Source organism: Secundilactobacillus paracollinoides, assembly GCF_001702155.1.
In the GTDB taxonomy this organism is placed as follows: domain Bacteria; phylum Bacillota; class Bacilli; order Lactobacillales; family Lactobacillaceae; genus Secundilactobacillus; species Secundilactobacillus paracollinoides.
On the sequence record NZ_CP014912.1, the window covers coordinates 519,043 to 749,728 of the forward strand.

183 protein-coding genes, 1 tRNA gene, 17 pseudogenes and 3 riboswitches (2 of these 204 running past the window's edge) are annotated in these 230,686 nt (G+C 48.3%); of the genes and pseudogenes, 94 read left to right on the plus strand and 107 right to left on the minus strand.

The genetic code is table 11. The features are described 5' to 3' along the window. The 3 genes from feoB to ltrA (AYR61_RS02085) all read left to right on the plus strand — a co-directional run. Positions 1 to 1,414, plus strand: the 3' portion of a protein-coding gene (feoB, locus tag AYR61_RS02080; protein WP_054710361.1) for a ferrous iron transport protein B. It extends 707 nt beyond the left edge of the window; only the last 1,414 of its 2,121 coding nucleotides appear in the window; its start codon lies off the left edge, out of view; it ends in the stop codon at positions 1,412 to 1,414. Between the two features lie 39 nt (positions 1,415 to 1,453). Beyond that, positions 1,454 to 1,627 carry a FeoB-associated Cys-rich membrane protein gene (locus AYR61_RS15110; protein ID WP_156319305.1) on the plus strand — a complete coding sequence of 58 codons (174 nt, stop codon included), beginning with the start codon at positions 1,454 to 1,456 and terminating at the stop codon, positions 1,625 to 1,627. A gap of 473 nt (positions 1,628 to 2,100) precedes the next feature. Beyond that, positions 2,101 to 3,483: a group II intron reverse transcriptase/maturase gene (ltrA, locus tag AYR61_RS02085; protein ID WP_065900954.1), complete on the plus strand. Its 1,383-nt coding sequence runs from the start codon at positions 2,101 to 2,103 to the stop codon at positions 3,481 to 3,483. A gap of 322 nt (positions 3,484 to 3,805) precedes the next feature. Here the strand turns inward: ltrA (AYR61_RS02085) and menC are convergent, their stop codons facing one another. The 6 genes from menC to AYR61_RS02115 form a co-directional block, all read right to left on the minus strand. Then, entirely contained in the window at positions 3,806 to 4,915 is a 1,110-nt protein-coding gene (gene menC, locus AYR61_RS02090) for an o-succinylbenzoate synthase (RefSeq protein ID WP_065901402.1), read from the minus strand. A 1-nt stretch (position 4,916) separates the two neighbouring features. After that, the gene (gene menH / locus AYR61_RS02095; protein ID WP_056987300.1) at positions 4,917 to 5,717 is read right to left on the minus strand and encodes a 2-succinyl-6-hydroxy-2,4-cyclohexadiene-1-carboxylate synthase; all 801 of its coding nucleotides are present in this window, start codon (positions 5,715 to 5,717) and stop codon (positions 4,917 to 4,919) included. Continuing rightward, complete coding sequence (menD, locus tag AYR61_RS02100) at positions 5,686 to 7,413, minus strand: 2-succinyl-5-enolpyruvyl-6-hydroxy-3-cyclohexene-1-carboxylic-acid synthase (protein ID WP_056987301.1); 1,728 nt, start codon at positions 7,411 to 7,413, stop codon at positions 5,686 to 5,688. Before menD ends, menH begins: the two co-directional genes overlap by 32 nt. Further along, entirely contained in the window at positions 7,410 to 8,690 is a 1,281-nt protein-coding gene (locus AYR61_RS02105; RefSeq protein ID WP_191982270.1) for an isochorismate synthase, read from the minus strand. The genes menD and AYR61_RS02105 overlap by 4 nt, the downstream gene beginning before the upstream one ends. Positions 8,691 to 9,075: 385 nt before the next feature. Then, positions 9,076 to 10,158, minus strand: coding sequence for an ABC transporter substrate-binding protein (locus tag AYR61_RS02110; RefSeq protein WP_156652840.1), 1,083 nt, complete (start codon positions 10,156 to 10,158; stop codon positions 9,076 to 9,078). Positions 10,159 to 10,248: 90 nt separating this feature from the next. Beyond that, complete coding sequence (locus tag AYR61_RS02115) at positions 10,249 to 11,346, minus strand: SufD family Fe-S cluster assembly protein (RefSeq protein ID WP_065901410.1); 1,098 nt, start codon at positions 11,344 to 11,346, stop codon at positions 10,249 to 10,251. Positions 11,347 to 12,476: 1,130 nt separating this feature from the next. Here AYR61_RS02115 and AYR61_RS02120 point away from each other — a divergent pair. After that, a complete protein-coding gene (locus AYR61_RS02120; RefSeq protein ID WP_054709779.1) occupies positions 12,477 to 12,908 on the plus strand; it encodes a GNAT family N-acetyltransferase in 432 nt (143 codons plus the stop codon). Between the two features lie 137 nt (positions 12,909 to 13,045). Beyond that, the gene (locus tag AYR61_RS02125) at positions 13,046 to 13,318 is read left to right on the plus strand and encodes a type II toxin-antitoxin system RelB/DinJ family antitoxin (RefSeq protein WP_054709776.1); all 273 of its coding nucleotides are present in this window, start codon (positions 13,046 to 13,048) and stop codon (positions 13,316 to 13,318) included. 385 nt (positions 13,319 to 13,703) lie between these two features. On the opposite strand, the pseudogene AYR61_RS02130 reads toward AYR61_RS02125, so the two are convergent. From AYR61_RS02130 to AYR61_RS02150, 5 genes and pseudogenes are all read right to left on the minus strand, one after another. Further along, a pseudogene (locus tag AYR61_RS02130) lies at positions 13,704 to 15,066 on the minus strand (amino acid permease). A 122-nt stretch (positions 15,067 to 15,188) separates the two neighbouring features. Next, positions 15,189 to 16,571, minus strand: a complete 1,383-nt coding sequence (ltrA, locus tag AYR61_RS02135) for a group II intron reverse transcriptase/maturase (RefSeq protein ID WP_065901412.1) — start codon at positions 16,569 to 16,571, stop codon at positions 15,189 to 15,191. 864 nt (positions 16,572 to 17,435) lie between these two features. Further along, positions 17,436 to 18,179 (minus strand): SDR family oxidoreductase, encoded by a 744-nt coding sequence (locus tag AYR61_RS02140; RefSeq protein ID WP_054709774.1) that lies wholly within the window; start codon positions 18,177 to 18,179, stop codon positions 17,436 to 17,438. After that, positions 18,166 to 18,540, minus strand: a complete 375-nt coding sequence (locus tag AYR61_RS02145; protein ID WP_162231458.1) for a MerR family transcriptional regulator — start codon at positions 18,538 to 18,540, stop codon at positions 18,166 to 18,168. The genes AYR61_RS02140 and AYR61_RS02145 overlap by 14 nt, the downstream gene beginning before the upstream one ends. 123 nt (positions 18,541 to 18,663) lie before the next feature. Then, positions 18,664 to 19,626, minus strand: a complete 963-nt coding sequence (locus AYR61_RS02150) for a 2-hydroxyacid dehydrogenase family protein (protein ID WP_065901422.1) — start codon at positions 19,624 to 19,626, stop codon at positions 18,664 to 18,666. 104 nt (positions 19,627 to 19,730) lie between these two features. Between AYR61_RS02150 and AYR61_RS02155 the strand changes: the two genes are divergently transcribed. Then, positions 19,731 to 20,126, plus strand: a complete 396-nt coding sequence (locus AYR61_RS02155) for a winged helix-turn-helix transcriptional regulator (RefSeq protein WP_065901425.1) — start codon at positions 19,731 to 19,733, stop codon at positions 20,124 to 20,126. A 486-nt stretch (positions 20,127 to 20,612) separates the two neighbouring features. Here the strand turns inward: AYR61_RS02155 and AYR61_RS02160 are convergent, their stop codons facing one another. The 13 genes and pseudogenes from AYR61_RS02160 to AYR61_RS02215 form a co-directional block, all read right to left on the minus strand. Further along, complete coding sequence (locus tag AYR61_RS02160; protein WP_056987304.1) at positions 20,613 to 21,389, minus strand: gamma-glutamyl-gamma-aminobutyrate hydrolase family protein; 777 nt, start codon at positions 21,387 to 21,389, stop codon at positions 20,613 to 20,615. Between the two features lie 24 nt (positions 21,390 to 21,413). Beyond that, positions 21,414 to 22,712: pseudogene (locus AYR61_RS02165) on the minus strand (peptide ABC transporter substrate-binding protein); the annotation flags it as partial. Positions 22,713 to 22,724: 12 nt separating this feature from the next. After that, on the minus strand, positions 22,725 to 23,057 hold the full coding sequence (locus AYR61_RS15450) for a hypothetical protein (protein ID WP_225353170.1): 333 nt from the start codon (positions 23,055 to 23,057) through the stop codon (positions 22,725 to 22,727). 338 nt (positions 23,058 to 23,395) lie between these two features. Further along, a complete protein-coding gene (locus tag AYR61_RS02170) occupies positions 23,396 to 24,244 on the minus strand; it encodes a zinc metalloprotease (RefSeq protein WP_065901429.1) in 849 nt (282 codons plus the stop codon). 199 nt (positions 24,245 to 24,443) lie between these two features. Beyond that, entirely contained in the window at positions 24,444 to 25,826 is a 1,383-nt protein-coding gene (ltrA, locus tag AYR61_RS02175; RefSeq protein WP_065900954.1) for a group II intron reverse transcriptase/maturase, read from the minus strand. A gap of 490 nt (positions 25,827 to 26,316) precedes the next feature. Beyond that, complete coding sequence (locus AYR61_RS02180; RefSeq protein ID WP_056987306.1) at positions 26,317 to 26,571, minus strand: LPXTG cell wall anchor domain-containing protein; 255 nt, start codon at positions 26,569 to 26,571, stop codon at positions 26,317 to 26,319. Positions 26,572 to 26,621: 50 nt separating this feature from the next. Continuing rightward, positions 26,622 to 31,367: a lectin-like domain-containing protein gene (locus tag AYR61_RS02185; protein WP_065901437.1), complete on the minus strand. Its 4,746-nt coding sequence runs from the start codon at positions 31,365 to 31,367 to the stop codon at positions 26,622 to 26,624. A gap of 676 nt (positions 31,368 to 32,043) precedes the next feature. Next, positions 32,044 to 32,688 (minus strand): thiamine phosphate synthase, encoded by a 645-nt coding sequence (gene thiE, locus AYR61_RS02190; protein ID WP_082615623.1) that lies wholly within the window; start codon positions 32,686 to 32,688, stop codon positions 32,044 to 32,046. Then, positions 32,681 to 33,486, minus strand: a pseudogene (thiD, locus tag AYR61_RS02195) (bifunctional hydroxymethylpyrimidine kinase/phosphomethylpyrimidine kinase). Before thiD ends, thiE (AYR61_RS02190) begins: the two are co-directional and overlap by 8 nt. Before the next feature lie 15 nt (positions 33,487 to 33,501). Continuing rightward, entirely contained in the window at positions 33,502 to 34,293 is a 792-nt protein-coding gene (thiM, locus tag AYR61_RS02200; protein WP_065901439.1) for a hydroxyethylthiazole kinase, read from the minus strand. Positions 34,294 to 34,406: 113 nt separating this feature from the next. Then, positions 34,407 to 34,510: riboswitch (TPP riboswitch) on the minus strand. 24 nt (positions 34,511 to 34,534) lie between these two features. Further along, complete coding sequence (locus tag AYR61_RS02205; RefSeq protein WP_065901442.1) at positions 34,535 to 35,431, minus strand: oxidoreductase; 897 nt, start codon at positions 35,429 to 35,431, stop codon at positions 34,535 to 34,537. An 839-nt stretch (positions 35,432 to 36,270) separates the two neighbouring features. Further along, positions 36,271 to 37,122: an aldo/keto reductase gene (locus AYR61_RS02210; protein ID WP_065901445.1), complete on the minus strand. Its 852-nt coding sequence runs from the start codon at positions 37,120 to 37,122 to the stop codon at positions 36,271 to 36,273. Positions 37,123 to 37,203: 81 nt separating this feature from the next. Beyond that, entirely contained in the window at positions 37,204 to 37,464 is a 261-nt protein-coding gene (locus tag AYR61_RS02215; RefSeq protein WP_083215449.1) for a hypothetical protein, read from the minus strand. A 257-nt stretch (positions 37,465 to 37,721) separates the two neighbouring features. Here AYR61_RS02215 and AYR61_RS02220 point away from each other — a divergent pair, with 257 nt between their 5' ends. From AYR61_RS02220 to AYR61_RS02230, 3 genes are all read left to right on the plus strand, one after another. Continuing rightward, on the plus strand, positions 37,722 to 38,729 hold the full coding sequence (locus AYR61_RS02220; RefSeq protein WP_065901450.1) for an aldose epimerase family protein: 1,008 nt from the start codon (positions 37,722 to 37,724) through the stop codon (positions 38,727 to 38,729). 872 nt (positions 38,730 to 39,601) lie between these two features. Next, complete coding sequence (gene rlmD / locus AYR61_RS02225; RefSeq protein ID WP_082615624.1) at positions 39,602 to 41,032, plus strand: 23S rRNA (uracil(1939)-C(5))-methyltransferase RlmD; 1,431 nt, start codon at positions 39,602 to 39,604, stop codon at positions 41,030 to 41,032. 69 nt (positions 41,033 to 41,101) lie between these two features. Then, entirely contained in the window at positions 41,102 to 41,518 is a 417-nt protein-coding gene (locus tag AYR61_RS02230; protein ID WP_054709730.1) for a hypothetical protein, read from the plus strand. A gap of 225 nt (positions 41,519 to 41,743) precedes the next feature. Here the strand turns inward: AYR61_RS02230 and AYR61_RS02235 are convergent, their stop codons facing one another. From AYR61_RS02235 to AYR61_RS02260, 6 genes are all read right to left on the minus strand, one after another. Next, positions 41,744 to 42,001, minus strand: coding sequence for a hypothetical protein (locus AYR61_RS02235; RefSeq protein ID WP_054709727.1), 258 nt, complete (start codon positions 41,999 to 42,001; stop codon positions 41,744 to 41,746). Positions 42,002 to 42,101: 100 nt separating this feature from the next. Beyond that, on the minus strand, positions 42,102 to 42,401 hold the full coding sequence (locus AYR61_RS02240; protein ID WP_054709724.1) for an OB-fold protein: 300 nt from the start codon (positions 42,399 to 42,401) through the stop codon (positions 42,102 to 42,104). 139 nt (positions 42,402 to 42,540) lie between these two features. Next, on the minus strand, positions 42,541 to 43,851 hold the full coding sequence (locus AYR61_RS02245; protein ID WP_065901453.1) for an MFS transporter: 1,311 nt from the start codon (positions 43,849 to 43,851) through the stop codon (positions 42,541 to 42,543). A 24-nt stretch (positions 43,852 to 43,875) separates the two neighbouring features. Beyond that, a complete protein-coding gene (locus AYR61_RS02250; protein WP_054709717.1) occupies positions 43,876 to 44,379 on the minus strand; it encodes a DUF1440 domain-containing protein in 504 nt (167 codons plus the stop codon). A gap of 165 nt (positions 44,380 to 44,544) precedes the next feature. Beyond that, positions 44,545 to 46,059: a glycerol kinase GlpK gene (gene glpK, locus AYR61_RS02255; RefSeq protein ID WP_082409223.1), complete on the minus strand. Its 1,515-nt coding sequence runs from the start codon at positions 46,057 to 46,059 to the stop codon at positions 44,545 to 44,547. Positions 46,060 to 46,321: 262 nt separating this feature from the next. Next, a complete protein-coding gene (locus AYR61_RS02260; protein WP_065901456.1) occupies positions 46,322 to 47,071 on the minus strand; it encodes a gamma-glutamyl-gamma-aminobutyrate hydrolase family protein in 750 nt (249 codons plus the stop codon). Between the two features lie 685 nt (positions 47,072 to 47,756). Between AYR61_RS02260 and AYR61_RS02265 the strand changes: the two genes are divergently transcribed. Continuing rightward, positions 47,757 to 48,008, plus strand: coding sequence for a hypothetical protein (locus AYR61_RS02265; protein ID WP_065903711.1), 252 nt, complete (start codon positions 47,757 to 47,759; stop codon positions 48,006 to 48,008). 362 nt (positions 48,009 to 48,370) lie between these two features. Here the strand turns inward: AYR61_RS02265 and AYR61_RS02270 are convergent, their stop codons facing one another. Together AYR61_RS02270 and AYR61_RS02275 are read right to left on the minus strand one after the other, a co-directional pair. Then, positions 48,371 to 49,243, minus strand: coding sequence for an alpha/beta hydrolase fold domain-containing protein (locus AYR61_RS02270; RefSeq protein ID WP_065901459.1), 873 nt, complete (start codon positions 49,241 to 49,243; stop codon positions 48,371 to 48,373). Between the two features lie 24 nt (positions 49,244 to 49,267). Continuing rightward, positions 49,268 to 49,921: an NAD(P)H-binding protein gene (locus tag AYR61_RS02275; protein WP_065901462.1), complete on the minus strand. Its 654-nt coding sequence runs from the start codon at positions 49,919 to 49,921 to the stop codon at positions 49,268 to 49,270. A 141-nt stretch (positions 49,922 to 50,062) separates the two neighbouring features. On the opposite strand from AYR61_RS02275, the gene AYR61_RS02280 reads away from it, so the two are divergent. Together AYR61_RS02280 and AYR61_RS02285 are read left to right on the plus strand one after the other, a co-directional pair. Continuing rightward, positions 50,063 to 50,860: a tyrosine-protein phosphatase gene (locus AYR61_RS02280; RefSeq protein ID WP_054709710.1), complete on the plus strand. Its 798-nt coding sequence runs from the start codon at positions 50,063 to 50,065 to the stop codon at positions 50,858 to 50,860. Between the two features lie 139 nt (positions 50,861 to 50,999). Then, positions 51,000 to 51,928 (plus strand): annotated as a pseudogene (locus AYR61_RS02285) (alpha/beta hydrolase). A gap of 1,071 nt (positions 51,929 to 52,999) precedes the next feature. On the opposite strand, the gene purB reads toward AYR61_RS02285, so the two are convergent. Then, entirely contained in the window at positions 53,000 to 54,295 is a 1,296-nt protein-coding gene (gene purB, locus AYR61_RS02290; protein WP_056987313.1) for an adenylosuccinate lyase, read from the minus strand. 315 nt (positions 54,296 to 54,610) lie between these two features. Between purB and AYR61_RS02295 the strand changes: the two genes are divergently transcribed. After that, positions 54,611 to 55,921, plus strand: coding sequence for an adenylosuccinate synthase (locus AYR61_RS02295; RefSeq protein WP_065901466.1), 1,311 nt, complete (start codon positions 54,611 to 54,613; stop codon positions 55,919 to 55,921). A 149-nt stretch (positions 55,922 to 56,070) separates the two neighbouring features. Then, positions 56,071 to 57,057, plus strand: a complete 987-nt coding sequence (locus AYR61_RS02300) for a GMP reductase (protein WP_065903712.1) — start codon at positions 56,071 to 56,073, stop codon at positions 57,055 to 57,057. 205 nt (positions 57,058 to 57,262) lie between these two features. On the opposite strand, the gene AYR61_RS02305 is transcribed toward AYR61_RS02300, so the two are convergent. The 3 genes from AYR61_RS02305 to AYR61_RS02315 all read right to left on the minus strand — a co-directional run bounded on the left by AYR61_RS02305 (position 57,263) and on the right by AYR61_RS02315 (position 62,657). After that, a complete protein-coding gene (locus tag AYR61_RS02305) occupies positions 57,263 to 59,476 on the minus strand; it encodes an alpha-galactosidase (protein ID WP_056987315.1) in 2,214 nt (737 codons plus the stop codon). A gap of 22 nt (positions 59,477 to 59,498) precedes the next feature. Beyond that, a complete protein-coding gene (locus tag AYR61_RS02310) occupies positions 59,499 to 61,439 on the minus strand; it encodes a glycoside-pentoside-hexuronide (GPH):cation symporter (protein ID WP_065901471.1) in 1,941 nt (646 codons plus the stop codon). 198 nt (positions 61,440 to 61,637) lie between these two features. After that, on the minus strand, positions 61,638 to 62,657 hold the full coding sequence (locus AYR61_RS02315; protein ID WP_065901473.1) for a LacI family DNA-binding transcriptional regulator: 1,020 nt from the start codon (positions 62,655 to 62,657) through the stop codon (positions 61,638 to 61,640). A gap of 567 nt (positions 62,658 to 63,224) precedes the next feature. Between AYR61_RS02315 and AYR61_RS02320 the strand changes: the two genes are divergently transcribed. From AYR61_RS02320 to AYR61_RS02350, 7 genes are all read left to right on the plus strand, one after another. Then, on the plus strand, positions 63,225 to 63,965 hold the full coding sequence (locus AYR61_RS02320; protein WP_056988009.1) for an ABC transporter ATP-binding protein: 741 nt from the start codon (positions 63,225 to 63,227) through the stop codon (positions 63,963 to 63,965). Next, positions 63,943 to 65,112 (plus strand): ABC transporter permease, encoded by a 1,170-nt coding sequence (locus tag AYR61_RS02325; RefSeq protein WP_056988008.1) that lies wholly within the window; start codon positions 63,943 to 63,945, stop codon positions 65,110 to 65,112. The genes AYR61_RS02320 and AYR61_RS02325 overlap by 23 nt, the downstream gene beginning before the upstream one ends. 1 nt (position 65,113) lies before the next feature. Beyond that, positions 65,114 to 65,761, plus strand: coding sequence for a TetR/AcrR family transcriptional regulator (locus AYR61_RS02330; protein ID WP_054708628.1), 648 nt, complete (start codon positions 65,114 to 65,116; stop codon positions 65,759 to 65,761). Between the two features lie 620 nt (positions 65,762 to 66,381). Continuing rightward, the gene (locus AYR61_RS02335; protein WP_065901476.1) at positions 66,382 to 68,025 is read left to right on the plus strand and encodes an FAD-dependent oxidoreductase; all 1,644 of its coding nucleotides are present in this window, start codon (positions 66,382 to 66,384) and stop codon (positions 68,023 to 68,025) included. A 444-nt stretch (positions 68,026 to 68,469) separates the two neighbouring features. After that, positions 68,470 to 68,973 carry a hypothetical protein gene (locus AYR61_RS02340; protein WP_054708626.1) on the plus strand — a complete coding sequence of 168 codons (504 nt, stop codon included), beginning with the start codon at positions 68,470 to 68,472 and terminating at the stop codon, positions 68,971 to 68,973. Between the two features lie 405 nt (positions 68,974 to 69,378). Next, positions 69,379 to 70,404: a sensor histidine kinase gene (locus tag AYR61_RS02345; RefSeq protein ID WP_065901478.1), complete on the plus strand. Its 1,026-nt coding sequence runs from the start codon at positions 69,379 to 69,381 to the stop codon at positions 70,402 to 70,404. 452 nt (positions 70,405 to 70,856) lie between these two features. Further along, on the plus strand, positions 70,857 to 71,468 hold the full coding sequence (locus AYR61_RS02350; RefSeq protein ID WP_065901480.1) for a LuxR C-terminal-related transcriptional regulator: 612 nt from the start codon (positions 70,857 to 70,859) through the stop codon (positions 71,466 to 71,468). A 71-nt stretch (positions 71,469 to 71,539) separates the two neighbouring features. Here AYR61_RS02350 and AYR61_RS02355 read toward each other — a convergent pair whose 3' ends face one another. The 3 genes from AYR61_RS02355 to AYR61_RS02365 form a co-directional block, all read right to left on the minus strand. After that, the gene (locus AYR61_RS02355) at positions 71,540 to 71,926 is read right to left on the minus strand and encodes an SDR family NAD(P)-dependent oxidoreductase (RefSeq protein WP_054708614.1); all 387 of its coding nucleotides are present in this window, start codon (positions 71,924 to 71,926) and stop codon (positions 71,540 to 71,542) included. A gap of 164 nt (positions 71,927 to 72,090) precedes the next feature. Next, positions 72,091 to 72,996, minus strand: a complete 906-nt coding sequence (locus tag AYR61_RS02360; protein WP_065901488.1) for a helix-turn-helix domain-containing protein — start codon at positions 72,994 to 72,996, stop codon at positions 72,091 to 72,093. Positions 72,997 to 73,017: 21 nt separating this feature from the next. Beyond that, the gene (locus AYR61_RS02365; RefSeq protein WP_065901491.1) at positions 73,018 to 73,353 is read right to left on the minus strand and encodes a metal-sulfur cluster assembly factor; all 336 of its coding nucleotides are present in this window, start codon (positions 73,351 to 73,353) and stop codon (positions 73,018 to 73,020) included. A gap of 199 nt (positions 73,354 to 73,552) precedes the next feature. Here AYR61_RS02365 and AYR61_RS02370 point away from each other — a divergent pair, with 199 nt between their 5' ends. Further along, on the plus strand, positions 73,553 to 74,008 hold the full coding sequence (locus tag AYR61_RS02370) for a flavodoxin (RefSeq protein ID WP_318529572.1): 456 nt from the start codon (positions 73,553 to 73,555) through the stop codon (positions 74,006 to 74,008). Positions 74,009 to 74,186: 178 nt separating this feature from the next. Further along, positions 74,187 to 74,852 (plus strand): Fic family protein, encoded by a 666-nt coding sequence (locus AYR61_RS02375; protein ID WP_083215450.1) that lies wholly within the window; start codon positions 74,187 to 74,189, stop codon positions 74,850 to 74,852. Positions 74,853 to 75,248: 396 nt separating this feature from the next. Here AYR61_RS02375 and sufB read toward each other — a convergent pair whose 3' ends face one another. Genes sufB through sufC form a run of 5 tightly spaced genes read right to left on the minus strand, consistent with a single transcriptional unit; the run spans position 75,249 to position 80,448 of the window. After that, entirely contained in the window at positions 75,249 to 76,655 is a 1,407-nt protein-coding gene (sufB, locus tag AYR61_RS02380) for a Fe-S cluster assembly protein SufB (RefSeq protein WP_054708609.1), read from the minus strand. A 4-nt stretch (positions 76,656 to 76,659) separates the two neighbouring features. Then, the gene (sufU, locus tag AYR61_RS02385) at positions 76,660 to 77,130 is read right to left on the minus strand and encodes a Fe-S cluster assembly sulfur transfer protein SufU (protein WP_065901493.1); all 471 of its coding nucleotides are present in this window, start codon (positions 77,128 to 77,130) and stop codon (positions 76,660 to 76,662) included. Then, complete coding sequence (locus AYR61_RS02390; RefSeq protein ID WP_054708603.1) at positions 77,111 to 78,355, minus strand: cysteine desulfurase; 1,245 nt, start codon at positions 78,353 to 78,355, stop codon at positions 77,111 to 77,113. The genes sufU and AYR61_RS02390 overlap by 20 nt, the downstream gene beginning before the upstream one ends. Beyond that, positions 78,336 to 79,640, minus strand: a complete 1,305-nt coding sequence (gene sufD / locus AYR61_RS02395) for a Fe-S cluster assembly protein SufD (protein ID WP_065901495.1) — start codon at positions 79,638 to 79,640, stop codon at positions 78,336 to 78,338. Before sufD ends, AYR61_RS02390 begins: the two co-directional genes overlap by 20 nt. 13 nt (positions 79,641 to 79,653) lie before the next feature. Beyond that, positions 79,654 to 80,448 (minus strand): Fe-S cluster assembly ATPase SufC, encoded by a 795-nt coding sequence (gene sufC / locus AYR61_RS02400; RefSeq protein ID WP_054708597.1) that lies wholly within the window; start codon positions 80,446 to 80,448, stop codon positions 79,654 to 79,656. Between the two features lie 1,080 nt (positions 80,449 to 81,528). On the opposite strand from sufC, the gene AYR61_RS02405 reads away from it, so the two are divergent. Beyond that, positions 81,529 to 81,996 (plus strand): hypothetical protein, encoded by a 468-nt coding sequence (locus AYR61_RS02405; protein WP_054708594.1) that lies wholly within the window; start codon positions 81,529 to 81,531, stop codon positions 81,994 to 81,996. A gap of 73 nt (positions 81,997 to 82,069) precedes the next feature. On the opposite strand, the gene AYR61_RS02410 is transcribed toward AYR61_RS02405, so the two are convergent. From AYR61_RS02410 to nhaC, 4 genes are all read right to left on the minus strand, one after another. Then, positions 82,070 to 83,059 (minus strand): lipoate--protein ligase, encoded by a 990-nt coding sequence (locus tag AYR61_RS02410; protein ID WP_225356504.1) that lies wholly within the window; start codon positions 83,057 to 83,059, stop codon positions 82,070 to 82,072. 11 nt (positions 83,060 to 83,070) lie between these two features. Beyond that, positions 83,071 to 83,964, minus strand: a complete 894-nt coding sequence (gene lipA / locus AYR61_RS02415; RefSeq protein WP_065901501.1) for a lipoyl synthase — start codon at positions 83,962 to 83,964, stop codon at positions 83,071 to 83,073. Positions 83,965 to 84,025: 61 nt separating this feature from the next. Further along, a complete protein-coding gene (locus AYR61_RS02420; RefSeq protein WP_054708585.1) occupies positions 84,026 to 84,268 on the minus strand; it encodes a lipoyl domain-containing protein in 243 nt (80 codons plus the stop codon). Between the two features lie 542 nt (positions 84,269 to 84,810). Further along, the gene (nhaC, locus tag AYR61_RS02425; protein ID WP_054708582.1) at positions 84,811 to 86,202 is read right to left on the minus strand and encodes a Na+/H+ antiporter NhaC; all 1,392 of its coding nucleotides are present in this window, start codon (positions 86,200 to 86,202) and stop codon (positions 84,811 to 84,813) included. Positions 86,203 to 87,552: 1,350 nt separating this feature from the next. On the opposite strand from nhaC, the gene AYR61_RS02435 reads away from it, so the two are divergent. From AYR61_RS02435 to AYR61_RS02445, 3 genes are all read left to right on the plus strand, one after another. Further along, the gene (locus AYR61_RS02435; protein WP_056988003.1) at positions 87,553 to 87,942 is read left to right on the plus strand and encodes a hypothetical protein; all 390 of its coding nucleotides are present in this window, start codon (positions 87,553 to 87,555) and stop codon (positions 87,940 to 87,942) included. A 157-nt stretch (positions 87,943 to 88,099) separates the two neighbouring features. Further along, positions 88,100 to 89,047: a nucleoside hydrolase gene (locus AYR61_RS02440; protein ID WP_056988012.1), complete on the plus strand. Its 948-nt coding sequence runs from the start codon at positions 88,100 to 88,102 to the stop codon at positions 89,045 to 89,047. A gap of 163 nt (positions 89,048 to 89,210) precedes the next feature. Further along, complete coding sequence (locus AYR61_RS02445; RefSeq protein WP_065901505.1) at positions 89,211 to 90,059, plus strand: NAD(P)H-binding protein; 849 nt, start codon at positions 89,211 to 89,213, stop codon at positions 90,057 to 90,059. 121 nt (positions 90,060 to 90,180) lie between these two features. Here the strand turns inward: AYR61_RS02445 and AYR61_RS02450 are convergent, their stop codons facing one another. Continuing rightward, complete coding sequence (locus AYR61_RS02450) at positions 90,181 to 91,032, minus strand: aldo/keto reductase (RefSeq protein ID WP_054708573.1); 852 nt, start codon at positions 91,030 to 91,032, stop codon at positions 90,181 to 90,183. Between the two features lie 649 nt (positions 91,033 to 91,681). Continuing rightward, positions 91,682 to 92,668, minus strand: coding sequence for a LacI family DNA-binding transcriptional regulator (locus AYR61_RS02455; RefSeq protein ID WP_065901508.1), 987 nt, complete (start codon positions 92,666 to 92,668; stop codon positions 91,682 to 91,684). 169 nt (positions 92,669 to 92,837) lie between these two features. Between AYR61_RS02455 and AYR61_RS02460 the strand changes: the two genes are divergently transcribed. From AYR61_RS02460 to AYR61_RS02485, 6 genes and pseudogenes are all read left to right on the plus strand, one after another. Beyond that, positions 92,838 to 94,229: an SLC45 family MFS transporter gene (locus AYR61_RS02460; RefSeq protein ID WP_065901511.1), complete on the plus strand. Its 1,392-nt coding sequence runs from the start codon at positions 92,838 to 92,840 to the stop codon at positions 94,227 to 94,229. A 24-nt stretch (positions 94,230 to 94,253) separates the two neighbouring features. Continuing rightward, positions 94,254 to 95,937, plus strand: a pseudogene (locus tag AYR61_RS02465) (alpha-glucosidase). Positions 95,938 to 96,468: 531 nt separating this feature from the next. Beyond that, the gene (gene acnA, locus AYR61_RS02470) at positions 96,469 to 99,108 is read left to right on the plus strand and encodes an aconitate hydratase AcnA (RefSeq protein WP_065901514.1); all 2,640 of its coding nucleotides are present in this window, start codon (positions 96,469 to 96,471) and stop codon (positions 99,106 to 99,108) included. Positions 99,109 to 99,117: 9 nt separating this feature from the next. Beyond that, a complete protein-coding gene (locus AYR61_RS02475) occupies positions 99,118 to 100,245 on the plus strand; it encodes a citrate/2-methylcitrate synthase (RefSeq protein ID WP_065901517.1) in 1,128 nt (375 codons plus the stop codon). Beyond that, positions 100,211 to 101,476 (plus strand): NADP-dependent isocitrate dehydrogenase, encoded by a 1,266-nt coding sequence (gene icd, locus AYR61_RS02480; RefSeq protein ID WP_056987999.1) that lies wholly within the window; start codon positions 100,211 to 100,213, stop codon positions 101,474 to 101,476. Before AYR61_RS02475 ends, icd begins: the two co-directional genes overlap by 35 nt. Positions 101,477 to 101,776: 300 nt before the next feature. Further along, complete coding sequence (locus AYR61_RS02485) at positions 101,777 to 102,487, plus strand: hypothetical protein (RefSeq protein WP_065901520.1); 711 nt, start codon at positions 101,777 to 101,779, stop codon at positions 102,485 to 102,487. 704 nt (positions 102,488 to 103,191) lie between these two features. Here the strand turns inward: AYR61_RS02485 and AYR61_RS15830 are convergent. Further along, the gene (locus AYR61_RS15830; RefSeq protein WP_404814637.1) at positions 103,192 to 103,311 is read right to left on the minus strand and encodes a hypothetical protein; all 120 of its coding nucleotides are present in this window, start codon (positions 103,309 to 103,311) and stop codon (positions 103,192 to 103,194) included. 34 nt (positions 103,312 to 103,345) lie between these two features. Continuing rightward, positions 103,346 to 104,350, minus strand: a complete 1,005-nt coding sequence (locus AYR61_RS02490) for an ArgE/DapE family deacylase (RefSeq protein WP_318529573.1) — start codon at positions 104,348 to 104,350, stop codon at positions 103,346 to 103,348. Positions 104,351 to 104,508: 158 nt separating this feature from the next. Here AYR61_RS02490 and AYR61_RS02495 point away from each other — a divergent pair, with 158 nt between their 5' ends. The 3 genes and pseudogenes from AYR61_RS02495 to AYR61_RS02505 all read left to right on the plus strand — a co-directional run bounded on the left by AYR61_RS02495 (position 104,509) and on the right by AYR61_RS02505 (position 107,842). Further along, positions 104,509 to 105,018, plus strand: coding sequence for a YbhB/YbcL family Raf kinase inhibitor-like protein (locus AYR61_RS02495; RefSeq protein ID WP_054708560.1), 510 nt, complete (start codon positions 104,509 to 104,511; stop codon positions 105,016 to 105,018). A 25-nt stretch (positions 105,019 to 105,043) separates the two neighbouring features. Then, positions 105,044 to 105,564: pseudogene (locus tag AYR61_RS02500) on the plus strand (universal stress protein). Positions 105,565 to 106,237: 673 nt separating this feature from the next. Next, a complete protein-coding gene (locus tag AYR61_RS02505) occupies positions 106,238 to 107,842 on the plus strand; it encodes an APC family permease (protein WP_065901523.1) in 1,605 nt (534 codons plus the stop codon). Positions 107,843 to 107,889: 47 nt separating this feature from the next. Here AYR61_RS02505 and AYR61_RS02510 read toward each other — a convergent pair whose 3' ends face one another. Together AYR61_RS02510 and AYR61_RS14785 are read right to left on the minus strand one after the other, a co-directional pair. Further along, entirely contained in the window at positions 107,890 to 108,660 is a 771-nt protein-coding gene (locus AYR61_RS02510; protein ID WP_065903716.1) for a glycerophosphodiester phosphodiesterase family protein, read from the minus strand. Beyond that, positions 108,660 to 109,104, minus strand: a pseudogene (locus tag AYR61_RS14785) (universal stress protein). The gene AYR61_RS02510 and the pseudogene AYR61_RS14785 overlap by 1 nt, the downstream one beginning before the upstream one ends. A gap of 537 nt (positions 109,105 to 109,641) precedes the next feature. Between AYR61_RS14785 and AYR61_RS02515 the strand changes: the two are divergent. Continuing rightward, positions 109,642 to 110,286: a hypothetical protein gene (locus AYR61_RS02515; protein ID WP_054708541.1), complete on the plus strand. Its 645-nt coding sequence runs from the start codon at positions 109,642 to 109,644 to the stop codon at positions 110,284 to 110,286. Between the two features lie 198 nt (positions 110,287 to 110,484). On the opposite strand, the gene AYR61_RS02520 is transcribed toward AYR61_RS02515, so the two are convergent. From AYR61_RS02520 to AYR61_RS02530, 3 genes are all read right to left on the minus strand, one after another. Continuing rightward, positions 110,485 to 111,738 carry an MFS transporter gene (locus AYR61_RS02520; protein ID WP_082409174.1) on the minus strand — a complete coding sequence of 418 codons (1,254 nt, stop codon included), beginning with the start codon at positions 111,736 to 111,738 and terminating at the stop codon, positions 110,485 to 110,487. Positions 111,739 to 111,832: 94 nt separating this feature from the next. Next, positions 111,833 to 112,456 carry a phosphatase PAP2 family protein gene (locus tag AYR61_RS02525; protein ID WP_056987995.1) on the minus strand — a complete coding sequence of 208 codons (624 nt, stop codon included), beginning with the start codon at positions 112,454 to 112,456 and terminating at the stop codon, positions 111,833 to 111,835. 18 nt (positions 112,457 to 112,474) lie between these two features. Beyond that, entirely contained in the window at positions 112,475 to 113,446 is a 972-nt protein-coding gene (locus AYR61_RS02530; protein WP_225356505.1) for a diacylglycerol/lipid kinase family protein, read from the minus strand. Positions 113,447 to 113,620: 174 nt separating this feature from the next. On the opposite strand from AYR61_RS02530, the gene AYR61_RS02535 reads away from it, so the two are divergent. Next, on the plus strand, positions 113,621 to 114,037 hold the full coding sequence (locus tag AYR61_RS02535) for a hypothetical protein (protein WP_054708532.1): 417 nt from the start codon (positions 113,621 to 113,623) through the stop codon (positions 114,035 to 114,037). Between the two features lie 94 nt (positions 114,038 to 114,131). After that, on the plus strand, positions 114,132 to 114,830 hold the full coding sequence (locus AYR61_RS02540) for a GTP pyrophosphokinase (protein WP_054708529.1): 699 nt from the start codon (positions 114,132 to 114,134) through the stop codon (positions 114,828 to 114,830). Positions 114,831 to 115,051: 221 nt separating this feature from the next. Here the strand turns inward: AYR61_RS02540 and AYR61_RS02545 are convergent, their stop codons facing one another. The 4 genes from AYR61_RS02545 to AYR61_RS15285 form a co-directional block, all read right to left on the minus strand. After that, positions 115,052 to 115,537 carry a hypothetical protein gene (locus AYR61_RS02545; protein ID WP_054708526.1) on the minus strand — a complete coding sequence of 162 codons (486 nt, stop codon included), beginning with the start codon at positions 115,535 to 115,537 and terminating at the stop codon, positions 115,052 to 115,054. A 123-nt stretch (positions 115,538 to 115,660) separates the two neighbouring features. Further along, entirely contained in the window at positions 115,661 to 116,530 is an 870-nt protein-coding gene (locus AYR61_RS02550) for a hypothetical protein (RefSeq protein WP_191982271.1), read from the minus strand. Continuing rightward, positions 116,451 to 117,173, minus strand: coding sequence for a helix-turn-helix domain-containing protein (locus AYR61_RS02555; RefSeq protein ID WP_191982272.1), 723 nt, complete (start codon positions 117,171 to 117,173; stop codon positions 116,451 to 116,453). Before AYR61_RS02555 ends, AYR61_RS02550 begins: the two co-directional genes overlap by 80 nt. Before the next feature lie 87 nt (positions 117,174 to 117,260). Then, a complete protein-coding gene (locus AYR61_RS15285) occupies positions 117,261 to 117,431 on the minus strand; it encodes a hypothetical protein (RefSeq protein WP_191982273.1) in 171 nt (56 codons plus the stop codon). 1,485 nt (positions 117,432 to 118,916) lie between these two features. On the opposite strand from AYR61_RS15285, the gene AYR61_RS02560 reads away from it, so the two are divergent. Continuing rightward, on the plus strand, positions 118,917 to 119,801 hold the full coding sequence (locus AYR61_RS02560) for a DegV family protein (protein ID WP_065901537.1): 885 nt from the start codon (positions 118,917 to 118,919) through the stop codon (positions 119,799 to 119,801). An 81-nt stretch (positions 119,802 to 119,882) separates the two neighbouring features. Here the strand turns inward: AYR61_RS02560 and AYR61_RS02565 are convergent, their stop codons facing one another. The 5 genes from AYR61_RS02565 to AYR61_RS02585 form a co-directional block, all read right to left on the minus strand. After that, entirely contained in the window at positions 119,883 to 120,200 is a 318-nt protein-coding gene (locus AYR61_RS02565) for a carboxymuconolactone decarboxylase family protein (RefSeq protein WP_054708509.1), read from the minus strand. Then, the gene (locus AYR61_RS02570) at positions 120,200 to 120,619 is read right to left on the minus strand and encodes a cupin domain-containing protein (protein WP_056987991.1); all 420 of its coding nucleotides are present in this window, start codon (positions 120,617 to 120,619) and stop codon (positions 120,200 to 120,202) included. Before AYR61_RS02570 ends, AYR61_RS02565 begins: the two co-directional genes overlap by 1 nt. 35 nt (positions 120,620 to 120,654) lie before the next feature. Further along, positions 120,655 to 121,398, minus strand: a complete 744-nt coding sequence (locus AYR61_RS02575; protein WP_054708506.1) for an SDR family oxidoreductase — start codon at positions 121,396 to 121,398, stop codon at positions 120,655 to 120,657. Between the two features lie 430 nt (positions 121,399 to 121,828). Continuing rightward, on the minus strand, positions 121,829 to 122,251 hold the full coding sequence (locus AYR61_RS02580) for a MarR family winged helix-turn-helix transcriptional regulator (protein ID WP_054708504.1): 423 nt from the start codon (positions 122,249 to 122,251) through the stop codon (positions 121,829 to 121,831). An 18-nt stretch (positions 122,252 to 122,269) separates the two neighbouring features. Then, positions 122,270 to 123,679, minus strand: a complete 1,410-nt coding sequence (locus AYR61_RS02585) for a DHA2 family efflux MFS transporter permease subunit (RefSeq protein ID WP_054708501.1) — start codon at positions 123,677 to 123,679, stop codon at positions 122,270 to 122,272. Between the two features lie 183 nt (positions 123,680 to 123,862). Here AYR61_RS02585 and rpmG point away from each other — a divergent pair, with 183 nt between their 5' ends. From rpmG to AYR61_RS02600, 4 genes are all read left to right on the plus strand, one after another. Continuing rightward, positions 123,863 to 124,015 (plus strand): 50S ribosomal protein L33, encoded by a 153-nt coding sequence (gene rpmG, locus AYR61_RS02590; RefSeq protein ID WP_054708498.1) that lies wholly within the window; start codon positions 123,863 to 123,865, stop codon positions 124,013 to 124,015. Positions 124,016 to 124,029: 14 nt separating this feature from the next. After that, complete coding sequence (locus tag AYR61_RS15290; protein WP_162231448.1) at positions 124,030 to 124,149, plus strand: putative metal homeostasis protein; 120 nt, start codon at positions 124,030 to 124,032, stop codon at positions 124,147 to 124,149. Between the two features lie 11 nt (positions 124,150 to 124,160). Continuing rightward, the gene (rpmF, locus tag AYR61_RS02595; RefSeq protein WP_065901540.1) at positions 124,161 to 124,325 is read left to right on the plus strand and encodes a 50S ribosomal protein L32; all 165 of its coding nucleotides are present in this window, start codon (positions 124,161 to 124,163) and stop codon (positions 124,323 to 124,325) included. 211 nt (positions 124,326 to 124,536) lie between these two features. After that, positions 124,537 to 125,460 (plus strand): AEC family transporter, encoded by a 924-nt coding sequence (locus AYR61_RS02600; RefSeq protein ID WP_065901543.1) that lies wholly within the window; start codon positions 124,537 to 124,539, stop codon positions 125,458 to 125,460. 745 nt (positions 125,461 to 126,205) lie between these two features. On the opposite strand, the gene AYR61_RS02605 is transcribed toward AYR61_RS02600, so the two are convergent. Beyond that, the gene (locus AYR61_RS02605; protein ID WP_054708488.1) at positions 126,206 to 126,454 is read right to left on the minus strand and encodes a hypothetical protein; all 249 of its coding nucleotides are present in this window, start codon (positions 126,452 to 126,454) and stop codon (positions 126,206 to 126,208) included. 297 nt (positions 126,455 to 126,751) lie between these two features. On the opposite strand from AYR61_RS02605, the gene AYR61_RS02610 reads away from it, so the two are divergent. Beyond that, positions 126,752 to 128,110, plus strand: a complete 1,359-nt coding sequence (locus AYR61_RS02610) for an IS4 family transposase (RefSeq protein ID WP_065901546.1) — start codon at positions 126,752 to 126,754, stop codon at positions 128,108 to 128,110. 154 nt (positions 128,111 to 128,264) lie between these two features. Here the strand turns inward: AYR61_RS02610 and AYR61_RS02615 are convergent, their stop codons facing one another. The 3 genes and pseudogenes from AYR61_RS02615 to AYR61_RS02625 form a co-directional block, all read right to left on the minus strand. Then, the gene (locus tag AYR61_RS02615; RefSeq protein WP_054708485.1) at positions 128,265 to 128,582 is read right to left on the minus strand and encodes a hypothetical protein; all 318 of its coding nucleotides are present in this window, start codon (positions 128,580 to 128,582) and stop codon (positions 128,265 to 128,267) included. Positions 128,583 to 128,642: 60 nt separating this feature from the next. Next, complete coding sequence (locus AYR61_RS02620; protein WP_054708482.1) at positions 128,643 to 129,305, minus strand: DNA alkylation repair protein; 663 nt, start codon at positions 129,303 to 129,305, stop codon at positions 128,643 to 128,645. A 127-nt stretch (positions 129,306 to 129,432) separates the two neighbouring features. Then, a pseudogene (locus tag AYR61_RS02625) lies at positions 129,433 to 129,877 on the minus strand (methylated-DNA--[protein]-cysteine S-methyltransferase). A 133-nt stretch (positions 129,878 to 130,010) separates the two neighbouring features. Here AYR61_RS02625 and AYR61_RS02630 point away from each other — a divergent pair. Next, a complete protein-coding gene (locus tag AYR61_RS02630) occupies positions 130,011 to 130,532 on the plus strand; it encodes a folate family ECF transporter S component (protein WP_054708473.1) in 522 nt (173 codons plus the stop codon). A gap of 48 nt (positions 130,533 to 130,580) precedes the next feature. On the opposite strand, the pseudogene AYR61_RS02635 reads toward AYR61_RS02630, so the two are convergent. Then, a pseudogene (locus tag AYR61_RS02635) lies at positions 130,581 to 131,555 on the minus strand (pyridoxal-phosphate dependent enzyme); the annotation flags it as partial. Between the two features lie 211 nt (positions 131,556 to 131,766). On the opposite strand from AYR61_RS02635, the gene AYR61_RS02640 reads away from it, so the two are divergent. From AYR61_RS02640 to AYR61_RS02650, 3 genes are all read left to right on the plus strand, one after another. Continuing rightward, positions 131,767 to 132,594: an AraC family transcriptional regulator gene (locus AYR61_RS02640; protein WP_065901548.1), complete on the plus strand. Its 828-nt coding sequence runs from the start codon at positions 131,767 to 131,769 to the stop codon at positions 132,592 to 132,594. 107 nt (positions 132,595 to 132,701) lie between these two features. Then, entirely contained in the window at positions 132,702 to 133,925 is a 1,224-nt protein-coding gene (locus AYR61_RS02645; RefSeq protein WP_065901550.1) for an MFS transporter, read from the plus strand. Position 133,926: 1 nt separating this feature from the next. Further along, the gene (locus AYR61_RS02650) at positions 133,927 to 134,865 is read left to right on the plus strand and encodes an alpha/beta hydrolase (protein WP_065901553.1); all 939 of its coding nucleotides are present in this window, start codon (positions 133,927 to 133,929) and stop codon (positions 134,863 to 134,865) included. A 41-nt stretch (positions 134,866 to 134,906) separates the two neighbouring features. Here AYR61_RS02650 and AYR61_RS02655 read toward each other — a convergent pair whose 3' ends face one another. The 3 genes from AYR61_RS02655 to thiE (AYR61_RS02665) form a co-directional block, all read right to left on the minus strand. Further along, positions 134,907 to 135,458, minus strand: a complete 552-nt coding sequence (locus AYR61_RS02655; RefSeq protein WP_054708460.1) for an ECF transporter S component — start codon at positions 135,456 to 135,458, stop codon at positions 134,907 to 134,909. A 1-nt stretch (position 135,459) separates the two neighbouring features. Further along, entirely contained in the window at positions 135,460 to 136,758 is a 1,299-nt protein-coding gene (locus tag AYR61_RS02660) for an acetylornithine deacetylase (protein WP_065901556.1), read from the minus strand. Between the two features lie 89 nt (positions 136,759 to 136,847). Next, positions 136,848 to 136,948: riboswitch (TPP riboswitch) on the minus strand. Positions 136,949 to 136,989: 41 nt separating this feature from the next. Then, on the minus strand, positions 136,990 to 137,619 hold the full coding sequence (thiE, locus tag AYR61_RS02665) for a thiamine phosphate synthase (protein WP_056987989.1): 630 nt from the start codon (positions 137,617 to 137,619) through the stop codon (positions 136,990 to 136,992). 221 nt (positions 137,620 to 137,840) lie between these two features. Further along, positions 137,841 to 137,933: riboswitch (TPP riboswitch) on the plus strand. Positions 137,934 to 138,069: 136 nt separating this feature from the next. Here thiE (AYR61_RS02665) and thiS point away from each other — a divergent pair. From thiS to AYR61_RS02690, 5 genes and pseudogenes are all read left to right on the plus strand, one after another. Then, on the plus strand, positions 138,070 to 138,270 hold the full coding sequence (thiS, locus tag AYR61_RS02670; protein ID WP_054708454.1) for a sulfur carrier protein ThiS: 201 nt from the start codon (positions 138,070 to 138,072) through the stop codon (positions 138,268 to 138,270). A 10-nt stretch (positions 138,271 to 138,280) separates the two neighbouring features. After that, positions 138,281 to 138,941, plus strand: a pseudogene (thiF, locus tag AYR61_RS02675) (sulfur carrier protein ThiS adenylyltransferase ThiF). Positions 138,942 to 138,957: 16 nt separating this feature from the next. Then, on the plus strand, positions 138,958 to 139,737 hold the full coding sequence (locus AYR61_RS02680) for a thiazole synthase (RefSeq protein WP_054708450.1): 780 nt from the start codon (positions 138,958 to 138,960) through the stop codon (positions 139,735 to 139,737). 2 nt (positions 139,738 to 139,739) lie between these two features. Then, the gene (locus AYR61_RS02685) at positions 139,740 to 140,969 is read left to right on the plus strand and encodes a hydantoinase/carbamoylase family amidase (protein ID WP_225356507.1); all 1,230 of its coding nucleotides are present in this window, start codon (positions 139,740 to 139,742) and stop codon (positions 140,967 to 140,969) included. Between the two features lie 11 nt (positions 140,970 to 140,980). Then, complete coding sequence (locus tag AYR61_RS02690; RefSeq protein ID WP_065901558.1) at positions 140,981 to 142,216, plus strand: dicarboxylate/amino acid:cation symporter; 1,236 nt, start codon at positions 140,981 to 140,983, stop codon at positions 142,214 to 142,216. A 62-nt stretch (positions 142,217 to 142,278) separates the two neighbouring features. Here the strand turns inward: AYR61_RS02690 and AYR61_RS02695 are convergent, their stop codons facing one another. The 5 genes and pseudogenes from AYR61_RS02695 to AYR61_RS02715 form a co-directional block, all read right to left on the minus strand. Further along, the gene (locus AYR61_RS02695) at positions 142,279 to 143,694 is read right to left on the minus strand and encodes a DHA2 family efflux MFS transporter permease subunit (RefSeq protein ID WP_065901561.1); all 1,416 of its coding nucleotides are present in this window, start codon (positions 143,692 to 143,694) and stop codon (positions 142,279 to 142,281) included. A gap of 196 nt (positions 143,695 to 143,890) precedes the next feature. Further along, positions 143,891 to 144,754 (minus strand): SDR family oxidoreductase, encoded by an 864-nt coding sequence (locus AYR61_RS02700; RefSeq protein ID WP_054708443.1) that lies wholly within the window; start codon positions 144,752 to 144,754, stop codon positions 143,891 to 143,893. Between the two features lie 20 nt (positions 144,755 to 144,774). After that, on the minus strand, positions 144,775 to 146,298 hold the full coding sequence (locus tag AYR61_RS02705) for an ABC transporter permease/substrate-binding protein (RefSeq protein WP_065901563.1): 1,524 nt from the start codon (positions 146,296 to 146,298) through the stop codon (positions 144,775 to 144,777). Positions 146,299 to 146,312: 14 nt separating this feature from the next. Beyond that, positions 146,313 to 147,239: pseudogene (locus AYR61_RS02710) on the minus strand (ABC transporter ATP-binding protein). Positions 147,240 to 147,479: 240 nt separating this feature from the next. Then, positions 147,480 to 147,917 carry an Rrf2 family transcriptional regulator gene (locus tag AYR61_RS02715; RefSeq protein ID WP_054708441.1) on the minus strand — a complete coding sequence of 146 codons (438 nt, stop codon included), beginning with the start codon at positions 147,915 to 147,917 and terminating at the stop codon, positions 147,480 to 147,482. Between the two features lie 149 nt (positions 147,918 to 148,066). Between AYR61_RS02715 and AYR61_RS02720 the strand changes: the two genes are divergently transcribed. From AYR61_RS02720 to AYR61_RS02755, 8 genes are all read left to right on the plus strand, one after another. After that, positions 148,067 to 148,519, plus strand: a complete 453-nt coding sequence (locus AYR61_RS02720) for a pyridoxamine 5'-phosphate oxidase family protein (RefSeq protein WP_065901565.1) — start codon at positions 148,067 to 148,069, stop codon at positions 148,517 to 148,519. A gap of 240 nt (positions 148,520 to 148,759) precedes the next feature. Continuing rightward, positions 148,760 to 150,547, plus strand: a complete 1,788-nt coding sequence (lepA, locus tag AYR61_RS02725; RefSeq protein WP_065901570.1) for a translation elongation factor 4 — start codon at positions 148,760 to 148,762, stop codon at positions 150,545 to 150,547. Positions 150,548 to 150,728: 181 nt separating this feature from the next. Then, positions 150,729 to 151,901 carry an MFS transporter gene (locus AYR61_RS02730; RefSeq protein WP_065901572.1) on the plus strand — a complete coding sequence of 391 codons (1,173 nt, stop codon included), beginning with the start codon at positions 150,729 to 150,731 and terminating at the stop codon, positions 151,899 to 151,901. Between the two features lie 80 nt (positions 151,902 to 151,981). Next, positions 151,982 to 152,743 carry an NUDIX domain-containing protein gene (locus AYR61_RS02735; protein ID WP_054708437.1) on the plus strand — a complete coding sequence of 254 codons (762 nt, stop codon included), beginning with the start codon at positions 151,982 to 151,984 and terminating at the stop codon, positions 152,741 to 152,743. A gap of 186 nt (positions 152,744 to 152,929) precedes the next feature. Further along, on the plus strand, positions 152,930 to 153,928 hold the full coding sequence (locus AYR61_RS02740) for an ADP-ribosylglycohydrolase family protein (protein WP_156770450.1): 999 nt from the start codon (positions 152,930 to 152,932) through the stop codon (positions 153,926 to 153,928). Between the two features lie 21 nt (positions 153,929 to 153,949). Further along, a complete protein-coding gene (locus AYR61_RS02745; protein ID WP_056987985.1) occupies positions 153,950 to 155,320 on the plus strand; it encodes a purine-cytosine permease family protein in 1,371 nt (456 codons plus the stop codon). Then, complete coding sequence (locus tag AYR61_RS02750; protein ID WP_056987984.1) at positions 155,320 to 156,201, plus strand: PfkB family carbohydrate kinase; 882 nt, start codon at positions 155,320 to 155,322, stop codon at positions 156,199 to 156,201. Before AYR61_RS02745 ends, AYR61_RS02750 begins: the two co-directional genes overlap by 1 nt. Positions 156,202 to 156,413: 212 nt before the next feature. Then, entirely contained in the window at positions 156,414 to 156,884 is a 471-nt protein-coding gene (locus AYR61_RS02755; protein WP_054708435.1) for a pyridoxamine 5'-phosphate oxidase family protein, read from the plus strand. 113 nt (positions 156,885 to 156,997) lie between these two features. Here AYR61_RS02755 and AYR61_RS02760 read toward each other — a convergent pair whose 3' ends face one another. Then, complete coding sequence (locus AYR61_RS02760) at positions 156,998 to 158,386, minus strand: flavocytochrome c (protein ID WP_054708432.1); 1,389 nt, start codon at positions 158,384 to 158,386, stop codon at positions 156,998 to 157,000. A gap of 279 nt (positions 158,387 to 158,665) precedes the next feature. Continuing rightward, complete coding sequence (locus tag AYR61_RS02765) at positions 158,666 to 160,051, minus strand: class II fumarate hydratase (RefSeq protein WP_065901574.1); 1,386 nt, start codon at positions 160,049 to 160,051, stop codon at positions 158,666 to 158,668. Positions 160,052 to 160,387: 336 nt separating this feature from the next. Here AYR61_RS02765 and AYR61_RS02770 point away from each other — a divergent pair, with 336 nt between their 5' ends. From AYR61_RS02770 to AYR61_RS02780, 3 genes are all read left to right on the plus strand, one after another. After that, entirely contained in the window at positions 160,388 to 161,338 is a 951-nt protein-coding gene (locus tag AYR61_RS02770) for a sugar-binding transcriptional regulator (RefSeq protein WP_065901576.1), read from the plus strand. A gap of 304 nt (positions 161,339 to 161,642) precedes the next feature. Further along, entirely contained in the window at positions 161,643 to 162,188 is a 546-nt protein-coding gene (locus AYR61_RS02775; RefSeq protein ID WP_054711619.1) for an NADPH-dependent FMN reductase, read from the plus strand. A 13-nt stretch (positions 162,189 to 162,201) separates the two neighbouring features. Beyond that, positions 162,202 to 163,371 (plus strand): NAD(P)H-dependent oxidoreductase, encoded by a 1,170-nt coding sequence (locus tag AYR61_RS02780; protein ID WP_065901578.1) that lies wholly within the window; start codon positions 162,202 to 162,204, stop codon positions 163,369 to 163,371. Positions 163,372 to 163,880: 509 nt separating this feature from the next. Here AYR61_RS02780 and AYR61_RS02785 read toward each other — a convergent pair. Together AYR61_RS02785 and AYR61_RS02790 are read right to left on the minus strand one after the other, a co-directional pair. Next, positions 163,881 to 164,714 (minus strand): SDR family NAD(P)-dependent oxidoreductase, encoded by an 834-nt coding sequence (locus tag AYR61_RS02785; RefSeq protein WP_065901581.1) that lies wholly within the window; start codon positions 164,712 to 164,714, stop codon positions 163,881 to 163,883. 46 nt (positions 164,715 to 164,760) lie between these two features. Continuing rightward, positions 164,761 to 166,262, minus strand: a pseudogene (locus AYR61_RS02790) (MDR family MFS transporter). A gap of 117 nt (positions 166,263 to 166,379) precedes the next feature. Between AYR61_RS02790 and AYR61_RS02795 the strand changes: the two are divergent. The 6 genes from AYR61_RS02795 (at position 166,380) to AYR61_RS15460 (ending at position 174,430) form a co-directional block, all read left to right on the plus strand. Then, positions 166,380 to 166,982, plus strand: a complete 603-nt coding sequence (locus AYR61_RS02795; RefSeq protein WP_054711609.1) for a TetR/AcrR family transcriptional regulator — start codon at positions 166,380 to 166,382, stop codon at positions 166,980 to 166,982. 790 nt (positions 166,983 to 167,772) lie between these two features. Next, complete coding sequence (locus tag AYR61_RS02800) at positions 167,773 to 169,722, plus strand: hypothetical protein (RefSeq protein WP_065901583.1); 1,950 nt, start codon at positions 167,773 to 167,775, stop codon at positions 169,720 to 169,722. 339 nt (positions 169,723 to 170,061) lie between these two features. Beyond that, a complete protein-coding gene (locus AYR61_RS02805) occupies positions 170,062 to 171,936 on the plus strand; it encodes a glycosyltransferase family protein (protein WP_083215455.1) in 1,875 nt (624 codons plus the stop codon). A gap of 99 nt (positions 171,937 to 172,035) precedes the next feature. Further along, on the plus strand, positions 172,036 to 172,194 hold the full coding sequence (locus AYR61_RS15115; protein WP_156770451.1) for a hypothetical protein: 159 nt from the start codon (positions 172,036 to 172,038) through the stop codon (positions 172,192 to 172,194). Positions 172,195 to 173,054: 860 nt separating this feature from the next. Then, entirely contained in the window at positions 173,055 to 173,834 is a 780-nt protein-coding gene (locus AYR61_RS15455; RefSeq protein ID WP_225356508.1) for a hypothetical protein, read from the plus strand. Further along, complete coding sequence (locus AYR61_RS15460; protein ID WP_263850104.1) at positions 173,813 to 174,430, plus strand: sensor histidine kinase; 618 nt, start codon at positions 173,813 to 173,815, stop codon at positions 174,428 to 174,430. Before AYR61_RS15455 ends, AYR61_RS15460 begins: the two co-directional genes overlap by 22 nt. A 202-nt stretch (positions 174,431 to 174,632) precedes the next feature. Here the strand turns inward: AYR61_RS15460 and AYR61_RS02815 are convergent, their stop codons facing one another. From AYR61_RS02815 to AYR61_RS02855, 9 genes and pseudogenes are all read right to left on the minus strand, one after another. Then, positions 174,633 to 175,847 carry an acyltransferase gene (locus AYR61_RS02815; RefSeq protein WP_225353288.1) on the minus strand — a complete coding sequence of 405 codons (1,215 nt, stop codon included), beginning with the start codon at positions 175,845 to 175,847 and terminating at the stop codon, positions 174,633 to 174,635. 174 nt (positions 175,848 to 176,021) lie between these two features. Next, positions 176,022 to 176,852 (minus strand): carboxylating nicotinate-nucleotide diphosphorylase, encoded by an 831-nt coding sequence (gene nadC, locus AYR61_RS02820; RefSeq protein WP_056987979.1) that lies wholly within the window; start codon positions 176,850 to 176,852, stop codon positions 176,022 to 176,024. Beyond that, positions 176,836 to 178,045 (minus strand): annotated as a pseudogene (locus AYR61_RS02825) (MFS transporter). Before AYR61_RS02825 ends, nadC begins: the two are co-directional and overlap by 17 nt. A gap of 364 nt (positions 178,046 to 178,409) precedes the next feature. Then, positions 178,410 to 179,522 carry a GH25 family lysozyme gene (locus AYR61_RS02830; RefSeq protein ID WP_065901587.1) on the minus strand — a complete coding sequence of 371 codons (1,113 nt, stop codon included), beginning with the start codon at positions 179,520 to 179,522 and terminating at the stop codon, positions 178,410 to 178,412. A gap of 326 nt (positions 179,523 to 179,848) precedes the next feature. Continuing rightward, positions 179,849 to 180,232, minus strand: coding sequence for a hypothetical protein (locus AYR61_RS02835; protein WP_065901589.1), 384 nt, complete (start codon positions 180,230 to 180,232; stop codon positions 179,849 to 179,851). 208 nt (positions 180,233 to 180,440) lie between these two features. After that, positions 180,441 to 181,580 (minus strand): RNA-guided endonuclease TnpB family protein, encoded by a 1,140-nt coding sequence (locus tag AYR61_RS02840; RefSeq protein WP_065901591.1) that lies wholly within the window; start codon positions 181,578 to 181,580, stop codon positions 180,441 to 180,443. A 301-nt stretch (positions 181,581 to 181,881) separates the two neighbouring features. Further along, positions 181,882 to 182,307 carry a GlcG/HbpS family heme-binding protein gene (locus AYR61_RS02845; RefSeq protein WP_054711599.1) on the minus strand — a complete coding sequence of 142 codons (426 nt, stop codon included), beginning with the start codon at positions 182,305 to 182,307 and terminating at the stop codon, positions 181,882 to 181,884. A 308-nt stretch (positions 182,308 to 182,615) separates the two neighbouring features. Continuing rightward, a complete protein-coding gene (locus tag AYR61_RS02850) occupies positions 182,616 to 183,101 on the minus strand; it encodes a nitroreductase family protein (protein WP_056987976.1) in 486 nt (161 codons plus the stop codon). Between the two features lie 119 nt (positions 183,102 to 183,220). Beyond that, positions 183,221 to 184,045 carry an SDR family NAD(P)-dependent oxidoreductase gene (locus AYR61_RS02855; protein ID WP_054711597.1) on the minus strand — a complete coding sequence of 275 codons (825 nt, stop codon included), beginning with the start codon at positions 184,043 to 184,045 and terminating at the stop codon, positions 183,221 to 183,223. Between the two features lie 192 nt (positions 184,046 to 184,237). On the opposite strand from AYR61_RS02855, the gene AYR61_RS02860 reads away from it, so the two are divergent. From AYR61_RS02860 to AYR61_RS02870, 3 genes are read left to right on the plus strand one after another with little or no spacing between them, the layout of a single operon-like run. Continuing rightward, entirely contained in the window at positions 184,238 to 184,789 is a 552-nt protein-coding gene (locus AYR61_RS02860) for a TetR/AcrR family transcriptional regulator (protein WP_054711595.1), read from the plus strand. Positions 184,790 to 184,843: 54 nt separating this feature from the next. Then, positions 184,844 to 185,515, plus strand: a complete 672-nt coding sequence (locus AYR61_RS02865) for an SDR family NAD(P)-dependent oxidoreductase (RefSeq protein WP_054711593.1) — start codon at positions 184,844 to 184,846, stop codon at positions 185,513 to 185,515. A 12-nt stretch (positions 185,516 to 185,527) separates the two neighbouring features. Continuing rightward, positions 185,528 to 185,734, plus strand: coding sequence for a Rossmann-fold NAD(P)-binding domain-containing protein (locus tag AYR61_RS02870; protein ID WP_054711591.1), 207 nt, complete (start codon positions 185,528 to 185,530; stop codon positions 185,732 to 185,734). A gap of 810 nt (positions 185,735 to 186,544) precedes the next feature. Here the strand turns inward: AYR61_RS02870 and AYR61_RS02875 are convergent. Continuing rightward, positions 186,545 to 186,616, minus strand: a tRNA-Arg gene (locus AYR61_RS02875). A 43-nt stretch (positions 186,617 to 186,659) separates the two neighbouring features. Continuing rightward, positions 186,660 to 186,986 (minus strand): hypothetical protein, encoded by a 327-nt coding sequence (locus AYR61_RS02880; protein WP_054712812.1) that lies wholly within the window; start codon positions 186,984 to 186,986, stop codon positions 186,660 to 186,662. Between the two features lie 158 nt (positions 186,987 to 187,144). Here AYR61_RS02880 and thrC point away from each other — a divergent pair, with 158 nt between their 5' ends. The 3 genes from thrC (at position 187,145) to AYR61_RS02895 (ending at position 190,124) form a co-directional block, all read left to right on the plus strand. After that, positions 187,145 to 188,641 carry a threonine synthase gene (gene thrC, locus AYR61_RS02885; protein ID WP_065901593.1) on the plus strand — a complete coding sequence of 499 codons (1,497 nt, stop codon included), beginning with the start codon at positions 187,145 to 187,147 and terminating at the stop codon, positions 188,639 to 188,641. A gap of 75 nt (positions 188,642 to 188,716) precedes the next feature. Continuing rightward, entirely contained in the window at positions 188,717 to 189,223 is a 507-nt protein-coding gene (locus AYR61_RS02890) for a MarR family winged helix-turn-helix transcriptional regulator (protein ID WP_065901595.1), read from the plus strand. Between the two features lie 274 nt (positions 189,224 to 189,497). Further along, positions 189,498 to 190,124 carry an NAD(P)H-hydrate epimerase gene (locus AYR61_RS02895; RefSeq protein ID WP_054712803.1) on the plus strand — a complete coding sequence of 209 codons (627 nt, stop codon included), beginning with the start codon at positions 189,498 to 189,500 and terminating at the stop codon, positions 190,122 to 190,124. 696 nt (positions 190,125 to 190,820) lie between these two features. On the opposite strand, the gene AYR61_RS02900 is transcribed toward AYR61_RS02895, so the two are convergent. The 3 genes and pseudogenes from AYR61_RS02900 to AYR61_RS02910 form a co-directional block, all read right to left on the minus strand. After that, a complete protein-coding gene (locus tag AYR61_RS02900) occupies positions 190,821 to 191,165 on the minus strand; it encodes a hypothetical protein (RefSeq protein WP_054709500.1) in 345 nt (114 codons plus the stop codon). Positions 191,166 to 191,366: 201 nt separating this feature from the next. Further along, positions 191,367 to 192,704 (minus strand): M20 family metallopeptidase, encoded by a 1,338-nt coding sequence (locus AYR61_RS02905; RefSeq protein WP_065901597.1) that lies wholly within the window; start codon positions 192,702 to 192,704, stop codon positions 191,367 to 191,369. 32 nt (positions 192,705 to 192,736) lie between these two features. Further along, positions 192,737 to 194,257, minus strand: a pseudogene (locus AYR61_RS02910) (YfcC family protein). A gap of 564 nt (positions 194,258 to 194,821) precedes the next feature. On the opposite strand from AYR61_RS02910, the gene AYR61_RS02915 reads away from it, so the two are divergent. The 3 genes and pseudogenes from AYR61_RS02915 to AYR61_RS02925 form a co-directional block, all read left to right on the plus strand. Then, positions 194,822 to 195,382, plus strand: coding sequence for a M15 family metallopeptidase (locus AYR61_RS02915; RefSeq protein ID WP_054709497.1), 561 nt, complete (start codon positions 194,822 to 194,824; stop codon positions 195,380 to 195,382). Positions 195,383 to 196,005: 623 nt separating this feature from the next. Next, positions 196,006 to 197,874 carry an FAD/NAD(P)-binding protein gene (locus AYR61_RS02920; protein ID WP_065901599.1) on the plus strand — a complete coding sequence of 623 codons (1,869 nt, stop codon included), beginning with the start codon at positions 196,006 to 196,008 and terminating at the stop codon, positions 197,872 to 197,874. A 171-nt stretch (positions 197,875 to 198,045) separates the two neighbouring features. Then, positions 198,046 to 198,432: pseudogene (locus tag AYR61_RS02925) on the plus strand (MFS transporter); the annotation flags it as partial. Here AYR61_RS02925 and AYR61_RS02930 read toward each other — a convergent pair. Continuing rightward, positions 198,427 to 199,356 (minus strand): annotated as a pseudogene (locus tag AYR61_RS02930) (YfcC family protein); the annotation flags it as partial. The pseudogenes AYR61_RS02925 and AYR61_RS02930 overlap by 6 nt on opposite strands. A 381-nt stretch (positions 199,357 to 199,737) precedes the next feature. Here AYR61_RS02930 and AYR61_RS02935 point away from each other — a divergent pair. After that, positions 199,738 to 200,784, plus strand: coding sequence for a sensor histidine kinase (locus tag AYR61_RS02935; RefSeq protein ID WP_225356509.1), 1,047 nt, complete (start codon positions 199,738 to 199,740; stop codon positions 200,782 to 200,784). Continuing rightward, positions 200,777 to 201,430 carry a response regulator gene (locus AYR61_RS02940; protein WP_054709489.1) on the plus strand — a complete coding sequence of 218 codons (654 nt, stop codon included), beginning with the start codon at positions 200,777 to 200,779 and terminating at the stop codon, positions 201,428 to 201,430. Before AYR61_RS02935 ends, AYR61_RS02940 begins: the two co-directional genes overlap by 8 nt. A 588-nt stretch (positions 201,431 to 202,018) precedes the next feature. Here AYR61_RS02940 and AYR61_RS02945 read toward each other — a convergent pair. Both AYR61_RS02945 and AYR61_RS02950 read right to left on the minus strand, forming a co-directional pair. Then, a complete protein-coding gene (locus tag AYR61_RS02945; RefSeq protein WP_054709487.1) occupies positions 202,019 to 202,918 on the minus strand; it encodes a helix-turn-helix domain-containing protein in 900 nt (299 codons plus the stop codon). A gap of 13 nt (positions 202,919 to 202,931) precedes the next feature. Beyond that, positions 202,932 to 203,258, minus strand: a complete 327-nt coding sequence (locus AYR61_RS02950) for a metal-sulfur cluster assembly factor (protein WP_054709510.1) — start codon at positions 203,256 to 203,258, stop codon at positions 202,932 to 202,934. A 671-nt stretch (positions 203,259 to 203,929) separates the two neighbouring features. Between AYR61_RS02950 and AYR61_RS02955 the strand changes: the two genes are divergently transcribed. From AYR61_RS02955 to AYR61_RS02965, 3 genes are all read left to right on the plus strand, one after another. Then, the gene (locus tag AYR61_RS02955) at positions 203,930 to 205,162 is read left to right on the plus strand and encodes an FAD-dependent oxidoreductase (protein WP_054709484.1); all 1,233 of its coding nucleotides are present in this window, start codon (positions 203,930 to 203,932) and stop codon (positions 205,160 to 205,162) included. Then, positions 205,162 to 206,433 (plus strand): NAD-dependent dihydropyrimidine dehydrogenase subunit PreA, encoded by a 1,272-nt coding sequence (gene preA / locus AYR61_RS02960; RefSeq protein WP_056987605.1) that lies wholly within the window; start codon positions 205,162 to 205,164, stop codon positions 206,431 to 206,433. The genes AYR61_RS02955 and preA overlap by 1 nt, the downstream gene beginning before the upstream one ends. A 167-nt stretch (positions 206,434 to 206,600) precedes the next feature. Next, positions 206,601 to 207,164: a DUF1097 domain-containing protein gene (locus AYR61_RS02965; protein ID WP_056987604.1), complete on the plus strand. Its 564-nt coding sequence runs from the start codon at positions 206,601 to 206,603 to the stop codon at positions 207,162 to 207,164. Positions 207,165 to 207,827: 663 nt separating this feature from the next. On the opposite strand, the gene AYR61_RS02970 is transcribed toward AYR61_RS02965, so the two are convergent. Beyond that, positions 207,828 to 208,682, minus strand: coding sequence for a Fic family protein (locus AYR61_RS02970; RefSeq protein ID WP_225356510.1), 855 nt, complete (start codon positions 208,680 to 208,682; stop codon positions 207,828 to 207,830). 288 nt (positions 208,683 to 208,970) lie between these two features. Continuing rightward, positions 208,971 to 209,618: an LVIS_2131 family protein gene (locus tag AYR61_RS02975; RefSeq protein WP_054709481.1), complete on the minus strand. Its 648-nt coding sequence runs from the start codon at positions 209,616 to 209,618 to the stop codon at positions 208,971 to 208,973. 372 nt (positions 209,619 to 209,990) lie between these two features. On the opposite strand from AYR61_RS02975, the gene AYR61_RS02980 reads away from it, so the two are divergent. From AYR61_RS02980 to AYR61_RS02990, 3 genes are all read left to right on the plus strand, one after another. After that, complete coding sequence (locus AYR61_RS02980; RefSeq protein ID WP_054709478.1) at positions 209,991 to 210,902, plus strand: linear amide C-N hydrolase; 912 nt, start codon at positions 209,991 to 209,993, stop codon at positions 210,900 to 210,902. 314 nt (positions 210,903 to 211,216) lie between these two features. Further along, positions 211,217 to 211,690, plus strand: coding sequence for a C40 family peptidase (locus AYR61_RS02985; protein ID WP_054709475.1), 474 nt, complete (start codon positions 211,217 to 211,219; stop codon positions 211,688 to 211,690). A 1,246-nt stretch (positions 211,691 to 212,936) separates the two neighbouring features. Next, positions 212,937 to 213,269, plus strand: a complete 333-nt coding sequence (locus tag AYR61_RS02990; RefSeq protein WP_054709472.1) for an ATP cone domain-containing protein — start codon at positions 212,937 to 212,939, stop codon at positions 213,267 to 213,269. A gap of 186 nt (positions 213,270 to 213,455) precedes the next feature. On the opposite strand, the gene ltrA (AYR61_RS02995) is transcribed toward AYR61_RS02990, so the two are convergent. Beyond that, positions 213,456 to 214,838, minus strand: coding sequence for a group II intron reverse transcriptase/maturase (gene ltrA, locus AYR61_RS02995; protein WP_065900954.1), 1,383 nt, complete (start codon positions 214,836 to 214,838; stop codon positions 213,456 to 213,458). Positions 214,839 to 215,351: 513 nt separating this feature from the next. Continuing rightward, the gene (gene spx, locus AYR61_RS03000) at positions 215,352 to 215,747 is read right to left on the minus strand and encodes a transcriptional regulator Spx (RefSeq protein ID WP_065901601.1); all 396 of its coding nucleotides are present in this window, start codon (positions 215,745 to 215,747) and stop codon (positions 215,352 to 215,354) included. Between the two features lie 496 nt (positions 215,748 to 216,243). Between spx and AYR61_RS03005 the strand changes: the two genes are divergently transcribed. From AYR61_RS03005 to AYR61_RS03015, 3 genes are all read left to right on the plus strand, one after another. Beyond that, positions 216,244 to 218,400, plus strand: a complete 2,157-nt coding sequence (locus tag AYR61_RS03005; RefSeq protein WP_065901604.1) for a cation:proton antiporter — start codon at positions 216,244 to 216,246, stop codon at positions 218,398 to 218,400. Between the two features lie 684 nt (positions 218,401 to 219,084). Next, the gene (locus tag AYR61_RS03010; protein ID WP_065903736.1) at positions 219,085 to 220,485 is read left to right on the plus strand and encodes a glutamate decarboxylase; all 1,401 of its coding nucleotides are present in this window, start codon (positions 219,085 to 219,087) and stop codon (positions 220,483 to 220,485) included. A 453-nt stretch (positions 220,486 to 220,938) separates the two neighbouring features. Then, complete coding sequence (locus tag AYR61_RS03015) at positions 220,939 to 222,501, plus strand: bifunctional metallophosphatase/5'-nucleotidase (RefSeq protein WP_054709465.1); 1,563 nt, start codon at positions 220,939 to 220,941, stop codon at positions 222,499 to 222,501. 662 nt (positions 222,502 to 223,163) lie between these two features. Here the strand turns inward: AYR61_RS03015 and rny are convergent. Together rny and AYR61_RS03025 are read right to left on the minus strand one after the other, a co-directional pair. Further along, positions 223,164 to 224,771, minus strand: coding sequence for a ribonuclease Y (rny, locus tag AYR61_RS03020; RefSeq protein ID WP_191982274.1), 1,608 nt, complete (start codon positions 224,769 to 224,771; stop codon positions 223,164 to 223,166). Positions 224,772 to 224,864: 93 nt separating this feature from the next. Beyond that, positions 224,865 to 225,809 (minus strand): alpha/beta hydrolase, encoded by a 945-nt coding sequence (locus AYR61_RS03025; RefSeq protein WP_056987602.1) that lies wholly within the window; start codon positions 225,807 to 225,809, stop codon positions 224,865 to 224,867. Positions 225,810 to 226,003: 194 nt separating this feature from the next. Here AYR61_RS03025 and AYR61_RS03030 point away from each other — a divergent pair. The 3 genes and pseudogenes from AYR61_RS03030 (at position 226,004) to AYR61_RS03040 (ending at position 229,178) form a co-directional block, all read left to right on the plus strand. Further along, positions 226,004 to 227,813: pseudogene (locus tag AYR61_RS03030) on the plus strand (M3 family oligoendopeptidase). A 55-nt stretch (positions 227,814 to 227,868) separates the two neighbouring features. Continuing rightward, a complete protein-coding gene (locus AYR61_RS03035; protein WP_054709507.1) occupies positions 227,869 to 228,288 on the plus strand; it encodes a helix-turn-helix domain-containing protein in 420 nt (139 codons plus the stop codon). A 29-nt stretch (positions 228,289 to 228,317) separates the two neighbouring features. Further along, a complete protein-coding gene (locus tag AYR61_RS03040) occupies positions 228,318 to 229,178 on the plus strand; it encodes a hypothetical protein (protein WP_056987600.1) in 861 nt (286 codons plus the stop codon). Between the two features lie 152 nt (positions 229,179 to 229,330). Here AYR61_RS03040 and AYR61_RS03045 read toward each other — a convergent pair whose 3' ends face one another. Further along, a protein-coding gene (locus tag AYR61_RS03045; RefSeq protein WP_065901607.1) for an FAD-dependent oxidoreductase crosses the window boundary here: on the minus strand, positions 229,331 to 230,686 show its 3' portion. It continues 78 nt past the right edge of the window; 1,356 of the gene's 1,434 nt are visible here — the last part of the coding sequence; the start codon falls outside the window, past its right edge — the gene reads right to left on this strand; the stop codon is at positions 229,331 to 229,333.

Consider the following 230,686-nt stretch of genomic DNA (forward strand, 5'->3'; position numbering starts at 1 on the left):
CTTCGACGACCACAGCGATAGCATCGTTGTCAACGCTCGCTACGACTTCATCGCGCGAGTCATCAACATGTGCGTGGTCGATACCGATGACTTCACCGAATCGATGAGCGATAAACTAGATAAAATTGTCACCAACCGCTTCCTGGCCCTGCCCATTTTCGTCATGGTCATGTGGGTGGTCTACTACCTGTCCATTCAAACGGTAGGCACCATCGGCAGTGACTGGATGAACGACGTGTTATTCGGTAAATGGATTCCAAACGGCGCCACCGCTGCCTTAACAGCCTTACATATTGCCCCCTGGCTCAAAAGTCTCGTGGTTAACGGGATCATCAACGGGATCGGCTCCGTCCTTGGCTTCTTGCCGCAGATTATGATGCTGTTCCTCTGTCTGGGCATTCTTGAGGACTGCGGCTACATGGCGCGGATCTCGTTTGTCATGGACCGGATCTTCCACCGCTTCAACTTATCCGGAAAATCCTTTATCCCCATGCTGATTGCAACTGGCTGCGGCGTTCCCGGCATCATGGCGACCCGAACCATCGAAAGCGAAAAGGACCGCCGGATGACCATTATGCTGACAACGTTCATGCCCTGTTCGGCAAAACTCACCGTCATCGCGCTGGTCAGCGAGACCTTCTTTCCAAACAACACCTGGGTCGCCCCTTCCGCCTACTTCATCGGCATCCTCACCGTTATCGGCTCCGGGGTCTTCCTCAAGAAAACAAAGATGTTCAAAGGCGCCCCAGCCCCATTTGTCATGGAACTGCCCGCCTACCATTTTCCAAAGGTCAGCAACCTGGTGCAAAGCGTCTGGCTGCGGGCCAAGTCTTTCATCATCAAGGCCGGCACCATCATTTTTCTTTCCTGTGTTGTGATCTGGTTCCTGTCCAACTTCAACTGGCAGCTGCAAATGGTCGACCAAAACCACAGTATTCTCAGAACACTTGGTTCCCTGATTGCACCAGTCTTTGCCCCACTTGGATTCGGTGACTGGCACGCCACCGTGGCTGTCCTCGCCGGTCTGATTGCTAAGGAAAACTGCGTCGGCACCCTGCACATCACGTTTGGCGCCGGCAGCTCCAGTGCCGCATTTGCCAGCGTTCTGCGCGGGTATTACACCCCAATGGCTGGTTACGCGTTTCTCGCCTTCAACCTTCTGTGTGCCCCTTGTTTTGCCTCTATCGGGACCATGTACAAGGAGTTCGGCGACACCGGCTGGACCTGGCGGGCGGTTGGCTATCAAACCCTAGTGGCCTACATGGTCGCCGTTGTGATCTACCAATCCTCGCTGGTTTTCACCCACGCTATCGCACCCGTTGGTTTGATTATGGGCATCATTGCTCTTGCGCTGATGATTTACGGCGTGTTTATCAAACGTGAAAGTCATCAGTATCAGCTCACTCTGGATTAATTCGATCGTCACCTCAGTACCAGAAAGGTCGTCTCGCCCATGTCAACACTCATTCTTGCCGCCATCATCTTTGGCGCTGTCATCTACATCACCTACCTGCGTTTCTTCAAAAAGAACCATTCAGGCGGCTGTCACGACTGTGAAGAAGTCGGCTGTCCCCTCGTCGATCAAGCGAAAATGATGCAACGCAATAACGCTAAAAAAACGGATTAACATGTTTGCCCCTTGTCTTGTGCAAGGGGCTTTTTTTGGTGCGCCCGGCATGGGCGCCAACTAGACGGTGAAAGTCCGTTGCGGGCCGTAGTAGTCGGAACCGCAAGTCAATGACAAGGGTGTCCATCGTGAGGTGGAATCTGAAGGAAGTCGGCGACAAAGTACCGCATTGATGTACAAGAATCAGCTATAAGGCTGTGTTGGTCGGACGAGGTTGCCAAACAAACCAAAGTCCAATACTACTCGAGGCCATCGCAGTAAAGCTGGCAATGACATGGTACGAAAGTGGGCGTTCTTACCCGGGGAGGCCTGTATCGTACGTTCCCGACAAGAGGCGCGCTAAGCGCCACAGGAACAAACATCGCAGTGATGTGGTGCAGAACGATACAGGAGTCAGCCGAGGCCATAGTAGTGGTATCTGCCACGAAGGGCTGAACAATAATAGGTCATCATTGATATTGGAGGTGGAGACAGTGCAACAACCGCAGAATACAGAAAAAGCTGACCGCCGGCGGACAGTAGGACTGGAAGCCCAAGAACAAGTCGGGGTGCGTAGCACTGACTCTGGTGAAAATACGATGATGAACGGCACTAAGTTTCAAGAGTTAGTCTTAGACCGAAATAACCTGAACGAGGCTTATCTTCGCGTCTGCAGAAACAAAGGTGCAGCAGGACTAGACGGAATGACCGTTGACGAACTGTTGCCCTACTTGAGGAAACATAAACAGGAATTACTGCAAGCTTTACAAAACGAGACCTATCGGCCTCGTCCCGTTAAGCGGGTTGAAATTCCAAAACCTAATGGTGGTAAACGCAAGCTCGGAATACCAACTGTGATTGACCGACTTGTTCAACAAGCCATGGCGCAAGTCATGGTGCCAACATTTGAGCGTGTCTTCTCAGATAATAGTTTTGGGTTCCGACCGAATCGAAGTGCTAAAGATGCCATTGATAGAGTGGTTCAGTTCTACAATCAGGGCTATCACTATGTCGTGGATCTCGATTTAAAAGCATACTTCGATACGGTCAACCACGATCTGCTTATTAAATTTATTGAGCAGTATATTACGGATCCATGGATACTGCATCTCATTCGTCGCTTCCTAACCAGCGGTGTCATGAATGGTGGTCTATTTGAACGAAGTGATAAAGGCACCCCTCAAGGTGGCCCCTTATCGCCACTTTTGGCTAACATTTATCTCAACGAACTGGATAAGCTGTTAACTTCCAGAGGTCATAAGTTTGTCCGCTATGCGGACGATTGTAATATTTATGTCCGAAGCAAACGTGCTGGAGAACGGGTTCTGACTAATGTTACTCGCTTTCTTGAAGGCGACCTAAAGGTCACCGTCAATGAGGACAAGACATCAGTAAGTTCGCCTCTGCGGGCCAAGTTCCTGGGATTTTCCTTGGGGGTTGGTCGAGGAGGTGCGTATGCGCGACCTGCTTGGCAGGCCAAGCAACGCATCAAGTCTGCACTCAGGAAAATGACCAAGCGCAATCGGGGCGTTTCGTTAAACCTGGTGTTTAACGAGATTCATCAAAAGATGCGTGGGTGGTTACAGTACTATTCGGTCGGGAAAATGACCAATTTTATCCGTCACTTAGACGAATGGTTGCGAGCAAGGATTCGCCAGTATATTTGGAAACAGTGGAAGAAGCTCAAAACAAAGGTCAATCATCTTGTAAAACTGGGGCTTTCTGGCACCAGTGCTTATACAATGGCCAATACCCGTAAAGGTTATTGGCGAACTGCGCATAGCAAGACATTGACCTATACTCTGACAAACAAAAGACTGGAACGCCTTGGACTCATCAATATGAGCAAGACACTCCAGTCAATACAAAGTGCTTAAATTATTGAACCGCCGTATACGGAACCGTACGTACGGTGGTGTGAGAGGTCGGTAATTGAATTAATCAATTACCTCCTACTCGATTAGTCTGCAGAATCAGGGGCGGTTAAGGAGTTGCACCCTGTCGCTCTTTTAGGCTACGAAAGAATCGTGCTGAATGTAAAGCAGTTAATAGTCCGTTGCATTCCGTAATTTGGGACTCCACTTACATTGAGCCTACTTTGCCTTCTAGTTAAGCATCAAAATCACATTAAACCAAGTTTGAAGAGAATCCGCCCTCGACTGCTACCAAGCCCATCAATAGCAATGCTTCACACAATGTTCAACCCAATAAATTCTCTTGCAGCATCATTTGCTTCTGGTAAGCCGGCAATAAACGTGGCGCTTCTTCCGGTAACTTCAACTTACCATCCGTCAACTTTACCACCCGATCACTGACCTGAGTCTCAAAAAACTGACTTGCTGGGCCCACATCTCCTGGATAACTGAGTGTTATCAGCCGTGCCAGTGACTGGCTGTAATAGCGCCCCAGGTCGCTTTCCACCATGCCGCCGACCCAGCACTGAATATGATGCTGCTGACAATAGTCCAGTATCGCTAACGCTTTCGTGAAGCCGCCGACCCTTGCTGGTTTTAAATTGATTGCCCGACAGCTGCCCATCAAAACGGCTAGTTGGGCGTCTTTGAGGTCTAATATATCTTCGTCCAAGCAGATGGGTGTCTTCAACTGACGCTGCAATTGCGCGTGGCCCGCAAAGTCACCCGATGCTAAGGGCTGCTCCAGCATGTCCACGTGAAGTGCGTCCAGTTGCTGCAATTCGGCCGCGTCGTTTTCAGTAAAGGCGCCGTTCCCATCGATGATCATTTGAATCGTTGGAAACTGACGCCGAATTTGGTTGATGACAGCAATGTCTGCCACGCCGCCAACCTTCAACTTAATGCGCGAATAGCCGGCTGCCTGAGCAGCTGCAATACGTTGCAACTGCTGTGTAAGATCCGCAATGCCCAGACTGATACCCACTTCAATTTCCGAACGCTGCTCAGTCTTCGCTTCGGCGGCCAACAACGCAGCGAGTGACTGATGTTCGGCTTGAGCTGCCAATGACCAGAGTGTCATTTCCACGGCCGCTTTCGCCATCCGGTGGCCGCTCACGTCAGGCCAGAGGTCATCCGGATTTAAGCTGCTGATGTCTCGATTCCGCTTAAGCGGTGGCACCAAGAAGCCGCGAATGACCTGCGCCTCCGAAGCCTGCATTTCCGTGTTATAGCCAGGGTTATCAAAGGCCTCGAGTTCACCAGTTGCCATCAGGCCATCAGTTGTCGTGATCTGAACCAGCGTCACGTGACGGTCGGCCAATTGCTCGTGCGCTGACGTAAACGGTTGTTTTAGCGGCAAACTGACTGGCAACATGCGTATCGAAGCAAGCTGCATGCTAGTCACCTCCAGTCAGAATATCCAAGAACGCTTCAGGCTGTTCCAAATGAACATTGTGGCCTGCGTTGGTCACAACGCGATGTTGCGCATTCGGCAGTGTCGTCATCATGGCATCAGCAAGCTTGGTGAATTTTTCATCCTGTTGGCCGGTAATGAGTGTCACTGGAAAGGTAAAGGTGGCCAGGCTTGACCAGTAATCAGGCTGACTGCCCGTGCCCATCTCGCGCAAACTTTTCGCCAGTAATTGAGGTGCTTGCGCTAACCGCCCTGCCCGCACCCGTTGCTGAGTTTCGGCAGGTAAGTTTCGTTGGGTTGCAAACAACGGTAGGGCTTCCCAGCGGTCAACAAAGTTGGTTAAGCCAGTCGTTTCCAATTGGGTTGCTAATTGCGCATCGTGGGCCTGTCGGTCAGCACGCTCTTGTGCCGACGCTAGTCCTGGCCGGCCGCTCTCAACAAATAAGTGGGCGATCAGGTCCGGATACTGGGCAGCAAACGCAATGGCGACCCGCCCACCCATGGAGTAGCCGACCACATTGTAGGTTACATTTTGCGGGTACAACTGGCCCAGCATGTCGTGTAGCGCCTCAACCTGGTTGGCCATGCTGAAGGCCGTCTCGGGCTGTGTCACCGTTGCCCCATGGCCTAATAAGTCAGGACAGATCACGGACCCCGACAGCCGGGGCTTTAGCCACTCGAAATCAATTTCAGTGCCCATGAATCCGTGCAGTAGCACCCAAATCGGTGCCCCGTTACCGCTATGAGAAACGTTAATTTGACTTGTTTGTGTTGTAATTTTCAAGAACGTCCTCCATGACTTTGTGTAACGCATCGCTTAATTGACGGTGCTGTTGCGTATTTTCTTCCCGGTCTGACGGGACTTCAATGATCCGCAGACCCGTTGGTGTTTCGTTTAAATAAGATTGCAGGTCCTCGGCAGTCGTGGCGCGCTCGTATTGCGCACCGTAAAGCTTACTAACGGTTGCGACGTCAAGATCCTGCGGCGTGCCAAAGAGTGGTTCAAAGTAGTCCTTGGCTGCGGCTTGCGGTAAAAACGAGAAGATCCCGCCGCCATTATTGTTGACGACAATGATCGTCACCTTAAGCGCGTGCCGTTTGGCCATCATCAACCCGTTCATGTCGTGGAAAAACGCGAGGTCACCAATCAGCAGATAGTTATTCGGCGTACCGCTAACTGCCGCCATGCCTAGCGCGCTGGAAACGACACCGTCAATACCGTTTGCCCCGCGGTTGCAATAGATCCGGTTATGGCCGTTATTTGGTAAATAAAAGTGGTCCACGTCGCGAATCGGCATCGAATTGCTGACAAAAATAGCGCTGTCCTGCAGTTTATTGCTCATTATCACTGGAATACGGGCCTCTGTCGCTTGAATCGCCCTAACCGACTGCCGATAAGCAGCTTCAAGTGCCTGCCAGATTTGACAGTACCGCGCCGGGGCCGGCAGTACTTGCGGGAGCAACGCCTGACACAGGATTGCCGGTGTCACCGTCAGTTGAATCTGCGTCGATAAACTGTGGTCTGCCAGTGCCTGATTGGGATCAACCAGGATCACCTGACCCGTAAACGTCTGCAGCCACTGGATCACCGTTGCCGAAACGGGGGTCGCGCCAAACCGCAGCACAACATCTGGTTGGGCGTCGCCGAGGGTGATTGCCCCATCAAACAGGATGTCACTCCCCGTTATCAGCAGGTCGTCATCCGTTTGCCGTAACTGACTGAGTGGGTCGGCTAAGATGGGCCACCGCCCTTTGTGCGCTAACGCCAACACCCCAGCCAACTCATCTTTGCTTTCCGCTGGGCCAGCCAGAATCAGCACGCGTTTGCCAGATAACCGCGCCGTCAATTGGGACAACGCCGCCGCGGTTAAAACGGCCTGTGTTACAGGTGCTGTCAATGTCTTAGGGTGGGGTTCGTTAACTGGGGCTAAATCTGGCATGAGTGGTTTTCGCAACGGCAAATTCAAATGAACCGGTCCCCGAGCGGTCGCCTGTGCTGCCATGATTGTCCGCTGCACATTGAAAGACACGTACCGCAACGTTGTATCATCCGCCGCGGGTAACGGTAATTGCACAAAAGTTTTAACATGGTTGCCGTATAACTGGTCTTGGTCAATGGCCTGTGGTGCGCCGATATTTGTCAGCTCCGCCGGCCGGTCCGTTGTCAAAACGATGAGCGGCTGATGTGTCAGCTGGGCTTCGATCACAGCGGGATAGTAGTTTGCCGCCGCGGTGCCAGACGTGCAGATCAGCAACGTTGGCTCGTGCGTCGTTTTTGTCATGCCCAACGCAAAGAAACCGGCTGACCGTTCGTCCACGTCAACGTAGAGTGAAAACTGATCATGCCCTGCGTTGTGCATCAACAGCAAGGCGACCGGCGTTGACCGCGACCCCGGTGAGATCACGATCTGTTTCACTCCCTGCGCCGCAATGGCGTCGATGATCGTCTGCACGTAGGTGGTTAACCCCTCGTTTGTCATTTCTCATCCTCCCCGAAAAGTGTCTGCAACATGGGTTTAAATTTCAATTGCGTTTCCGCAAGTTCGGTCTCGGCAACCGACTCACTCACAATGCCTGCCCCCGCAAATAGTGTGGCAGAAGCCTGACGCAGCACGGCGCTGCGAATGCCGACCACAAACTCGCCGGTCTGGTGAAACGTCAGGTAGCCGATTGGCGCGCCAAATAATCCGCGTGGCTCGTGTTCAACCTGGCCGATCACGCGCAGTGCCTGATTGCGAGGCACTCCACCCAATGCGGGCGTCGGATGCAGCGCTGCCAGTAAGGTAAATGGTGACCAGTTGCTGGCCAGTGTTCCGGTAATGGGCGTGTATAAGTGTTGCACATTTTTATTCTTTAAAATTTGCGGTGTCGTGTCATACTCGACAACTGCCTGTTGCGTCCGCAGTGTTGCGGCAATGGTGTCCACAACATAGCGGTGCTCGCGTTGATTCTTGTCATCGCGCTGCAATTGTGTGGCCAGTTGGTCATCTTGTTCTTTCGTTGTGCCTCGTGGCGCCGTGCCAGCAACCGCTGCCGTTTGAAACTGGTCATGGTCAAACTTGATCAGGCGTTCCGGTGTGTTGCTGATAAATGCCGTACCGTTGACCTTTAACAACACGTGGTAGGCTTCCGGATTCTGTTGTCGCGCATTAAGCCAGACCCGCTCAGGTGCAAAACGACGATCTGCGGTGACGCGTAACTGGCGGGCCAAAACGACCTTTTTCAATGTGCGATCACGCTTGATTTCAGCTACCGTTTCTTGCACACCAGCCGCCCATGCATCCGCGGCCACCGCCGTCTCCGTGCTCATGTGATACTGTGCTGGCAAAAGAACGTCAGCAGTATCAAGCTGGTGAAGGGTCTCTTTAAGCATTTGCTCAGCTGTCGCAGCAGTCTCCTGAATAACGCTGATGCAAAACCGACCGTCAGCTTGGCGCTGAACCATGACTGCGGGCAGGAAGAAAAAGCCGTTGGAGAGCGCACCAGTCTCATCGCTTGGCTCCTGTTCAAACGGAAAACCGCCAAGAATCGCTGCCATTTCGGTATCCCCTTCAATCGTCAGCTGCGTAAACCACGCCTGAACCCGGTCAAAACTGCCAGTCGTTGAAGTGAGTGGCTGCCAGCCAAAATATTGCGTTGTTTGCTGACTATTCTCAAAGAAAAAACGCGTCTCATGCGTGCTGGCAACGGCTGCGATTTGAGCCACATTCAGCTTTAAGTCACGCTGTGTTTTAAGGACGTACATGTGTTGATCCACCTTTTTAAATATCTTGTTTAAGATTACTACGTTTTACCGAATCAAGTATTAAAGATAGGTTCGGAAAATGGGTGATTGTTTTGATAAATTGCCATTGGATCGTGACTTCGCAAGGCATCACAAATAGATTTTCTGGGCAATTATCAGACAAACAAAAACAACCCTTGCACAGATACGAAGGCAAGAGTTGTTTTATTGAACTATCAAAGTAATTACAATTACGATTGCTTGCAACTAACACATTAAGCATTGCTATCAATGGCATCATAGCAGTCGAGGGCGGATTCTCTACAAACTGGTTCTGACTGTATTTTGATGTGAAGCCAAAGATAATTGTATGCTCAATCTGAGTGCCAAATTGCGGAATGCAACGCCCTCAACAATATTACTTAGTCGTTGGGTTTTCCCCGGCAAGAATCTGGTTAGCTTGAGTAGTCGACAAGTTGTACTTGTAGTACTTGCTGTAGAACTGCTTCGTCTTGGTGGTCATGTTCAAGTTCTTAAAGTCTGCTGGGTGCAATTTCTTGGCTGCCCAGAGCACTTGAAGGGCTTCTTCAGCACTGTAACGGTCCCATGGGAAGGTGCCTTGTGGGTTCCCGTAAACATGACCTTCTTTAACAGCCGTCAATTTGCTCAAAACAGGGTTCTTTTCCAATGCCTTGCGAGCAGCCGCATCCGTCGCTTGACCCACGATGATGACATCAGGATTTGACTTTGCTAATTGTTCCGTGGTCAACGTGATCATGTTGCCTTTTTGACTCAAAGCATTTTGCCCACCGGCATCCTTGATCCAGTCGTTCACGATCGTGTTTTGACCATCAACAATGTCCAGGTTAGCGGTGCTGACAATGTGCAACACCTTAGGCTTGGTTGAAACGCCCTTCAGGTTTGACTTGACGTAGTTGATGTTGTTGGTCAGTGTCTTTTGATATTCTTTGGCAACCTTAGGTGCTTTGCCGCCCAAAACGTCCGCCGTTAAATTAACCGACTTACGCAGACCTGCAAAGTTTTGGTACATCGCGTTGACCGTTGGCAGTTTTGCATTCCGGGCCTGTTTGATTTGGCCTGGATCAGATGAAATAACAACTTGCGGCTTCGTCTTTAACAGCGCTTCGACTTGTAAATCTTGACCCGCAAATGGCGCTTTGACCTTTGAAATACCTGGATAAACGGTCTTAAACCATGGCTGTTGTTGAATCATCTGCGTGGTGGCAACCAGTTTCTTTTGGCCACCTAACAGTAAGACCACTTGGTTATTCGCGTGCCAAAGATCGGCAACGCGCGTGACCTTCTTTGGAATCTTGACCTTCTTGCCGCTCATGTCAGTAACAACTTTGGTCGTGCTCGTACTGCTTGATGACGACTTCTTGGAACTGCTGGAGTTCCCACACCCCGTCGCAACAACTAACAGCGTTGCAACACTCACTAACCCTAAAACCAAACGATGCATCGTTCTGTTCTTCTTCATATCTGACAACCCTTTCATCCTAAACCAAATTGTGACCCAACACAGATCAACCAGACAGTTGACCCTAAGACAGAAGTCTCCCCCCGCCTGCTAGTTCGAGCTTAGCCGCCCTGCGATAGCGTCGCAAATTTGTTGCTGCACGTTTGCCGATGCCTCAGCGAACGGTGCAGTTAACCCCTTCTTTAGTGTTGCTGTATCAGCCGTTGCGGGCAGTAGGTCACCGTGACTGGCTAACGTTGAATCACCCAGTTGAACACCACATAGTGTCCCTTCACCAACGAGCTTCCCGTGGTCGGTCACCGCCGTGGTAATGGCGACCTGTTGCTGCTGGTCGGTGACTGCGGTGCTGATAATGGCACTTTGGGCACCGCTGCCGGCGTAATCCGACGTCGTTTCCGCAATGGTGTTTCCTTTGCTAATCTCGCAGACATGCCAGTTGACCGTCGCATCGCGGCTGACTACCGCGTGGCGCTTAATATAACTGGTCGTGTTCGCGCCCAAGGCATCGATTGCGGTAATGTCTAAATGACTATCCGCCCGCGCCATCACCTCAACGAGGAGGTTGGCCGTATTGGCCGTGTCCCCTTTCGTCGCCAATCGAATCGTCAACTGGCACTGGCTGCCGCTCTCAGCCACCACAAACACGTGGCTGACCAACGGCTGCGGCCGCGTGCTGTCCTGAATCAGCTCAATGTCGATTGGCTGGTCGATTTTGACGTCCTTAGGCATGTATAGAAAGATGCCGGAACTCAGATAAGCCAAATGGTAGCTGGTTAATCGGTTGGTCGTGCTCGGAATCATTTTCGACATAAATCGGCGCTCGATCAACTGCGGGTGCTCTCGCAAAGCGGTGAAAACATCCGTTAAAACGACATCCTGGTCGTCGAGGTCATCTGGTAATGAATTGATGATCGATTTTTGCCCCAACTGAACCAGTTGAATTTGCTGGTCATCCGGCTTAATGGTTGCCGCTAAGTCACGGTCGGAGCGCCGCCACTCGATTTTATCCAGCGGCATCAACGGCCACTCATCAATGGTCAGCCCCTGTGCTGTTGGCAACGGCAGTGTCGCCAGCTGATCTAAGGCCGCTAACCGGCGATCCACAAACCAGTGAGGTTCTCCGTGCTCGTTTGCAGCGTCTTCAAGGTTTGCTTTAAGCGTTGCTTCATCCTGAACTGCATCTGTCATGCGTAAAGATCCTCCCATTTACAGTGTTGTAACGCCACCGCAGCGACTGCCCCAAATATGACGCTAGTATGTACGATTGGTAGCTAGGTTAAGGACATTTCATTTAAAAGCCCATCGCCGCGGTGTCTGATTAACATAATTTCATTATAAGTGACCGCATTTTTGAAATGAATTAGGCATTTCCCCAATAAAAACCGCTTTCAATTTGCGTCTGGATTTTGCTGCCATCGCTTTCCAGTTATATATAAACCGCCAAGGCTAAAAGACAACGCGCAGTACGGCCGACTTAAAAATTTTGATAAGGGAATCCCCATGTTTTTTGCAACAAACGGCATGTAAACGACGGATGATGCTATCATAATTTATAAAATCAGAATAATTGCTAGCATATTTCAGGAGGTTCCTTCATGTCACCAGAAAAACCATATTACGATAACGCCTACGTCACGCTCTACACAAAAACACCAGCGACTATGCGGATCGCTGGTGTTTTTTATATAAGGTTTAAAAGGGGTAGAGGAAAATTGAATTTACTTTTTTGGGGAAAAGTGTGTGTGTTGGTTCTCCTCTGATTGTGTTGCTTGTGTGTTATTGGGTTGTGTGTGTTTAGGGGTTGAATCTATGAGATGTTAAGCGTGTCGTCTCGCCCGTAAAGTCACCAGACTAATGGTGGCTACAGTCAGTAGAGCGGGAATAACTGCTAAGGTTTTTTTCATGGGCATTTCCTTTCAGGGTTGAAGTTATCACTGTGATAGATGTACTCGTGTATCTCTTGTACTTGAGTACACTGATAACTATATAGACAGCAGCTTAAAGACAACTTAAAAGAGTTTGAAGAGCGTGAAGAAGGGCGCTTAGAGGGCGGAGTGTAAGTAACTCTGGCATAAATCCCCGAACTTGGGATTTGTGCCAGAGTTGCTTACACAGGAGCCCTCTGCCCTTCTGAACGCGTTTCCGCTAGATAAACGAGAAAGCCACCCCGCAAATAAATAATTCACCTCCTTTAAGAAATAACATCGGGTATAGAAGCCTCCCTCATTTAACCAAAAACCACATCACCCCTACCCATTCCCAACCAACCTGCGTATAATAAACCCCAAAACCAACTCAACAAGAAATGAGGCACCTCTATGAACTGTCACACAGGATCAGAACCATGGAACCACGCAGCCGCCCTCTTTGTCCGCATGAACGTTTTTGTCCAGGAACGCCACATAGCAATTGAAGATGAATTCGACGACAACGACACGCCGGACATGGTCTATGCTGTCTGCTATGCAGATAACGAAACACCTGTCGCAACTGGTCGTTTCCAGGTCATCGATGCAACGACCATGCGTCCTGGGCGGATTGCGACGTTAAAAGCCTATCGTGGTCAACACCTTGGCGCCCAGATTATTGCAGCCTTGGAAGAAGTCGGTCGCAATGAAGAGTTTGAAACATCGCTTATTCATAGTGAGCTGACTGCTCAAAAGTTTTACGAAAAACAGGGTTACCATTTCGTTTCCGATGTTTATGAAGAAGATGGTGTCCCGTGCGTGAACGTTGAAAAGACGCTCTAAATCCAGAAATAATTTAATAAAATCTAATAGTTGACTAATAAAGCAATTAAACAAATCATCATTTTTATGCACAAATGTCCGTTAACTTGTTGCATACACACCTAATCTCAGATATTATCAAGGTGTGAGGTGATTTCATGGCAGGTAAAAAGCAAACGCTGCTCACTGTTAAGCTGGATGCCGACCTTAAAGAACAGACCGAGACTGAACTCCTAAATCTGGGTCTGTCTTACCAAACGGCGATTAAATTATTCTCCCAAGCAATCGTCAAGGATGGTCGCCTTCCCTTTGAAACCCCTAGTGATTTTTTTGAGTCAGAGCATAATCAGCTCGTTGTTCGTCAGGTTGTTGATAACCTCATTGGTTGTCAGGAAAGATCACTGAACTCATTGTCGAAAGACCAAGATTAAGTTACTCCCAAAACACTAAAAGAAGCAGGAAAATGTTTTTTTCCTGCTTCTTCTTTCCTTTTTTAAAGTACGTTTTTATCTTTATTTGAAAAGAAACGATTCCAGTCCATTGTTAGGCATGTGTGCTGAAACGGTTCTGGAAAATAGAAGCGTCTTTCTATTTCACATAGTGGAAACGCGTTTCGCAAGGAACGAGGCTAACGTGTAACGGACTCTGGCAAAGAAGTCAGGCCCGGACTTTTCTTTGTGGTTCTCTGTCCTCGAGTCGAAACGCGCTCCGCAAGGCACGGGGCTAACGTGTAACGGACTCTGGCAAAAAAGTCAGGCCCGGACTTTTCTGCCAGAGTCCGTTACACACCGCCCCTAACCCGCCTTGCTCCGCGCTCTACCTCGTTTCCTTCAACGCCGGCTTATAAACCACCTGATAAACCCCAAGCAGCACAACAAACACAGCAAGTGAAATCAGCATCGAGACGCGCGTGCTAGCGTTGATCAGCAAGAATACCAAAACCGCGCTGAAGAAAATTAGGCTTGCCCAGTCTGTCAACGGGTAACCCGGCATTTTAAACGTTTCTGCACCCGCTGGATTTGCTTGTCGGTAGCGAATGTGGCACCAGATCAGCACGATCCAGACCAGCACGAAGTTGATCGTCGACACCCCGGAGATGAGGCTGAACACACTGGCCGGCATGATGTAGTTGAGGACCACGATAATCATCAGCACCATTGTCGAAAAGTTCAGCGATGCGTTTGGAACACCATTTTTATTCAGACTCATAAACCGCTTTGGCGCGTTGCCGCCGCTGCTTAACGCATGCAGTGTCCGACTGGTACTGAATAAACAACTGTTGGTGGCGGATAAGGCCGCGGTCAGCACAACGAAGTTTAAAATTCCAGCGGCACCGGTGATCCCAATGCTGGAAAAGACCTGAACGAAGGGGCTCGTTGTCGTGGTGATGTCGTTCCATGGATAGACGGCCATGATAGCAATCATTGACCCGACGTAGAAGAGCCCGATTCGAATCGGCAGACTGTTAATAGCTTTTGGCAAATTTGCTTTCGGATCGTCCGTTTCGCCAGCAGTCAGGCCGACCATTTCAATGCCGACAAAGGCGAAGACGACCATTTGAAATGACATCAAGAAGCCGTAACCACCCCGTGGCGAAGAAGCCGCCGTGACTCACCAAGTTACTAAACGACGCTGCCTGACCGTCAACGTGAAAGCCGATAATGGCCAGTGCGAACCCGACCACCACGAGGATAATGATTGCGGCCACCTTGATGATCGAGAACCACGATTCCAATTCCCCAAAGAGCTTAACGTTGACCTTGTTTGTCGCATACAGCACCACAAGAATAACGAACGGCGCCACCCATTGCGGCAAGTCCTTGAACCAGAATTTCATGTAGATCCCAGTTGCGGTCAGGTCAGCCATGGCCAGACTGATCCAGCAAAACCAGTACATCCAGCCCGTCACAAATTCAAACCGGTCACCGAGATATTGTTTCACAAAATCAAGAAACGAGTGCTTGCTGGTATCAGACAGCAGCAGTTCACCGATTGCCCGCATCATGAAGAAACAAAACAGACCAACGATCAGGTACGCCAAAATAATGGACGGGCCGGATGTCTTGATGGCACTCCCGGAACCAAGAAATAGACCGGTTCCGATGGCTCCGCCAATGGCAATCATTTGAATGTGCCGGCTCTGTAATGAGCGTGATAACTTTTTCTCATCTTTTTGCATATAGTGCTCCTTTTCTTCGCTGCTGATCCAAAACGGGAATCGAGTAGGAGGTAATTGATTAATTCAATTACCGACCTCTCACACCACCGTACGTACGGTTCCGTATACGGCGGTTCAATAATTTAAGCACTTTGTATTGACTGGAGTGTCTTGCTCATATTGATGAGTCCAAGGCGTTCCAGTCTTTTGTTTGTCAGAGTATAGGTCAATGTCTTGCTATGCGCAGTTCGCCAATAACCCTTACGGGTATTGGCCATTGTATAAGCACTGGTGCCAGAAAGCCCCAGTTTTACAAGATGATTGACCTTTGTTTTGAGCTTCTTCCACTGTTTCCAAATATACTGGCGAATCCTTGCTCGCAACCATTCGTCTAAGTGACGGATAAAATTGGTCATTTTCCCGACCGAATAGTACTGTAACCACCCACGCATCTTTTGATGAATCTCGTTAAACACCAGGTTTAACGAAACGCCCCGATTGCGCTTGGTCATTTTCCTGAGTGCAGACTTGATGCGTTGCTTGGCCTGCCAAGCAGGTCGCGCATACGCACCTCCTCGACCAACCCCCAAGGAAAATCCCAGGAACTTGGCCCGCAGAGGCGAACTTACTGATGTCTTGTCCTCATTGACGGTGACCTTTAGGTCGCCTTCAAGAAAGCGAGTAACATTAGTCAGAACCCGTTCTCCAGCACGTTTGCTTCGGACATAAATATTACAATCGTCCGCATAGCGGACAAACTTATGACCTCTGGAAGTTAACAGCTTATCCAGTTCGTTGAGATAAATGTTAGCCAAAAGTGGCGATAAGGGGCCACCTTGAGGGGTGCCTTTATCACTTCGTTCAAATAGACCACCATTCATGACACCGCTGGTTAGGAAGCGACGAATGAGATGCAGTATCCATGGATCCGTAATATACTGCTCAATAAATTTAATAAGCAGATCGTGGTTGACCGTATCGAAGTATGCTTTTAAATCGAGATCCACGACATAGTGATAGCCCTGATTGTAGAACTGAACCACTCTATCAATGGCATCTTTAGCACTTCGATTCGGTCGGAACCCAAAACTATTATCTGAGAAGACACGCTCAAATGTTGGCACCATGACTTGCGCCATGGCTTGTTGAACAAGTCGGTCAATCACAGTTGGTATTCCGAGCTTGCGTTTACCACCATTAGGTTTTGGAATTTCAACCCGCTTAACGGGACGAGGCCGATAGGTCTCGTTTTGTAAAGCTTGCAGTAATTCCTGTTTATGTTTCCTCAAGTAGGGCAACAGTTCGTCAACGGTCATTCCGTCTAGTCCTGCTGCACCTTTGTTTCTGCAGACGCGAAGATAAGCCTCGTTCAGGTTATTTCGGTCTAAGACTAACTCTTGAAACTTAGTGCCGTTCATCATCGTATTTTCACCAGAGTCAGCGCTACGCACCCCGACTTGTTCTTGGGCTTCCAGTCCTACTGTCCGCCGGCGGTCAGCTTTTTCTGTATTCTGCGGTTGTTGCACTGTCTCCACCTCCAATATCAATGATGACCTATTATTGTTCAGCCCTTCGTGGCAGATACCACTACTATGGCCTCGGCTGACTCCTGTATCGTTCTGCACCACATCACTGCGATGTTTGTTCCTGTGGCGCTTAGCGCGCCTCTTGTCGGGAACGTACGATACAGGCCTCCCCGGGTAAGAACGCCCACTTTCGTACCATGTCATTGCCAGCTTTACTGCGATGGCCTCGAGTAGTATTGGACTTTGGTTTGTTTGGCAACCTCGTCCGACCAACACAGCCTTATAGCTGATTCTTGTACATCAATGCGGTACTTTGTCGCCGACTTCCTTCAGATTCCACCTCACGATGGACACCCTTGTCATTGACTTGCGGTTCCGACTACTACGGCCCGCAACGGACTTTCACCGTCTAGTTGGCGCCCATGCCGGGCGCACCAGAAAAAGGACGTCCCTCGTACTACTTCCTAGTACAAGGGGCGTCCTTAACGCTGTTCCACCCAAGTTTCACAGGCCATATGCGGTCTGCCTTTTGTCGCTGATAACGGTTGCGCAACCTTGTTTGAAACTGCCATTTTTCCGGTGTCGGTTCTCAGCAATTCACCGACTCTCTGTTAGTTCGCTAACTTGATTCTCATTGTACTTTAATTTTAAAAAACGTCAAGCACATTTTTCACGAACAATTCATTCAAATATCTAATAAATGTTGCTAATTCAGCGATTATTACACGTCAAACTTTTTTTAATTCGGGTTCAGCATGTTGCGATAAGTTATTATGATACTTGATTTTGGGGTCGGTGTCAAAAGCAAAAAGATTTATAACATGAAGATGCGCCAATGTAACTTTTCACTGATTAATATTTTCCTCACATAAACTGTTTTGTAGGGCGCAGCACTATTTCATTGATTGAGGTATTTTCTGGCGTATTAATCGCAAACTGAACAGAACGCGCGACTTCATCAGCGGGAATAGCTGTCGAACCATAAAACCCTTTCATGGCATCACTCTGTTCCGGATCTGTCACGTGCTGTGGCAACTCAGTATCAATGGCACCTGGCGAAACTACAGTTACACGAATATTAGAGTCTGACTTTACTTCTTCTTGTCGGAGGGCTTCACTTGCCGCCCAAACACCAAACTTGCTGGCTGCGTATGGACCAGAAGCAACTCCTGAAACGTGTGCTGAAATAGATGCGATATTAACAAATTGACCTGATTCTTGAGCTCTCATTTGCGGAAGTGCAGCGTCAAAACCATATAAGGTTCCCTTTAGGTTAACATCAATCGTTCTATCCCATTCGCTTACTTTTCCATGACTAAACTCAGATAAAGGCATGAGTCCAGCATTATTCATCCAAACATCGATCCGACCAAATTCATCCACAGCGACTTGCGCAATATTTTTGACATCTTCTAACTTTGATACATCAGCTAAGACATAAATAGCTGTTCCACCATTAGCGTTAATGTCACTAACCAGTTGTTGTAACTTTTCCTCACGTCGAGCAGCTAACACCATTTTGTTTCCATCACTGGCTAATAATTTAGCCGTGGCTTCACCAATTCCGCTTGAAGCACCCGTAATGACGATAACCTTATCTTTTGCCATTTTTGTCAATCCTTTCTTTGTCTGCAATTTGTTGATGAAGTGCAATTTTGTTAATTAAATAGTCCCGAGTTGATTCTAATGCCGAAATTTGGGCGTCCAACCTTTTTTTCGTGTCTTTAAGTAACTTCACAGATAGTTCGTGATCATCATAGTTTGCAAAAATCTGTCGAATACCTTCTAAGGACATCCCAACATTCCGATAATGCGCAATTGCGATTACCGCGTTAACACTTGCATCATCAAAGTTTCGAATACCGCTTTTTGTTCTTGGCACATCAAGGAGTCCTTCGCGTTCATAAAATCTTATGGCGTATGGACTAACACCTGTTAATTTTGCAACTTCCTTTATTGTCGTCATCATTATCACCTCGAGGATTAGACCCATCGTATAAAGTTAGACCGGGTGTAAGTCAAGTAAAAAACAAAAAAAGTCCCTCAATCTGTGGATTTACCTGATTGAAGGACAATTTTTTAATAACTTCACTTACTTGTTCACAATAAACTTAATTTTATTTCCTTTATCGCCAGCCATCACGTTGTCCGCAACAATGGTTGCCATTGCGTCCCGGGCTTCCACCGTAGCATTCCCAACGTGAGGGGTCAGGATAACGTTCTTCAATGTCTTGAAGCCGTCATCAACTTCTGGTTCGTGTTCGTAAACATCAAGGGCAGCGCCAGCAATCTCACCACTCTTTAAAGCATCCAACAAGGCTGCCTCATCGATGATCGGTCCCCGACCAACGTTGACGATCGAGGCGGTCTTCTTCATCGCCTTGAAGACATCGGCGTTGAACTGATGGTGGTTTTCAGGCGTTTGAGGGGCGTTGATCGTAATGTAGTCACTGGTCTTAACGAGGTCATCAAATGACTTGTAGGTCACCTTCATTGACCGTTCCTCTGGGTCAGACAACTGGTTTGGCTTGTAGTACTGAACGTTCATGCCCAGTCCGTTAGCTTTACGAGCCACGTCACTCCCAATATTCCCTAGACCCACGATACCAAGCGTTTTGCCGGCAATTTTGTGGCCCAAGAAGTACAGTGGTGCCCAGCCAGGGAACCCTTCGTGACGCATCTTCTGGTCACCTTCAACAATTCGGTGACTTAGTGCTAAAATTAAACCAATGGTCACTTCAGCAACCGCATTCGTTGAGACCGCAGGGGTGTTGGTCACAGGAATACCCTTTTCCTTTGCGTAGGCGGTGTCGATATTATTAAATCCAGCACCGAAGTTGGCAATTAATTTGAGTTTTGGTGCGGCGTCGATGATGGCCTTGTCCACCTTGGTTGATAACGGGGTGATCAAGAAATCAATGTCGGCCACTGCCTTGAGCAGTTCATCATGAGAAATAAGACCTTCGCCAGCGAAAGTCGAGACGTCCAAGCCGTTTTCAGACAATTTTTCAGTCGCAACCTCTGGCAATTTTGCTGATAAATATACTTTACTCATTATGATGTCCCTCCTGACTTATTGTTAACGCTTTCATTATCGTTCAATTCACTATAAATTACAATAACGCACTTTTTAGTAACCCATGAAAGGAAGTTCGAAAAATGACTGATCTTGTTCGTGGCGAAGTCCAGGAAAAGCTGATCAACGGCGTTTTCAACTGTCCAAAAGAGTTCACCCTTTCCATGTTTAGCGGCAAATGGAAGATCAATATCATCTACCATTTAGGAAAGGAAGGCGCCTACTACTTTTCTGAAATCCAACGTCTCTTGCCAGCGGCTTCACATAAAGAACTTTCAGAAAAATTGAAAGAATTAGCCGCTGATGGTCTCGTCGACCGTAAGCCAGTGAAAGATCAACGTGTAACCCTCACCCCACTTGGTGAAACGCTGCTGCCCATCGTCAACGCAATGTATGATTGGGGCACCAAACGGCTGCAGGAACTGCAGTTGGCTGGCGATGTGACCTTTGGCTTGGGTGAAGTTAAAAATACTGATTGAATGTTCCTGCCATACTGTCGCATCAACTGTCCTACATTCTCCATTACGTCACTGTATGTCTAAGAGTTCACAACATTGTCTCATCCACTTAAGTATTAACGCATCCATTTTCACACTGTGTACAAAGCATAGCTACTAATGGTGGACTTGCAGTCGAGGGCGGATTCTCTTCAAACTAACCTTGACTGTATTTCGATGCTTAACCAACATAAACAGACTGCTCAATGTCAGTGGAATGGAGCGATTTGGCACGGAGTCGTGGTGTCGACATCAGTTAGCGACCGTTTTCTGGTCGGTTACTGATGTGTGAGACGATGGAGATCCATTCGAGAGCTGCGCAGCAGAAATCGAATTAGCTTCATCGCGAACCACTACGACGGAGTGCCAAATCGCGCAATGCAACGGACTCAAAACACTATCCAAAAGCCTAAAACAACCATCAGATACCCAAAACAGGGATGTCTGATGGTTGTTTGCATAAAAAAATTAATCTTCAGAAAGGTCGATCATATCAGGTGCTGTCCCGTCTTCGCGGGCTTGACGCCATTTAGCAACACGGTTCATGAAGCTGGTGAACAGCGCCATTTGCTGGTCGTTGACTTGGAACATGGTTTCAGGATGCCACTGAACGGCTGCAATCAAGTCGCTGTTTTTGGTCTCGACTGCTTCGATCACGCCGTCATTTGCGGTCGCAGTCACTTTCAAGGCGCCAGAAACCTTCTTCACAGCCTGATGGTGATGACTGTTCACTAAGATCGGTGAGGCACCGTTCAACGCAGCAGCTAACAGGGAGTCCTCTTCAACGCTAACGTGCTGAGTCCCCTGAGCCATGGGCGCCTTTTGAAAATGTTGTTGAACAGGTGTATCAAACTGTGACTCAATGTCCTGATACAGACTGCCGCCTAAGGCAACGTTGATGACTTGTAACCCGCGGCAGATCCCCATGATCGGGATGTTGTGTTCCACTGCTAATTTAACAAGTTGAATGCCGCTCTCGTCCAAGAGTGCATCCGTATCGCCCAAACGTGGATGTGGTTCTTCCACGTAAAATCTCGGTGCGACGTCAGGGCCGCCTGGCACCAGCAGGCCATCCAACAGGTCAATGTAGCTGGCCATCAACTTGGGTTCGCGCGTTGGAATCATGATAGGCACACCGCCTGCTTTGACAATAGCGGCAACTTCCGGTTGGTTCACGTTGTTTCTGATTGCGTAGTTGAATTCCCGTGCTTCAGCCGGGATTCCAATAATGAATGGTTTGCTCATGACGGTAGCCTCACTTTTTAGTTTTTATTTCCAATAAGCGTATCGATACAGTGTATCACGTAATAATGTCGGCTGCACACCAGCAACCTTTGAACTAATCAAGGTTGCCTTGGTACTTTGATACAACGGCGTGAAGCCTTGGTTCTTAGCAAGCATCTTCGCGGCTGCCTGCATGGTCGTGTACCGCGCCGAAGCCGACTGCTTGTCATCCGTGATCGTCTTGATCAGACTTTCATACTCGGCGTTATGGAACCGGCCAAAGTTGATGGCGTTTGTGATCGAAGCTTTGTTTAGGAAGTCTAACGGATCCTTGAAATCGCTCGTCCAGCCCATGGAAGCCAACTCAAAGTTGCCCTTTTCCATCGCTGAAATCTCGTTGTTCAGAGGGACCGTCGTTAGACTCACTGTGATGCCCTTCAAATTTTGCTGAACGGTGCTTTGAATGTACTCCCCAACGGCCTTGCTGACGTCATCATCAGCCGTCATCAACTGAATATGAAGTTTCTTCTTGCCTAACTGCTGTTGCGCCTTGGCCCAGTATGCTTTGGCCTTTTTGACGTTGTAGGGATAAAGATTGCCGGTGTCTGCGTTAAAGTCCTTGCCCGTCGATGGATTACTGAAGTTCCCCTCAGTAACCGCACTTTTGGCTGCAATCGACTTATCCTTCAGCACGTTCTTCACCAGCGACTGTCGATTGATGGCGTAGCTGACAGCCAGCCGCAAATTCGTGTTATTGAGCGTCTTATGCTTGGAATTCCAATCCAAGTAGGCCAGTCGGTTACTCTTGGTGATGTGCAACTCCTTGGCCAGCTTACCTGTCGATGCCGCCTGAACCTGTGTCCCAGTCAGGGTCGTCTGCTGAACGCTGTTTGACGCAAACAAATTTTGGGCGGTCGTCACATCCTTGACCGTTTGCACGTCAACGGTCTTGATCCGAACGCTCTTTTTGTCGTAGTAATCTTTGTTTTTGGCATAGGTCCACGTGTCGCTCGTCCCATTCCAATTCTTCAATACATATGGCCCGTCACTCAGCGTTTTTGCTGCACTGCTGCCATAATTACTGCCGTATTTTTCAGTGAATTTCTCGTTCAATGGATACAGTTCTGCCGCCAACCGCGAGTTAAACCACGGCGTTTTTTGCGTTAACGTGATCCGCAGCTTTGTCTTCGATAGCGCCGTCACACCAAGGTCCTTCAGTGGCAACTTACCATTGTTGATCGCCGTGGCGTTCTTAATTTCAGCAATGTGGCCGACTTCCTGTGACTTGGTCTTAGGATCAGCCTGCCGCCGCAAAGCGTAAACGAAATCCTGCGCCGTGACCGCTGTCCCGTTTGACTATTTCGCATTCTTTCGCAGCGTAAACGTGTAGGTCTTACCGCCGTTAGTTGGCTTAACGACCTTCGTGGCAATCCCTGGGATAATTTTGCCCTTCTGGTTCGTGGTGTAAAGCCCCTCATAGACCTGCGCAATGGCAGCCTGACTCACGACATCAGTCGCCTTCGTTGGGTCAGCCGTTGCCATGGCTTGACTCGCCGTTACCTTTAATGGTTTCGTTTGTGTCCCTGTTTTTTGCATGCCAGTGCCGCTGCTTGACTGCCCACAAGCAGCCAGTAGCAACGCTAACCCAAATACTGAAAGTCCTATTCCGATTTTTCCTCTAGACGTCATCCTCAGCGTCTCCCTTTTTATCACACTGGCTAGTGCCAAAAAAGTCCCTACTCGTTGAAACGAATAGGGACTAAACAACGCGTTACCACGCGGCCGTATCGGTTACATCCTGCTTGATGAGACAACGATGATCTCTGAACGTAATTGACCCGAAACGTATCAACTGCTATCCGCATTAGTCACAACGTGTTGCGATGTTTGTTTGGTCTATCAATGCAATTTGATGCCCAAATACTATTCTATTTTGCTAGTTTTGTCAATTGTTTTCTTTTTAAAAGTAAGTGAAAATAGTCAGCAAGAAACCGCTCATACGTTGGGTTACTGATACCTGAATCCCCTTACCAGTACCCTAGGAGTTGACTCAATTCTGCCCGCCGAACATCCCGGAATGATAAACTGCTAGATTGGCGTTGCGTATCCGCAGGGTCTTTCGGTCCCGTCCACGTGTACTTGCCGGCGACAGGACTGCTGACATTGCCTGAACTTGCAGGCGCGTACATCCTATCCGAGAGGTACGGCGTATGATCCAACCCTAAAGCGTGTCCGAATTCATGGGTCATCGTGCCTGACCAAAACGCTTGATAGGTTGGAGCAGCCGCCCTCTCAGCAGTAAGCAATTTTTGATAATACTGTGTCGCGCTGGCATAGGCGACCTGTCTTGTGTGCCCTGTTGAAGCGTTATAGCGGGCCTTTTGTGCTAAGTAGTCTGCCGTTAACCGCCGAGTTGTTGCTGTATTGGCAACCTCATCCACATACGTTGCGTTCTGTAAGTGCGTGCTGTTGAGATAGATTATGTTGCCCGTAATTAAGCCATCCCAATCCTGACTTGGTTTTGTCGTCACTGTTAACTGATGTGCCGTGGCCGTCCCAAATTCGAAGACTGTCTGCCCCAACGCGTGATTCCAAGTGGTCATTGCTGTCTGAACAAATGGCCGTAGCTTGGACTGCGTGACATAGACTTGAATTTGGTTGTGGTGAAAACGAGCTACGTCACCCACCAAATTATACTGTTTTGTAAGGATTGCCTTATTTTGAGCATAATAGTCAGGTGATTGGTGCAGTAACGTCGTGCTTGGCATGAGATCGGTCCCCGTTTCCCAGAGCGTAGCCGCTTGAGCTTGCGTTCCAGTGAAGCCAACGACGCCAAAAACCAAGCCGACCAGCAATCCTATCAATTGTTTTTTCATCCTCAACGCCCCCCTTTAACCAGTTGTTACCCCCGTTAACTATCTTGTGAAGCCAGTGTATCACTTTTAGTCATAACGGTGGTTAAGATAGGACTTATCATTCACAAGGTTGATAATCGAGTAGGAGGTAATTGATTAATTCAATTACCGACCTCTCACACCACCGTACGTACGGTTCCGTATACGGCGGTTCAATAATTTAAGCACTTTGTATTGACTGGAGTGTCTTGCTCATATTGATGAGTCCAAGGCGTTCCAGTCTTTTGTTTGTCAGAGTATAGGTCAATGTCTTGCTATGCGCAGTTCGCCAATAACCCTTACGGGTATTGGCCATTGTATAAGCACTGGTGCCAGAAAGCCCCAGTTTTACAAGATGATTGACCTTTGTTTTGAGCTTCTTCCACTGTTTCCAAATATACTGGCGAATCCTTGCTCGCAACCATTCGTCTAAGTGACGGATAAAATTGGTCATTTTCCCGACCGAATAGTACTGTAACCACCCACGCATCTTTTGATGAATCTCGTTAAACACCAGGTTTAACGAAACGCCCCGATTGCGCTTGGTCATTTTCCTGAGTGCAGACTTGATGCGTTGCTTGGCCTGCCAAGCAGGTCGCGCATACGCACCTCCTCGACCAACCCCCAAGGAAAATCCCAGGAACTTGGCCCGCAGAGGCGAACTTACTGATGTCTTGTCCTCATTGACGGTGACCTTTAGGTCGCCTTCAAGAAAGCGAGTAACATTAGTCAGAACCCGTTCTCCAGCACGTTTGCTTCGGACATAAATATTACAATCGTCCGCATAGCGGACAAACTTATGACCTCTGGAAGTTAACAGCTTATCCAGTTCGTTGAGATAAATGTTAGCCAAAAGTGGCGATAAGGGGCCACCTTGAGGGGTGCCTTTATCACTTCGTTCAAATAGACCACCATTCATGACACCGCTGGTTAGGAAGCGACGAATGAGATGCAGTATCCATGGATCCGTAATATACTGCTCAATAAATTTAATAAGCAGATCGTGGTTGACCGTATCGAAGTATGCTTTTAAATCGAGATCCACGACATAGTGATAGCCCTGATTGTAGAACTGAACCACTCTATCAATGGCATCTTTAGCACTTCGATTCGGTCGGAACCCAAAACTATTATCTGAGAAGACACGCTCAAATGTTGGCACCATGACTTGCGCCATGGCTTGTTGAACAAGTCGGTCAATCACAGTTGGTATTCCGAGCTTGCGTTTACCACCATTAGGTTTTGGAATTTCAACCCGCTTAACGGGACGAGGCCGATAGGTCTCGTTTTGTAAAGCTTGCAGTAATTCCTGTTTATGTTTCCTCAAGTAGGGCAACAGTTCGTCAACGGTCATTCCGTCTAGTCCTGCTGCACCTTTGTTTCTGCAGACGCGAAGATAAGCCTCGTTCAGGTTATTTCGGTCTAAGACTAACTCTTGAAACTTAGTGCCGTTCATCATCGTATTTTCACCAGAGTCAGTGCTACGCACCCCGACTTGTTCTTGGGCTTCCAGTCCTACTGTCCGCCGGCGGTCAGCTTTTTCTGTATTCTGCGGTTGTTGCACTGTCTCCACCTCCAATATCAATGATGACCTATTATTGTTCAGCCCTTCGTGGCAGATACCACTACTATGGCCTCGGCTGACTCCTGTATCGTTCTGCACCACATCACTGCGATGTTTGTTCCTGTGGCGCTTAGCGCGCCTCTTGTCGGGAACGTACGATACAGGCCTCCCCGGGTAAGAACGCCCACTTTCGTACCATGTCATTGCCAGCTTTACTGCGATGGCCTCGAGTAGTATTGGACTTTGGTTTGTTTGGCAACCTCGTCCGACCAACACAGCCTTATAGCTGATTCTTGTACATCAATGCGGTACTTTGTCGCCGACTTCCTTCAGATTCCACCTCACGATGGACACCCTTGTCATTGACTTGCGGTTCCGACTACTACGGCCCGCAACGGACTTTCACCGTCTAGTTGGCGCCCATGCCGGGCGCACCAAAAAGAAGATTACGTTTAATTTACGTAATCTCCTTAATGATTGAGCTAGTTATCTATTTTGTGTCATGTTTCTTACGCGTGACGCCTAAGCCTAGGAAGCTCATAAGGATGCCAAGCAGACCCATCATTGAGTAGGCTGACGCTTGTTCATCCGTTTGCGGCAACGTCTCGTTTTGTGTGGCTTGCTGATGAGTCGTTGCGCCCGCGATATCATTTTGCATGGTGCTTACAGCGCCTTGATCATCGGCACGTTGCGTATGAGATGTTGCCGTCTGGTTACCAGTGTCGCTCGCTAATGCGGGTACCATATCAACCGCTGCCGAAGCTAACTCGTGTTTCGAAGGTGACTGAGCTGTATTCAGGTCGTCCCCTTGTGGGCGCCGTGACTTGCGATATGAATTGGCGTTACCGTTTCACTGATTGATGCGAGATCGGTCGGTTTCTGCACAGTAGTGCTGTCAGAACCATCCGACTGTTCAGGTGTCACAATACTTGGCTGGTTGTTCTGTCCATCGTTCTTCGGTGTTGAAGTGGTCCCAGTGTTTTGAGTATCACCGGAATTGCTGCCAGTGTTTTGACCAGAGCCTGAATTGTCGGGTTGGTTGGTTACGATTGGTGTATAGATGACCTTGTCATCCGTTGTAATGTTGCCTTTCGTATCCAAATGGGCCGAAATCGTGTCATGGTCAGGCGTGTAGCCTGGTAGCGTTGGCACCTTAACGTCAACTGACTGATCACCCTCAACTGTGACACCGTCGACCGTGACGTCACCTTTGTTGCTGGGGATTGTGACCGTGCCTGTTACTGGGCTTGGGGTGTAGGTTACTGTTTCGTCTGTTTTGATTGTGCCATCTGGCTTTACTGTCGCATTCACCGTATTGTGATCTACCGTATATCCCGGCTTCTCCGGTACTTCAACAGTAACCGTCTGATCCGTCTGTCCGGTAACGTTGTCGACAATGATGTCGCCTTTATTGCTAGGAATCTTGACCTTGCCTGTTACTGTGTTTGGTGTGTAAATCACCGTTTCATCCGTGGTGATAGTGCCATCTGGCTTTACTGTCGCATTCACCGTATTGTGATCTACTGTGTAGCCCGGCTTCTCCGGTACCTCAACAGTAACCGTCTGATCCGTCTGTCCGGTAACGTTGTCGACAATGATGTCGCCTTTATTGCTAGGAATTTTCACAGATCCTGTTACTGAGTTAGGTGTGTAGGTCACCGTTTCGTCTGGGGTGATTGTGCCATCTGGATTTATAATGGCTTGAACCTTGTTGTGATCTACCGTATACCCTTTCTTCTTTGGCACTTCAACAGAAACCATCTCGTCCGTCTGTCCTGTAACGTTGTTGACAATGATGTCGCCTTTATTACTAGGGATTTTCACAGATCCCGTGACCGTGTTGGGTGTATAGGTTACCGTTTCATCTGTTGTAATCTTACCGTCTCGGCCCACGGTCGCTTTAACAGTGTCATGATCTGAGGTGTACCCTTTTTTCAAAGGTACCGTCACATCAACGATTTCATCAGTATCGCCGGTCACACCATCAACTGTTATTTTGGTGCCATCAGTGTTTGAAATCTCGACAGTGCCAGTCACACTATTGGGTGTGTAAGTCACATTCTGTGATCCATCTTGTGTAGGCGTCTGAATCGTTTCAGTTGTCGAGTATCCTGGAATTAATGACATATCGATTGTACTGCCTGTCGTTCCAGTTACTTGCAGTGGCTTGTCCGTTGTAATTGGTTCGCCGGTTTTACTGCTAATCGGCACAATTGTCACCGTTTGTTTAGTTGGCGTATAGGTAACCGTTTGGGTGCCATCTGTTGATTGAATCTTAACTTTTTGATCCGTGGTATATCCCGGGATCACTGGTGCGTCAACATTTGTGTTAGTGTCCCCTGAAACAGTTAAGATCGTCCCATCTGTGATAACCATTTGTGTGCCATCACTTGAAACTGGGTTAACAGTCACCGTTTGTTGTGTTGGCGTATAAACGATGGTCGTGGTCGTACCATTTGCGGCTGGAATTTCAACTTGAGTTGTTGGTTCATACCCTGAGATTTTCGGAGCGTCAACCTTACTGTCTGTGCTCCCTTTTACTGTTAAATCAGTGCCGTCATCAACCTTGATCACCGTTTCACCTTGCACATCCTGCAAAACTGGAACGACCGTCACCTTTTGTTCAGTCGGCGTGTATTCAACGATAGAAACCTCATCAGCCGTTACTTTCTGATCTTTATTGGCAGGCTCATACCCAGGAATATTAGGTATCGTAATGGGTGTTCCAACTCTCCCATGTTCACTTACAGGATCAGTCAATTTTTTACCACCATTATGAGTGGGATAAACAGTATAATCGATTTCTTCCCCTGGAACGCTAATAATAACTGTCGTACCGGTCTTTTGGGCATCTGACAGCCCATTCTCAGCCCCCGTCATCACTACAGTATCATCAGTCGTAACGCCTGTCTTCCCCAACACTTGCGCGCCAGACAATTGGCTGCCCTGAGGAACATTGAGAAAAATCGTTTTTAATTCTCCAGTCGTTGAGTCAATAATGTCATTTAAATCCACGCCGGTGAGTGTCTCAATGACCTGACCATTTTGATCCATGACTTTGACTGTGGCATTCGTGTAATCGTAACTGTCATCCCTCGGCAACAACGTCATATCAACCATGTACGAATTACCATCGTTCTGCCAAGTATTCGTGTTAGTGGTCTTGTTAGCCGTATCCGTAAAACTAATGTTGCCAGTGTCTGAATTACTGATGACGTTTTTAGAAAGCGTGCTATCGTCACCATTGGTTTCAATTTGAATGACTGGTACGACGGATAACGTACCGTTGCTTTGAGTGGTCAGTTCGATGAGGTTAACCGTCACGTTATCGGCGTCGCCATCCACGAAGGTGATTTTACCGTTCATTGCCTGACCGTCTGCCAAGCCATAAACAGTGCCATCATCTGCCGTATAGGTACCATCGTCAGTCGTCACAAATGGTACGTCACTCGAAATTTCCTCTTGCCCAGACACAATTTTCGTCGCCACCGTTTTTCCTGTGGTCGTGTCCACATAAGTGAGGGTTGCATCCTTCGCGGGAATCGCGGTGTAAGTAACCGGCGTCTTAACTGTAATTGATCCGTCAGCATTCACAAGACCCTGCGTAGTCGTTTCAGTTGTAGTATAAACTGTCCCATTTCCGTCTGTGTATGTGCCAGGAATGTGTTTAACCGTGACTGTTTCCCCAACGGATCCAGAAACATCTGAGATTGTGACAGTGCCACTAGTCTCATCGCCGTTTGTTTGAACAAGCGTTGTTGGAACCGTTACAGTCGTTTTAATCGTGTTTGGTTCGTAAGTCACTAACAGTGTATTATCCGCAGCTGCCCGTGATACGGTCATGATAACTTGATCAGCCGCAATTTTCTGACCATTCAAGGTGATTTGTGACACGTGGTAGCCCTGCAGCTTTGGCAGTGTCAGGTTCACATCACTGGCAGTCGTCCCATCTGGGCTCACTGCCAGCGTATCACCAATATTCGCGCTGACGTTGGAGGTTTGCAGTTCGGGTGCATCCGTGCCGTTGACGTGATAGTCGATGGTGACAAGCTGAGACTTCACATTTCCAGTAAAGCTGTCAACCGTGGCAACAGTTGTTGCAGTTTGATTGCCATTGGATGAAATCAAACCAATACTAGAATTCGTTGAAGCCGTGTATTTAGTGGAAATGGTAAACCCATTTTTGTAGGCGTCACTATCATTGCCGTACCAGGTCACCGTCAAAGTCCCACTCACGGTTCCCGTTGTTGGATCAAGCGTGGTCAAATCTGGTTTCCAAGTGGCAACAAAGTGTTCACCAGATGCGTTAGCTGCGGTGGAAGACCCTACTGCACTCGATGGTGAATAAGCCTTCTCTGAGTCCACGTCTGGAGTGACAACGGACCCATCTGCATTGGTGGTCACAAATTTAACAACAGCTTGATTCAAACCATCATTTCGGATTGCCGCTCCGCCAGCACTCGTATCTTGACTGCCATTTGTACCAGTCACATCAAGTGCAACCCCATTTTCCGGGTGACCGTTTTTGTTAATCCAACGATTTCCAATCACTTGTAACGTGCCTGGATCGTTATCAAGACCGCTAGCAGTGGAAACGGGTTCGTCAGCAACCTCAGTGTAGTTCACACCGTTGGCAGCTTTTCCAGTTTGAGATTGTGTGTTGTAATGCGTATCAATAACTGCCGCAATCGAATTGCCAACACCACCGATACCGAATGCATTGCCATCGCCACCTAAACCAAGTTGGTCCTGGGTGGCTCCTGAAATCACAATTCCTGCCCCATCACCAAGTTGCCAACCACTAAATCCAACACCCCAGTCCGAATCATTATCGGCATTCGTATCTGTGGCATCCGCTGTAGCGTCATCGTCCTTACTGAATTTAAAGGACCCACTCATCTCCCAATCATGAGTCATATCAACATCGTTATTGAAGATGATGTTCCCGGCCTTATTTTTAACAGTATCCTGGGTTAACGTAAAACTACCGTCTGTTTCATCCGCGGTAGTCGTTGGCGATTTACTGGTTGACGTTTTCCCATCATTTTTAATGGCCGATTCTCCCGGAGTAAAGTACTCCGAAGACGATTGCGAATCCGTTGCTGTAATTGGCCGTGTTGCATCAACCGGCGTGGTACTCGTTTCACTACCATCACCTTTTAACGTGTCATTCTCGTTAGTAGTGGATACTGAGTTTGGTTCGGCAGGTGTATCCGTTGTTGTGGTGCCATCAATCTGTGGCGCTGGCTGATCAACTGGTGCCTCCTGTGATGTAACGTCACTGGTTGAATCAGTTGATCCAGTCGCCGGCTCAGACGGTGTCGCTTGCTGATCCATTGGAACATCAGTAACCGTTGTGTCGGCGTATGCCGTACCAGCCATCCCTAAACTAAGGCCGATACCAACCGCAACCGTAACGACCATGACCCCTAAGACCCATTTGCTGACCAGCCACTTTGTCTTTGACTTATACAATTTGAACCGTGCGTTATCGTTTAAAACTTTTGTTTGTTGCTGTTGATTATGTCGACTAAATTTCATAAATGCCATCTCCCCGAAAATGGTGCTTACTCGTTAGTTAACGAGTAATACAGTGAACCCCATTAAATATTTACTGAGTTAAAGATAGCACATTTTTGAATTTAGCGAACGCTGTACGTAACATTTGTAATACATATGTAATTTTTATGTAATATTAAATTCACTTATACATTTAATAAATACAATCACTAAAAATAAGTAAGACACCACGCCTGTTAAATGGGGATTCAGGGCGTATTCTGATAAGCAGTATTGTCCAACCGCTTTCATGATAAGTCACGATTAGCAACACATTGTGGTTTTTGTCGTGCATTATTTGAGGCTATTTTTGTTGTCTTAGATCGTCATACAGTTTCATTAAGCTTATTTTATTTTAATTAAATTCTTAAAGATACATCTTGGGAAATGCTGGGTGAAATTGGTGGGTTGAAATATTACAAAAATTTTGGGAGCGGCGTCTTTTAGAGACTAAAAACACGACTGGTTATTTCGAGAAGTCGAAATTACTCGTCGTGTTTTTTTGCGTTTTATTGTTTTGCTTTCTTAGCTTCTGTGCCGAAACGCGTTCCAGGAGGCAAGAGGTTGCACCTAAGCGACTTCAGGCACAAATTCCAGAACCGTGAATTTCTGCCTGAAGTCGCTTAGGCTCCACCTCTTAACCGCCTCCTTCCACGCTCTAGGCCTCTTTCATCGCCTTCACAACCCCGCCAATATCCGAACTGCCCGCAATCATCGAAATAACTGACGACCCTGCCGCACCCGTTTGGATCACGGCTGGCAACTGATCAACCGTAATGCCGCCGATGCCGACCACTGGCCGCGTTGCCAGCTCAACCAGATGCTGCAATCCTGCTAACCCAATGACTGGGTCAGCATCCGCCTTTGATCCCGTTGGGAAGACCGGACCGCTGCCGTAATAGGCGATGCCCTCAATGGCATTTGCTGCCTTAATCTCAGTCTCGTTTGAACATGAAAGGCCAATGAACGCCTGGTCTCCCATCTCAGCGATGACCGACTGCACACCTTCATCCGACTGGCCAACATGGATGCCATCAGCGTGAACGCGTTTCGCCAGGTCAACGTCATCATCCACAATAAATGGGACGTACGCCAAGTGACACAAGTCTTTCAACCGTTTTGCGACCGTTAATCGCGTTTCCGGTGTCAGCGTTGAACCGGCGCCTTTATCCCGAAACTGATAGGCTGTAATGCCTGCTCGCAATGCGGTCTGCACCGTCTCGACCAGATCTTGATCCGGTCTCAGGTCTTGGGTGCCACAGATGAAGTAAGCCTTTAACATTGATGGTTCAAAACTAATCATTAGCGTGCGCCTCCCCATATGCCCAGTGGTTCAGCGGGCCATGACCATGACCAACTTGAATCGTGTTACGAATAGCTGCTTCAACATAATCCTTAGCAATTCGAATCGCCGTTTCAATGCTATTCCCCTTCGCAATTTCAGCGGTCATGGCACTCGATAACGTATCGCCGGTCCCGTGGGTGCGCACTGTATCGACACGCGGTGCTGACAGCCAGAAATCCTTGCCAGATTCCAGCAGCACGTAATCGCGAACCGTGTCGGTGTTGCCGTGGCCACCCTTGATAATGATGTTTTTAGTGCCGGCAGCCTGCAACTGTTGGGCAGCTTCACGCATGGCGGCATCGCTCTTGATGCTCAAGCCAGTCAGGCGCTCGGCTTCAGGCAGGTTGGGGGTGACGATCGTTGCCAGCGGGAGCAGATCGCGTCGTCGGCCAGCAGCGCTGCCCCACCCTTCGCAATCATGACCGGGTCCACCACAACTGGGCCAAAATCATATTTTTTCAGATTATCCACAACGATGTCCACATGCTCGGCATCCGCCAACATGCCCGTCTTGCAGGCTTTGATTGCTAAATCATCCGCCAGTGAAGCGAACTGTTCATCAATAATTTTCTTTGGCAGCGCCATAAAATCCTGGACGCCCAGCGTATTTTGCGCCGTTACGGCAACGATGACCGCCGAGCTAAACACGTGGCGCTCCTGCATGGTCTTCAGATCAGCCATCACACCGGCACCGCCACCGGAATCAGTCCCCGCAATCGTTAGGGTCTGGGGAAACGAATTAACCTCTTCACTCACTATTGTTCACGCCTTTCAGTCAAACTTCGCAATTTTTTCAATATCCGCAACAGAAACCAGATGGAGCGCATCCATCAGCTGGGCCGCAAAGGTGCCGGGACGTTCTTCGCCCAATTGGTTGGCAACGATCTCCCCCGTGGCAGCAAACACAAGGCAAGCCGTCTGCGCTGCTTCAAAGTAATCGCCATCACTTACGGCACAAAAGGCGCCCACGATACTGCTCAACATGTCACCAGATCCAACGTGGAGCTGGAACAGTGGTGTCCCATTTTGCACGCGAACCACGCGCTCACCATCCGTGATGTAGTCCGTTTCGCCACTTAAAATGACGACAGCGTGCTGTTTCTTAGCGCATGTCTTCGCAATTTCTGCCAAATCAGCATTGCCAGATCCAGCATCGATGCCCTTAGCGTCCCATGCAACTTCCGCCAGCGCCGCAATTTCACCGGCGTTACCGCGGATCACGTCCACCTGGAACTGGCGCATCAAATCAGCGGCTACTTGTTTCCGGTAACTAATTGCACCAACAGCAACTGGATCCAGCACAAGCGGCCGGTGTTGCGCATTGGCGGCCTGGCCCATGGCTAAAATATGGTCGACCTGAGGCTTTGAAAACGCGCCAAGATTCAGTGCAACTGCTGAACTAATCCCCACCATCTCGTCGGTTTCAGCAATCTCTTCGGACATGATCGGTGACGCCCCAATAGCATTGATGCCGTTGGCCACATCCTGCACCGTCACAAAGTTCGAAATGTTTAACACCACTGGGTTCTTTTCTCGAATCTCATCCAATAAACTAATTTTCATGTTGCTAACCTCCGCTACGTGTCTAATACACGTGAATTATGGTTTAAAACAACGTTGTGCGCAAAAAAGAGCCGAACAAGAACGTCTCTTGTTCGACCCACTTCCGGTTACCCGGTCATCGATGAACACGTTCCTACGCAAGCATTACCTTACAGGTTCAAAGGGATAGACGTTACCGCCATCTCAGCCCCGTTACGGGACACCCCTCGTGTTGTTTGTCTTAATCATACCTGTAACCGTTTTACTCGTCAACTTCTGAAGCGTCGTCGAAATCTGGGTTATCAGGGTCTGTCTTATTGTTTTGATACTTCAATGCCAACTTGCCGCTTTGTCGCAGCAGAAAGTCCATGGCACTGTCCGGCAACACCCGCCGTGCAAACGCACCAACCGGCGCACCGCCGCCAACCGCATAGCGGGCACGTGGTCGTCTCACAGTCGCCGCAAAAGTAACCTTGCGCGCAATCACTGACGGCTCAGACCCAAACTCGCTGATGGTCTTTAAAAAAGCACCCGCTTCTGCGGACAACTCTTGGTAAGGGCCATCGCCAGCGACGTCAGCCAACTGTTCGGCTGAAATCTTAGCCCAGTCTGACTTAATGTCACCCGGTTCGATCACGATGACCTTGATACCAAAGTCTGCCAGTTCAAGCCGCATTGCGTCACTGATGCCTTCAATCGCAAACTTTGACCCGACATACCAGCCACCCAATGGATTGGCAATCTTGCCGTCCAGGGAACTAATATTGATGATCCGCCCATCCTGCTGCTGACGCATGATTGGCAGAACTGCCTTACTCATTTCAGTCACACCAAACACGTTGACATCAAACTGTTGATGCGCCTTTTCCAGCGGTACCTCTTCGATGGCACCAAACACCCCGTAACCGGCATTATTGACCAACACATCAAGCCGACCCTCGTCCGCCGCAATTTGTTTGACAACGGTCTGAATATTATCGGTATCTGTGACGTCCAAATAAGTGGTGTGAATGCCGAGCGCTTCAAGGCCGCCCATTTGGTACACGCGCCGAGCGCCCGCATAGACCGTGAAACCGTGGCGGTACAGATGCTTCGCGATCGAAAACCCAATCCCTGATGAGGCGCCGGTTACCAGCGCAACTGGTCGTTTACTTGTCATGATTAAACCCTCCAGGCTGCGCGACAACTCAGTGGTGCCACGCAATTATTCTATTTTTGTAAGTGGTTACATGTATTATAACGCATTTAGGTGGTCGGCCAAGATTTCATGATGTATTCTACAGATTTCTGATGAAAATAGCATTCAATTCCCGCTCCGTTCCGCCGGTCGGCCCTGCAGGCTGAGGTGGGGTCGCTCTGGAGAGCTAGTGAATGTCTTTTCAGAAATTCAAGGATCTCCAACGTCTCCCGTATTAGTAACCGACCCAAGTACAGTCGCCAACTAATACCGACACCACAGCCTGCAATGCCGACCGGCACCACTTCGCTAAAATCCTGATCGAATTAACATTAACCGGAAAGCATTCACAGGAACATCATGAAACAAGTTAGTGAAACACAACTCTGAGCTAACACCGTAAAAAGCATTGCTGTCAGAAAATTTATTAGCGGTCGAGGGCGGATTCTCCTCGGACATGGGTTAACGCCCACTGAGATGCTAAACTAGCCGTGAAAGCTTGCTCACAATCAGTGGAATGGAGCAATTTGGCAGGCCGTCGTGGTGTCGACATCAGTTAGCGACCGTTCTTGGGTCGGTTACTGATGTGCGAGACGACTGAGATCCACTCGAGAGCTGCGCAGCAGAAATCGAGTTAGCTCAGTCGCGAGCCACGACGACGGCCTGCCAAATTGCGAAATGCAACGAAATCACCAAGCAATCTCAACCCATAGAAAAAAGCCGCAACAGTCTCACAGGGCTGCCGCGGCTTTTCAGTTGTGTGCATGGTTTAAATGAATCTAAAAATAGAACTCACTGTTTAGTGATGGCAAACGTTTAGATTAAAAACGCGCTGTATCTGGATCTTGAGCATAACCAGCCACACCTTTGAAAGCTTCATCTAGCTGAGTCATATCGGTATGTGCTAGATTGAAGTCGAAAATTTCGGTGTTGGCTTGAATGTACTGCGTGTGTACAGACTTCGGCAATGGTAAGAAACCATGCTGGAGTTGCCATCTCAAGATCAATTGAGGAACGGACTTGCCATATTTTTCAGCAATCGCGGTAATACCTTTGTTCTTGACCAGCTTCCCTGTCCCAAATGGGCTGTAGGCTTCAGTCAAAATATGATGGGCATCGTTGTACGCCACCACTTCTGGTTCGAGATCGGACGGATTGATGAACAGTTGGTTCACCATTGGGGTTACCTTAGCAGTCTTTAATAGGGCATCCAGATGTTTGGGCCGGAAGTTTGAGACACCGATTGCTTTTGTCTTGCCAGCATCGTATGCTTCCTCCATTGCCCGCCAAGAACCGGCGTTCATTTCTTCCCAGTTATCCCGGAAAGCAACTGGGTTTGCCCAGTGAATCAGGTACAAGTTGACGTAATCTAAGCCAAGCTTTGCTAGAGACGTTTCTAGGGCTTTCTTAGTTGCATCATAACCATGATCCGCATTCCACAGCTTGGTCGTTACGAAGAGTTCGTCACGGTCAACGCCAGAATCTTTAATGGCCTTGCCAACACTGTCTTCGTTACCATACGCTGCGGCGGTATCGATATGACGATACCCAGCTTTCAGGGCATCCAGAACTGCGTGATAGGCTTCATCGCCATCCGCTGACTGCCAGGTACCAAATCCAATCACTGGAATCTTGGTCCCGTTTGCTAACTGGTACGTATCCGTTAATGACATTGGGGTTCCTCCTTGTTTCAACGCAATTATCACACCTATACCAGTGTAGCAAGAGTCGCCCTCAAAGCCAATTATTTTGCCTTACGCCATTTCTGGTGCAACGGTCAACCAATCATATTGGAGAAGCTGATGCGTGCCCTTAGTGACTGGCACCCAGATTTTTGCTCGCGCAATATCCTTCAACGATTGCCAGAAGGAGCGATCCTTCTTGTTTGTTTCAGCTGTTGAAATTGTGATCAGTTGGTTCGATTCGGTTTTAGCCGTCAGTTCCTTGTCCGAAACTGAGACAAGCTGAACGGCGATCGTTTCCATATGATTATCAATGATTATCATTGTTGTCAAGTAGCATAGTGATCCTTCCTTCCAAGTTGTACATTGCGTTACTTGATTACAAAATCTATTGTACAGAAGAATTGTCGTTTTTTTGTTGTGTTTCTGTGTTGTTTTTGTGAAGGATGTGTAAAGGTTTTGTTAAGGTATTAGAATTCACTAAAAATCTCGTTATTTTACTAAAGTTTTTTCATTTTTCAGTTTGGTTTTTCATTTAAAAGCGTATACTAGTAGGTGATTAAGCGTTTTCACATAAGGAGGATTTTTTCATGCAGATTTCATCCGAAGTATTTGGCCAAAAAGACGGCCACGACATTGAACGATATACAATTACAAACAAAGACGGTAACTTTATTAAGGTCCTGACCCTTGGTGCCACTTGGCAATCCTTTACGGTCAACGGTACCCCGTTGATTGCCCACTTTGACGACCTCGCGCACTACGACAGTCCTGCATCATACAGTCTGTGCAAGTCGATTGGTCGGGTTGCTGGGCGGATCGGCAAGGCCACAGCCACCATTGATGGTCAGGAAGTTCATTTCGACCAAAACGAAAACGACAATACCTTACACGGCGGCTTCCACGGGTTCTCAGAAATCATCTGGGACGCGGAACAATCCATTCGTGACCATGACGCCAGCGTGACGTTCTCACGTCACATCGATAGCGACGAAGACAACTTTCCTGGCGACTTGGACGCCCGCATCACCTTTACGTTAACGGACGACAACAAGGTGTCCATCACCTTCTCAGCCGCCTCGACAGCTGATACCCTGTTTAACCCAACAAACCACGTTTACTGGAATATCACCGATGGTCAAAAAGATTTGACCACCCAGCAGCTCCAAGTCAACGGCAAGCGCCGGCTGGAACTCAGCGACAAAGACAAGGTGCCAACTGGCAACTTTGTTGATCTCGCTGGTACTGGCTACGATTTCAGCAAGTCTCGTGACATCCCAAGTGCCCTGGCTGACATCAAGCAGGAAACTGGGAAGGTCGAAATTGATGACGCTTATGAAGTCACTCCAAGTGCTGACAAGCCCATCGCAACGTTGAGTGACAGTGCTTCTAACCGTCACGTGGACATCTTCTCAGACCGAAACTCACTGGTCGTCTTCACCGCTAACCCATTTAACCAATCAAAGCCATACAACGCCTTAGCAACTGAAGCGCAGACTTTGCCAGACGCCATTCACCACGACGGGTTCGGTGACATTACGTTGCCATCCGGTAAATTACAAGAATATACCATCAGTTACCAATATTATGAAAGATAACGTGTAAAACCGCTTACAAATAGCGTATAATGAGACTTGTAAACAACTAACTAATCTCAACTACACTACAAAAACACACCTCAGGCCTGTTGTCTGGGGTGTGTTTTTCTGTGTTGCAACAATATTGTTGTATTTAACTCGAACAGGGAGTCTTCCCAATTATGGATGATACTGCCGTTGCATTGCGCGATTTGACACTCCGCTGTGGTGGCTCGCGATGAAGCTAATTCGATTGTCGCTGTGCGCCACTCGAATGGATCTTCATCGTCTCGCATGTCACTAGGTGGCCCAAACCCGCGCCCACCAAGTGACATCGACACCACTGCTCCGTGCCAAATTGCTCCATTCCACTGACTATGCGCTTATTTCTTACTATTGGTTAAGTATCAATAAGGTGTTAAACCGAGTTTGCTGAGAATCCGCCCTCGACTGCTTGTAAGGCTATTAATAGCAATGCTTCAGGCCAAGTTGAAAATGTTATCGACTAATTATCGAGTTTTATGGGGTCATCATGAGGAGTTGTTACTTAATATCGCAAGAATAGCGTAGTGGAGCCGTTCGGCATTGCAGGCTGTGGTGTCGGTATTAGTTAGCGACCGTACTTAAGTTGGTTACTAATACAGGAGATCCTTGAATTTCTAGTTTATATTGCGGAAACGTGCTCCGCGAGGCAAGGGGCTACTGCAGAAGGGCGTCTGGGCACAAAAGTCAGACCCAGACTTTTGTGCCCAGACGCCCTTCTGCTCCGCCCCTTAACCGCCTCGCTCCACACTCTCAAGTTTTGAAATGTTCGCCGAGTCTGATACAATACTCTATGCACTAGATGACAGTATTTAATAAGAAACAACCTCAACCCAAAGAATGGACAAAAAATGACAACCCCACAAAAACATTACACACACAATCGGCGACCACAACAGCGGTCAGCTGACGTTCAAGTTGAAATCGGTCAACGGTTCCCGCTGACTATCAAGCGTCTTGGCATCAATGGTGAAGGGATCGGCTACTACAAACGCAAGCTGGTCTTTATTAAGGGTGCCCTTCCCACAGAGGTCGTCGTCGCAGAAGTGATTGGCATCAAGCCAACATTCCTGACGGCGAAAATTCACCGGATCAAAACCCCCAGCAAGGATCGCGTGACCCCACGAGATGATTACGCTGGCCAAGTCGGTGGCTTTGAACTCGAGCATCTCGCTTATCCGGCACAACTCGCCTTTAAACGTGACGTTGTGCAGCAGTCGCTTGAGAAATTCAAACCACATGGCTACCACCATTACATTTTAAAACCGACAATTGGGATGGACGACCCCTACAGCTATCGGAATAAGGCGCAGTTCCAAGTGCGCAAGACGGCCGAGGGCCAGGTCATTGCCGGCCTATATGAAGAGCACAGCCACAACCTGGTTGACCTGGCAACCTGTTCCGTTCAGATGCCCGCCACGATGGCCGTCATGCGCTTTGTCGTTTCGCAATTGCAGGACCTTAACGTCGCCATCTATGACGAACGACGTGAGACCGGACTTGTTAAAACAATTGTTGTGCGTGAGGCGGCTGCGACCAATGAATTGCAGGTGGTGCTCGTCACGACCAAGCCGACCTTCCCGCAACGCGACGAACTGGTTAGCAACCTGCAGGCTAAATTTCCAAACGTGGTCTCCATCATGCAAAATATCAATCCAGAAAAAACCTCACTTATCTGGGGTGATGACACCATTCGATTAGCCGGGAAGGATCAGATCCGCGAAGAACTTAAGGGCCTGCAGTTCAACTTATCTGCCCGCGCGTTCTTGCAGTTGAACCCCTACCAGACGGTGAAACTGTACGATGAAGCCCTCAAAGCGCTTGACCTTGGTGAAAACGAAAACGTGGTCGACGCCTACGCTGGCGTCGGCACGATTGGCCTCTCCGTTGCCCACGCCGCCCACGAAGTTCGCGGGATGGACATCATTGCGGATTCCGTGAAGGATGCCAACGAAAACGCCGCGTTAAACGGCATTACCAATGCCCACTACGAAACCGGCAAGGCGGAAGACGTTATTCCACGATGGATCGACGAAGGCTTCTCGTTTGACGCCCTCATTGTTGACCCGCCGCGGACTGGCCTTGATGATGGCCTTATCCGGACGATTCTTGACACACTGCCACAGAAGTTCGTCTACATTTCCTGCAACCCATCGACCCTGGCCCGCGACCTGAAACAGCTCACAACTAAGTACCACGTGGACTACATCCAATCCGTCGACATGATGCCGCAAACGCCGCGGTGTGAAGCCGTCGTTAAATTTACACGGGCCGAATACTAGCCATTTTGCAAAATTTGTCTTATCATTGATGAATAACTTTTAACGAGCCAATTTGAAAGAAGGTCTATCATGCAAAATCCGTTTCAAAACGGCGATAATAACGAGGGACCAAATGGCTTACCGGTGCCACCAAACTACGCAACTGTGAAAAATGAAAACGGCGATGTCCGCATTGCTAAAGTCGGCTTCTCCTGGACCGTCCTGTGGTTTAACTTGATCGTCCCGATCTTTCGCGGCGACTGGTACAACTTGCTGTGTATGGTCGGCATTGAAATGGGCGTGCTGTTTGGCATTTATTCCCTGCCAACCAACAACATGGTGAGCTACGCCATGAGCGTGGCAAGCGTTGCCTTCAATCTGGTCTGGGCCGGTCTTTACAACCTGATGTATTTTCGACACTTGTTCAACCGCGGCTTTAAGCCGGCAACGGATCGGTCGAAAGAGCTGTTGACGCGAGTGGGGTATTTGCCGAAAGCAATGAGGTAGAGAGTGGAGGAAAACGGTAGGAAGCAGAGTGTAAGTCAACTCTGGCAGAAATACTGAACTTGGCATTTTTGCCAGAGTTGATTTGCATGCAGCTTTCTGTTTTCCGGAACTCGTTTCGGCACAGTAGTCAAGACCCTCAATCACCAACAAAAAAACAATACAAAGGGGCGCCTTGGAAAAAATCCAAGACGCCCTTTCTCTACATAAATCTAAATCCGACTCACCCTAATCCTCATCAAAAAACTCACGCCGGGCTTCCTCAGACTGATTCAGATCCACCGCCGGAATATCGGCCAAATCCTGACGAATCTTTGACTCGATATCCGAATCATCTGATGTCTTCGATCCAAACGGCAGACCACCAAATTCAACAACTGCCTGATAGAACTGCGTAACGGCGTTATTTGAACTTATTCCTAACTGTTGAAACACATGCTCAGCTTGAGTCACTAACTGGTTATCAAGTACAAATTCACGTTTCACTTGAGTCACGCTCCTAACGATGCCTTATTCAAAACCATCATTAGGGTATCGATTACCCTTATAAAATTCAAGTTACACCACTTAACTAGCCGAAATTTAATCAGGCTACTTCCACAATCGTACTATGCTTCAGCACAACGCCACCCTGCGTAAACCCAGTCGAGTTCCCAGTAATGGTCACCTGATTCCCCTCATGAACGGCATCATAGTCACTGACAACAGCCATGACCCAGAGTTTCCCGTCACTTGGATTGCCCATTTCAATTGACGGCAACCCATATGAATCTGGCCCAACATAGGTGACTTGACTGGAAACGGTGACCATTTGACCATCATAGGGACTGCTATGGGTGCCGGTGTAGCTCTCAAACAAGTCTTCTGCGGTTAATTCTGGTGTCATTCTAAACGCTCCTTTTAAAAAAACAGTTTAAAGTACAACTAAAGTACTCACCGAGTTTATCACAGCCCAAATAGTTGTCAATACAATTGTTTTCATTACAATAAAGTGCAACAAAAAAACGCCCATCACAAGGCGTTTTTTAGTGAATCACATTTCTAATCTTTTTCTCGTCATACCCCAGCAGCACTAAAAACATCACCACATAAATGACGAGCGGAATCCAAATATAGTTTACATTGATCATTGTCAGTGTGGCCGCGTTCTGCGCGTGATCAGCGGTGTAGCCGGACAGCTCAAACAGCCCGGCCGTAATGAGCCCACCGACGCCCAATCCAACGTTGACACCAAAGTTATCACTAGACGCCAGAATGCCTTCCGCTTGGATGCCCATGGCCGACCCGTAGCGAATCGTATCTGAAATCATGATGGATACCAGGCCGACGATCATCCCGTGACCGATCGAATTAATAACGATTCCGGCAAAGAGCACCTGCAACTGCGGCAGATAGACCCCAGCTAACATGATGACTTGGCCGACAAACGCGGTCACAATTCCCATTAGCATGGTACGCTTATTGCCGCGAATATTGGACAAATGCATGATCAGGACAACACCAATCAGAGACGCTAACGTAAAACTGTTCGCTAATGGGACAAGGTTCTCGTTTCCCAGCGTGTATTTGAAATAGTAAATTGCCGTTTGGTTTTTGATAGCGGTCACCAGCCAAAACAGGAGGATCACCACCGATATGACGAACCACGGTGTGTTCTTCAAGATCATCGGCAACACTTTTTTAAACGGCTGGTGCGCAATTTTAGGATTGCTATAGCGTTCCCGCACGTTAAAGAACGTGTTCCAAATCAGGATCAACGAGATCACGCCAAACAACGTAATCGTCAGCAGAAACCCGCGTTGCTGATTTCCCTTACCAAAAAATGCCACTAGGGGCAGCGTGCAGACGGCCACAATAATTTGAACCGAACTGCCAAAGAACTGCCGAATCACACCGAGAAAGGTCAGCTCGCGTTCGTTTCGCGACATGGTCGGTAAAATGGCCGTGATCGGTAAGTTGACCGCCGTGTAGAAGAATCCTAACCCCAGGTAGGTGACGTAAGCCCACACGAGTTTTCCAGTGTGTGAAAACCCTGGCGTGACAAAGGTTAAAATCGCAAAAACCACATAGGGCAGTGCCGGCCATAAAAACCACGGTCGGCTCTTGCCCCACCTCGAATGGATATGGTCGATCAAGACACCGATCAGCGGGCTTTCAATCACATCCGCGATTCGTGCCACAACGAAGAGGATAGCTGCTTCTCCCGGCGTCAGACCATAGACATCGGTGTAAAAGAACAGCAAGTAAGTCGTCATTACCTGAAAAACAAGGTTATCCGCTGCATCGCTGAGCCCGTAGCTGAGCCGTTCAGGCCACTTGGTTTGCCAATCAGACATCCCAACAACCCCCCCGATTAAAAACTAGTTGTGCTGTTTTGCCGTCAAATTGCGGTAGATGCTGTCACTGATAAAGTCGTTGGCGTGCATCCAGACAACGTGACCAACCGCTTCGGAAATATGTTCTTCAATCGGCTGGTCCTTAGCATCCGGCACAGTCTTCATCGCTGGCATAACACCGAGATGAAAGGCACTCCAAATGCTCAGGCCGAACAACGACCCCTTCCCCGCCTTAATGAACGGGAGGTAATGACCCGCCACACTGTAGAGAATGGCGAATGATGTCGAGAAACCAAAGTGGATCAGGAACCCGGCAATCGGCATCTTTTGTTCAGAATAGGTATAGGTCGCATTCCGAATTTTTTCTGGAACACCAACCTGCTCCATCAAATGCTGCGGCGGGTTGACTGCGTTACGCGCTGGTGTTCGCGGCGGCAGGACGTTTTCCCACCCTAACTTAACGAACCCTGAAAAAATACCAGCGACGGTGCCAGCAATGACCGCCGCCTTTAAATCTGTTTTTGCCATGCGAATCCCTCATTTCTATATAAGTGCTAAATCTTTTTATACTTGTTAATTAGTATAAACCGCTTTCTTTTATAGCAACAGGAAAAGAACTTCACTGTTTTGCTAAGAAAAGACTAATCAACATCTACAGTCGATTAGCCTTATTTTTAGCTTCATTTGCTCACGCTATGCTTCGGTTTTAAACGCTCTTGTTGCTTCTACCGCAACCTTCCAGCCGTGGTACAGCCGTTTCCGACGGTCATCCGCCATATCCGGTTTAAACGTCTGCCCATCCGCGTGAATTTTTTGAATGTCATCCAGATCTTGCCAGTACCCAGTCGCTAACCCGGCACAGAAGGCAGCACCCAAAGCAGTGGTTTCTTCGTCACTGGACCGCACGATCGGCACGTTTAAAATATCCGCCTGAAACTGCATCAAATAACGATTCCGCGAAGCGCCACCATCGGCCAGCACTTCCACCACCGGCATCCCCGTATCCTGGCGCATGGTATCAATGATATCTCGCGTCTGATAGGCGATCGACTGCAGAGTGGCCTTCACAAAATCACTCCGGTTGGTTCCACGACTGAGACCGAACACGGCACCGCGAGCATCCTGGTCCCAGTACGGTGCACCTAACCCGTTAAAGGCAGGAACTACGTAGACTTCATCGTCATCCGTCGACGCCATGGCGACCTGTCGAGATTGCGGCACGTTATCAATGATCTTCATGCTCTCAGCCAGCCAGTTCAGCGCAGTCCCGGCCACGAAGACCGACCCTTCAAGCGCGTAGGTCATTTTGCCGCCAAGGTCGTAGGCAATCGTCGTCAGCATTTTATTGTTGGAAAACTGCGGCTTGTCCCCCGTGTTCATCACGATGAAGGCCCCGTCACCATAGGTATTCTTGACCTCACCAGGTTTAAACGCCATCTGACCGATCAGGGCTGCCTGCTGGTCACCAACCATCCCAGCAATCGGCACTTCAACGCCATAGAATTGGTAGTTTTTAGTCGTCCCGTAGACTTCAGAACAGCTGTGAACTTCCGGCAGTAACTGACGCGGAATGTTCAGCAACTTTAAAATGTCGTCGTCCCATGTGAGCTCATTAATATTAAACATCATGGTTTGACTAGCGTTGGTGTAGTCAGTGATGTGCAGCTGGCCGTCTGATAATTTCCAGGTCAGCCAACTGTCAATGGTGCCCATCAGCAACTCACCCTTTTCAGCGCGTTCCTGCGCCCCAGGGACATTATCCAGCAGCCAGCGCACCTTCGTGGCTGAGAAGTAGGAATCAATGACCAGCCCAGTCTTCTCGTGGATCACGTCTTCGTACCCATCACTCACCATCTTCTTGGCGATGGCTGCCGTCTGCTTAGACAGCCAGCCGATTGCATGGTAAATGGGCTGACCCGTGGTCTTATCCCAAATGACCGTGGTTTCACGTTGACTGGAGATCCCAATGCCGTCAATAAATTCTGGATGCACCCCAGCATCGATGAGCGCACTGGCAATCACCGACTGGACCGAGTTCCAAATTTCGTTAGCGTCCTGTTCCACCCAGCCATTATGCGGGTAGTATTGCGGAAACGTCTTTTGGCTCTCGATCACCTTGCGCCCTGAATGGTCAAATAACATCGCTCGGGTAATTGAGGTCCCCTGATCGATGGCGAGAATGTAATGTTCCGGCTCCTTCATTGACATAAAACTCCAGCCTCCAATTTTAACGTGCCGTTAACGGCGTCCTACTTTAGAAAACGATTTCATAAACTGATGTTATCATAGCATAACCACCGCCGTCATTTGATTTGTCTTAAAAATTGCACTTTCTTAATGGTTGGTCTAGCAGTAAACGTTTAATGTTCATGGTATAACTGAAACATTAGAAATTGGTATAGTTAATAATATTGTGAAATCAAAAAAGTAACCAATCGTTCTACTATCAAACGATGGTTACTTTTTAAAGTTATTGTGGTTGTTTGCGAGTCCGTTTCGCCACTTCTGTGCTGCGTTCAACAAGGTCTGCAAACAGTGCCTTAGAACTTGCATGGTGTTTATACATATTCTCTGGATGCCACTGCACCCCTAAGATCTGGTCATTTTCAATTGATTCAACCGCTTCGATCACCTGGTCATCTGCCCGCGCAGTGACCTTCAACGTCGGCGCCACATCGCGAATTGCCTGATGGTGCCGTGAATTGATATAGGGCCGCTCGCCCGCAATCTTAAATAACCGGCTATCTGGTGCCACAGTAATGTGGTGTGACGGCATGTTGCCTGGTGCCAGCTGATTGTGTTTCAACGTCACGTGTGGGTCCTGTGACAGATCCTGAAACAGCGTGCCGCCAAGGCCAATGTTGACCAGCTGCATCCCGCGGCAAATATCCAAAATGGCCTTGCCGCGCGCAACAGACTGTTTCAATAATTCAATTTCAAACAAATCCCGCTTGCGATACGTCGGTCCCAATTTTTCAAAGGGTTCTTCACCAAAGAACGTGGGATCAACATCATAGCCGCCTAAAAAACAAACCCCGTCAAACAGATCCATATAGTCAACCACATCATCTGGGTCAACACTTGGCAAGATCACTGGCACGCCGCCAGATTTAACCACCGCTTCAATCGCTGGTCGTGGTGCATAAGCCGCGTTACGTTCGTTGATAATGTTTGTCGCCTCAGCTAACGTATCTGCCGGTAAAGCAATTCTTGGTCGCACGTTCAAAGCCCCCTTATTCAATCGTTGTTTGTGCCGGTCTGGTGTTTTTAAACACTAGACAAAATCACATACTTAAAGTAAGAAAATAGCATGCTGTCGCCGGAAAAGCAAGGCACTCGCTTGATACGCTCTTAACTATCTAGTGTACCATGATTTAATGGGCAGTTTGAGCTGTTTTCGTGGATTTTTCTATTAGCAAAAATATTTTCACGGGTTATATTGCGGTATGTGTCCGTTATATTCCGTCATTTCACTCATATTGCTGATGGAAGTAACCACGATTAAATATCTAAAGATAGTCAAGGCTGGTTTGTAGAGAATCCGCACGTGACTGCTGACAACCCATTAAGAGCAATGCTTGTTACGCTACTGTGAGGATTTGGTGGTTAACTGTTAATTTTGGACTATCAGTTAACACATCAGAACTCACTGTTTTTCATACCACTGATTAGAAGATTATTTATTGGCTATCTTTCTATGCCACATTGCCGAAACGAGTTACAGAAGGCAAGGAGTTGCACCTAGTGGACTTCGACCATCAAAGCCAAGACCGGGCTTTAATGGTCAAAGTCCACTAGGCTCCACTCCTTAACCGCCTTCTTCCACTCTCTATTTAACATCCCCCCCAAATAAGCGTACATTAGAGTTGTAACTAATTTGTGAAAATGAGGTAGATTTTATGGCAATGACAGAACGTCAATTAATTCAAGAAATTCTGAACACCGTAGCCCTTGTCTACGACTTTGAAAACGCAGATGAAGACGCTAACGAATACACCCTGCTGATCAACCATCAGGATAATGACAACCGTGATTTGGAAGCGGTTAATAAAGAAATGCGGCACTATTTTGAAGATGCTAATTTCGATTATAAGGAAGAGTTGAATCCTACTGATACTGATAAGCCGGCTGATTTGCGGGTTACGATTAAACGATAGAGAGTGGAACAAACTGGTCAAAGACTGGAGCAGAAGCGGACTATTTTATAAAATCCCGGGTTTGGATTTTGTAAAATAGTCCGCTTCTGTGCAAGTCTTTAGTTTGTGGAACTCGTTTCCACACGGTAGCCTAGAAAGTCAAAATAATGCAGCTATCTGTCGTAAATCACAGTGGTATTGCCGCTACCGGCCTTGTTAGTTAATTGATTAACGCTATGAAAGTTGTTTTTTAGGCAACCGTACCGAAACGCGCTCCAGAAGGCAGGGGCGGCCATGTAAGCGACTCTGTCAAAAATTCCAAGTTCGGGAATTTCTGACAGAGTCGCTTACATTCTGCCCCTTAATCGCCTTCCTCCGCGCTCTTACCTCATCATCCCCTGCAAATACCGAAAAGTCCGCCGACTCTCCGGCAAATTTGTCCACAGCAGATAATCATGCATCATATTCTTTAACTCATGGGTGTCCACATCCGTACCATCCGCCGCCGCCAACTTTTCAGCTAGCGCTTGGTGCTCCGGCAGTAAGACTTCTCTGGTCCCGTAAAACAAACCAATTTTACCTAGGTGATCTAAATCACCATTGATTGGACTCACCCTTTTGTCCGTCAACGCTAGCTTACCCGCATATCTTTCAGCCACCTCTCGCAGCGCATCCAGCGGCAACTCTGGGTCACCCGCCGCACCGGCTTCAAACGCCGGTGCTGTCATGGCGAGATCTGACCATGGTGAAACGAGTAAGGTGCCGCTTGGCATCGGCAACTGGTTGTCCCGCAAGTGTTGCAACAGTACCAACGCTAAGCCACCGCCAGCCGAATCACCCAGTAAAAAGTACTCGTCCAGTGGAAATTGTTTGCGGAGTTCTTGATAGGCTTTAATGGTAAACGGCACAGTATCGTGTGCTGTATACTCCGGCGTCAGTGGAAAATCAATGGCGGTCACATTGGCACCCGTATCAGCTGCCAGGAGCTCCATCCATTCACGGTGACTCTCTGTTGCCCGCAAGGTATAAGCACCCCCGTGCAAGAGGATAATGTGCTTTGAGGCCGCCTCCTGTGTGACCAGCGTCACCAGACGGCCGTTTGGCATTGCCGTGGTTTTGACCCGTTCCGGCGCCGCAAACTTTGTCGCAGCCAGCTCATCCGTCCGGCGACCCGGATGTCGAAGCCCTGCCGCCACCTGTTGTTTTAACCGCGAATGTTTTGTTTTAAAATATAACCAATTTCCGCTTAAACTCACAATTGCCACCTGCCATCAATAGTCTTATTCTGTATCCGCGTTACGGACCGTAAACCGTTCCTGGTGATTTTCCGGCGATTCCAGTTCGTCCAACACAGCCAGCGCCATGTTTCCCGTTGTCAGCTCCGACTTCCCGTCGGCGTCAAACATCACATCGTTACTTCCCATTATATACCCCGTATCGATGCCGGGCGTAAAGTTCCGTTGTGGCGAAATGGCGACCCAGTCCACATTATCGACCATTTGAAGGATCGCTAATTCGTGAGATTGATTCAATGGGACGCCGATCCAGTCCTCGTGGCCGGGCGCCTGCAATAATTGATCGATCAGCGGCTTGCCATCCGGCATATTCAGGCTGGCAGCCCCGACGATGACCAGCAGCCGCGTGTCCGTATCGCGCAGATCGTGAATCAGTTTTGCTGCCAGATCCATGTGCAGGTAGGCCAATGGTGAGCCCATCGGTACCCCAAACGCGTCCACGATGACGTCAAACCGGGTCAGGTCTTCCTTGGTTAACGCAAACCCATCCTTGACCAGCAATTCTGCATCTTCGCCAAGCACCGCCTGCGCCTTCTCAGCATTCCGCACAATTGCGGTTGCCTCATGCCCGCGCTTGATGGCCTCTTCGTAAATTTTGGAACTGGCTTTTCCGTTGCCGCCGATAATTGCAATTTTCATAATCGCGCCTCCTATGTGTCATTGTATCGCCAGTATAACGCTTTCATAACAGTGCTCAAAGCAATGTGGACCGGACGTGCTGTCTGACTTTTTTCATGATTTAATGTACAATGGATGCAGAAATCTCAAGGAGGCCCCTTCATGCAAACGACGAAGCAACGATTATTAGACATTAGCGGCGGCATCAACTTTCGCGAACTCGGCGGCTATCCAACGCTGGATGGCCGGACCGTTAAATGGCAGCGGGTCATCCGAACGGCGTCGCTTGCACGGATCACAGATACGGATCAACAAACGCTGCTCAACTATGGCGTTACCGTGGACGTTGATTTTCGCTCTCAGACTGAGATCAACAAGGAACCTGACCGTGTGCCCACTGGGGTCCGATACCAACACCTGCCCGTTTTTGACGACGACAAAACAGAAAATTCCAAGACCCAGGCGCAGATTCAAGCTGAATTGAAGGCGCAGGCGGAAAATGGCTTCCAGCACATGCTGGAAACCTACCACGACATGATCACGACGACCCAATCGCACATCGCCTACCAGCAATTTTTTACCACCCTGCTAGCCACTGAAGATAACGTTGTGCTGTTTCACTGCACCGCCGGCAAAGACCGGACTGGAATGGGCGCCGTTTTTCTCCTCAACGCACTGGGGGTTCCTGAAACGACCATTAAACAAGACTACCTGTTGACCAACCAAGTCGCGGCAGACCTGGTCAATCGCAGACTGGCTTCCGCTAAGGCTGAAGGCGCATCCAGCCAATTGTTGGACTCGATCAAAGCGCTCTGGCGGGTCTCGGATGCTTACTATCAAACGGCGATGACCGCCATCCATGATAACTATGGCAATATGAACGGCTTTTTGAACCAGGCGCTTCAGTTATCTCCCCAAGACATCGCTGATCTCAAGGCCTTATACCTCACTAAGGCTTGACTTAATTCGTAAGAGTTTTACACTAGTGTGGTCTACTTTAATAAGGTAGACCACACTTTTATCATTAGAGATTACTATAATGCTTAGGATAATAAGCTAATAATCTTTTTTCTTAAACCAACATTCAAAGGAGCTCAAGATGAAAAAACGACTTCTCGCACTCACACTTCCCCTAGCCGCGGTTTCTGCCGGGGCTGTTTATATGAGCAACCGGCTCTTCAACTTTGCGTTTAAACGGGTCAACTACGTCCCTGAAACCTCTGCAGACAAGCAAAAATACGCTGACGACTACTACGCCTACGTCGACTGGTACCGTCAAATTCCGCATGATACCTGGTACCTGAACGAAAACGACCCTGAAAATAAACTGGTGGCAAGCTATATTCCAAACCCGGCTGGTCAAGGGAAAACGGTTATCATTTCCCACGGCTATAAGGGCAATCGCGAAACGATGGCAAACTACGCCAAGATGTTTTATGAACTCGGCTTCAACGTCCTGTTGCCCGATGACCGGGCACACGGCGATAGTGCTGGTAAATACATCAACTTTGGCTGGTTGGATCGATTAGACTACATTCACTGGATCGAGCAGATCATCGGCAAAAACGGCGATGACGAAAAGATCCTGCTGTTTGGTGTCAGCATGGGTGGTGCCACGGTAGAAATGCTGTCGGGTAAAAATTGCCCGCTCAAGTCAAAGCAATCATCGCCGACTGTGGGTACGCCAGCATCCGTGAGGAACTTGTGTACCTGCTGCACAACCAGTACCACCTGCCAGAATATCCAATCGAACCCCTTGTTAGTACGATCAATAAACAGCGATTGGGATACTATTTGAATGACGTTTCTTCAACGGAACAGCTCAAAAAAAACCGGCGGCCAATCCTCTTTATCCATGGCGGTAAAGACACCTATGTGCCGGTTAAGATGGCTTACGAAAACTATGAGTCGACCAAGGCGCCTAAGCAGTTGTGGATCGTGAAAAATGCGAGCCATGCTGAGAGCTTTTGGTATAATCCTGCTAATTATAAGCGGCGGGTTAGTGAGTTTTTGGGGACTTATTTTTAAAGAGAGTGGAGAAAAACGGTTTGAGACCAGAGCGTAAGGGCAATTAGTGATAAATCCCGTTCTTGGATTTGTCACTAATTGCCCTTACGCGGCCGGTCTCAGTTTTTCGGAACTCGTTTCGGCACGGTGACCTAGAAAGAATATCTTCTAACTTAACGCATGAAACAAGTAAAAAAGCGGGATTACTCCCAGAATATAAGGGTCCTAAGACCGAAATCCCGAATTTTGATTTTGGTCTTAGGACCCTTATATGGCGGGAGCGGCTTTTTTTGCACGTTTCGGCTAGGTAGACTGGGCGCGGTAGCGTACAAGGTTAGGGATGCTGTAGCAGATGTGGCCTTAAAATCCAGCTTTTAGAGTTTAGGGCTTCATGCTTTAGCTCTATAGTACTTTGATACTTTAGTATTTTAGTCCTTTAACCCTTTCTAGGCCTCATAGCCCAAACGAGTTCCGCAGGGCAAGGGGCGGCCATGTAAGGGACTTTGGCTAAAATTCCAAGGTCGGGAATTTCAGCCAAAGTCCCTTACATTCTGCCCCTTAACCGCCCTGCTCCACTCTCTCTTAACTTTTAATTAACCCTTACTTCACGAATATAACTTTTTTTGGTCACACTTTCGTCACAACTTTCAGGTATATTTAAATCATAGCAAAGTAAAGAACAAACTTGCTTGCTATATACTCCCCTGATTTACTTTCTGAAAAGGGATGCCAGTCCTCCCCCCTCTTTGACTGACATTCCGTGCATGATGATTCTTCCTCCTCCTACTGAGAAAGAGTCGAACAAATTCCTCTAACAGCCATTTCATGCGAATGGCAACCACAATATCCTAATCCAAATAAAAAAATCCCTGCTCCGGAGCATGTGCTGGAGGGGGATTTTTTTAGAGCGTGGAAGAAGGCGCTTAGGAGGCGGAGCATAACGGACTTTGACTTAAAAATTCTGGGCCTGACTTTTTGAGTCAAAGTCCGTTATGCAGGAGCCTTCTTCCGCGCGTTTCCGCAATATAAAAGTGAACCCAGTTGCTAAAAAAAACTGGAAAAATCACTATTTATTTCTAATACATAACCAACCTATTCCAACCCGATCCGCTTAAAAATCTCATCCACGTGTCGAATATGGTAGTGATAATCAAACGCATCCTCAATCTCGTCCTCTGACAAATGAGACATAATCGTCTCATTGCCTTCAACCAAAGGCCGGAACTGCTTATGTTCATCCCAGGCCTGAGCAGTCAGTGGCTGCACCAAATCATATGCAGCTTCCCGTGTCAGACCCGCGTCGATCAGTTTCAACATGACGCGTTGGCTGTAAATCAACCCGTAAGTCAAGTTCATGTTTTCCTTCATCCGGTCTGGGAAAACGGTCAGGTTCTCCAAAATATTGGCAAATCGGTGCAGCATGTAATCCAGAATTGCCGTTGAGTCCGGTAAAATAATCCGTTCTGCAGATGAATGTGAGATATCACGTTCATGCCACAATGACACATCTTCGTATGCCGTTTGGACGTGGCCGCGTAACACCCGAGCTAAACCAGTCACGTTTTCTGAACCGATTGGGTTTCGCTTATGTGGCATTGCGGACGACCCTTTTTGTCCCTTGTTGAAATGTTCTTCAACTTCGTGAATCTCGGAACGTTGCAACGAGCGAATCTCGGTCGCAAATTCTTCCAAACTAGTCCCAATCAAAGCCAGGGTGGCGATGTAGTCAGCGTGCAAGTCACGTGGCAGTACTTGACTGGCGATTTCTTGAGCGCGAAGGCCAAGCTTATCGCAGACGTACTCTTCAACGTATGGCGGCACGTTGGCAAACGTCCCAACTGCCCCACTGATCTTGCCGGCTTCAACACCAGCAGCTGCTTCATCAAAGCGTTTGATGTCGCGGTTAATTTCAGAATACCAACGGGCAATCTTATAGCCAAACGTGGTTGGTTCAGCTTGTACCCCGTGGGTCCGGCCAATCATGACCGTGTCCTTATATTTGAGCGCTTGTTTGCGAATAACTTCCTTTAAATGTAACAAATCAGCTCGGAGAATTTCATTAGCTTGCTTTAAACGGTATCCCTGCGCCGTATCCACGATATCGGTGCTGGTCATGCCATAGTGGATCCACTTGCGCTCTTCGCCAAGGGATTCGGATACATCACGCGTAAACGCTACAACGTCATGGTGGGTCACGGCTTCAATTTCTGCGATCCGGTCGTCATCAAAGGTTGCCTTTGCGTTGATCTTGTGGACGTCTTCTTGCGGGATCTCACCCAGTTTTGCCCAGGCCTCGTCCACCGCAATTTCAACTTCCAGCCAGGATTGATACTGGTTGTGTAGTGACCAAATGTTTGCCATTTCTGGCCGTGTGTATCGTTCGAGCATAGTTATCCTCATTTCTGGTTTTAGTAAATTCCAAACATTAGTTACTAATATTCGGTAATTGATGGTTAAATCATAACATAATCAGACAAAATTTTCATCTCTTATCTGCACGCTGGATGTAAGTGAACGGAATTAATTCATGACCTATATAAAGGAAGAAACCCCATTTACCGTTTTCATAAAGAACGATCACTATCGATATTTTAAAAATAATTCGGATTTAAGTTGCTTTTGGTTCCCGAACTTGATATACTAATTCTTACTGGGTTGTTCGTGTTTTACAGCCTAAGCAATTTAAGATTATGAGGTGTTCATATGTCATCAATAGTAGTTGTAGGGAGTCAATGGGGCGATGAAGGTAAGGGGAAGATCACTGATTTTCTCAGCAAAAAAGCCGACGTTGTCGCACGGTACCAAGGCGGAGACAACGCAGGCCACACCATCGTGTTTAAGGGTGAGACTTACAAACTTCACCTCATTCCATCAGGAATCTTCTATTCTGACAAAATCAGCGTCATCGGCAATGGTGTCGTACTGAACCCAAAGTCACTGGTTACTGAATTGCGTTATTTGCATGACCGCAACGTGCCAACTGACAACTTACGGATCTCCAACCGGGCACACGTTATTTTGCCTTACCACATTCTCATTGATCAATTACAAGAACAAACTAAAACGAATAAAATTGGGACCACCAACAAGGGTATCGGCCCAGCTTACATGGATAAAGCTGAACGAATCGGTATCCGGGTTGCTGACCTGTTAGATACAGAAACGTTTGAAGAAAAATTACGCCAAAACTTGGAAGAAAAGAACCAACTGATCACCAAGTTATACGACCATGAACCATTGAAATTTGACGATATTTTTGAAGAATACTTCGACTATGGTCAAGAATTAAAAAACTATGTCACCGATACCTCCGTTGTGATCAACGATGCGATCGATGACGGCAAGCACGTGTTGTTTGAAGGTGCCCAGGGTGTCATGCTGGATATCGACCACGGGACTTACCCATTCGTCACCTCATCCAACCCCGTCGCTGGTGGTGTCACGATTGGCTCCGGCGTCGGTCCATCCAAGATCGACGAAGTCGTTGGTGCCTGCAAAGCTTACACTTCACGTGTCGGCGATGGTCCCTTCCCAACTGAATTAAGCAACGAGACCGGCGACTTCATCCGTGAAGCCGGCCACGAATACGGCACTGTGACGAAGCGGCCACGTCGGATCGGTTGGTTTGACAGTGTTGTGCTCCGTCACGCAAAGCGCGTTTCAGGGCTTACTCACCTGTCACTGAACTGTTTGGATGTTTTGACTGGTCTGAAGACTTTGAAGATTGCCAAAGCGTATGAATTGGATGGTGAAACCATCTATCACTACCCTGCTAGTTTGAAAGAAATTAACAGATGCAAGCCCGTCTACGAAGAATTCCCAGGTTGGGACGAAGACATCACCGGTGTCCGTAACTTCGAAGATCTGCCCGTTAACGCCCAAAACTACGTTAACCGGTTAGCTGAACTGGTCGGCGTTGACATTGCCACCTTCTCAGTCGGCCCAGACCGGACGCAAACTAACGTGTTGATCGACGCTTGGCAGGATACTGACGCCAAGGAAGCAACCCACTAAATACTGAAATTGAACTCGTGACCCCCAGAGTGTAGCAGACAGGCCGAATATTCTGGTTTGAATCCCCGACTAAACTTTGAGGGTCACGCTATGTCTAAAGCCAAAAAGTCTCAGTTTTATACTGAGCACATAAAGGAGATCGACTTATGATGATTCCAGCTGAAGTATTTGATTACGAAGATATTCAACTCGTGCCAAACAAGTGTATTATTGACAGCCGTTCACAGGCGGACACATCCGTTAAATTCGGCCCCAAAACATTTAAGATTCCCGTCGTCCCAGCCAACATGGAAACGGTCATCAATGATGAACTCGCGGTTTGGATGGCAGAACACGACTACTTTTACGTGATGCACCGGTTCCAACCAGAAAAGCGGCATGCGTTTGTCAAGACCATGCACGATCAAGACTTATTTGCATCGATCAGTGTTGGTGTAAAGCAAGAAGAACTCGATTTCATTCAAGAACTGGCCGATGCCAACGATGTTCCAGAATACATCACCATCGACATCGCCCACGGTCACGCCAACTCCGTGATCCGCATGATTCAGCACATCAAATCTCTGTTGCCAGATAGCTTTGTCATTGCCGGCAACGTTGGCACCCCCGAAGCCGTTCGGGAGCTTGAAAACGCTGGTGCCGACGCCACTAAAGTCGGTATCGGTCCCGGTAAGGCCTGCATCACGAAGCTGAAAACTGGCTTTGGGACTGGCGGTTGGCAACTGGCTGCCATTCGGCTCTGTGCCAAGGCAGCGAAGAAACCGATCATTGCCGATGGTGGGATTCGTTACAACGGCGACATCGCTAAGTCAATTCGGTTCGGCGCCAGCATGGTCATGATCGGCTCCCTGCTTGCCGGTCACTTACAATCACCCGGCAGCGTCATCAAAATTGACGGCAAGACCTTCAAGCAGTACTGGGGCTCCGCTTCAGAAACGCAAAAGGGCGCCTACCGCAACGTTGAAGGTAAGCAAATGCTTGTCCCATACCGCGGCGACATCGCCGACACGCTGGAAGAAATGCAGGAAGACCTGCAGTCCTCTATCTCATACGCGGGCGGCGACAAGTTAAGCGATATTCGGCTTGTGGACTACGTGATTGTTAGGAACTCTGTGATGAATGGGGATAGCTACTAAGCATTTTCCTTTCCATAAGGACGAGTAACTGTCGCTTCGTTCCACTTGTCGGCCCTGCTGGCTGAGGTGGCTGTCGACGTCAATCGCGAGCCACCTCAGCGGAGTACCAAATCGCGCAATACAACGAACTTCACCAGCAAACCAAAAATAAAACACAAAAACACCTAGGCAAGGGGCTGACCTGAACCTAGGTGTTTTCGTGTTGTTATTCCTGCACGGCTGTCACAACAAACAGTTGTGATTGATAGTCGCCATTGCTGACGTCTGTCATCATGTCTGGATGAAGGATAATCCCAGCGCGCATGAGTTCGTCACCGTAGAAGTGCTCCGATGACTGGTTGACAACGTACTGTTGTTCCGGAAGAAGTCCCCGGAACTTCAGGCGTTGATATGGCCCATTAGGATGATGGAGTACCTGGTACCACCCAGCAATGGCTGTTTGCTGGTCGGCACTGACGACTGCCCAACTGGTCACGTTGCCGTCCCCTTCAAATGGGCTATCGATTCGGTAAAAGGTCCCAAATTGCAGAAGTGGCCGGTAGTGCTTGTAGCGCGCGACCTGTGCGGTGATCTGACGTTTATCAGCTTCGGTAAGCTTAGTCACATCCAATTCGTAACCTAAGTCGCCGAAGAACGCAACGTCGCCCCGGGTCTTAAACGGTGTTTGCCGCCCGGTTTGATCATTTGGCACAGCGGAAACGTGCGCACCCATCATTGATTGTGAATACCCGTAGGACGTCCCAAACTGAATTTTAAGCCGTTCCACAGCATCCGTGTCATCACTGACCCAGGCTTGGGGTGCATAGTACATCATCCCAAGGTCGTAGCGACCGCCGCCACCGGCGCATGACTCAAATAAGACGTTCGGAAAGGCCTTAGTTAAGCGTTCGTAGAGTTGGTACACCCCAAGAATATAGCGGTGTCCCATCTCTAACTGGCGAGACTTAGGCAATTGTGCCCCATACAAGTCTGTAATATTGCGATTCATATCCCATTTAATATAGTCCAGCTTCGTCGTTTGAATGACATCGCTCACCATTTTAACGAGGTAATCGACAACGTCTTGTCGCGACATATCAAGCACGTGCTGGTTGCGGCTAGGCGTCTTAAGCCGTCCAGGTGCGGCAATCAGCCAGTCTGGGTGTTGTGCATAAAGCTGGCTGTCCTCGGAGATCATTTCTGGTTCGAGCCACAAGCCAAACTTCATTTGCTTAGCATGCACTTGGTCGACAAAATGTGCCAGACCATTAGGAAACTTAGCCTTATTCACGACCCAGTCACCAAGCGATGACCGGTCGTTATTGCGGTGGCCGAACCAGCCGTCGTCTAGAACAAACATTTCAATGCCCAGCTGTTGTGCTTGGTCGACAATGGTCCTGAGTTTATCTTCATCAAAGTCAAAGTACGTGGCTTCCCAGTTATTGATAAGCACCGGCCGTGGTTGGTGGGCAAAGGCCGGATTGACCAAATGACGTTGATAGAACGCTGATAATTGTTGGCTCAGCTGATTCATTCCGTTAGCTGAAAAACTAAGAATGGCTTCCGGGGTCTGAAAGGTCTCGCCCGGATCCAGCTGCCAAGCAAATTCGGTTGGATTAATACCTGTTAGTACGCGACTCGTCTCATAGTGGTCCACCTCAACTTGATCCATGAAGTTGCCAGAATAAATCAGATTAAATCCGATAACTTCACCAGCATCGTCCGTTGTATCTGGCCGCGCCAGCATGAAGAAGGGATTCTGCTGATGGCTGGAGGCATGGCGCAGACTGGAGACACTTTGAATTCCTGCGCGTAACGGCGTTCGAATCAGGTGACGTTCGCGCGTCCAGGCACCAGAAAATTGAATGAGATCATACTTGGCATCCGGCAGATCTAGCTCGCTGCTGTATGCGTCATTTAAGGTGACGGCTTGCGAGCCCTGATTCGTGTAGGTCACACTTTTAACAATGACATCCTGATGTGGGAAAACGGTATAGTGCAGTGTGGCCGCTACCCCGTTACCGGCATCTTTCAAAAAGATCGTCAACGTTTGCGCATCGTCCGCGTCATCATCAAACGTTGATGGCAACTGTGCTAACCGGGTCTTCCCGTCAACTAAGTCGTAATGATCATACCGAAATTCTGAGATTCGGCTGCCGTCTGCATTTTCAATCTGGTAGGCCGGGTATCGATAATCGCCCGTGCCAAGGCCCGCAAATTCCTGTTTCAGCATTTCCAATTGAAACGCCGGCTGGTCAACCGCGAGTGCTGGCATTGATCCGCGTTCATCCTCAGCCGCCAAATTTGCGTAGGCCGTTTTCGCATGAATCTTAGGCCCGTAGTAGAGCTGACCGAGTTCGCCATTAGCCATGACGTGGAAGACATAACTGACATGGTCCGTCTGCAGGTGAAATAGGGTGTCATCAATCTGAATCGTCATTTCAAACCGCCTCTCTGGTTAATTATTCTTCAGGCTTGGACAAGCTCAAAACGTTATCGCCGTGACTGACGGTACCCGTTTCTTTCAGCACCTTAAAGTCTTTGATGGCCTTGTAATTCGTCACAACGACCATCACCGTATCATCGTAGCCTGCCTTTGCCAGAGCGGGTTGCCAGAATTCAAGTAACTGGTCACCCTGTTTAACTTCTTGACCCTTTTCAACGTAGCTGATAAAGCCGGTGCCACGCATTTTTACGGTGTCAACGCCAATATGGATCAAAGCCAACGTCCCATTAGCAGCACGTAAGCCGACTGCGTGACGGGTTGGGAAGGTCGCTTCCACAACCCCGTCAAACGGTGCGAAGATGCGCCCATCGCTTGGTTTGATTGCGAAGCCTTGGCCCATTTGACCACTCGCAAACGTTGATTCACCAACCGTGTTCAACGCAACGAGTTCGCCATCAACGGGTGCCGTCAAGGTCAACGTTTCGGCATCCACTTCCGCGCGGATATCGGCCATTGATTCATCGTCATCCGTTTCAAGACGTTCGTGCCAAGTCTTTTCGAGTTCATCCACAATGCGGGCATGTTCCTTTTCATCCAAGGTAACCTTCTTGTAGAACGTGAACGTTCCCGCAAGAATCAGGATGGCTGGCACACCAAACATCATGAGCTTAAAGATCATTTGACCATGGGGCGTGATTGACCCCGCAGTAGCGCCGCTGGTCATCCCAGCCCAAACAGCCGTTAACCCAACGACCCCGTTTGAAACGGCACCACCGAATTTATCAAGCAGCGGCCGAACCGACAATGTTAATGATTCATCCCGGTGACCAAACTTCAGTTGGCCATACTCAACAGAATCAGAAAGAATCATCAAGACAACCAAGAAGATCAAGGTTTGTGGGACGTAGAACAACACTGCAGCAGTCAGTACCAGTGCTAATGAATGACCGGCAAAGACGAACAAGCAGACCCCGATCAACATCACAACGATTGAAGAGAAGAACACATTTCGCCGGCTAAACTTCTGTGCCAACGATGGGAAGGTCAGGACAGAGAAGATCCCGATCACAGCGTTCAATGATGCTAAGAAACTAAATTCAGCTGCTTTTCCGAGAATATAGGTGAAGTAGTACAGTTCCAACGAGTTTAAAATTGCGATCCCAGTCGTGTACAGGCAGTACGTTAAGGAAAGCCACATCAATTGGTCGTTACGCGTCAAGACTTTCAAAACAGCGCTAAAACTCGTTTTTTCTTTATTCTGGCGCAATTCTGAATCATTTTCCTTTGTTCCGATACCAACAGCAATGGCAGATAACCATGCCACGACCCCGATGATCAGGGCAAAGGCAAACCACCCACGATTATCCCCCTGACCGCTATTTGAGTTAACGGAGAAGAAAAGGACGATTGGCATCACAACGACCCCAACAATGTTGGCCCCGATGTTTGACCCCACCCGGGCAAATGTTGCGGTCTTTTCACGTTCCGCCGAATCAAATGAAATGGCAGGAATCATTGACCAAAACCCAACATCCTTAAACGAATAAAAGATATCCATCGTGATGTAGAGCACCGTGAATAATACCAGGTAGAGCATTGACTTTGATGTGTTCAAACCGCCCATGTTCGTAAATAAAATAATAATAATGGCTGAACTCACAGTCCCACCGGCAACCACCCAAGGCTTAAAGTGACCCCAGCGAGAATTCGTATTATCGATGGTATTTCCAATGAACGGGTCAATGACCAGTTCGACAAACCGCAAGACCATGATGATCAGTGTGATATACCCGATCATCTTCGCATTTTGTCCGCCACTGTCCTTGTCAAATAAATGGGAAGTGACAAACATAATGAAATAAGTTGATAATGTTGCGTAAAACATATCGTGACCGAACGCCCCAAACGAATAGGACAATCTGGATGTTATCCGCCGGCCAGTACTTGTTTCTGACATAGAAAAGCCTCCTAAATGATAGTGAATGTATCGTGTGAACATCTTAAATGTAATCGTTTTCAGTAAAACTTTCAATATTATTTAATAAAATTAACTAAAGTTTATTTGTTTTATCCTATTATTTAATCAAAAAAGGCGATAATCCACAACGCATATTTACTATGCGTTGCAAATTATCGCCTTCGTTCACGGTTATTTTTATGCTTGCTTAATTGGAAAAGTATCGCCTCGACCAAGCTTGCCAGGAATGCTGATGCGTGCTGACCACGTGCGATGACTTGCAAGCAGGTCAAGGACTTGATTCACAGCTGCCACACCAAGTTCCTCTTTTGGCAGCCAAATACTTGTCAGTGCCGGTGTCAAAAACGAAGCCACCTCGATACCGTCAAAGCTGATCAGCGGGAGATTCTTCCCCGGAGTGAGCTGACGGTCTCGCAACCCTTTTAGGACACCAATGGCAATTGGATCCGAAGCCACCAATAACCCGCCAATCGGTTGCCCAGCATCGATCAGTCTCTTGATTGCGGTAACCCCAGCCTGGCTCGTCCAATCAGTGATCTCACTCATATCCGGTTGCTGATGAATCAAGGTCCAATCATGGTAAGCAATCGCACGCGGATCTGGGACTTCGTGTTCAACTGACCCGTTAGCCCGCATTTCCACCCGGTTGCCGCCAATAAACGCAATCGGTCCCTGGGCCTCGGCCTGCAGATCATCCAGGGCCATCCGGGTCAAGGGATATAAGTTGGTACCGACTGTGTCCACAAAGTCATAATCGGAATTCACATCATCGATCACCACGATATTTTTATTAAACTGTTTAAATAATTTAAGCGACTGATTCGACATGGACCCCATGACAATGATGGCATCGTATTCAGCCACCAGTTTGGGGTCAACGCCGTTTTGGATGCGGAAGATATTTTGAATGGTGACGGAATGGCTTTTCGCCGTTTCGTAGATACCTTTACGAATAAAATGCCAGTACTCATCCTCGGTCTCCTGCTGAAGCGTGAGGGTCGTAATCAACGCGCAGGTAATCGTTGCTGACGTTGACGCTTTATGCTGTACCGGCCGATACCCAAGTTGGGTGGCAATTTTTTTAACGCGTTCGACCGTTTCCGGTGCAACCGCGCTTTCTTTTTCAACGTTAAGTGCACGCGAGACCGTCCCCGGTGACACCTGAGCTAATTTTGCAATATCTTTGATGGTTGCCATACGTGATGGTCCCTCCTTTTCTGAAAAGATTTATTAAATAATTTCAAGTTTTAATTTTATTATACAGCATGACTGGCACTTATTGGAATTGATTTTTAGAGTTGCGGTTTTCGACCTGTTTCAATAAGTCAGGAGCTCCATGTCTGCAATGCCGAACAACTCCACAACGCTACGATACTTGTAATAGTCAACGTAGAACTTAGTCTTCATAAAAGTGTCATGGACCTTGTTAATAAATTGGTAGTGTCAACTGGTCTATCACAAGAAGCATCACTGTCAATGGTCTTACCAGCAGTCGAGGGCGGATTCTCTTCGAACTCGTTTTAAGGCCATTGTGATGCTTAACTAATGATAACAAGCAAGGTCAACGTCATTGTAATGGCGCGATTTAGCACGGTGCGAGCCACTACACGGCCTGCCAAATTGCGGAATGCAACGGACTATCACCTAACAGTGGAAGGAACTTATTTTTCGTCAAGCGCTATTGACAGCCCTTACAAAAAGCGCTATTCTTATGTCAATCAATAGGTGAGTGAAAACTCACTCACTAATTTAGAAGGTGATTCTATGGAACCTGTTATTCATGCAGCAACTATCCAAAAAATTTACGGCAATCGAACCGTCTTAGATGGCGTCTCACTCGACCTTTTTCCAGGAGAAATCGTTGGGTTAATTGGTCCTTCTGGCGCTGGCAAGACCACCCTTGTAAAAATTATCATGGGGATGGAAGCCGCTAAGGCCGGTCAGGTCATGGTGCTTGGCACGCTCATGCCAAACCGTGCGATCATGACTAAAATCGGATACATGGCACAAAGCGATGCCCTGTATGACAACTTATCTGCGAAGGAGAACTTGCGGTTCTTCGGTCAACTCATGGGCGTCACCGGCAGCAAGCTTGACGCTGCCATTGCCCATGTTGCACAAGTCGTCAACCTCACCGATGACCTGGGCAAACGCATTAACAACTATTCTGGTGGGATGAAACGCCGGTTGTCCCTGGCCATTGCCATGATTCAAGACCCTGACGTGCTGATTCTCGACGAACCTACTGTTGGTATTGATCCGGAATTACGGCAGCAGATCTGGGCCGAGTTGAATTCCCTGAAAGACCAGGGAAAATCAGTCCTCATCACCACTCACGTCATGGATGAAGCCGAACGGTGTGACCGTCTCGCCCTCATCCGCGAAGGGGTCACCCTGGCCGCTGGTTCGCCTAAAGCCCTGGAGACCCAGTACGAGGTCGACACCGTTGAGCAGGTATTCTTAAAAGCAGGGAGGCTTCAAGATGCGCACACTAGCAATCGTTAAACGAATCATCACCGAAATGTTTCGGGATAAGCGCACACTGGCACTGATGTTTTTAGCGCCCCTGCTTATTCTGACGCTCATGTACTTTCTGTTTGACTCCAACAGCGATACCACGGCAACTTTAGGTGTCAGCAACGTTGACTCGTCATTGGTCAATGCCGTGGATAACAGTCACATTAAAATCAAACATTACAGTAAAACCATCAATGCAGAACACGTCATTCGCCGCGATAATATTGCTGGGGTGTTAAAGCAATCAGGTAACAAACTGACCGTGACGTATCAAAACAGTGAACCCAGCAAATCTACGATCATCAAACAGTCCTTGCAGCAAGGCACGATCAAGTTAAAATTTGCTGCCCTGAAGGCCGCCACAACCAAACAGGCTGCCGCCCTCAAACAGCAGCAAGCCATTTTGAAGAAACTTGTGAAATCGAGTCCGCAACTGGCCGCCCAACTGCCAGCTTCTAAGACGAATTCGAACAGCAAACAATCTGCCAAAACGTACACCACAAGTTCGCACTACCTCTATGGCAGTTCCAATTCCAACTTCTTCATTGAATTTTTGCCGATTCTGCTTGGCTTCTTCGTCTTCCTATTTGTGTTCCTGATCTCTGGCATCTCTCTGTTGCACGAACGCACAACGGGAACGCTATCCCGGTTGCTCGCCACGCCGATTCGACGCTCCGAGATCATTACCGGCTACCTGATTGGCTACGGGCTCTTTGCCGTTTTACAAACGCTCCTGCTGGTCTGGTTCGCGTTCTACGTCTTCCAGGTCACAATTGTCGGCAACTTCTGGCTGCTAGTACTCATCAACCTGTGTCTAGCGCTGGTCGCCCTCACCATGGGCATTTTCATCTCAACGTTTGCCAACTCCGAATTCCAGATGATCCAATTCATCCCGATTGTTGTTATTCCGCAAATTCTCTTCTCAGGCCTCGTACCGCTGAGCGGCATGGCAACCTGGCTGCAATGGCTTGCCCACATTTTCCCGCTGTACTATGGCGCAAGCTCCCTCACCAACGTAGCCACCAAGGGTGCAACCCTCGCCGATATCACGCCTAACTTGCTCATCTTGATTGCGTTCCTCATTGGGTTTACAATTTTAAATATTGTCGGTATGAAACGTTATCGGAGGGTCTAACATGAGCGAACCAACACAGATCAGTACGTACTTTAAAGAAGCCATGACGGAAAACCGCAACTTGACTGAAAAACAAAAACAGATTCTCGAAGCCAGTCTCTCGCTGTTTGCCGAAAAGGGATTTGCCAACACGACCACTGCCAATATTGCGCAACGAGCAGACGTCGCAGAAGGCACCGTTTATAAGCGCTACGCCAACAAGCAAGAGCTGTTACGCGCCATTATCCAACCATTTTTGGCCGTTGTATTACCGCGAATGGCCACCGAATTCGGCGCGGAACGCGTCAACCTCCCCTTCAACACGTTACGCGATTTTCTCACTAGTGTGGTCACCGACCGGATGCACTTTGTGATGGCAAACATTTCGGTCATCAAAGTTCTGTTTGAAGCCTTGATGTATAACGTTGAACTGCGAAACAAGTTTAAGGACGTCGCCACGAAAGCAATTGGCCAGATTTTTACGCCTGCCGTTACCCGCTTGAAGGAGCAACACTTAGTTGCAGATATCCCAAACGACATGGTGTTCCAACTTGTGATCAGTACCTTTCTCGGCGCCGTTTACCGCGAGTTTTTGGATCTTTCGCCGCGGGATGTGAATGAACAGATTACGTTTATTATTGATACTTTGGATAAGGGATTGCGGCCTTAAGTTGGCTGAGTCGTTTTCTATTGAACAACTGTTTAGGTGTTTGACTGAATGGTTGTTTTTTTGGGTAACCGGCTATGCTTATTGTTGAGTGATCATCTATTGCCATTGGGTAGGATCTGTTTGGATCTGAATCCCCGAGTCGACAATTTAGGTGGTTGCTTTTTTTGTTCTTTTTTAGATTTTTCTTGAGTTAAGCCGTTTTTCGCGTTCCTTCGCTATTTCGCGGTCGTTCTTTATACTACCGTTACTATAGACCCGCCTTAAATTTCGTTCTAATCCCACATTGCCGAAACGCCTCCCTCCGCGCTCTTTATTTATACTACTGTTACTAGTGGCTCGCTTTGGATTTCGTTCTACTCTCATATAGCCGAAACGCGCGAAAGAAGGCAAGAGGTTGCACATAGGGGGACTCTGACGGAAATGCCCAGGGGCGGGGCATTTCCGTCAGAGTCCCCCTATGTGCAACCTCTTAAACGCCTTCTTTCGCGCTCTGCTCCCCACTTCACATTCAATTCATTAGACATTCTTGAAACCGCTTACTATAATCATGATGTAAGGTGTTATGCAATTATAATGATTGATTTACACACTTGTCTTATAACCGGTTAGGAGGGTTCATCATGAGCAAAAACATCGTTGTCATTGGCGCTGGATTCGCTGGCGTTTTGGCCACTAAAAAATTAGCGAAACGCTTTAAAGGCAACAACGACGTGACCATTACGTTGATTGACCGTCACTCTTACTTTACTTATTTAACACAGTTGCACGAGGTCGCCACCGAGCGGGTTCAACCCGATGCTGTGCAATATGACCTCCAGAAATTATTTAGCCGTCAATCAAACGTTCATTTGATTACCGACACCATTCAATCTATCGACACGGACGCTAAAGAGGTTCACGGTGAGTTTGGCACCTACGCCTTCGACAGCCTGCTGATCAGTATGGGTGGCGAACCTAACGATTTCGGCACACCAGGCGTTAAAGAAAATGGGTTCACGCTCTGGTCCATGGAAGACGCGATCCAACTGCGCGACCACATCAACGCCATTATCCGTGACGGAGCCGTTGAACGCGACCCTGAAAAAAAAGCTGCCAAATTGACGCTCGTCATCTGTGGGTCCGGGTTTACCGGCGCTGAAACAGTCGGCGAACTCATTGACTACAAGAAAACATTGGCTGCTCAAAACAAACTTGACCCAAGTGAGATCAAAATCATTCTGGTTGAAGCCGCACCAACGATCACGAACATGTTGGATCGGACTAACGCCGCCCACGAAGAAGCTTACCTCAAGAAGAACGGCGTTGAGACTCGCACCTCTTCTGCAATCACTAAGGTGAATGCGGATAGCGTCGAGATCAAGGAACAAGATCCAATCAAGACCTTCACGTTGATCTGGACTGCCGGTGTGAAGACCAACCACACTGCCGATGAATTTGGCATCGATGCTGGTCGTGGCGGCCGGCTGGTCGTCAACAAGTATCTGCAAGCTGACGGTCTGGAAGATAAGAGCGTCTACGTTGCCGGTGATGACGCCAACGCCACTGCTGAAGGTGCTGAACGGGCTGTCCCACAGACCGCTCAGGAAGCTGAAAACGAAGCGAATGTTTCCGCCGCAAACATTGCCGCTGACATCAACGGTGACAAGAATTACACCGAGTTTACCGACAAAAATATGGGCTTCACCATTTCGTTTGGTTCCCGCTACGGGATTGCGCAGGTCTTTGGGGGCAAACGAGTCCGCGGTTGGCTGGCCACCATCATGAAGCATGGATCAAACTTCCTGTATTTCAAACGGATCGGCTCATTCTACTTCATGTGGAAGTATTTAATGGACGAGTTCTTCCGCATCGATAACGGCCGGACAGTGTTCAGCTACAACACAGCACGACGCTCAAACGTGCTCTGGACTGTCCCGCTACGGATTGCATTTGGCCTGGGCCTGTTTATTGACGGGGTGGATAAATTCCAGGGTGACATCAGCTGGCTGGTTATCGGCCACTCAGGTATCGGCATCTGGGAAATCATTCTGGGGTGCCTGATCTTCTTTGGCCTCGGTACTTGGACGGCCGCCCTGCTCGTCGCTATCGGCTTTTTCTTCTTCCTGCACACCTGGGCAACCTGCTGGGTCCTGTTCGTCGCCATCGCGCTGATGAACGGTTCTGGTCGAAGTATTGGGCTGGACTACTGGTTCGTGCCGTGGCTGCAACAGTCACTTGGGCGGTCTCGGTATGGTGTACCGCGGTCGTTTTATGATGGGAAGTAGGGTTTGATTGAGTGATATTTAGATTTAGTTAGATTAGAGCTATCGCTGAGGTTGGTTGGCGGTGGCTCTTTTTTGTGGTGGAGTTGGGGAGATTGTGATTTATTTTTTTGGATTTGTGATTTCTGATTTGTGATTTCTGATTTAATGCTTGTTACTTGTTACTTGTGATTCTGCACTGATTTTTCCGAGTTGTCCTGGCCACTGCGTTCTACTTTTATGTAGCCTAAACGCGTTTCGGGAGGCACGGGGCTAATTCATAAGGGGACTTCGACCAGGAAAGCCAGGCCCGGGCTTTTCTGGTCGAAGTCCCCTTATGAGCCGCCCCCTAACCGCCTCCCTCCACGCTCTCCCCAATTAGCCATTTCCCTAATGCCCCCTCCCCTTCCCATCTGCTATACTGCAAGTAACAATAAGTAACGCACAAATTCTAGGGAGGTTGTTGCAATGATTGGGCTTATTTTGACGACGAACACGCCGGTTAAGGACTTGGATCAGATCATTTCAAACACGATTGTCGCTGTTCACAATTTAATCATGCTTTGCGATCAGATTCTGATCAGTTCTAACACTGAAAACTATCAGCGACTTGCCGACCAATTTGCCGACTTCCCCACCGTCACAGTTGTTTCCAATCAGACCGCTTTTGAACAGCGCGACGTGTTGAACGATATTTTTGCCGGGGTTTGCCATAATCCAACGAAAAACGAATATTTATTATTAGACTCATATTATTGCAATATCGAGAATCGTGTCCTCGTTAATCTCGCTAGTTCACAAAATCGGTTTGTTGCGACACCGAGCTCCGATTTCTACACGATTGCCCACTTCTGGACGTCTAAACAGGAACTGCAAGACTTCCTTCAACTTGATGACAATCAGCCTAAGGACTTCATTTGTGACTATCAAAACTGTCTTCCACTCGCCGTTCCAAGCAGCCAGATTTTTTAATGCCCTGGACGCAACTTTTTGAGTACAAGTCTGTTGAATTATGGGATAATCTTTTTATCATGTTCAGTGTGTTTACTGTTTCACAATAAAACCTTGAAAGCTGCAATTTCTTTTTCAAAAATTACAGTTTATTTTTCGTGCATACTTATTTATGTCATAATTTATTCAATCGTATAAAGTGATTAAACACCGATATCACAATGAATCAATGAGCTAACTCTCATTTCCAAAGGACACTGAAAGCACGGCACAGCATCCCCAAATCAAGCAATATATTTTTGTGATTATTTTAGTGAAAAACGCTTTTATCAGCGTGTAAACATGGTATCATTAAGGGGAAAATAATTGGTGTTTCAAGCCTTTCAAAACGACACTCTAAATCCTTGAAAGTCTGGTGATGACGTTTTGGCAACTGCACAACATTGGATCGAACACTATTTTGACGAAGCCAGCGACGCCATCTACCTCTTTCAAGAGGACACTCTGCTGGTCAGTAACAAGCTTGCCCAGGACCTACAAGACGAACTGCATTTTGCGCCCAACTACCTCGTCCAGGTGGCTGACGCCGCCGTTAAACAGAAGTTTGCGCCAACCGATGACTGTTTTAGTTGTTCGATTCGCAGTATGATGCATGAGATTTCCATTCCAATCACCCTCGCCAACGACAAGCGTCATCCGTTAAACTATTTTTTGATCTACCACGTGATCGACGTGCCAACCAAGGTCTTTTCGCTAACGCTGAAGAGTCGCGGCACCATCGACCGCATGGATGAAATGGCCGAGCAACGGCAACTCAGCCGCTACGTGTCGGAAGCGCAGGAAAAAGAACGTAAAAACATCTCGGAGGACCTCCACGACAGTATCGCGCAGAGTATGTATTCCGCAATTATGGGTGTTCGCCGGCTCGCCAAGGATAGCCTGTCACCGACTGAAACGGAAGAACTGACGGCTGGCATTGAAAAACAACTCAACGATACACTGGAGGAAGTGAAAGGCATGGCACTGGACATCCGACCATCTGTTCTCGATAACTTTGGGCTGATTCCCGCCTTACGGGTCCTAGCTGAGCGGTCAGAAGAAGCCACGGGAATCACCACAACCGTAAGTGGCAGCGCCAAGACCGATGTCCTGAGTGCTGAAACGCAAAACGTCCTCTACCGCATTGCGCAAGAAGCCATTCACAACGCGTTGAAGCACGCCGAACCTCATGAAATCGACCTCTTGCTCGTTTCGCATAACCACTTCATCACGCTTGAGATCATGGACGACGGCAAGGGCTTCGAAGTCCCGAAACACCAAGAATTCAACGGCCGCTCCATGGGCCTCATGAACATGAATGAACGCGTTAAGGCGCTCAATGGTGCCTTTAGTATTAAATCAGAACCGGGAAATGGGACAATGGTGACGGTGAAGTTTCCGGTAGCGTTGTAGAGAGTGTGGAAGAAGGCGGTTAAGGGGCAGAATGTAACGGACTCTGGCAGAAAATCCCGGGTCTGGATTTTTTGCCAGAGTCCGTTACATGGCCGCCCCTTGCCTTCTGGAACACGTTTCGGCAATGTGACATGAAACCACGTCGCAAGGCGCACTATGGTCTAAGATAAGCACTAACTGACCTTGGTATTTTTGCCAGAGTTAGCTTACGCAGTAGCCCCTTGCCTTCTGGAACACGTTTCGGCAATGTGGCCTGAAACCACGTCGCAAGGCGCACTATGGTCTAAGATAAGCACTACTGAACTTGGCATTTTTGCCAGAGTTGCATGCGCCATATTCCCTACCTTCTACAATACTTTTTAGCCAAGAACAACTAGAACGAGAATAAATTCCAAACCAGAATACTACAAAAAAGAAATCACCAACCAAAAAACAAAAAAGGAGGACTCAGCATGTACAACGTGATGATTGCCGACGACCAGCCAAATTTCACGGTGGTTGACCAAGCAGCCAACGGGACTGATACCTATCTGCGCGTCGAACGCGGCGACATTGATATTTTAGTGATGGATCTCAGCATGCCGCCTGGTGAATCCGGTCTGATCACGACGCAAAAGATTCACGAACAGTTTCCGGATGTCCGGATTCTTATTTTATCGATGCACGAAGAACAAGAGTACATCAACCAGTCGATTCATAACGGCGCCATGTCGTACGTGCTGAAAAGTTCCTCCGATGATGAACTGCTGCACGCCCTTTCGGCACTGGCCAATGGTGACACCTACATTGATAAGAGTATCAAGATCTCAAAAACGGATCTCGAGCAGATCAATTCTGGTGACGTCAACGTCAAACTAAAGAGCTATAATGCCCTTTCCAAACGAGAACGTGATGTCTTGCCGCTGGTCACGCTGGGGTATTCTAACAAAGAGATTGCCGCCGAATTGTTTATTTCGACTAAAACTGTTGAGGCGCACAAAGCTAGCATCATGCATAAGTTAAAACTGCATTCGCGGGCCGATTTAATTCGGTATGCGGTGCATCATCATTTGATTGATATTTAAAACTGCGTTAAAGAAACGGACTATTTTAAAATAGTCCGTTTCTTTGTCTTACTTTAAACATTTTCAATTTTTTACCAAGGTTCAGGCCCCTGGTCACTCGTAAATGTCCCATTAAGCTCGTTCTTCGGATCCAGTGCCAGCTCAATCGCCCGCGCAGCCCCTTGTTCAACGGTCTTGGCACCGTTAGCTTCAAAAGCTTTCTTGTCCATCAAATCAGTTGCTGTCATCCCAGGGTTAACCGCGTTAGACGTGATGTTGGTATCCTTGAGTTCCTTACTGTAGGAAACGACCATCGCATTTAACGCTGTCTTAGACGCCTGGTATGGGAAAGCAATGATCTTTGAGAACATCGACGTTGGATCAGTTGCTAGTCCAAGCGAGCCCATGTCACTGGTAATGGTGATAATTTTGCCAAACGGTGCCTTCTTCAGTAATGGAATCGCTAATGTTATAGACATTGTCAGCCACCTGTGTGACCGTGTATAGGTTATCCACGATGAGGACCTCCTCTATTTTGATTGCCCCAAGTATAAAAAAGACCTGCTCATCTGAGTAGGCCTTTTCGTTGTCAAAACACTATTTTTTGTCACTTTTCATTTAAAAGTTCAACTAACACTTTCCGTTAAGGCACCAAATCCTGCAGATCCAACCCTTTCGCGTACCGATTGCGCAACGCAGCCAGTTTCACGGTAATAATTTGATTCTTATTCAGGTTCGCAAACACGCGCGCTTCAGTCATCAGATCCTCGACCTGGGTCTTCTCCTGCTTTTCCCGAATGGCGTTTTCCGCCGCCAGGAACTTCAACCGCGGTAAATAATACGTGACATGCTTGATCGAGCACAGGTTCATCCCGGTCTCAATCAGCTCATCACTGGTCGTTAACTGGTCCTGCAAGGCATAGTAGTATGCCGTGTAGAAGATCAGCGTCAACAAGCGCAGGTCATCACGCCGCGGGTCATCATCGGACTGTGGCCGCTCCAACTGGGTCTTGATAAAGTCGTTGACCTTGCAGAAGTAAAATTGCGCCCGTTCGAACTGCTTCTTCCGAATATAGGTCAGGCCAGACCCCACGTAGGCTAATTGCGAAAAAATCGTATCGTGGCGTTCATCTAAATCGTTTAAAATCTGCGAGAAATCGTATAAAACGACCTCTGGTGCGCGGTTGATCAGTGCGTTTAACATCCCGCGTAAATAGTAGAACTGAATCCGCAACGGAATCGGGCTGATCTGCTCCTCATCGATGCCAGAAATCGTCTGCAGCACCGTTTGGTAATCACCCATGGCAAGTTGCCGTTCCGCTGTATCCAACTGTTTTTGAATCTGGTTCGTCGACGAAATCTCATCCGAATTCAGGTCATCAATGGTCAACCCAATCCGCGTACATAACTGGGTCAAGATCACCAGTGACGGTACCCGACCACTGGATTCAAACTTACTTAGCGTGGACTGGGTGCAGATGCCCTCACACATTTTCACCTGAGAAATGCGCAATTCTTTTCTGCGGTCCACAAATTTTTTTATGTTCATCTCAATCATCCATTTCTATGTCTAGCCGTGAATCCCAAGCGCAACCTTCGCGAAACGACTCATCCGGTCCATGTCCCATGCTGGTTCCCAGACTAAATTAATGTCGCAGGCCGTCACGCCATCGACAGAAACGATCGCCTGGGTAATTTGGTCGTTTAACAGGTTCCCGAGTGGGCAGCCCATGGTGGTCAACGTCATCGTGACCACGCACGCCCCATCGTCGTCCACGTTGATGTCGTAAATCAGACCAAGATTGACCATATCAATGCCCAGTTCTGGATCAATGACGTCCTCAAGTGCTGTCATAACCTTGTTTTCAATGGGTGAAAATTCCGTTCCTAATTCTTCGTCTGCCATGGTGTACCCCTCCGTTAGGTTTTTTTGGTGATTTCGGTGTGATCAACGGGCAAATTGAGCCCGTATTCAAGTCAAAGATTAAAATATTCTCACGTTACGTTAATTATGCCACGGAAATATTCCTAGTGGAATTAGTCATTTCCCTTATTAAGTAAAAAATTGAACAATGCTATACTTTTTAAGTGAAAGGTGTTGATTGTTGATGAATGCATCCGTCATTTATGCATCACTTACTGGAAATAACGAAGAAGTTGCTGAAATTGTTGTGCAACAACTTAAAGATAAGGGCCTCGACCCTGAATTAACCGAGATCTCACAGGCTGACGCTGAAGACCTCGAAGACGATGACCTGATCGTTATCGTGCCCTATACCGACGGCGAGGGTGAGCTCCCCGACGAAGGCATGGACTTCTACGATGATATCCAGGACTTGGATCTCACCGGAAAAGTCTTTGGTGTGACCGGCTCCGGTGATACCTTCTACGGCGACGACTACTGCAAAGCAGTCACCTATTTTGACAAACAAATTGCCGGAACTGGCGCCACTCGTGGTGCTGAACCGCTGTTCATTAACCTGCAGGCTGATGATGAAGATAAGAAGCACTTGGATGCCTTTACTGATTCGTTGTTGAAGAGCGTTTCGCAAGGGGCTTAAACAACTATTTTAAAGTCAATGTTAGCTTTAACAAAATAGCCTTTTGATAAGGGGATGGTCGATTCTAAGGCTTCCCCTTTTTATGTACAAATAGTGCCATCACAGCATACTTTACTTGCCATTTTCATCTAGTATTAATAGGCTATCCATAAACAGAATAAAGGAGTTGTACAACGTTATGCTGGCAGATAAACACCACCTTTCACCTTTAGAAAACCATCGCTTGCTAGCAGTCACCCTGCCAGCACTCATTTATGCTAATTCAAAATTCGAAGGTGTGACGGTATCGCAACAAGATGTGTATTCTATTTTAGATGGCCATCAACCAGCCACCATTACGCCAGATGAGTTACTGATCATTACGAATTTACAGCACGCATGGCATCTTGTTCTCACTTGTAGCGCGCCTTTCTCGCTGACAATGGCTTGTCGGATCAACGCTGCTGTTGCCGAAAATGAAGCCCTGGTTTGGGGCCAGCTTCGTGATGGACAGATCTACACTGAAGATGCAAAATATGTTCCAAATATTCCTAACAATACGACTGTTTCCTTGTGGATCAACACCTTAATGACAAGTAACCTGTCCGCCACGGAAAAGGCACTACGCCACATGCTGCGGGCCGACCGAGAACAGTTATTCTGGGATGGCAACAAACGCACTTCCATTGTGGCAGCTAATTATATTATGATCAATGCTGGCACCGGTCTGGTTAATATTACCGAGGTACAGCTACCTGAATGGAATCGGTTACTGACGGCTTATTATGAAACTGGTGATGATGCGCCGTTGCTAGCGTGGCTTTATGAAAATTGTATTCATGGGTTAACGCGTCAGGGAAAATAGACTAAAAATCCTGTTTCACCATTTTTTGGTGAGACAGGATTTTTTTGCTTTGATGTTTATAGGAATTGAGTGGTTCTATAGCGCTGTTGTGTGGAACACTGGAATCAGCTTTTATTCGCCTTCGTGCGCCTTGCGACGTGCTCCCATTTCACATTGCCGAAACGTGTTCCAGAAGGCAAGGGGCCGCCATGTAACGGACTCTGGCAAAAAATCCAGAATCGGATTGCACTTTTCTTTGCCTTTGTGCGGCTTGCGACGTGCTCTCATTTCACATTGCCGAAACGTGTTCCAGAAGGCAGGGGGCTACTGCGTAAGTAACTCTGGCAAAAATGCCAGGTTCGGGCATTTCTGCCAGAGTTACTTACGCTCCGCCCCCTTAACGCCTTCTTCCACACTCTACCCTATTGACCCCTCCATCTCAAAACTAATCAACCGATTCAACTCCACCGCATATTCCATTGGAAGCTGCTTCGTAAATGGTTCCACGAAGCCCATGATGATCATTTCGGTTGCCTTTGCTTCCGAGATGCCACGACTCATCAGGTAGTAGAGTTGTTCTTCTGAGATCTTTGAAACTTTCGCTTCATGTTCCATGGCCACATTACCGTTATAGATTTCGTTATACGGAATCGTATCCGACGATGACTGGTCGTCCATAATGATCGTATCACATTCCACGTGCGCCTTTGAGCCGTCTGACTTTTCGGTAAACCGGACTGTCCCACGATAATCCGTGGAACCACCCGTTTTCGCGATGGACTTAGACACAATTGAACTCGATGTGTTTGGCGCGTTGTGAATCATCCGCGCACCGGAATCTTGGTGGATTCCGTTACTTGCGACGGCGATGGACAACATGGTCCCACGAGCGCCACGGCCGTTAAGATAAACGCTTGGGTACTTCATGGTGACCTTTGACCCCAAGTTGCCATCGACCCATTCCATCGTGGCATTTTCTTCAGCAGCGGCCCGCTTGGTTTCCAAACTATACACGTTATCAGACCAGTTTTGAATCGTGGTGTAGCGACAGTAGGCGTCACGTTCCACGTTCACTTCAACAACGGCCGCGTGCAGACTATCCGTTGAGTAGTTTGGTGCAGTACACCCTTCAACGTAGTCCACGTGGGCGCCTTCGTCGACGATGATCAATGTCCGTTCAAATTGACCTGAGTTTTCAGAGTTCAACCGGAAGTACGATTGGATCGGTGTCTTCGTTTGCACACCCTTCGGCACGTAAATGAAGGACCCGCCAGACCAGACCGCCCCGTTTAAGGCAGCGAACTTGTTGTCGAACGGCTTAACTAACTTGCCAAACCACTTCTTGAATAGCTCTGGATATTCACGTAATGCGGTATCGGTATCCGTAAAGATGATGCCTAATTTATCGAAATCATCTTTCATGTTGTGGTAGACCACTTCTGACTCGTATTGCGCAGAGGACCCAGCCAAATACTTCCGCTCAGCTTCGGGCACCCCTAACCGGTCGAAGGTCTTCTTGATGTCATCTGGCACATCTTCCCAGTCCCGGTACTTTTTGTCGGTCATTTTTTGGTAATATCGCATGTTCTTGAGATCAAGCTTAGTCAAGTCAGGTCCGTATGCCGGGTATGGCATTTCCTTATAGATCTTATAGGCGTTTAACCGGTAGTCCAACATCCATTGCGGTTCGTGCTTTTCAGCAGAAATTTCACGCACAATTTCTTCGGTCAGGCCACGCCCCGTGGTAAACGCTGGCTTCACATCATCGTGGAACCCGTATTCGTAATCTTGGTCGTTTTTAATGCTATCAGGTATTTCACTCATATGCCTAATCCTCCTTCTCCGTTGTCTGGGCACCGTTTTCGCCAAGTAAGGCCTGTTGTAAGGCCCACCAGGAAAGCGTTGCGCACTTGATTCGTGCTGGGAAGCTCATGATCGACGACAGAATGGCTGCGTCCTCGAGCTGATCCAAGTCGGCTTGTGGATGTTCCTTACCCATGACCATGTCGGAAAACGTCTTGGCCATATGCAGGGCATCTTCCTTTGACTTGCCCATCACTGCATCGGTCATCATGCTGGCAGAGGACTGACTGATCGTGCAGCCGTCGCCGGTAAAGCCGATGTTTTTGATTTTATCATCATCCGTTAATTCAATTTCGAGATTGATCACGTCACCACAGGTTGGGTTTTTCAGGGTAATGGTCTTATCCGCGTGATCGAGTTGATGTTTATGGTGCGGGTGATCTGAATGATCCAAGATGACCTCGCGATACAGACTATTAAGCTTTGACAGTCCCATGATTAAAGAACTCCTTTGTTTCCTGAATTGCACTGAGTAATTTGTCAGCGTCCGCCTCGGTATTGTATAAATACAGGCTGGCACGGGCAGTGGCGGTCAGTCCAAGATATGCCATCAGTGGTTGCGCACAGTGGTGACCGGCCCGAACGGCGATGCCTTCCATATCTAAGGCAGTCGCTACGTCGTGGGGGTGCAGGTTATCCAAATTAAACGCAATAACGCCGGTGTGTTTTGCTGGGTCCTGAGGGCCGTAAACCGTGACACCATCAACCGCTTCGAGCTTAGGCAACAAGTAGTTCACGAGTGCTTGCTCGTGCGCCTGAACGTTGTCCATCCCGATGTTTTCGAGGTAGTCAACGGCGGTGCCTAACCCAATCGCGCCGGCAATGTTTTGCGTCCCGGCTTCGAACTTGTAGGGTAATTCAGCCCAGGTACTTTCAAACTGGTGCACGAACCCGATCATTTCACCACCGTACTGGTAGGGCGGCATTGCTTCAAGCAATTCTCGTTTGCCGTACAGAATACCGATTCCAGTTGGCCCCATCATTTTGTGACCGGAGAAGGCGTAGAAATCAACGTCCAGATCCTGGACATCAATAGCCATGTGCGGCACGGATTGCGCCCCGTCACCCACAAATACTGCCCCGTGTTGATGAGCAATTGCGGCCAGTTCCTTGATGGGACTAACAGTCCCCATCACGTTGCTGGCGTGGGCCACGGCAACGATTTTCGTCTTATCGGTGATCAGCGTTTTGGCTTCTTCAAGATCAATCTCACCATCATCCGTTAAATGAATATACTTCAACGTGGCGTGCTTCTTGAGTGCCAATTGCTGCCAAGGAATCAGATTACTATGGTGTTCCATAATGGAAATGACGATCTCATCGCCAGCTTCGACATTCGCTTCACCATAGGTGCTGGCAACGAGGTTCAACCCGTCAGTACAGCCCTTCGTGTAAATGATTTCTTCTGGTTCCGGTGCGTTGATGAAGTGTTGCACCTTGCGCCGGGCTTCTTCATATTCAGCAGTGGCACGTTCTGCCAGGGTGTGCACCCCGCGTAACACGTTGGCGTTATCGTTTTGATAAAAGTGGACTAACGACTCAACAACTTGGTTGGGACGCTGGGCGGTGGCGGCGTTGTCTAAATAAACAAGCCGCTCATCGTTAACTTTTTGGTTTAAAACTGGAAAATCTGCTGCGACCTTATTCAAGTTGTTGACCATCTTCAAGCTTCCTTTCGAGAATATCGATCATTTCTTGACGCACTTCCGGGAGCGGTACGGCACCGATAACGGCACTGAGGAACCCGCGAATAACCATCCGTTGGGCAGTTGGCTTCGCAATCCCCCGACTCATCAGGTAGTACATCTGTTCCTGGTCGACTTGGCCCACACTAGCAGCGTGACCGGCCAACACATCGTTTTCATCGATCAAGAGGATCGGGTTCGCGTCCCCATGCGCTCCGTTGGACATCATCAAGACCCGGTTTTCCTGTTCCGCATTGGCACCGGAAGCCCCGTGAATAATATCGCCGATCCCGTTAAAGACCAGTTCAGACTTCTTCAACAGCACGCCCCGTTGCAGGATAAATCCAGTTGAGCGCTTCCCGTGGTTCGTCACGCGGTTGTTGATGCCTTCCCGCTGATCGCCGGAGGTCACCGCAATGACCTTGGAATCGGCCTTAGAACCTTGGCCAATCAATTCGGAGTCAAAGTCCCCGACCGTTTTCCCGTCGTTCATTAAGCCGATGGCCCAATCCACCGTTGCGTTATCGCCGATGTTCGCACGACGCTTCAGGTAGCCGGTGGTATGCTCGCCCAATTCATCCAGTGAGGAGAAGTGCACTTCACTATTTGGCTTTGCTACCATTTCAACGGCAGCGCTCGCCGCGTTTTCTTCGTCGCCCACCGTTGCCATGTGTTGAATGTAAGAGAACTTAGCATTGTCTTCTGCCACAATCAAAACGTGGGAAACCATGGGTTGTTTGCGGGTACTATCTTGAATCAGGTAGGCTTCAATTGGCTTTTCGATCTCAACGCCCTTTGGTACGTACAGGAATAACCCTGAGTTCAAGAAAGCGGCGTGATAACTCGTCAACCGGTCCTCACCTAATTTAATTTCACGGAACAAGTATTTTTCAACCAGTTCAGCATGGTCATGCAGGGCGGTAAACAGGTCGGTTAGGATAACACCCTGTTGTTTTAAATCGTCTGGTAGGTTAACAGCGACGGTCGTTTGTCCTGCTTGAACAAACTGGATTCGGTCTTCGGCCAACGGCACGCTGGCTGCTAACGCCTTGTCAGAATCCTTAAATTCAAGGGGTTCATCCGTTGGGGTCAGCGTCCAGGCACTGTACCGAAACCGCTGCATGTTCGGAAACCCAAGGTCGACCAGGTCATCGATAGCGGCCACCCGGTGGTCAACGAGCCATTGTGGTTCGTTATGGGCTTTCGCTGCAGCCGCCACGTCCGTTTTGAGTGTTTCATAATTTTGAACTGCTTCTGTCATCGATTACCCCTCCTTAGTCTTCGTCAACCAGGTTAACGTCCAGGCCAAGTTCGTCACGCAGACCAGCGTATCCTTCGTCTTCCAACTTTTGAGCCAATTCAGCATCGCCAGTCTTCACGATTCGACCGCCCATCATCACGTGAACGACATCAGGCACAATGTAGTTCAACAGTCGTTGATAGTGGGTAATGATCAGTGAACCAAAGTCGTCGCCACGTAGGGAGTTGACCCCTTTTGAAACGACCTTGAGGGCATCGATATCCAACCCTGAGTCGATTTCATCAAGTAAGGCAAATGATGGCTTGATCATGAGTAATTGTAAAATTTCATTTCGTTTCTTTTCACCACCGGAGAAGCCTTCGTTGAGGTAACGTTCTGTCATCTCTTGGCTCATATCCAGCAGGTCGAGGTTCTTATCAAGTTCCTTCAAGAAGGCCATAACAGAGATCTGGTCATCTTGAGGACGGCGGGCATTCATGGCAGCCCGTAAGAATTCAGCATTCGTCACCCCTTGAATTTCAGCGGGGTACTGCATCCCGAGGAACAGGCCTTTACGTGCCCGTTCGTCAACCGGCATATTAATGATGGATTCGCCGTTTAATAAGATATCACCTTGAGTGACATGATAGGCTGACTGGCCCATGATCGTTTGAGAAAGGGTTGATTTCCCTGTCCCGTTGGGGCCCATGATGGCGTGGATTTCGCCAGTGTTCATGGTCAGGTTCACGCCCTTTAAAATTTCACGTTTCGTTTGTTTCTCTTCGTCTTCAACTTCAACATGTAAATCTTTAACTTCCAAAGTAGCCATTATCTATCATCCTCCACAGAAAGTGATTATCTTTAAATTACTCTTTTAACGAGTATTATCAAGTCCTATTAAATATTCCTAAGAACCATAATATTCTCATAATCCTTACCGGAACCCGCCACAAAAGGCGGTTAAATGGGCTTTACCCTTTACATAAATAAATTATAGTATTCTGGCAGTTCAAAAAGAATTAGGCATTTCCCCTATCTCTGAAATAGCGCTATCATTGCGTTTTTCCTTGTCACTAGTGAATTCCTTCATTTGAGCATTCCATTATTCATTGGAATAGTTGTCATAATCGTATTCCTGGTACTATCCCATCAATTTTGAGTGAGGCCCAAGGTTAACTGCCGATTCGTTGCGCCGGTCGGCCCTGCAGGCTGTAGTGGGTCGCTTCGGAGCTATTGAATTTCTTTGCATAAATTCAAGGATCTCCTCCGTCTCCCGTGTTTGTAGGCGAGGACAGAACCCTCGCCAACAAACACCGACACTACTGCCTGCAATGCCGACCGGCTCCACTACGCTGATATTTGCGGTTCACTTTAGGAAAGTGCTATCGCTTACCTTGATAACAGAACGTTACGTGCAGTGAAACTTTAACTGCAAACTTCCACCCATCGGCCTCAATTCAACCAGGTTCGCTGATAATCGGTTATCTGCAGTCGAGGGCGGATAATCTGCAAACTGGAATTGATTAGATGTCGATACTTAGCCTAAAGCGACAAGCTTGCTGATTACGAGTGGAATGGAGCGATTTGGCACGGAGTTGCGGTGTCGATATCACTTAGTGGGCGTGTTTTTCGGTCACCTAGTGATATGCGAGTCGAATGAGATCCACTCGAGAGCTGCGCAGCAGAAATCGAGTTAGCTCATTCGCGAGCCACCACAGCGGAGTGCCAAATCGCGCAATGCAACGGGCTTTTCCCACTTCATAATGGCAGTACGTAATCCGACGTTTCCCCCAAATAAATCCAAGACTACTGTTTAAGAACAACTAGCAGTATAATGAAGCAACTTCATATTTTTAGACTAAGGATGCGGGTAGGTATCAGGAAGTTGCATCCACAAAGGAGCAGGCTTATGACCTATAAAGTAAATTTTAAAACGGTGGAGACAACGGGGCTAGAATCGTCACCCGTTGTTGACGCGCTGGCTGGTCTTCGGGCAAACGAGGCGCGCTATTTTTGGAACAAGTACAAGCATGAATATGTCACAGAACCGGCTAGTGACCACCCGGAATTGATCGACCGCGTGAACACGATCCTCAAAGAGCGGGATATGGTGCTGCCATACAAGCCGCTGGAAGTTTCTGACTTCGTTGTCGATGGTGTGCGGTGGACCTATGTCTTTTACGAAAACGGGCTGTCGATCAACGTTTTGTACACGTTGGAAGACGGCGGGAAGCGCGCCGTTGGCTTCAAGCTTTCAGACGGTATGGACATCCCGGATGTGTTTGAAGGCAAATTCAAGTTTGCCCGACAAAAATCAAAACTTGCCGGTACGATTCGCGGGTCGTTCTTTAAGATCAAGGGCGACTATCCAGATTAGAGAGTGGAACAAACCGGTTAAAGACTTGCACAGAAGGACATTTTTAGACTATAAAAGCAGTTGAGAAATCACATCATTTCTCAACTGCTTTCTTGTCATCAAATAACACCTCAACGAGTTGCTCAGCAGTGATGCCCAAAATCGGTGTCACACTGAGTTTTCTCGCTATCACTGTTTTCATTATCTCGCGGTCAAACGGCTTACCCAATAACGCCTTACTAAACTGGCTGGTATCTAAATTACTGAAGAAGTCCCCAGAAAGTCGCACTGCCGATAAGCGACCATCATTCAGGCTGTAATCGATCTGAACCAAGCCGCCACCCTTCACGTAGCGCTTACGCGTCATCTGAAAGGTTTGCCGGTCACCATAGATCACCGCTGGGTCAGCAAACCGTTCCGCGGCGATCTCACTGATCCGGGCTTCATCGGCCGCCGTCAGCGTCACCGTTCGGCAATTGTTTGCCGAACTAACGGCGTCAATAATCCCCTGTCGAAACTGTTCAGGTGTCCAGTCTGGTTTCTGAGCCTTTAAATTGATCGTTCGCTGGTGAACAGAATGGATGTGCTTCGCCTTTTGTTTGACCGGATCGACCTTCAACACGCTGGCCATTGTGGCCATATCAGAATCAAACAACAAACTGCCGTGATGCAACTTGTAGCCAGGTTCATCGTACTGGGCACTGCCAGACACTTTCAGGCCATCAACGACCAAGTCGTTTCGGCTATCTGTCGTGGCGTGGATACCAACAGCAACCAGCGCTTGTTGAATGAGCGTCAATCCCTGTGAAAAATCCAGGTCATTTGTCTGGTCCGGCATGATCAACGTAAACTGGCAGCCGCCCTCATCCGTATAGATGGTCCCGCCACCCGAATACCGGCGGACCACCGTGAGGCCGTGCGCGTCAACAGCGTTTAAATCAAGTTCTGAAAACGCGTCCTGGTACTTGCCGAGCATCACCGTTGGCGTCGTCGTCCACAGCATGAAGACCGGTTCGTTGAAGGCGTGTGCCGTCATCAGATAATATTCCAGTGCGAAGTTATGGTAAACGTCCCGCGATGTCACTGGCAGGGTGATCATTTGTTATAAACGGACTCCAGCTCTTCCTTTGCCTTGTATGAACTCCGAACCAGTGGTGAGCTGGCAACGAACTTGAAGCCGCGACTCATGGCTTCCTTGTAGTATTTTTGATACCGTTCCATTGGGACCCATTCGCGCAACCGGTAGTTCTTTGGACCTGGTTGGACGTACTGGCCAATGGTCAAGAAGTCAACGTCGACGGCACGCAGGTCGTCCATTAATTGGTAAACTTCGTCGTCTTTTTCGCCAAGACCAAGCATGATCCCAGTCTTCACGTAGGTTTCCTTAGGCGCATGTTCCTTCACGTACTTCAAAACGCCGAGTGAACAATCGTACGTTGCCCGGTTCCGAACCTTAGGAGTGATCGACCGGACTGTTTCCATGTTGTGGTTGAACACGTCAGGCTTTGCGGCAATCACCTTGTCGAGGCAGTCGGTACGGCCTTGGAAATCAGGGGTCAGCACTTCGATGGTGGTATCGGGGTTCAATTCACGAATGGCGTGGATGGTGCGGACAAATTGGTCAGCGCCTAAATCTGGCAGATCATCCCGGTCAACACTGGTCACAACCACGTGGCTTAATTCCAACTTTTTAGTGGCTTGCGCAACCCGAAGCGGTTCGAACAGATCAACTTCTTGCGGATTACCGTGAGGAATGTCGCAGAACCGGCATGCTCGGGTACAGTTCGGGCCAAGGATGATAAATGAAGCGGTCCCGCTCCCTAAACATTCACCCAGATTAGGACAATTAGCTTCAGCACACACGGTGTTGAGCTTCATCCCCTTGAGCATGTCCTCCATCTTATCAACTTTCTTTTGGTCATAGGTCACCTTTAACCAGGTTGGTTTTTTCGTGGCGACGGAGACGTTTGCGTGTTCGTGTTTTGTCATGATGCTCACTCAGCTTTCTGAAGTGGGTCAGGCCACTTCGCGATTTTATTAGTAGTGTTAATTAATCAGCAGTTTGAATGGTAGCGACTAGGTCATCAACCTTAGTGGCATCACCGGTGGCAACGTTTTGTGCCTTCAGTACCCCGGCCTCTTGGCTTTCAACTTGGCTAACCGCTTTTTCGGTCTCAACTTCAAACAAAACGTCGCCTTCCTTAACATCGTCGCCAACGTTCTTCAACCATTTTCCGAAGAAATACTCATCTGACTTTGGACTTAATTTTGGCATGTGCACTTCTTTTAGCATTTGAATCGCTCCTCACTGTTTTGTTTACGACCCCAATATAGCACGAAAAATTCGGATGGTACCCGGTTCAAAACATTATTAGGAAAAACCCTTAGAAACTGTTTTATAGCAAGGGTTTAGCACACATCAGCGTATTCAAAAAATCATTAAATTTCATGGCGGATTTATATGCCTGTATATCAGAATATTCTTGGCAAATGGCATTCTTATTTTATATATGTGAATTAGATTTCAAATGGGTTTATTTTTGATAAATAATTAGTTATGGTATCTATAATATATTAAAAAGGCTAGTCATTTCCTAATTGACACGGGATTTCAGTCATTTTAGAAAGCGCTATCATATTCAACTCAAGTCTGCCCCGATAATTAAGTAATTAATAATAGATACAATTAGTTTACCCAATTTCAATAAAATCGGAATCTATCGTCTTCTAACCACTCTTTTCCTAAAGTTGTTTTCATCTAGGTTAATCTAAAATTGTCATATTCAACAAAAAAAGACAGACACCATCGTCTGTCTTAATTAACGCCTTTTTCAATTATTCAGCAGTTGTTTTCTCAGGCAGCCGTTTCAATCCAATACCCGTGAACCCACTCAAAATGGAAAAGACGGGTGATAACAGGCTGAAGAAACAGAATGGCAGAAAGGCCAGCGTTGGTACGCCTAACGTCCCGGCCGCAAAGGAGCTGGCAACGCCCCACGGCACCAGGTAGTTGATGACGGTCCCACCATCTTCCAGCACCCGACTCAGCGCCAGGTTATCCAGGCCATGGTCGTTAAACGGCTTCTTAAAGGCCTTCCCAGGTAAAATCGTCGATAAGTACTGTTCCCCAACGAACAGATTGACAGCAATACCGCCAAAGATGCCGGCTGTGACCAGGCTGCCATCACTTTTAAGTCGTTTCACTAACGGGTCCATCGCAATTTGAATCAGGTCAAACTTCATTAATAGACCACCCAACGACAGCGTCATGATAATCAGCGACACCGTTGACATCATGGACGTAATACCGCCCCGACTCAGCAACGTATCCACTGCCTGATTGCCAGTGTGGGCAACGTAGCCAGTTTCCATCATCGTGACAAGTTTTTGCACGGACATGGCCGGATCATGAATGAAGATCATCACAACGGCGATACCGATATTGATCATCAGTGTCGCAATTGCCGGAATTTTCAGGAAGGCACAGACAAACATTGCCAGGATCGGTAAAATTGCCCACCAAGTGACCCAGAAGTGGCCACTGAGCACGTTGACGGTGGTCGACACTTTCGTTAGCGCGTCACTTGACGTGTTGTGCCCAAGAATGGCGTACAGGACTAAGGAAACTAAAAATGCTGGAATCGTTGACCACATCAGATTCTTAATGTGCTTAAACAGATCAGCATCCGCAATGGCCGACGCCAAGTTTGTGGAATCTGACAGCGGTGACGTTTTATCCCCAAAAATAGCGCCGGAAATAATGGCCCCGGCCACCAACGCTGGGTTGAGACTCATTGTCGTCCCCATCCCGAATAGGGCGATGCCGACGGTCGAAATCGTAGTGAACGCACTCCCAATCGAAGTCCCAATCAACGCACAGACCAGAAAGACGGAAGGCACGAACCACTGGACGCTGAGCATCTTAAAACCAGCCACCATTAATGACGGAATAATTCCCGCTGCGATCCAGACGCTGATCAGGACCCCAATCAAAATAAAAATGAATAATGGCACGATTCCTGTGGTGACCCCTTCTGTGATGCCTTTGTGGATGTCTTCCCACGAAAAATGCTTAATGCGTGCCCATAACATGACCAGTGCAATAACTAATAATACTGGAATTTGTGGGCTGATACCGAAACCGATGACGCCCGTTCCCATGATGATCAGCATCATCAATAGGACTAGGATGGCTTCGGTGAAACTTACTTTTGGTGTTTTTTGCATGTTTTTGTCCCCCTCTTTTTTCTTTTCCCGTTCGGTTGGTTTAGTTGGATGGTACGTTGGTGACTAGGTGATGATGCTTGGGTATTGATGCATTGTTTGGCTTATTTGCATTCTTTCTTGGCTTCATAGCCAACGCGTGGCACTACTTTCTCGACTATATAGCCGAAACGTGCTCCGCGAGGCAAAGGGCTCCTGCCTAAGGCCACTCTGGCACAAATTCCAAGTTCGGGAATTTTATACCGAAAATCCCTTACCTGCCGCTCTTTAACCGCTTCTTTCCGCACGCTTTCTTGGCCTCATAGCCGAAACGTGCTCCGCGAGGCAAGGGGCGGCCATGTAAGGGACTCTGGCAAAAATGCCAAGATCGGGCATTTCTGCCAGAGTCCCTTACATTCTGCCCCTTAACCGCCTCGCTCCGCACTCTACAAAAAAGCCCCCACCGCAACAATTATTGTCGCGACAGGGACGATTTGGCTAACCGTGGTACCACCCAGCTTAAGACCCAGTTTGGGCCTTCACTCACTAGATGATATCGGTTCTAGTTTTTATCCGTACGATTGACAGTCAGTATTTCGTCGTCATCATCCTGATCGGTTCGCAGCAACCACCGACTTTCTGACACCCAGATGAGACCCTACTTGAGTTGACCATCAAATAATCCTTTCACAGATTAACATGTGGGATTGGAAAGGTCAATTAAAACGGGATGAGATTCTTGTGTCGAGTGTTCTAAATATCGCTATCACGTCACTGCGTTGCATCTTTCGACTCTAGGCTGAGCTGGATTGCTCCGCTTGCAATACTGAACAGCTCCACGACGCCATAATACCTGTAATGGTCATTATAGATAGTAAGTCCTCTTAAATGGTGTCATGAACCTACTAATCAATCGTAAACAGTGACTAGCAAATTATGAGAAGCATTGCTAACAATGGGTTTACTAGTAGTCGAGGGCGGATTCTCTGCAAACTTGGTTTAACGCCATTGCGAAACTTAACTAGTGGAAAAAGCAAGCTCAACGTCAGTGGAATGGAACAATTTGGCAGGTTGTCGTGGTGTCGACATCAGTTAGCGACCGTTCTTTGGTCGGTTACTGATGTGCGAGACGACTGAGATCCACTCGAGAGCTGCGCAGCAGAAATCGAGTTAGCTCAGTCGCGAGCCACTACGACGGTCGGCCAAATTGCGGAATGCAACGGACAAATTAATCACATTCGTTTTGTTTTCGAGCAGTTTTAAGCGACTTTTCTTGAATTCTGGTCCAAGATTCCGGTTGAAACCCACTGCACAAACGATTAAACTGTTCTCTATGATAACCGTTTCCAAAACCCAAAATAAAGGACTGATTGCATGACGCATCATACGAAATGGCGCTTGCTGAGTATCGCAATTTACGTCATTTTTGTTATTATTTGTATTGCCTTTAAACTCTTACGCCCATCTGACATTGGAATGGCTTGGTCCATTTTTTGGTACATCGCTGCCGCGGGACTAGCTTACTACTTTTACTTCAAAAATATTTCTTATCAGGAAGTGGTCTACTACGCGCGTCAGCTCAACCTTGACCGCAGCGACCTGGAAGCAATCGTGCCTAACCGCAAAAATACGGCTGAAGTACCGGATCCGGCTCACCCGAATATGTTTAGTCCCATTGTTCAGGTGCCGCTTGGAATTTTGAATCATCTCTCTGATGAACTGATCAAACAGGCGAAAGAACAATCAGTTGCCCCATTTAAATAAATAAGCGAACGAACGTGTTGTAAATTACTTGCGACACGTTTTTATTTTGATCTAATTCGCTGCTTTTAGCTTATTTCATTAACATTTTCGCTATAAATATAGTAATTATTCGTGTTTATGCGTATAATAAAAAGCAACTAAAGGAGGAATCACAATGATTCATAACGTGTATTTAGACCACGATGGGAACGTTGACGACCTGGTCTCGTTGTTGCTGCTGATGCAGGTGCCAGATGTTAAGCTCACCGGAGTTGGTGTGGTTGGCGCCGACTCATACCTTGAACCAGCCGTTTCAGCCTCGAGAAAGATTATCGATCTCTTTGGTCATGATCGGTCATTGGCAGTGGCTGCGTCAGACTCGCGCCCTGTTAACCAGTTTCCAAAGGCGTGGCGGCTAAGCACTTTTTCATTTGATGCCTTCCCGATTTTAAACGAACGGGGTGTTGTTAAAACACCTGTCACTGACAAACCGGCCCACCTGGACATGGTTGAAAAAATCATGAGTGCGGACGGCAAAACGTCGCTGGTCATGACCGGGCCACTGACCGATCTGGCGCGGGCACTTAAGGCCGAACCAGCCATTGAGACGAAGATCGACCGCCTGTGCTGGATGGGTGGGACAATGGATGACCGCGGCAATGTCGCCGAACCTGAGCAGGACGGCACCGTTGAGTGGAACGCTTACTGGGACCCAGAGGCGGTTAAAACGGTATTTGCGACCGCAATTCCGATTCAGATGGTCGGCCTCGAATCGACCCGCCAAATTCCATTGACGCCCGCCATTCGGCAGCACTGGGCTAAACTGCGCCGCTACGCTGCCATCGATCTCATGGGTCAAGGCTACGCACTGGTACCGCCATTGGAACACTTTGAGACCAACTCAACCTACTACCTTTGGGACGTGCTCAACACGGTCGCCAGCGAATATCCAGACATTGTCTCAACTAAACAGGTTCAGGGTGATGTCCTCACTACCGGACCTGGCGCTGGCCGGACCTTTGAAACAGCAACTGGTCGGCCAATCACACTCGTCACTGAAGTGGATCAACAGGCTTTCTTTGACCAGGTGGATGATCTTGCAAAACGCGCTTCAACGTTAAATTAAATCATTAAAGACTGTAACACCAGGAAGGCCACACGTTTGTGTTGACTCTCCTGGTGTTTTTTTGACGAAAGTGGTTGACGTATTTTTAAATGCTGTTACAATGAATATCACAGGTTACTTTTAAAGTAACAACATAAAACTCAAAAAAGGAAGTACTTAATCTATGACAACCTATGCCGTTACAGGTGCGACCGGCCACTTTGGTCAAGCTACACTCCAAACCCTCACCCAACTCGTCGCACCAGAAAACATCGTGGCGTTAGCTTGCAACACGAAGAAAGTTGAATCACTTGTCCCTGCCGGTGTGACAGTTCGTCCCGGCGATTACGATAATGAAGCTGAATTAACAGCTTCCCTTGCTGGTATCGACCGGCTCCTCTTTGTGTCATCCCAACCTGGTGGTCCCGTTTCTCGTGAACAGCAACACCTTAACGTTGTGAACGCCGCGAAGGCTGCCGGTGTGGGCTACGTTGCTTATACCAGTTTTCCACACGCGGATACCGCAACGTCACCGCTATCAGCTGATCACAAGGCCACTGAAAAGGCGCTCAACGATTCCGGCATCGCTCACTCGTTTTTAAGAAACAACTGGTACCTCGAAAACGAACTCGCAACGTTGAAGGACGCGCAAGCTGGCAAACCATTCGTCTACGCCGGTGGCGACGGCCAAGTTGGCTGGGCGCTAGAACGTGAATATGCTGAGGGTGCCGCCAATGTTTTGGCGAGCGACTCCCAAAAACCCGTTTACGAGTTTTCTGGCGCACCACTGACCTACAGCCAACTCGCCGATGCGTTATCAGGTGACTTTGCCGTTCAGTCACTGACCACTGATGACTACAACAAAGGGTTGCAAGCCGCTGGGTTGGATGAAGGCACTGCCGGTGTCGTCACCATGATCCAACAGCTCATCCGCGACGGTGAGTTAGCCAAGACCTCAACGGATCTGCCAGAAGTCCTGGGTCACGAGTTAACACCTTTAGACGCCGCTTTAGCTGAAGTTTTACAAGCCTAATTAAATAACACTGATTGATCCCCCCAAACAAAAACTGACCACCTGGATGTCCTACCAGGTGGTCAGTTTTTTTGTGTTATTTCAGTTTTTTTAAACGGTTAATAGCCCGTTTTATCAAGCTTCATTTTTCTTGAGATTTCTTCAACCAATCCAAGTTTTCCGGATCTGGTCCAACCCGTTTACCCTGGTCGAGTTTGGCGATCTCTGCCATTTCAGCTTCGTCCAGGCCAAACGCAAAGATGTCGCGGTTCTGTCTCACGCGGTCTTCATGAATGGACTTGGGAATCACTACTTCGTTACGTTCAACGTGCCACCGTAACACAATTTGTGCTGGGGTAACATTGTGGTCCTTGGCTAATTTTTGAATCAACGGATCGTTGATTGCGTTGTTCCGACCACCACCAAGTGGACTCCATGATTCGTGAACGATACCCTGTTTTTCAAGGTAGGCGTGCAGGTCAGTTTGCTGGAAATAAGGGTGCGTTTCAATTTGATCCACAGCAGGCTTGATCTCAGTCTGACTCATGAGATCTTCCAGCTGAGATGGTACAAAGTTTGAAACACCAATGTTCTTGATCTTGCCTGCTTTGTACAGGTCTTCCATAGCTTTCCAGTTATCAACATAACCCGGTGCTGGCCAGTGGATCAGGTACATATCCAAATAATCAAACCCTAAACGATCCAGTGTTGCTTGGAACTCGGTCTTAGTTTCATCATAACCGCGGACGTCGTTCCAAATTTTCGACGTGACGAAAATGTCTTCACGTGGAATACCACTTTCGCGAATGGCTTCGCCCACCCACTGCTCGTTGCCGTACAACTTAGCCGTATCAATGTGGCGGTAACCAGCATCGAGGGCCCACTTAATTGAATCCTTTGTATCTTGCGCATTATCGACTTGGAAGACGCCAAGCCCTAATTGAGGAATCGTATTGCCGTTATTTAACGGAATATCAGGAATATCATTATGCATTGTTCAAAAACCACCTTTCGGAATTTTGTTGAACGGTTGATGCTTACGTGGTTAATTTTAACGATAACGAGTGCTAGTGGCAACCTAGGCGTGTTTTAAAGTGCGATTTTAGTCGATGTGCTTCTATGATATATAGCTGAACAGCCTTTCTGAAAGTAACTTTCCAGTATTAGTTGTTAGTCCGTTGCATTCCGTAATTTGGTAGGCCGTCGTAGTGGCTCGCGATGAAGCTAATTCGATTTCTGCTTAGCAGCTCTCGAATGGATCTCCATCGTCTCGCACATCAGTAACCGACCTTGACTGCGGTAAGCCCATTGACAGCAATGCTTCTCGCAATGCGCTTGGAACCGGCAGCGATTGATTAACAGGTTACATGACACCAATTTTGAAGATTTATCATCTATGTTAACTTTACCCAGTATCGTAGCGTAGTGGAGCCGTTCGGCATTGCAGGCTGTGGTGTCGGTAGTAGTTAGCGACCGCTCTTTGGTCGGTTACTAATACGGGAGACGTTGAAGATCCTTGAATTTCTAAAGGAAATTCAATAGCTCCGAAGCGACCCCACCTCAGCCTGCAGGGCCGAACGGCGCAACGAAGCGGCTGGTCAACACTATTAAAGCACTAACACAATAGAAAGACGCTCTATACTCTACGTACTATCCCGTTCATCGATTCGAAACGGCGTATACTGCGACTCAAACTTATCCATGTCACGTTGCAGCATCATTTTCATCCCACGATTACCCATTTTATAGAACGATTGCGTGACACTCGTAATCTGAGGTCGAACAATTTTGACCATTTGTGTGCCGTCAATGCTCATGATGGCTAGATCATCCGGCACCGATAGGCCAAACGCAACGGCCTGGTTCATGACGCCGATTGCTGCCAGGTCACTTGTCCCGATAACGGCGTCAAGTTCCGTCTGGGCACCATAGGTCGTCATGGCTTCAACGCCATCGTCGTAGGTGAATTTGCCGTCCTGAATCCATTCCGGTTTCGTTGGCAGGTCGTGGTCGGCCATTGCGCGTTGAAATCCCAAAATACGTTGCGTGCCGATATAAGAGTGGCGGTCGATGGCAGCGATTCCAATTTTCTTGTGGCCTTTTTTAATCAGGAAGTCAGTCGCCTGATACCCAATGCGAAAGTCGTCTGAGCCAATAAAGGGCAACTGTTGGCTGTCAAATGACGTCGACAAAAAGACGTGCGGAATATTGGCTGCGCGCAGCATCGCGATGTCGGCATCCGCCGGGCGAATGGCAAGAATCAAAATGCCCATCACCGAGCGTTCGATGACAGTTTGCAGAGCGCGGTGCTGCTGGTCAACATCGGACTCACCCGCATATAAGATGATGACGCTGAGATTATGCTTAAACGCTTCGTCTTGAATGCCCGCAATAATGTCGTTCGCAAAGTTGGTCTTGGTGGCGGACACGATCACCCCGATCACTTGACTTCGTTGTGTGACCAGCTCAACTGCAGCTGTGTTTTTCCGATAACCGAGTTTTTCAGCGGTCTGTCGGACTTTAGTCGCGGTCTTTTCAGAGTAGAAGCCTTCCTTATCAGCGAGAACCCGTGATACGGTAGCAATGGATACGTTTGCTGTTTCGGCAATGTCCTTGATTGTTACTGTCATGAACGACTGCCCCCTTCTGGATTTATCAATACTTACAGTTTAGCATATTTTGTCGATTATGTAAGTAAACGTTTGTGTTGTTGATTTAAAAGTATTGTAAACGTTTACTTTACGTGTTAGTATCGGAAATGTAATCGATTACGAACACATTTTAGGGAGGCACCACCTTATGAACGCGAAACCTGTTAGCAACGCTTCAGATGTGCCGGACGTTAAGCCCGAAGAGCATGGGCTGCCGACACTGAAATTATCTACTATATTTGCCATGACGTTTGGCTTTTTCGGCGTCAACATGGCGTTTTCATTGCAATCATCACAGTTGGGTCGGATTTTCCAGACGATTGGGACTGACCCGAATAAGCTGGGCTTCTTCTTTATTTTGCCACCACTGGCCGGAATGGTCATTCAACCGCTGATCGGGAAATATTCAGATAAGACCTGGTCGAAACGATTTGGCAGACGCATGCCATACTTGCTGATTGGCGCACCCGTCGCCGCAATTGTGTTAATCTTGTTACCAAACGCTGGCTCGTTTGGCTTCGGTTACGGCTCGGCGGCAGCCTTGACATTTGCCGCTATCGCAACGTTGTTCATGGACCTGTCCTCCAACGTCTGCATGCAGCCCTTTAAGATGGTGATCGGCGACATGGTCAACGAAGATCAAAAAGACCTCGCTTGGTCATGGCAGCAATCCTTCTCAAATTTGGGCGGTGTGCTGGCCACACTTGTCCCCTTCGTGCTCGCTTTTATGGGCGTCGCCAACGTGGCGCCAAAGGGTGAAGTGCCAACGACCGTTAAGATTGCCTTCTATCTGGCCGCTGCTGTACTGCTGATCACCTCGCTTTACACCATTTCTCAAGTTCACGAATATGATCCAAAAACCTACGCTGACTACCACGGCATCGATACGACTAAGGCCCAGCCAAAAACGAGTCTCTGGGAATTACTCAAGAAAGCCCCAAAGGTCTTCTGGGAAGTCTCCGTTGTCCAGTTCTTTACCTGGTTCGCAATTTTATACCTCTGGACTTACAGTACCGGTGCCATTTCTATCAACGTCTGGCACACCAGCAACGCCTCATCCGCTGGCTACCAAGCCGCTGGGAACTGGTACGGTGTGCTGACCTGCATCCAATCCATTGCTTCCGTTGTTTGGGGCATGTTGGTCCAGGCACGGACAAAACCGGAACACCGGAAATTCTGGTACCAATTCGGCCTCGTTGCGGGTGCGATCGGCTACATCTCAATCTTCTTCATTCACGATAAGTACCTCTTAATTTTGCCATTTTGCCTGATTGGGATCACCTATATCACCATGAACACCCAGCCCTTCTCACTGTTGACCGAAGCGTTAAACGGTGAAAACGAAGGCTCGTACCTGGGCCTCTTCAACTGCAGTATTTGTTTGCCGCAAATCGTTGCTTCCATCGCCAGCTTCTGGCTGTTCCCGATGGTGCACAACTTTATGCCGGCCATGTTCATTATTGGTGGGATCTCACTGTTACTTGCAGCGGTATCCGTCAGAATCGTGCATTCAAAATTCGATAAACCAGCAACTCACTAATTTATTTTCAAAGGAGATCGTACTATGACAGCAACACATTCATTTCAAGACGAGGTCGTTTACCAGATCTACCCGCGCAGTTTTCAGGATAGTAACAACGACGGCATTGGTGATTTAAAAGGGATTCAGCAACGGCTGCCCTATTTGAAGAAATTGGGTGCCGACGTACTCTGGCTCAACCCGATTTATAAGTCGCCCGACCAGGATAACGGCTACGACATTTCCGATTACGAGTCCATTCAGCCTGCCTATGGCACCATGGCCGATTTTGACACCCTGCTTAAAGCGGTGCACGACAACGGGATGAAATTGCTGATGGACCTAGTTGTCAACCACACCTCTGACCAACACAGATGGTTCCAGGAAAGCCGCAAATCTAAGGACAACCCTTACGCAGACTATTATATTTGGCGTGATCCCGTTGACGGCCACGAACCAAATAACTGGGGCTCGTACTTCTCTGGCTCAGCCTGGACCTACGAACCTGCGCGTGGCCAGTACTATCTGCATTTATTTGCCCCTGGTCAGCCGGATTTAAACTGGGAAAACCCAGTCGTCCGGCAAGCGGTTTACAGCCTCATGAAATTCTGGCTGGATAAGGGCGTCAACGGGTTCCGGATGGATGTCATCAATTTGATTTCTAAACCCGAGGGCCTGCCAGATGCCCCACAGGCTGACGGCGCCGAATACGGGAACGTGGAACCACTCGTGGCTGATGGGCCAAAATTAAACGACTATCTGCAAGAAATGAATCGAGAAGTGCTCTCTCAGTATGATGATATCTTGACCGTTGGTGAAATGCCTGGTTCAACGCCGGAAGACGCCGTTCACTACACCAATCTGGATGGCAGTGAACTCAACATGGTCTTCCAGTTCCAGCACGTGAACCTCTCCCCTAACCCAGATGGTCGGTTAGGCAAGTGGAATGATCAGCCCGTTAAACTCCCCGAACTCAAGCAGGCCTTTGCGCGCTGGCAAGTGGCGTTAAACGGTAAGGGTTGGAACAGTTTGTACTGGAACAACCATGACCAGCCACGGACCATATCGCGCTTTGGCAACGATGACCCGAAGTACCGGGTCGTTTCAGCCAAGATGCTGGGCACAACGCTGCACATGATGCAGGGGACTCCCTACGTTTACGAGGGTGAAGAGATCGGCATGACAAACGTGCACTACACCGCCCCTGGATCAGTACGAAGACCTGGAATCGATCAACGCCTACCAGGACCTTGTGACAAACGAAAAAATCGTGCCCGCTGACAAAATGCTAGCGTATCTCTCTCATATTTCACGGGACAATGCCCGGACACCAATGCAGTGGGATGACTCAGAAAACGCCGGCTTTTCAGCTGCCACACCTTGGTTTGCATTGAACCCGAACTACACGGCCATCAACACCGAGGCTGCGCTAGCTGATCCAAACTCCGTCTTCTACTATTACCAAAAACTCATTGCGCTGCGACATGACAGCGACCTGATCAAACTGGGCGACTTTGACTTACTTGACCCAGACGACGTGGATGTGTTTGCTTACAAGCGGCACTATAACGGCCAAACGCTACTAGTTATCAGTAACTTTACTAACAGCGCCGTCACTCGCGATTATGGGCAGCAACAAGCCGACACTCTACTGATCAGTAATTACGACGATGACCAAGGCAGCGTTCTGCGGCCTTACGAGTCCAAGGTTTACCAGTTCAACCATTAAATGAATACACCGAATTAAATTACATTTTAGCGTCAGGTATTCAACCCAACTATGCCTGACAGTGATGGCTGATCGGTGGTCATTAGGCTAAACGGTAACTTAATAAAACGGCATCGCCCTCCTGTGAGGTGCGGTGCTGTTTTTTTATTAGGCTGGTCACACTCACACAGCAAAAAAGATATTTATGCATTATAAAAGTGAATATTCAAAATTATGACTATCTATACCAATTATCGATTTATCAGTTATTATACAATTCTCGAATATTTCATGGTGGACAAACGCGTATTAATTCTTCATATCCGCATATCATTTTGGCATAGTTATCTTCATTTTCGGTCTTTAGCGCTTTTTCTCCTGTTAATACTGAAATGGAATAAGTCACAGTTTTTAAATAAAAATTCATTTTTATCCTTGACTAAGCCATTAAAAACAACTAAATTTAAGATTAATTAGTATTTGATTAGAATAAATACTATATCTAATTTATTTCTTATTTTACAGCCGGTTTGAAAGATGGTGAGTGGTGATATGGATCAAACGTACCAACGTTACTTTGAACAAGATGGCAACCGTTACCTGTACTACGACATCGCAGCCTACTTGACGAATCGTGGCCAAAACGTTGCCACGTACCCCTATACAATTCGAATTCTCTTAGAAGAGGCTCTTCGGCGGGCAAGTCAGGAGCCAGACACCCAAACTGCCTTAGACGCTTTTGCGGACTGGGACAACAACCACGATAAGGACGTGGCGCACCAACCCGAACGTGTCATTCTCCAGGACTTTACCGGTGTGCCTGCACTGGTTGATCTGGCAGCGATGCGCGATGCTGTGGCAGCTGCTGGCGGTGACGTCGATGAGATCAACCCCGAAGTGCCCGTCCACCTTGTTGTTGATCACTCCGTTCAGGTCGACCTGGCCGGCACCAACGACGCCTTTGATGTCAACGTGCAAAAGGAATTTGCCCGTAATAAGGAACGCTACACCTTCCTAAAATGGGCGCAGAACAGCTTTAAGAACCTCACCGTCATTCCGCCTGATACCGGGATTATTCACCAGGTCAATCTGGAATATCTCGCATCCGTCATTCGCAGTCAAAAACAGGCTGACGGCACGATACTTGCCTTTCCTGACACCCTTGTCGGCACCGATTCACACACGACCATGATCAACGGCCTCGGTGTGCTTGGCTGGGGCGTTGGCGGCATCGAAGCCGAAGCCAGCATGCTGGGGCAAAAATCCACCATGCCGATGCCAACAGTGGTGGGCGTCAACCTGACCGGCCGCTTGCAACCCGGTGTCACCGCAACCGATCTCGCCTTAACGCTGACCCACCTCCTGCGGGAACATAACGTGGTCGGCAAGTTCGTTGAATTCTATGGTCAGGGTCTGGCCACTCTGCCACTTGCTTACCGGGCAACGATTGCCAACATGGCACCCGAGTATGGTGCCACCTGTGGCTACTTCCCAATTGATGACCAGACGTTAGCTTACCTGAAACTGACGAACCGGTCACAAACGTTAGTGGACCTCATTACCACCTACGCCAAACAAAACCAGCTCTTTGATGACGAAACCACACAGCGCCACTACACAGAAACAGACGCCCTTGACCTCAGCACGGTCACCAGCAGCGTCGCCGGACCAAACCGGCCGCAAGACACTGTCAGACTTGCCGAAATGCCCCATCAATTTGATGGTCGCCGCGACATGCCAGCCTATCCAGTAACCGTTGCTGGGCAACAATTTGACCTGCGTCCGGGTTCACTCGGCATCGCCGCTATTACCAGCTGCACCAACACGTCCAACCCGCAAGTTCTGATTGCAGCTGGGCTCATTTGTAAAAAAGCCGTAGCGTTAGGACTTAAGGTTCCAGCGTACGTTAAAACGTCATTTGCACCCGGCTCCCGGGTCGTTTCTGACTACCTGAAGGCGGCTGGCCTGCAATCATACATGGACCAACTAGGGTTTAACCTGGTTGGCTACGGCTGCACGACCTGCATTGGCAACTCCGGCCAACTGGAACCTGAACTGCAGGCTAAGATTGCCAAAAATCCATATCCGCTGGCCGCTGTAGAAAGTGCCAACCGGAACTTTGAGGGTCGGGTCAACCCGCTGATCAAGGATACTTATTTAGCGTCACCGCCACTCGTCGTCATCTATGCGCTGGCCGGCACCTGCGACATCGACCTGACAACCACCCCCGTCGGCACCGACAAAAACGGCCATCCCGTTTATCTCAACGATCTGTGGCCAGACGATCAAACCATTGATACCCTGACTCAGACCTTCCTGAAACCTGAACAGTTTGCCGAAAACTACGCGTCAATTTTGAAACAAAATGCCACCTGGAATGCCCTGGAAGCCCCCACGACGAAAACGTATCAGTGGGATGCCCGATCCACCTACATTGCAGAACCGCCGTTTGCCAGCAATGCAGCGCAACCCAAGCAGCCGCATTTTACCAACATGCGCGTGTTAGCAAAGCTGGGCAGTTCCATCACGACCGACCATATTTCGCCGGCCGGCTTCATCGGTGCCCGCACCCCCGCTGGCAAGTACCTGCTCAGTAAGGGTGTAGCAATCAAATCGTTTAACTCTTACGGCGCTCGTCGCGGCAACCACGAAGTCATGGTGCGCGGCACACTGGCCAACATCCGACTTCAAAATGAACTCTCGCCGGACAAGGTCGGCGGCTTCACGACCTACCTGCCCGAAAACAAAGAAACGACCATTTACGAGGCAGCCCAAGCCTACAAACGCACGGCGACGCCACTAGTCATTCTGGCCGGTAAAGACTATGGCATGGGGTCGTCTCGTGACTGGGCCGCTAAGGGTGTTCAACTCCTTGGCGTGAAGGCCATCATTGCGGAATCTTTTGAACGTATTCACCGCGCCAACCTCGTGATGATGGGCGTCATGCCGCTGCAATACAAACCGGGCCAAACGGCGGAGACGCTCGGGCTTGATGGGACCGAAACCTTTGACATCCAGGTCGATGGTCAGGCTGCCCACGTCACGGCGACAAAGGGGGATCACCAGACCACCTTCGACACTATCGTCCGGTTCGACACCCCTACCGACTGGACATACTACCAGCACGGTGGGATCCTCCCGCTGATCGTTCAAACCAAACTGTCGGTTGCGCCTGGCAGTCAGTCATTGTGAGGTGATCAAATGACATTACCAAAAGGATTGGCCGGCGTTGTTGTCGACCAAACAAAAATTAGTTCAACGAAAAACGCGATCCTGACCTACGCGGGCTACCGGATCGAAGACCTGGCCAGTGCACCGTTTGAAGAAGTCGTCTACCTCCTGTGGTACGGTCGACTGCCTGCAGCCGAAGACTTGCACACCTTCACGCGAACGCTGGTCGGTCACATGACGCTGCCGGACGAAACGCTGCGGTTGATGAACGAGATTGCCAAGGAACCGCAACATCCCATGAGTATTCTGCGGACCACCGTTTCATTACTCGGCACCACCAACAACGTCAAGCGCGATGATCCGCCCACCATTTTGGGCAAAATGCTGACCGCCATTGCGGCAATCATCCGCATCCGCGACGGCAAACCGTTGCTGCGCGCCCAACCGGATTGGTCAGTCGCCAAGAATTTTCTGTACTTATTTAGCGGCAACACGCCAACCGATGACCAGGCGGCCATGTTCAACACCGTGATGGTGCTGCACGCTGAGCATGAATTTAACGCCTCCACGTTTACCGCCCGGGTCGTTGCGTCAACGCAGTCTGACTACTACTCCTGCCTGACCGCCGCCGTTTGTGCCCTCAAAGGGCCGTTACATGGCGGTGCCAACGAACGAGTCTTCAACATGCTGGAAACCATTCGTGCCCAAGAACTCGCACCCGCCGAGTATCTCAAACAGGAACTCGCTGCTGGCCACAAGGTCATGGGGTTTGGCCACCGCATCTATAAAAATGGTGATCCCCGCGCAAAGATTTTACGCGGCATCGCTGAAAAATTAGCTGACCAAACGGGGAATCAAGACTATTATGACTTACAAGCAACACTAGCTGATTTCATGCTGAAAAATAAGCACCTGCACCCCAACGTCGACTATTACACCGCGCTGATCTACCACTGTTTAGGACTGGATAAGGCCACCTTTACCATGCTGTTCGCGGCCTGCCGGACAGCCGGGTGGCTCGCTCACATCCTTGAACAACAGCGCGAAGGTTGTTTGATCCGGCCGTCATCAGAATATGTCGGACCAACGAACCAACACTATCTTGAAAATCGGAGGCACCAAAATGACACCCAGCAAGATCACATTCAATTCGGGTAAGCTCAACGTACCCGATAATCCCATCATTCCGTTCATCGAAGGCGACGGTATCGGCCCAGAGATCTGGGGCGCTGCCAAAACGGTATTTGACACCGCTGTTCAATCGGCGTATCAGGGCAGCAAGACCGTCTCCTGGCTGCCCTTACTCGCGGGCGAGGCAGCGTATCAAAAAACTGGCCAATGGCTGCCAGACGACACACTAGCCGCGTTAAAGGAAAACCGCGTCGGCATCAAAGGCCCGCTGACCACCCCCATCGGTCACGGTCACCGGTCAATTAACGTCACGCTCCGACAAAAACTCGACCTCTACGCCTGTTTTCGTCCCGTGACCTACTATCCAGGCACCCCCTCACCCGTTGTCCATCCTGAAAAGGTCAACATCGACGTCTTCCGCGAAAACACTGAAGACATTTACGCGGGTATCGACACCCCAGCCGGTTCCCCTGAAGCTAAGGAATGGCAAGCCCTCTTGGAAAAACAGGGTCAGCTCGACAAAGTCCGGTTCCCAGAGACGGCCGCCTACGCCATCAAGCCAATTTCTGAAGAAGGCACGACTCGCTTAGTGAAAGCAGCCTTAGATTACGCCCTGGCTAATGATAAACACATTGTGACCCTAGTCCACAAAGGCAACATCATGAAAAAGACCGAGGGCGCGTTTAAGCAGTGGGGCTACCAACTAGCCGACACCTACGACGAAACTTTCACAACGGCTGAATATGACCGGATTAAGGCAGCTGAGGGCAGTGCTTCGGCAGACGCTGCCCTAGCTGAGGCCAAAACGACCGGCAAGGTGATCGTCAACGACGTCATCACGGACAACTTCTTTCAGCAAGTGCTCCTTTACCCCGAGCACTTCCAGGTCGTGGCCACGATGAACCTCAACGGCGACTATATTTCAGATGCCCTCGCTGCTCAGGTTGGCGGTATCGGGATCGCACCAGGTGGGAATTTAAACTACCAGACCGGCCACGCTCTCTTTGAAGCCACCCACGGGACCGCACCACAGTTTGCGGGCCAAAACAAACTCAATCCAACGTCTTTGATGCTATCGGGTGCCATGATGTTTGACTATCTGGGCTGGACCCAAGCCGCCACCCTCATCCGTGATGGCATCAAACAAGCCATCGCCAGCCACCACGTTACGGAAGACTTCGCCCAAGACGACACAGCTACTGTGCTTGGGACGAGTCAGTTCGGCGACTATGTGGCGCGACTGATTGGTAAGGCATAACTCGTCTCACACCCTCTATAGACGTTTTTAAATCGCGAACTGTTTTAAAAAACCTCAGACTAATTTCTGGGGTTTTTGAGTGTTCTTTTTAACTTTTACAACAGAATGCAGGCCGATTGTCGTGAGCGTCCGCAAATTTAACAATTGGGCTAATCCCATATTATTCCCGCTTTCATCAGCCTTTGATTTTACAAAACCAGAAAAAAAGGTTAAACTTTTAGGGCAAATGAAGTATTCTTAAGTTTAGTAGTATATCATGTGGGGTTAGCTCGCACGTTCTTGATACTGGAGGTTTTTCACGTGAATAATCAGGAACCGCAATCGCGAATGCAACGCTACAATTTCAACACCGAGGACAACGATAAGCGTCCCAATCGCAAACGTCCCAAGAAGCCGCACCGGATCCGTCAGATCATCGTGAGTTTCTTGGTTATCTTAGCGCTTATTGTCGGCATCGGTGTTTGGCTCGCTAATCGCTCGACCAGTGTCGGTAACAACGACGACACAACGCAAGTTTCAAGTAGTAAAGATGATACATCAAAAAAGGACAGTGACAGTTCATCCGACGCCGATAGCGCCACAAGCTCATCGGCTAGTGATACACAGGATAACGACAACTCAACAGATACAACTAGTCAGGGCGGCACCCGTCAGGCACCAGCCTCAAGCCGCCACAGCTCAGACACTCAAACATCAGAATCAAATGTTCAGGACAGCGGGCAAACAGGTTCGACAAGCAAGAAGGCTTCGTCGCAATCCAAGACTTCATCTGATACTACTGCTAAATCATCGACATCTTCATCCAAAAAGTCATCGAAAGCAGCATCGTCTTCATCAACAGACAACGATGCTTCATCCTACAGTTTCAGCTCATCACACACCTTCTCGTCCATTTCTGACGCCAAGGCGTGGGCTTCAGCAACGAAGTCATCATGGCTAAAAGCAGGATACACCACCTATACGATTACTTCCGATGCTCAGGGTAACTACGTGTTACAGTTTACAAAGTAATCCCCGAAACAGGTTAATTCGACGCGCAAACCAGATTCTTGGTTTGTGCGTTTTTTTGTTTTCGAAATGTCAGTCATCTATCCGTTGCATTCCGCAATTTGGCACTCCGCTGTGGTGGCTCGCGACTGAGCTAACTCGATTTCTGCTGCGCAGCTCTCGAGTGGATCTCAGTCGTCTCGCATGTCACTAGGTGGCCGAAGTTCGCGTCCACCTAGTGACATCGGCACCACTGCTCCGTGCCAAATTGCTCCATTCCACTTACAGTGAGCTTACTTCTTAATCTGATTAAACATCGCAATAGTGTTAAACCAAGTTTGAAGAGAATCCGCCCTCGACTGCTATCAAGAACTGTAACAGCAATGCTTCTCACCATGTGGTCGTCGTTAACAGCGACAATTAATTAACAAATTTCATGGCACCACTTATTATGTTTGACTGCCTTTGCAAGTATTGGAGCGTAGTGGAACCGGTCGGCATTGCAGGCTGGTGGGTGTCAATGGTCGTTAGCGGCTGTTCGTTGGCCGGTTACTGCCACGAGAGACGTAGGAGATCCTTGAATTTCTGCTAAGACATTCAATAACCCCCCGGTGCGACTCCACCTCTGCCTGCAGAATCGACCGGTGGAACGAAGCGGCATTTTAAACCAAGTAACCAAAAAAAGCCCAGAGAACAACACTACTCTCCAGACTTTTACATTATCAAATTTACTTTTCTCCCAAAAACCGCAACGCAAACTGCTCATAAAACTGCACACTCAACAAAAATTGATTGATGCTGATAAATTCGTTCACTTCATGGGACGTATTGCTACCGGGGCCGATCACGATCGTTTCAAACGGCAGCTTAGCCCGCCTAAATTCAGCACCATCGTTGGCCCCCAGCGGATCCCACTGGCATGATTGGCCGGCCCATGACGCGCCGACCCACCTTTTGTGCTAACTTGACCATCGGCCCGTCGACACGGCCAGGAACGGCCTCCTCCGGGTAACTGTACGTGATGCTTAACTGATACCCCGGTCGTTGGTTTAAGTGATCGATCAGCCCCTCTAAGGCCTCGTAGATCACCTTATTGGGATACGCTGGCGTCGTTCGAATATTTGCTGCTAACCTGGCGTGATCGGGCACGCTGTTGATCTGTTCACCGCCGGAGATCATATCGACGTTATGAATGAGACCGCCTAAAATGGGATCCATCTTATTAAACGTCTTCATTAACGCCGTCACTTCGTTGTAAAACGCCAGTAAATGGTCGATCGCATTAATGCCCTTCTGCGGGTTAGCGCTATGGGCAGCCTTTCCTAGTGAGTCAACGTAGTAGTCAATGACCCCGCGCGAGGTATAGCTCAACTTTGTCATACCGCTGGGTTCAGCAATCACGAGCCCCGCTAAATGGTCCGCGTAACCGGCATCCGTCAGTTGAGCAGCGCCGTACTCACCGGTCTCCTCACCAACCGTTGCCAGTAACCGGATCGATCCAGTCGTCGGCTCGCCCTGTTCCAACATCTCAAGCATGGTAATGACCAGGGCAGCTAAACCGCTCTTCATGTCTGATGCCCCGCGACCGTACAACCGATCACCCTGGATCTCAGCCGCAAATGGGGCCACGTCCCACTCGTTCAGCTCGCCAGGTGCCACCACGTCCATGTGCCCAGAAAATCCCAGTTGCGGGCCTGTCTGGGGATTGCCAATGGTCACGACCAGGTTATCGCGGCCCGGTGCGTACGTCACCGTCTCAACTGTGGCCCGCTTCCCGTATGGAGCAAACAATCCGGCAATATAGCGGGCAACGTCTGCCTCGTTTCCATTGACCGATTGGATCCGTATTAACTGTTGCAAAATCGCCACCATGGTCGTCGTTTCCATATTTGTCCCCTCAGTTCTTATCTTTTGTGTCCGTTAACTTTAGGATACCCTGTTTATCCTCTGGGAAGCAACTGAAACTCAGACAAAAATTGAATTACTTACGGTTTATTTCATCTTTGCTGTATAATATAGTAAAGATTCATGAAGGGGTTGTGTTTATGAAAATTGATATCCCAGTTACAAACGGCTATTTACCAGATAAATTTGGCAAGCACGCTGCCGATGAATTCAAACGCGATGGTGGGCCTATCCGGTCATTTCCGATCACCCTAACCGATGTTCCGGCCGGCACCAAAACGTTCGCTGTGACCATGATCGACCACGATGCGATTCCGGTCGGCGGCTTCACCTGGATTCACTGGGTCGCGGCCAACATCGATGGGTCACTCACTGTCATTCCTGAAAATGCGAGTCTTGATCCAGCCATTCAGATGACGTATGGCAAAAACTCACAGGGCGGCCACATGGTCAATAATCCTGACGAGGCGCTTGGTACCCACTACACGGGACCGATGCCGCCGGATAAAGACCATCGATATACCACTACAGTGTATGCCCTTGACGACCAGTTACCGTTGCAGGACGGGTTCTGGCTCAACGAACTGTGGGACGCCATGGAAGGCCACGTACTTGCCCAGGCAACCGAGGTTGTCCTGAGCCGCGTGTAATCGCGAAGAAAAGGGGATTGATCCAATGTTAAAATACCAAAATGTGTTGGTACCACTTGATACCTCATCGTTATCTGAACTGGCCTTAGCTAAGGCAGTTGCCGTCGCAAAACGAAACGACGCCCACCTCGACCTGCTCAGCGTCATTGATACGCAACGGTCATCATCCAGCTACTTTGGCTCGATGATGACCAGCGACCTCGTTGATAAACTGGTCGGAGATGCGACTAAATACTTAGATAACTTAGTAAAACAAATTAAAGACGACTACGGCTTGACCGATGTCGCTACCCACGTGCGGTTTGGGAATCCCAAGACGGTGATTTCCTTAGAATTCATCCACGACCATAAAAATGACTTGGTCATGATGGGCGCCACTGGCATGACGGCCATGGAACGGGTCCTGAACGGGTCCTGACCGGTTCCGTGACTGACTTTGTCACCCGCAACGCGCCGTGTGATGTGCTGGTCGTTCGGACGGATGTGGCGAATACGTCTACTTCGGATAAAACTAGTCCGTTCCGGAAAGAAACCGATAACAAGTAATCGATCAACGATGCCATTTAGACGCACTAGACGGCATCGTTTTTTAATGCCATTTTTTAACAATCACGGATTTTGACACGGTTGATTGTTTTTATTAAAATATAATGAGATAATTGTTAAGCTGGCCAATTTGATTTACAGGATGATTTTATTTTGGTGCGGTATGATTGTGGTCTTGGTGTGAGTTTAACTACTGGACTATGTGCTGTATTTGGCTCGGCATATTGCCGTGTTCTTTTACATACAGGCTTGATTGCCTGGTTGGTTTATTACTACCTGTCCGTTATTGATGGGATTATATTTCTTTTTTTACTTTGTATTACTGACACCCTTTTCGCGAGGTGTAGGCGTTCTATGTTCTGGCCGCCATCGTTGGACAGCTTTTCTATTTTATATTGCTGAAACGTGTTTCGCGAGGCAGAGGGCTACTGTATAAGTCACTCTGGCAAAAATGCCAGGTTCGGGCATTTCTGCCGAAAGTTGCTTATACTCCGCCCTCTAACCGCCCCTCTTCCGCACTCTCTTTCTCTTTTACATTGACTAAACGTGCTCCAGAAGGCAGGGGGCTACTATGTAAGTCACTCTGGCAAAAATGCCAGGTTCGGGCATTTCTGCCAGAGTGACTTACACTCCGCCCCCTAACCGCCTTCTTCCGCACTCTCTGGAGGTTCCCATGCAACCCACAAACAACAAAAAAATCGGCCTCTTTCCCCTTGTCATGCTTGCCCTTGGCTCCCTCATTGGGTCTGGGTGGCTCTTTGGGTCCTGGGAAGCGACCAAAATTGCTGGACCCGCCGCCATTATTTCTTGGATCATTGGGGGCCTTATTATTGGCGCCATCGCTTACGACTACGTTGAAATCGGCGCCATGTTCCCCGAATCCGGCGGGATGAGCAAGTATGCGCAATACTCCCACGGCTCACTGCTGGGCTTCATTGCCGCCTGGGCCAACTGGGTCTCGCTGATCACGCTGATTCCCATCGAAGCCGTTGCCGCCGTGCAGTACATGAGTTCCTGGCCGTGGTCTTGGGCAAAATGGACGCACCACTTTCTTAGCGGCGGCGTCATCACAACATCCGGGCTCTTCGTCGTTTTCGGGTTCATTATTGTCTTTACCCTGTTGAATTTCTGGTCGGTCAAAGTGCTGACCCACTTCACCAGTCTGATTTCGGTCTTTAAAATCGGTGTGCCGTTACTGACCATTATCCTGTTGACCATGTCTGGTTTCCATCCCGCCAACTACGGGACGAACTGGCACCAGTTCATGCCCTATGGGTCGGCGCCGATCTTCACCGCGACCTCCGCTGCCGGGATCATCTTCTCCTTTGACGCCTTTCAAACGGTCATTAATATGGGAAGCGAGATTACGAATCCCCGGAAAAACATCGGTCGCGGGATCACGATTTCGCTGCTGATCAGCGGCATCATTTACATTATTTTACAGAGCACCTTCATTACGGCGATACCACCGGCAATGATTGCGAAATACGGCTGGCACGGCATCACATTTAACTCGCCGTTCGCTGACATGGCCATTCTGCTGGGCATTCACTGGCTGTCAGTGCTCCTCTACATGGACGCCTTTATCTCGCCGTTTGGGACGGGCGTCTCCTTCGTAGCATCCACCGCACGGGCGTTGTTTGCGATGGAAAGTAACCACCACATTCCCCGCTTTATCGGCAAGATCAATCCGAAGTACGGTATTCCGCGAGTTGCCATGCTGGCAGATACGGTGCTGAGCATGGTCATGGTGTCGGTCTTCCGGTCGTGGGCGGTGCTGGCGACGGTGCTGTCAACAGCGACCCTGATTGCTTACCTGACGGGACCGGTCACCGCGATGTCGTTGCGTAAAATGGGGCCAAAATTACATCGTCCGGTTCGGTTAAAACGACTGCCGTGGATTGCCCCCATCTCTTTTGTGTTGGCCTCACTAGCGACCTATTGGGCCATGTGGCCGACAACCGTTCAAGTGATCTTAGTCATTCTCTTGGGGCTGCCTTTCTACTTCTACTATGAATGGAAAAACGGCTTCGTGGCAACGCGGAAAGCCTTCAAAGCCAGTCTGTGGATGATTGGGTACCTGATTTTTATCTCAATCATGTCCTATATCGGCAGTAAACAGTTCAACGGTCAAAACTGGATCCCCTACCCGTTAGATTTCATCGTCATCATTTTGGCTTCCCTGGGCTTCTATTACTGGGGTATCAAGAGCTATGTTGTGACCGGTGATTACTATCGCGCCGAGGAACTGAATAAAACTGTTGCGAATGAAGACTAGTAAAAAGCCTCCGAGAATTGAATTCTCGGAGACTTTTTTGATTGTCTTTATTGGCGCTTATACGCTTCTGGAAACCGATGGCTAATATCAGTGAACACACCATCAACACCCCAGTCAAACAGATGGTACGCCGCCTTAAGGGAATTAACTGTCCAAACATTCAGTTCAAAGCCAGCCTTTTTCAATTTTTCAACGCGTGCCCGTGTCAACCCGCGGACATCTGGATGAATGATTTTCGACCCAGTATCGGTCGCAATGGCAGCCCAATCCTGCTTGGACTGGGTACGTTTAAACAGCATCGCAGTCGGCGTATCTGGGCTTAGGGCCTTAAATTGCTTCAACATTGTCGCGTTAAAGCTCGACACAATGACCTGCGATTGCGGGGACACGCGCTTAAGTTCTTTAGCGAAGCCTTCAATCAAAGTTGTCGCCCGTTCATCCCTGCCTAGATAGGGCTTCAACTCAAAGTTCACGTTCAGGCCATCGGCGTTGATCAAATCAATCAATTGCGGCAATGTCGGGATGCGCTGACCCGTAAATTCTGAGCCGAACCACGAACCCGCATCCGCCGTCTCAACTTCAGCCAGCGTGAGTTCATGAATGGCACCCTTCTTATCTGTCGTCCGGTCGATACTTTCATCGTGCAGAATCACGATCTGGCCGTCAGCAGTCAGATCCAAATCGGTTTCTAACCAATGTACCCCGGATTCCTTAACCTTATGAAACGCAGCCAGCGTGTTCTCTGGTGCGAGTTGTGACATTCCGCGGTGGGCAAAGACCCGCTTCGTAGATGGATCAAATGCTTGTTTTTTAATCATTAGCGAACGACCATCACTGAAATGGGGTGCGTACTTAGCCATATAGGCCGCCTGCGAGCCAAACCGCTTCCGCAGGCCAGTCTTTGCGAGTGAACCAATAACGAGAAGGTCTGGTTTCAAAGCCGGAATGATCTCCTTAACGATCGTTTCACCGGGATCACCCTCGGACACCGCAGTATTCACCTTTTTAATACCAAAGCGAAGCGCTAACTGCCGGTATTCTTCCAAGTGTTTTTGGAGTTCGTCACGCTTGCCGTGCACAAAATCCTTGCTCAGGGCTTGATAAACGTTCATGTCTTCCGATTCTAAAATCGATGTAATGGTCAGTTCGGCGTCGTCACTTTTCGCCCGATTCATGGCGTAACGAAAGGCCAATTGGGCGTCGGGAGAATCATCGACCCCAACCAAAATATGGGTAAATTTCTTTGGATCCAATTCTGACACTGTAGATCAACTCGCTTCCTATGCCTAATTTGATGCCTAATTTGATGCCTGATCTAGTTGCGTCTATTTTAACATGGTGGCTGGGGAGAGTGAAGTAACAGAGTGTGGAAGGAAGCGGTTATGGAACGGAGTGTAAGCCAACTTTGGCAGAAATTCCCGAACTTGGAATTTGTGCCAAAGTTGGCTTACATGCAGTGCCTTGCTTCCTGGAACACGTTTCGCTACGTTGACAAGAAAGACACAAATATAGAGTTTAAAAAGAACCATAACCTCTAAATACTCGCATCACTTAATCATGACTAAAAAACAGAATAAACTTTTTTTACAACAAAATAACAACTAATGTCGACCCGCATCAATCCCTATAACACCGCATTTAAACGTATATCCTCTCTCCCGTAAATAAGCCCAGTATGCAACAATGCCCACCACCAATCGTTTAATCTGCTTGCAGTTTAGGAAATTCTAGGTATACTGTATAGGCTAAGGGGAACTGTTGGGGACATCCCGGCAGCATCATTACAAAGGAGCAGGCTTATGACTAGAACGGGGAAATTCCTAGGACTCATTGCGCTATTTGGCGCACTCTTTGGTGGATTCAGTGCAAGCTCTTCGGTGGCTCAGGCAAGTACATTGCCGGCAATGAAGATCAGTCAGCTTAGCTACCAATCAGCAACGAAGACACTTTCATTTAAGACAACGACCAAGGCAGCAGTCAGTAAGGTTGCTGTGGCTTACAACGGCAAAACAACCTATTATCCGGCTAAAAAGAACGGCACAGCGATTACCTACACATTCAGTGGCAACCATAACTTCAAAATTTATGGCACCACCAGTAAGAATGGTCGCTTGACTAAGGCCGCAACGATTACCAACCAGCAGTATGGCACTACCGACCCGTTGAACTATAACGAGAACCGCAGTGAAACGACTTTTACGCTCAACGTCACAACGTTGGGCGCGAACCGTACCGTTCGGCTTTACGGTGGTGATAAGTTGCTCGCCACCAAGACTACTGGTGCGAGTGGTAAAGCAACGTTTACCCTGACCTCAGGCGAGTATGCCAAATATGGCAAACGGCTTGGATACACGGTTCAGGCGAAGAATCGAAAAACTGCTGCTAAGATTGATGTAACCTATATGCCGCATGCTTCAGATATTGCGTTTAATGCTGTGGCTTAACAGTAGTTGGTTACAATAAATTGAATAAAAACAGCCTGATCTCGATTTGAGATTAGGCTGTTTTTTTGTATATTGTCGTTATTTGGGTGGATATTCTGGGTGACAAGTTGCTGTTTTGGCTTTCTATTTTACATAGACTAAACGAGTTACACGAGGCAAGGGGCGGCCATGTAAGGGACTCTGGCAAAAATGCCAAGTTCAGGCATTTCTGCCAGAGTCCCTTACATTCTGCCCCTTAACCGCCTCGTTCCACTCTCTATGCCCTTCCCTCAAAACGCCCTCAGCCACCTTACGTCGCTTAACAGACTGATTCAACATCAGTGCCAAAATCAACGAAATAAACGCAAACACCGCCGCACCAAGGCTGATCCATTTCAAACCGACGTGGCTCATCATCAACGAGGACGTCGCCGATCCCAGCGAAATGCCGAAGTTAAAGAAGATCGAATTCAGCGAGGATGCCAGCACGATTGATTGTGGATACTCGCGCTCAGCCACGTTTAAGAAGTGGATCTGAATCGGGGAATTTAAGATCGTAATGATCAGCGTCAAGATCAACAGGATTGCTAACCCAGCGACCTTGTTTCCCAATGCAAACGGTAACAGCGCCAACAGCACAATATCAGCCACGTAGAATCGCGGCATGTATCGTAACCCCTGATGTTCCGCAAGTGTCCCTGAAAGTCGATTGCTAATGATACTCATAATCCCGATAATAAACAGCAGCCAGTTCAGACTCGCCGTGCTGAATCCCAGCGCGGTAGTCAGCAGTGGCCGAATGTAAGTGTAATAGCCATACATCGCGGCGGCCGTAAACAGCACTAAGAAAACGGCAATATAAATTCGCCGGTCCTTTAATAAGGTCAGCTGACCGCCAACCGAGCTGGAAACCTGCGGCAAATTTCGCGGCAGAATAAAGATCAACAGCACAAACGTCAAAATGGTGATGATGGAGATCACGAAGAACGTATACCGCCAGCCATAGGTCATACTGATGGTCGTTCCTAATGGCACGCCAAACACCGACGCAATGCTGAACCCAGCAAAGATCCAGGACACTAGACTTGCCCGCTTATTCGCCGGCGCAATCGCGCTCGCAAACGTCATGATCAGTGAAATGATGGCGCCGGCGACCGTTGCCGTCAACATCCGTGCTAACATCATGGTCAAAAAGCTGGTCGCAAAACCGCTCAACGTATTGCCAATCAAAAAGATAATGATCAGCGTCAATAACGTTTTATACCGGCTGAACCGGCTCGTCAAAATGGTGACAAACGGCGTGCAAATCGCATACGTGGTGGCAAAAATCGTCACCAGATACCCCATTGTTGCCACCGGCGTGCCAAACGACTTAGCCATGTCCGATAGAATGCCGACAACGATAAACTCATTACATCCCAACATAAACGCCACTAAAACAAAAATAATAGCTTGAATCCGATACTTACTCATAGCGCCTCCCTTTTGACACGTTTCCTACTTAATAGCCTAAAACACGGTTGCGTTTAAGACCCTAATTCACACTAATATGACCCTAGTGCACAGCTCACGAATTGGGCTGATTGCCACCAAGTAGTCGGATGCCCGACCACAGCAAAATCGCACCCAGGACACCACCGAGGACGTCCGTTGGAAAATGCACCTGCAGATAGAGTCTTGAAAACCCGACCAGGAGCACCCACAGTATCAAAACAACCGTGGCTGTCCACCGTAGCCATTTTCGGTGCCACTGAGTCACAAACAACGTCCAAATCACAAGTGCCACCAACGTCGTGCCCAGGGTGTGCCCGCTAGGAAAACTGTAGCCGCCCGTCGGTAAAATTTGATGCAACGGCCGTGGTCGTTTCACGATCGACTTGATCACCGAATAAAACCCGTCACCCATTAAAATGGTTGCCACTGCGATACCGCCTTGCCAAGGCTGCCGGCGAAGCACTAAGATCACCGCGATCACTAGCGTCTCGATCAGCGTGGCTGTTGGCCCGCCAGTGTTCGTAATGCCCGTGATCACCCTAGTGTGCTGCGTAGTTTTAAATGCTCTGATAGCATTCAAAATGTCCTGGTCCAGCCCATGGGTCACCCCCGCTGCGACTAGACCCATAAGCACCAGAAAGCAGACCGCGCTAACGATCAAACACCATTCCCAGCGTTGCCGTACTTGTCGTCTCACCTGACCATGTCTCCTTCACTAATCCGTAGGTAATAAAAACCGTTGTGTGACCTGGGTCAACGTCGCATGGAGCGGTGCTTGAAGTTCCTCGCCGTCCACTTGAATGTGCTCGCCAGCCTCGGTCTCAAAATGAAATTCTGGCCCTTGATAATGGTGAATTTGCGGCACATCTGGCTTCTTTTTTAGCAACGCCACGAGCGCTTGCCCAATCACCTGCCATTTTTCCTTATGCACGATCACGAGGTGCAAAGCACTGCGGTCGTCATCTTCTGGCATGATCAACCGCACGCCGCCGCCTAAAAACGGGTGGTTCGTGAAGACACACAAATACGACCGGTCATCGTGATGGTCAAGCGCCCACTGGCCCCAACTTGCCGTGAAGGCTTTTTGATGCATCAGCGCCGTCGCAAAGTGTAACGGGTATGACAAACTGCCTAATTTTAGTTTATTCATCAGATTTTTTGACCGTGAATGGTTCGTTGCGTAAACGACCAGTGCATCAATGCCGATGCCGAAATTATTAATGAAATACTTCGTGTCGAACTCCTTGGCGCTGACCCGGCCAACGTTCACGCCACGCGGTTCCGCTGTTGCGAGGCTCGCAGCCGCTTTTTGATACGTCAACGGGATATGGTTGGCACGCGCAAAATCGTTTCCCGTTCCCGTCGGAATGTAACCGATCGGCACCTGGCCCTGGCCCATCTCCTGCAAGCCGTTCACCACGTCATGCAACGTCCCGTCACCGCCGACCACGATCACCTGCAGATCTGCCAAATGGTCGCGGTAATCGCGCACCAGTTGTTTAACGATCAGATTTGCGTCCCCCGGTTGATGCGTCTGATGCTCATGGTACGCCGTCAAATTAGCCGTGATCATTGTGATCAGCTGTGGCATTTGTTTCGCTAATCTGGCGTTGCCCGCATCCTTATTAATGATTAATTCCCCAACAATCGAAATGACGATCAGCTCCCTCAAAAATAGTCTACTCACATGTTACCAGAAAATTCGCGGAATTGGGTCAGATTTAACGCCGAAAACGCGCTGGTAGCGCAATCTTTTTCCAAGTTGCCATAATAGCGCTTTATTTTTTCACATTCCAGATGCGAAAACCGCAATAAATGGCTTATAATGGAATGCAGGCTCAATTTTGGGGGAATGATTCAGATGAGACATCACCGGATAAAACACGTCATCATGGCGGTTATCATGCTAATTGCTTTTAGTTTACCGTTTCAAACTTCTGGTTACATATCAGCCGCTACCAACCCCACCATTACCCTTGGTGTATTTCGCAGTCAGGCAGTGTCAACGTCACTTGTCAGCACATCTTCAGTATCCGCGCCGATCACCTTCACCAGTACTGATCACCGGTTAGCACAGCAGGGCAGCCAAGAGTCCGCCCTGCTGATCACCAGTCCGACGACCCAGCCAGTTAGACACCCGTTTCCACTGATCACTAAGGACACGGTGCCAATGGTGGCGCTCGTTTTGCTTGTCCTTATCTTTTCTTGGACAAGTATCGGCGGCAATGAAGTCGTGGCGCTGATGCTTAAAAAATGGCACCACCAGAGACCTTCTTAGCCGACAGGTATATCGAAAAGTGATAAACTGGGGCAACAGCGAGTCATACTGTCACCTAAAGGACACATCGTATTAAAGTGAGGTTTGAACTAATATGATCCTAGAACGTCAAAATTTCATGAGTATTCCAAAGACAAACGATAACATCAAGCGCGCAATTGGCACGGATAATGTCAAACAACTCCAAGAGTTGGGCATCATTTACCAACTTGGTCAATCTGGTGTTAACGAGGTCGGTACAAAACTGGAAAACCTTGACACGGAATTTCAAATCAAGCACGATCATAATCCGATCCACCACATGGAAGAACGGATGAAGGATGTGCAAAGTTTGTTTAAGAAACTGAAGCGCAAGAATCTTGAGCTTTCAGCGCAGAGCGTTCGGGATAACATTTACGATATCGCCGGCATCCGTGTCATCACCAATTATCTGGATGACGTGTACCAGATTGAACGGATGCTGTTACAGCAGTCAGACATTACGCTGACTCGCCGCAAAGACTATATTCGGCACCCGAAGGAAAGCGGCTACCGGTCACTGCACGTTGTCGTTTCTGTACCGGTATACCAGTCGGACGGTGCGCATGATATCCCCGTTGAGATTCAGATTCGCACGGTTGGGATGGACATGTGGGCCAGTCTTGAACATAAGTTGCGCTATAAAACAGATACCAATCCTGAGTTGGTCGATAAGTATGCGGATCAGATCAAGGGGTTTTCGGATGAGATCACTTCGATTGAAGAACGGATGCAGACGATTTATCAGGATTTGAATGATGCAGATACTAAGTGATTTTTAGGACAGCAAAAAACGGTCATGATCCAGGTTTGAGGATCTGACCGTTTTTTTTTGCTTTTTTGAGGTCTTGATTGTGTGCTTTCTTGGCCTCATTGTCGAAACGTGTTCCGCAAGGCAAGGGGCGGCCATGTAACGGACTCTGGCAAAAATGCCAAGTTCAGGCATTTCTGCCAGAGTCCGTTACATTCTGCCCCTTAACCGCCTTGCGCCACACTCTATTGCCGTTCAAGACTGGCTAATACTGGTTTGAGATACTGCTCTTCCGCCTGTTTTCTTGCCTTGATAGCATCGCTGCGCTCCTTGAAAATGGAGTTTAGCACTAGATGTCCCTTAACATAGAGTCTGGCAACCCAAACATCACGACCCTTTTCGTAGCTGACGCCAATCACGCCGCTGCGATTGGTCTGTCGGCGCTTGGTCATGGCTAACACATTTGTGCCGTCAACGATACCTAATGACGCGGTGTTGCCAATATGGTTACGGAAAGCCTCGTTCTTCGCACAATTTTCCTTTGACTGTGCGCGTCGCAAGCATCCGCAACTTCTGGTCACACCCGTTTTTAGATTATACGCATCAACCACACATGACTGACCGCATGTACACTGGCACTGCCAAAGTGCATTCCCATTCGGTCGTTTACCGACCTTTTTGATGGCAGTTAACCGGCCGTAATGATTGCCTGTTAGATCAATTGTTTTCATTCTCGCACCCCCCGGATTGTGAGAAATTAATGCCTATCTCCTATATCCCTGTTACAAAGTTAGTGTATGCCCCAAATCACCTTGGTGCCTATCAATATTAAAGCGTTTTAACGGAATTATTGACTAGAATTGCAACTTATCGAAGTAAAGTTGTTTCAAAACGCGATTCAACTCCGTATAATCCGGTCCGTAATTCATGCCGAGCAACACAAAGACCCGCGCGCTATCGTGGTGCGGATACGACTTCATCTGGTCGGTAATGATCAGATCGTAGTCTTCCTGCGGTTCATAGGGTTGCAGACTCACCTTGATGTGCTGGTTAATATGCGCACCGACCCGCGCAATGGCCGCCACGTTGAGGATCTGTTCAAGGTTAAAATCACAAGCAATCGTTAAGAAACTATTACTACTGCCCAGCGCCATGTTCAAAATGACGGCATACCGCATGAACACTTTGTTAAACTTGTCGGAATCATGCGTTGAAATCGCTAAGGTATTAAACGCTTCTTCGCAGAGCGTGTCACACTTTTGGACCAATTCATTAGCAGCTTGACCGTCAGAAAATCGGCTAAGTTCTTCTTCAGCAAACGCCTTGGCGGCAACTGACGTGATATCCGTCGACAGCGCGCCCTGGTAAAAGGCGAGGCAGAAATGAATTTGGCTCAGTGACAATTCAGTCTCCTCTGTAAAGGCGCTTGGCAGCCTCGCAGCAAGCGGAATTCGGCCAACTGTTTGTATGAATTTTCGGTTGAGTTTACCAATTTTTGGAAATTGTTTGCCAAGGTTTTCTAAAAAGCGGCGCGCACTTGGATTTTCCGTGTTAAGACAAAAATGGATCACTAAAAAGCCGACCGCCTGATTTAACTCGCGTGGATCCCACGCTAGATGAACCTGGTGGAAGTAGTGTTGCAAATCATCCGAGAAATGCTGAATGAAGGGGCTCCGAACCGGTATTCCGGAAGTTAAACGTGTCGTAATCGATATCTGACTCACGCGCTGAGTTCAGCCGCTGTTTGACCAACCCAAAATAAACGGCCAGCATCACCCGTCCCGTTTCGGTAATAAACGTGTCAAAGTGCCCATTTTGCATGAGCTTGTCCACCCGATCATCCGCGTATTCAAAGCGATTGACCTGAATCGGCCGTCCCAACCACAAGAGTTGAAAGTAAAAATACCGAATCTGCGCCTCGCAACCAAATAGTTGCGTATTTTTGATTCGAATATTAAACTCTGCCAGACTCTGGTTGATCTCCCGAATGCGCCGAATAAGCGTTGACGTACTGACACTTAAGGCATCCGCCAATTTTTGTATCTTAAATTGACGGTGGTTTAACAGGTAGATCAGTACCTGATACTTCACCGATTTATGCAGATAATGATAGTAAACATCGCTAAAAGAGACATCACCGCTATGCTGCAGTGAGACTTCCCCATCGATATTGACGATCACTAGGTTCGGCCCCAGTGTCTGGAGGTTAAACGCAATCAGCTTAATATCTTCTCGAACCGTGCTGACGTTGATGGCAAACGTTTTGGCAATTTGGTTAACCGTCAAAGCCCGTTGCTGTTTCGATAGTAATTGAATCATCTTAATTTGACGAACATCACTATGATCCAGTAATTCGAATAATTTCACCTTGACTTCCCCGCTTTCTCCCATGTTGGAGGTACTTAACCTCCAGCATGATTACTAAAAAACACCCCTCCATATTTAAAAACGCCTTTATAAATGACGCTTTGCCCCCACGCCGCAATCATTTAACATGAATACTACCATTTTAAAGCCATTTTTCAGGACATGAATATCAATTTTTGACATTGCCTTATGAATAATTGATAGTGCCACCGCCAATGGCACCCATTTGAATGCAACATATACACCCATAAGGTTCAAAAAATGGTCATGATTTACGCTACTAGACTCAGATATTGAACAGATAGCCCCAATAAAACTGGGTATACTATAAACGTAGCTGTAGTACCTAGTTATTTCGAGCCGTGTTGGCAGGGTAGATACCCCCTACCACGTCACTCTCCAGGACAGCTGTCAGCATGAATCTCCCTCAGCAGCTACAACAGTTAAATTTCCTAAACGTCCGGGCACCGACCACTAGTGGGTCGATGTCCTTTTTGTTGGGGAAATCCTTGACTGAGCAACCAGATTTCTTACCGAATCATTCTCTCAGGTTAATCATAACAATAAATGCGGGAAGTGAGGGGAATGATGACTTGTGAAAGAGTGTGGAGGTGGGGCGGTCAGAGGGTGGAGCCTAAGCGACTTTGACCATGAAAGCCCGGGCCTGGCTTTCATGGTCGAAGTCGCTTAGGTGCAACCCTTTGCCCCACCGGAACACGTTTCGGCTATGTAGGATAGAAAGGCTTGCAGAAACTGCCACGTAAATCAAAGATGATTTTCAGGTAGCTACATATGCCAAGCCTAATTTAAGTTAGACTGCTAGTCTTAATTTTATACATAGAGGTTGAATAAATTTTTTTCATAGATGTTTAGACAACAGCCTTCTAGGCCTCATAGCCGAAACGTGTTCCTGAAGGGCAGAGGGCTCCTGCACAAGCCAACTCAGGCAAAAATTCCAAGCCCAGGAATTTCTGCAGTCTTTCTATCCTACATAGCCGAAACGTGCTCCTGAAGGGCAGAGGGCTCCTGCACAAGCCAACTCAGGCAAAAATTCCAAGCCCGGGAATTTCTGCAGTCTTTCTATCCTTACATAGCCGAAACGTGCTCCTGAAGGGCAGAGGGCTCCTGCACAAACCAACTCTGGCAAAAATTCCAGGCCCGGGAATTTCTGCCAGAGTTGGCTTGTGCTCCGCCCTCTAACCGCCCTTCTTCCGCACTCTAAAAATCTTCACACACTTTTAAGTTAGCTTTAACCTATAGTCTTTATAGTTAATATCAATCAAGCGATACAAACAATTTCGCAACTGAAAGGATGACTGCCCATGATTATGATGACGCCTAACACTAACAACACCAACACCAACACCAATTTCAATTCTCCACTCCAACACATTAAGCTTCGTCACCTGGACCTCAAGCCTACCAGCTCGCCCATTGTTTTCCGGAAGCGTGCCAATCCGCTTGTCACGCCTAACTGGAGTTACACCCCTTCCTCTAAATAACTGATATTCCCCCAAACACACAATCCAATGAGGTGTAACGTATCAACTCATCATTTACCCCCTTTCCTCAATAAAAATAGCGCTGACCTTCCCCTGGGTCAGCGCTATTTTTATACTGTGATTAATTTTTCGAATTCTTAAGATTTGAATTTTCACCCTAAACAGTTGACTAATACTGCCCGCAAGCTTAGCATAATTGACGACATCAACTATTATTTTTCAATTTATTAAGGGGAACTCAATGGCAATTGCAATTATTACGGATAGCACCGCCTATCTGTCGACCCAATTTATTCATGATCACCATAATCTCTTTATTGCACCCGTGCCGGTCCTGTGGCATGGCAAGACCTATACCGACATGGTGGATATCACGCCTGACACCTTTTATCCAGAACTGGCAACATCCGCTGACATGCCGTCAACGTCAATGCCGAGTCTTGGCACCATGACTGATCTGCTGGACAAAGCGCAGGAAGCTGGTTATGACGACGTCGTGATCATCCCGATGTCAAAGGGCATCAGCTCATTTGCAGATACGTTGCACGAGCTTGATGACCGGACAGCACCACGTGTCCACCTGTTTGACACAAACAGTACTGCTGGCGGTAATAATTTATTGGTCAGTTTGGCTGTTCAGCTAGCAGATGAACAGTTTAGTATCAATGAAGTGCTTCAAGGATTGACCACGTTACGCGACTCAATGACGATTGAGTTTGTCGTGAAGGACCTGACCCACCTGCAACGGACTGGTCGGATCAGCAACACTGCGCGAATTCTGGGTAGTCTCCTGCACGTGTGTCCCGTCCTGACCATGGACGTTCACGGCAATGGCAAGATCACGCCAATGGCGAAGGAACGTACTGAAAGACGCGCGTTAGATGACATCCAACGTATCATGAACGCCAATACCGAACTGCCGTATGCAGCGGTGGTGTTTGACGGTAATCATGCCACGGCTAAGGCGCGCTGGGTGGATCAGTTGAAGACCAAATTTCCTGATCTAGCCATTGACACGAGCTTTATTGGCCCCGCCATCGGCTGTCATACTGGTTCTGGCGTGTTAGGGATTGCCTGGGCGTATGATGCACAAGCAATTATAAACCAACTCAAGGCACAACATTAAAAAAGGATCATCAGCGCTTTCTTGCGTGTGATGATCCTTTTTTATAAGCTTTTAATTGCGTTGAAAATTCACAACTAACGGTTAGTCGCCGTAAATTTCCTTAGCCAGTGTAAACGCAGACCAAGCCTTTGGCCAGCCCGTATAGAAGGCAAGGTGCGTAATCAATTCAACCATTTCATCCTTGGTCACGCCATTTTGTTTCGCAATCTTCATGTGCGCTTCCAACTGTGGCACGCCCTGGGTCAGCAAGCTTGATACCGTGATCAAACTGCGGTCGTGGGCGGACATCTTGTCCTCGCGTGACCAGACTTCGCCAAATAACACATCGTCGTTTAATTCTGCGAACTTAGGGGCAAAATCCCCTAAATTATCGCGGCCAGCTGTTTGTTTTTTAGCCATTATTTCGCACCCTCCTCTGCTTTTGCATAATCAGTGTCAGAGACGGCTTCCAGCCACTCTGGTGTCCCAGCGGTAATTGCGATGTGGGAGAACCAGCTGTCCTTGGTGGCACCGTGCCAATGCTTCACACCATCATGAGTGACCACAACGTCACCGGGCTTTAATAACCGAGCTGGTTGGCCGTCTTCTTGATAAAGTCCTTCACCGCCAGTGACCAGCAAGATTTGAAACCCATCGTGGTGAATGTGCCAGTTGTTGCGGCATCCCGGTTCAAACGTCACGTTACCAACGCCAACGTTAACGGCCGGATCCGCTACCAAACCTTGTAAATAACTCTGACCAGTAAAGAATTTTGCGTAGGCGTCATTCTTTGGTCCCATTGGAAAAATACCATTTTTAACAGTTTCATTTTTTGCCATTTTTAAAATCTCCTTTTTTAATTAGGTGCGTTCAATTAAGCTTGTTTCGTTGGGTAAATTGTAAATTCGTTGACGTTCACATCTTCTGGCTGATCAATGGCGAAGTTGACCACGCGCGCCACGGCGTCGGGTGTAATTCCAACCTGTTTGTAAAAGGCATCCATGCCCGTCTTGGTGGCGTCATCCGTAATCGTGTGCAGCAACTCGGTATTGATTGCTGCCGGATACAGACTTGCGGTCCGAATGTTGGTTCCCTCTTGTGCGCTTTCCATCCGAATGACTTCCATCAAATTACGGACAGCAAACTTCGTTGCCCCGTATACGCCGGCGCCCGCAAACGACTTAATGCCGGCAACGGAAGATGTCGTGACGATCTGGCCGTGTTTTTGTGCGGTAAAGATCGGCATTACAGCGGCAACGCCATTTAAAACACCCTTGATGTTGATGTCGATCATGTCGTTCCATTCATCCGTATGCAGTGCGCTGATTGGTGACGATGGCATGATGCCGGCGTTATTGAAGATGACGTCTAAACCGCCAAATTCGGCCTGGGCCTGAGCAACCAACGCCTTGAGGTCTTCCGGCTTCGTCACGTCGGTCACAACGTAACTGGCCAAACCGCCAGCGGCAGTAATGTCTTTGACAAGCGCCTGCAACCGCTCCTCACGACGGGCACCTAAAACGACCTTTGCCCCGTTCTGTGCTAATAGTTTGGCAGTGGCGGCACCGATCCCCGATGACGCGCCAGTAATGACAACAACTTTATCCTTAACTGTCATGTTTTAAAACTTCCTTTCTTAATTCTTCTCAAGAATAGTCCTTCAAGTGCACTTGAAGGCAAGAGATAATGCTTAAAAAAATAAAAAAAGATACTCAATTGTTTTTAACTATGTAAATAGGCGCCAACTATTGCCCGAAATTTTGGGTTTAGTTGGCGCCTATTTGTTTGATTAATTATGGGTTGCGTTTAAAAGTCTCGCTTTTTGCCGTGCTGAGTCGTGTTTTGGAAAAGAAAGCTGCGTGTAAGCCAACTCTGGTACAAATGCCAAGTTCGGGCATTTCTGCCTTTTGGCTTTCTCTGTTACCGTGCCGAAACGTGTTTCGGAAAACAGAAAGCTGCGTGTAAGCCAACTCTGGCAAAAATGCCAAGTTCGGGCATTTCTGCCAGAGTTAACTTACACTCCGCTTCCTACCGTTTTCCTTCACACTCTACTTTGCATTCTCCTCAATCCAAAACTGAAGTACCTGATTAAACGTGGCTAAATCTTCCTCTGAAAATTGCGCTTCAATCTTTGCCTGTTGCTGGTCGATATAGTCCTTTACGTGCTGCTTAAGTTCCACTGCCTTCTGCGTCAGCATCACCTGTTTTTGCCGGGCATCGCTTGCTGCTGATTGCCGCACGACGAGGCCCTTGCGCTCCATCCGTTGCAGCAACACGGTTGCCGTGGAGCGCTGAATGTTGAATTCTGCTTCAATATCACGTTGGAGCACAATATCGTTTGACCGGCGCCCCAAAAAATCAATCATCGACATTTGAACACCCGTCAGATCAAACTGCCGCGCGTAGGCGTCCATTGCCTTATCCTGATCGTTAGCTGCCCGTTTAATTAACACACCAAAATTAGATGCCATGTTTTTACCTAGTTTCTGCTAATTTACTGTTTGCATTTTTGACACCCGAACCGACCGAAACAACGCAATCACTGCCACGACCATCGCGAGCGTCAGCGCCATCAGCGCGTGTTGCGTACCAACGGCCGTCAACTGTGCCTGCGATCCTTGCCCAGACTGGCTGGCCGCCACAATGGCCGACACGATCGACGTCCCAGTTGCCCCAGCAAACTGTTGCAGCGTATTTAAGACAGCGTTGCCGTCACTTTGCTGCTGCGCGCTCAATTCCGCAAGTCCGCTGGTCATGATGTTCCCGAAACTCAGCCCAATGCCAAACATGTAGCCTAAATATACACTTATAATGACGACATTGCTCATGTTTTGTGCCACAATCGTGAAAATTACCAAACAGACCAGCACGAGTCCGCAGCCCAACAGAATTGGCTTACGGGCACCGAAATTGTCGAGGATCCGACCACTGATTGGGGCTAGCGCTGCACCTAATGCGGCCCCCGGAAGCACGACCAATCCAGCAATCGTCGACGTTGACCCATTGACCAGTTGAATGTAGTTTGGCAGCAGAAACGACATCCCAAGCGAAATCAGCTGGAGTAAAAAGAACGCCAGCACGTGACCGCCGAATCGGCCGGTGGTGATAACGCGCAGATCAATCACCGGGTCAGTGATGTGCATCGATCGGTAGACGAGACCGATCACGCCCAGGACACCAATCAGCAAAGCACCACCGACACTCAAACTCAGAAAATGGCCGTTGCCAATATTGCTGAAGCCGACAATCAGACCGATAAACGTGACCATGATCAAGACCACACTGATGCCATCTAAACGCACCTTTTGAATCGCACTCTTCTGCGAGATTGTCAGCATGCCGATCACCAAAGAAATCAAAAGCAGCGGCCACAGAATAATGAAGACAAACCGCCAGCCGAGCACGTTCGCAACGATGCCGCCAAAGGTTGGGCCAATCGCGGGCGCAACTGCGGTAATCAGGGTGCCGACCCCCATCATCAGGCCGCGTTTGCTAATGGGCACCTGTTCCAAAATAATGTTAAACATGAGCGGTAACGCGATCCCAGTACCCAGCCCCTGAATGATTCTGCCAAAGAGCAACAACGAAAATGCCGGTGCGGTCGCATCGATCAGCACACCCGCCATAAACAACAGGTTCGCTGTAATAAAGAGGGATTTCGTTTTAAATCGTCGCTTAAGCGTCGCTGACAACGGGACAATAATGGCCACCGTCAGCAGATAGCCCGTGGTCATCCACTGCACCGTACTAGTCGTGACGTTGAACTGTTTCATCAGTGTCGGGAACGTCACGTTCATTGACGTTTCAACAATGACCCCGCAAAAAGACATCAATCCAGTGGCAATCACTGCCGCAATGACTTTCGGGTCAATTTTTTGTGTTTTGGTTGTTGCTTGCATTTTTATCATCCTCATTTCGTTAGTAGACTAACGAAATATATCGTAGCGCGATTGTTGGGAATAGTCAACGCCCTATTTTCATTCATCGTGACCGTCATGAAAATAGGAAAGACAATTTCTTGCACTTAGCCAAATAATTCGGTATGATGTCAATCGTAATGATTACTGTATAGGAGAAAATCAATGAGAAAAAACATTATTTTAGAGGCACCGGAAACCCACGAACGCCTCTACCTCACAAGTAAAAATGTGCAAAACACCCCAGAAAAACTTGAGCTGCGTAAGTATTCACCAAAGTTACGCCGCCCAGTCGTTTTTCGGGAAATCAGCAGATAAGGAGCAACAAAACTATGGAAAAAACAGATTTAGCAAGTGCATACCGTCGTCTAAAGAGCAGCAACGCCAAGACCCGCAGTCGCGCAAAGAAGATCATCAATGATTTCAAGCGCCAACAAGCCAACACTAAGTAGGAGGCCCACCGATGGCAGTACCAGCACGACGCACGTCTAAGACCAAGAAACGGTCCCGACGCGCCAACCAAAAATTGACCACCCCCGCGATTCATTGGGACGAAAAGGCCCAAGCCTATACACTGAGCCACCATGTTTCTGAGAACGGGTATTATAATGGTCGCAAGGTTTTGTAACCGAATCACCCACCTGAACTGTGTTTCATGACACTGATCAGGTGGGCTTTTTTTGTTTTCGTCGAGTGTTTAGTACTGGCTTTCATTGCGACAACGTGGTGTCACCGGCAGAATGAATAGCGCCACTATCTGCCGTTTTAATTAATTATACAATTCCATCGTCACTTCGTTCTATAATGTAAAGTATTGAGAATTGAAAGAAGGAACTATCTTGGCAATCGTAAGTGTCATTTTCGGTCAGACCATGATTATGTTTTTGATCATGCTGATCGGTTTTCTGTGTTTTCGTGTTGGCCTGATCGATGAAAATGGGAGTCAGCAGATTTCAAACGTGGTCATTTACATATCAAATCCAGCCCTGTTGCTGAATTCCTTTATCGGTAAATTAAAATCGTCGCAACTCATGGATGGTCTGGATATTTTGGTGCTGCTGGTCATCATGATGCTGGTCACCATCGTTATCGCTAAATTGCTCTTTCGTAAACCAAGTCAAATGCTGGTACGATTTGCGTTGATTTTTGCAAACCTTGGCTTTATTGGTCTGCCGCTCTCGAAAGCCGTTCTTGGAACTGGCAGTGTGTTTTACATGAGTATTTTCGTTGGGGTGTCGAACTTTTCACTGTTGACTTATGGAATCTATATGATTTCGGGCGACCGGCGCACGATTCAGTTGAAAAAGTTAGTGGTTAATCCCGCCATTTTAGCACTAGTTTTCGGCCTGCTTTTCGCCTTCACAGGTGTGCAACTGCCACACGTACTGGGCACCGCCGTATCCGACCTTGCCAATATGAACCTGCCGCTGGTCATGATTGCGATGGGCTGTTACCTTGCAGAAGGTGACATTCGTAATGCGCTGAAGAGCCGCGATTTGTACGAAGCTGTGGGTGCCAGGCTGATTATCGCCCCACTGATTGTGATGATCATGCTGAAGGCTGTGCCAAACAACTTAATGCTGGTCAAGGAAGTAATCTTGCTGGGGCAAGCAACGCCGGTGGCAGCTCTGATGGCCATCTTCAGTAAAACGTTCAAGAAAAATTACCTGTTCAGTACCACGGTGGTCGGTTTAACAACGCTGTGTTCACTGGTAACTATCCCGATCTTTATGGGTGTGGCGCAGTGGTTTTGGAAGTTGTAGAGCGTGGAAGAAGTCCCTTACGTAGCAGCCCCCTGCCTTTCGGAACGCGTTTCCGCAATATAACAGAGAAAACAACAGAGCGTGGAAGAAGCCTAGGGGGCGGACTTTTCAGTGATAGTCCGTTGCATTCCGCAATTTGGCATTCCGCAATTTGGCACTCCGCGTAGTGGCTCGCGATGAAGCTAATTCGATTTCTGCTGCGCAACTCTCGAATGGATCTCCATCGTCTCGCAGATGACTAAGCGAGGAAAGAACCCTCGCCAAGTCATCTCGACACCACAGCTCCGTGCCAAATTGCTGTATTCCACTAACGTTGAGCTACCTTTTTATCACAAGTTAAGCATCACAATTACATTAAAACTAGTTCGCAGAGAATCCGCCCTCGACTGCTAGTAAGGCTATTAACAGCAATGCTTCTTATGATGTGTCAGTCACCAGTAACGATTAATATAGAGGTTTCGTGATACCATCTTTGAATGCTTACTAGCTGCAACGACCACTGCCAGAATCGTAGCGTAGTGGAATCATTCGGCTTTGCCGGAGCAACTCCACCTCAGCCTGCAGGGCCAAACGCTGGAACGAAGCGGTATATTAGCGTTATGTAACTAACGCGACAATCGAAGGGGCCCTTTTGAAACGCGTTTCCGCAATATAACAGAGAAAACCTCCAAAAAAATCAAAAACAACGCGTTTAACTGCCATTCATCAGCAGTTAAACGCGCCGTTATCATTTTAATCAAAAATACTATTCGGTAATAAACACATACTGTGCTAAATCATCAACCCAGTAAGTGTGGACTTGTTCAGGATGGTAGCGCACGATATCCTGTAAAAATTCGTTATCGATCAGCGTGTAATAAATCTCTTTTAGATCGTTGAACGTTTCGATATAACCAATGTTGCGTTGCCGGCAAAGACGCTTGCTGGTGGCGCTCCAGGTTTCAGGGAGTTCCTCGATATCATACTGATGAGCTAGTTTTTTCCAGCTCGTCATTGGTACTACGGGTACACGTGATGCTACTGCACTTTCAGGCAATTTTGTCAGTCCTTTCCAGTGATTTAGGATAGCACTGATTCAGGCCGAAAGCGGTTATATTTTCATGAGAATTTATACTTAATAGGTCGATTAAATATGCATTTTTGCAATTGATAGTAATCGACTGAAACTTGAAAGCTAATAATCACGCCAAAGGCGTGTGGTTATTGGCTTTTTTGGCAAAAAATAAACGCAAGCTCTCCTGCGTTGTATACTTTAGTCGACCAAAACCAAGATACAAAGGAGACTTACGTCATGAATATTATAAGACAAAAAAATACAGAAAACGAGCTTCACAATATTGTTCATCAATTTACTTCCCTCATTGGTCTATCTAAACTCACCAAGTTGGTGAATTATCGCCGGAATTCAGAAATCAGCTTGATGAAGGTCATTGAATGGCTGCTCACGACAAAGTTCCTGGGACGCTCGCTTTATCGAGCCCATGAAACACCTAACTTTACCAGTCGCACCGTCAGAAATAATTTGAACGATGGCCGGATCAATTGGCAACGCTTGATTTGTCAAGTTGGGAGTCATTTAATCAAGCATTTACGACCGTTTATTGACCGCCGGCGGCGGTTAGCATTGATCATTGACGATACACTCTTTTCCCGTGAGTACGCCACCCAAACCGAATTACTAGCGCGAGTCTTTGACCATGACAAACAGTTATATATTAAGGGATACCGGGCTTTAACTTTGGGTTGGAGTGACGCCAATACATTCTTACCGATCAACTTTGCATTAATGTCTTCCAAGAAGCCACAAAACGTCCTTGGAAAATCAGCTAAAACAACCGATCAACGAACAATTGCTGGCCGGAGACGTCGCCAAGCACAGCAAAAAATGAACCTCGTTTCATTGCAACTTGTCAAGCAAGCCCTCGCAAATGGCGTTCTAGCTGACTATGTGTTATTTGATAGCTGGTATAGCTCACCAAAAATGTTCTATGAATTAACCAAGTTGGGATTAAACGGCGTGGGCATGCTTAAACGGTCCAGCAAAATTTACTATCAATATCGCGGACGGCAATATTCAGTTAAAGCATTATACAAGCGACTGCAGGCCTCAAAATATCAACCCAAGCAAGCTTATCAATACAGCTGCTTTGTCGAAGCGCACGTCGGGAACCAAAAATTCAAGCTTCGCTTGGTATTTGTGGCTAATCGGGCCCGTCAAGATGACTACCTAGTACTGGCAACGACTCAGTTAGGCCTTCAGCCACAAGAGATCATTCAACTATACGCCCGAAGATGGCAAATTGAGAATTACTTTAAAGTTGCCAAGCAATACTTGCGGCTCGACAAATCACAAGTTCAAAATTATGACGGGCTTTGTGGCCATTTAGCAATTGTCATGATGACTTATGACCTATTAGCTTGGCAGGAACGGCAAAATCAGGATGATCGCACCATTGGGGATTTATTCTTTATAATGAACGAAGCCATGCCAGATATTGAGTTGTCTCAAGCACTGGTATGGCTTCTAAATTCGTTAAAAACGATTATTAATCATGAAGTTTATGCAAGAAGAGCCCAAATTATTCAGATGATGAATCAGTTCTTCACATTTTTGCCGAAACGGTTAGTTTCGCTGTTAACAGCAAGCTAAATGGTTAAATTAATTAAAATATGCCCTGTGATACCAAGGGATCAGTCTGTCTTCATACTTTCAAGTTTCAGGTAATCGATAAAAACCGGCTATAAATCCTAATGAATAGGACTTTATAGCCGGTTTTGTCATTTCAAATTATCACCATATACAATTATGAATTAACCTGCATGCCATCATTAATCGCATCGATCAGACTTTCACGGCCATCAAGGTCCTCGTCGCAGTCATATAGGGCGGCGTGGTAGATTGTCCGCCATGGATCTTCGACATTAGCGTACTTGGAATCAAAACTTTTAACCTCATATTGGCCATCCGGCTGAACATGAATAATCGCACACCCCGCCGCTTCCTTATGCTCATGCGTGAAGGTGATTGGAAACGTCATTTCCCGAGTCTGAACACCCTTTGCGTTGTTTTGACGGGTCTTTAGTGTTGCTAAAATATTATTAATAATGGTGTCGCGTGTCATTGGTGCTGCCTCCATTTTTCGACCGATTAGTCACTCCATTAACCCTAACACAGATGATGACTAATTTGAAACACCTGTCAGGTATTTAGCACCTTCATGCCGGGCAAGTTTGCTAAGCTGGTGCGTCTGTATAAACCTTTTAACCCATTCAGGATCCATTTTACTGTAATTGCGTAATGCCCAGCCAATCGCCTTTTGGATAAAAAATTCATCCGTATTCAGGTCGTTTTCAATTGCCTTGGTCAGCAACAACGTATCCAGAGTCTCTTTTTCAGTCAGTTGTAGAATAATCGACACCCGACGCATCCACATATTCGCGTTCTGATAAAACAACGCAAAGACGGCTTGTTTTTGCTCTGGGTGACGCATGATATAAAGGCCAAAAACTTTTCGCCATGTGTCAACGGTGTCCCACCAGGACTTTTCAGTAATATATCTGGTGAGGTGCGTGATATCAGCAAACGACAATCGCCTGACATTAGCGACACACATGTCAATGGCAACGTACTGATACTCACGTTGTGGGCGTTGATAAAGCTGGGTAACTCCGGATAAGATCTCTGAGATTCGCAATTTTTTACTAGCTTGAATCAGATCATGCGACTGTTGCTTACGTTCTGGTGCTTTAAGCCCGGCAAACGGGAATTGATTGCGCATGTACTTCGCCATTGGTGTCTGATTGATTGGGTTTTCGATGAGGCTGAATTTTTCGAAGATGGTCATGAAACAGATCCTTTCTACATGTATCGGCTCCCTCATGAGTCGATGGGAGTCGATACCGAACGATACCGGAAAGGCTTGAGGGCGTCGTCCCAAGTCTTTTCGGCATCCAACTCAATTTTGCACTTCATCAAACGAGAATCATGTTCTCTAATTTCATCAAGGCAATCTTCTTATCTGTGCCTGTTGCATACCCAGTCAACGCGCCATTCTTACCCAAAACTCGATGACAAGGAATAATAATTGAAATTGGGTTCTTCCCGACAGCACCACCCACCGCTCTGGCAGAGGAGCGATGCCCAGTTTGACGGCTGATTTCATTTGCCACTTCTTGATAAGACATCGATTGCCCATATGGAATCGTCTGCAACACTTTAAGCACCCGCAAAATAGCGGTCAAGCCACCGTTTCGTTGTGTCAATAATCGCATTGCTACGTTTCTCAGCCTGGCTTAGATCGTAGTTGGCGGCAAAGTGTGCCTGACCATTGAACCATAATCCTACTAATGCGTCGTCGTTTGCCAGCAATGTTAAACGGCCAACGATTGGTGTTTCATATGTATCACAATACAACATGTGTCACATCACCTCCTGGGTCTTCTCAATCATCATTATTTCCATTATACTAAAGCAGTTCAGAAAATAATGCTACAACGGTCTCTTCATTTGCCCGCTTAGACGCCCAGCCACGAAAGGAAAAATCCCACTAATGACCCGCACCTCTGCACCCTTGAAACAGCTCGTTTTGGCCAGCATGTTTGTCGCCATTGAAGTTGTTTTAAATAGTATTCTTGTCCTCCAGTTTCAAACGATGAAACTGTCCTTCGCTTTTATTGTCATTGCCTTAACTGCCCAGCTCTTCTCACCCTACTGGACAGCCAGTATCGCAGCCATTGCGTATACAATTGGCATGATTTTATTCCCTAAGTTCGGTTTTTTCCCTGGGTTCATTCTGACCGCTTTTTTAACGGGGCTTGTGTTCGGTATCTTTTTACAGCGCACGCCATCGTTCATTAAAATTATGATTTCGAGTTTCATTGTCACAATGGGGCTCAATCTCTTGTTAAATAGTTTATGGTTGCACATCATGTATCAAATCAACTGGTCAGTCCTACTGACCACTCGAACCGTACAAGAAGTCATTACATTTGTGATTTACGTGGTGGTGCTCACTGTTATTTTCAGATCAAATATCATCACCATCATTCAGAAGAGAAGTCATTTGGATTAACACCAAAAACGCCAGCCATCCCCAACAAAGGGTGGCTGGCTTTTTAGTTTAATACAATTTCCCAACGATCTTATCTTCAGCAAACAGCGCCGAAACACCGCCAGTATGCCAGAACACAACGTTACTACCAGGTTTGATTTGCCCGGTCTTGACGTAATCCAGTAATCCCGCAAACGCTTTTCCGGTATAAACTGGATCGGTCAAAATACCTTCCGTTCGTGCCAATAACTGGATTGCTGCTGACCCTGACGCACTCGGAATCTCATACCCCTCAACAAAGTAAGACTGGTCAAAATGAGTATCCGCCAAGGTCACATTCCGCGCTAAACCGAGTAATTCAAGCGCATCATTGGCAATATCGACAACCTTTTGATAATGTTCCTCCGGTTTCGGACTAACATTCATCGATAAGATCTGCGTGGGATGGTCTGGTTTAGAAAACGCCTTAGCACCCGCAATCAACCCGGCTGCTGTGCCGCCGGTGCCGCTCCCCTGCACAATATAATCAACGTCAATATCGGGTAATTGAGCCATCAGTTCCTTAAACCCAAGCGCAAACCCCGTTGACCCAATTGGTGTTGCACCGCCGACCGGAATGATGTAGGCCTTGTGACCCGATTTGGCAAGCTCGGCCGCTTCCTTCTTGGCTGCCGCCATCGCAAACGCATCCGCTTCTGCTTCCGTTCGGTTTTCCATCGAGACGTAGTGAATCTTCGCACCTAACACTTTATCGACCAGAATATTAGCCCGATCATCCCCCACTTTGTTGGGCGTGATCGTCTCAAGGTATAAAATGGCATCCATGCCTGCCTTTCGCGCTGCTACCGCGGTTTCCATCGCGTGATTAGACTGCGTTGCGCCAAAGGTGATCAGGGTATCTGCACCCTGCTTTAAGGCGTCGCCAACCAGGTACTCAAGCTTACGAATCTTATTGCCGCCGAACAGATTGGGGCCGGTCAGGTCATCTCGTTTCAGATATAGGTTCACGCCAAGTTGTTCAGATAGCTGTTCTAGTTTATGAACTGGTGTTGGGAAAAAGCCTCAGTTGAATTTAGGTAATTGGTTGTATGGTGGCATTTAGGACACTCCTTTAACTGCTACAAATCTGGAATAGTTGGGCAATCAGCCATTCCGTGCTATGGTAGCTGTAACAAATCCTATTAGAATTCAATTAGAATAAGCATACACTAAGCCAGCAAAAATGGCACTATTTATACTAACGAAAGGCATTCTCATGACTGATATTTTCTACGAAACGATCACGCCCAATCGACACCTGCCATTTCGCCTGCTCATTCACGATAATGGCGTTGCACACCGTGTCCTAAGTCACTGGCATCACTCATTTGAAATCGCCTATGTGATCACTGGTGAAAACACAAATTTCACCGTCAACGGTCAGCACTTTGACCAATCAAAAGGTGAAGTTGTCGTCATCAATCCGTACGAGGTGCACCGTCTGGACTTACCCACAGACCATAAACGAGTCGCGCTGACCGTGATGTTGCCAAACGATATCCTGACTGCCAGTAATATCGCGATTGAAACCCACATCCAGAATCGTATTCCAAATGATACTCAGCTCCAAGGCTATTTTAACACCTTATATCAGACGACCCGCCACCCGGCAACTACTGGCACGCAGGCAGAGCAGATTGGTTTAGTCTATCTTATCTTGAGTGACCTTGTTACTCACTATTCTCAGGCCGATGCCACTAAAAGAACACCCCATTACTCCGCACAAATGGATCATCTCTCCCCAGTCATCACGTGGATCGACCGCCACTATCAAGAAAAGATCACCGTGGAAAAATTGGCAGGAATTGCCAACTTATCTGCCAGCTACTTTGCGCATTTGTTCCAAAAATATCTGAATCAATCGCCATTAGTGTACGTCACAAGTCGGCGTCTATTAGCAGCAGAAAAACAGTTATTAACAACCTCAGACAGTCTGGAGGCCATTGCATTTACGACTGGTTTTCCTAACGTCAAAGCGCTTAATGTGGCGTTTAAGCATCACTTTTCTCAGTCCCCAAACCAGTATCGGCTGACCCATCAATAGCAGGATTCACCCCAATCTCAGCAGAATATTGCTTAATGTCGTATTTGAAAGCGCTTTAATATTAATTTGTGAAATGCGTTTACATCTTACGAAATGGGGGCACCATCATGAATCAAACGTCCGACAATCGCGATTCCCTATCTTTTAAAATCGCGTTATTATCTTCAACATTTTTAATCACCGGCGCCAGCGCAACATCGGCTCTGTTACCAAGTCTCCGTCAAGCCTTTCCGTCGGTGTCTAAAGCCACCTTGCAGTCTTTTTTTTCAATCACTGCCTTACCACAGTTCATCGCCTTAATTGCGGCAGCTTTTCTTGCAACAAAAATCGGCAAACGAAATGTCATTCTTTTTGGCGCGTTGCTTTGGACAATTAGCGGTCTACTGCCAATGGTATTAAATAATTTTCCAATTATTTTAGCCAGCAGAGTTTTTCTAGGGCTTAGTTTAGGTTTAATTCAACCTATCGGGACAAGCATGATTGCTGATCTTTATACTGGTGAAGTACGAAATACCTTAATGGGAATTCAAAGTGCTGTTATCGGAATTTCAGGTACAGTTCTGACCTTCGCAATTGGCCTACTCATTACGATCAACTGGCGGTCAGCATTCTTGATATATCTATTAGGTCTAGTCGTATTCGTCTTAACTCTTCATTTCTTACCAAAAAAATTAGCCGGCGAAGGCGAAAATCAGCGTATTGATAATTCAGAAAATTCAAGCAATGGTACGAGTAGGCATCTTGGAAAAGATGTGATTGTATGGGTACTTTTAACTTTCTTTTTTAACTTAGGTCAAGGTGGCGTTAATATTGATTTCAACTTAGCGGTAGTTGAAGAACACATTGCTACAGCCACAGGTGCTGCCAACATGATGGTTGCTTATTCAGTCCTTGGTCTAATTACCGGTCTTTTGTTTGGATTTTATATAAAATTTGCTAAACGTTTTGGCGGTATTATTGCTGCGGTACTATTTTTTATGGGAAATTTGATAATTGCTACTACGCATGGCGTAGTTGTCTATTACATCGCAATGATGCTAACCGGCGCAGGATTTGGACTTTTCATGCCTTACATGTTTGCAGCTGTGAACAAACATACCACTGCAGCCAATTCGGCCTATGCAACCTCAGCAACAACGGCCGCTGCTTCACTAGCTAATTTCATTGCCCCTTATGTTTATAGTTTTCTTGCTAACGTATTCGGTAACAATACCAGTCAATTTGCATTTAATTTTGCGAGCGCATTTTCACTTATCTTAGTTCTCGGACTTATATATGAATACTTTACTGATACGAAAAAACAAAAAAGCATTTTGAAAGGAACAGATTGATATGACAGAGCGAGATATGACTCAATACATTTCACCAAAAAACTACAGTTATAGTGAGTTTCCAGAAGCCACTGATGTCCCAGAAGGTATGAAGACTTTAAAAGTGTCTCTTACACCAAGTTATCCACACGTTGAACTCAACATTCCTTACGCAGTTAAAAATGGTTTGACCCTACATTTGCACATCATTACACCAGCAGAGGCAGAAAACAGTCCTCACCGGTACCCACTCATCATGTGGGTTCAAGGGTCAGCTTTTCACAAGCAGCAACTTGGCAATCACATGGCACACATGATTCACGTCGCCAGCCAGGGATTCGTGGTTGCTATGGTTGAATATCGATGGGCGCCAGAAAGCCCCTTTCCTGCACAGATCAAAGACTTGAAAACGGCCACGCGCTTTATGTTACGTCATGCCAGCGAATACCACGTAGACGCTAACCGCTATCTTGCTTGGGGAGATTCCTCCGGCGGCCACACTGTTTCTACGGCCGTCGTGACCGCAAACCTGCAAGAATTCAATGACGAAGATGTTCTTGAACAACCGCTGAATTATAAGGCATGTATCGATTTTTATGGTCCGAATGACATCAGCAAAATGAACAAAGTACCCTCGACTCAAGACCACATCACCGCGCATAGTCTCGAAGGTGAGTTTTTCGGCACCAACCACATTTATGACGTCCCCGACCTTGTTCAAAAGGGAAATCCCATCACCTATGTGGGTGACGAAAAACTGCCGCCGTTTTTAATCATGCACGGGAATAAGGATCGGCTTGTCCCATTTCAGCAAAGCGTCTTATTGTATCAGGCACTCAAGGCACACCATCAGAATGTCTCGTTCTATAAGATCGACCAAAGCGACCACGGATCTGATGCGTTCTTTACGCCAGATGTGCTACAAATTACATTTGACTTCATCAAAAATGCTTTAAACTAGCACACAAAGGACTTTGACCGATCCAGTCAAAGCCCTTTTTATTATCGATTAAATTTCAATACGCGCGATCGTGCCAACAGGCTGTAAATGCTGTGCACCAGCACCGTGCCGAAGAAAATGACGGAAATCAACCGCACTGTAAACAACGCGGCAATCATCGGCAGCGAATAATGAATATAACCCAGTTTAAATACTTCATACGCAAACGCCACGACAGTCGTTGTCACGGAAGAAGTGAGCAGACTGACCCAGTCCCAGCGTTTGTACCGCCAGATGGTAAACCCAACTTCACTCCCGATACCTTGAACAATACCTGAAAGCAACGCTGCGATACCAAAGGTGCCACCGAAAATCACTTCTGCGGCAGCGCCCAACACTTCGCCGACAATGGCCGCACCAGGAATCCGCGTCATAAAAATAGCAAGAGGTCCAGCCATGATCCACAGCCCAAACAACACTTCGTTCGCAAATGGGCCAATCACAATATACAGTGCGTTGTACAAATAATCTGTCCCAACAAAAATGGCACCAAAAACGATGGCCATCACGGCAATTAAAATAATATCCTGTAGGTGAAATTTTTTCTTTTGCATGTTAATTCTCCTTCGCTGGTTTCTCAGCGTGACACCATTGCCAAACAAAGCGGGCAATGATCTTTGTGTAGGTTAATAACTGGGTAAAGCTGGCTTGTTCATCGTTGGTATGTGCCTGTGACATAGTACCTGGTCCGTATATCACACACGGAATGCCGAAGTAGTCAAACCAACCACCATCCGCGACAGACGTTGACATGGTCACAGTTGGTGCCTCACCAATCTGTGACTCATGAGTTACTTCTAACAACTGAATAGCCGCCGAATCCTCATCCAATTCAAGCGACGGAAAGACCTCGCCCTTATCAACGAGCATCGATTCACCGCCCCATTCAAATGTTGGCAAATTATCACGTAACCACGGATCAGCCGTCGCCGCTGCAAGAACCTGCTGTTCCACTTCAGCGGTGATATCATCAACATTTTCATCGGGATAAAAGTGCACAGTGATCCAGAGTCTCACCTCATCCGCCACAAATGCTGGGTGAATTCCACCCTCAATATACGACGGATTAATCGTATCCGTCCCCGCAGGAAACCCCGGATAAGACTTCGTAACCGCCCAATAGTGTTCCAGCGTTTGCAACGCTTGAATGACCACAACCATTTTTTCGACCATACTAGCAGCCTTTAATCCGCCACCAGCCGCCACCATGTTGACGCGGTTACCGTCATGATAGGTTTTTTGACTCTTGAGCGTGACCCAGCCAGTAATAACGCCACCCTGTCCCTGCAACTGCAGATCACTTGTGTCGCCAACCAACGCAAAATCCACCGTCTCTCCTTGTTCCAGCAACCGTTTGGTCCCAACTTCACCGGCCTCTTCACCCACGACAGATTGGAATTTCAAATCACCCGGCAACTGCACACCAAGGGCCTTCAGCTGGTCGAACAAGTACAGAAAACAGGCCATGGCGCCCTTCATATCACTCACACCGCGGCCAATCACCAAGTCACCGTTGCGTTGCATGGTAAACGGGTCGGTCTGCCAGTCCTGGTCAGCTATCGTGGCCACATCAACATGGCCATTAAGTAACAGACTGTTGTGTGCCTTCGCATCAGTACCATGAAGGGTCGCGGACACCAGCGTATCCGTGTCATAGAAAGGCTGCGTCTTGACGTCAAACCCCGCCGTTTCCAGTTGTGTCGTAATCATCTCTTGTAACGGTGTGGTATTCCGTGCCGTTGGCGACACTGTTTTGAACGCAACTAATTGTCCTAATTTTTCAAACAAGTCATCCTGGTGATCTTCAAGCGCCTGCAGCAGTGCCTGTTCTGTCGCTTTTGCCAAACTGCTCATCCTTTCTGTGTTCCTCAGGGGACAGACGTGTTGATCCACGCAAAATAACCTCTCAACTAGCAGTCAAGAGGTTAGAAATCGCGCGTGTTTTCATGTCTCATAGCCGTCCCTACGCGAGTTCTAACTCTCAGGTTCAAAGGGTCCGGTCGTTAACCGTCTCAGCCCACATGGGGCTCCCCTCGCTTTTGATTCAAATCATGCCATAAGTGTTGGCGAATTACAAGTGAAACCTCACAATACTTTCAGGACAGCTGTCCGCAGTGCCTCTGTTGCAGCAATCGTATCCTCCGCTTGCATAATGGCCGAAACAACTGCGACGCCATCCACGTGAGCGGGCTGAACTGCCGCCACATTGCTGGCCTTCAACCCACCGATCGCATAGACTGGAATCGGCACCCGCGCTTTAATCTCTGCCAACGTATCGACGCTGGTACGCACCGTCTTAACGTGGGTCGTCGTTGGAAAAATAGCACCGACGCCCAGATAATCCGCGCCCTCACGCACTGCCCGGTCAGCTTGCGCAATCGTTTTGGTAGTGGCACCGATGAGTTTATCCGGTCCCAAAATTTGGCGAACGACCGCCACTGGCAGATCACTTTGACCAACGTGAACGCCGGCAGCGTCCACCGCCTGGGCAATGTCCAACCGGTCATCGATCAGTAATGGCAGGTCGTAGCGGTCAGTAATCATCTTGACGCGTTGTGCCAATCGGAAATAGTCACCACTGGCCAACGTCTTCTCCCGTAGTTGAACGAGGTCAACCCCAGCCTGGCAAGCAAGTTCTAACCGTTCAAAAAAGGTGTCATCCGTTAATCCGGTTCGGTCAGTTACAAGGTATAACGGTCTGTTTGTTAGGGTCATGAAACCATCCTCCCGACTCAAAAATAGTATTGCACTCGCATTCTAACGAACAATTTCTCGCTTGTATAGTCAGACTCACCCTCACCGAGCGCCAAAATTAAATTGCTTCATCAGAGCAAAAAAACAAGAAAAACAACAAAAACGTCTTCGGTTGACATTTTAAATCGAGTCGGTTATAAATATAAGCGAAGTCACACCTAGTGACGCAAAACAAAATATGCAAAGTTCGTCTGGGGTGCCGGCAACGGCTGAGATAATACCCATCGAACCTGATGTAGTTGATACTACCGAAGGAAGCGCGACTTAAAACTGACTTGACTTAACTGGCGAGCCCGCTCCTTCAATCAAAGAGCGGACTCGCTTTTTGGTTGTGGGACGGCGCCATCACGACCCGGTTGAGTAAGCGGTTTCAGTCTCCTGCTTCGGGTATCTGAAGAGGAGGCTTTTTTGATGGTTATTGTAAATGGGACAGAAGAACAGCACGTTGCCGGCCAGTCGATCACGGCGTTTTTAACTGCCCGTGACGCACCAATTGACAACGTGGTGGTGGAATTGAACGGTGAGATCATTCACCGACCACAGTTTGACGACACGCAACTTAACGAAAACGACAAGGTGGAACTCATTTCCTTTGTCGGTGGCGGACGCTAGGAGGGACACTATGTCAGAAACAGTTACGGAACCAACGATCCAAGGCATGCCCATTTCGGATGTCTATGCCGGCATGAAGGAACGCAACGTCAAGGATTCCACTGAAAAATTGACGGCTACCCACGTTGTTATCGCTGGCTGCGGCGGTCTTGGCACTAATATCGCAATCGCCCTCACCAGAATTGGTGTCGGTCGCCTGACCCTGATCGACTTTGACAGCGTTGAACTCAGCAACCTCAACCGGCAACAGTTTAAACTCAGTCAGGTGGGCATGCCTAAGGTCGTGGCAATGAAGCAGAACCTGCAAGAATTCAACCCGTTTGTGACTATCGATACCGTCCAAACGGAAGTGACCCGAGACAACGTGCCCGACCTATTCAAGGACGCAGACATCATCTGCGAAGCCTTTGATAACCCAGCTGCAAAGGCACTGCTGTTGGATGCTGTCAGCGCCGTTTTTCCTGATACCCCCCTCGTTATGGGGACCGGGATGGCCGGCGTGCACAGTGCCAACACCGTGACCACGAAACATCCGCGCCCCAACCTCTACATTGCCGGCGACGGTGAATCCAAAGGGGGCAGAGGGATTAATGGCACCACGGGTCATGGTCGCTGCCGGACACGAAGCCAACATGATCACCCAATTGATTTTAGGCGTGACCGAACTTTAACAAAGGAGTTTTATAAATGACAACTGATACTCAGGATTTACTCACCATTGCGGACCATACTTTTTCATCCCGGTTCATTCTCGGATCGGGTAAATACTCCTACGATTTGATTGATGCTGCAGTGACGCACGCAAAGGCCCAGATCATCACCATGGCCCTGCGTCGGACCGCCTCAGCCGAGGAGAATATTCTCAACTTCATCCCGAAGGACGTGACGATTTTACCCAACACTTCTGGGTCGTCTAACGCTGAAGAAGCCATTCGAACGGCTCGTCTTGCCCGCGAACTCAGCGGCAGCGACTTCATCAAGCTGGAGGTCGTTCCGGATAAAAAGTACCTCATGCCGGACAACGAAGAAACCGTTAAGGCGACTGAAGTTTTGGCAAAGGAAGGCTTCATCGTGATGCCATACATGTTGCCGGACCTCAACACTGCCCGTCGTCTTGTCGATGCTGGTGCCGCCACCGTAATGCCATTGGCTGCCCCAATTGGCACAAATAAAGGCCTCGCAACCAAGGACCTGATTCAGATTCTCATCGACGAGATCAACGTCCCAATTATCATCGACGCCGGTATCGGCCGACCAAGTCAGGCGGCCGAAGCCATGGAAATGGGGGCAGATGCCATCATGGCCAACACCTCAATGGCAACGGCCAAGGATATTCCGTTAATGGCAGAAGCCTTTCGTCTCGCCGTTGAAGCGGGTCGAAAAGCCTACCTCGCGGGTCCTGGACGGGTAATCGAACACGGTGCGGTGGCCTCATCACCACTGGCCGGTGTCAGTCAGAAGGCCTAACCATGATGACCAATGAAACGGCAATGCAGCCAGCAATCGCTGACCTGTTTCAGCGGATCATTCACCTTTCCGATGGCACGACCGGTCAAAATCGGTTGGTGTACACACCTCGCTGGGTCGCTGCCCAAAAGGCCTTAATAGCTTTTGCAGTGGCGCAAGACCTGAGCGTCAGCGTCGACGACTACGGCACGGTCTACATGGATCTGCCGGGACGCGCAACAGCGCCAGCTATCGCGACGGGTTCTCACATGGACACCGTTGTTCACGGGGGCCAGTTCGACGGCCTGTATGGTGTTCTGGGTGGGCTTCAGGCATTGCTGACCCTCCGCGACCGTCATGGCCAGCCGCATCAGACGCTGCGCGCCATCTCATTTAGCGAAGAGGAAGGCAGTCGTTTTCCGACCACATTCAGTGGGTCCAAACACTACGCCAGGCTTGCTGATATAACTGGGTTGACCGATGATAGCGGCGCATCATTTGACACCGCAAGGATCACCGCAGTAACCCAGCTGCAGCAACTCCCTGGCGTCACTCGGCAGCTGCCAGCTCTGCCCAAGTCGTTTACCGAACTGCATATTGAGCAGGGACCGCGTCTGATCACTACTGGCCGCACGATTGGACTCGTCAGCGCCATTGTGGGCCAGCGTCGTTTCACGATCACCGTAACCGGCACGGCCAATCACGCGGGCACCACGCCCATGAACCAGCGGCACGATGCACTACAGGCTGCCATCACCTTAATGTCACAGTTGCGTGTGACCGCAGCAACGGCAGAGTCGCAACTCACATTCACAGTGGGTCAGCTGACGGTTTCGCCGAACACGTCAAACGTCATCCCCGGTAAGGTTGTCTTCACAGTTGATTGCCGGCACGCTGACGACACTGTCTTAGGCGCCTTTGAAACGGCCATGCGCCACCTCGTCAATCAAACATCAGCGCCCGGCATCACCGCGTCGATCATCAGGTGGGTGCACGATAAGCCGGCACCGTTAGCCGCCCCCTTACTGGCAGCTAACCGCATGTTAGCCACCCAACTCGGATTTGATCCCGTGGTGATGGACTCGGGTGCTGGCCACGACAGTGAGATCATGAGCCGGGTCACCCCAACCACCATGATCTTCGTGCCCAGCGTCAACGGCATCAGCCACGCGCCAAACGAATACACTGCACCAGAGGATTTAGCTGCTTGCATTAAACTGCTCACCGCAAGTCTGTTCCAGCAAGCCTATTGAGGAGGCCCCGCATGCACAAAGTCAGTCTGACCACCCAAATCACCATTGGCATGCTAGTGGGTGCCATTGCCGGAATGTTGTTTGGCAAAAACGTCAGCGGCGTGACTGTGGTGGGTGATATTTTCTTACGACTCATCCAAATGGCAGTCGTGCTGCTGATCTTCGGTGCTGTTATCGAAGCCCTCGGCAGTCTGAACCCGCGTGACCTCGGCCGGTTAGGTGCCAAAACTGGGCTCTGGTTTCTCATGACCACCCTGCTGGCCGCCCTGGTTGGACTAGGCACTGGTCTGCTTTTTAAACCTGGCCTGAGCGTCCACTTAGACCAGTTGCGCAAGACCCCCGTCCACCTCAACACCCCGACCAACATCAGTCAAACCATCCTGAACTTCTTTCCAACCAATATCTTTGACGCCCTCGCTAAGGGCAACGTCATTCAGGTGATCATCTTCGCCATCCTGTTTGGCCTCGTCCTGAGTCAAGCCAACAAAGACGGTAAGTTCAGCCAAGTTCTGACGCTGGTTAAACAAACTAATCAACTGACCGTTAAGCTAGTAATGCTGATCATGAAGGCCGCCCCGCTTGGCATCGCTGCCCTTATCGCAGGCGTTGTTGCGGACAATGGCAGCCAAGTTTTTCTGCCGCTGCTGACCTTTCTGCTGATTTACGGTCTGGCAACCGCAGTGTTTCTCATTGCGCTCTTCTGCGTCATCAGTTGGGTGGCGAAAGTGCCGTTGATTGGCCTTGTGCACGGCTTTACGCAAATGATCATGGTGGCCTTTACCACCACAAGTTCCGCCGTTGCGTTGCCGGTTGAAATGAGTGATGCCCAGTCCAAACTTGGCGTCAGCAAACCAATCAGCCAACTCGTTTTACCCCTTGGCATGGCACTCAACAGCAACGGGCTTGCGATGTATTTGTCTTTGGTGTGCGTCATGCTCACGCAACTTTACGGCATCCGCGTCACACCGATTGCACTGGTTCAAATCGTGCTGCTATCCGTACTTTCCTGCCTTGGCACCGTTGTGGTCCCGGGTGGCGGACTGGTGGCGCTAACGATCATCGTACCAACGCTGGGGCTTCCCCTGTCGAGCATCGCATTATTCGCTGGCATCGACTGGTTCTCAGGTATGTTTCGGACCGTCACTAACGTTGTGGGTGATACCACGACTGCGATTGCGCTGGCCGCGGGCGAGGATGAGCTGGACCGCGCTGTTTATCATAGTGATAAGGTGTCTGTTAAGCACTAGTTCTTCGCCGAGACACCAAAAAATCTCCTTTAAACTTGACGTTTAGAGGAGATTTTTAGTGTCTAAAAAACACTTTTTGTTGTCTTAAGTTGTGCTTGCTTTCTAAAGTTCACGATCATCAACCCAAAGGCGACGATTGATAGCACCACTAGCAATATAAAATCATGTTCACTGCCCTGTGCTGACAAAACTGCCTGGGACAAATGTCTACCGCTTTCCTGGCTGCTGGTCAACAGAGTTGCCATAATTGCCGTACCAATTGCCCCCGCATACTGTTGGCTGGTACTGAACATCGCGTTGGCATCCTGTTGTAATTTCAAATCAACCTGTTGAATCCCATTGGTCATGGCATTTCCAAAACTAAAGCCAAAGCCGATACCAAAAACCAGATAAAACAGGACGATCAGTGTATTTGTCAGATGCAGACCAAAACTGGCAAACAAGACCATCGCAATCACGATAATGGCGCCACCGATACGAATGGGTACCGCCGCACCGCGGTTATCCAGCATCCGACCACTGAGCGGTTGAATGACAGCAGCGGCCAAACTGCCTAACAGGATGGCCGACCCTGCAACCAGTGAGTTGGCTCCGAAAACTAATTGACCATAGTTTGGCAACAGATACGAGATACCGATATTGATCAGCTGTAACAGAAAATATGGAATGAGACTCAACACTAACGTTGGTGATTTAAAAATAGCGAGGTCCAATAAAATCCGTTTTGAATGTGTGGAATGGTAAGCAAACCATGCCAGCACAAGTAGACCAACAACCAGAAATCCCCAGAATTGTATGCTGATCCAGCCATAGGTACCGGCATCTGTAAAGCTTTCGGCAACTAAGAAAAACGCCACCGCCAGCAGAATAAAGCCGAACGTGTCAAACGGATCACGGTGTGTTTCGAATTTCTGAGGAATGGTGAAACTCCCTAGTAACACCGCGATGACAACGACGGGTAGAATAAACCAGAAAATCTCACGCCACGTAAACAAATACGTGCTCATGCCGCCATACGTTGGGCCCAGCGATGGTGCAATCCCAACCACCATACTGCCAAGACCCATGAATGAGCCTAACCGCGCAACGGGAATCTGCTGCAGAATAATTGCAAATAACAACGGGATGGCGTATCCGGTTGCCACCGCCTGAATCAGCCGACCAATCAGCAGCACTGTAAAACTTGGTGCTAATGCACACACAAAACTGCCGACAATGAATGCCAGACCGGCAAAAATAAAAATGCTGCGAATCTTAAAGCGACGTTGCACAAAAGCCGAAGTGGCCATGGTTAACGAAACCAGCAACAGGTACCCGGTTGCGATCCACTGGACCACGTTCATGGGTAACCCAAACTGTTTCATCAGCGTTGGGAATGTCACGTTCATCGACGTTTCAACGAGCACGCCGCAAAAAGCCATTAGACTTGCGCCAAGAATGGCAAGCAACGTCTTCTTGGGAATGGCTTGATTTTCCAAAATAAGGATCCTTTCTACAAATGAGGCATCATTAAAATGTCCCCAAGAGGTAACGAGAATATAGTGCAATCGTTGCACTCAACGCAGTGAAAATGGTCGTGCACAACTCTTTCAAGTATAGGAGTCCTCGTGAAAATTACAATCAAAAAAACCTGCCACTTATTAGGTTAAGCAGCAAGCTCTTTTAATCGCACCATTATTTTTGATACCGCGCCTTCAAAAAATGCGCCATATCTTCCGGGTCACGCCCAGTAATCGTCTTAAAGTCGGTTGTGACAGCACCAAGTTCACCCTTGGCACCACCAGCGTACATCGACCCCAGCTCATCGCCGTCACCCTCAGGCGCATAAATGCGGCCAAATTCAGCAACGGAAACAGGCTTGTAGCCGATCTTTTTACCGGTAACTTCAGTCATAATTGCCCCCAACTTATCCATGGTATAGGCCTCAATCTGGGTCACCGTGTACACCTGACCGTTATTGCGCAATTCTGGTTTCACGGCAACGGTCGCAATGGCTTCAGCACTATCGTCTTGGGCGATAAATGACATCGCAGCATCACCAACCGGATAGATCAAGGCTTGGCGTTCAATTAACTCAGGCAGATAAGGCACCAGCGGATCGGCATAAAGTGAGTTCTTAACCACCGCGTACTGCAGGCCGGAACCCGCTAACCGCCGCGGTGCGTAGGCGTAGTATGGCGACATGGTGGAGGGATTGTCTTCCTGATCAGCATAGAAGCTGACGAAAACAATTTGCGAGACACCAGCGTTTTTCATCGCAGTTAACGTGTTCTCAAACTCAGTAACCCGTTGCAGCACATCGTAGGTCTTACTTGGAATGTAAACGAGCACGTCAGTCCCCTGCAGGGCTGCGGTCATCGTATCCACATCCAGGTAGTCGGCCTTCACGGTTTTGATGCCTTGGTCATTCAGCGCTGTTGCCTTCGCTGGGGTGTGAACAGCCGCCTGTAGTGACGCTGCGCCAACCATCTTGACCATATCCTGAACAACGATGCTGCCTAAGTGACCTGTTGCACCTGTAATTGTGTATGTTGTCATGTTCAATTCCTCCTAAAGAATTAGTTTAAAATATGATGCGTCTTCAAATAATCTCGAGCAACGGTCGACGCTTTTTCGTGTTCAACCGTGACTTTATAGTTCATCTCCTGCATATCTGAGGTGGAGATCTTGCCAGCCAGCTTATGCAGTGACTTGACCACGCCTGGATGTGACTTTGCAAAGCTGGTCAGCATCAATGGTGCTCCTTGATATGGGGGGAAGAAGCTCTTGTTGTCTTTTAAAACGACCAAATCGTACTTTTTGATCTGCGGATCCGTTGTATACGCATCCGTCACATCTACCTTACCATCATGCAACGCTTGATACCGCAATGACGGCTCCATTGTCCGAACAGAACTGAAGTTTAGACCGTACGCCCTCTTCAAGCCGGGATACCCATCCCGTTGAGAGTAAAAGTCAGGATCAAAGGCAGCCTTAAACTGCGGGTGTTTGGCCAGATCAGCAATGGTCTTCAAATGGTACTTTTCCGCAACTGACCGTCGAACAGTCATCCCGTAGCCATTTTGATACTGCATGGGTTGCAGTAGCGTCATCTTATCTTGTTTCTGTAAATCGGTTTTGGCGTCCTGATACGCAATTTTCGGATCCGGGTTCACATCCCGGTTTGTCTTGACCAGCGACTGCAGGACCGTCCCAGTAAATTCGGGATAAATATCAATTTTCTTGCTCTGAAGGGATTTGAACAGGAAACTCGTGCCACCAAAGTTACGTTTAACAACCACGTTAATTTTTGGATTGTCCTGTTCAATGAGATCTTTGTACATACTAATTAAAATTTCAGGCTCGCCACCCATTTTACCGGCGACGGTAATGGTCTCGCGGTGCGGCGTAGCTAACTTATCAACGCCAAAACCCAAGCCGCCTAAAATAATAACGACCAACACGCCGATACCTAACTTTTTAAAGGAAACGTGCGACAAAAGGCCAATCAGCCAACTAGCAACTAGCGCCAGCACAGCGGCCAGAACCGCCCCAATGATCAGCGCCGCATTGTTGTTGGACTGTATCCCAAGCAGGATGTACGTCCCAAGACCGCCACCGCCAATCAGGGCTGCAAGGGTGGCGGTCCCGATAATCATGACGACGCCGATGCGAATCCCGGATAAGATCATGGGCATCGCTAACGGGATTTCGACCCGAAACAGTTTAAACGATTTTGAGACCCCCATGGCATCCGCAGCTTCTATCAAAACGGGATCGATATTCGTCAATCCAGCGTAGGTGTTTTGATAAATCGGCATCATGGCGTACAAGACCAACGTAATCACCGCTGGAACCGTCCCGATCCCGACAATTGGAATCAGTAATCCTAAAATTGCCAGGCTTGGAATCGTTTGAATCACACTTGCGACCTGTGAGACAAACTCGCCAGCGCGGCGGTGATTGATCAGCGCAACGGCCAACGGAATGGCAATGATAATAGTGATCAAAGCGGCAATCACTGAAATTTCAATATGCGTGCCAAGTGCGCCAATGATTGCGTGGGAGTTGGAATGCCAATACTTAATTAATGAATCATTCATTTTAATACTTCCTCCTACCCTAACGTTGACATGTAAGCAATTAAGTCAGCACCGGTCAAAACTTGTTGATTGACCTGAACCAACATTTCAGGTGTTTCAGCAACCACTTCAGCCCAGTCGTAAATCGTGTTTTCGTCTTTCAAAACAGTCACTTCATCGGCGGTTTGAACTGGTCGCCCATAGCCCGCTGCGAGAACCTGTTTCATAAATTGTTTCCGCGACTGACCATCGTCAAAAAAGTCACGCACAAAGTCATTGGTGGGACTCGCCAAAATGTCATTTGGTGTGCCAAACTGTTGCAAGGTCCCATCATGAATCACTGCCAATCGGTCAGCCAATTTAATGGCCTCCTGCATATCATGCGTCACGAAAATGAACGTTGTGGGCAGCTCATGATGCAGTTTCAAAATCAGGTTCTGCAGCTGCCGCTTTGACAGCGGGTCCAACGCACTGAAGGGTTCGTCCATCAAAATCAGTTTTGGGTTAGCAGCCAAGGCCCGAACGATGCCGACGCGCTGTGCCTCACCACCGGAAAGTTCACTCGGCTTTCGCACCAAGAACACTGCGGGATCTAAATCAACGCGTGCCAGTAGTTCACTGATCCGTTGATGTTGTTTGTCTGCATCTCAACCAAGCGCTTCTAGTTGGACGCTGGCGTTTTGTTCAACCGTCATATTCGGAAACAGCGCCCCAGTTTGAAGAACGTATCCGGTATGCCGACGCAGGTCTTGAACATCGATGCTGGCGACATCGTCATCGTCAATAAACACGCGACCTGATGTTGGTGAAATTAATCGATTAACCATTTTAAGCAGCGTCGTTTTGCCACTTCCTGATGGGCCAACGAGTACAAATAGCTCGCCACTGTTGATTGTTAATGACAGATCTTTAAGTGCGTTCTCGTTGCCGTACCCCTTTGTGACATCTTTAAAACTAATCATAATTCTGTGCCTCCTGATGCCGCTCGAGGCACCTATCTTCAAAACAATTTCGTTCAACTTGTTATTTACATTGTAATAGGTAAAAGTAAAACGTCAACCCGTTAATTTATAAAATACAGGATTATCGATTATTCGGTATCGCTTTCTTTTACGCGGTCTCTACATTTAAAGTGAGGCCAATTTTTTTGCAAACAAAAAAGCATAGCCCCTTTTTCGACTATGCTTCACCTGCTACTCTAATTATTCAGCTGTCTGACGCTTGCTTTTCCGAACCAAAATATCATCAATAATACTCTGCAACGTCACCGCACCCATCACGTTTTCAGCTGCGGATTGCACCTTATCGTAAACACTATCCAGCGTTTGCTGAATGTTGCCGCCCACGATGCACTTCGGATTGGTCTTATCATCAATGTGCAACAGGTCTTCCTTACCTAGCGCTTCATAAACGTCATAGACGGTGATCTCACTGGCAGCTCGGCCCAGTTCCGGTGAGACAGTTCCTGGACGCGTTGTCAGCAGGCCGGCCTTTGATAAGGTCGACATCAGCCGGCGAATTAAACTCGGATTAGACTCGACACTCAACGCAATTGCCTTGCTTGAAAGGTCATCATCCTTATAGATATCAACGTACGCCAAGATATGGATGGCGTCACTTAATTTATGGGAAAATTTCATTTTAGTCACCTATTATCCTTGAATTCTGTGCACAGTATACACGCATTTCCTGTAACATTCAAAGTTACTGTTCCGGTTGACGTCTATTCTAACCAGTATTAATATAAATAACAAGTATCCGTCTCATTTATTTGAAAGAAGGCACAATTATGAATCATGAAAATATGACCGCCAATGACTATCTCAACTTGCTGGTCAACGACATTCACTCGACCGTTTTATCGACCATGGGCCCCGATAACCGCCCTAAATCAAGGATTATCGATATGATGCTCGCAAAAGATGGCAAACTTTACTTTCTAACCGCCAACTTTAAGCCATTTTACACACAACTGCAGGCTGATCCGGCCGTTTCAATTACCGGTCGCCACGGGACTGACACCATGTCGTCTTACGCCATTACGGTTGAAGGTGATGTCCGCGAGATCGGCACCACCTACCTTGCCGACATCATGGACCAGAACCCTTATATGAAAGAACTGTATCCAACGCCGGAAAAGAAGGCCACTCTGAGCGTGTTTGAGGTGTACCAGGGAACGGTCGCAATCTTTGATCTGTCCGTCACGCCTCCCTATCAGGCTGCGTTTCAACTGGGAAACTAGCGTATGCCATGCCCTACATGACGCTATGCCATTATTGGTCATTGCAAGTTCAGTTAAAGTTGTCTACAGTAAACCATGTGTATTTTAAATCCGGAGGTGAATCACCATGTCTACTGAAATTCTCTTCATCGGAACTCCTGCACGATAGTTGAGGTCAGGAGTAGTCTCCTGACTGGTCACATTTCCATTAGTTAGCAACACCATTATGGAAACGCGTTTCAGAAAGCAGGAAACTAAATCATGAATATTAGAAATTTTGCCATCATCGCCCATATCGATCACGGTAAGTCCACATTGGCTGACCGGATCATGGAGATGACGGCCACCATTACAAAACGAGAAGCCAGCGACCAATTGCTCGACAGCATGGCTGTTGAACAGGCACATGGTGTCACTGTCAAATCACGCACCGTCCGAAATATCTACCACGCGGATGATGGTCAGGAGTATGAATTTAATTTAATTGATACGCCGGGACACGTAGATTTTAATTACGAGGTTGAAAAAAGTTTATCGGCAGCGGAAGGCGCCATCCTCTTAGTCGACGCCACTCAAGGCGTTCAAGCTCAAACGGTTGCGAACTATCGACTGGCACGTCAGGCGGGGATCGTTGTGTTGCCCGTGGTCAATAAGGTCGATAGTGCCAGTGCCGATGTTGACCGAACCGAGAATCAGATTCGGACCATGTTCCCGGAACTAAAGAACAGCCCCATTTTACCCATTTCAGCTAAAACTGGATTAGGCGTTCATGACGTTTTGGAGGCCATTGTTCATCGGTTGCCAGCGCCAACAGCCAACGACCAATTGCCCCTGAAAGCCCTCGTCTTTGATTCCGAATACGATGCCTTTCAGGGCGTCATTGCCTATGTCCGAGTGTTTGAAGGCGTTCTTTCCGCCCAGACGAACCTGACATTAATGGCAAACGCGTTGTCGTTCAATACGAAAGAGATCGGGATCCTAACGCCCAACCGACTAGCGCAAACCCAACTTCATGCTGGCGACGTTGGGTACGTCATCACCGGCGTCAAGGATCCACAGCTTGTTCGAGTCGGTGATACGCTAACTGAAACACAACACCCAACAAATACAGCATTGCCAGGCTATGCGCCTGCGCAATCCATGGTGTTTGCCGGTATTTACCCTCAAGACGACTATTCAGCATTGAAGGATGCCATCAACAAACTCGCGTTGAACGACCCGTCACTGCATGTCGCCAATGCTGTGTCAGATGCCTTAGGACCGGGATTTTATTGCGGTTTTCTTGGTATCTTTCACCTGCAGATCATCAAGGAACGGCTCCATGATGAATACGGTGTTGACGTCATCGTGACCGCCCCCAACGTCACTTATCGCGTCACGCAAAATAACGGCACTGGTGACCTCCTGACGGTAACAAATCCCCAACACTTCCCAGATTTCAACAAGATCGAACACGTTGAAGAACCGAGAATGCGGATCGAACTCACAACACCTGCAGCTCTATTAAATGATGTCATGCGCTTAGCTAATCAGCATAAGGGTGAGTTTGTCGATATGGCGAATCAAGACGACCTGGTTGTCTTGACGTACACGATTCCGTTAGCCGAAATTGCGTACTCATTTTTCAATGAATTGAAGTCCCTGACCCACGGCTACGCTAGCCTTTCAACGCGCTTTGATGGCTACGCACCAGCAGATGTGGTGCGAGTTGATGTTCAGATCAACTACGCCAGGGTTGATGCGCTCACATTTGTCACCTATCGAAGCGATGTTGCCGACCAAACACAAGAACTGGTCCATAAGCTCAAGTACGTGGTGCCGCGCCGGCTGTACCCAATGCCGGTTCAGGCTATCGTTGAGGGCAAATCCATTGCGCGGGTGGACATTCCTCCGCTGCGCAAAAACGCCGCGGTCAATGGTGAGTCGCACAGTATTTCAAAAAAGCAGCAACTCTTACGACGTCAAAATAGCAACAAACGTGCAGCTGCTCACAGTGATATTGAGCTGCCGCAAGAAGTGTTTGATGCAATCTTGACTATTGAATCGTAACGACTAAAGAAGTAACGTCAATCGGCGTTGCTTCTTTTTTTAGCGCTCCAAATACCTCACGTCACACAATTCTACCCAAAAAGGTACTAGGGCACTAAATAGTGCGTACTTGTTTGCCCAGACATTCCCCGTATAATGGTTTCTTGCTGACATATAACCAACAATTAGTAAGGAGAATGATATGACAAACGAACGCACAATTGCCCCTTCCCTCACCCTTTTAGCACTGGCCATTAGCGCCTTTGCGATTGGGTCAACCGAATTCATCAGCGTGGGTGTGATGCCAATGATCGTTGATGCCTTCCACATTAGTCTTGCCACCGCGGGGCTCACCGTTTCGGTGTACGCTGCTGGCGTGATGGTGGGTGCCCCGCTGCTGACGACGATTACGGGCCGGATTCCGCGCAAACGCCTGATTTTACTGATAATGACCGTCTTTATCGTGGGTAACTTGTTGACTGCAGCTGCCCCGAACTTCACTGTTTTGTTAATCGGACGCGTTGTTTCCGCCTTAGCTCACGGCATTTTCATGACCGTCGCAACGGTGATTGCGGCCAACGTTGTCCCCATGAATAAACGTGCATCCGCCATTGCTGCTATGTTCACCGGACTGACCGTGGCCACCGTCACCGGTGTACCGCTGGGAACCTTTATCGGCCAGCATGCGAGTTGGCACATGTCCTTTGTGACGATTGCGTTTGTCGGTCTAATTGGTCTAGTCGCCGACTTTATTCTTGTTCCCGCAGGCTTGCCAATGCCGGCGCAGGGCAAACGCGGCAGTTTGTTGCGAATCGCAAAACAACCAACGATCTTACTGTCGCTCATTTTAACCGCCATTGGGTATGGTGCGAGCTCTCCAGTCTACACATACCTGACCACGATTCTCACGAAACAGGGCTGGGCCGCCTCCGCCAGCGTCATTATTCTCATCATCTACGGCATCGCAGTCGCCGTTGGCAACACAGTGGGTGGTCGGTTGGCAAACGAAAACCCGCTCCGAGCACTCTTCATGATGTTCGCAGCGCTGGCCGTTGTCCTGATTGCGATGCTGTTTGGCTTATCCCTGCAAGTTATTGGTCTGGCCCTCATTTTGCTGTTAGGGCTCCTGGCCTTCATGAACGTCCCAGGCTTACAGTTATTTACCATGCAGGCAACGGAAAAATTCTTGCCGGCAGACGTTCAAATGGCATCCGCCCTAAACATTTCCGCGTTTAACGTCGGTGTCATGGCCGGTTCCTTTGCCGGCGGCCAACTGGTCGAACAGGTCGGCTTAATGAGTACGCCGATTGCGGGGATTGGTATGGCTGTGCTTGCGATGCTGATCATTGGTGCTTTAGCCCGCCGCGAGTACTAGTGAGATTGCCCCTAAGTAGTGAATTTTATGGCTATTTAAAGTAAAATAGACGTAGCCATTCTCACGAAAGGAGCAGTGCCATGCAACCTAAGATCACCATTACGAACATTATCTGGAGCTTTGACCACACGACCAAACACGTCAATCTCTTGCTGGTCAAACGGGCGGACGCCCCATTTAAAGACTACTGGGCGTTGCCTGAAACGGTCATGCGGCCGTCAGAGTCGGCTGACACCGCCGCGTTACGACTGGTTCGCGAAAAAATTGGTCTAGAATTAGCCAGCTTCCACACCGAACAGCTCGCCACCTTCACCCAGCCTAATCGGGTGCCGGGCGACCGCTCGCTCTCATTGGCCTACATGACGTTTTTACCTGAAATGCCGCCGCTAACAGCCGGTTACGGGGCTGCGGATGCCAGGTGGTTCACGTTTGACTACGAAGCGACCCAGTACCGCCTGCAAAACGACCAGCTTATTTTTCACACAACGGCAATCAAAGATCACGACACTTACTACAACCAGCTAACTGACCGTAGCGCCGACCCGAATACCACGCTGGGGTTTGATCACGACTGGATCTTAAAAGTCGCCTGCCAACGTATTTGTAACAAATTGGACTACCAGCCAAATATCTTACTGATTCTTGGCGACTACTTCACGTTAAAGCGCGCCCGCACCGTCTTCGCTGTTTTTCAGCAAGTGCCGCTCGAATCGATCGATAATTCCAATTTCAAAAAGAACCATAAGCACCTTTTCAAACCGGTTGGTACCAGCAGTGCTAAGCACCCCGGCCGACCGGCAAAGGAGTATCAGCTCAACTATTTTGACTTGACGAACGAGTAGAAATCAACTATCTTATCTAACAAGTAGGATTGAAGTGATTTCTACTTTTATTTTACACCTGTTTAGATATTATTTACTTTTATATTGTGCACTTGTCCTTTAACGGCTACCTGTCGATTAAACAACCCGTCGTCGATGTCCATCAATAAAAGTCGTTTCAACTTAAATTTCGAAAGGAGTTCTCAATTGACCACAAATGACCACATTCTTGGCACCCTGTACGGTCAGGCCATCGGTGACGCCATGGGTATGCCTGCCGAACTCTGGCCGGTCGGCAAAATTCAAAATCAGTTCGGCCGTATCACCACGTTCTTAGATGGCCCTGCCAATAACGATATTGCCCGCCACTTTACTAAAGGTCAGTATACGGACGATACCCACCAAGCGCTTGCCATTTTAGATGCCCTGATCGAAACCCACTGGATTCCAGATCAAACCGCCCTCGTCCATCATATTTTAACCTGGGCAGAGGCCGTCCATGCCTGGGAAAACAACGTCCTCGGTCCCAGCAGCAAGGCCGCGTTAACCGCCATCCGCAAGGGTGAAGACCCGACGCCGTTTACGACGACTGCGCTGACAAGCGGCGCCGGGATGCGCATTGCGCCCATCGGTGCTCTGTTTTCCCCGCACCAGTTGCCACAATTGGTCGACATGGTCGTCCAGATCACCCGGATCACCCACGCCACCGACGTTGCGTTGGCCGGTGCTGCAATGATTGCGGGTGCGACCTGCGCTGCCGTTGATGATCAGTCGTGGGATCAGATCATCCAAGTGGCATTAGCAGCCAACGACCTTGCCTTTCAGCAGGGCGCGCCGACCTGGGCAGCCCGAACCCATGACCGGTTGCGTCTAGCACTGCAATTGGCCGACCAATATCGCGATGATGAAGTCGGATTTGCGACTGCCATTTATACCCTGATTGGTACTGGCACCATGGTGTCCGAAAGCATCCCAGCAGCTGTAGCCATCGCCTATTTTACGCGCGATGTGAAACGGTGTGCCCTGCTCTGTGCCAACCTTGGTGGCGACACCGATACCATCGGCGCCATGGCCACTGCGATCTGCGGCGCCAAGAACGGGCTGCACACCATCTCGCCAGACTGGATCACGCTGATCGACACCGCTAACCCGGAGCACGATCTCACCACCTACGCCAACGAAATAGCGCAGTTTTCTGTCCGCTAATCACCCACAGGAGGGGTCAATATGAACGAACAACCTGTCAAGGTACCCGAACAAGAGAAAACATTAACGCCAAGCAAGCTCTTCTACAATTGGTTCGCCGCAAACATTGGCATCATGGGCTTCGTCTTTGGTGCAATGATCGTCAGCTACCACCTGTCTTTTCTGCAATCCCTGCTGGCCGCTCTGATTGGCGCGCTCTCCTTTCTGGTGCCTGGCTGGGTCGCCATGCTGGGCCAGCGTGAAGGCGTCACAACGTTTAAACTCAGTCGGGCAGCCTATGGCACCCACGGGAATAAGATTCCTAACGCCATCGCCTGGTTGAACATGGTGGGGTGGCTAGCCGTCAACGTCATCACTGGAACGCTGTTGCTAGTCTCCCTATTCGGCGTCATTCACGTCGTTAAAAATGACGTCACCCGTGGCATTGCCCTAGTGATATTTGGCGGTCTCGTGCTGTTATCGGGTCTTTTAAAGGAAGCCACACTAGCGAAAATTCAAACCTGGCTGTCGTATATTTTCGGAATTCTGACCATCGTGATTCTCGGTATCTTTCTGGTGAAAGCGCACTGGTCGGCAGCCCTCAAATTACCGGCTGGACACTGGATCACCGGCGTGTTACCCGCCATCAGCATCGTGGCCGCCGGATCAGGCATCTCCTGGTCCATGGCAGCTGCCGACTGGGGCGCCTATGCCAAGCCTGGTACTAAACCCGCTGCGACGTTTTGGTCAACGACCATGGGTGGTGCCGTGCCGCTCTTTGTCTTGATGGCCGGCGGGGTGCTGCTCAGCACCATCGAGCCGACCCTCGCGACGACTGGCGATCCGTTTGGCGTCATGTACGCCGCCCTGCCAAGTTGGTTGGGCGTGATCTACTTCCTAGTCGCGGCTGGTGGCCTCATTCCGCAATGCATCATCTCGTTACGGTCAGCGCGCATCAATTTGGCAACCATCGGCATTAACGTGTCACAGCGGACATCATTGCTGATTCACGGTGTGATCATCATCGCCATTCCGATTTACGTCCTCTTTATTTCGGGCAACTTTTTGAGTAATTTCGAGATTTTTCTGAACTTCTTGGGAATCTGCCTCGCCAGCTGGGTCGCAATTTTCCTAGGCGATAGCGTGATGTCGCGCAAAAATGGTTATGCGGTATCCCTTATGCAGCCGGACAGTCCCGTGCACTACAACTGGGGCGGCATCATTTCTTGGATCATCGCTACTGTTACTGGGTTTCTCTTCACCAACAATGCCGTTTGGAACGGCCCGTTTGCGCATGATATCTTCCGCGATAACAGCCTAGGTGTCTTCGTGTCCGCCATCGTGGCCATCGTTTGCATTATCGTTTCACACCTTATTTCTGGAACGACCAAGTCCAGTGAGGAGGTGGCGTAATGGCAAAGATTCTGGTGATTGGCGCGGCCTTCGTCGATGTTTTGGTACACGTGCCCAAACTACCGCAAACGGGCGAAGATATCACCGGCATCCTCCAGGGGTACCGGGTGGGCGGGTCCGCCTTCAACGTTTACGGCGCCATCCAGTACCTTAAGGCAAGCGCCGACCTCTTTGTGCCCGTTGGTCAGGGACAGTACGCTGACCAGATTCGACAGACGATGCGCCAATCCCGCATTCAACAGCTGCTTTCAGTCCCCGACGCCGATAACGGCTGGGATGTGGCGTACGTTGAGCCCAACGGTGAGCGAAGTTTTTTGACCATCAACGGCGTCGAACAGCTATGGCAGCCCGAGTGGTTTGACCGGCTGACCCTCAGCGACTACGACACCTTCTACGTCAGCGGCTATGAGTTGGAAAACGACACCACCGCGGCAGTTATTCTTGATGCCCTATCCCGTAAGCGGCCCGATGCCACCGTGTTAGTTGACGCCTCACCACGAGCGGCATTCTTGTCTGAAACGACCTGGCAACGATTGTGGGCACTAGGTGTGATGGTGCACTGCAACGAAACGGAGCTCAACACACTGGTGCCGGGTGCTGCGACCGTCGCCCAAAAAACAGCGCACTTGGTAGCCTTGACCCACCAGCCCGTTGTCGTGACCCTTGGCGCCGAGGGCTGTTATTTTACCGATGGGCAAACAACGGCGCTGGTGCCTGCTGACACCGTGACCGTTGTCAATACGATTGGTGCGGGCGATACCCACTGTGGCGGGTTATTGGTTGCGTTAAGTCAAGGCCAACCGTTGCTTGAGGCTGTGACCCAGGCGAATCGGTTAGCCGGTTATGTGGTCGGAATGGAAAGTGGCAGTTTATTGCGGTAGCGGCAATTTTATTTACCGAAATGTGAGTAACAACGGTTGATCCCATTTTCTATGAATTTTTTTAGTCTTCCTAATTTCTAATTCACGAAAAGAACCGTATAATGGAAACTGATGTTCTATTACGATCTCATAGCGTGACCAGGTGGTTGATATCATTTGCGTGCGATTGCTATGAGATCATCCTAAATTTCGTGAAGAAAGAAGCGCTTAATATGAACCATGAAACCATGACTGCTGCCGACTACTTGAACTCGCTGGCAACCGATATTCACGCCACCGTTGTCTCGACGGTCGACGCTGACAACAAACCCCAATCCCGGATTATCGATACCCTCTATGCCAAGGATGGGAAGCTCTACTTCACCACCGGCAAAACAAAGGATTTTTACGCCCAACTTCAGGACAATCCGAACCTGGCAATGACTGGTTTAAAAGGTGAAGAAACGCTGAAGTCATTTGCCATCACCGTTAATGGTGAAGTACGCGATGCAGGCACCGACCTCATGCCAGAAATTTTTGAAGCTTACCCCTACCTGAATACCATCTACCCGACCGACGAGAAGAAGGCCCAGCTTCGGGTTATGGAAGTTTATACGGGAACTGTTTCGATTTATGATCTGCGTGAGACACCGATCTATCAGAATACGTTGGCGTTTGGGGAAAGTGCGGGACAAAATAGTTAGCGCCGCACTATAAACAAACCATTCGAAACTTAAAAAACCCTCAGGAATAAATTCCTGAGGGTTTTTCGGTATCTCAACCGCTTAAATAACCAAAACTGCTACTCATTAAAGCGCTACTTCAAATACTTATAAACCTGTTGTCCAGCCTGTCGTCCAAAAATAACAGTCTCAGCAATCGAATTCCCGCCGATCCGGTTATTCCCGTGCAGACCGCCAACGATTTCGCCAGCCGCAAAGAGGCCAATGATCACGTTATCGTTTTCATCCAGCACCTGCGTATTGTGGTTGATGGCAATACCGCCCATCGTGTAGTGCACAGCTGGTGCGATATGAATGGCGAAGAATGGCGCGTGCGCAATGTCACGATCCATACCAGTCGTCCGGCCACATTCAGCATCGTTTTTATCCGCAACTGCCTTGTTCCACGTTGAAACAGCATTGCTTAGCGCAGACTTATCAAACCCAAGTTGGTCAGCTAACTCATCCGTCGTTTGACCAGTCGTTACTAACCCAATGTGGTCATAGAATTCAACGGCTTTGACCCGGTCACGAATGCCTTGGTCAAAGATAAGATAGGCACCACCCTCGTTTAAACCATCAATGGCAGCGGTAACGTTCTTACGGGTATCCAGCTCATTAGTGAACCGGTCGCCATGCTTGTTAACTAGGATAGCACCTTCACCACGAACGGCTTCACCAATGAGGTAAGCATGTGGGGTGTCCTGCTGAACCGTTGGATGAACTTGAACTTGATCCATATCCACTAGCTTAGCACCTAACGCGTGCGCCAAGTTGATGCCGTCACCGGTAGCGCCTGGTTGGTTGGTAGTCTTGTAACCTTTCAAACCAGGTCGGAATTTTGTCAGCAAGTCCTGGTTGGCACCAAAACCACCGGTAGCCAGAATGACCGCATCCGCCTTTAAATCACTCGTCTTACCGTCAATTTCTAGTTTAACAGCGTCAACCTTATCACCATCTTTAACGAGTTCGGTTACTTTAACGCCGGTAAATAATGGAATACCTGCCTTAGCAACCTGCTTCAATAATTCTGTCACTAAGAACCCACCAATTGGCGCCAGTGAACTTGGCCGGTGCGTCCGCATAACGCTCATCCCACCTGTAATCGTGATGTCATCCAAATGAATATCGTGATCTGCTAACCAATCAATGGCTAACGCACCGTGCTCAGCAAAGAACTTCAGTAGCTCCGTGTTATTTTTCTCGCCGCCACCCTTATACGTTTCAGCATAGAAGTCTTCGAAGCTATCAACAACGCCGTGTTTTAATTGGACAAGCGTTTCAGCAGCGTTCATCCCTGAGGAAGCTCGGGTCGTGTTGCCACCAATTTTGTCCATTTTTTCTAAGATAACTGGCTTCAAACCCAGTTCATGAGCTTGAATGGCAGCGGTTAAGCCAGCACCGCCTGAGCCGATAACGATGACGTCATAGTGGTCTTTTAACGCGCTGATGTCTGTTGGTGTGAATGTGAATTTTTCTGCCATTTGTTTACCTTCTTTTTTTGGTTGTCATTCTATTTTATATAGTCGAAACGTGTTCAAAAGGCTGAGGGCTCCTGCGTAAGCAACTTCCGGCACAAAATCCAAAACCGGGACTTTGTTTTTTATGTGCCCTGTTATAGCTTTCTTGGCGTCCACGCCGAAACGTGTTCCGCGAGGCAAGGGGCTCCTGCGTAAGGCACTCTGGCGATAAAATCCAAAACCGGGATTTTTTCGCCAGAGTGCCTTACGCAGGAGCCCCTTAACCGCCTCGCTCCACACTCTTTACTTATTAATATTAGTCATATCAATAGGAACAACCCACTGATCAAACTGTTCCTCAGTAACCAACCCAGACTTCAAGGCGGCTACCTTCAACGTAGTGCCCTCTTTTTCAGCAGTCTGTGCAATCGTCGCACTTTCATGGTAGCCAATGTGTGGTGATAATGCAGTCACTGTCATGAGTGAATTATCCACCAATTCTTCCATCCGCTCTGCATTGACCGTCAACCCAGCAATCATCTTGTCCGCAAAGCCGCGCATGGTGCCTTCAAGCAGTTCTGCTGATTCCAAGAAGGCATCGATCAAAACTGGCTTATAGACGTTCATTTCAAAGTTCCCCTGACTAGAAGCCACGTTAACCACAACATCGTTTCCCATAACTCGGACAGCAGCCATCGTAATGGCTTCAGCTTGAGTTGAGTTAACCTTCCCAGGCATGATCGATGAACCAGGTTCGTTCGCTGGAATGTTCAATTCATTGTAGCCGGCACGTGGACCGCTAGCTAGGAACCGGACGTCGTTGGCGATCTTCATCAGATCACTGGCCAACGTCTTGATGGCCCCGTGTACCACATTTAATCCTGAATGGTGAGCCAAGCCGTAGAATTTGTTGCTGTCGGCGGTAAACTTCAGATTGTAGAGGTCACTCATCTTTTCAGCAATGATATCGGCAAAGTGAGGCGCAGCGTTCAACCCTGTTCCAACGGCAGTTCCACCCATAGCGATTTCGCTTAAGGTCTGGCCTAAGGTCTTCAAATAGTCTAAATCATGTTCCAAAGCACTGACCCAACCGCTAACTTCTTGACCAAACGTTAATGGCGTTGCGTCCTGCAAATGAGTTCGGCCGATTTTAACGGTGGTCCAGTATTTTTCTTGCTTCTGCTTTAATTCATCAATTAAGTGTTGTAATGAGGCTTCTAAGCGGTTCACAGCCGCTGCCGCAGTCAAATTCATGGCTGTTGGGAAGATATCGTTTGAACTTTGACCATGGTTAACGTCATCGTTTGGTAAGATTTCAATGTCTGCGTTAATCTTTGCGGCCTGATGAGCGACGACTTCGTTCACGTTCATGTTCGTTTGGGTGCCTGAACCGGTTTGGTAGACAACTAGTGGGAAGTCCTTGCGCAGGTCTTCGTCGCTGAGTGCTAATAACGTGTCAATGGCTTCAACGATTAAGTCAGCCTTCTTGCCATCAATCGCTTCAACTTCCTTGTTCGCAATGGCAGCGGCCTTTTTGATTTGGAGTAAGGCCTTAATGATTTCAAGTGGCATCTTTGCGCCAGTCGGGAAATTGTTACGACTCCGTTCCGTTTGAGCGCCCCAAAGTGCGTTCACTGGTATCTTAACTTCGCCGATAGTGTCTGATTCGATTCGGTAATCTTCTGTCATGAGATGTTGCCTCCATAAAATTAAAATTAAATGAGAATAACGCTTATGTACAATTATTAACAACCATACTAATAGTACCACGTCATTATAGTCAACCTTTCATTAAATTATAATCATTCCTTATATTGCGCCTATTATTCCGATTGCCATTAAAAAAAAGCCCCAAAATGCGTAGTGTCACGTTTTAACACTTATCAAAATAACCCCCAGTTATCGCAACTATTAAACAGCGGTCTTGCAAATTCATAAAACGCTTCAATTTTTTAATCAGAACAGGTATCATCTAACTAAGATCAACACGCTTCTCATTTAGGATGTTAGGAGGTGCCTTCACTTATGAAAGACATTAAACAACAAGAACAAATTGCCAACATTGCCAGAGATTACTACCTTTCCAAGCTCACAATTTCTCAAACATCCAAAAAATACCAGCTCAGTCGTTATTTGATCTCAAAATACTTGGATGACAGCGTGAGTACCGGTTTAGTTAAAATTACGATCAACGCCCCAATCGATCGTAACCTGGAGATGGAAGCTCAGTTCAAAAAAATGTTTACTATTCAAAATGCCTTTATCTTGAAGGATGCGGACACCACCAACGATGATTACGAAAACATCGTTTCATTTGCGGCTGAAGAAATTCAAACAATGATTCATCAAAGCACCATTGTTGGCGTGGCTTGGGGCGGCACAGTGGCAACCGTCATTAACCATTTCCAGCCTGAAGTCAACGATGATGTGACCTTCACCCAATTTGCCGGTGATAATCTCAAATATAATTCGGCGTTCGGCTCAACACCACTCGTCCAAAAGGCGGCTGCCAAGTTCGACGCCCGCTACCTCACCCTGCCGGGACCGCTTTACATCCTCAATGATGACATTCGCACGACCTTTCAACAGGAACCCGCAATGATTCCGACCTTCTCGGCAATGTCACGGATGGATATGCTGTTTTCGGGGCTTGGCACCATGGCGTCAGTCGACTCAATTCCCCAGTGGCGTAATCACCGTGACGAAATCTTGGGTAACGCTGATGACAGTGACGTCGTGGGCTTCCTGTATGGTCGACCCTACGATATCAATGGTCTGATTTTAAACGCGCAACGTGACAAGTTTTTCGGTGCTTCTCTCGATAGCATCATGGCCGTCACTCACAGAGTCGGTATTGTAAAAAGTAAGTTTAAGGGCCGCACACTGCTGGGAGCGTTACGCGGTGGGCTCCTAACTGATATCGTCACAAACGAATCGGTCGCAAACCGGGTCCTACTTGAGGATCATCACAACTAAAACAGATGGGGCATCACTCAGGAATGACATCGTGAACACTGTCATTCCTTTTTGAACAACATCTTCTTATATAATTGTAGGATTAATAACACAATTGAGGAATACTGAACATAATTCTTTATTTATTTAAAATCCCCCCTAATGTGTAAAATATTTTTGGCCATCCTACAAAATGCATAGTCGTAACCAGCGTCACAGCAAAGAAAACGCATTCATAGTAGTTGCTTTCAGACCGAAATTGCATTACAATTTATTCGTATATTATATGACTAGGAATATATTAAGTTAATTTGAGGTGAGACTTGTGAAAATAACAGCAATTGTTGGTTCTAACTCGAAACACTCTGCCAACCGCAAACTGCTCCAGTTTATGAGTCGCCATTTTGATGACCAAGACATTACGGTAGCTGACATTGACAAAGTACCAATGTTTAACGAAAACTACCCTGGGGGCGACCCCCAATCGGTCACCGACCTGGCGCAACAGATCGAACAGTCAGACGCCGTCATTATCAGTTGTGCCGAGCACGCCCACACAGTTTCCTCTTCATTGAAGAGTGTGATTGAATGGCTGTCATACAACGTGCACCCCTTTGCAAACAAGCCCGTCATGATCGTCAGCGTGTCTTCCCTACCACAGGGAGGATCACGGGCACAAATGGCCCTGCGTCAGATTCTAAATTCTCCCGGCGTCAACGCTGAAGCTTGGCAGGGGGATGAATTTCTCTTAGGAAATGGCGACACTGCGTTCGACGAAAACGGGGATGTTAAGGATGAAGGCACCGTTAAATTCTTAGATAAATGTTTTGCCGAATTCTTGACGTTTGCTGAACGTCAAAATGCGAAGTAAGGAGGTCCGATAAATGAAATTTGCTGCAATTGTCGGCACAAACGCTGACTTTTCATACAACCGTCTGTTACTTCAATATATGAAGAAACACTTCAAGCAATTAGCTGATATCGACGTATTAGAAATCAACCAACTGCCAGAATTCGACCAGGATCTGCCCTATGAGGAACAGTCCATGGCCGTTTGGAAATTCAAGCAGGCTGTAAAAAATGCGGATGGCGTCATTTTCTCTTGTCCAGAGTATGACCACGCTATCCCAGCAGCACTCATTAGCGCCATTGAGTGGCTATTCTACAATCCCAAGAATATTTTGGAACGCAAACCAACCATGGTTGTCGGCGTTTCATACGGGACTCAGGCAACGTCACGGGCACAAGAACAAGTGCGCCAAATCTTGGCTTCACCAGACTGTAACGCTGCCGTTCAAGCTGGTCATGAAGTCCTTGTCGGTAGAGCTGCCCAGAGTTTCAGCAAAGACGGTAATATCACCGATCAAGACGCTGTGGCTAACCTGGAAGAAAGCTTTACCAGCTTCGTGCAAATGACCGACGCTTTAAGTAAACAAACTGAGGAGGATGACCTTATGACTTTGAAACAACCATTTGTGAACGATGCCTACATCAACTTCCCTACTGGACGGTTAACGTTCAAGGAAGCCCAACAAATTTTCAGCACCATTCCGTTTGAAATCGACCTGATCGACCGCACCGACCACTTTGCCTGGTATTCCGATAAACCAAACCGGGAACATGTCCGTCACGTTAACGAAATCGGTGAAACTGTGAAAGAATGTCACCCACCGAAGGCCTTGCCAGCCGTTAAAGCCATTATCAACAGCTTCAAAGACGGCTCACGTGACATGGTGGAACGCCCATTGATCATGCACGGTCACCGGACTTTGATCCAGTACTATGCCCTGCGTGACGTTGACGGCTCATACCTTGGAACGATTGAATTCACTGGGAGTGTTGAACACATTATCGGCTTGTTCGAAAAAGGTGCCTTTACCGATGTCATGAGCGGTGCTTCAAAACACGGTGATGACGCTGCTAAACCAGCCAGCGCCGATGCAACCACTGGTGCTTCTGAAGACACCGGTGCACCGGTCGACGACGCCGCTGATGGTGCTGACCAAGCACAGGCGGATACTGATGCCACTACTAGTGCTTCTAAAGAAGATTAATCTACAATTAAAACCCCAGCCAAGACAATTCTGCGTTGTCTTGGCTGGGGTTTTTGTTTTTGCAGTTTTAATGTCATTCCGAGCGCCCTTCACTTGAAAGGCTAATACTTGGTGATAGTTCGTTGCATTCCGCAATTTGGCACTCCGCGTAGTGGCTCGCGACTCCGCGCCAAATTGGTCCATTCCACTGACGTTGAACTTACTCGTTATCACTGGTTAAGTATCACAATGGGCGTTAAAACTAGTTTGCGAAGAATCCGCCCTCGACTGCCAGTAAGCCTATTGACAGCAATGCTTGTCACGATTTGCAAGTCTCACCAGTAATGATTAGAAGATAGGCTTCATGACCGCACTTATGAGAAACCACCATCCAGGATGACTATTACCAGTATTGCAGCGAAGCGACATTAAAATGCTACTTTAAATTACTCAACAATAGAAAGCCCATATAACAATAAAAAGCAGCTATTCGCGTTAACCATTCGTTAACCCAGATAGCTGTTTTAAATTTAAAGCGTCTCACTAAACGCCAACAAATCCCGCCGTTTCTGCACCGTATAGTGGGCTTCCGGCATCTTAACCGGATGGCCCCAAACATTATATAAAATACCAGTCTGCGTATAGCGCGGATCCAGGGCTAGTTTTGCGACCAGTTTAGATTCAGATTTAGCCGGCACATTGTACAAGCCGCGCAACGTTTTCGCCATGGCGGATGCATCCGCGCCCATACCCGTTCGGATCAGACCTGGGTTAAAACAGTTAATTGTGATGCCGTCGCGTTTATATCGCCCAGCAAGCGCCTGCGTGAATAACATTTTGTTTGAAAACGCCGCGTCGATCACCTGCGACCCGTTCAAGCCGGCACAGCTTGGGTCATCAGGGATCAACACGGGCTGGTTCTTCGCCACCAATGCCAAGCCGAGCACGTTGAGCACCCGCGCGCCCTTCCGCAACCGGTCGTGAAGTTCCGTCGTCAACCAGTATGTGGCGGCATAGTTTAAAGCATAACTCGTGTTCACACCCTCCGCCGTTGGCGTTTGTGGCAGCGTGACCCCGCCCGCCGCATTGATCAGGGCGTCCAACCGAATATTTTGGTCGATCAGCCGCTCGTGCAACGCCTTAATATCGCTATGCAGCGTGAGATCACACAACTCGGCCCAGATCAGCGGGTTGTTGGACCGCCGCTGAATCTCTGCCACCGCCGCATCCGCTCGTGATTGACGATGTCCCAAAATAATGACTTCTGCACCGGCCTTCGCCAATGAGATTGCGGCCGCTTTGCCGACACCTGACGTTCCGCCTGAGATCAACACAATTTTGTTTTCCACCTTGGGTTGCTTCACCGTAATTCACTCCCTGTTTCAGTTTCATTACGATAATGTTACACGATTATTTCCGGTTTTGCACGGGCTTTGGCGCATCTTGTTTAATCTTATTAGAAAGTAAAACAGTTGGTAACAAAATGACCAGTGCGGCAATTGAAATGATCAGGAACCCATATTGAAATGCGTCGAGTCGAATGGTCACTAAATGCTGATGGACAAACGATTGCAGCATATTATCGGCCACTGTATAACGGCCGGCTTTCAGATGAGTTTCGAACGTTTTCACGTGCGCCGTTGAGAAGGCCGTCACCACCGTGGTGATCAGCGCTGACCCAAACGCACTACCGATATTTTGCACGATCCGCGATCCGATCGTCGCTGCCGGCACATCGCTGCCCGCCATGCCGCTATATGAATCGGCCATTAACGGTGTCAAGATGCCACCAGCACCAATGCCGCGGACCAGCAGAACGGCTGCGATAACCCAGTAAGAAGTGTGTTGATCGATCCAGAAAAACGGAATTGTCCCAACGAATGTGATGAGACAGCTGACCAATACAACGTATTTGGCGCCAATACTGTCCGTGAGTCGGCCTGTCATCGGCCGTGAGATCAGCATCCCGACTCCTTGCGGCACCAGCGCTAAGGCGGCCATGATGACACTCATGCCGCGCACGTTTTGAAAGTACAGCGGCAGCAGTAACATAGCGCCGTTGAGCACCGTACCAGCAATAAAGAGCCCAATAACGGAGCCGTCAAACGACTGGAACTTAAATAGTTTCAAGGGTAAGACTGCCCGGTCGCCCCGGATGGCTGCCCAGAGCACGTACAGCACCAGCGCAACTGCCCCAGCAATTAAGAATGTTACCGTGGTGTGGTTGCTGAAACTAGCCGTGTGGGCGGCTTTCACAACCCCGTAGATCATACTGCTAGTGGCTGCAATCAGCAGCAACGTCCCAATGAGGTCTAGTTTTGCCTGTTTATTTTGTGCTGGGTAGTTTGGCATCTTCCAGGCAATCAGCACCAGCGCAATGAGCGTAACCGGCACGTTGATCCAGAAGATCCAGTGCCACGACAGAAACTTGATGATGATGCCGCCGATTACTGGACCAACTAACGGACCAAGGATCATCGGTAACCCCACCGTTGCCATCATTTGCCCCATGACTTCGGCACCGGCTGTCTGGACCAGCAAAGTGGTCAGCAGCGGCATGATCAGGCCACCGGCGAACCCCTGGACGAGGCGCGCAGCAATCAAAAACTGAATGTTTGGTGAAATGGCAGACAGCACTGACCCGATCCCAAATAACAGCTCCCCCGTCATGAAGACGTATTTGCCATCAAAATGGTTGATCAGCCAACTGGAAAACGGCACAGCCACCCCAGTTGCCAGCATGTAGCAGGTAATCGTCCACTGCACGGTCGTGACCGAACTGTGAAAACTTGAAACGAGATTGTTGATTGCGATGTTCATCATGGTGGAGTCCAGTAATGGTGCCATGGCCCGAACACCACCACCCAGGCAACGGTCATGGTTGCCTTTGAAATTTGTGGTTTAGTTTGCATGTTATCCTCCTGAATAAGAAACTTTAAGTATCTTAAAAGTACAAATGCTATAATACTCGTTAGAAACTAAAAGTCAATAAGAAACTTTAAGTATCTTATTTAGAAAGAAGGGGTCGTATGACGCAAACTCGTCGGCGGGGCGCCGCATTAGAGGCTGCAATTTACCAGGCTACTCGCGAAATTTTAGAGGAAGATGGCCTAACCGGACTGACGTTTCCTAAAGTTGCGGAACGTGCAAACACCAGTAAACCCGTCATTTACCGCCGTTGGGACTCACCGTTTGCCCTGGCAATCGCTGCCCTGCAAGACAAGATCAAGCGTGAAAACCATGGTCGAACAGACGAGATCACCCTCACCGGCCACAGTCTAGCGGACGACCTCACACAGGTGCTGAGACGATTCACCATCAGTATGAAAACCTTTGATGAATCCTATCTGGGAACGCTAATGGACGGCTTAAGCACCGAGCAAAGTGCCACGATCCAGCGGATGATCACCGAGGGGAATGCCATCGACATCAAGGCTGTTGACCGGGTCGTGAAACGGGCACAGGACCGCGGCGAACTTGGAACTGGGACGTTACCCGCTGCGGTGAAACTGTTGCCGTTTGACCTGCTGCGGTACCATCTGTTCGTGAACCAGGAATTTTCGGATGAACAGCTCAGCACCATTATCAATGACGTTTTGATTCCGGCTTATGAACATGCATTAAATCAATAGGACCTTTCCAGCGCTTAAATGTCGCTTTGTTCCGCCGTTCGGCCCTGCAGACTGAGGCCAGAGTGTGGAGCAGGCCGGGTAACTCCCGGAGTGTAAGGCAACTTTGTCGGAAATTCCGGTCTTGAATTTCTGGCAAAGTTGCCTTACACAGTAGGGAGTTGGCCTGCGGAACACGTTTCCGCAATATAAACTAGAAATTCAAGGATCTTCAACGTCTCCCGTGATAGTAAATGACCAAAGTACGGTCATCAACTATCACCGACACCACAGCCTGCAATGCCGAACGGCGCCACTACGCTACGATACTGGTAATCGTCTGCATAGATGGTCAGGTTTCATAAGTGGTGTCATGAAACTTGTTAATAAGTCGTTACTAGTGTCCAATACCTTGTGAGAAGCATTGCTTTCACTGGACTTACTGGCAGTCGAGAGCGGATTTCTCCGCATACTCGGTTTAACGCCATTGTGATGCTTAACCGGTGTTAAAAAGGGTGCTCAACGTCAGTGGAATGGAGCAATTTGGCACGGAGCTGTGGTGTCGACATCAGTTAGCGACCGTCCTGTGGTCGGTCACTGATGTGCGAGACGATGGAGATCCATTCGAGAGCTGCGCAGCAGAAATCGAATTAGCTTCATCGCGAGCCACTACAGCTCCGTGCCAAATTGCGGAATGCAACGGACTTACCACCCAATCCCTTTTTAATACGTTAAAGTGCACCCAGCCAGTCTCAGTAATAAATGCAGCCTGCGAAGAAGGCACTTCATCAAATCAAATGAAAGGTCGGTGACCATGAAGATACGCGATTCTTTACATTGGCTTCTTGCCATCATTATAGCTGGCATCGTGATTCTAGCTATCGTCGCGCCAGTCACATTTCCGACGATTACGATCGGCCAACGCATTGCCTTAGCACTCAGTGGGCTGGGCATCGCTGGTCTCTTCATTGAATCAGCCCACTGGCTCACACGCCAAACAGCCCGGACTCAGCAGTGGCTGCTCATTGGTATCGTCATCGCGATTGGCCTGCTGCAGCTTGCTGTTGCCATCTGTTTCGTGGATGCCGGTGAAGCTGACTCATTTATCGTCAAAAATCAGGCAGTGGCGCTGACGAGTCACCTGACGACCCACTGGAACTCCTATTTTCAAGTCTATAGCAATAACAATAACCTCGTATTACTGCAAACGGCATTGCTGAAAATCGGCAACTTTTTTGGCCTAAAGACGCCGTGGGTCCTGCTCAATCTGTTGCGCTTTATGTGGCTCGACACCGCACTTTGGGCCGGCTTGTCCATTTTAAAAACTTGGCATCGCAACGCATTACGGCCGCTATTTGCTGGTATGTGGCTGCTGACGATTCCGCTTTACTGTTTCGGGCTATTTCTGTACTCAGATTCGCTGGTCATTCCGATTCCGATTGTCACCTTAGCCCTGTGGCAACTCAGCCGGCAGCACACTGGTTGGAAACGCTATAGTCTAGCCGGTCTTTTGATTGTTGAACTCGTTTTTGGCGTTCTGATCAAACCCAATATGATCGTGATGGTCATTGCCTTTATTGGTCTGATGGGCATCGGCTGGTTGCATCGAAAGATTTCGTTCAAAACAGCGGTAACGTTAAGTCTGACCTGTCTCCTAGCGCTCGGCGGCGGCCTGTATGGCAGTAAGATCATGGCAAAACAGGCCGGGTATCAGCCTAACGCTAACCTTGCACTTCCGGCGACCAGCTGGATCGCCATGAGCTGGAATCCAGCAACTAACGGCGAGTATACCTTTCAAAATGCCTACCAGGAGCGGTTATTGCCCACCAAACAGGCAAAGGACGTTCATGCGAAAACACTGCTTGAGCATCGCCTCACTAAATTGGGACCCACTGGGACCGTGACACACCTCGTCAAAAAAAGTGACGCCTTTCTGTCATCGGGGACGTTTGGCGGTTTCAATCTCACCAATCAGTGGCAGAGGGCACCGCACTGGTACCTCGCAAATCAAGACGCGATCGGGTATCACTTAACCGTCCTATCGCAGGTCATGTACGTCGGTCTGTTACTACTCGTACTGTTGTTTTTCACGGCGTTGCCAGTGAATTGGGAAAACGGCTTTCTCTCGCTCAGTCTCCTTGGGCTCATGAGCTTTCACATCATTTTCTGGGAGGTCGAGCCGCGGTATGCCTTACCACTGCTGCCGATACTGTTACTCTGGGGCGTCCTTGGGACACAACGGCTACCAGTCCCTGCAACCCTACAGAACAGAAAACTGGGCCGGTATGCCGTCCCGTTTATCACTGGTATCAGCCTCATTTTAGGCGGTATCGGTTTAACGCGGTTTCAAACTACGACCCACACGCGCATCGTGGCCGAACAAGCTGATGGCAAGTACTACAATAATGACCGCTATCGGCTCAAGCCTGGTGCTTCGGTCACGTCCCGAATCCGAGTCACGGTACCAAGCTCGGCAATCGTGCTGCAGTTCAACCGCCATTCGCAGACGACCGTTGCTGTCACTCTGTATCGTAACGGTCACCGTGTCGCACACATCACCGGGCCAGCGAACCTAAGTGATTATCTGCGATATAAACGTGTCGCTAATGGTCGTTTTACTGTTAAGATCACCAACGTCGGTCACCAAAACACCTCGCTTGGCGTGGCTAGAAGTGCCTTTCCAGTCAATCAGAACCCGTTAGTGGGCCACCAGAATCTCTATTTACGGTATCATGTTTTGTTGCGACACACTGAACAGGACTAAAAAATTTGGTTCACTAAAAACACCCTGACGCTGACTTTCGTAGTTAGACACATCAGGGTGTTTTTTTGACAGTCCTCGCCGATAAAAAATTAAACCAATATGGCGGTCAAGACCCGCGAACTCTGAGAATTTCTAATTATTTAACCCCCACCCCATAAGCCCTTCGCAGTCAGTACTGACAATGATGAAAATTTCTCATTTTTCATTTATTTGCGCGTGCTTTTTCTAACCGGCAATTTTGCCTACACTACAGTCATCTTCACTGTTAGGTTTCCCGATGCTAACACAAGTGACCGGCAATCCGGCTGGCCAATACTACTCGATAATTAGGTGATTACTTTGTTAAGAAAAATTAATTTAACGAATTTCTTTGCGGTCCTTTTGATTGGCGGGCTTGGGCTGGGTATTCTTTCCAATGTCATTTTTCCTCAAAACCCCAAACTATCCTGCCTTGTCCTGGCTATTGCGGCGGGCCTTTGGTTTATCAAACCCTACTTCAAAAAATGGACTGACCGATTTTCACCGCAAACCATTAAATGGGCCTTTGTTGGCACAATGGGCATCATTTTACTGGTGCAGCTGCTAATTCTTCACTTTTTACCAGCAACGGTCTACCACGATCCTTATCGGGTGCTGAACCAAGCCGAACTCCTGAGTCGCGGACACCTGACCTGGACGCATTCGATTTACTTTTATCGAAGCCCCAATAACGCGCCGTTGGCAATTTTACTCAGTTACTGGATCAAATTGTTCGCAATGATTCATCTGTCAACGTTTGTGGCAGTTCACTTTCTCTCAATTTTATTGTTGGATGGTCTGATCGCCCTGATCATTTCGCTGGTGCGTCAGTACACGACTCGCAACTACAGTGTTTTGGCAACGATGCTCTTCTTTATCTTCAGCTCATTTGCCTACACCTATTACTTGCAGGTCTTCTACTCCGACTTACCGATTTTGTTTACACTCGCACTTGTTTTCTTTGTCGTTGCACGCTGGACGCACCTCAGCACACTCAAAAAGATTGTCCTGGGTGCTGCCATTTTTCTCGCTGTGATGTTGGGTCAAATCGTTAAACCCAATCTGATCGTCCTGGCGGTTGCTATCGTCCTTGTCGGCGGCTGGTTGTTAATTCGTCAGCGAAAACAATTTGTCAAACTGCTGGTGCCATTTGTGCTCATGCTCGGCGGGTTTGCCGCCAGTGTTCCCGTGACCCATGTCATGGAACAGACCAGCCACTTTTCTGAATCAACAAAATATGAAATTCCCACAACTCACTGGATCGAAATGGGCTATAATCCAAACACCTATGGTCGAATCAGCGGTGCTGACGTGAAAAAACTGGACGCTTTACCAACCAAGGCTGCTCGCCAAGCTTACCTGAATAAGGCCTTCCCTGCTCGGCTGAAAAAGCTAGGCATCGTTGGCATCGTCAAGCAGTGGGCAGTCAAGCTCGGCATTCTCCTCAACGTGGGCAACGTTCAAGCTGCCTACACAGGTGGGTTTATTCAGGCCCCCGCAAGTTACCAAAAGATTGCGGCGCCCGTCAAAACCTTAAGTTCCGCCCTGATGCGTGCCAGCATCATTCTCCTCTACGTGGAAGTACTCCTGAGCAGTGTGGCACTCATCAGACGCCAGGCTACCTTGCCAAACACAGCGTTCGTCCTGGCACTGGTCACCGCGGTTGGCTATCTCGCCTTTCACACCCTATTGTGGGAAACCGAATCCCGTTATGGTCAAGCCCTGATCCCGATGTTGTTCCTGTTAAGTACGGTTAAGCGGCCAGCCATCAAATCACTGACGCCAAAAACAACACGTTTCCGCGTCTTTAGCACCGTCGCCTTTCTGGCCGTGGTCGCAGCCGCCTATATCACGTCACCCCTCACCCTGATCGATAATATTCAACTTGTTTCTGGCCAATTAGGTCAATTGTCCATTCAGTACAAGGCACTGCTGACGGCTGTGAAACCACATCAAGCGGTCACGCAGGAACTCCAGCTGAACCACTCCGCAAGCCGATTTATTGTGTCCACTGCGCCTAAAGCGCACTTAACTGGGCAGCTGATCAACCTTAAAACAAAGCACGCCTACCAGTTAACGGCCGGACCAAAATCATTGTTGGTGCACCACGTCCTCGCAAAGGGCAAATACCTTATTAAGATCAGCAATAACACCACTAAGACGCAAAAATTACAAATTTCTAGAATGTATGATTAACTCGCCCCGTACCCGGTCAAGCTCAATAACCAACTGCATCCGAGCTGGTCGCTTATTTACCAGGCAACGCGCGCCGTTAAAATTTAGGAGGTCTTGACTATGAAAGAAACCCGTCAATTCACAAATACCTATCCCGATCTTCACGCCCTACCAGCAAACATTACAACCGAACTGCACGAACCAGAATCGCGCAATGACCTGAAAACCTATTTGAAGGTGCTCTCTACGATTATGCAGGCGGAGGGCCGTTATCGGTAGATAGACAATGTTGAGTGCGCTTCATACCGCTTCATGCCGCTTCGTTCCGCCGTTCGGCCCTGCAGGCTGAGGCCAGAGTGTGGAGCAGGCCGGGTAACTCTCGGAGTGTAAGGTGACTTTGCCGGAAATTCCGGTCTTGAATTTCTAGCAAAGTCACCTTACACAGTAGGGAGTTGGCCTGCGGAACACGTTTCCGCAATATAAACTAGAAATTCAAGGATCTCTTCAACGTCTCCCGTATTAGTAACCGACCAAAGAACGGTCGCTAACTAATACCGACACCACGGCCTGCAATGCCGAGTGGTTCCACTACGCTACGATACTGGTAATTGTCATCATAGAGATACCAAACTTCATAAGTGTGTCATGAAGCCTGTTGATTGATTGTTACCAGTGACTAGCACATTGTGAGAAGCATTGCTGTCAATGAGATTACTAGCGGTCGAGGGCGGATTCTCTTCGAACTCGGTTTAACGCTAATGTGATGCTTAACTAGTGGTAAAGAGTATGCTCATCGTCAGTGGAATGGAGCAATTCGGCAGGTTGTCGTGGTGTCGACATCAGTTAGCGACCGTACTTTGGTCGGTTACTGATGTGCGAGACGACTGAGATCCACTCGAGAGCTGCGCAGCAGAAATCGAGTTAGCTCAGTCGCGAGCCACGACGACGGCCTGCCGAATTGCGGAATGCAACGAACTACTACCTACCATTAAATTTTCAACAGTTTCCATCCTGCTGACCACCATGTCCGGTCAGCAGGATCTTCTTAGGGCCACTCGAAACGCGAGTGTCTACCACCGTTATCGCTCTCGTCACGCGGTTTGTTGCTCCTTTGATTCTCACCAACACAGGGTATTGATATGAACTTACACTTGAAGCAAAACAGCGCCGCCATCATTTTAAGAAGTTTTCTCGCCATGCTCATTGTGATCACCGTGCTCTCCAGTGGTATGACCGTTCTGGCAACGGGTCACCAATTATTGGTCAACACCAGCGTAAACTCGACCAATATCGTCCACTCCCTTAAGCAACGGGACATTGACAGTGATGACGACTGGGAAAATTGGCGGGTCAACAGTACGTTAAACACAGCGACGAGCTACGTGCGGGTCCATAACGACCGCAGTGATGCCGCCGTTCGATACTACTATTCTCCCGGCGCAAAAAGCCTGCTGGATGGTCATCCGCATAAGATTCCTTTCTTCACCCACCTCTATTACGAGCCCGGCTTTGGATTTCTCTACCACGCCACTGGTGACGCGTACAAGATCCACTACCAACTGTGGACGAACATGAACGCCCAGTTTGAGCTTTTGGGACGGATCGTTCTCGTTGCTGGTCTCGTGCTGTTGGCAACCCTGATCATCAGCCCATTTTACATTCGTTTCTTCACCAAGCGGCTCACTGAACCACTAGCGAACCTCACCGACAGTGCCGAAAATGCCATTCAGAACCCTTCGCGTGAAAAGTTGCAGCTGCCCGTTCCTGACAAGCCCACTGAAACGACGACCCTAGCGTTGAGTTTCAATAGTTTGCTGAGTCGCCAGCATGAGCAAACTGAAAAGGAAAAAAGTTCATATCAAACGCCGCTCACGAACTACGGACGCCCATTGCGACCATCCGCAGCCACGCGCAGTTGATTGAACGCCGCGGTAAAACGCACCCGGAAGTGATTACCAAATCGGTACAGTACATTGATGATGAATCTCATCAAATGGAAACCTTAGTCGAGGAACTGTTAGCGCTGACCCGAGCCGACCGCGCCGTCCTGGATTTTACAACGTTTGATCTGAGTGCCTCGTTAACAACGCTCGCCCAAAACACGGCGCCACTGTTGCCCCAACGGTTGATTGCCAACATTGCCCCAGACGTGCAATTGACCGCAAACGAGACCAGCGTGACGCAAATCATCACAAACTTACTGAATAACGCCAGCAAATACGCCGCCCCTGAAACCTCGATCACCTTAACGTTAAAACAAACTACCGATCAAACTCTGATACAAGTCAGTGATCAGGGCGCTGGAATCGCTGCTGAGGACAAACCCCACATCTTTGAACGGTTCTACCGCAGCAGTACCGTCCGCGGTACGATTGCCGGAACTGGATTGGGACTCGCCATTGTGGCTGAACTCGCAGCGCTGAATGATGCTCAGGTGACTGTGGATGACAATGACCCACAAGGGAGTGTCTTCTCCGTTCAATTTGCGACAAAGAGAATGGCACAACTCCGTTAAAGACCGGAGAGTGAAGAAAAACGGTTTTGCACACAGAAAAAAGGCCCCAACTAAAATCCTAATTTGGGTTTTAGTTGGGGCCTCTTATATGGTCAAAAACGACCGCTTGTCTCGCGTTTAGGCTGGGTATACTGGAAAACACGCTGATTGACAATGGGGACTTATGCGTGAATCCCTTAAGCCCTTTTTCTCTACCTAACCGTTATTTTCGATTCTCGGGCGTCAATTTCTGCTCCTCAACCACGGTGGTGATCTTCTCCTGAGTTGCTTCAACCCGCTTCTTAAAGTGCAGGTTGTTTCGCCCAATCAAAATGCCAAACGGCGGTACCTTGTAGCAGAACCAGGAGATGCCGAATGCCACTGCAACCACGAAGACGTAGCCAATGGGCAGACACAGCACCATTGCCCAGGCCGGCAGCGAAATTTTTGTCAGAATAAACGCCAGCATTGCCAGTGGAATGGTTTGGACGAGATAGAGGCCAAATGAAACCTTTGCGACATTGTGGACCCAGCGGTCGATCCATGGCCAGAGACCATGTTGACGCCAGTACGCAAATCGCAGCCCTACCCAGAATACGAACGCAATCATGAATATATCATAAACCAGCATGTACGGCTGATGAACTGACATGGTGGCGCCCATGGAGAGGTGAAGGACGTCGGTGTCAAAGAAGAAGAGCCCCACCGTCCCAAGGGAAAGTATCCCCGTTATCCAAGCGATTGGCTTAATGTGGGTGTTGATGAAGCGCTTGACCTCCTTGTAGTGAATCGAAGCATACGTCCCTGCCAGGAAGTAAAATTGGTAAGTCAGCACGTTTTCACCGTAGGCCTTAAACCACCACCACCAGTGACTGTCATCGATGTGCGGCAGAAAATACTTGATAAAGATCAAGATTGCCATTTGAACTGTAAAACTAATACTCATAATCAGGGTGTGGTGATTGACGAGTTTCTTAAACATCAAGACAATCAGTGGAAAAATAAGATAGAGCTGAAGCACGATCAAAATATAGTACATGTAAAACTGATTGCCATGAACGATGGCGTCAATGTAGTCAGCCTTGAAATTAGCCATGCTAAAGTTCACGCCGACTTCGATCGACAGAAACATCACAATGAAGTTCCACGCCAAGTACGGAATTCCCGCACTTACGAAGCGTTTTCGTTCAAATTTCAACCACTCGTGTTTGCGGTTATAGTAGTTCAACGTTAACACTAACCCGGTCATAAACATAAAGCCCATTCGTGTAAAATGCAGCATCAAATGGGTCGCTTCAAGAAACAGCTGACTAGCTGCAGCGTTATCGATGCGGCCTTCAAAGGTCGACGTCGTGTGGTTTAACAAGACCCCGCAGATGAAAATGATCCGCATGAGATCCACCTCATACAGATAGGGGCGCTTAGTCTTGGTCGCCAAGTCATCACTTCCAATTAGTAGCGTTAATTTTTTAATTCACGCTAACTATCATGCCCGTGATGGCTTAAGGCGAGCTTAAAAACGGAATTTATTTTCCGCAACCTTAACATATTGATAGGTTCTGCCAATCAGGCGATTAAATGTCCGATTCTCTGCTGAAATAATGGCCAATTTTCAATCGAGATCAAACCCGATATCGAGGTTGACGACCCGATTCGTAAGGAACCCAAGGGACAGAAAATCTGCGCCGGTTCCCGCATAATCGGGCAAGGTCTCAAGTGTGATACCGCCAGAGATCTCCGTTTGAATCTCGGCCGGCACTCGTGGCTGCCATGCCCTCACAACGTCCGGCCGTTGATTATCAAACATGATGATATCCACTTGAGCGTCGATGGCCGCTTGCAGCTCCGTATCAGTCTCCACTTCAACTTCGATTTTCTTGGCGGGACCAAGCACAGTCCGCAATTGTTGAACTGCCGCTGTCAGGCTCCCGACCGCGTGCCAGTGGTTATCCTTGAGCATCGCCAGGTCATACAATCCCATTCGGTGATTCAGGCCACCGCCGCAACGCACTGCATACTTATCAAACACTCGTAACCCTGGTGCTGTCTTTCGTGTATCCAGGATCTGGGTATGGTCATCAGCCAAGGTTTGCACAGCTGTCCGCGTTGTCGTCGCAATCCCGCTCATCCGCTGCATCAGATTCAAACTTAAGCGTTCGGCCGCCAGAATTGTGGCCATGTTACCGGTCGCAGTGCCGAGGACGGTCCCCGCCGCAACCGTTTCGCCGTCCTGCACTTCTGGTGTGTAGGCTGCGTCGTCGCCAAGCAGGTGATAAAGCAGACCAGGTAGCTGCTGTCCTGCCACCGTACCAGCAGTTTTAAGGTTGTAACGACCGGTCGCTGGTCGGCCTTCTAACAGTGATGCCGTCAGATCACCGGTGCCGAGATCCTCACGAATAAAGCCGCGAAGTAACGGCAACACCGCGTTAACGTTGAGCGGCATGCACCATCGCCCCCTTCACAGGTTTGGCGATTTCAAGATCTTCAACGGAGTGGTCATGCAGCCCCGCCACAAGCGTAATCAGGGCGATGAGCAAGAGCCCAATGAAAATCCCGAAAATGAGTTGAATACTTGCCTGACCATCCAGCAGCCAGCCGACCAGATACGGGCCGATTGCTGCCCCAACGCGGCCAATCGATTGGGCCGTCCCCATTCCTGTACCACGAATAGCTTGCGGGAACTGACTTGGCGTGATGGCAATCAACGTGCCCCACGCACCCAAGTCAAAGAAGGACAGCATGGCGCCGGCCAGCAGGATCACCATAGCCGATGACGCCGAAATAAACAGCAGGCTGGCGACGATCGTTCCGCCGATATACACCGCCAATATCGTTTTCCGGGCGACGCGTTTCATCAGGTATGCCGCCAAATAGTATCCTGGCAACTGCGCAATGGACATCAACAGCGTGTATCCCATTGAGTTCACGATTGAAAAACCGCGCATCGTCAGCACGCTTGGCAGCCACATAAACATGCCGTAATACGTCAACATCACGATGAACCACAGCACCGCCAAAACTACAAGCTGGCGGCGATAACTGGAATGCCAAATCTCCGAGAACGCAGCGTGGCGTTGTTTCTCGTGCGGTTTTTCTTCGGGCAAATGCCGTCGCAAAATAAAGGCGTACACCCCCGCAACAGCCGTGACCAGCGCAGCCACGCGCCAACCAAAGATCGGCATCAATCCCCATGCAACCAGACTGGCAATGATCCAGCCATACGCCCAGAAACTATCACCGAGAATCAACATCTGCGACCGTTTCGTACCCGAAAAATTATCCGCCAGCAACGGGCAGCTCACCGCCCAGTCCGATACCGGTTGTGAACCGAATCACCATAAACACCGCGATGTTGGGCGCAAAAATAAGTGCAAGGTTCCCAAGTGAAAATAAAACAAGCGTCCCCATCAGCACGTGCTTTCGACCAATCATATCCGCTAACCGCCCCGCAAAGACGGCACCAAAGATCATCCCGATTGACGTAATGGCCGAAATGCCGCCCAGTGTCGATTCGCTGAGTTGCCATTCCCCCTTGATCAAAGGCATGATAAACGATAACAACGCCACATCCATGGCGTCAAACAACCACGCTGTGCCCACGATCAGCAGCAGGTGATTTGTTTGTTGTTTCTGCATTTTCTTATCCTCCATGACAGTTGTTTATAAAAGTCGTTTTAACTTTTATTATTGGTGCTAACCATACAGGATAATGGGGTGGGTGTCAAGACACCTCATTCGGGATGTGTGATTTTTCTCTTTTTTGGTTGTTGGGGGTTTAGTAGACGCAAAAAAAGCGTCGTTAGCGATTGGGTTAACGACACTTTCGTTTGCGTTTATTTTTAAATTTGGTTTTTTTGAGTAGCTTTCTACTGTCCTCGAGACTAAACGCGCTCCACAAGGCAAGGGGCGGCCATGTAACGGACTCTGGCAAAAAATCCAGACCCGGGATTTTCTGCCAGAGTCCGTTACATTCTGCCCCTTAACCGCCTTGTTCCGCGCTCTACTTCGCTGGATTAACCCCAGCCTTAAGATAACCACGCCAGATCCAGCCGCCGTGCTTGCCATCCGCAGTGTTCACGTGATAGTAGATAATGTAATCACCCTTTGACTTACGGTACAACTTTTCGTGCTGGTTGGTGTACCAGGTCACATTTGGCAGGTTCTTATTGTAGTCGTAACGGATACCCAAATGTTTTGAGTACCGCGCACCAGCCGTGGTGTGGTAAGCGTGCTTCTTCATTGATGCGCGCCATACTAACTTGACTGAGTTCGACCGGGATGCCGAATAAGACGACGTTGATGGTGCCGGCACCTTAACCAGCGTCGTCGTTGGCTGGCTCGCCTTGGTTGAGGACGAACTATCCGTAGTGGTACTGGTTGTTGGTGTGCTTGTAGCGCCATCCAAATAATAGCTGTTATTTAACTGACTCACATCTAAGTCTTGATTTTCACCGTTAAACCGGTAGTCGCTGGTCCACTGCCAAGCGTTGGCCGATGGGTATGCGGAACCGCTTGGGTTTGCTGGCCACTGTGCCAACCACCCCTTGTTGCTGTCATTTGTGTCGATAACTTTACCGACCCAGCTTGCCATGGTATACAAATCTGTCTTGTTGTACCCAGCTTGGTTCAAAACAGCATCAAACGCTGCTAAATTAGCATCGTTGGTCGACTTTGATAATCCAGAAAACGCACTGTCTTCAAAATCCACAACCATGACCATGTTCTTCGAGTTGGTCACTGCTTGAACAGAATTGATGAAGTTCTGGGCTTCAGCCTGCGCCTCAGCAACCGTCGTAAAGTGGGCAAAGTGGTAGTAGTTAACGGCTAAACCAGCGCCCTGCGCATCAGACGTTTGTGATGCTAAAACAGGACTCGTATAGCTTGTCCCTTCAGATGCCTTGATAGCGACTGCTTTGACGCCCGCTTGCGCCAGGTTCTGATAGTCGCTGCTGGTCAAATTAGATTGCCAGCTCGACAGATCCACCATGTCGGTGTTCGGTTGCGAACTCGAAGGCGTCAGTGACGCATGAGCAGTCACAACCGACGTCGTCCCCAACACTCCGGCAATGACGGCACCCAGCAATAATAATTTTGAATGCTGTAATTTACGCATAAAATTTCCCCATTCCCTTTTCTAATCTGTAGCTAGTGTACCACCTTTTAACATCATTTTGATAGTGAAGAAACCGCGATGTTTTGGGATTCCAGACTATGCCAGTTTTGACTGTTAAGCGTGATATTGGATGCGGATTTCGTGAAGCCTTTTTCGTTTACATTTAAATTGAAATACGATAGATTTGAAGCATAGCCGGTGAAGTGGGGACTGCAATCCCCACCTTAAGCGTCATGGTTAACACCCCGACGCGCTGGTTAATAGTTCGATAACAAACTTGTTACTTCCTTAAAAACCGTTGCGTCCAGGCAACGGTTTTTATTGTCTCAACGACAATACAGGTAAGCAACAAGAACCGTGACGATATACGGTGCCAATGCAACAGCACACACTACCAGCACAACTAAAATCTGAACCTTTTCAGATAGTCCATGTAATTTAGAAATGGTGGTAGTAATCCATCCATTAGTGTCTCTTTGCTTCAATTTCCAATAGAGGTCGATTATTGATAGCTCTTTTAGGCCACCATGCCGAAACGCGCTCCAGAAAGCAGAAGGTTGCACACAAGAGGACTCTGACATAAATTCCCAAGACCAGGAATTTCCGTCAGAGTCCTCTTGTGCTCCACCTTCTAGCCGCTTTCTGCCACGCTCTTGCTTCAATTTCGCCCCCCCCGAAATAACGATCGGGTCTAACCGTTTATAGATCATGTTAACACCCCTAACGCTTTAAATTCCAACACGCAGGGTATCAGCACGACGCCTATCTCAAGTATACCAAGACGTTTTAACAAGTGAACTACTCGGCTATAAATAACCGAGCTTCTGGGAACACCGCCGACTTACACGTTACTCAAAGAGCATCGTGCAGCGGTCACGGCTTTTTACCAAGGACCGTTCCAGCCCAATTCAGTCTGTTTTACGACCCTTGAAGAATATTCCTGGCTGCATTGATATCTCGATCATGTTGAGTGTGACAATCAGGGCAGGTCCAACTGCGGATCTCCAAGGGATGTTTACCATCATCGAAGCCACAGCTTGAACATAGCTGTGACGTTTTGTACGGACTTACAGTGACCAACTGTTTGCCGTAAAAGGCACATTTGTACGTTAGTTGACGCCGAATTTCTCGCCAAGCTTGATTAGCGATGGCCCGGGCCAGTTTATGATTTTTAAGAAGATTCTTGGTTTTCAAATCTTCCATTTTGACCACATCAAACTGCTCGACTAATGCTTTCGTCAGCTTACTTAGGTAATCGTAGCGCTGATTGGCAATTTTTTCGTTGTACTGGGCGACCATGCGTCTAGCTTTCACATAGTTCTTGAAGTCAGCCAGCTCACGAGGTTCCGGGACGTGATTATGATGATCGCACGCTATTTCTTGCTTAGCTTGAAGCCGGCGTCGTGCCAATCGTTTTTCCCAATAATGTTTCTTTTTTGCCAGCCGCTTATCGAAACGGATCGTTGGGTATTTAACGCCGGTACTGGTAATCATTAAGTCACTCACGCCCAAATCGATACCAACGCTCAGACCAGTTTTGGGCAGTTTTGTGATATCCGTATCGATCAGCACACTAGCGAAGTATTTACCAGTAGCGGTCAAGCGAATCGCCACACTTTTAACTTTACCCAGCGCCTGCTGACCACCGCGAAAACGAACCACGCCGATTTTTGACAGTTTCAAGTGGGTTCGATCCGTAAACTTGATGCCCATCTTGCACTGATAGCTTTGTTTAGGATATTTCCGCGACTTAAATCGCGGAAAGCCCGCATGCCCTTTGAAGAATTTCTTGTAAGCACCAATGAGATCAGCGTTAGTACATTGTAAACTCGTGCTCTCGGCCTGTTTAAGCCACGGATATTCTTGCTTCAAAGTCGGTAAGAGATTATTCAAGTCAAACGCTGAAAGCAGTTTAGTTTCCGGACTATTCTCATAACGCTTGATCAGCATACCAAGCATTTGATTCCAAATAAACCGATTGAAGCCAAAATTTTGGTTGATGGCTAATTGTTGTGCTTCATTTGGATAGAGTCGCAGCTTGAATCCCTTTAACACCATTAACTTCCCTTCTTTCTATCGGTTTAATATATCATGATTAATCTAACATAACAATAAGATATTTGTACCGATTCAGGGAAAGAAGGGATTAAATTTTTTTAATTATTTCATGTTATATTTTAACGGGCTAACTTTTTGACTGGTCAAAAAGTTGATTCATCTCGGCATTAAAATACCGAGATTTCTCAACTGTTAACATAAATGAAACATTAGTGAAAACACTGAAACTCGATACATAACCCGCTTCATCGTTTAAAAATGTCATGTCTTCGCATTTTCAGGATATCCAACTTTGGTCACGCTATCCTAATAGTTTTTCAGCCACAGCAACAATCTCACGTGCCAACGCTAAGTCGCCATCCCCAGTCGAGCCGCTGACACCAACAGCACCGATGACGTTACTATCAGCCCTAATCGGCACCCCACCCTGCAATGGTAAAACGCCTGGTGTTGTCATCATCGCTGGTTGACCACTGTTCACAAATTGCTCGAACACACCAGATTCGTCCTGGAGCTGAATGGCTGAAATTGCCTTGCCAATGGCAACCTGAACGGAAACTGGTGCGGCGTTATCCATTTGGGCAAATGTCTTGAGATTGCCGCTAAGGTCGAGGACCGCAATTGAGACTTTAACGTGTGCCTGATTGGCTGCGTCGACGCCATCAGAAACTAACTGTTGCGCTAACGCGAGCGTAATATCCTGTTTTGCTTGTAAATAATTTGCCATGTTGGGCCTCCTAGTTGTTTGGTGGCCCTATTTTCTGACAGAATCGGTTTTAAAACAAACATTTCGTTTTTTTGTGATTAAAGAATAGCGCTAACCGCTTTGATGGGTTAGCGCTATTGTTGTTTTTAACGTTTTTTGACATGCTTTCCATAAGGCAACGGCTGTGTAACGGACTCTGGTCGAAAAAGTCAGGATCTTTTCTGCCTCTGAGTGCTTCTGGCTTCGTGCTTTTCCCCTTCTATAGTGGAAACGCGCTCCACAAGGCAGAGTTGCTTACACTCCGCCCTCTAAACGCCTTGTTCCGCGCTCTATCTCCTCATCACCTTATACCGATCACTCCGGTCATTAGCGGCAATCTCTTCCGTCGCATGCCCCACCGGCACCACGACCTGTGGCGTATAGCCGTCGTCGATGCCTAGGTCCGCAATCAGATCTGGATCCTTTTGCAGCGCCATTGCCGCACTCATCACGTACACCGACCCCAAGCCTAAGCGAGTGGCCTCCACCATCACGTTTTCAGCGGCAACTGATGCGTTTCGTTCGCCAAATTGGCTGTCAGCCTTGGTGGCGATCACGAACAGTAACGGTGCGCCATACGCCGCGTCGTTGACTGACTTTTCAAACCGTTGCAGCATGTCGTCGCTCTCTATCACGACTGCCTGGGTAACGTCTGCTTGACCCATACCGCACGGAGCAGCTTGAAAGGCCGAAATTAATTGATCAACCTCTTCACTGGTGAGCTTGTCCTGTTTAAAACTTCGAACTGCATGGCGTGCTAATACTGAATCTGTCATTAGTTAAACAACTCTTTTCTTTAAAATTAAAAATGGCCTATACGTTTGAACCACAGTTCAAGTATAAGTCATTTTTCGTAACCGGTTACAAAAACATCGTATTGTTGTTTCAGAAAATACTATTTAATCAGTCGGTCGACCGCAAAGTTCATCACGTGTTTGAACAGGTGTTGATGAACCCGCGCAAAATGCCCCACAAAATTGTCACCAAGTGAGTGGTAGTACCGGTACTTTGGCTTCACATCCGTCGCTGCCGAATAAAAGACTTCAGCCAAGTCTTCCGAAGTAGCACTCGATTGACCGCCCAACCGTTTTAACAAGGCCTTAGTACCATTGGTCAGTTTCAGGTAAGGGGAATCCGGTTTGAGATTTTTCTCGGCGTTTGCCATCGCAATCTCGGTCCACGATGAAGCAGTCCCACCCGGTTCAACAATAATGGACCGGATACCAAACTGACGCACTTCTGTATCTAGCGTATCAGACCAAACGTTTAGCGCGTGCTTGGTGACATAGTACCAACCGCCCAGTGGGGAGTACATTTCACCGCCAATGGACGAAATATTAATGATTCGGCCACTGCGTTGGAACCGCATCGTTGGTAACACAAGCTTTGTGAGCTCCGAAGCACCTAAAAGATTCGTCTCGAGCTGCTTACGCGCGTTTTCCTCGCTGACCTCTTCAAGCGGTCCAAACTCCCCGTAACCAGCATTGTTGATCAACACATCAACAGTGCCAGCAACTTCAAGCGCCTCGTCGACAAATGCGTTCCGAGACTCTCTATTTGTCACATCCAAATGCAGCGCATGAATATTATTGCCAGCAGGAATCTTTTCCGTTCGTCGCGCGCCAGCATAGACTTGCCAGCCTCGTTCGGCAAACAACTTAGCGGCAGCAAAGCCCATTCCGCTTGATGCGCCAGTGATAAATACCGTTTTTCCAGCCATGATCGATAACTCCTTCTTGAACAGTTGTCATTTACCCTCTAATATACCCCTTTTAGCTAAAAGTGAGGTGCTCTTTGCTCGATAGTACACAATCTCGTTTGGTATTTTATTTTTAGACCTTACGACTCTTTCTAGTTGACTTTCGAATATCGATACTGCACAGTTTCGATATTAAATCAAGGGAGTGATGCGATGATGCCAGGAAGACCACGTGATGCCAATATTGAAACGCGCACGATCAGCGCAACGCAGGAACTGCTGCAGACCCACACGCCCGACAATATCACGATCGATTTGATTGCGAAACAGGCCGGGATTGCTAAATCAACCATTTATCGGCGCTACCACAGTAAGGACGACATTGTCGTCGCGGCTCTGGTGGCTGTTAAATCAATGGACTTGTCTGATTTGCCACTCACCGACCTGAACGAGACAGCGACCATCATCGCGGATCGCTTTATCGCCCAATACAACAATAAAACGGCTCGGGTGATGCTCAGCACGCTATTTCAAACACTAAACGGTAATGAGAAAATTGCCGCCACCTATTTCCAAGAACACGGTATTCCGCAAACTGACGCGCTCGCCGCAGTGCTCAGTCACTTTGAACTCAAAATCGAAGCCGCCCAACTGGCGGATCTGCTCATTCACTATGCAATTGGCGTCTTTTTAATGGAATCCATTGAGAATACGCCCACTACGTTAAAACAAGGACTTCATCAACTGTTGGCCGCCTATCAGTAGCCACCTTTTATTTACCTAATTTCGATACCAATCAGTTTCAAAAAGAAAAAAATCATGTCAACTACAATTATTACCGGTGCCACAAGCGGTTTAGGGCTGGCAACTACCCGGTTATTAGCTTCCCAGCGTCCCGAAGAGTCATTCATTATCACTTCTCGAAAATTAGCCAGTGCCCAAAAGGTGGCCAATGCCTTTACAAACATGACCCCAATGGCACTGGACGTTAGTGATCCTGACTCAATCAAGCAATTCACAGAAAACGTCAAGAAACAAAACGTGCTGATCAGCGGCATCATCGCCAACGCCGGTGCACAATTCACGAAACCAACCACCAACAAGCAGGGCGTTGAAGCCACCTTTGCCACCAATGTGATCGGCCAGTACCGATTAGTGACCAGCATGCAGCCCCTGCTATCAAGCGATGCTAAGGTCATCTTAGTCAGTTCCGACACCCACGATCGGCACAAATTTACCGGTATGCCAAATCCACAATATCTGGCACCGGCAACCTTGGCGGACGAACCAAAATCAAGTGCTGAGATGAAACATTCCAGCGACACCAACTTAGGGCAGATTCGCTATACGACCAGTAAGTTAGCGGTTATTTATTTAGTGCATGCTCTAGTCAAGCACGACCCGAAACATACGTATATCAGCTTCAATCCTGGTCTGATGCCAGGCAAGGATTCCGGGTTAGCCCGCAATTATGCGCCAGCTGCCAAATGAGCCTTCAACAATGTGCTGTCATTACTTCGGTATGTCTTTCCAAATTTCGTGCGGTCGGTGACGATCTCTAGCAAGAATCTAGCCAACGTGTACATGAACCAACCGATTAAATCCGGCGAGTATTGGGATGGCAATAAATCGATTCCGTCTTCTGATGAATCCTATGATGAAACGCGTGAAGATGAGTTGTGGCAGTATCTTGAAGGGCTAGATGAGTAATCGACAAAAATTCTAACTTGTTGCACTTTGATTTTAAATCCGGGTAATTCTAGGAAATAATAACTAACCTTCAACGTTTGTTCATTCAATCAGAATTTGCTGTCAATATTTTCAACTGAAAGCTAAACTATTAGGCACCTGCATGTTAATCTTGTTTCGTTTTCAACGCTCACGATTCAGTTAGCCACTCCAGTAGTCACGCATTTCTTAAATCCAGAATTTATATGTACAAAATAATCTCTGTAAGTATTTTACAAGTAACTTCAAATACGATAAAATAAACTTATAAACAAAAGGGACAGGGAGTACGATCCCCGTCCCTTAGCGCCATGGTTAACACCCCGGTGCATTGGTTTAAAAATTCATAACAAAGTTACTTACTTAAAAACCGTTGCGTCCGGCATACGGTTTTTTTATTGTCTTAATGACAATAAAAGTAAGCAACCAGAACTGCAGTGACATAGGGTGCTAAGGCAACAGCACCCACTACCAGCACAACTAACACCTGGACGTTTTTTGAAAGTCCATACAGTCTAGAAATGGTGGCAGGAATCCAACTTTTAGTATCTCTCTGCTTCAATTTCGACCCCCGAAATAACGATTGGGTCTAACCGCACAACAAACAATGTTAACACCCCCACGCTTTAAAATTCCAACGCGCGCGGAGTATCAGCATAACGCCTAAAAGAAGTATATCAGAGCACAGAACTAACTTGATTAACAATAGATTAAAGTTGATTTTATCAAGCTTAACAAATTTAAAAAACAGGCACCATTTAATGCCTGTCAAACAACCGCTATTCACACATATGCGCCCCCCGAGAGTCGAACTCGGATCATGAGGACCGAAATCTCATGTGCTATCCATTACACTAAGGGCGCCCCTTAACTACTATGATAGTAGTATTCAGGTGGAGAAACAAGTCTACCGCACCCCAGAGATCTTCATCGCTTCATCCTGCAAATAAAAGAACAACGCACCTGGGTTGGCCTGAAAGTCAGCTACAAAGCTCTCCCCTTGAGACGTTACGGTCTTGAGGGGCTTTTTCATGACGTCGGTCACCGCTAACGCATCGCCGTCCCAGCGGACAGAGTCGTAGTGGCCCTCCTCTGAAAAGTCTAAGTAGGCCTGTAATGAGTCCTTCACTGCTTGTTTGATCACATCGTCAGCCGTTACTGTCTCACCCTTGGCTTGACGGTTCGCAACTTCTTTTTCGACTTCAGCCATTGATTCTGGTACTTCGATTTCCATGAAAATCCTCTTTTCTATTTTTCTCTTCGCTATAGTCTACCACAGTCCTCAAATTGAACAGGCGTTAAAACACAAAAATGAGAAACTCACTGAATTTTCTAATCAAATAAGGTAAACTAGGACTAATGATTGTCGATTACTAAGGAGGAACCCCTACGATGACACTCTTATACCGGAGCACACGCGGCACTGCAGATACTGCCCTGACCGCTTCAGCCGCCATTTTACAAGGTCTCAGTCCTGATGGCGGGCTGTACGTGCCAACTGAAAAACCACAACTTGATTTGAATTTAAACGACTTACCGGATCTTACCTACCAACAGGTGGCGTATAAGGTTTTGAGCGCCTTTCTCACCGATTTCAACGACGATGAGCTCAAGGCCTGCATCAACGCAGCTTACGATGACAAGTTTGACGACAACGCGATTGCCCCTGTCAGTCACCACGGCAAGGACTTTTACCTAGAGTTATTCCACGGCCCAACCATTGCGTTTAAGGACCTGGCCCTCTCCATTCTGCCACATTTAATGACCACGGCTGCTAAGAAACAGCACTTTGATAAGCAGATCGTCATCCTCACTGCCACTTCTGGTGACACAGGAAAGGCTGCGATGGCAGGCTTCGCCGATGTGGCTGACACCCAGATCATCGTTTTCTATCCGAAACAAGGTGTCAGTGCTATTCAAAAACAGCAGATGATCACCCAACCCGGCGCCAACACCCACGTCGTCGCCATTGACGGCAACTTTGACCAAGCTCAGACCAACGTCAAAGAAATTTTCAACGACGACGCCTTCAAGCAAGAAATCGCCGCCAAGGGCTACCAATTCTCATCCGCCAACTCGATCAACATCGGCCGGCTCGTCCCACAGGTCGCCTACTACTTCTACGCTTACGGCCAGTTGATCAAACAAGCCGCTATCCAACCTGGCGACACCGTCAACTTCAGCGTCCCAACCGGGAACTTCGGTGACATTTTGGCCGGTTACTACGCCAAGGAATTAGGGTTGCCGATCAACCGCCTGATTTGCGCCTCCAACCAAAATAACGTCCTCACTGATTTCTTTGACACGGGTTACTACGACCGCGTGCGGCCGTTCTTCACCACGACATCGCCATCGATGGACATTCTGGTCTCCAGCAACCTGGAACGCCTGATTTTCCGCGCCGTTGGCAGTGACGCCACCCAAACGAGCGCCTACATGCATGAACTGGAAACGGCTGGTCACTACCAGATCAAGTCGGAGACTCTGAGCTTCCTCAAAGAAACGTTCAGTGCCGGCTCAGCTACCGGTGACGCCGACGCTCAGGCCATCGCTTCCGTCTTCAAAGAAACGGGCTTTGCGATCGACCCCCACACCGCTGTGGCCAAGGCTGTTGCTGACCAATACCGGGAAACAACGGGTGATGACACGCCCATGGTCATCGTATCAACCGCCAGTCCCTACAAGTTCCCCAACGCCGTTTTAAGCGCGATTGAGGGCCACGATGAAACCACTGACGGCCTCGATGCCATCGCACAACTCAAGGACACCATTAACGTCCCACTACCACCGGCCATTCAAAAATTATTTGACGCACCGGTTCGCCACAAGATGTCCGTGAACGCTAACGAGATGAAGGAAACGATTTCAAAGATTCTCAAAATTCGCTAAAAAGACTATGAAACGGGCATAAAAACGCTTATACTTTAATTGTCAATGAATATAGGGGATTGAGGTGACCGCGCAATGGATAAGTCCGGAAATGGTTATTTAACACTATCCACATACAACGCAATTTTGCACCGTCAACTGCAACGAGACATGAACCAACTTCTTGTGCAGGATGAACTGCCAGTTAACATTACCGAAATGTATCTGATGGTCCTTATCTTGGAAAGCCAGCCGATCAGCCAACGCCGGGCGGCAACGACTTTAGCAGTTGATGAAGGGTTAATGACGCGAATGGTCAAACATCTGACGTCACTTAAACTGATCAACAAGACCAGCGCCGACCGTGATAAGCGGGTCAAGGAGCTGACACTAACAGCCGAGGGGAAGCGGCTGTTAGACCATGCACTCAAACAATTTAACAATTGGTGGGAATCCTTCGCCGGTGATCTGGAACATATCGACATCAACCATTTGGGAAACGAACTCTTCGATATTTCCAAAGTCGTGTTGTCGGACCGACATCAAACGCCGTTGGCAAATGGCAAAGAGCGTGGAACAAGGCGCCTTGAGGGCGGAGCCTAAGTAACTTTCGGCATAAATGCCCGAACTTGGCATTTATGCCGGAAGTTACTTAGGCAGTAGCCCTCAGCCTTGTGGAACGCGTTTCCGCTATATAACAGAGAACCAAGAGAACCAAGAGAACCAACCAAAAAAACGCACTGCCAAACAGGCAAGTGCGTTTTACTTTACCCAAATTTTCAAAATGCAAGCCATCCCAAAACAACTTAATCATTGCATTTCTCAAAAATTAGCATACGGTATACTTGTAGAACAATTTCACAAAGGACGTGATCTCATGACAACAAGTATTTCAGTCGCAGATGCGCGACGTGCCGATGCACACACGATTCAAGACGTTGGCATTCCCTCCCTCGTATTGATGGAGCGGGCCGCATTAGGCGCGACTAACCGGTTACTCACTGGTGACTATGATTTAACCAACGTCTTAATTTTTGCCGGCACTGGAAACAACGGTGGTGATGGCATCGCTATTGCGCGGTTGTTGCACGTGCGAGGTGTTAAGGTTACCGTCATGTTAACTGGTGACCGGTCGAAAGCTTCCACTGAGACGACCCAACAGTTAAAAATCATCGACTACTACAAAATCCCTGTGATTCCAGCCGACATCAACCTCGGTGACTACACAACCATTGTGGACGCCATCTTTGGGGTAGGATTGGATCGACCTGTTGAGGGCAAATTTGCGACCTGGATCAACGCCATTAACGGCAGTAATGCTAAGGTGTTTAGTGTGGATGTGCCATCAGGTTTAAATGCCGATACTGGTGAGCCTCAGGGTGCGACCGTTAAGGCGAATGCGACTAGTAGCTTTGCTTATAGTAAGAAGTGCTTTGATACCGCTTCTGGGAAACAGTATACCGGGACGTTGTTTGTTGAGGATATTGGGGTGTATCTGGAGTAGAGCGTGGAGGAAAACGGTAGGAAGCGGAGTGTAAGTGAACTCTGGCAAAAATGCCCGGGCCTGGCATTTTTGCCAGAGTTCGCTTACATGCAGCTTTCTGTTTTCCGAAACGCGTTTCGGCTCGAGGACAGAGAACCACAAAGAAATGCCTGGGCTTGGCATTTTTGTCAGAGTTCACTTACATGCAGCTTTCTGTTTTCCGAAACGCGTTTCGGCTCAAGGACAGAGAACCACAAAGAAATGCCCGGGCCTGGCATTTTTGTCAGAGTTGCTTAGGCAGTAGCCCTCAGTTTTCCGAAACGCGTTTCTGCTAGGTTGCCTAGAAGGAAGTGGCCTAAGCTTATGGTATTGTCACTGTGTCGAAAGAAAGTAAAAATTAAAACACGAGAAAGACTGAACCATTTGCTGGCTCAGTCTTTTTGATTGGCTTTTTGTATTTTTTTAGCATGCATGGTTAGTTTTGTTCCGCAAGGCACGGTGCTAACGTGTAACGGACTATGACCAAAAAGTCAGGCCCGGACTTTTCTGGGTTTTGCGACTGATTGGTGATGGCCTCTGCGCTCCCTTTTTACGTAGACTAAACGTGTTCCGCAAGGCAAGGGGCGGCCATGTAACGGACTCTGGCAAAAAATCCAGACCCGGGATTTTCTGCCAGAGTCCGTTACATTCTGCCCCTTAACCGCCTTGCTCCACACTCTACCACACATTCACACTCCTCACCTTCCACACAAACGGCATCTCCTTCTCCACAACAACCCCTGCCTGGCGCTTGCCCAGTTGGCCGACGTAGTACAGTTGTTTGCCGCTGCCACCCTCGGCATCCGACAAATTTGAGATCTTTGTTTTTGTCGATAAGGCTTCCAGATTTCGGACCGTTTGGCTATTTACCGCGACATCCTTAAATTTAGTGATCTTGTGCTGCGAGACGAGCTGGTCCGTTTGTTGGATCACTGCTACCTTTTCTGGTAGATCGTAAAAGAAGAAACTGCCTACTGCAAGAATGACAACTACTACTGCAATCAACCCCAAATGCCGTTTCATGATGAAGCCCCCACTTCATTTTCAATTTGTTATGTTCAGTGTAACGGATGGCCTGCTGTAAATCGAGTGCCTTTACGAAACGTTAACGTGTTCGTTACCAATTCGTAACCCCTTCAATTTTCTGCACTCAAAAAGCAACGTAGACAAGCTCCGCGTTGCTTTTTTTAAGTCACTATTCAGTTGTGATGAGTGGTCGGCCGATTAGTCGCCAACGATCTCCTTCACTGCTTCAGCATAAATGTCCATTGCTTTGTACATGCTCTCAAGTTCCCATTGTTCGTTCACTTGGTGCATGAAGTCTGGCACACCTGGTAACATGGCGCCAAAGGCCACACATTGGTTCATGGTCCGGGCATAGGTTGCGCCGCCAGACACTTGAGGCTGCGTATCGTCGCCAGTCAGGGTCTTGTAAACGCGCATCAACGTCTTAACTAGTTCGCTATCTTCGGGCACATAGAGTGGTGCTAAATAATCAAAATGCGCGTAAGTCAGGCCGTATTCGGTGACCTTTTTGCTCAACTGGTCGATCAGCTTGTCGTGGTCGACCGTCACTGGAATCCGAATGTCGATCTGCATCCGCGTTTCCTTGGCGTTGATCTCAAGACTGGAAATGTTAAACGTCAGATGACCGGAAGCTTCATCCTTAACGTCGCCTAAAACGTTGGTGCCAGTCGCGTCTTCCTTGAACAACTTGCCGATAAAGCCCAACTGGTCGTTATCTGGGAAGACCTTTGACAATGCCATGCCTAAACGCAAGACAGCATTCGTGCCCTGTGGTGCTAACATGGCGTGAACTGACTTACCCAAAACAGTGATGCCGTCGCCGGTCGTTTCGTACTTAAAGCCGAAGTCATCCAACGCAGCCTTGACATCAGCTAGCTTAGGGCCGTTGTAAAAGGCCTTTGCTGGAACCGCATTGAAGGCTGACTTGGCATCAACAGTCAATTCAGTCGACCCAGGGCCAACTAAGTAGGACTGTTGCAGTCCCTTTTCAGCATAGGTCACGGGAAATTCAGCATCTGGCGCGATCCCGTGGGTGATGGGTTCTTCTTTCTGGTTATAAACGGCGATGCCGCGCCAGAGGGTTTCTTCATCCGTCCCAAAGATGAACCGAACGCGTTCCTTAAAATGGACGCCAGCATCCATCAAAGCTTTAACCGCAAACAACGCGGCGATTGAAGGCCCCTTATCATCCTGAGCACCCCGACCGATGATCTTGCCATCCTTAACCGTGGCGGTGAACGGATCCGTGTCCCAGTCAGCAGGGTCGCCGGCAGGCACCACGTCCACGTGGCCGATCAGACCGAAGATGTCCTTCCCTTCGCCCACTTCAGCGTACCCGTAGTAGCCGTCAGGGTCTTCGTAAGTTTTAAACCCAAGTTCAGCACAGATGGCCATCATTTCATCTAAGGCTGAGCGCACACCCTTGCCAAACGGCGCACCAGGTGCGGCATCCGACAATGCTGAATTCTTGCTGATCATGCGTTTCAAGGCAGCCACAGCGGCCTCGTGATGTTGTTGCGTGACATAATTGGTCATGTTAATTCCTCCTTAATATCGTTTTATCGTGGTTACAGGACTGCTAAAATGCCTAAGAACACACAGGTCAACACAAACAAAATGACCATGAGTTTCGCGATCCACTTCCACCAGGTACTGATGTTGACGTGAGCAATCGCCAGCGCCCCCATCACGACACCAGACGTTGGTGTGATCAGGTTGACCCAGCCAGACGCAGCTTGATAGGCCGTCACAACGGTGCTGCCTGCCACGCCGGCAAACTTGCCCATTGGTCCGATGATGCCCATAGTTGCCGCAGCCAGACCGGATGTTGATGGAATCAGGAACGACATTGGAATGTAGAAAATGTAGGTCAAAATGATGAAGACGCTTTGTGACAACCCCTTCAGACCAAGTTCACCCCAGTGAAGCACGGTGTCGGTGATCATCCCATCGTTCATGACCACTTGAATCCCACGGGCAACTGCCACGATAATGGCAACGCTCAAGAAGTCGGCCATCCCGCCCATAAAGGCGTCGATGAAGTCGGATTCCTTCATGTGGTACACAAACATCACAACGATCGACATGAACAGGAACAACATCGTAATTTCACTGAAGTACCATGATCCCAGCGGCACGATATCGTGACCCACCAGATTGCCCAAGAATGGCACGTTCGTCAGCCACTTGGTGAAGTTGTTAAAGATCGTCTATTTTGAGTTGATGGTATCCCATGGCACTAAGCCAGCGATCATCAGCACGAAGGTTAAGCCAAACAGCCAGAGAACGGCCTTTTGCCGCCCCGTCATCTGAATATTTTCCTCGCCGCTTGGAATCGTGAACCGTTTCCGGTCCTCATCCCGTTGGTTATACAGCAGCGACTTCGTTGGATCCTTTTCGATCTTTGAGGCGTAGTGGTAGGTGTACCAAATGCTGACGCCGACCACTAAAATCAGCAGAATAAACCGCGGCATCAGCCCGTCACCCATGGAAATATGCAGCGTTTGGGAAGCCACACCAGTCGCAAACGGGTTCACCGTTGAGGCCAAACACCCCACCTGTGTCCCCACCAGCGCAATTGAAATGGCCACCAGTGAATCAAACCCAACCCCGATCATCACGGGAATCAGCAGCGGATAAAAGGCAATGGTCTCTTCGGCCATCCCATACGTTGATCCGCCAAGCGCGAATAAGATCATCAACACTGGAATCAGGGCTTTTTCACGCCCCTTGTACTTGCGCACAACGGTACCAATCCCGTCATCAAGTGCCTTGGTCTTGTTGACAACGCCCAGGAATCCCCCAATCACGAGAATAAACAGTGAAACGGGAATGGCGCCCTCGGTCTTCCCTTCGCCGACCATCCCATTGACTGGGGCCATCATGACGTCCCAAATGCCCTGAGGATTCGCCTTAACGGTGCGGTAAGTGTGGGCGATAATGTTGCCCGCCTTATCCGTTGAATACTGACCAGCCGGAATCAGCCAGGTTAAAATAGCAACCGCAATGATAATGAAAAATAAAATAGTGAACGCAGACGGCATTTTAAAGTGTCGTCTTGGTTTCGGCTGTGTGTTTGGTGCTTCCATACACTCATCTCCTAACAGCTATACTTAAGTTTAGCGCAACGAGATTAAGCCCCCATGAATTTTATTGAACTTCTTGTGTCAAAATACACAGGTGAATGAATGAACCGGTCTAGTGCATATTACCCTTTTTTAGCAAATTACAAGAAAGCCATCAAATTGTTTGGTGTTGTCTACGAAACCGGTTACAATATCATCATAGTTGCGAGCTGTCATTAATGGGCTAACCTATTTAACCGTTAATACAACCTGTTTCAACTGGATTATTGTCAGTACGCGAATTCACTTCAGCGCGTCTATCACCCAGTTGGTCATTCAAGCGAATGTGGTCTGCCAACAAACAGCAACAGCTGTGCCTTTACTAACAATTGGTATAGCTGTGCTCAAGTCGAACAACCGTTGTATAATTGTGAATCAAATGTGAATTTTTATCCTATTTTTGTTTATGAATCACGTGTGACTAACCGCTATTATCCGTCATGTGAACACAATTATGAAAATCATTGCCATTTTTCTCTCATAATCACCTATACTAAACTTAACTAAACCCTTAGGAGGACACTGCTCATGCCAGAAAAAGATCCTGATTTTATGAATGTTCAAGATATCGATCCTGATATCATCGTCGATTTAAAGTACGCCACCACCGACAACTTTACCGGTAAGGTCATCTATGACTTCACCACCGCTGTTTCGCGGACCGGTACCGTCAAGAAACTCGGCGTTGCCAGTCAGCTCTTAAAGGAACAGGGCTACCGGCTCAAAATATGGGATGCCTTTCGTCCGGTCACTGCCCAGCAAAAATTGTTTGACGTGGTCTCAGATACGCGCTGGGTCGCTAAACCCAATCCCAACTTTTCCCACCAAAAGGGCGTCACCTTCGACCTCACCCTAACAGACATGGACGGCAATGAGATCCCCATGCAATCCGGCTTCGACGACTTCACCGGCAAAGCCGTCCGCGACTATCCCCGAACTGACGAACAGGAAAAGAACTACCAAATTCTCCTCCAAGCCATGACCCAAGCCGGATTCGTCGGCTACGAAGGCGAATGGTGGGACTACCGCGACGCCGACATGGACAGCTATGGCCCAAAGCAGGTCGATCCTAACCTGTATGCACATTAGCGACTCAGGATAAAAATGTCGCTTCGTTCCGTCGTTCGGCCCTGCCGGCTGTAGTGGGTCGCTCCGGAGCTATTGAATTTCTTTGCAGAAATTCAAGGATCTCCTACGTCTCCCGTGTAAGTAAGCGAGGAAAGAACCCTCGCCAACTTACACCGACACTACTGCCGGCAATGCCGAACGACTCCACTACACTACTGTTGTGGCAATCTGCATCAACACACCAGCATCAATACGACAGCGTTGTTGCGTCTTATCTCCTGTTTAGCAATCGCCGGCTATGATCGAGTCTCGTAACAGCATCGCTGTCAATGAACGTAGCAACAGTCGAGGGCGGATGCTCTTCAAACTCGGTTTAACGCCATTGCGATGCTTAACCAGAGGCGAAATTAAGCTCACTGTGAGTGGAATGGCGCAATTTGGCACGGTATCGTGGTGTCGACATCAGTTAGCGACCGTTCTTTGGTCGGTTACTGATGTGCGAGTCGATGGAGATCCATTCAGATGGCGCACAGCGACAGCTGAATTAGCTTCATCGCGAGCCACTTCGATGCCGTGCCAAATTGCAGAATGCAACGGACTCAGAATCTAAATCAAACAATCCGATAGTAGAAAGGAGGCCCCAAATGGACATCACGATCGTAGGCGCTGGCCCGCGTGGCATCGCTGTGTTGGGGCGACTGTTGGCGTGGCAGCATCATGACGCTTCGCGACCGCTAACAGTCACCCTCGTTGACGAATTTCCGGTCGGCGGCCATGTTTGGCGGACTGACCAGTCGCATTTGCTGATTATGAACACGCCGGCGCAGCAGTTGACGGTGTTTGCGGACGCTTCCGTGCAGATGGCGGGACCGCAACGGCTGACCGGCCCAGACTTGGCGAGCTGGGCGACAACAGAAACGGCACGGACGTTTATTCAGCAGCATGATTATCGCCATCAAACCGCCTTTTTAAACGATGTTGCGCACCTCGGCTCCGATGACTATGCGCCCCGTGCCCTCTTTGGGGTCTACCTGCAGTGGGCGCTGGCAAGTATGACAGCCAACCTGCCTGCCAATTTTCAACTGATTCAAAAACAGGCCACGGTTACAGAAGTTAAACGGGCCACTGATGGTCACTGGTTACTTCGTGCTACCGCAGAGCAGCGGCCAGCAGACCGGCTCATATTAACGACTGGTCACTACCTCAGTGAACCAACCCCAGAGCAGCAACACTTTACTGAATTTGCTCGCGCCCACGACGCCGTCTACGTGCCGCAACAGTTTCCGGGTGATACCGATTTTTCAGCCATCCAGCCTGGTGAACCCGTCATCATCCGTGGCGTCGGCCTCAGTTTCTATGACTACGTCACCCTGCTCACGAGCGGACGCGGCGGCACCTTTCATCGCGGGGCGAACGGACTGTTAAGCTATCAATCCTCGGACAAGGAGCCGCAAATCATCGCTGGATCCCGTCGCGGTTTCCCTTACTATCCAAAAGGTACGAATCAAAAACGATATGGGGAACAACTCCAACCACAGTTTTTAACACCTGAATGTTTGTCCCAATTCTCACCTGACGCGCCGTTACCTGCTGAGAAATTGGAAAAATTACTGAAGGCTGAGGTCGCTTATGTCTACTATTCGCGCTTAATTACAGACCGTTATCCGGCGCTAAACCTTCCCATTTTCCAGCATCAATTTACGACTGCTGCCGATCCGCTTCGTCTCATTGACCAGCTACCAATAGCTGCTGAAGACCAACTCGACTGGCAGCGATTGACGCACCCGGCCGAAAACCTGCAAGGTACGGCCGACCAGCTCGCTTATTTGGACCCGCTCATTGCGGATGCAAAACGGGGGACTAAGACTGGTCCACTAACTAGTGCGCTGGAAACGTTCCGGGATCTGCGCGAGACGATTCGTCAAATCACCGAAGCGGGCATTTTAACGCCGGACGATTATTTGACCTATTTATTACTCGACTACACCCCGTTGCAAGATTTTTTGGCAGTTGGGCCGCCCGTTATTCGTGTTGAACAGCTTCGCGCCCTGATTGCGGCCGACATCGTCACGCTGGTGCCACCCGAAATGAGAGTCAAGACGACTGACGCTGCGTTTTCGGTTTCCACACCCGCCAACGGTCATGCCCTAACTAGTCGGGTCCTCATTGAAGCGCGCACACCAGCCATCGATGTCAACGTGACGACGAACCCGCTAATTCGGCAACTGCTGGCTAGCAACCTCGGGCATCCCGACCAGCGGCAGCAAGCGGACGGTAACGCCTATTTCACCCACGCTTTGGCTATCGACCCAACAACAGACCGGGTCCTCAACGCAATCGGCCAACCGCATAACAGCCTGTACGCTTTTGGCATCATTACTGAAAGCACTCACTGGATGACGGGGCTGAGTCCACGGCCTGGCATCAACGATGGTAATCTGCGGGCAGCGGACCGGATTGCCCAGCAGATCATGACTGGTGAGCACACCTTCGACGATCCGCTGGTCAACTAATGAGCACTCAGACACTTGCCTTTAAATCAGACAGGTGTTTTTTTATACGTCGTCATGATTGTGTATTGACTTATAAAGCATATAATAAAATTATTATTACTATTAGGAGGTGACGTTTTGAAGCAACGCTCACAATGGATTCTTTTACTCGCAACGTCAATGGTCTCCTTTATGTCCACCATTGATGCCGGCATCGTCAACATCGCGGTGCCCCAAATCTCGCGGGACCTTAACGTGCCCATGAACGAGGCCGAATGGGTCGTGTCCGTTTACCTAGTCCTTATCTGTGTGTTACTCATTTTCTTTGGTAAACTGTCAGACCAGATTGGCCGAATTTCACTGTTTCAGATTGGCACCATCATTTTCATTTTGGGGTCACTCGGGTGTGGGCTCAGCAACACCCTGCCGCTGTTAATGGCTGCTCGAATTCTCCAAGCCTTGGGGGCCTCAATGACAATGGCGACCAACTTCGGAATCATTACACAGATTTTTCCACCGGAACGTCACGGTACCGCGCTAGGCGTCAACAGCGCCTTTGTGCAACTCGGCAGCATTGCCTAAAACTGGAATGCCGCTCAGCCACTTGGTTGCCGTTTCAAAGAACGTCCAACTGCTGTTGATCGATGCCCACGGCACCAGACCAACGATCATGATGACGAACGTCGCGCCAAACAGCCACAGGACCCCTTTTTGCCGCCCCGTCATGGCAACGTTGTCGGCATCACTGTCAATCGCAAACCGCTTCAGATCCTCGTCACGTTGTGAGAAGACCAGTGACTTGCTTGGATCCTTCTCAATTTTCGAGGCATAACGGTAAACATACCAGATACTGATGAGCACCACGATCACCAACAGGATCAACCGTGGAAACAATCCTTGACCCATGGACAAATCGAGTGTCTGGGAGGCTACGCCGGTCGCAAACGGGTTCACAGTGGAGGCTAGACAGCCGACCTGGGACCCCACGAGGACGATGGCGACGGCCACCAGGGAATCAAATCCCACGCCAATCATGACTGGAATGAGCAGCGGATAAAACGCAATGGTTTCCTCCGCCATGCCGTAGGTCGACCCGCCAAGCGCAAACAGAAACATGAGGACTGGAATCAACGCTTTCTCCTTGCCCTTGTACTTGCGGACAACGGAACCGATTCCGTCATCAAGCGCTTTGGTGCGGTTCACAACACCCAGGAAGCCCCCAATAACCAGGATAAATAGCGAAATCGAAATGGCACCCTCGGTATGATCATTGCCGACCATGCCGTAGACTGGGGCCATAAAGATGTCCCAGATACCTTGCGGATTAGCCGTCACTGACTTATAGGTGTGGGCAATGATATTCCCCACCTTATCAGTGGAATAAGCACCGGCTGGAATGATCCAGGTCAGGATTGCAACAAGCCCAATGATCATGAATAAAATCGTAAACGCTGACGGCATTTTAAACCGCCGTTTTTTAGGTTGTGTGTTTGGTGATTGCATGATGTTCATCTCCTTTTTATAACCTACCATTAGTTTATTCCTAAGATTTTAATAAGTTATGAAGAAAGTTTGATTTTTTTGTACATTTTTTCATTAGTGTTTTTGTCCCGCATTAGCCGAATTTACAGCGCCATATTTTTACGATCTATCATCCATTTCCGACAATTTTTGATTGTTATGAAAGCTTAGGAATTGCTTACATTGACTCACGAATATGGTATAATTAGTGATACTATAATAGGTTCGGTATTTCGTTTTTAAGCTTTATTTTCCCGCACTTGTGATTAATCAAACTTAGGTAATGACGAGCGTCCAAATCAAGTAAATCGTTGTACTGGGCCATGATCCATGTATTTTAAAAAAAGAAGGAAGGTTTTTAAATTGGAAACACCACCGACAACTTGGATGAGCGCCTATTTTAAAAACACCCCCGTGGCCATCATGTTGTTTCAAGATGACGACCTTCTTTTGAGCAACCATTTGGCGCAATGTCTGCAGGATCACCTGCACTTTGACCCAAGCTACCTGATTCAACTCGCACAATCGGCGACCAAGGAGCGCCATTCGGCCGTAACAGGCTGCAACACCTGTGCCATTTGCAACGAACTGGATGAATTTGCGATGCCGGTTCTCTGCAGCGACGATCAGGAAACAGGCTACTATATGGTTTATAAACCCCTAGATGAAACGCAACACCTGTCCTCGCTGACACTTAAGAGTCGGGCTTCAATCGACCACGTCATCAAAATGGCGGACCATGAGCGTAACAGTCAAACGGCGATGCACGCCAGTGAACTGGAACGCAAACGGATCTCCGCTGACCTGCACGACAATATTGCCCAGGGCGTTTATTCGGCCATCATGGGTGTCAAAAACCTGGGGACCTGTGCGCTATCCGAAAGTGAACTCAAAACACGCACGTTGGCGATTGCCGACGAACTCAAAACGACGCTGAGTGAGGTCAAAGACATGGCCTTAGACGTTCGGCCATCCGTTCTAGATCAGTTTGGCCTCTTCTCAGCCCTTAAGACGCTGGCGCAGCGCCTGCAAACGAATTCGGGTGTCACCATTTCAGTGTTGGGAAACGCCCATCCAGAGGAACTCCAAAAGACCGTCCAAAGTGCCCTTTATCGGGTGGCACAGGAGGCCATGAACAACACCTTGAAGCACGCTAACGCCAGCGAAATTGATCTCTTATTAATTGAACACGACCATTTCATCACGTTACAGATTATCGATGATGGCGACGGCTTTGACGTTTCAAGCCATCAAGCATTCAACGGTCATTCACTAGGGCTTCACGACATGAACGACCGGATCAAGTCACTTAACGGGATCTTTGACGTGCAGTCGGACCCACAAGTTGGGACAACAATCACGGTGAAGTTCCCCGTCCAAACCAGCAAGGGGAGTTATCAACATGTATAATGTACTGATTGCCGACGACCACGCTGTTGTGCGGTCGGGGCTGAAATTTCTAATTGATCAACTGCCAGATTACCAGGTCGTTGCTGAAGCGGCCACCGGCAACGACACCTTTATCCGCGTGGGGCACGGCGACATTGATATCGTCGTCATGGATTTGAGTATGCCACCGGGTGAAAACGGCCTGTTGACGACGAAGCGGATTCAGGCGCAGTACCCGGAAATTTTGATTCTCATTTTATCGATGCACGGCGAAGAAGCGTACGTCGATAAATCGATCGAGTACGGGGCTGTTGGCTACGTTTTAAAAAGCTCGCCGGATAGTGAGATCACTAACGCATTGAAAACAATCGTGACGGGTAAGCATTATGTAGATGAAAATGTTATTTTGCTGAAATCAGATATCAAAGAGATCACGTCCGATGGCTCCAACACCAACCTCTGGGGCCATAACGCGTTGTCAAAACGGGAACGAGAAGTCATGCCGCTGGTCGCAATCGGTTACAGCAACAAAGAGGTCGCCGCTAAGCTCAACATTTCAACCAAGACTGTTGAAGCACACAAAGCTAGTATTATGCGGAAACTGGATCTGGAGTCGCATGTGGATCTAGTTCGGTATGCGATTCATCATAAGATGATTGAGTTTTAGAGTGTGGCAGGTGGTTGATTTCGTTGCATTCCGCAATTTGGCACGGCATCGAAGTGGCTCGCGACTGAGCTAACTCGATTTCTGCTGCGCAGCTCTCGAGTGGATCTCAGTCGTCTCGCATGTCACTAAATGGCCCAAGAACGGCCATCAAGTGACATCGACACCACGATGTCGTGCCAAATTGTTCCATTCCACTGACGATGAGCTTAATTTTTAAACTGGTTAAGTATCACGTTAGCGTTAAACCGAGTTTGTAGAGAATCCGCCCTCGACTGCCAGTAAACTCATTGTCAGCAATGCTTCATACACTGCGTCAGTTGAAGGTAGTATTTAACTACCAGTTTTCATAACACTATGTTACCCTGGCTCTCAAAATTAACTATTTCTAGAATTGTAGCGTAGTGGCACCGTTCGGCATTGCAGACTGTGGTGTCGGTATTCCCAAGGCGCCCCAAAAAGACTCGCCTAGAATATATTTGAAAACACAAGAATAAACACAAAAGCGAACCCATATCGGCACAACAACGATATGGGTTCGCTTTTCGTCTCTATTTTTGAATAATGTGGCGTTACCACAACCAAACCGTCCTACCCTTCCAAAGCAGAATAATCCGTCCGCTTCTTAAAGGCACAATTCAAGGCCGCGACCTTCACCTCAACGACTTGATTCTGATTGATTCGGGCAAATGCCAGCGTCTCACTGATCAGGCGTTGGATGAGTGCTGGATCCTTCTTTTGAGCCAACGCATTTTGAGCCGCCTGAAACTTCAACCGCGGCAGGTAGTAGGTCACGCGGTTTTCAGAACAGAGCTGGATTCCAAAATCGATCAGCTGGTTGCTGAGCCGATAATTGTCCTGGTTCGCATAGAATTCCGCGGTGAAAAAGACGAGCGTCAGCATCCGCAAAACAGCTTTATCGTCCGCTTCTTGTAGCTGCCCCTGGTGCGTCTTAATATACTGGTTGACCTTCTCGAAATAAAAAGCAGCTTGCCTCGTTTCCCGCCGTCGCGCACTCATGACACCCGAACCAAGAAAGGCTAACTGGGTAAAAATGGTCTGGTGGCGTTCATCCAAGTCGTTTAAAATTTGTGAAAAATCAAATAGGATCTTATCCGGCTGCGCATTGACAAGCGCATTGCACAAGCCCCGCAGATAGCAAAACTGCATCTTATCAGGAATCGCGTCGATATCAGTTAACGTCAACGGCTGTATCCGTTTGATGGCGTCCGGGTAGTTTTCGGTCATCAAGTCACGTTCAATCGTGTCCAATGCCTGGTGCAGTTCCGGCACAGACGTTGCGCCATCCTGATACAGGTCGTCAACAGTCATGCCTAACCGAACGCAAAGTTTACTTAGAATCGTCAAAGACGGCACTTTATTCTGGTTTTCAAACTTACTCAGCGTTGCCTGCGTGCAAATCCCATGCGACAGCTTACACTGAGAGATTTTAAGGGCCTTTCTGCGGCTCACAAACCGGTCAATTTTCATGTTAAGCGACCTCCTATTCGTGAATGCCTAAGGCAACCTTCGCGTAACGACTCATCCGGCTGATATCCCAAACTGGCTCCCAAACGAGGTTGATCTCACAGCTAGAAATGCCGGCAACGGCTTCGGCAGCCTGCGTAATTGCGTCGTGGAGAATGTCGCCGATCGGACAGCCCATCGTAGTGAGCGTCATCGTGATCAGACACGCCCCATCCGTCACCTTCACCCCATAGATCAGGCCTAAATTCACCATATCAATGCCCAATTCCGGGTCAAGCACCTCAGACAAGGCGTCCATGACGTCGTTTTCGAGTTGGGTTGGTTCAATTAAGTGTTCTGCCATCATTTTCATCCCTTCTGCTGAGTGGCCACAGAATTGGTATAGTTACAATTTAACAAACGTTCTAGTGGTCCTTATTTTTAACACGCTTAATTAAACGAATGATTCCCGGCCGAGAATGCGCTCGTTTAATGGTTCTTTATCGCGATATGTAGGCGTCTAGGGACAGTATACCCGATGGCACATACTGAATCCATTAGGCCATCCCCCTAACTTTCGTGAAATAATTTACATATATAATAAGATTCTGCTAATGTGTTTTACTTAATTGGGATGCCTCATACACTCATTTATATACCTGCCATTTTATGCCAAAATAATATAACTTAATTGCGTTAAAAAAGAACGACTATTAAGGCTAGCCCCCCGCAGCATTGCTGTAACAGCACCTTGTCAGCTGTCTGTTTTAAAACCATTAGGGCATCCCCTTACGTTTACCGAAAAATACGCAAAGCTTCTATATAAATTTTTATATAGCGTTTCAAAATTCGGTCAGAATCGTTCAAATGAATCCCACCCATTTTTGGCCATTCGTCACTTGCATGCTAGTCTTGGTTTTGTAAAACGTGTGAACGAAATCACAAAGGAAATTGTGACCCAGATCGCTGTTCAGTTTCATCTCGGTCACGCAACTCAATCGCACGATAAAACTCAAGATAAGTGAGGAGATTCCCATGAGTAAGAAATACGAAACAGAAGCACCCGGCTACACCATGACCACCGTGATGGAAGAAGCTGCGCGTTGCCTGCTCTGCCACGACGCGCCATGTTCCCAAGCCTGCCCCGCCCACACCGATCCCGGCAAGTTCATCCGCAGTGTCCGGTTCCGCAACGTAAAGGGCGCCGCAGAAACCATCCGTGAAAACAACGCTTTGGGTGCCATTTGTGCCCGCGTTTGTCCGACTGAAAAATACTGTGAATTGGCCTGCTCACGGACTGGTATCGACCGGCCGATCGATATTGGCGGTATCCAACGCTACGTCACCGACTTTGAGCAACAGGCCAAGATGGACATCCTCAAAAAGGGTGCCGCAAACGGCAAGTCGATCGCCATCGTCGGCAGTGGTCCTGCGGGTCTGCAAACTGCCACGACCATGCTGGAACGCGGTTACGCTGTCGACATCTACGAAAAGAACGAAAAAGCTGGCGGTTATTTGACCTATGGCATTCCCGAATACCGGTTGCCACAAGACATCGTCGACTTTGAAATCAAACGGATCGTCAACCTCGGTGCTGACATGCACTACAACGTCACCATTGGTAAGGACATGACCATGGCCGACCTGAAAGCCGACCACGATGCCGTTGTCGTCGCCGTTGGTGCCAGCGAAGCTAAATCATTATCGATGTTTGCTGGCAACGACTACGTGGAATCGGCCGTTGACTTCCTCGCCCGCGTTAAAAACGCCAAGGGTGACATCACGGACATCCCAGAAAACGCCGTTGTTATCGGCGGTGGCGATGTTGCGATGGATGTCGCCACAACGCTTAAGCGCCTTGACGTCAAGAACGTCACCGATGTGGCCTACGAAGAGTTCGATGAATTCCGCGCTTCTAAGAAGGAACTTGCTGGCACTCGTAAAGCTGGCGTCACCATCGTTGATGGCTACGTACCTAGTGCCGTGGATGGCAACGTGGTCACCTTCAAGCACCGCACCATCGATAGCGAACTGAAAATCAAGGCCGACAAGATTATCCTTGCCATCGGCCAACAGATCAACGCCGATAACCTTGGCATCAACATCGAACGCGGAGTTGTCCCTTACGTGGGTTACAAAACTGACGATCCAAAGGTCTACATCACCGGCGATATTTCGAAGGGCGACCAGACCGTTGTTTGGGCCGTTCGTAAAGGGAAAGAAGTTGCTGATCTGATCGATCAAACACTGTTAGGGGGTACTAAATAATGATTGATAAAGATTTATCCGTAGAATTCATGGGCGTTCACTTCGAAAACCCCTTCCTGCTCTCCTCATCACCCGTTGGCAACTGTTACGAAATGTGTGCCAAGGCGTTTGACGAAGGCTGGGGCGGTGTCGTTTTCAAAACGATCGGGCCAAAACATTTCAAAGTCGATGAAGTCTCACCCCGGTTCGATGAACTGACCAAGGAAGGCACCCCCTTCGTTGGCTTCAAGAACATGGAACAGATTGCGGAACATTCACTTGAAGAAAACCTGCATGATTTAAAAGAACTGAAAAAGAACTACCCTAACAAAGTCGTCGTTGCCTCCATCATGGGAACCAACGAAGAAGACTGGGAAGAATTGGCACAACTCGTTACCGAAGCCGATGCAGACATGATTGAAATGAACCTGTCCTGCCCGCAAATGACCTCTCACGAAATGGGATCCGACGTTGGGACCAACCCAGAACTTGTAAAGAAGTACTGTGCCGCCGTTAAACGCGGTTCTGACCTGCCAATGATGGCCAAGATGACGCCAAACATCACCGATATGATTCCAGCTGCCAAGGCCAGTCTCGACGGTGGGGCACAAGGTATCGCTACCATCAACACCGTTAAATCCATTTCAAACATTGACCTGGACAAGAAGGTTGCGCTGCCGATCGTTAATGGCAAGTCATCCATCTCTGGTTTCTCTGGGAAAGCCGTTAAGCCCATTGCGCTGCGGTTTATCCAACAACTCCGGACCGCTGCTGGATTGGAATTACTGCCGATCTCAGGTATCGGCGGTATCGAAACCTGGCAGGACGCCGCTGAATTCATTCTGTTAGGCGCCACCACCCTTCAGGTCACCACTTCCGTCATGCAGTACGGCTACCGGATTGTTGAAGACATGAAGAACGGTCTCATGCACTACATGGAAGAGCAACACGTTGACCACCTCGCCGACCTGGTTGGGTTAGCAACCAAGAATATCGTGCCAGCTGAAAAATTGGACCGGGATTACAAGGTCTATCCAAAAATCGACTGGGATAAATGTATTGGCTGTGGCCGGTGCTACATTTCCTGTTTTGATGGGGCGCACCAAGCCATCACCTGGGATGAAGAAAAACGGCGGCCATCCGTGAACATCAACCGCTGTGTCGGTTGTCAGTTATGTAATCTGGTCTGCCCCGTGGGTGCCATTACGACCGGTGAGAAAGTGTTGAAACCGGGACGCAAGGGTAACGCAGCCGATAAACAAGTTGAGTCCTCGCGGCTGACTCATTTCTAAGGTGACTGCGCGTCACGACACGCTACAGTGAACTGACAAACTGAAGGGCGTTGACGGCTGTCAGGGGTGTCTGAATTCCTGGTATCACTACAGCAGCGTCATATGATATACTAGTTTTTCAGGTATTTTTGACACTAGCGACACCCTTTAGTAAAGGAGCGCGACTCATGAAAATTAGTAAAAAGGTTTGGTTTGACGCGATCGGCGTTGGGTTGTTTACCATCGTTTACAGTCTGATTATGAGTGGATTCTCCCTGTGGATGGGCTCCGCCGCCTTTATTGCGGTTTCCTACTTCTTTGGTGCGGGCTTTCCCAAGGACAAGATCTGGAACATTCTGTGCAGTTTCGCGCTGGGCATCGTTTGGGGATTGATTGCCTTTCGCCTGCTGCACGTCCCAAGCATTTCCGGCGTCATTGCTTCATCCGTCATGTTCGGTATCATGACCTTCATTGTGCTGTTCCTACAGGGAACGATTATGAAATTCACGCTGGTGCCCGCTTGGCTGATTGCTTGGGGAACCACCATGTTGATTCTGTCCAATATCACCATTCACAACTGGGGGTTGTTTGTCTTTCAGCTCTATGCCTGCATGGTGCTTGGCATCTTCGTCATTGGGTATTTCTCGGATTACTTTAACCAGATCATGTTCCGGCTTTTCCCAGAAAAAAACGACCATGAGCAGGAAACCGACACCGAGGAAACTGACAATATGGCCGACCACAAGGCTTAATCATCCTTGTTTTTGAGGAGAAAACAGAAGCTTACTGAGACCTGTTGCGAGGCGCGGCAGGTCTTTTACTTGTCTACGTCAAGTTACTGGTATGGCACCATTTCTAGCTCATTTTTATAGCAAAATCGCAAGCCGTTTTCGTTTAGTTCCCCCTTCGCATCAGTTATAATGAACTCAAGATGGTTGTTACCCCAACCCCAACATACTAAGCACACGGTTACCCTATACCGTGATCAACAACCGTCCAGATCCCCCAGTTAATTTTAATCAACCGGGAACCATAACCATATTGTGGCGACTGAGCCTCTTGCTTGGTCGTTTTTTTGTAGAGTGTGAAGCAAGGCGGTTTAGGGGCGGTGTGTAACGGACTCTGGTCTAAAAGTCCGGGCCTGACTTTTAGACCAGAGTCCGTTACACGTTAGCCCCTTGCTGAACACGTTTCGGCAATGTAACAAGGGAGCGCAGTGGCCTGAACCATTCAGTTGCCTAAAACCGAAAAGTCCGGCCTGACTTTTTTTGCCAGAGTTGCTTACACAGGAGTCCTCTGCCTTGCTGAAAATGTGTCCGCTAGATTTCCCATAAAACCTATCATTATGCCTGTAATCCACTTAAATCGAATAGAAAAGCAAAGAGGCCATTTCTTGGCCTCTTTGCTTACATATATTAATCATGTTTTTGCGTTTTCAAATCAATTTTCCGCGTTATTTTTGGCTTTTTCCCAGACCTATTACGTATTTGTGGCTTAAGATTAAAAGTAATTGTCTTCCCCGATCCATCATCAGGAGAAATCGGTTTGTGAAGAATTCTTTCTCTATCTGAAGGTAATAAAGATAATAGTCGATTAAAATATTTTTCTTCTTCGTCTTGATTATCAGTCTCATAGTATCTCATTAATGTTGTCATAAAATCAGTTTGGTCAAGCTCATCGAAGGGTAAAACAAGATAGTTTTCCCTTGAAAAAGTATCATAAGCTGCATTAGCCGCTATCAAGGCTGTTCGCTTATTGCCATCCTGAAATGGCTGTAGCTTTGCAATTCTAACAAACACTCGCCAAGCATCTTTTTCTTTTTTAGGAGAGGTCATATATTCATCAACTATCTTTTGAAGATCATTTCGACCAACTACTTCTGGTGGCATATATGTTCTGTGAGATTTTTCATCGAGAATGATACCAATTCGATCATCTTCATTATAGTACGCATTGCGAAGATGGCCCGGCCAATTCGGCTCTTCATCAGAATCGGAATCAAATGCTTTATTGATGGCAATAATTCCGTCAACACTAAAGCCAACTCTCCGAACAGCGGTAATTCCCTTCAAGGCGTCCTCAAAAATAGCTACATCATCACTGTCTTGGTTTAAAGGTGTGCTTGAATTCAAATCCAATGCATGTTTAGTTTGAAGTAATGAACTACCATATCCATTTAAGCTTCCAATTGAAGAGATAAATCTCGCTAGTGCAGTATTGTCCACATTTCCATCTCCTTCAGATTTAAATATAATCAATTCTTTCGTCAAATACTTTCATTCAATATACTATCAATAAATGTTTAAAAATAAAAACAATCGCATTTTCAATGCCTGCTCTAGACAAATATTACAAAAAAGACTGAACCAACTCTGCTATAGAGTAGTTGGTTCAGTCTCTATTTTTATAAGTGAAGAAACGCTCTACAGAAGGCAAGAGGTTGCATGTAAGCAACTTCCGACATCAAATCCAAACCCGGGATTTGATGTCGAAGGCTTTCTACTGTTCTCGAGACTAAACGCGCTCCACAAGCCAGAGGGCGGAGTGTTCCGCGCTCTCTACTGCTCATCCGCACCCAAATTCGTTTGCTTCACAAACGAATGATCCGGTACTCTGATCAGGGTGAAGCGGTTGGCTAGACGGCCGGCGTGGAGGCCGATACCGTTTAGGAAGTCTTTCTTATAGGTTGTTTCTACAACACCGACCCATGCTTTTTGAGTCTTTGTATCGTAGCGCTTGACCGTTTTCTTGTTCCACTTGTACGCACTAGCGGACACGTTTATTGGATCCTTACCGCCCGAAATTGTTGCATCCAGACTTGAGACCTGATCCGTTTCACCATCCGTCGAGTACTTGTAGACTTGAATCGGCTTGCGGCCCTTACCCGTTCTCACGGTCACATACGTCGACTGCGCCGCACTAGTCGTATCTAGGACCAGTGGTTTGTAATGGTACGCGACCGTTACTCGATTCGTGTTGAGCTTGCTGACGTCCTGAAAGAACGTTGCGTAACTCATGCCCCAAAGTCCCAATAAAAAGATAATCACTTCAATTGTTGATTTCGTTAAGTTCTGTGCAGAAAACGACTTTTTCTCGGTCACAATCAATTTAAGTCGTCTGACCCGCATATCATGCACCATCCACACAAGATAAATCAGCAGGAGCAGCCAAAGCCCCATTCCAATTAAATTCCAAGCTGATTTCATAAGCCACAATTCCCTTCTACTCAATGTGATGACACACACAAACCTTCATTATTAGATTAAAGGAACCGATTGCTAAAAACAAGTGTTTCGACGTAATTCTTTTCGCGAAATACGCTGTACTGATACGGGTTGACAGCCATTTATTATCGTCGGTCAATCGTGCAATTAGATGCGCGTTTACAAATTTCAACCCAGGCCACACTGTACGCGTGCTCAAGCTAGAGTGGTGGCCGTCATTATTGAAAATCGCTAGGATACCCACAAATCATATCATAAGTATTCCTTGCAAGAATCGTCAGCAGTTTGTGTTACAGTAACAGGTGATGACATGGGCGATGTATTATATAGTAGGAAAAGAAAGCAGGCGGACACATGTGCACGAGTTTAACCCTTACAGCGTCAGACCAGACAACCATTCTGGCACGGACCATGGACTTTCCAAACGTTGATCCGTGGGTACCGACAAAGCTACCAGCAGGCACTGAGTGGCAGCCAATTCTTGGGCAGCCAGCAACCACGCAATTTAACATCGTCGGGGCTGCTCGCAACTTAAACGGCCACACCCTTTTTGGTGACGGCATCAACGCAGCGGGACTGAGTTGTGCAGAACTGTACCTGCCTAGTCGGGTCACCTACTATGATGACCCACAGTCCGACAAGGTCAACCTCACACCGCAAGATTTCATTTTATGGGTATTGAGCAGCCATCAAACGGTCGCGGATGTCCTCGCTGACCTTCCGCAAGTGGCTTTGATTGCCCACGTCTGGTACGCTGAAAATAAAGTCTACCCCTTCCACTGGGTGCTAGCTGATGCGACCGGGGCAACGGCCTACATTGAGCCAACATCATTGACGCTCACAGCAACCGACAACCCGATCCAGGTCATGACAAATACGCCGACACTGGCTGATCATTACAGCGGGTTGGCCGCCTTTTTACAGGTGCCAGATACGAAACAACCGACCCTCACCCAGGCTTCCATAGCGTGGCTGGCAAGCGGGCAACCACTCCCAGAGGGACCGATTCCAACAAACCGGTTCATTCGAACAGCAATCAATCGATTGGGGCATCCGCAACCGAAAACGGGTAACGATGCAGAGAACGCAGCGTTGACCTACCTCAAACAGGTCGTGACACCAAAACTCGAAAATGGGCAACAAAAACCTAATCATAACTTTACCCATTACATCAGTTTCATGAATACAAAAGCGTTAACGTATACGCATATTCCTATCGATACCATGAGAAGCCAGTCATTATCCGTAGTGGATTTCGCCAAATAAATCAACTTTCAACCACTTTTTGAAGAAAAAAGTGGTTTTTTTATTGTGCAAACACCGGTAAATCACACCATTGTCACATTCCTGAAATATACGGGTTAAAGCCGGTATAGCAAGTCGCAACCACCCTTTCATTTTTAAAAACCCTCTTGAAATGACAAACCTTGTTTTTCTATTAATCTAATCGATAATACGTTGCAACACTCTTGTAACGTGCGATTGATACACTAATAACCGTTCAATAAATAAACGACATTTAAAAATAATAAAAAACGAAACGATAGATTAGAATTTAAATTAAGGGGATTTTGTTAACTATGAAAAGATTGTTTGTCAAACTTGCATTAACCGTAATTACCATCTTAGGCATTACCGTCGCTGCCGACACGATTGCACAGCCACAGACCGCTAGCGCAAGCACCACATCTTACTCAAAGGTTTACAAAGTCGCTAAAGCACAATTGGGCAAGCGTTACAGCTACGGCTCAACTGGTCCTTCATCATTTGACTGCTCAGGCTTTACTTCTTACGTTTACAAGAAGAGTGCCAAGATCACCACTCCACGGACTGCCCAAGCCCAATACAACAAATACGCGCACGTCAGCTACAAGAACATCAAAAAGGGCGATCTCGTCTTCTTCGGCGGCAGCGTCTTTGGTATCAGCCACGTTGGGTTGTACGTCGGTAGCGGCAAGATGATCGACGCCCAAAACCGCGGCGTTGTTAAGGAAGCCGTTAAAGCCCCATGGTGGCACTACGTTGGTTCTGCCCGGGTCACAAGTTTAGACTAATTCAATTTTGAGACTGATGGACACCTCGCTTTTGCGGGGTGTCTTTTTGTGTGTCATAAAGTGCTGTACTGCGTTGCGTCGGCAGAACTGTGCGTATGGTGCTTTCTGTTATTGCATGCTATACAAGGTCGCTCCGTTCCGCCGTTCGGCCCTGCAGGCTGTGGCCAGAGTGTGGAGCAGGCCGGGTAACTCCCGGAGTGTAAGGCGATTTTGCCGGAAATTCCGGTCTTGAATTTCTGGCAAAGTTGACTTACACAGTAGGGAGTTGGTCTGCGGAACACGTTTCCGCAGTATAAACTAGAAATTCAAGGATCTCAACGTCTCCCGTATTAGTAACCGACCAAAAGACGGTTGCTAACTAATACCGACACCACAGCCTGCAATGCCGAGCGGCTCCACTACGCTACAATACTGGTAATCGTCAGCATGAATTGGAAAAACTAACTCATAAGTGGTGCAGTGAAACCTGTTAATCAATCGTCACCAGTAACTAGCATATTGTGAGGAGCATGACTGTTAATGTCCTTATTCGCAGTCGAGGGCGGATTTTCTTCAAACTCGGTTTAACGCTAATGTGATACTTAACTAGTGGCAACAAGTAAGCGCACCGTCAGTGGAATGGAGCAATTCGGCAGGTCGTCGTGGTGTCGACATCAGTTATCGACCGTACTTGGGTCGGTTACTGATGTGCGAGACGACTGAGATCCACTCGAGAGCTGCGCAGCAGAAATCGAGTTAGCTCAGTCGCGAGCCACGACGACGGCCTGCCGAATTGCGGAATGCAACGGACTATTATCTAAAACTAGAAAAATCCTCCATAAGGCAAGTGCTTCTCTGGGTGCTCTTCTTCACAGACTAAAGGCCCATTCATCGTTTGCACGTCGCTTTCATAGCGTCTAAACGTGCTCCAGGAAGCAGAGGGCTCCTGTGTAAGCTGCTCGGGTCAAAAAAGTCAGACCCGGACTTTTCTGACCCGAGCAGCTTACACTCCGCCCTCTAACCGCTTCCTTCCGCACTCTCTTAAATCTCGTTAACGATTGCGCAATTAGCACCATAATACTTGTTTTCATGTTGCGTAACGCGTTATCATGGAAACAATCAAAATAGTGTAAGGTAACGCTCTGTTACTTTAACTGTTTTTCAACCTACAATATATAGTGGCACGTATACTAGTTCTTCCATATATTGTTGATTTTTTCAAACAAATGTTCTAAACTTAACGTATTGATAAAAAGGAGTCCTCGTCGTGAATAAGCAAAAACCGCAACAGTCACATATTCAAATTACGGTTCGTTTCGTTGAGAAGCGTAACGGCAAAAAAGACGTGTTTGACGCCCGAAAGATACTAAGCAGTCTAAATCATTTGACCCACGATGATCGGCTCATTCGGCGCACAAATGCCCTTGTATTAGCCCAAATCGCTGGTTACTCTCAGATTGATACCCAGACCATCCGCCAGCTCATCACCTCGACGTTGACGCAGTTGGATCATCCAGAACTGGCCAAGCGGTATAGTGAGTACCACCCTTCTAACCCAAAAAACGCTTCTTTTAAACAATTGTCTTTTTTTAATCTGTGATTCTGTTAAGTCCGGCGACTAGCGCCGGACTTTTTTTATAGCTTAAATTACCCACCCATTTTGACCAACCCAACACATCGTTAGTTATCGAAATTTTGGGCAATCGAGTAGGAGGTAATTGATTAATTCAATTACCGACCTCTCACACCACCGTACGTACGGTTCCGTATACGGCGGTTCAATAATTTAAGCACTTTGTATTGACTGGAGTGTCTTGCTCATATTGATGAGTCCAAGGCGTTCCAGTCTTTTGTTTGTCAGAGTATAGGTCAATGTCTTGCTATGCGCAGTTCGCCAATAACCCTTACGGGTATTGGCCATTGTATAAGCACTGGTGCCAGAAAGCCCCAGTTTTACAAGATGATTGACCTTTGTTTTGAGCTTCTTCCACTGTTTCCAAATATACTGGCGAATCCTTGCTCGCAACCATTCGTCTAAGTGACGGATAAAATTGGTCATTTTCCCGACCGAATAGTACTGTAACCACCCACGCATCTTTTGATGAATCTCGTTAAACACCAGGTTTAACGAAACGCCCCGATTGCGCTTGGTCATTTTCCTGAGTGCAGACTTGATGCGTTGCTTGGCCTGCCAAGCAGGTCGCGCATACGCACCTCCTCGACCAACCCCCAAGGAAAATCCCAGGAACTTGGCCCGCAGAGGCGAACTTACTGATGTCTTGTCCTCATTGACGGTGACCTTTAGGTCGCCTTCAAGAAAGCGAGTAACATTAGTCAGAACCCGTTCTCCAGCACGTTTGCTTCGGACATAAATATTACAATCGTCCGCATAGCGGACAAACTTATGACCTCTGGAAGTTAACAGCTTATCCAGTTCGTTGAGATAAATGTTAGCCAAAAGTGGCGATAAGGGGCCACCTTGAGGGGTGCCTTTATCACTTCGTTCAAATAGACCACCATTCATGACACCGCTGGTTAGGAAGCGACGAATGAGATGCAGTATCCATGGATCCGTAATATACTGCTCAATAAATTTAATAAGCAGATCGTGGTTGACCGTATCGAAGTATGCTTTTAGATCGAGATCCACGACATAGTGATAGCCCTGATTGTAGAACTGAACCACTCTATCAATGGCATCTTTAGCACTTCGATTCGGTCGGAACCCAAAACTATTATCTGAGAAGACACGCTCAAATGTTGGCACCATGACTTGCGCCATGGCTTGTTGAACAAGTCGGTCAATCACAGTTGGTATTCCGAGCTTGCGTTTACCACCATTAGGTTTTGGAATTTCAACCCGCTTAACGGGACGAGGCCGATAGGTCTCGTTTTGTAAAGCTTGCAGTAATTCCTGTTTATGTTTCCTCAAGTAGGGCAACAGTTCGTCAACGGTCATTCCGTCTAGTCCTGCTGCACCTTTGTTTCTGCAGACGCGAAGATAAGCCTCGTTCAGGTTATTTCGGTCTAAGACTAACTCTTGAAACTTAGTGCCGTTCATCATCGTATTTTCACCAGAGTCAGTGCTACGCACCCCGACTTGTTCTTGGGCTTCCAGTCCTACTGTCCGCCGGCGGTCAGCTTTTTCTGTATTCTGCGGTTGTTGCACTGTCTCCACCTCCAATATCAATGATGACCTATTATTGTTCAGCCCTTCGTGGCAGATACCACTACTATGGCCTCGGCTGACTCCTGTATCGTTCTGCACCACATCACTGCGATGTTTGTTCCTGTGGCGCTTAGCGCGCCTCTTGTCGGGAACGTACGATACAGGCCTCCCCGGGTAAGAACGCCCACTTTCGTACCATGTCATTGCCAGCTTTACTGCGATGGCCTCGAGTAGTATTGGACTTTGGTTTGTTTGGCAACCTCGTCCGACCAACACAGCCTTATAGCTGATTCTTGTACATCAATGCGGTACTTTGTCGCCGACTTCCTTCAGATTCCACCTCACGATGGACACCCTTGTCATTGACTTGCGGTTCCGACTACTACGGCCCGCAACGGACTTTCACCGTCTAGTTGGCGCCCATGCCGGGCGCACCAAAAAAAATCAGCACCCCAACAGTGCTGACTTCCTGTTTTACTATTCAGTTAAATCCTAAAGATCATTGTCAATTGACTAGCTCAGTTGAGCCTCTAAATCGCGTAATTCGGCCACACGCACATTGCGTGGCAAGAAACGCCGAATTTCTTCCTCGTTGTAGCCAACTTCCAAACGCTTGTCATCAAAAATGATCGGGCGTTTGATCAAGTCGGGATACTTCACAACGAGATCAACTAATTGGCTGACTGGTAATTCATCAAGGTCGATGTTTAACTTCTTAAAGATGTTAGAACGCGTCGAGATGATGTCTTCGCTGCCATTTTCAGTCAGGCGAAGAATTTCCTTAACTTCATCAGCGTTTAGCGGATTTGATTTAATGTTTCGTTCTTTAAACGGAATTTGGTGGGCTTCCAGCCAAGCACGAGCTTTACGACTAGATGCGCTACTTGGTGCAACATATAGATTAATCATACTAAGCACTTCCTTCATTTCGCTTTCCCCAAGCGACAAAACCATTAACTAAAAAACATCAGTTGCTCATTATTTGGTCCCCAACACCTTCTAATGAGCATCTTAATCATAACATATTATGAGAATAATTCAAGATGATTTTTATACTTTTTAGATTGTGAACAAACCAACATCTTGACTTGTCATTAATTTATCTAAACCCGTACTAGCGGTATTTATCAATAATTTAAATTGTGCACGTTTATAAAATAATTTCGTGAAAATGTTATAATTTTCAAACCGCCGTCAGACAGGGTTATTGACGGAAAATAAGTACATTTAGTAAACAGAATATCCGATAATGTCGTACTTGAGGGAGGTAAATTGTCATTCGTTTCAGCTTAGACTAAGATTGAATTGGACATTGACTAGTTTAAAAATTTTCACCGTCGCTGATTCTTGTGAGGTGCGTTACAATTTGACTAGTTGAAAATTTTACTGAGGGGAAGTGGAACCTGTGGAGATCTTCTTAACGGTCACCCTGCTTGTGATTGCGGCTGTGGGGGCCAATATTATTTATACGGTTTTTCCACGGATACCGTTAGCGTTTTATCAAATCGGGGCGGGCCTACTGCTATCTTTCGTCCCCACCTTTAATAACTTTGATCTGGAACCAGAGATCTTTATGCTGCTCATCATCGCGCCATTGATGTTCAACGATGGTCAGTCGACCAATTACTCCCTGTTGCTGCGTCGGATTCGAGCAGTGCTGTCACTGGCAGTCGGACTTGCCGTTGTCACCATTATTGTCGGCGGGTTTGTTGCCCATCTCTTATGGACTGGCGTGTCGATCGCGCTAATGTTTGCCCTGGCGGCAATCGTTGCGCCAACCGATTCGGTAGCAGTGGAGTCGATCACGGATGGGATCGAGGTCCCAGAACACGTGATGGCCGCCCTTAAAAACGAATCCTTATTCAATGATGCGTCCAGGATCGTCGCGTTCTCACTGGCGCTCAACGCCTTTACAACAGGAAAGTTTTCCGTTGGCTACGGCATCCAGCATTTTCTGGTCGTCTTTCTGGGCGGGATCGTCCTCGGCATCGTCTTGGGGTTCGTCGCCGTTTGGATTCGGCTCTTCTTCCAACAAAAATCACTAGATATTATTGCGATCCTCCTGCCATTTAACCTCCTGACGCCGTTCATTGTTTACCTGCTGGCTGAACATCTGGGTCTTTCCGGAATCTTGGCCGTTGTCGCCTGTGGTGTCGTTCACGGGGTTCAGCAGAGTCGGCTGCGTCTGACCTCGACAGAAAATCAAATTGTGACTCGGACAACTTCGGAAGTAGTTGCAGACCTCTTAAACGGGTTTGTTTTTGTCTTGTTGGGCGCGTCATTGCCGAACGTGTGGCAAAACCTGTCTCGTTCGGATACCGAAGAGTTGCCGAAATTAGTGACAGTTGCCGTCGTTTTGTACGTTGTCATGTTCCTGCTGCGGTTCGCCTGGAGCCAGTTCAACTTAGTCCGGATGCACGATACCCGCCACAAGCACAATACCGTTCGTGAGAGTTTGGTGCTTGCGCTCGGCGGCGTTCACGGAACCATTACACTTGCCATGGCCTTCTCACTACCGCTGACGGTTAACGGCCAGGCCTTCCCTATTCGAAATGCCTTGATCTTAGTGGCCGGCATCATCATCTTAATGAGTCTGATCGTGCCAACCATTGTCTTGCCGCTCATCTTACCGCATGAAACGAATCCCTACACTGATGAAGAGGTTGAAAAACACGTGGCTGGCATGGTGAACTTTGCGATCGACCAGCTGAAGAGCATGGAAGCGAACACTTCTGTGCTGGCGCCAGTCATCGAAACCCTGAATAGTCAAAAGGGATCCAGCGCCTACGTCACAAATTCTAAGGTCGTCCACCAGCTGCTTGCTGAGGCTGGAGAAGCTCAGACTGAAGCCATTACTGACCTGATTGAAGAAGGCAAGGTTGACCGGCAATTTGGCTGGAAATACAACCGCGTTCAAATGTTTCAAACACAATTTGCCTTTCAAAATCCGTTCCAGCGCATCGTGATGTGGTGCCGCATGGTGGGCTACCGGTTCTTTCCTAATCTGGCTAAACGGCAAAGAGCTAAGCAAATTTCGCAGTGGCAGGAAAAGAAGAAACAGTGGCAGATCGACCATCCTGACCAAAAACCTGAAGAAACTGATCAGGATCGCTTATTACCAGAGATTCGCAAAGAAAATGCCCAACTGCCAGCCAACGTGCAGCAAGTACCAGCAAAACGGCAGCACTATTCCCGAAAACAACTGCAAGAAATCAAAAAAGCGCAGACGCCTGAAGACCGTCAGAAGTTCCTTGACACAATGAGTGAACTCGAAACGGCTGGTTATAACGCGGTCATGCTTTACCTCACCAGCGTCGAAAATGACGAGAATCGAGCCGAGGTTGGGGTCATTCGCCACTATTATATGGTTCGGCACAATCGTTTTAGTCAATCCGAGACAAAAAATGAAACGGAAAGTGAACTTTTTATTCGCGCCTTCCAGTTCGAGTATACCTATGTCCAAGGAACCGCGAAGCAGCAGGATTTATCGTCTGAATTAGTAAAGACTTTACAGCAAAAAATCTCGATGGATCAACTCGTTTATATGCAATCAAACGGGTAGTTTATGGGGCAAACCATTGAATTATCAAGTTGAGTTACGATTTTGTTATCAGAAATTCACACTTTCTTCACATTTATCCTTTATATTAAGACCATAGCCTAATATTTAAATTACAAATATTAAGTAAGCTTTTTCATTTTACTCCTCCAAAGTAAAATTTATATTTCCGTGAACCCCATCACGAAAATGCCTACTCCTATGTGTAAAACCTGTCCTCCCCCGGACAGGTTTTTTTGTGCCTTCATTTTTAACAAACGCTGCCATAGCAGTGTTTAGCGTCTATTTTTTGGAACAATTACAGCTGTTTTCCAGTGTGATCGGCAACCCTAAATTGCCGGTGAAATCAGTTTCAATCAGACGCGTTTACTAACAATTCCTTAGCAATTAACACGTGAAATATCCGGAACCACCGGTCAGCGTAACAAAGTATTTTACGTCATTAACCTTTAAAAATGTTTTTTTCTCTCGTGAAAACGTTATAACATTGGTCAGGCACTAAAAATCACCATACATATTTCTCTTTCCGTTATAATTAGCACCTAATATTGCAAGTAACGGTGATTGTCACTTTCAATTGACTAAAGGCACTTCCGTTTACAAACACCTGTTTATTAGGTACATTTAAGTCATCGTACAGAAATGTAACCGGTTTATTTAACCTTGGAGGAGGCTGTCATTATGGCAATGTTATACGGGAAACCCTCAGATGATGAAACGAAATACCTTAGTCCGATTTTTGGATCCAACGCGGAAAGTCGCGACATTCCAAAATTCAAACTCAACGATACCCCGATCGAACCACGGGAAGCCTATGAACTTGTTTCAGACGAACTGCTCGATGAGGGCAATTCACGACTTAATCTAGCCACATTTTGTCAGACCTATATGGAACCAGAAGCCGAAAAACTCATGGCACAGTCGTTTGAAAAGAACGCCATTGATAAATCAGAATATCCACGAACGGCCGATATTGAAAATCGGTGTGTCAACATTATCGCCGATCTCTGGCACGCACCAAAGGATGAAGCCTTTATGGGCACTTCGACGATTGGCTCCTCTGAAGCGTGCATGCTCGGCGGCATGGCCATGAAGTTTAATTGGCGTAAAAATGCGCAAAAACATGGCTTGGACATTAACGCCAAAAAGCCGAACTTAGTCATCAGTTCCGGCTATCAGGTCTGTTGGGAAAAGTTTTGCGTCTACTGGGACGTCGAGTTGCGCACTGTGCCAATGGACGCTGACCACCTCTCCCTTGACCTCAACCACGTCATGGACTACGTGGACGACTACACGATCGGTATCGTTGGCATTCTTGGCATCACCTACAGTGGCCGCTACGACGACATTGCGGGCTTAGACCGGCTGGTAGAGGCGCACAATCAAAAGACTAATTTTCCAGTGTACATCCATGTCGACGCGGCCTCAGGCGGCTTTTACACGCCATTTATGGAAGCCAATCTAAAATGGGATTTCCGGTTAAAAAACGTCATTTCAATCAACGCTTCCGGCCACAAGTATGGGCTCGTTTATCCAGGTGTCGGTTGGGTCCTGTGGCGTGATAAACAATTTTTGCCGGAGGAGCTGGTGTTTAAAGTGAGCTACCTTGGCGGTGAATTACCAACTATGGCCATCAACTTCTCGCACAGTGCCTCCCAATTAATTGGGCAGTACTACAACTTTATTCGCTACGGCTATCAGGGCTACAAAGCCATTCATACCCGGACCCACGAGGTCGCTCAGTATTTGACCCACGCCCTCGAAGAAACGGCGTTGTTTGATATCGTCAACGATGGCGCCCAATTACCAGTCATCTGTTACAGCCAAAAGCCCGATAACCAGCACGAATGGACCCTGTATGATCTGTCTGACCGGCTGTTAATGAAGGGCTGGCAAGTACCTGCCTATCCGCTGCCTGATGATCTCTCGCAGACCGTGGTGCAACGGATCGTTGTTCGGGCGGATTTCGGGATGAATATGGCCGTTGATTTTGTGCAGGATTTTAACGCGGCTATTGATGAGCTGAATCAGGCACATATTGTGTTTCATGAAGATGAGACGCCGAAGAAGTATGGGTTTACGCATTAGAGGATGATTTTGTTGGTCAATATGGATCCTGATAGTGATTTCTGTTTGGAAATTGCTTGACGGGTCCTTTTTTTAATAGTGTTACCGAGACCCTTTTTTGCATCCGTGTCGATGCCCATTCCACAAGGTATGGCGCTAACGTGTAACGGGATTCGGCCCTTCTTCACGTTCTACCTCCCCCTTAATTCAGAAGTGCTTTTACATTGTCTTTCTTGGCTTCTGTGCCGAAACGCGTTTCAGAAGGCAAGGGGCGGCCATGTAAGCAACCCTGGCAAAAATCCCAGGTTCGGGGATTTCTGCCAGGGTTGCTTACATTCTGCCCCTTAACCGCCTTCTTCCACGCTCTCATTGTCTTTCCCCCCCAAAAGCCTTATAATTCTATGTTAAACGGGGGTCACCGTTTTGTTTGCTCTGACCCACTTTACGACGATATTTCGTCAATGGAGGTAGCACATGAAACTGACCATTCTTTCAACCAGCGACACGCACGGTTTCGTCTTTCCCACGAACTACGTTAAACCCAATGCCAATATGCCGTTTGGTCTGATTCGGGCAGCCAGTGTGATTCACCGCGAGCAGCAAGCTGCCACCGGGCCGGTCATTACCGTAGATAACGGCGATTTCCTAGCCGGATCGCCGCTTGCTTACTATGTGGCTCAGGTGCAGGCAACTCCAGATCCGCAAGCGCTGATGCATATCTATAATCAGATTCACTATGATATCGGCATTTTAGGCAATCATGAATTTGACTACGGCACCGCCTATCTGGAAAAAGCGTTGAACACCACCGACCGCAAGATCATTAACGCCAACCTGTTAGATGGCGATGAGCGACCATTGTTTGGCCAGCGATACCGTATCATGACGTTTAACGGCGTCAAGGTCGCCATCATCGGCCTCACCACGAGAGCCGTCATGCAGTGGCGTAACCACAGCGACGTTTATGACGTGGCATTCCGGTCAGCCGTTTCAGTGGCACGTGACCTTGTCCCCGAACTGCATAAGCTTGCGGACGTGGTCGTTGTCTGTTATCACGGCGGGTTCGAACGCAACGTTAAAACGGGACAGCTCATTGAATCTATCAGCAACGGCGAAAACGAAGCCTACCAGCTGCTTGAAGAAGTCGAGGGTATCGACGCGCTCGTGACCGGGCACCAGCACCGAAAAATTGCGGACACCCTATTTGGCGTCCCAGTCACCCAACCCGGCTACCGCGGCGAGGCAGTCGGTAAGATCACACTGACGATTGAAAAAACGAAATCCGGCTACGCAGTCGTAGATCACTCAGCTGAACTGCTAGATACCAAAAATGCGCCCTTTGACGACACTATGCGACGTGCGAGCAAGGCGCTTGACCAAACAGTTGACGCTTGGCTGGCAGAGCCCCTGGCGCAAATTAACGGCCACCTCACCTTTGCCGACGCCGCCCAAGCGCGAATGGTTGAAACAGCCTACACAGAGTTTATTCAACGGGTTCAAATCGAAACCATGGACGCCGACATTTCAGCAACGTCGCTTTTTAACAACGAGGGGCACGGCTTTGAAGACCCCATCACCATGCGCAACATCATGACCAATTACGTTTATCCAGACGGCCTTGCCCTTGAACTGATCACCGGCAGGGACCTCCGAGCAGCGCTTGAACAAAGCGCTGAATACTTTATGATCGATGACGACGGCAACATTGCGGTCAATCCCGCCTTCTATTCTCCTAAATTACGCCATTATAACTACGATATGTATGAAGGCATCAATTACCGCATCAACGTCGCCAAACCAATTGGTCAACGCATCGACCGACTGCTCTATAAGGGCCTGCCAGTGACTGATGATCAGGAATTTCGAATCGCACTCAACCGTTACCGCGCTGGTGGTGGCGGCCACTTCGGGATGTTTTCAGCTGATAAGATCATCACCGAAAACAAGACCCCGATGAGTCAAATTATCGCTGACTATTTGCGCCATCATCCAACAGTCAACGCAACCGTAAACCATAATTTTGAAGTTATTCGCTAGGGCATCCTGTTTTCTGGGATGTCTTTTTTGTGGTTTGAGTCTGGCTATGGATTCCGTGGCATTCCGTAAAGTTGGGCGGTCGACGTAGTGGGTCGCTCCGGAGCTATTGAATTTCTTTCAGAAATTCAAGGATCTCCTCCGGCTCCCAGACTAGTAACCGAGGACAGGACCCTCGCTAACTAGTCTCGACACCACGTCAACCGCCCAACTTTACTCCATGCCACTCACAAAGCAATCCTCTAATTCATCCGCTAAATATCTAACAAGAATTAGCCCCAGTTTGTAGATTATCCGCGCTTGACTGGTCATAATCTGGCATTTGCCGAACGCTGCCTATTGAAAAATGTTGAAGCAAACATAACTGTACTAGTTGGATTATGGGATTTTTCGAAGTTAACTGCAGATAAATGAGTCAACTAACTTAAATATCTCAGCTAATCGTCACCTTAAATCCAATCCAGGTCTATAGCATTTCTGACAGTGGACTTAAAGCTGTCGAGGGCGGAGTCTTTAAGAACTAGGGTTTAATGCTGTTGTGATACTTAACCAAACGTCAAAATGTGCTCAAGGTAAGCGGAGTGCCAAATTGCGGAATGCAACGGAAAGATACCTGCAAACAAAAACCGCACTCCCATCCGGAAGTGCGGTTTCGTAACGTACAATCAAGCACGCTTTTTCTTCTTTGATTTTTTCTTAGTAGGTTTATCGCCAACGTATTCAACTGCGCGAAGTTCGCGGATCGTAGTGACTTTGATCTTACCTGGGTAAGTTAGGTCGCGTTCGATCTGGTCCTTGACGTCGTTGGTCAATTTGGCGCTGGCATCGTCATCCAGCACTTTAGGCTGAACCACGATTCGAATTTCACAACCGGCTTGGATAGCGTAACTATCCTGGACACCGGTGTGGTCGTTTGCGATTTTCTCCAAACTATGAAGTCGGTTGATGTACTCTTCGACTGATTCACTCCGGGCGCCTGGCCGTGACCCTGAAACAGAGTCCGCGGTGGCAACCAAGGTTGCGATTGGTGAAGTCCCTTCCACGTCACCATGGTGCGCTGCAATGGCGTTGATGACAACGGGATCTTCGCCGTAAGCCTTTGCGAGGGCGGCCCCAATTTCCACGTGGGTTCCTTCGATCTCATGGTCGATGGACTTCCCAATATCATGCAACAGCCCCGCTCGTTTGGCTAACCGAACGTTTTCACCGAGTTCCGATGCCATGACGCCACACATCTGCGCCACTTCAATGGAGTGACTCAGCATGTTTTGCCCGTAAGAAGTCCGGAACTTGAGTCGGCCGATGAGCTTCATAAAGTCGGGATGCATGAACCCGATCTTCAACGAGCTGACGGCCTTCTCACCCGTTTGTCGCAGGTCCTTCAACACATCGTTTTCAGCGGTCAAGACCTGTTTTTCAATGTTGGCAGCGGTAATCTTTCGCGAAGCCAATAAACTTTCGATTGCGATTCGCGCAGTCTCCCGCCGAACCGGATCATGGGTGCTGATGATCAACACGTTAGGTTGTTCGGTATCAAACACCAGGTCAGTCCCAGTCAGTGATTCCAGTAACCGGATGTGCTGGCCGTCGCGCCCAACAAGTTTCGTCTTTGTGTCATTGGTGGGCACTAAAACGGTATGCTCAGCGTGTTCTCGCGGCAGATCCACTGGCCCGCGTTGAATTGATTCGATAATCAGGTTACGAGCAGCCTTATCAGCAGAAGCCTCAGCGTTATCCGTTAGTTCCCGAACCGTGGCATCCTTTTCGTTTGCCAGCTGCTGGGTCGTCTCATCACGAATCATTTGCTGTGCAGCCTCTGGTTGCAACTCTGCCCGTTCCGCGATGGCTTCCTGACGTTTATGTGATAATTCGGACGCTTCGTGGCGTTTTTGTGCCAGCAGATTGCGTTCCGCTTTCACTTCATTATTCGTGTCATCAATGGCTGACTGACGCTGATCTAACCGTTCGGCCATTTGGTCAAGTGACGTTTTACGTTGTTCGACCCGGTTGACCCGGTTCGTCACATCCGTCTGTTGATCAGTAATTTCTGCCTCGCTATTGTCGCGTTCGGTCTGGATGGTCGTTTTCGCCTTGGCAAGGTAGGCTGATGCCTGTTGTTTTGCATCCGCCCGCGCCTTGTCCCGGAGTGCCTCAGCCTGCTGTTTCGCGTTGGCGATCTCGGCACGATATTGATGACGGCGACTTGCTCCGCCAATGATCAGCCCGATAACCAGCATCACCAGCATTAAAATGATAAAGCCTGTTAGAATCAAAACGGCACTCCCTTCTTTTCAATCATAAGTCACTCACAGTCATCCTCATATTATACGCCAAAAAGCGGTATTACAAAAGCGACGACTTGCGATTTACTTCATATACTTATCCAAGAAATGTTTGACCGTTCTTGTGTACAGTTTTGGTGAGTGCGCATAGGACTTAGCGTGTTGGGCGCCCTTCACCAGCAGCAACTGTTTTGGCCCCTTGTCCGCAGCGTAGAGTCGATACACCATTTTAGTTGGGACAAAGGTGTCGTTTGTCCCGTGAATAAACAGCATCGGCTTATGGTTCTTTTTGACCTGGTTCAGCGAACTGGCCTGTTTAAACGTGTAACCATTCTTGAGGTAGTTGATGGCACTCACAACGGGTACCAGCGGGTATTGCGGAATGTTGTACATTGATTTCGCTTGGTACACGATCTCGTCATAAACGCTGGTATAGCCGCAGTCTTCGATAAATGCTTTGACCTGCTTCGGCGTTTTTTCGCCACTGACCATCATGGTTGTGGCGCCGCCCATACTCGTTCCGAAAACCGTGATTTCAGATTGTTGCCCGTTTTTGTGGATGACCTGTTTGATCCATTTTAAATAATCTAACCGGTCAGGCCAGCCGTAACCGATGTAGTTCCCTTGACTGCGGCCATTACCGCGGTCATCTGGTAACAGCACGTTGTACCCAAGTTCGTGAAATAACCCAGCGTAGGCGCCCATGTTCGCACTGCTGCCGCCGAATCCGTGAGCAATCACGATCGTCTTGTTCGTCTTCTTTGACGCCGGAACGTAACTCGCAACGAGTTTCAAATGCCCCGTCGCCGACATCTCATGCCAAGTGTATTTCTTCGCGTTCTTGTACCACAATTTTTGTGTTCGGTTCGGGTCATTCTTTTTAATGGTCAGCGACGTGTTCACAAAGCCCTTCTTGCCGCGCGCAACCGCCATATTATAAAAGTAATAGCCGGCACCGCCAATGCCGATACAGATGATCACAACGGCGATCAGCAACCCGACGAGCCAATGTTTCTTACGTTTTGTCACAATGCGTTCCTCTTTCTCTCGATGGTTAATGTCCTTGATTATTAATTGTAAGTATGCGTCACAAGTCATTAGTATAACGCAGGTAATTACTAAGATGCAAAACAGGTTTTACGATTTTGCTGGCCGAAGTCTGAAATTGTCCCGAAACCATGCTAGACTTAGGCAATAAATACTGTCTCGAAAGGAAAATTGCCATGACTTACAAAATGAACTGGGACCTCGATGCCGTTTTTGCTGGTGGGATCCACTCGACAGCCTTGAATCAGCGGATGGCTGATCTGGCGCAGCAACTGACTGATTTTCAGAAACAACTAACCGCCTACGATGCCACTCAAGATGCACCCTCATTTCCCACATTTATCCAATTAACCGACACGCTTCAAAAAATTGAGGCTGGTCTTCTTCAAGCTGATGTTTTTGTGACGGGGGCAAGGCTCCGATGACATCACAAATGCGGCCGTTAAACCCGTCGCCGCTCGCGTTCAACAGTTAGAAGCACAGGCCGACACTGCTGAAAATGCGTACAAGCAGTGCTTGGTGACTTTCACAGCGTCGCAATTTAAAGCGTTACTGGCACAGCCAGCATTAACAGATGTCGCGTTTAACCTCACTGAATTCCGTCACCAGGGTCAGGCACTCCTGCCACCGGAACAAGAATCCCTGATTACCCAGCTTAATATCGATGGGCTAAAGGCGTGGTCCAGTCACTACGATTCACTGGTTGCAACGATTCAGGTGCCGTTTCACGATGCGGCAGGCGACCCAGTGACACTCTCTGCCGGCCAAGCCAACAACCAGTTATTGGGCAACCCCGACCCACACTACCGCGCTGAGCTGCTGCCAAAATGGGAGGCGGCTTGGGCTGAAAAGGAAGATCTATTTGCCGACACGTTGAACCACCTGGCAGGCGCCCGGTTGACAGATTATAAAGCCCACGGCACAACCGATTACCTCAAACGGCCGTTGGAGATGAATCGACTGAAGCCTGAAACACTGCGAACGATCTGGCAGGTCGTTGACGCACACAAACAGCCGTTGCTGGCCTATCTGCAGCGAAAGGCTGAGCTCATGGGCAAGGACCACGCGGGTTGGCAAGACGTCGAGGCGCCGATTCACGTGGGTGATGTCAAACCGCACACGTTTACCTACGATGAAGCAGCTGATTTTATCGTTAAACAATTTGGCGCGTTTTCGCCTAAAATGGCGCAGTTGGCACAATACGCTTTTGACCACCAGTGGATCGAAGCCGAAGATCGCCCCACTAAACAGCCCGGCGGCTACATGGAATCACTGCCCGAAACGGGAGAATCGCGAATCTTTCTGACCTTTACCGGATCGGCTAACGATGCGGCAACCATTGCTCATGAACTGGGCCACGCCTTTCACAGCAGCGTCATGACCGACTTGCCATTTTTCCGCCAGGATTATGCGATGAACGTCGCGGAAACGGCCTCCACGTTTGCTGAAATGATCGTGGCGGACGCCAACGTTCGGGAAGCGAAGACGGATGCCGAGAAATTGACCCTGTTGGACGCTAAGATGGTTAACCCGCTGGCCATGTTTCTCAATATTCATGCCCGTTATCTATTTGAAACCCGGTTCTACGACGCGCGTCAGGATCACTTATTGACGGCTGAAGAACTGGACAACATGATGCTGCAAGCGCAAAAGGATGCCTTCAACAACTCACTGAGCAGTTACTCGCCACATTTCTGGGCCACAAAACTGCACTTTTATATTGACGATGTGCCCTTCTATAACTTCCCCTACGTGTTCGGCTACCTCTTTAGTCTCGGCATTTACGCTCGCGCACAACAGAGCGATAACTTTGAAGACCAATATATCGCCCTGTTACGCGATACCGCCAACATGAGTACTGAAGACCTGGCCCAAAAACACCTTGGCGTCGACCTTACCCAACCAGACTTCTGGGAACAGGGCGTCGCATTGATTGAAAATGATATCGACACATTTATACAACTTAGCGAGAGGTTATTAAACTAGAACGCCCCATACTGTCGTGACACGCGGTATAATAGAGGTAACAGAGGTGATGCACATGTTTCCAGAACGACTTCGGGTCCTGCGTCGTGGGCAGGGATTGACCCTGAAAGCCCTCGCGAACGGACTGAACAAACTTGATCCAGATAACGAACACCCAAATACATCGGCCCAGATCGGTAATTGGGAACGCGGCATCCGGGTGCCTTCCTTCATGGAAGTGCGAAAGATTGCGGAATTTTTTGACGTGACCATGGATTATTTGGCCGGCAAGTCAGAACGCGATGAATACGACCTTGGTCGACTATTCTTGTCTGGCAAGGAATTGTCATTTAACAAGTCGCCATTAACGTCAGAGGATCGTTACGAATTATATCAGTTGATTGATGGCTACCTGCACGGCAAAGAGCGCCGAACGGTGACGCAACCGAAAAATCAACAAGAATCTTTGGACTTACACTTGGACGGCCGCGAATAACGGTCGTTTTTGCTTACGGAGGATAACGGATGAACCCGAAACAACGCAAAAAACTACTAAAACAGGCTAAGAAAAATAAAACTGCAACAAACGCCAAAGCGCCGTCCGGCTACATTGCTAAGATGTCGGCGTACCTTGAGTTGTTTAACGACTACCCTGCAGTGAAGGTGCTGATCAATAATGTCATTGCCGCCGACCGGTTGTTGAAACAAGGGCTGTTACCCCAGACGTTACCAGTCTTGTTACTGCCAGACGATATCCAGGATACGATTTTTAAAACGGTTAATCAGACCTATCCCGCCGGCGACCCCCGCGGCGATAAGGTATGGAATGAGCTGTCCGCAGCCCTGCCGGATCTCGACAAACAGTTACGCGGCTTCCGTGATTATTTAGAGACGGAATACGGGATGTGGGCGTATATTTCAGCGCCGTTTGCTAAGGCCCTGGCCGAATTTATCAACGGTCGGCCAACGCTGGAAGTCATGGCGGGCAACGGCTACGTGTCAAAGGGGCTGCGCGACAACAAGCAAGACGTGATTGCCACCGACAGCAAAGACTGGACCGCAGAGAATCAGACTGGACGCCATCCGGTGACGGAAATCGAACAGTTGTCAGCCAGCGATGCCTTTGAGAAGTACCAGAACCAGGTCGACGTCATTGTGATGGTCTGGTCGCCGGACGGCCTCACAATCGATTGGGACTTGTTGCAGAAAATCCGTCAGTCGGACAAGGACTTTACTTTCATTGTCATCGGCGAAAAGAACGGTGCCACGGATTCAAAAGAATTCTGGGATAACGCAACGTTGCTTGAGTCACCAGAGGTTGAGAAATTGAACCAGCACTTCCGGGATTTTGATTTGATTCAGGATCGGGTTTACTTGGTGAAATAGAGCGCGGAGGAAAATGGTTTGAGAGCTTCTGGAGAGTGTTCCCACTAGCTAGGACAAAAAGCATTGCCGCAAGCACTCAAAAATCGTCTTCACGCTAATGTCACCTAAAATAAAGAAGCCAATCAGAAATGATGGGCTTCTTTTTAGTGTTGTTAAATTAAATCGGCAATACTATCCACAGCATGACGCCCCGAATACACGGCATATCCAGCCTCAGTCCCCGGCACATTAAAGCCGTAAGTATCTCCAACCAGTACGCCAGCAGCGTCATTGCCAACTGCATATAAGCCACTGATAGGTTGACCTTTGTGATTTAAGACAGCATTTCCTCGATCGACCTTCAGTCCACCAACCGTACAGAAAGCACCAGCAGCTAACTCAATTGCATAGTATGGTCCTTTGGACAGATCATATAGATACTTAGCAGGTTTCCCAAAGTCGTCATCTGCTTGATGCTGACAAAACTGACGATATCGGGTTACCGTCTCAACAAGTTTCGGTGTGTCGAGCTGTTCAGCTAGCTCTGTTATCGATTCAGCAGTATGGATATAAGGTTGATTAGAAGCCGCCATTTTTGCAACTTCATCCGTCAACCCCGACAATTGCGTCAACGCGCCCGCACCAAAATTCATTGGTCTTGGGATCGGACCAGCGGATAACTGGTTCAAAGTTGTCTGGTCGAGAATACTAAATACTCGATTTTGACTGACCAATGCATTACCCGCCAGTGACAAATTCTCAGCAATACTTTCATCAACGAACCGATTACCTCTTTCGTTAACCCAAAGCATTCCCTGTTTAGCCGCAGCAATGCAAACTGAATCGTCTCTGTACTTGTACGCCGGCTGGGATAGATCTTTGATTGTCCCACCGCATAGCATAATAACCCCAAGTTTGGATTTTTGAGCACCTACATCATAGGCAAGTTGTAAGCCATCACCTGTATTATGCCCAGAATTAATGGGTAGAATCGGCATTTGGAACGGCGTGTGATGATCAATCATCCACTCATTATTTAGATAACCGCCACTTGCGATAATGACCGCATTAGTTGAAATTGTGTGGGGTTGTTGACGCCCCTTTTGCAGATGAATGCTAGTGATTGCATCCTTCGTCATATTTAGCCTATCAACGGAATATCCCGTTACAACCTCTGCACCACCTTGCTTTGCTAGTGGTAACAAAATTTGCTGAATCACTTGCTTACCAAGACCTTCAAACAAATGCCATGTCTGAAAACCGTTGGCTTGTTCCAAAACCTTAAGGTAACTGACCCCTAACGTCCTTAGCCAATCAACGTTAGCGGCGCTGGCATGAATATAGTCTTTTAAGATGATTGAATCAGCAAGATAGTGTGAATAGTTCAGTTCTTCATCTAAAATCGTTTGTTCCGAAAGACTGATACCTTGCTGCTGTTGCAGGTATGAATTAACTGCAAAAATCCCCTCAACAAAGTTACCACTACCGCCAACCGACTCATATTTCTCTACAACAAGAACTGACAACCC

Excerpts from the sequence above, each read along its gene's own strand:
- AYR61_RS15110 (WP_156319305.1), top strand. The coding sequence starts at position 1,454 with ATGTCAACACTCATTCTTGCCGCCATCATCTTTGGCGCTGTCATCTAC.
- menC (WP_065901402.1), bottom strand. The coding sequence starts at position 4,915 with ATGCAGCTTGCTTCGATACGCATGTTGCCAGTCAGTTTGCCGCTAAAA.
- menD (WP_056987301.1), bottom strand. The coding sequence starts at position 7,413 with ATGACAAACGAGGGGTTAACCACCTACGTGCAGACGATCATCGACGCC.
- AYR61_RS02110 (WP_156652840.1), bottom strand. The coding sequence starts at position 10,158 with ATGAAGAAGAACAGAACGATGCATCGTTTGGTTTTAGGGTTAGTGAGT.
- AYR61_RS02115 (WP_065901410.1), bottom strand. The coding sequence starts at position 11,346 with ATGACAGATGCAGTTCAGGATGAAGCAACGCTTAAAGCAAACCTTGAA.
- AYR61_RS02120 (WP_054709779.1), top strand. The coding sequence starts at position 12,477 with ATGAACTGTCACACAGGATCAGAACCATGGAACCACGCAGCCGCCCTC.
- AYR61_RS02125 (WP_054709776.1), top strand. The coding sequence starts at position 13,046 with ATGGCAGGTAAAAAGCAAACGCTGCTCACTGTTAAGCTGGATGCCGAC.
- AYR61_RS02140 (WP_054709774.1), bottom strand. The coding sequence starts at position 18,179 with ATGGCAAAAGATAAGGTTATCGTCATTACGGGTGCTTCAAGCGGAATT.
- AYR61_RS02145 (WP_162231458.1), bottom strand. The coding sequence starts at position 18,540 with ATGATGACGACAATAAAGGAAGTTGCAAAATTAACAGGTGTTAGTCCA.
- AYR61_RS02150 (WP_065901422.1), bottom strand. The coding sequence starts at position 19,626 with ATGAGTAAAGTATATTTATCAGCAAAATTGCCAGAGGTTGCGACTGAA.
- AYR61_RS02155 (WP_065901425.1), top strand. The coding sequence starts at position 19,731 with ATGACTGATCTTGTTCGTGGCGAAGTCCAGGAAAAGCTGATCAACGGC.
- AYR61_RS02160 (WP_056987304.1), bottom strand. The coding sequence starts at position 21,389 with ATGAGCAAACCATTCATTATTGGAATCCCGGCTGAAGCACGGGAATTC.
- AYR61_RS15450 (WP_225353170.1), bottom strand. The coding sequence starts at position 23,057 with ATGACGTCTAGAGGAAAAATCGGAATAGGACTTTCAGTATTTGGGTTA.
- AYR61_RS02170 (WP_065901429.1), bottom strand. The coding sequence starts at position 24,244 with ATGAAAAAACAATTGATAGGATTGCTGGTCGGCTTGGTTTTTGGCGTC.
- AYR61_RS02180 (WP_056987306.1), bottom strand. The coding sequence starts at position 26,571 with ATGGTACCCGCATTAGCGAGCGACACTGGTAACCAGACGGCAACATCT.
- AYR61_RS02185 (WP_065901437.1), bottom strand. The coding sequence starts at position 31,367 with ATGAAATTTAGTCGACATAATCAACAGCAACAAACAAAAGTTTTAAAC.
- thiE (WP_082615623.1), bottom strand. The coding sequence starts at position 32,688 with ATGATTAGTTTTGAACCATCAATGTTAAAGGCTTACTTCATCTGTGGC.
- thiM (WP_065901439.1), bottom strand. The coding sequence starts at position 34,293 with ATGAAAATTAGTTTATTGGATGAGATTCGAGAAAAGAACCCAGTGGTG.
- AYR61_RS02205 (WP_065901442.1), bottom strand. The coding sequence starts at position 35,431 with ATGACAAGTAAACGACCAGTTGCGCTGGTAACCGGCGCCTCATCAGGG.
- AYR61_RS02210 (WP_065901445.1), bottom strand. The coding sequence starts at position 37,122 with ATGTCATTAACGGATACGTACCAGTTAGCAAACGGGACCAAGATTCCA.
- AYR61_RS02220 (WP_065901450.1), top strand. The coding sequence starts at position 37,722 with ATGCAGATTTCATCCGAAGTATTTGGCCAAAAAGACGGCCACGACATT.
- rlmD (WP_082615624.1), top strand. The coding sequence starts at position 39,602 with ATGACAACCCCACAAAAACATTACACACACAATCGGCGACCACAACAG.
- AYR61_RS02230 (WP_054709730.1), top strand. The coding sequence starts at position 41,102 with ATGCAAAATCCGTTTCAAAACGGCGATAATAACGAGGGACCAAATGGC.
- AYR61_RS02240 (WP_054709724.1), bottom strand. The coding sequence starts at position 42,401 with ATGACACCAGAATTAACCGCAGAAGACTTGTTTGAGAGCTACACCGGC.
- AYR61_RS02245 (WP_065901453.1), bottom strand. The coding sequence starts at position 43,851 with ATGTCTGATTGGCAAACCAAGTGGCCTGAACGGCTCAGCTACGGGCTC.
- AYR61_RS02250 (WP_054709717.1), bottom strand. The coding sequence starts at position 44,379 with ATGGCAAAAACAGATTTAAAGGCGGCGGTCATTGCTGGCACCGTCGCT.
- glpK (WP_082409223.1), bottom strand. The coding sequence starts at position 46,059 with ATGTCAATGAAGGAGCCGGAACATTACATTCTCGCCATCGATCAGGGG.
- AYR61_RS02265 (WP_065903711.1), top strand. The coding sequence starts at position 47,757 with ATGACAGAACGTCAATTAATTCAAGAAATTCTGAACACCGTAGCCCTT.
- AYR61_RS02275 (WP_065901462.1), bottom strand. The coding sequence starts at position 49,921 with ATGAAAATTGCAATTATCGGCGGCAACGGAAAAGCCAGTTCCAAAATT.
- AYR61_RS02280 (WP_054709710.1), top strand. The coding sequence starts at position 50,063 with ATGCAAACGACGAAGCAACGATTATTAGACATTAGCGGCGGCATCAAC.
- purB (WP_056987313.1), bottom strand. The coding sequence starts at position 54,295 with ATGCTCGAACGATACACACGGCCAGAAATGGCAAACATTTGGTCACTA.
- AYR61_RS02295 (WP_065901466.1), top strand. The coding sequence starts at position 54,611 with ATGTCATCAATAGTAGTTGTAGGGAGTCAATGGGGCGATGAAGGTAAG.
- AYR61_RS02300 (WP_065903712.1), top strand. The coding sequence starts at position 56,071 with ATGATTCCAGCTGAAGTATTTGATTACGAAGATATTCAACTCGTGCCA.
- AYR61_RS02305 (WP_056987315.1), bottom strand. The coding sequence starts at position 59,476 with ATGACGATTCAGATTGATGACACCCTATTTCACCTGCAGACGGACCAT.
- AYR61_RS02310 (WP_065901471.1), bottom strand. The coding sequence starts at position 61,439 with ATGTCAGAAACAAGTACTGGCCGGCGGATAACATCCAGATTGTCCTAT.
- AYR61_RS02315 (WP_065901473.1), bottom strand. The coding sequence starts at position 62,657 with ATGGCAACCATCAAAGATATTGCAAAATTAGCTCAGGTGTCACCGGGG.
- AYR61_RS02320 (WP_056988009.1), top strand. The coding sequence starts at position 63,225 with ATGGAACCTGTTATTCATGCAGCAACTATCCAAAAAATTTACGGCAAT.
- AYR61_RS02325 (WP_056988008.1), top strand. The coding sequence starts at position 63,943 with ATGCGCACACTAGCAATCGTTAAACGAATCATCACCGAAATGTTTCGG.
- AYR61_RS02330 (WP_054708628.1), top strand. The coding sequence starts at position 65,114 with ATGAGCGAACCAACACAGATCAGTACGTACTTTAAAGAAGCCATGACG.
- AYR61_RS02335 (WP_065901476.1), top strand. The coding sequence starts at position 66,382 with ATGAGCAAAAACATCGTTGTCATTGGCGCTGGATTCGCTGGCGTTTTG.
- AYR61_RS02340 (WP_054708626.1), top strand. The coding sequence starts at position 68,470 with ATGATTGGGCTTATTTTGACGACGAACACGCCGGTTAAGGACTTGGAT.
- AYR61_RS02350 (WP_065901480.1), top strand. The coding sequence starts at position 70,857 with ATGTACAACGTGATGATTGCCGACGACCAGCCAAATTTCACGGTGGTT.
- AYR61_RS02355 (WP_054708614.1), bottom strand. The coding sequence starts at position 71,926 with ATGTCTATAACATTAGCGATTCCATTACTGAAGAAGGCACCGTTTGGC.
- AYR61_RS02360 (WP_065901488.1), bottom strand. The coding sequence starts at position 72,996 with ATGAACATAAAAAAATTTGTGGACCGCAGAAAAGAATTGCGCATTTCT.
- AYR61_RS02365 (WP_065901491.1), bottom strand. The coding sequence starts at position 73,353 with ATGGCAGACGAAGAATTAGGAACGGAATTTTCACCCATTGAAAACAAG.
- AYR61_RS02375 (WP_083215450.1), top strand. The coding sequence starts at position 74,187 with ATGCTGGCAGATAAACACCACCTTTCACCTTTAGAAAACCATCGCTTG.
- sufB (WP_054708609.1), bottom strand. The coding sequence starts at position 76,655 with ATGAGTGAAATACCTGATAGCATTAAAAACGACCAAGATTACGAATAC.
- sufU (WP_065901493.1), bottom strand. The coding sequence starts at position 77,130 with ATGGGACTGTCAAAGCTTAATAGTCTGTATCGCGAGGTCATCTTGGAT.
- AYR61_RS02390 (WP_054708603.1), bottom strand. The coding sequence starts at position 78,355 with ATGGTCAACAACTTGAATAAGGTCGCAGCAGATTTTCCAGTTTTAAAC.
- sufD (WP_065901495.1), bottom strand. The coding sequence starts at position 79,640 with ATGACAGAAGCAGTTCAAAATTATGAAACACTCAAAACGGACGTGGCG.
- sufC (WP_054708597.1), bottom strand. The coding sequence starts at position 80,448 with ATGGCTACTTTGGAAGTTAAAGATTTACATGTTGAAGTTGAAGACGAA.
- AYR61_RS02405 (WP_054708594.1), top strand. The coding sequence starts at position 81,529 with ATGACCTATAAAGTAAATTTTAAAACGGTGGAGACAACGGGGCTAGAA.
- lipA (WP_065901501.1), bottom strand. The coding sequence starts at position 83,964 with ATGACAAAACACGAACACGCAAACGTCTCCGTCGCCACGAAAAAACCA.
- AYR61_RS02420 (WP_054708585.1), bottom strand. The coding sequence starts at position 84,268 with ATGCTAAAAGAAGTGCACATGCCAAAATTAAGTCCAAAGTCAGATGAG.
- nhaC (WP_054708582.1), bottom strand. The coding sequence starts at position 86,202 with ATGCAAAAAACACCAAAAGTAAGTTTCACCGAAGCCATCCTAGTCCTA.
- AYR61_RS02435 (WP_056988003.1), top strand. The coding sequence starts at position 87,553 with ATGACGCATCATACGAAATGGCGCTTGCTGAGTATCGCAATTTACGTC.
- AYR61_RS02445 (WP_065901505.1), top strand. The coding sequence starts at position 89,211 with ATGACAACCTATGCCGTTACAGGTGCGACCGGCCACTTTGGTCAAGCT.
- AYR61_RS02450 (WP_054708573.1), bottom strand. The coding sequence starts at position 91,032 with ATGCATAATGATATTCCTGATATTCCGTTAAATAACGGCAATACGATT.
- AYR61_RS02455 (WP_065901508.1), bottom strand. The coding sequence starts at position 92,668 with ATGACAGTAACAATCAAGGACATTGCCGAAACAGCAAACGTATCCATT.
- AYR61_RS02460 (WP_065901511.1), top strand. The coding sequence starts at position 92,838 with ATGAACGCGAAACCTGTTAGCAACGCTTCAGATGTGCCGGACGTTAAG.
- acnA (WP_065901514.1), top strand. The coding sequence starts at position 96,469 with ATGGATCAAACGTACCAACGTTACTTTGAACAAGATGGCAACCGTTAC.
- AYR61_RS02475 (WP_065901517.1), top strand. The coding sequence starts at position 99,118 with ATGACATTACCAAAAGGATTGGCCGGCGTTGTTGTCGACCAAACAAAA.
- icd (WP_056987999.1), top strand. The coding sequence starts at position 100,211 with ATGACACCCAGCAAGATCACATTCAATTCGGGTAAGCTCAACGTACCC.
- AYR61_RS02490 (WP_318529573.1), bottom strand. The coding sequence starts at position 104,350 with ATGGAAACGACGACCATGGTGGCGATTTTGCAACAGTTAATACGGATC.
- AYR61_RS02495 (WP_054708560.1), top strand. The coding sequence starts at position 104,509 with ATGAAAATTGATATCCCAGTTACAAACGGCTATTTACCAGATAAATTT.
- AYR61_RS02505 (WP_065901523.1), top strand. The coding sequence starts at position 106,238 with ATGCAACCCACAAACAACAAAAAAATCGGCCTCTTTCCCCTTGTCATG.
- AYR61_RS02510 (WP_065903716.1), bottom strand. The coding sequence starts at position 108,660 with ATGATTAAAAAACAAGCATTTGATCCATCTACGAAGCGGGTCTTTGCC.
- AYR61_RS02515 (WP_054708541.1), top strand. The coding sequence starts at position 109,642 with ATGACTAGAACGGGGAAATTCCTAGGACTCATTGCGCTATTTGGCGCA.
- AYR61_RS02520 (WP_082409174.1), bottom strand. The coding sequence starts at position 111,738 with ATGAGTAAGTATCGGATTCAAGCTATTATTTTTGTTTTAGTGGCGTTT.
- AYR61_RS02535 (WP_054708532.1), top strand. The coding sequence starts at position 113,621 with ATGAGACATCACCGGATAAAACACGTCATCATGGCGGTTATCATGCTA.
- AYR61_RS02540 (WP_054708529.1), top strand. The coding sequence starts at position 114,132 with ATGATCCTAGAACGTCAAAATTTCATGAGTATTCCAAAGACAAACGAT.
- AYR61_RS02545 (WP_054708526.1), bottom strand. The coding sequence starts at position 115,537 with ATGAAAACAATTGATCTAACAGGCAATCATTACGGCCGGTTAACTGCC.
- AYR61_RS02560 (WP_065901537.1), top strand. The coding sequence starts at position 118,917 with ATGGCAATTGCAATTATTACGGATAGCACCGCCTATCTGTCGACCCAA.
- AYR61_RS02565 (WP_054708509.1), bottom strand. The coding sequence starts at position 120,200 with ATGGCTAAAAAACAAACAGCTGGCCGCGATAATTTAGGGGATTTTGCC.
- AYR61_RS02570 (WP_056987991.1), bottom strand. The coding sequence starts at position 120,619 with ATGGCAAAAAATGAAACTGTTAAAAATGGTATTTTTCCAATGGGACCA.
- AYR61_RS02575 (WP_054708506.1), bottom strand. The coding sequence starts at position 121,398 with ATGACAGTTAAGGATAAAGTTGTTGTCATTACTGGCGCGTCATCGGGG.
- AYR61_RS02580 (WP_054708504.1), bottom strand. The coding sequence starts at position 122,251 with ATGGCATCTAATTTTGGTGTGTTAATTAAACGGGCAGCTAACGATCAG.
- AYR61_RS02585 (WP_054708501.1), bottom strand. The coding sequence starts at position 123,679 with ATGCAAGCAACAACCAAAACACAAAAAATTGACCCGAAAGTCATTGCG.
- rpmG (WP_054708498.1), top strand. The coding sequence starts at position 123,863 with ATGAGAAAAAACATTATTTTAGAGGCACCGGAAACCCACGAACGCCTC.
- AYR61_RS15290 (WP_162231448.1), top strand. The coding sequence starts at position 124,030 with ATGGAAAAAACAGATTTAGCAAGTGCATACCGTCGTCTAAAGAGCAGC.
- rpmF (WP_065901540.1), top strand. The coding sequence starts at position 124,161 with ATGGCAGTACCAGCACGACGCACGTCTAAGACCAAGAAACGGTCCCGA.
- AYR61_RS02605 (WP_054708488.1), bottom strand. The coding sequence starts at position 126,454 with ATGACGAGCTGGAAAAAACTAGCTCATCAGTATGATATCGAGGAACTC.
- AYR61_RS02610 (WP_065901546.1), top strand. The coding sequence starts at position 126,752 with ATGAATATTATAAGACAAAAAAATACAGAAAACGAGCTTCACAATATT.
- AYR61_RS02615 (WP_054708485.1), bottom strand. The coding sequence starts at position 128,582 with ATGACACGCGACACCATTATTAATAATATTTTAGCAACACTAAAGACC.
- AYR61_RS02620 (WP_054708482.1), bottom strand. The coding sequence starts at position 129,305 with ATGACCATCTTCGAAAAATTCAGCCTCATCGAAAACCCAATCAATCAG.
- AYR61_RS02630 (WP_054708473.1), top strand. The coding sequence starts at position 130,011 with ATGACCCGCACCTCTGCACCCTTGAAACAGCTCGTTTTGGCCAGCATG.
- AYR61_RS02640 (WP_065901548.1), top strand. The coding sequence starts at position 131,767 with ATGACTGATATTTTCTACGAAACGATCACGCCCAATCGACACCTGCCA.
- AYR61_RS02645 (WP_065901550.1), top strand. The coding sequence starts at position 132,702 with ATGAATCAAACGTCCGACAATCGCGATTCCCTATCTTTTAAAATCGCG.
- AYR61_RS02650 (WP_065901553.1), top strand. The coding sequence starts at position 133,927 with ATGACAGAGCGAGATATGACTCAATACATTTCACCAAAAAACTACAGT.
- AYR61_RS02655 (WP_054708460.1), bottom strand. The coding sequence starts at position 135,458 with ATGCAAAAGAAAAAATTTCACCTACAGGATATTATTTTAATTGCCGTG.
- AYR61_RS02660 (WP_065901556.1), bottom strand. The coding sequence starts at position 136,758 with ATGAGCAGTTTGGCAAAAGCGACAGAACAGGCACTGCTGCAGGCGCTT.
- thiE (WP_056987989.1), bottom strand. The coding sequence starts at position 137,619 with ATGACCCTAACAAACAGACCGTTATACCTTGTAACTGACCGAACCGGA.
- thiS (WP_054708454.1), top strand. The coding sequence starts at position 138,070 with ATGGTTATTGTAAATGGGACAGAAGAACAGCACGTTGCCGGCCAGTCG.
- AYR61_RS02680 (WP_054708450.1), top strand. The coding sequence starts at position 138,958 with ATGACAACTGATACTCAGGATTTACTCACCATTGCGGACCATACTTTT.
- AYR61_RS02685 (WP_225356507.1), top strand. The coding sequence starts at position 139,740 with ATGATGACCAATGAAACGGCAATGCAGCCAGCAATCGCTGACCTGTTT.
- AYR61_RS02690 (WP_065901558.1), top strand. The coding sequence starts at position 140,981 with ATGCACAAAGTCAGTCTGACCACCCAAATCACCATTGGCATGCTAGTG.
- AYR61_RS02700 (WP_054708443.1), bottom strand. The coding sequence starts at position 144,754 with ATGACAACATACACAATTACAGGTGCAACAGGTCACTTAGGCAGCATC.
- AYR61_RS02705 (WP_065901563.1), bottom strand. The coding sequence starts at position 146,298 with ATGAATGATTCATTAATTAAGTATTGGCATTCCAACTCCCACGCAATC.
- AYR61_RS02715 (WP_054708441.1), bottom strand. The coding sequence starts at position 147,917 with ATGAAATTTTCCCATAAATTAAGTGACGCCATCCATATCTTGGCGTAC.
- AYR61_RS02720 (WP_065901565.1), top strand. The coding sequence starts at position 148,067 with ATGAATCATGAAAATATGACCGCCAATGACTATCTCAACTTGCTGGTC.
- lepA (WP_065901570.1), top strand. The coding sequence starts at position 148,760 with ATGAATATTAGAAATTTTGCCATCATCGCCCATATCGATCACGGTAAG.
- AYR61_RS02730 (WP_065901572.1), top strand. The coding sequence starts at position 150,729 with ATGACAAACGAACGCACAATTGCCCCTTCCCTCACCCTTTTAGCACTG.
- AYR61_RS02735 (WP_054708437.1), top strand. The coding sequence starts at position 151,982 with ATGCAACCTAAGATCACCATTACGAACATTATCTGGAGCTTTGACCAC.
- AYR61_RS02745 (WP_056987985.1), top strand. The coding sequence starts at position 153,950 with ATGAACGAACAACCTGTCAAGGTACCCGAACAAGAGAAAACATTAACG.
- AYR61_RS02750 (WP_056987984.1), top strand. The coding sequence starts at position 155,320 with ATGGCAAAGATTCTGGTGATTGGCGCGGCCTTCGTCGATGTTTTGGTA.
- AYR61_RS02755 (WP_054708435.1), top strand. The coding sequence starts at position 156,414 with ATGAACCATGAAACCATGACTGCTGCCGACTACTTGAACTCGCTGGCA.
- AYR61_RS02760 (WP_054708432.1), bottom strand. The coding sequence starts at position 158,386 with ATGGCAGAAAAATTCACATTCACACCAACAGACATCAGCGCGTTAAAA.
- AYR61_RS02765 (WP_065901574.1), bottom strand. The coding sequence starts at position 160,051 with ATGACAGAAGATTACCGAATCGAATCAGACACTATCGGCGAAGTTAAG.
- AYR61_RS02770 (WP_065901576.1), top strand. The coding sequence starts at position 160,388 with ATGAAAGACATTAAACAACAAGAACAAATTGCCAACATTGCCAGAGAT.
- AYR61_RS02780 (WP_065901578.1), top strand. The coding sequence starts at position 162,202 with ATGAAATTTGCTGCAATTGTCGGCACAAACGCTGACTTTTCATACAAC.
- AYR61_RS02795 (WP_054711609.1), top strand. The coding sequence starts at position 166,380 with ATGACGCAAACTCGTCGGCGGGGCGCCGCATTAGAGGCTGCAATTTAC.
- AYR61_RS02800 (WP_065901583.1), top strand. The coding sequence starts at position 167,773 with ATGAAGATACGCGATTCTTTACATTGGCTTCTTGCCATCATTATAGCT.
- AYR61_RS15115 (WP_156770451.1), top strand. The coding sequence starts at position 172,036 with ATGAAAGAAACCCGTCAATTCACAAATACCTATCCCGATCTTCACGCC.
- AYR61_RS15455 (WP_225356508.1), top strand. The coding sequence starts at position 173,055 with ATGAACTTACACTTGAAGCAAAACAGCGCCGCCATCATTTTAAGAAGT.
- nadC (WP_056987979.1), bottom strand. The coding sequence starts at position 176,852 with ATGCCGCTCAACGTTAACGCGGTGTTGCCGTTACTTCGCGGCTTTATT.
- AYR61_RS02830 (WP_065901587.1), bottom strand. The coding sequence starts at position 179,522 with ATGCGTAAATTACAGCATTCAAAATTATTATTGCTGGGTGCCGTCATT.
- AYR61_RS02835 (WP_065901589.1), bottom strand. The coding sequence starts at position 180,232 with ATGATCTATAAACGGTTAGACCCGATCGTTATTTCGGGGGGGGCGAAA.
- AYR61_RS02840 (WP_065901591.1), bottom strand. The coding sequence starts at position 181,580 with ATGGTGTTAAAGGGATTCAAGCTGCGACTCTATCCAAATGAAGCACAA.
- AYR61_RS02845 (WP_054711599.1), bottom strand. The coding sequence starts at position 182,307 with ATGGCAAATTATTTACAAGCAAAACAGGATATTACGCTCGCGTTAGCG.
- AYR61_RS02850 (WP_056987976.1), bottom strand. The coding sequence starts at position 183,101 with ATGACAGATTCAGTATTAGCACGCCATGCAGTTCGAAGTTTTAAACAG.
- AYR61_RS02855 (WP_054711597.1), bottom strand. The coding sequence starts at position 184,045 with ATGGCTGGAAAAACGGTATTTATCACTGGCGCATCAAGCGGAATGGGC.
- AYR61_RS02860 (WP_054711595.1), top strand. The coding sequence starts at position 184,238 with ATGATGCCAGGAAGACCACGTGATGCCAATATTGAAACGCGCACGATC.
- AYR61_RS02865 (WP_054711593.1), top strand. The coding sequence starts at position 184,844 with ATGTCAACTACAATTATTACCGGTGCCACAAGCGGTTTAGGGCTGGCA.
- AYR61_RS02880 (WP_054712812.1), bottom strand. The coding sequence starts at position 186,986 with ATGGAAATCGAAGTACCAGAATCAATGGCTGAAGTCGAAAAAGAAGTT.
- thrC (WP_065901593.1), top strand. The coding sequence starts at position 187,145 with ATGACACTCTTATACCGGAGCACACGCGGCACTGCAGATACTGCCCTG.
- AYR61_RS02890 (WP_065901595.1), top strand. The coding sequence starts at position 188,717 with ATGGATAAGTCCGGAAATGGTTATTTAACACTATCCACATACAACGCA.
- AYR61_RS02895 (WP_054712803.1), top strand. The coding sequence starts at position 189,498 with ATGACAACAAGTATTTCAGTCGCAGATGCGCGACGTGCCGATGCACAC.
- AYR61_RS02900 (WP_054709500.1), bottom strand. The coding sequence starts at position 191,165 with ATGAAACGGCATTTGGGGTTGATTGCAGTAGTAGTTGTCATTCTTGCA.
- AYR61_RS02905 (WP_065901597.1), bottom strand. The coding sequence starts at position 192,704 with ATGACCAATTATGTCACGCAACAACATCACGAGGCCGCTGTGGCTGCC.
- AYR61_RS02915 (WP_054709497.1), top strand. The coding sequence starts at position 194,822 with ATGCCAGAAAAAGATCCTGATTTTATGAATGTTCAAGATATCGATCCT.
- AYR61_RS02920 (WP_065901599.1), top strand. The coding sequence starts at position 196,006 with ATGGACATCACGATCGTAGGCGCTGGCCCGCGTGGCATCGCTGTGTTG.
- AYR61_RS02940 (WP_054709489.1), top strand. The coding sequence starts at position 200,777 with ATGTATAATGTACTGATTGCCGACGACCACGCTGTTGTGCGGTCGGGG.
- AYR61_RS02945 (WP_054709487.1), bottom strand. The coding sequence starts at position 202,918 with ATGAAAATTGACCGGTTTGTGAGCCGCAGAAAGGCCCTTAAAATCTCT.
- AYR61_RS02950 (WP_054709510.1), bottom strand. The coding sequence starts at position 203,258 with ATGGCAGAACACTTAATTGAACCAACCCAACTCGAAAACGACGTCATG.
- AYR61_RS02955 (WP_054709484.1), top strand. The coding sequence starts at position 203,930 with ATGAGTAAGAAATACGAAACAGAAGCACCCGGCTACACCATGACCACC.
- preA (WP_056987605.1), top strand. The coding sequence starts at position 205,162 with ATGATTGATAAAGATTTATCCGTAGAATTCATGGGCGTTCACTTCGAA.
- AYR61_RS02965 (WP_056987604.1), top strand. The coding sequence starts at position 206,601 with ATGAAAATTAGTAAAAAGGTTTGGTTTGACGCGATCGGCGTTGGGTTG.
- AYR61_RS02975 (WP_054709481.1), bottom strand. The coding sequence starts at position 209,618 with ATGAAATCAGCTTGGAATTTAATTGGAATGGGGCTTTGGCTGCTCCTG.
- AYR61_RS02980 (WP_054709478.1), top strand. The coding sequence starts at position 209,991 with ATGTGCACGAGTTTAACCCTTACAGCGTCAGACCAGACAACCATTCTG.
- AYR61_RS02985 (WP_054709475.1), top strand. The coding sequence starts at position 211,217 with ATGAAAAGATTGTTTGTCAAACTTGCATTAACCGTAATTACCATCTTA.
- spx (WP_065901601.1), bottom strand. The coding sequence starts at position 215,747 with ATGATTAATCTATATGTTGCACCAAGTAGCGCATCTAGTCGTAAAGCT.
- AYR61_RS03010 (WP_065903736.1), top strand. The coding sequence starts at position 219,085 with ATGTTATACGGGAAACCCTCAGATGATGAAACGAAATACCTTAGTCCG.
- AYR61_RS03015 (WP_054709465.1), top strand. The coding sequence starts at position 220,939 with ATGAAACTGACCATTCTTTCAACCAGCGACACGCACGGTTTCGTCTTT.
- AYR61_RS03035 (WP_054709507.1), top strand. The coding sequence starts at position 227,869 with ATGTTTCCAGAACGACTTCGGGTCCTGCGTCGTGGGCAGGGATTGACC.
- AYR61_RS03040 (WP_056987600.1), top strand. The coding sequence starts at position 228,318 with ATGAACCCGAAACAACGCAAAAAACTACTAAAACAGGCTAAGAAAAAT.